Annotated in this window: 207 protein-coding genes, 1 tRNA gene and 1 riboswitch (2 of these 209 cut by a window edge); of the genes, 91 read left to right on the top strand and 117 right to left on the bottom strand. The window is 63.9% G+C overall.

Features of this window, described 5'->3' with window-relative positions; all coding sequences use genetic code 11:
* The 4 genes in view from ACGYLQ_RS04775 to ACGYLQ_RS04760 are tightly spaced (at most 42 nt apart) and all read right to left on the bottom strand, a layout consistent with a single transcriptional unit that may run on beyond the window.
* A protein-coding gene (locus tag ACGYLQ_RS04775) for a flavodoxin family protein (protein ID WP_394440791.1) crosses the window boundary here: on the bottom strand, positions 1-536 show its 5' portion. It extends 181 nt beyond the left edge of the window; only the first 536 of its 717 coding nucleotides appear in the window; the start codon lies at positions 534-536; its stop codon lies beyond the left edge, outside the window.
* Positions 529-930: a DUF1622 domain-containing protein gene (locus ACGYLQ_RS04770; protein ID WP_209217992.1), complete on the bottom strand. Its 402-nt coding sequence runs from the start codon at positions 928-930 to the stop codon at positions 529-531. Before ACGYLQ_RS04770 ends, ACGYLQ_RS04775 begins: the two co-directional genes overlap by 8 nt.
* A 42-nt stretch (positions 931-972) precedes the next feature.
* On the bottom strand, positions 973-1458 hold the full coding sequence (locus ACGYLQ_RS04765) for a lysozyme inhibitor LprI family protein (RefSeq protein ID WP_271693431.1): 486 nt from the start codon (positions 1456-1458) through the stop codon (positions 973-975).
* The gene (locus ACGYLQ_RS04760; protein ID WP_394440789.1) at positions 1458-2618 is read right to left on the bottom strand and encodes an isovaleryl-CoA dehydrogenase; all 1161 of its coding nucleotides are present in this window, start codon (positions 2616-2618) and stop codon (positions 1458-1460) included. The genes ACGYLQ_RS04765 and ACGYLQ_RS04760 overlap by 1 nt, the downstream gene beginning before the upstream one ends.
* Positions 2619-2762: 144 nt before the next feature.
* Here ACGYLQ_RS04760 and ACGYLQ_RS04755 point away from each other — a divergent pair, with 144 nt between their 5' ends.
* Positions 2763-3236, top strand: coding sequence for a pyridoxamine 5'-phosphate oxidase family protein (locus ACGYLQ_RS04755; RefSeq protein WP_394440787.1), 474 nt, complete (start codon positions 2763-2765; stop codon positions 3234-3236).
* A 2-nt stretch (positions 3237-3238) separates the two neighbouring features.
* Here the strand turns inward: ACGYLQ_RS04755 and ACGYLQ_RS04750 are convergent, their stop codons facing one another.
* Entirely contained in the window at positions 3239-4432 is a 1194-nt protein-coding gene (locus ACGYLQ_RS04750) for a DegT/DnrJ/EryC1/StrS family aminotransferase (RefSeq protein WP_394440785.1), read from the bottom strand.
* Entirely contained in the window at positions 4432-5106 is a 675-nt protein-coding gene (locus ACGYLQ_RS04745) for an HAD-IIIA family hydrolase (RefSeq protein ID WP_394440783.1), read from the bottom strand. The genes ACGYLQ_RS04750 and ACGYLQ_RS04745 overlap by 1 nt, the downstream gene beginning before the upstream one ends.
* A gap of 138 nt (positions 5107-5244) precedes the next feature.
* Between ACGYLQ_RS04745 and glmU the strand changes: the two genes are divergently transcribed.
* Genes glmU through ACGYLQ_RS04730 form a run of 3 tightly spaced genes read left to right on the top strand, consistent with a single transcriptional unit; the run spans position 5245 to position 9115 of the window.
* Positions 5245-6597, top strand: coding sequence for a bifunctional UDP-N-acetylglucosamine diphosphorylase/glucosamine-1-phosphate N-acetyltransferase GlmU (gene glmU, locus ACGYLQ_RS04740; RefSeq protein WP_394440781.1), 1353 nt, complete (start codon positions 5245-5247; stop codon positions 6595-6597).
* Positions 6598-6599: 2 nt separating this feature from the next.
* Positions 6600-8420 (top strand): glutamine--fructose-6-phosphate transaminase (isomerizing), encoded by a 1821-nt coding sequence (gene glmS / locus ACGYLQ_RS04735; protein WP_394440779.1) that lies wholly within the window; start codon positions 6600-6602, stop codon positions 8418-8420.
* Positions 8417-9115, top strand: coding sequence for a DNA alkylation repair protein (locus tag ACGYLQ_RS04730; RefSeq protein WP_394440777.1), 699 nt, complete (start codon positions 8417-8419; stop codon positions 9113-9115). The genes glmS and ACGYLQ_RS04730 overlap by 4 nt, the downstream gene beginning before the upstream one ends.
* 3 nt (positions 9116-9118) lie before the next feature.
* Here the strand turns inward: ACGYLQ_RS04730 and ACGYLQ_RS04725 are convergent, their stop codons facing one another.
* The gene (locus tag ACGYLQ_RS04725; protein ID WP_394440775.1) at positions 9119-9628 is read right to left on the bottom strand and encodes a hypothetical protein; all 510 of its coding nucleotides are present in this window, start codon (positions 9626-9628) and stop codon (positions 9119-9121) included.
* An 85-nt stretch (positions 9629-9713) separates the two neighbouring features.
* Here ACGYLQ_RS04725 and moaA point away from each other — a divergent pair, with 85 nt between their 5' ends.
* The 3 genes from moaA to ACGYLQ_RS04710 are packed head-to-tail and all read left to right on the top strand — an operon-like array spanning position 9714 to position 13054.
* Positions 9714-10721: a GTP 3',8-cyclase MoaA gene (moaA, locus tag ACGYLQ_RS04720; protein ID WP_394440774.1), complete on the top strand. Its 1008-nt coding sequence runs from the start codon at positions 9714-9716 to the stop codon at positions 10719-10721.
* A 4-nt stretch (positions 10722-10725) separates the two neighbouring features.
* Positions 10726-12018 carry a 3-deoxy-D-manno-octulosonic acid transferase gene (locus tag ACGYLQ_RS04715; protein WP_394440772.1) on the top strand — a complete coding sequence of 431 codons (1293 nt, stop codon included), beginning with the start codon at positions 10726-10728 and terminating at the stop codon, positions 12016-12018.
* Complete coding sequence (locus ACGYLQ_RS04710) at positions 12011-13054, top strand: glycosyltransferase family 4 protein (RefSeq protein ID WP_394440770.1); 1044 nt, start codon at positions 12011-12013, stop codon at positions 13052-13054. Before ACGYLQ_RS04715 ends, ACGYLQ_RS04710 begins: the two co-directional genes overlap by 8 nt.
* Before the next feature lie 59 nt (positions 13055-13113).
* On the opposite strand, the gene ACGYLQ_RS04705 is transcribed toward ACGYLQ_RS04710, so the two are convergent.
* The 5 genes from ACGYLQ_RS04705 to ACGYLQ_RS04685 form a co-directional block, all read right to left on the bottom strand.
* On the bottom strand, positions 13114-14277 hold the full coding sequence (locus tag ACGYLQ_RS04705; RefSeq protein ID WP_394440768.1) for a M20 aminoacylase family protein: 1164 nt from the start codon (positions 14275-14277) through the stop codon (positions 13114-13116).
* 67 nt (positions 14278-14344) lie between these two features.
* Positions 14345-15511 (bottom strand): M20 aminoacylase family protein, encoded by a 1167-nt coding sequence (locus tag ACGYLQ_RS04700; RefSeq protein WP_394440766.1) that lies wholly within the window; start codon positions 15509-15511, stop codon positions 14345-14347.
* Positions 15512-15534: 23 nt separating this feature from the next.
* On the bottom strand, positions 15535-16881 hold the full coding sequence (locus ACGYLQ_RS04695; RefSeq protein ID WP_394440764.1) for an NAD(P)/FAD-dependent oxidoreductase: 1347 nt from the start codon (positions 16879-16881) through the stop codon (positions 15535-15537).
* Between the two features lie 95 nt (positions 16882-16976).
* On the bottom strand, positions 16977-18140 hold the full coding sequence (gene argE / locus ACGYLQ_RS04690; RefSeq protein ID WP_394440763.1) for an acetylornithine deacetylase: 1164 nt from the start codon (positions 18138-18140) through the stop codon (positions 16977-16979).
* Positions 18141-18150: 10 nt separating this feature from the next.
* The gene (locus ACGYLQ_RS04685; protein WP_394440761.1) at positions 18151-19983 is read right to left on the bottom strand and encodes a dipeptide ABC transporter ATP-binding protein; all 1833 of its coding nucleotides are present in this window, start codon (positions 19981-19983) and stop codon (positions 18151-18153) included.
* A gap of 313 nt (positions 19984-20296) precedes the next feature.
* Between ACGYLQ_RS04685 and ACGYLQ_RS04680 the strand changes: the two genes are divergently transcribed.
* From ACGYLQ_RS04680 to ACGYLQ_RS04665, 4 genes are all read left to right on the top strand, one after another.
* On the top strand, positions 20297-22018 hold the full coding sequence (locus ACGYLQ_RS04680) for a peptide ABC transporter substrate-binding protein (RefSeq protein WP_394440759.1): 1722 nt from the start codon (positions 20297-20299) through the stop codon (positions 22016-22018).
* A gap of 120 nt (positions 22019-22138) precedes the next feature.
* The gene (locus ACGYLQ_RS04675; RefSeq protein ID WP_394416307.1) at positions 22139-23176 is read left to right on the top strand and encodes an ABC transporter permease; all 1038 of its coding nucleotides are present in this window, start codon (positions 22139-22141) and stop codon (positions 23174-23176) included.
* Positions 23169-24167, top strand: coding sequence for an ABC transporter permease (locus ACGYLQ_RS04670; protein WP_067263326.1), 999 nt, complete (start codon positions 23169-23171; stop codon positions 24165-24167). The genes ACGYLQ_RS04675 and ACGYLQ_RS04670 overlap by 8 nt, the downstream gene beginning before the upstream one ends.
* Before the next feature lie 207 nt (positions 24168-24374).
* Complete coding sequence (locus ACGYLQ_RS04665) at positions 24375-25448, top strand: YeeE/YedE family protein (protein WP_394440757.1); 1074 nt, start codon at positions 24375-24377, stop codon at positions 25446-25448.
* On the opposite strand, the gene ACGYLQ_RS04660 is transcribed toward ACGYLQ_RS04665, so the two are convergent.
* The 4 genes from ACGYLQ_RS04660 to ACGYLQ_RS04645 all read right to left on the bottom strand — a co-directional run bounded on the left by ACGYLQ_RS04660 (position 25384) and on the right by ACGYLQ_RS04645 (position 30845).
* The gene (locus ACGYLQ_RS04660; RefSeq protein WP_394440755.1) at positions 25384-26652 is read right to left on the bottom strand and encodes a DUF3422 family protein; all 1269 of its coding nucleotides are present in this window, start codon (positions 26650-26652) and stop codon (positions 25384-25386) included. The two genes, ACGYLQ_RS04665 and ACGYLQ_RS04660, sit on opposite strands and share 65 nt — an antisense overlap.
* Positions 26653-26862: 210 nt before the next feature.
* Complete coding sequence (locus ACGYLQ_RS04655) at positions 26863-28296, bottom strand: NAD(P)(+) transhydrogenase (Re/Si-specific) subunit beta (RefSeq protein WP_394440753.1); 1434 nt, start codon at positions 28294-28296, stop codon at positions 26863-26865.
* Positions 28297-28309: 13 nt separating this feature from the next.
* Positions 28310-29884: a Re/Si-specific NAD(P)(+) transhydrogenase subunit alpha gene (locus ACGYLQ_RS04650; protein ID WP_394440751.1), complete on the bottom strand. Its 1575-nt coding sequence runs from the start codon at positions 29882-29884 to the stop codon at positions 28310-28312.
* A 244-nt stretch (positions 29885-30128) separates the two neighbouring features.
* On the bottom strand, positions 30129-30845 hold the full coding sequence (locus ACGYLQ_RS04645) for a hypothetical protein (protein WP_394440749.1): 717 nt from the start codon (positions 30843-30845) through the stop codon (positions 30129-30131).
* A 236-nt stretch (positions 30846-31081) separates the two neighbouring features.
* Between ACGYLQ_RS04645 and ACGYLQ_RS04640 the strand changes: the two genes are divergently transcribed.
* Both ACGYLQ_RS04640 and ACGYLQ_RS04635 read left to right on the top strand, forming a co-directional pair.
* The gene (locus ACGYLQ_RS04640) at positions 31082-31834 is read left to right on the top strand and encodes an SDR family NAD(P)-dependent oxidoreductase (RefSeq protein ID WP_394412168.1); all 753 of its coding nucleotides are present in this window, start codon (positions 31082-31084) and stop codon (positions 31832-31834) included.
* Positions 31835-31878: 44 nt separating this feature from the next.
* Positions 31879-32466 (top strand): REP-associated tyrosine transposase, encoded by a 588-nt coding sequence (locus ACGYLQ_RS04635; RefSeq protein WP_394440747.1) that lies wholly within the window; start codon positions 31879-31881, stop codon positions 32464-32466.
* A 148-nt stretch (positions 32467-32614) separates the two neighbouring features.
* Here the strand turns inward: ACGYLQ_RS04635 and ACGYLQ_RS04630 are convergent, their stop codons facing one another.
* From ACGYLQ_RS04630 to ACGYLQ_RS04620, 3 genes are all read right to left on the bottom strand, one after another.
* Positions 32615-33397 (bottom strand): gamma-glutamyl-gamma-aminobutyrate hydrolase family protein, encoded by a 783-nt coding sequence (locus tag ACGYLQ_RS04630; protein ID WP_168612018.1) that lies wholly within the window; start codon positions 33395-33397, stop codon positions 32615-32617.
* 58 nt (positions 33398-33455) lie between these two features.
* A complete protein-coding gene (locus ACGYLQ_RS04625; RefSeq protein ID WP_394440746.1) occupies positions 33456-35618 on the bottom strand; it encodes a malate synthase G in 2163 nt (720 codons plus the stop codon).
* Between the two features lie 90 nt (positions 35619-35708).
* On the bottom strand, positions 35709-35933 hold the full coding sequence (locus ACGYLQ_RS04620; protein WP_168612016.1) for a hypothetical protein: 225 nt from the start codon (positions 35931-35933) through the stop codon (positions 35709-35711).
* A gap of 103 nt (positions 35934-36036) precedes the next feature.
* On the opposite strand from ACGYLQ_RS04620, the gene pepN reads away from it, so the two are divergent.
* Positions 36037-38595 carry an aminopeptidase N gene (gene pepN / locus ACGYLQ_RS04615; protein ID WP_394440745.1) on the top strand — a complete coding sequence of 853 codons (2559 nt, stop codon included), beginning with the start codon at positions 36037-36039 and terminating at the stop codon, positions 38593-38595.
* The gene (locus ACGYLQ_RS04610; protein ID WP_394440743.1) at positions 38588-39046 is read left to right on the top strand and encodes a hypothetical protein; all 459 of its coding nucleotides are present in this window, start codon (positions 38588-38590) and stop codon (positions 39044-39046) included. The genes pepN and ACGYLQ_RS04610 overlap by 8 nt, the downstream gene beginning before the upstream one ends.
* A gap of 4 nt (positions 39047-39050) precedes the next feature.
* Here the strand turns inward: ACGYLQ_RS04610 and ACGYLQ_RS04605 are convergent, their stop codons facing one another.
* On the bottom strand, positions 39051-39791 hold the full coding sequence (locus ACGYLQ_RS04605) for a transglycosylase SLT domain-containing protein (RefSeq protein ID WP_394440742.1): 741 nt from the start codon (positions 39789-39791) through the stop codon (positions 39051-39053).
* Between the two features lie 252 nt (positions 39792-40043).
* Here ACGYLQ_RS04605 and ACGYLQ_RS04600 point away from each other — a divergent pair, with 252 nt between their 5' ends.
* From ACGYLQ_RS04600 to ACGYLQ_RS04585, 4 genes are all read left to right on the top strand, one after another.
* Positions 40044-41318 carry a hypothetical protein gene (locus tag ACGYLQ_RS04600; RefSeq protein WP_394440740.1) on the top strand — a complete coding sequence of 425 codons (1275 nt, stop codon included), beginning with the start codon at positions 40044-40046 and terminating at the stop codon, positions 41316-41318.
* Between the two features lie 71 nt (positions 41319-41389).
* Positions 41390-42904 carry an Asp-tRNA(Asn)/Glu-tRNA(Gln) amidotransferase subunit GatB gene (gene gatB / locus ACGYLQ_RS04595; protein WP_168612013.1) on the top strand — a complete coding sequence of 505 codons (1515 nt, stop codon included), beginning with the start codon at positions 41390-41392 and terminating at the stop codon, positions 42902-42904.
* Positions 42901-43386, top strand: a complete 486-nt coding sequence (locus tag ACGYLQ_RS04590; protein ID WP_394440738.1) for a thioesterase family protein — start codon at positions 42901-42903, stop codon at positions 43384-43386. Before gatB ends, ACGYLQ_RS04590 begins: the two co-directional genes overlap by 4 nt.
* Positions 43387-43431: 45 nt before the next feature.
* A complete protein-coding gene (locus ACGYLQ_RS04585; protein WP_394440736.1) occupies positions 43432-43920 on the top strand; it encodes a DUF4177 domain-containing protein in 489 nt (162 codons plus the stop codon).
* Between the two features lie 8 nt (positions 43921-43928).
* Here ACGYLQ_RS04585 and ACGYLQ_RS04580 read toward each other — a convergent pair whose 3' ends face one another.
* On the bottom strand, positions 43929-44186 hold the full coding sequence (locus tag ACGYLQ_RS04580; protein WP_067263286.1) for a BolA family transcriptional regulator: 258 nt from the start codon (positions 44184-44186) through the stop codon (positions 43929-43931).
* 77 nt (positions 44187-44263) lie between these two features.
* Between ACGYLQ_RS04580 and ACGYLQ_RS04575 the strand changes: the two genes are divergently transcribed.
* The 5 genes from ACGYLQ_RS04575 (at position 44264) to ACGYLQ_RS04555 (ending at position 50199) form a co-directional block, all read left to right on the top strand.
* Positions 44264-44890, top strand: a complete 627-nt coding sequence (locus ACGYLQ_RS04575; RefSeq protein ID WP_067263283.1) for a J domain-containing protein — start codon at positions 44264-44266, stop codon at positions 44888-44890.
* Between the two features lie 131 nt (positions 44891-45021).
* Positions 45022-46008 carry a cobaltochelatase subunit CobS gene (gene cobS / locus ACGYLQ_RS04570; protein ID WP_067263280.1) on the top strand — a complete coding sequence of 329 codons (987 nt, stop codon included), beginning with the start codon at positions 45022-45024 and terminating at the stop codon, positions 46006-46008.
* A 105-nt stretch (positions 46009-46113) separates the two neighbouring features.
* On the top strand, positions 46114-47991 hold the full coding sequence (gene cobT / locus ACGYLQ_RS04565; RefSeq protein ID WP_394440734.1) for a cobaltochelatase subunit CobT: 1878 nt from the start codon (positions 46114-46116) through the stop codon (positions 47989-47991).
* A gap of 42 nt (positions 47992-48033) precedes the next feature.
* Positions 48034-49824, top strand: coding sequence for an aminopeptidase P family protein (locus tag ACGYLQ_RS04560; RefSeq protein ID WP_394440732.1), 1791 nt, complete (start codon positions 48034-48036; stop codon positions 49822-49824).
* 30 nt (positions 49825-49854) lie between these two features.
* Positions 49855-50199: a DUF427 domain-containing protein gene (locus ACGYLQ_RS04555; RefSeq protein ID WP_394440730.1), complete on the top strand. Its 345-nt coding sequence runs from the start codon at positions 49855-49857 to the stop codon at positions 50197-50199.
* A 7-nt stretch (positions 50200-50206) separates the two neighbouring features.
* Here the strand turns inward: ACGYLQ_RS04555 and ACGYLQ_RS04550 are convergent, their stop codons facing one another.
* From ACGYLQ_RS04550 to ACGYLQ_RS04475, 16 genes are all read right to left on the bottom strand, one after another.
* The gene (locus ACGYLQ_RS04550; protein ID WP_394440728.1) at positions 50207-51892 is read right to left on the bottom strand and encodes a chloride channel protein; all 1686 of its coding nucleotides are present in this window, start codon (positions 51890-51892) and stop codon (positions 50207-50209) included.
* 62 nt (positions 51893-51954) lie between these two features.
* Positions 51955-53625, bottom strand: coding sequence for a DNA repair protein RecN (gene recN / locus ACGYLQ_RS04545; protein WP_394440726.1), 1671 nt, complete (start codon positions 53623-53625; stop codon positions 51955-51957).
* Positions 53626-53657: 32 nt separating this feature from the next.
* Complete coding sequence (locus ACGYLQ_RS04540) at positions 53658-54524, bottom strand: outer membrane protein assembly factor BamD (RefSeq protein ID WP_067263264.1); 867 nt, start codon at positions 54522-54524, stop codon at positions 53658-53660.
* A 241-nt stretch (positions 54525-54765) separates the two neighbouring features.
* Entirely contained in the window at positions 54766-55689 is a 924-nt protein-coding gene (gene lpxC, locus ACGYLQ_RS04535) for a UDP-3-O-acyl-N-acetylglucosamine deacetylase (RefSeq protein ID WP_271687716.1), read from the bottom strand.
* A 207-nt stretch (positions 55690-55896) separates the two neighbouring features.
* Positions 55897-57507, bottom strand: coding sequence for a cell division protein FtsZ (gene ftsZ / locus ACGYLQ_RS04530; protein ID WP_394440724.1), 1611 nt, complete (start codon positions 57505-57507; stop codon positions 55897-55899).
* Between the two features lie 173 nt (positions 57508-57680).
* Positions 57681-59015: a cell division protein FtsA gene (gene ftsA / locus ACGYLQ_RS04525; RefSeq protein WP_067263257.1), complete on the bottom strand. Its 1335-nt coding sequence runs from the start codon at positions 59013-59015 to the stop codon at positions 57681-57683.
* Between the two features lie 30 nt (positions 59016-59045).
* Positions 59046-59927: a cell division protein FtsQ/DivIB gene (locus ACGYLQ_RS04520; RefSeq protein ID WP_394440722.1), complete on the bottom strand. Its 882-nt coding sequence runs from the start codon at positions 59925-59927 to the stop codon at positions 59046-59048.
* Positions 59915-60838 carry a D-alanine--D-alanine ligase gene (locus ACGYLQ_RS04515; protein ID WP_394412105.1) on the bottom strand — a complete coding sequence of 308 codons (924 nt, stop codon included), beginning with the start codon at positions 60836-60838 and terminating at the stop codon, positions 59915-59917. Before ACGYLQ_RS04515 ends, ACGYLQ_RS04520 begins: the two co-directional genes overlap by 13 nt.
* A gap of 85 nt (positions 60839-60923) precedes the next feature.
* A complete protein-coding gene (murB, locus tag ACGYLQ_RS04510; protein ID WP_394440720.1) occupies positions 60924-61871 on the bottom strand; it encodes a UDP-N-acetylmuramate dehydrogenase in 948 nt (315 codons plus the stop codon).
* 39 nt (positions 61872-61910) lie between these two features.
* Positions 61911-62210 carry a hypothetical protein gene (locus ACGYLQ_RS04505; protein WP_394440718.1) on the bottom strand — a complete coding sequence of 100 codons (300 nt, stop codon included), beginning with the start codon at positions 62208-62210 and terminating at the stop codon, positions 61911-61913.
* The gene (locus ACGYLQ_RS04500; protein ID WP_067263246.1) at positions 62207-62473 is read right to left on the bottom strand and encodes a DUF2484 family protein; all 267 of its coding nucleotides are present in this window, start codon (positions 62471-62473) and stop codon (positions 62207-62209) included. Before ACGYLQ_RS04500 ends, ACGYLQ_RS04505 begins: the two co-directional genes overlap by 4 nt.
* Entirely contained in the window at positions 62470-62721 is a 252-nt protein-coding gene (locus ACGYLQ_RS04495; RefSeq protein ID WP_394440716.1) for a DUF2484 family protein, read from the bottom strand. The genes ACGYLQ_RS04500 and ACGYLQ_RS04495 overlap by 4 nt, the downstream gene beginning before the upstream one ends.
* Positions 62718-64136: a UDP-N-acetylmuramate--L-alanine ligase gene (gene murC / locus ACGYLQ_RS04490; RefSeq protein WP_276154299.1), complete on the bottom strand. Its 1419-nt coding sequence runs from the start codon at positions 64134-64136 to the stop codon at positions 62718-62720. Before murC ends, ACGYLQ_RS04495 begins: the two co-directional genes overlap by 4 nt.
* On the bottom strand, positions 64133-65257 hold the full coding sequence (locus tag ACGYLQ_RS04485) for a UDP-N-acetylglucosamine--N-acetylmuramyl-(pentapeptide) pyrophosphoryl-undecaprenol N-acetylglucosamine transferase (protein ID WP_394440714.1): 1125 nt from the start codon (positions 65255-65257) through the stop codon (positions 64133-64135). Before ACGYLQ_RS04485 ends, murC begins: the two co-directional genes overlap by 4 nt.
* Positions 65257-66423 carry a putative lipid II flippase FtsW gene (gene ftsW, locus ACGYLQ_RS04480; protein WP_067261784.1) on the bottom strand — a complete coding sequence of 389 codons (1167 nt, stop codon included), beginning with the start codon at positions 66421-66423 and terminating at the stop codon, positions 65257-65259. Before ftsW ends, ACGYLQ_RS04485 begins: the two co-directional genes overlap by 1 nt.
* A 174-nt stretch (positions 66424-66597) precedes the next feature.
* A complete protein-coding gene (locus tag ACGYLQ_RS04475; protein ID WP_394440712.1) occupies positions 66598-67125 on the bottom strand; it encodes a peroxiredoxin-like family protein in 528 nt (175 codons plus the stop codon).
* 111 nt (positions 67126-67236) lie between these two features.
* Between ACGYLQ_RS04475 and ACGYLQ_RS04470 the strand changes: the two genes are divergently transcribed.
* Entirely contained in the window at positions 67237-68412 is a 1176-nt protein-coding gene (locus ACGYLQ_RS04470; protein ID WP_394440710.1) for an NAD(P)/FAD-dependent oxidoreductase, read from the top strand.
* 8 nt (positions 68413-68420) lie between these two features.
* On the opposite strand, the gene murD is transcribed toward ACGYLQ_RS04470, so the two are convergent.
* Positions 68421-69821, bottom strand: a complete 1401-nt coding sequence (murD, locus tag ACGYLQ_RS04465; protein ID WP_394440708.1) for a UDP-N-acetylmuramoyl-L-alanine--D-glutamate ligase — start codon at positions 69819-69821, stop codon at positions 68421-68423.
* A 74-nt stretch (positions 69822-69895) separates the two neighbouring features.
* Here murD and ACGYLQ_RS04460 point away from each other — a divergent pair, with 74 nt between their 5' ends.
* Entirely contained in the window at positions 69896-70822 is a 927-nt protein-coding gene (locus tag ACGYLQ_RS04460) for a glutaminase (RefSeq protein ID WP_394440706.1), read from the top strand.
* Positions 70823-70826: 4 nt separating this feature from the next.
* On the opposite strand, the gene mraY is transcribed toward ACGYLQ_RS04460, so the two are convergent.
* From mraY to mraZ, 7 genes are read right to left on the bottom strand one after another with little or no spacing between them, the layout of a single operon-like run.
* Positions 70827-71909, bottom strand: a complete 1083-nt coding sequence (gene mraY, locus ACGYLQ_RS04455; RefSeq protein ID WP_168611989.1) for a phospho-N-acetylmuramoyl-pentapeptide-transferase — start codon at positions 71907-71909, stop codon at positions 70827-70829.
* 39 nt (positions 71910-71948) lie between these two features.
* The gene (gene murF / locus ACGYLQ_RS04450; protein WP_394440704.1) at positions 71949-73382 is read right to left on the bottom strand and encodes a UDP-N-acetylmuramoyl-tripeptide--D-alanyl-D-alanine ligase; all 1434 of its coding nucleotides are present in this window, start codon (positions 73380-73382) and stop codon (positions 71949-71951) included.
* On the bottom strand, positions 73379-74860 hold the full coding sequence (locus tag ACGYLQ_RS04445; protein WP_394440702.1) for a UDP-N-acetylmuramoyl-L-alanyl-D-glutamate--2,6-diaminopimelate ligase: 1482 nt from the start codon (positions 74858-74860) through the stop codon (positions 73379-73381). Before ACGYLQ_RS04445 ends, murF begins: the two co-directional genes overlap by 4 nt.
* A 12-nt stretch (positions 74861-74872) precedes the next feature.
* A complete protein-coding gene (locus ACGYLQ_RS04440; protein WP_394410175.1) occupies positions 74873-76660 on the bottom strand; it encodes a peptidoglycan D,D-transpeptidase FtsI family protein in 1788 nt (595 codons plus the stop codon).
* The gene (locus tag ACGYLQ_RS04435) at positions 76657-77031 is read right to left on the bottom strand and encodes a cell division protein FtsL (RefSeq protein WP_394412071.1); all 375 of its coding nucleotides are present in this window, start codon (positions 77029-77031) and stop codon (positions 76657-76659) included. The genes ACGYLQ_RS04440 and ACGYLQ_RS04435 overlap by 4 nt, the downstream gene beginning before the upstream one ends.
* Positions 77032-77034: 3 nt before the next feature.
* Positions 77035-78018 carry a 16S rRNA (cytosine(1402)-N(4))-methyltransferase RsmH gene (gene rsmH / locus ACGYLQ_RS04430; RefSeq protein ID WP_394440700.1) on the bottom strand — a complete coding sequence of 328 codons (984 nt, stop codon included), beginning with the start codon at positions 78016-78018 and terminating at the stop codon, positions 77035-77037.
* Between the two features lie 4 nt (positions 78019-78022).
* Positions 78023-78514: a division/cell wall cluster transcriptional repressor MraZ gene (mraZ, locus tag ACGYLQ_RS04425; RefSeq protein WP_394399953.1), complete on the bottom strand. Its 492-nt coding sequence runs from the start codon at positions 78512-78514 to the stop codon at positions 78023-78025.
* 777 nt (positions 78515-79291) lie between these two features.
* On the opposite strand from mraZ, the gene ACGYLQ_RS04420 reads away from it, so the two are divergent.
* A complete protein-coding gene (locus ACGYLQ_RS04420; RefSeq protein WP_394440698.1) occupies positions 79292-80059 on the top strand; it encodes a hypothetical protein in 768 nt (255 codons plus the stop codon).
* 18 nt (positions 80060-80077) lie between these two features.
* Here the strand turns inward: ACGYLQ_RS04420 and ACGYLQ_RS04415 are convergent, their stop codons facing one another.
* Complete coding sequence (locus tag ACGYLQ_RS04415) at positions 80078-81142, bottom strand: Mrp/NBP35 family ATP-binding protein (protein ID WP_394440696.1); 1065 nt, start codon at positions 81140-81142, stop codon at positions 80078-80080.
* 601 nt (positions 81143-81743) lie between these two features.
* Here ACGYLQ_RS04415 and ACGYLQ_RS04410 point away from each other — a divergent pair.
* Positions 81744-81956, top strand: coding sequence for a DUF1127 domain-containing protein (locus tag ACGYLQ_RS04410; protein WP_067262642.1), 213 nt, complete (start codon positions 81744-81746; stop codon positions 81954-81956).
* 238 nt (positions 81957-82194) lie between these two features.
* Here ACGYLQ_RS04410 and ACGYLQ_RS04405 read toward each other — a convergent pair whose 3' ends face one another.
* Positions 82195-84612, bottom strand: a complete 2418-nt coding sequence (locus tag ACGYLQ_RS04405) for an ATP-dependent helicase (RefSeq protein ID WP_394412061.1) — start codon at positions 84610-84612, stop codon at positions 82195-82197.
* 194 nt (positions 84613-84806) lie between these two features.
* Between ACGYLQ_RS04405 and ACGYLQ_RS04400 the strand changes: the two genes are divergently transcribed.
* From ACGYLQ_RS04400 to ACGYLQ_RS04380, 5 genes are all read left to right on the top strand, one after another.
* On the top strand, positions 84807-85580 hold the full coding sequence (locus ACGYLQ_RS04400) for a hypothetical protein (protein WP_394440694.1): 774 nt from the start codon (positions 84807-84809) through the stop codon (positions 85578-85580).
* A 97-nt stretch (positions 85581-85677) separates the two neighbouring features.
* Complete coding sequence (locus tag ACGYLQ_RS04395) at positions 85678-86826, top strand: alpha-hydroxy acid oxidase (RefSeq protein ID WP_394440692.1); 1149 nt, start codon at positions 85678-85680, stop codon at positions 86824-86826.
* A 101-nt stretch (positions 86827-86927) separates the two neighbouring features.
* Positions 86928-90368: a pyruvate carboxylase gene (locus tag ACGYLQ_RS04390; protein WP_394440690.1), complete on the top strand. Its 3441-nt coding sequence runs from the start codon at positions 86928-86930 to the stop codon at positions 90366-90368.
* A 48-nt stretch (positions 90369-90416) separates the two neighbouring features.
* A complete protein-coding gene (locus tag ACGYLQ_RS04385) occupies positions 90417-90791 on the top strand; it encodes a VOC family protein (RefSeq protein WP_394440688.1) in 375 nt (124 codons plus the stop codon).
* Positions 90792-90870: 79 nt separating this feature from the next.
* Positions 90871-91353, top strand: a complete 483-nt coding sequence (locus tag ACGYLQ_RS04380; RefSeq protein ID WP_168611976.1) for a DUF2244 domain-containing protein — start codon at positions 90871-90873, stop codon at positions 91351-91353.
* 68 nt (positions 91354-91421) lie between these two features.
* Here ACGYLQ_RS04380 and ACGYLQ_RS04375 read toward each other — a convergent pair whose 3' ends face one another.
* Positions 91422-91880, bottom strand: coding sequence for a GatB/YqeY domain-containing protein (locus ACGYLQ_RS04375; protein ID WP_067262660.1), 459 nt, complete (start codon positions 91878-91880; stop codon positions 91422-91424).
* Between the two features lie 195 nt (positions 91881-92075).
* Here ACGYLQ_RS04375 and carA point away from each other — a divergent pair, with 195 nt between their 5' ends.
* Entirely contained in the window at positions 92076-93236 is a 1161-nt protein-coding gene (gene carA / locus ACGYLQ_RS04370) for a glutamine-hydrolyzing carbamoyl-phosphate synthase small subunit (protein WP_394440686.1), read from the top strand.
* A gap of 93 nt (positions 93237-93329) precedes the next feature.
* Positions 93330-95273 carry a glycosyltransferase family 2 protein gene (locus tag ACGYLQ_RS04365; RefSeq protein WP_394440684.1) on the top strand — a complete coding sequence of 648 codons (1944 nt, stop codon included), beginning with the start codon at positions 93330-93332 and terminating at the stop codon, positions 95271-95273.
* On the opposite strand, the gene ACGYLQ_RS04360 is transcribed toward ACGYLQ_RS04365, so the two are convergent.
* Positions 95224-95877, bottom strand: a complete 654-nt coding sequence (locus ACGYLQ_RS04360; protein WP_394440682.1) for a GntR family transcriptional regulator — start codon at positions 95875-95877, stop codon at positions 95224-95226. The two genes, ACGYLQ_RS04365 and ACGYLQ_RS04360, sit on opposite strands and share 50 nt — an antisense overlap.
* Positions 95878-95978: 101 nt before the next feature.
* On the opposite strand from ACGYLQ_RS04360, the gene ACGYLQ_RS04355 reads away from it, so the two are divergent.
* Positions 95979-96626, top strand: a complete 648-nt coding sequence (locus ACGYLQ_RS04355; RefSeq protein WP_394440893.1) for a pyrimidine 5'-nucleotidase — start codon at positions 95979-95981, stop codon at positions 96624-96626.
* Positions 96626-97825 (top strand): UbiH/UbiF family hydroxylase, encoded by a 1200-nt coding sequence (locus ACGYLQ_RS04350; protein ID WP_394440680.1) that lies wholly within the window; start codon positions 96626-96628, stop codon positions 97823-97825. The genes ACGYLQ_RS04355 and ACGYLQ_RS04350 overlap by 1 nt, the downstream gene beginning before the upstream one ends.
* Positions 97826-97843: 18 nt before the next feature.
* Here the strand turns inward: ACGYLQ_RS04350 and ACGYLQ_RS04345 are convergent, their stop codons facing one another.
* The 3 genes from ACGYLQ_RS04345 to ACGYLQ_RS04335 form a co-directional block, all read right to left on the bottom strand.
* A complete protein-coding gene (locus ACGYLQ_RS04345; protein WP_394440678.1) occupies positions 97844-98968 on the bottom strand; it encodes an aminotransferase class V-fold PLP-dependent enzyme in 1125 nt (374 codons plus the stop codon).
* A 62-nt stretch (positions 98969-99030) separates the two neighbouring features.
* The gene (locus ACGYLQ_RS04340) at positions 99031-99486 is read right to left on the bottom strand and encodes an Lrp/AsnC family transcriptional regulator (RefSeq protein WP_394433045.1); all 456 of its coding nucleotides are present in this window, start codon (positions 99484-99486) and stop codon (positions 99031-99033) included.
* On the bottom strand, positions 99483-99938 hold the full coding sequence (locus tag ACGYLQ_RS04335; protein WP_168611969.1) for an Lrp/AsnC family transcriptional regulator: 456 nt from the start codon (positions 99936-99938) through the stop codon (positions 99483-99485). The genes ACGYLQ_RS04340 and ACGYLQ_RS04335 overlap by 4 nt, the downstream gene beginning before the upstream one ends.
* Positions 99939-100072: 134 nt before the next feature.
* On the opposite strand from ACGYLQ_RS04335, the gene ilvC reads away from it, so the two are divergent.
* Positions 100073-101095 (top strand): ketol-acid reductoisomerase, encoded by a 1023-nt coding sequence (gene ilvC, locus ACGYLQ_RS04330; RefSeq protein WP_168611968.1) that lies wholly within the window; start codon positions 100073-100075, stop codon positions 101093-101095.
* A 76-nt stretch (positions 101096-101171) separates the two neighbouring features.
* Positions 101172-102092 (top strand): DMT family transporter, encoded by a 921-nt coding sequence (locus ACGYLQ_RS04325; RefSeq protein WP_394440676.1) that lies wholly within the window; start codon positions 101172-101174, stop codon positions 102090-102092.
* Between the two features lie 42 nt (positions 102093-102134).
* On the opposite strand, the gene ACGYLQ_RS04320 is transcribed toward ACGYLQ_RS04325, so the two are convergent.
* The 11 genes from ACGYLQ_RS04320 to ACGYLQ_RS04270 all read right to left on the bottom strand — a co-directional run bounded on the left by ACGYLQ_RS04320 (position 102135) and on the right by ACGYLQ_RS04270 (position 114140).
* Positions 102135-102626, bottom strand: coding sequence for a hypothetical protein (locus ACGYLQ_RS04320; RefSeq protein ID WP_394440674.1), 492 nt, complete (start codon positions 102624-102626; stop codon positions 102135-102137).
* A gap of 61 nt (positions 102627-102687) precedes the next feature.
* Entirely contained in the window at positions 102688-104037 is a 1350-nt protein-coding gene (gene glmM, locus ACGYLQ_RS04315; protein WP_394440672.1) for a phosphoglucosamine mutase, read from the bottom strand.
* Between the two features lie 2 nt (positions 104038-104039).
* Positions 104040-105047, bottom strand: coding sequence for a dihydropteroate synthase (gene folP, locus ACGYLQ_RS04310; protein WP_394440670.1), 1008 nt, complete (start codon positions 105045-105047; stop codon positions 104040-104042).
* Entirely contained in the window at positions 105047-105973 is a 927-nt protein-coding gene (locus ACGYLQ_RS04305; RefSeq protein ID WP_394440668.1) for a dihydroneopterin aldolase, read from the bottom strand. The genes folP and ACGYLQ_RS04305 overlap by 1 nt, the downstream gene beginning before the upstream one ends.
* Positions 105974-106080: 107 nt before the next feature.
* Positions 106081-106722: a cell wall hydrolase gene (locus ACGYLQ_RS04300; RefSeq protein ID WP_067262593.1), complete on the bottom strand. Its 642-nt coding sequence runs from the start codon at positions 106720-106722 to the stop codon at positions 106081-106083.
* A gap of 129 nt (positions 106723-106851) precedes the next feature.
* On the bottom strand, positions 106852-109389 hold the full coding sequence (gene ppdK, locus ACGYLQ_RS04295; RefSeq protein ID WP_394440667.1) for a pyruvate, phosphate dikinase: 2538 nt from the start codon (positions 109387-109389) through the stop codon (positions 106852-106854).
* 74 nt (positions 109390-109463) lie between these two features.
* Positions 109464-111677 carry a glycine--tRNA ligase subunit beta gene (glyS, locus tag ACGYLQ_RS04290; RefSeq protein ID WP_394440665.1) on the bottom strand — a complete coding sequence of 738 codons (2214 nt, stop codon included), beginning with the start codon at positions 111675-111677 and terminating at the stop codon, positions 109464-109466.
* A 92-nt stretch (positions 111678-111769) separates the two neighbouring features.
* Positions 111770-111883 carry a hypothetical protein gene (locus tag ACGYLQ_RS04285; protein ID WP_394440663.1) on the bottom strand — a complete coding sequence of 38 codons (114 nt, stop codon included), beginning with the start codon at positions 111881-111883 and terminating at the stop codon, positions 111770-111772.
* The gene (locus ACGYLQ_RS04280) at positions 111859-112599 is read right to left on the bottom strand and encodes a DUF1206 domain-containing protein (RefSeq protein WP_394440661.1); all 741 of its coding nucleotides are present in this window, start codon (positions 112597-112599) and stop codon (positions 111859-111861) included. Before ACGYLQ_RS04280 ends, ACGYLQ_RS04285 begins: the two co-directional genes overlap by 25 nt.
* Before the next feature lie 81 nt (positions 112600-112680).
* Positions 112681-113196, bottom strand: a complete 516-nt coding sequence (locus ACGYLQ_RS04275; protein ID WP_394440659.1) for a DUF6446 family protein — start codon at positions 113194-113196, stop codon at positions 112681-112683.
* A complete protein-coding gene (locus ACGYLQ_RS04270) occupies positions 113193-114140 on the bottom strand; it encodes a glycine--tRNA ligase subunit alpha (protein WP_209217886.1) in 948 nt (315 codons plus the stop codon). The genes ACGYLQ_RS04275 and ACGYLQ_RS04270 overlap by 4 nt, the downstream gene beginning before the upstream one ends.
* A gap of 155 nt (positions 114141-114295) precedes the next feature.
* Here ACGYLQ_RS04270 and ACGYLQ_RS04265 point away from each other — a divergent pair, with 155 nt between their 5' ends.
* Complete coding sequence (locus ACGYLQ_RS04265; RefSeq protein WP_394440657.1) at positions 114296-116146, top strand: serine protease; 1851 nt, start codon at positions 114296-114298, stop codon at positions 116144-116146.
* Positions 116147-116212: 66 nt separating this feature from the next.
* Here ACGYLQ_RS04265 and ACGYLQ_RS04260 read toward each other — a convergent pair whose 3' ends face one another.
* The 6 genes from ACGYLQ_RS04260 to ACGYLQ_RS04235 form a co-directional block, all read right to left on the bottom strand.
* The gene (locus ACGYLQ_RS04260; RefSeq protein ID WP_394440655.1) at positions 116213-117661 is read right to left on the bottom strand and encodes a TrkH family potassium uptake protein; all 1449 of its coding nucleotides are present in this window, start codon (positions 117659-117661) and stop codon (positions 116213-116215) included.
* An 81-nt stretch (positions 117662-117742) separates the two neighbouring features.
* Positions 117743-117991 carry a hypothetical protein gene (locus ACGYLQ_RS04255; RefSeq protein WP_067262845.1) on the bottom strand — a complete coding sequence of 83 codons (249 nt, stop codon included), beginning with the start codon at positions 117989-117991 and terminating at the stop codon, positions 117743-117745.
* A gap of 215 nt (positions 117992-118206) precedes the next feature.
* Positions 118207-119298, bottom strand: a complete 1092-nt coding sequence (gene folE2 / locus ACGYLQ_RS04250) for a GTP cyclohydrolase FolE2 (protein WP_271693344.1) — start codon at positions 119296-119298, stop codon at positions 118207-118209.
* Between the two features lie 77 nt (positions 119299-119375).
* On the bottom strand, positions 119376-120566 hold the full coding sequence (metZ, locus tag ACGYLQ_RS04245) for an O-succinylhomoserine sulfhydrylase (RefSeq protein ID WP_394440653.1): 1191 nt from the start codon (positions 120564-120566) through the stop codon (positions 119376-119378).
* A 64-nt stretch (positions 120567-120630) separates the two neighbouring features.
* Positions 120631-120707: riboswitch (SAM riboswitch) on the bottom strand.
* A gap of 62 nt (positions 120708-120769) precedes the next feature.
* Complete coding sequence (locus tag ACGYLQ_RS04240) at positions 120770-121375, bottom strand: inner membrane-spanning protein YciB (protein ID WP_394440651.1); 606 nt, start codon at positions 121373-121375, stop codon at positions 120770-120772.
* A gap of 10 nt (positions 121376-121385) precedes the next feature.
* Entirely contained in the window at positions 121386-122288 is a 903-nt protein-coding gene (locus ACGYLQ_RS04235; protein ID WP_394440649.1) for a DMT family transporter, read from the bottom strand.
* 63 nt (positions 122289-122351) lie between these two features.
* Between ACGYLQ_RS04235 and ACGYLQ_RS04230 the strand changes: the two genes are divergently transcribed.
* The gene (locus tag ACGYLQ_RS04230; protein ID WP_394440647.1) at positions 122352-122837 is read left to right on the top strand and encodes an MgtC/SapB family protein; all 486 of its coding nucleotides are present in this window, start codon (positions 122352-122354) and stop codon (positions 122835-122837) included.
* Between the two features lie 33 nt (positions 122838-122870).
* Here the strand turns inward: ACGYLQ_RS04230 and ftsY are convergent, their stop codons facing one another.
* Both ftsY and ACGYLQ_RS04220 read right to left on the bottom strand, forming a co-directional pair.
* Positions 122871-124229 carry a signal recognition particle-docking protein FtsY gene (ftsY, locus tag ACGYLQ_RS04225; RefSeq protein ID WP_394440646.1) on the bottom strand — a complete coding sequence of 453 codons (1359 nt, stop codon included), beginning with the start codon at positions 124227-124229 and terminating at the stop codon, positions 122871-122873.
* A gap of 95 nt (positions 124230-124324) precedes the next feature.
* The gene (locus ACGYLQ_RS04220) at positions 124325-126037 is read right to left on the bottom strand and encodes an NAD(P)H-dependent oxidoreductase subunit E (protein ID WP_394440644.1); all 1713 of its coding nucleotides are present in this window, start codon (positions 126035-126037) and stop codon (positions 124325-124327) included.
* A 160-nt stretch (positions 126038-126197) separates the two neighbouring features.
* Here ACGYLQ_RS04220 and ACGYLQ_RS04215 point away from each other — a divergent pair, with 160 nt between their 5' ends.
* Entirely contained in the window at positions 126198-127199 is a 1002-nt protein-coding gene (locus tag ACGYLQ_RS04215) for an alkane 1-monooxygenase (protein WP_394440642.1), read from the top strand.
* A 41-nt stretch (positions 127200-127240) separates the two neighbouring features.
* On the top strand, positions 127241-127630 hold the full coding sequence (locus ACGYLQ_RS04210) for a hypothetical protein (protein ID WP_394440641.1): 390 nt from the start codon (positions 127241-127243) through the stop codon (positions 127628-127630).
* A gap of 6 nt (positions 127631-127636) precedes the next feature.
* Here the strand turns inward: ACGYLQ_RS04210 and xseA are convergent, their stop codons facing one another.
* Positions 127637-129199 carry an exodeoxyribonuclease VII large subunit gene (gene xseA / locus ACGYLQ_RS04205; protein WP_394440639.1) on the bottom strand — a complete coding sequence of 521 codons (1563 nt, stop codon included), beginning with the start codon at positions 129197-129199 and terminating at the stop codon, positions 127637-127639.
* 70 nt (positions 129200-129269) lie between these two features.
* On the opposite strand from xseA, the gene purD reads away from it, so the two are divergent.
* Complete coding sequence (gene purD / locus ACGYLQ_RS04200; RefSeq protein ID WP_394440637.1) at positions 129270-130535, top strand: phosphoribosylamine--glycine ligase; 1266 nt, start codon at positions 129270-129272, stop codon at positions 130533-130535.
* A gap of 34 nt (positions 130536-130569) precedes the next feature.
* On the opposite strand, the gene ACGYLQ_RS04195 is transcribed toward purD, so the two are convergent.
* Together ACGYLQ_RS04195 and ACGYLQ_RS04190 are read right to left on the bottom strand one after the other, a co-directional pair.
* Positions 130570-131265 carry an FG-GAP repeat domain-containing protein gene (locus ACGYLQ_RS04195; RefSeq protein WP_394440635.1) on the bottom strand — a complete coding sequence of 232 codons (696 nt, stop codon included), beginning with the start codon at positions 131263-131265 and terminating at the stop codon, positions 130570-130572.
* Positions 131265-131588 (bottom strand): 2Fe-2S iron-sulfur cluster-binding protein, encoded by a 324-nt coding sequence (locus ACGYLQ_RS04190; protein ID WP_067266186.1) that lies wholly within the window; start codon positions 131586-131588, stop codon positions 131265-131267. The genes ACGYLQ_RS04195 and ACGYLQ_RS04190 overlap by 1 nt, the downstream gene beginning before the upstream one ends.
* A 164-nt stretch (positions 131589-131752) precedes the next feature.
* Here ACGYLQ_RS04190 and ACGYLQ_RS04185 point away from each other — a divergent pair, with 164 nt between their 5' ends.
* Entirely contained in the window at positions 131753-132304 is a 552-nt protein-coding gene (locus ACGYLQ_RS04185; protein ID WP_394440633.1) for a peptidoglycan-binding protein, read from the top strand.
* A 53-nt stretch (positions 132305-132357) separates the two neighbouring features.
* Here ACGYLQ_RS04185 and ACGYLQ_RS04180 read toward each other — a convergent pair whose 3' ends face one another.
* From ACGYLQ_RS04180 to rpiA, 6 genes are all read right to left on the bottom strand, one after another.
* Positions 132358-133791 carry a Do family serine endopeptidase gene (locus ACGYLQ_RS04180; protein WP_394440891.1) on the bottom strand — a complete coding sequence of 478 codons (1434 nt, stop codon included), beginning with the start codon at positions 133789-133791 and terminating at the stop codon, positions 132358-132360.
* Positions 133792-134032: 241 nt separating this feature from the next.
* A complete protein-coding gene (locus ACGYLQ_RS04175; RefSeq protein WP_394440631.1) occupies positions 134033-134227 on the bottom strand; it encodes a DUF2065 family protein in 195 nt (64 codons plus the stop codon).
* Positions 134224-135291, bottom strand: coding sequence for a protease modulator HflC (gene hflC, locus ACGYLQ_RS04170; protein WP_394440629.1), 1068 nt, complete (start codon positions 135289-135291; stop codon positions 134224-134226). Before hflC ends, ACGYLQ_RS04175 begins: the two co-directional genes overlap by 4 nt.
* Positions 135291-136505: an FtsH protease activity modulator HflK gene (gene hflK / locus ACGYLQ_RS04165; RefSeq protein ID WP_394440627.1), complete on the bottom strand. Its 1215-nt coding sequence runs from the start codon at positions 136503-136505 to the stop codon at positions 135291-135293. The genes hflC and hflK overlap by 1 nt, the downstream gene beginning before the upstream one ends.
* Before the next feature lie 68 nt (positions 136506-136573).
* Positions 136574-137953, bottom strand: coding sequence for a glutathione-disulfide reductase (gene gorA, locus ACGYLQ_RS04160; protein WP_168612717.1), 1380 nt, complete (start codon positions 137951-137953; stop codon positions 136574-136576).
* 117 nt (positions 137954-138070) lie between these two features.
* Positions 138071-138859: a ribose-5-phosphate isomerase RpiA gene (gene rpiA / locus ACGYLQ_RS04155; protein ID WP_067266197.1), complete on the bottom strand. Its 789-nt coding sequence runs from the start codon at positions 138857-138859 to the stop codon at positions 138071-138073.
* Positions 138860-139112: 253 nt separating this feature from the next.
* Here rpiA and ACGYLQ_RS04150 point away from each other — a divergent pair, with 253 nt between their 5' ends.
* Positions 139113-140486 carry an L-serine ammonia-lyase gene (locus tag ACGYLQ_RS04150; RefSeq protein ID WP_394440625.1) on the top strand — a complete coding sequence of 458 codons (1374 nt, stop codon included), beginning with the start codon at positions 139113-139115 and terminating at the stop codon, positions 140484-140486.
* Between the two features lie 94 nt (positions 140487-140580).
* Positions 140581-141492, top strand: a complete 912-nt coding sequence (locus tag ACGYLQ_RS04145; RefSeq protein WP_067266199.1) for a pirin family protein — start codon at positions 140581-140583, stop codon at positions 141490-141492.
* Positions 141493-141511: 19 nt separating this feature from the next.
* On the opposite strand, the gene ACGYLQ_RS04140 is transcribed toward ACGYLQ_RS04145, so the two are convergent.
* The gene (locus tag ACGYLQ_RS04140; protein ID WP_394440623.1) at positions 141512-142096 is read right to left on the bottom strand and encodes a TetR/AcrR family transcriptional regulator; all 585 of its coding nucleotides are present in this window, start codon (positions 142094-142096) and stop codon (positions 141512-141514) included.
* 75 nt (positions 142097-142171) lie between these two features.
* Here ACGYLQ_RS04140 and ACGYLQ_RS04135 point away from each other — a divergent pair, with 75 nt between their 5' ends.
* From ACGYLQ_RS04135 to ACGYLQ_RS04100, 8 genes are all read left to right on the top strand, one after another.
* Positions 142172-142540, top strand: coding sequence for a hypothetical protein (locus tag ACGYLQ_RS04135; protein WP_394440621.1), 369 nt, complete (start codon positions 142172-142174; stop codon positions 142538-142540).
* 116 nt (positions 142541-142656) lie between these two features.
* The gene (locus tag ACGYLQ_RS04130) at positions 142657-143943 is read left to right on the top strand and encodes a homoserine dehydrogenase (RefSeq protein WP_067266207.1); all 1287 of its coding nucleotides are present in this window, start codon (positions 142657-142659) and stop codon (positions 143941-143943) included.
* Positions 143944-144263: 320 nt separating this feature from the next.
* On the top strand, positions 144264-145226 hold the full coding sequence (gene glpX, locus ACGYLQ_RS04125) for a class II fructose-bisphosphatase (RefSeq protein WP_067266210.1): 963 nt from the start codon (positions 144264-144266) through the stop codon (positions 145224-145226).
* Between the two features lie 52 nt (positions 145227-145278).
* Positions 145279-147018, top strand: coding sequence for a single-stranded-DNA-specific exonuclease RecJ (recJ, locus tag ACGYLQ_RS04120; RefSeq protein WP_394440619.1), 1740 nt, complete (start codon positions 145279-145281; stop codon positions 147016-147018).
* A 117-nt stretch (positions 147019-147135) separates the two neighbouring features.
* Positions 147136-147210 (top strand) — tRNA-Glu (locus ACGYLQ_RS04115).
* A gap of 640 nt (positions 147211-147850) precedes the next feature.
* Complete coding sequence (locus ACGYLQ_RS04110) at positions 147851-148567, top strand: sugar transferase (protein ID WP_394440890.1); 717 nt, start codon at positions 147851-147853, stop codon at positions 148565-148567.
* A gap of 71 nt (positions 148568-148638) precedes the next feature.
* Positions 148639-149550 carry a CpsD/CapB family tyrosine-protein kinase gene (locus ACGYLQ_RS04105; protein ID WP_394440617.1) on the top strand — a complete coding sequence of 304 codons (912 nt, stop codon included), beginning with the start codon at positions 148639-148641 and terminating at the stop codon, positions 149548-149550.
* A gap of 114 nt (positions 149551-149664) precedes the next feature.
* Positions 149665-150966, top strand: a complete 1302-nt coding sequence (locus ACGYLQ_RS04100; protein WP_067266217.1) for a chain-length determining protein — start codon at positions 149665-149667, stop codon at positions 150964-150966.
* Positions 150967-150971: 5 nt separating this feature from the next.
* Here ACGYLQ_RS04100 and ACGYLQ_RS04095 read toward each other — a convergent pair whose 3' ends face one another.
* Positions 150972-152282, bottom strand: a complete 1311-nt coding sequence (locus ACGYLQ_RS04095; RefSeq protein WP_394440615.1) for an oligosaccharide flippase family protein — start codon at positions 152280-152282, stop codon at positions 150972-150974.
* 159 nt (positions 152283-152441) lie between these two features.
* Here ACGYLQ_RS04095 and ACGYLQ_RS04090 point away from each other — a divergent pair, with 159 nt between their 5' ends.
* Positions 152442-153647: a glycosyltransferase gene (locus ACGYLQ_RS04090; RefSeq protein WP_394440613.1), complete on the top strand. Its 1206-nt coding sequence runs from the start codon at positions 152442-152444 to the stop codon at positions 153645-153647.
* Here the strand turns inward: ACGYLQ_RS04090 and ACGYLQ_RS04085 are convergent.
* The 8 genes from ACGYLQ_RS04085 to ACGYLQ_RS04050 form a co-directional block, all read right to left on the bottom strand.
* Positions 153644-154495 carry a glycosyltransferase family 2 protein gene (locus ACGYLQ_RS04085; protein ID WP_394440611.1) on the bottom strand — a complete coding sequence of 284 codons (852 nt, stop codon included), beginning with the start codon at positions 154493-154495 and terminating at the stop codon, positions 153644-153646. The two genes, ACGYLQ_RS04090 and ACGYLQ_RS04085, sit on opposite strands and share 4 nt — an antisense overlap.
* On the bottom strand, positions 154486-157068 hold the full coding sequence (locus ACGYLQ_RS04080) for a hypothetical protein (RefSeq protein WP_394440609.1): 2583 nt from the start codon (positions 157066-157068) through the stop codon (positions 154486-154488). Before ACGYLQ_RS04080 ends, ACGYLQ_RS04085 begins: the two co-directional genes overlap by 10 nt.
* Entirely contained in the window at positions 157065-158009 is a 945-nt protein-coding gene (locus ACGYLQ_RS04075; RefSeq protein ID WP_394440607.1) for a hypothetical protein, read from the bottom strand. The genes ACGYLQ_RS04080 and ACGYLQ_RS04075 overlap by 4 nt, the downstream gene beginning before the upstream one ends.
* Positions 158010-158013: 4 nt before the next feature.
* A complete protein-coding gene (locus ACGYLQ_RS04070) occupies positions 158014-158715 on the bottom strand; it encodes a 4'-phosphopantetheinyl transferase (RefSeq protein WP_394440605.1) in 702 nt (233 codons plus the stop codon).
* Complete coding sequence (locus tag ACGYLQ_RS04065) at positions 158696-163279, bottom strand: MupA/Atu3671 family FMN-dependent luciferase-like monooxygenase (protein WP_394440603.1); 4584 nt, start codon at positions 163277-163279, stop codon at positions 158696-158698. The genes ACGYLQ_RS04070 and ACGYLQ_RS04065 overlap by 20 nt, the downstream gene beginning before the upstream one ends.
* Positions 163279-164286: a glycosyltransferase family 2 protein gene (locus ACGYLQ_RS04060; RefSeq protein ID WP_394440888.1), complete on the bottom strand. Its 1008-nt coding sequence runs from the start codon at positions 164284-164286 to the stop codon at positions 163279-163281. Before ACGYLQ_RS04060 ends, ACGYLQ_RS04065 begins: the two co-directional genes overlap by 1 nt.
* On the bottom strand, positions 164286-170720 hold the full coding sequence (locus ACGYLQ_RS04055) for a type I polyketide synthase (protein ID WP_394440601.1): 6435 nt from the start codon (positions 170718-170720) through the stop codon (positions 164286-164288). The genes ACGYLQ_RS04060 and ACGYLQ_RS04055 overlap by 1 nt, the downstream gene beginning before the upstream one ends.
* Positions 170721-170889: 169 nt before the next feature.
* Positions 170890-172383 (bottom strand): hypothetical protein, encoded by a 1494-nt coding sequence (locus tag ACGYLQ_RS04050; protein ID WP_394440599.1) that lies wholly within the window; start codon positions 172381-172383, stop codon positions 170890-170892.
* A gap of 150 nt (positions 172384-172533) precedes the next feature.
* Here ACGYLQ_RS04050 and ACGYLQ_RS04045 point away from each other — a divergent pair, with 150 nt between their 5' ends.
* The gene (locus tag ACGYLQ_RS04045; RefSeq protein ID WP_394440598.1) at positions 172534-173280 is read left to right on the top strand and encodes a WecB/TagA/CpsF family glycosyltransferase; all 747 of its coding nucleotides are present in this window, start codon (positions 172534-172536) and stop codon (positions 173278-173280) included.
* A 3-nt stretch (positions 173281-173283) separates the two neighbouring features.
* Here the strand turns inward: ACGYLQ_RS04045 and ACGYLQ_RS04040 are convergent, their stop codons facing one another.
* The 4 genes from ACGYLQ_RS04040 to ACGYLQ_RS04025 are packed head-to-tail and all read right to left on the bottom strand — an operon-like array spanning position 173284 to position 176955.
* On the bottom strand, positions 173284-174216 hold the full coding sequence (locus tag ACGYLQ_RS04040; protein WP_394440597.1) for a glycosyltransferase: 933 nt from the start codon (positions 174214-174216) through the stop codon (positions 173284-173286).
* Complete coding sequence (locus ACGYLQ_RS04035) at positions 174213-175304, bottom strand: glycosyltransferase family 2 protein (protein ID WP_394440595.1); 1092 nt, start codon at positions 175302-175304, stop codon at positions 174213-174215. Before ACGYLQ_RS04035 ends, ACGYLQ_RS04040 begins: the two co-directional genes overlap by 4 nt.
* A 44-nt stretch (positions 175305-175348) precedes the next feature.
* The gene (locus tag ACGYLQ_RS04030) at positions 175349-176374 is read right to left on the bottom strand and encodes a diguanylate cyclase domain-containing protein (RefSeq protein WP_394440593.1); all 1026 of its coding nucleotides are present in this window, start codon (positions 176372-176374) and stop codon (positions 175349-175351) included.
* On the bottom strand, positions 176371-176955 hold the full coding sequence (locus ACGYLQ_RS04025) for a heme NO-binding domain-containing protein (protein ID WP_394440591.1): 585 nt from the start codon (positions 176953-176955) through the stop codon (positions 176371-176373). The genes ACGYLQ_RS04030 and ACGYLQ_RS04025 overlap by 4 nt, the downstream gene beginning before the upstream one ends.
* A gap of 192 nt (positions 176956-177147) precedes the next feature.
* Between ACGYLQ_RS04025 and ACGYLQ_RS04020 the strand changes: the two genes are divergently transcribed.
* From ACGYLQ_RS04020 to ACGYLQ_RS04010, 3 genes are all read left to right on the top strand, one after another.
* Positions 177148-177294, top strand: a complete 147-nt coding sequence (locus ACGYLQ_RS04020; protein ID WP_156505607.1) for a hypothetical protein — start codon at positions 177148-177150, stop codon at positions 177292-177294.
* A gap of 67 nt (positions 177295-177361) precedes the next feature.
* Complete coding sequence (locus tag ACGYLQ_RS04015) at positions 177362-178009, top strand: DUF998 domain-containing protein (protein WP_394440590.1); 648 nt, start codon at positions 177362-177364, stop codon at positions 178007-178009.
* Positions 178009-178530 (top strand): DUF421 domain-containing protein, encoded by a 522-nt coding sequence (locus tag ACGYLQ_RS04010; RefSeq protein ID WP_067261620.1) that lies wholly within the window; start codon positions 178009-178011, stop codon positions 178528-178530. Before ACGYLQ_RS04015 ends, ACGYLQ_RS04010 begins: the two co-directional genes overlap by 1 nt.
* 7 nt (positions 178531-178537) lie before the next feature.
* Here ACGYLQ_RS04010 and ACGYLQ_RS04005 read toward each other — a convergent pair whose 3' ends face one another.
* Together ACGYLQ_RS04005 and ACGYLQ_RS04000 are read right to left on the bottom strand one after the other, a co-directional pair.
* Positions 178538-179233, bottom strand: coding sequence for an HAD family hydrolase (locus ACGYLQ_RS04005; RefSeq protein ID WP_394440588.1), 696 nt, complete (start codon positions 179231-179233; stop codon positions 178538-178540).
* Positions 179224-179508 (bottom strand): DUF3572 domain-containing protein, encoded by a 285-nt coding sequence (locus ACGYLQ_RS04000; protein ID WP_271687853.1) that lies wholly within the window; start codon positions 179506-179508, stop codon positions 179224-179226. Before ACGYLQ_RS04000 ends, ACGYLQ_RS04005 begins: the two co-directional genes overlap by 10 nt.
* 98 nt (positions 179509-179606) lie before the next feature.
* Here ACGYLQ_RS04000 and ACGYLQ_RS03995 point away from each other — a divergent pair, with 98 nt between their 5' ends.
* Both ACGYLQ_RS03995 and ACGYLQ_RS03990 read left to right on the top strand, forming a co-directional pair.
* Entirely contained in the window at positions 179607-181001 is a 1395-nt protein-coding gene (locus ACGYLQ_RS03995) for a diguanylate cyclase (protein ID WP_394440586.1), read from the top strand.
* A gap of 238 nt (positions 181002-181239) precedes the next feature.
* Positions 181240-182166: a DMT family transporter gene (locus ACGYLQ_RS03990; protein ID WP_394440584.1), complete on the top strand. Its 927-nt coding sequence runs from the start codon at positions 181240-181242 to the stop codon at positions 182164-182166.
* Here ACGYLQ_RS03990 and ACGYLQ_RS03985 read toward each other — a convergent pair.
* Positions 182102-182797, bottom strand: a complete 696-nt coding sequence (locus ACGYLQ_RS03985) for a thiamine diphosphokinase (RefSeq protein WP_394440582.1) — start codon at positions 182795-182797, stop codon at positions 182102-182104. The genes ACGYLQ_RS03990 and ACGYLQ_RS03985 overlap by 65 nt on opposite strands.
* Before the next feature lie 53 nt (positions 182798-182850).
* Between ACGYLQ_RS03985 and ACGYLQ_RS03980 the strand changes: the two genes are divergently transcribed.
* Positions 182851-184992, top strand: a complete 2142-nt coding sequence (locus ACGYLQ_RS03980; RefSeq protein WP_394440580.1) for a hypothetical protein — start codon at positions 182851-182853, stop codon at positions 184990-184992.
* A gap of 58 nt (positions 184993-185050) precedes the next feature.
* Here the strand turns inward: ACGYLQ_RS03980 and ACGYLQ_RS03975 are convergent, their stop codons facing one another.
* From ACGYLQ_RS03975 to nthA, 5 genes are all read right to left on the bottom strand, one after another.
* Positions 185051-185278 (bottom strand): DUF2842 domain-containing protein, encoded by a 228-nt coding sequence (locus ACGYLQ_RS03975; protein WP_067262328.1) that lies wholly within the window; start codon positions 185276-185278, stop codon positions 185051-185053.
* Between the two features lie 4 nt (positions 185279-185282).
* A complete protein-coding gene (locus tag ACGYLQ_RS03970; RefSeq protein WP_394440578.1) occupies positions 185283-186578 on the bottom strand; it encodes an adenylosuccinate synthase in 1296 nt (431 codons plus the stop codon).
* 80 nt (positions 186579-186658) lie between these two features.
* The gene (locus ACGYLQ_RS03965) at positions 186659-186985 is read right to left on the bottom strand and encodes a nitrile hydratase accessory protein (protein WP_394410007.1); all 327 of its coding nucleotides are present in this window, start codon (positions 186983-186985) and stop codon (positions 186659-186661) included.
* A complete protein-coding gene (nthB, locus tag ACGYLQ_RS03960) occupies positions 186982-187656 on the bottom strand; it encodes a nitrile hydratase subunit beta (protein WP_394440576.1) in 675 nt (224 codons plus the stop codon). Before nthB ends, ACGYLQ_RS03965 begins: the two co-directional genes overlap by 4 nt.
* Complete coding sequence (nthA, locus tag ACGYLQ_RS03955; protein ID WP_394410001.1) at positions 187653-188270, bottom strand: nitrile hydratase subunit alpha; 618 nt, start codon at positions 188268-188270, stop codon at positions 187653-187655. Before nthA ends, nthB begins: the two co-directional genes overlap by 4 nt.
* Before the next feature lie 341 nt (positions 188271-188611).
* On the opposite strand from nthA, the gene secG reads away from it, so the two are divergent.
* From secG to ACGYLQ_RS03880, 15 genes are all read left to right on the top strand, one after another.
* Positions 188612-188977 (top strand): preprotein translocase subunit SecG, encoded by a 366-nt coding sequence (gene secG / locus ACGYLQ_RS03950; RefSeq protein ID WP_067262351.1) that lies wholly within the window; start codon positions 188612-188614, stop codon positions 188975-188977.
* 179 nt (positions 188978-189156) lie between these two features.
* A complete protein-coding gene (locus ACGYLQ_RS03945; protein WP_067262354.1) occupies positions 189157-190800 on the top strand; it encodes a CTP synthase in 1644 nt (547 codons plus the stop codon).
* Between the two features lie 314 nt (positions 190801-191114).
* Entirely contained in the window at positions 191115-191906 is a 792-nt protein-coding gene (locus ACGYLQ_RS03940) for a 23S rRNA (adenine(2030)-N(6))-methyltransferase RlmJ (protein WP_209218999.1), read from the top strand.
* Positions 191907-191909: 3 nt separating this feature from the next.
* On the top strand, positions 191910-192203 hold the full coding sequence (locus tag ACGYLQ_RS03935) for a DUF1330 domain-containing protein (protein WP_067261008.1): 294 nt from the start codon (positions 191910-191912) through the stop codon (positions 192201-192203).
* 85 nt (positions 192204-192288) lie between these two features.
* Complete coding sequence (locus ACGYLQ_RS03930; protein ID WP_209219000.1) at positions 192289-192726, top strand: TerB family tellurite resistance protein; 438 nt, start codon at positions 192289-192291, stop codon at positions 192724-192726.
* A gap of 36 nt (positions 192727-192762) precedes the next feature.
* A complete protein-coding gene (locus ACGYLQ_RS03925) occupies positions 192763-193203 on the top strand; it encodes a TerB family tellurite resistance protein (RefSeq protein WP_209219001.1) in 441 nt (146 codons plus the stop codon).
* Positions 193204-193314: 111 nt separating this feature from the next.
* Positions 193315-194091 (top strand): ABC transporter ATP-binding protein, encoded by a 777-nt coding sequence (locus ACGYLQ_RS03920; RefSeq protein WP_209219002.1) that lies wholly within the window; start codon positions 193315-193317, stop codon positions 194089-194091.
* A gap of 24 nt (positions 194092-194115) precedes the next feature.
* The gene (locus ACGYLQ_RS03915; RefSeq protein ID WP_394440574.1) at positions 194116-194853 is read left to right on the top strand and encodes a transporter substrate-binding domain-containing protein; all 738 of its coding nucleotides are present in this window, start codon (positions 194116-194118) and stop codon (positions 194851-194853) included.
* A gap of 79 nt (positions 194854-194932) precedes the next feature.
* Positions 194933-195817 (top strand): ABC transporter permease subunit, encoded by an 885-nt coding sequence (locus ACGYLQ_RS03910; RefSeq protein WP_322328071.1) that lies wholly within the window; start codon positions 194933-194935, stop codon positions 195815-195817.
* Positions 195814-196620: an ABC transporter permease gene (locus tag ACGYLQ_RS03905; RefSeq protein ID WP_067260997.1), complete on the top strand. Its 807-nt coding sequence runs from the start codon at positions 195814-195816 to the stop codon at positions 196618-196620. The genes ACGYLQ_RS03910 and ACGYLQ_RS03905 overlap by 4 nt, the downstream gene beginning before the upstream one ends.
* A gap of 101 nt (positions 196621-196721) precedes the next feature.
* Positions 196722-198056: a glutamine synthetase family protein gene (locus ACGYLQ_RS03900; protein WP_067260995.1), complete on the top strand. Its 1335-nt coding sequence runs from the start codon at positions 196722-196724 to the stop codon at positions 198054-198056.
* Between the two features lie 10 nt (positions 198057-198066).
* The gene (locus tag ACGYLQ_RS03895) at positions 198067-198756 is read left to right on the top strand and encodes a type 1 glutamine amidotransferase (RefSeq protein WP_394440572.1); all 690 of its coding nucleotides are present in this window, start codon (positions 198067-198069) and stop codon (positions 198754-198756) included.
* Positions 198756-200117 carry a glutamine synthetase family protein gene (locus ACGYLQ_RS03890; protein ID WP_394440570.1) on the top strand — a complete coding sequence of 454 codons (1362 nt, stop codon included), beginning with the start codon at positions 198756-198758 and terminating at the stop codon, positions 200115-200117. The genes ACGYLQ_RS03895 and ACGYLQ_RS03890 overlap by 1 nt, the downstream gene beginning before the upstream one ends.
* Before the next feature lie 14 nt (positions 200118-200131).
* Positions 200132-201436, top strand: a complete 1305-nt coding sequence (locus ACGYLQ_RS03885) for an NAD(P)/FAD-dependent oxidoreductase (RefSeq protein WP_394440568.1) — start codon at positions 200132-200134, stop codon at positions 201434-201436.
* 204 nt (positions 201437-201640) lie between these two features.
* Positions 201641-202819, top strand: coding sequence for a DegT/DnrJ/EryC1/StrS family aminotransferase (locus tag ACGYLQ_RS03880; protein WP_394440566.1), 1179 nt, complete (start codon positions 201641-201643; stop codon positions 202817-202819).
* Between the two features lie 31 nt (positions 202820-202850).
* Here the strand turns inward: ACGYLQ_RS03880 and phaR are convergent, their stop codons facing one another.
* The 3 genes from phaR to ACGYLQ_RS03865 form a co-directional block, all read right to left on the bottom strand.
* Positions 202851-203399, bottom strand: coding sequence for a polyhydroxyalkanoate synthesis repressor PhaR (gene phaR / locus ACGYLQ_RS03875; protein WP_271687875.1), 549 nt, complete (start codon positions 203397-203399; stop codon positions 202851-202853).
* 143 nt (positions 203400-203542) lie between these two features.
* A complete protein-coding gene (locus tag ACGYLQ_RS03870) occupies positions 203543-203986 on the bottom strand; it encodes a phasin family protein (RefSeq protein WP_067260985.1) in 444 nt (147 codons plus the stop codon).
* 151 nt (positions 203987-204137) lie between these two features.
* Positions 204138-205943, bottom strand: a complete 1806-nt coding sequence (locus ACGYLQ_RS03865; RefSeq protein ID WP_394440564.1) for a PHA/PHB synthase family protein — start codon at positions 205941-205943, stop codon at positions 204138-204140.
* A 50-nt stretch (positions 205944-205993) separates the two neighbouring features.
* Between ACGYLQ_RS03865 and phaZ the strand changes: the two genes are divergently transcribed.
* Entirely contained in the window at positions 205994-207325 is a 1332-nt protein-coding gene (phaZ, locus tag ACGYLQ_RS03860) for a polyhydroxyalkanoate depolymerase (RefSeq protein ID WP_067260982.1), read from the top strand.
* A gap of 9 nt (positions 207326-207334) precedes the next feature.
* Here phaZ and ACGYLQ_RS03855 read toward each other — a convergent pair whose 3' ends face one another.
* The 3 genes from ACGYLQ_RS03855 to ACGYLQ_RS03845 form a co-directional block, all read right to left on the bottom strand.
* The gene (locus ACGYLQ_RS03855) at positions 207335-208045 is read right to left on the bottom strand and encodes an alpha/beta fold hydrolase (RefSeq protein WP_067260980.1); all 711 of its coding nucleotides are present in this window, start codon (positions 208043-208045) and stop codon (positions 207335-207337) included.
* Between the two features lie 152 nt (positions 208046-208197).
* The gene (locus ACGYLQ_RS03850; RefSeq protein WP_394440562.1) at positions 208198-208950 is read right to left on the bottom strand and encodes an alpha/beta hydrolase; all 753 of its coding nucleotides are present in this window, start codon (positions 208948-208950) and stop codon (positions 208198-208200) included.
* A gap of 51 nt (positions 208951-209001) precedes the next feature.
* Complete coding sequence (locus tag ACGYLQ_RS03845; RefSeq protein WP_394440560.1) at positions 209002-210288, bottom strand: MFS transporter; 1287 nt, start codon at positions 210286-210288, stop codon at positions 209002-209004.
* Positions 210289-210460: 172 nt separating this feature from the next.
* On the opposite strand from ACGYLQ_RS03845, the gene thrS reads away from it, so the two are divergent.
* From thrS to ACGYLQ_RS03820, 5 genes are all read left to right on the top strand, one after another.
* Positions 210461-212407, top strand: a complete 1947-nt coding sequence (thrS, locus tag ACGYLQ_RS03840; protein ID WP_394440558.1) for a threonine--tRNA ligase — start codon at positions 210461-210463, stop codon at positions 212405-212407.
* A 225-nt stretch (positions 212408-212632) separates the two neighbouring features.
* Positions 212633-212935: a DUF2282 domain-containing protein gene (locus tag ACGYLQ_RS03835; protein ID WP_271687884.1), complete on the top strand. Its 303-nt coding sequence runs from the start codon at positions 212633-212635 to the stop codon at positions 212933-212935.
* A gap of 59 nt (positions 212936-212994) precedes the next feature.
* Positions 212995-213840, top strand: coding sequence for a DUF692 family multinuclear iron-containing protein (locus ACGYLQ_RS03830; RefSeq protein ID WP_394440556.1), 846 nt, complete (start codon positions 212995-212997; stop codon positions 213838-213840).
* Positions 213837-214595 (top strand): putative DNA-binding domain-containing protein, encoded by a 759-nt coding sequence (locus ACGYLQ_RS03825; protein ID WP_394440554.1) that lies wholly within the window; start codon positions 213837-213839, stop codon positions 214593-214595. Before ACGYLQ_RS03830 ends, ACGYLQ_RS03825 begins: the two co-directional genes overlap by 4 nt.
* Positions 214592-215125, top strand: coding sequence for a DoxX family protein (locus tag ACGYLQ_RS03820; protein ID WP_394440552.1), 534 nt, complete (start codon positions 214592-214594; stop codon positions 215123-215125). The genes ACGYLQ_RS03825 and ACGYLQ_RS03820 overlap by 4 nt, the downstream gene beginning before the upstream one ends.
* Here the strand turns inward: ACGYLQ_RS03820 and ACGYLQ_RS03815 are convergent.
* Positions 215122-215442 carry an arsenate reductase family protein gene (locus ACGYLQ_RS03815; protein ID WP_394440550.1) on the bottom strand — a complete coding sequence of 107 codons (321 nt, stop codon included), beginning with the start codon at positions 215440-215442 and terminating at the stop codon, positions 215122-215124. The two genes, ACGYLQ_RS03820 and ACGYLQ_RS03815, sit on opposite strands and share 4 nt — an antisense overlap.
* A 168-nt stretch (positions 215443-215610) precedes the next feature.
* Here ACGYLQ_RS03815 and ACGYLQ_RS03810 point away from each other — a divergent pair, with 168 nt between their 5' ends.
* Positions 215611-215817 (top strand): cold-shock protein, encoded by a 207-nt coding sequence (locus ACGYLQ_RS03810; protein WP_067262111.1) that lies wholly within the window; start codon positions 215611-215613, stop codon positions 215815-215817.
* A 54-nt stretch (positions 215818-215871) separates the two neighbouring features.
* Here ACGYLQ_RS03810 and ACGYLQ_RS03805 read toward each other — a convergent pair whose 3' ends face one another.
* From ACGYLQ_RS03805 to ACGYLQ_RS03790, 4 genes are all read right to left on the bottom strand, one after another.
* On the bottom strand, positions 215872-216156 hold the full coding sequence (locus tag ACGYLQ_RS03805) for a hypothetical protein (RefSeq protein WP_394440548.1): 285 nt from the start codon (positions 216154-216156) through the stop codon (positions 215872-215874).
* Positions 216157-216248: 92 nt separating this feature from the next.
* Positions 216249-217433 (bottom strand): cytochrome P450, encoded by a 1185-nt coding sequence (locus ACGYLQ_RS03800; RefSeq protein ID WP_394440546.1) that lies wholly within the window; start codon positions 217431-217433, stop codon positions 216249-216251.
* Between the two features lie 43 nt (positions 217434-217476).
* Positions 217477-217956: a dihydrofolate reductase gene (locus tag ACGYLQ_RS03795; RefSeq protein WP_394440544.1), complete on the bottom strand. Its 480-nt coding sequence runs from the start codon at positions 217954-217956 to the stop codon at positions 217477-217479.
* Positions 217956-218789, bottom strand: a complete 834-nt coding sequence (locus ACGYLQ_RS03790) for a thymidylate synthase (RefSeq protein WP_394440886.1) — start codon at positions 218787-218789, stop codon at positions 217956-217958. Before ACGYLQ_RS03790 ends, ACGYLQ_RS03795 begins: the two co-directional genes overlap by 1 nt.
* 223 nt (positions 218790-219012) lie before the next feature.
* On the opposite strand from ACGYLQ_RS03790, the gene ACGYLQ_RS03785 reads away from it, so the two are divergent.
* Both ACGYLQ_RS03785 and ACGYLQ_RS03780 read left to right on the top strand, forming a co-directional pair.
* The gene (locus ACGYLQ_RS03785; protein ID WP_394440542.1) at positions 219013-219447 is read left to right on the top strand and encodes a VOC family protein; all 435 of its coding nucleotides are present in this window, start codon (positions 219013-219015) and stop codon (positions 219445-219447) included.
* Between the two features lie 106 nt (positions 219448-219553).
* Positions 219554-220297 (top strand): DUF1194 domain-containing protein, encoded by a 744-nt coding sequence (locus tag ACGYLQ_RS03780; protein WP_394440540.1) that lies wholly within the window; start codon positions 219554-219556, stop codon positions 220295-220297.
* On the opposite strand, the gene ACGYLQ_RS03775 is transcribed toward ACGYLQ_RS03780, so the two are convergent.
* The 3 genes from ACGYLQ_RS03775 to ACGYLQ_RS03765 form a co-directional block, all read right to left on the bottom strand.
* Positions 220291-220791, bottom strand: a complete 501-nt coding sequence (locus tag ACGYLQ_RS03775; RefSeq protein WP_067262129.1) for a MarR family winged helix-turn-helix transcriptional regulator — start codon at positions 220789-220791, stop codon at positions 220291-220293. The two genes, ACGYLQ_RS03780 and ACGYLQ_RS03775, sit on opposite strands and share 7 nt — an antisense overlap.
* A gap of 83 nt (positions 220792-220874) precedes the next feature.
* Entirely contained in the window at positions 220875-221141 is a 267-nt protein-coding gene (locus ACGYLQ_RS03770) for a succinate dehydrogenase assembly factor 2 (RefSeq protein WP_209219028.1), read from the bottom strand.
* Complete coding sequence (locus ACGYLQ_RS03765) at positions 221134-221535, bottom strand: helix-turn-helix domain-containing protein (protein ID WP_067262132.1); 402 nt, start codon at positions 221533-221535, stop codon at positions 221134-221136. The genes ACGYLQ_RS03770 and ACGYLQ_RS03765 overlap by 8 nt, the downstream gene beginning before the upstream one ends.
* 85 nt (positions 221536-221620) lie before the next feature.
* Here ACGYLQ_RS03765 and ACGYLQ_RS03760 point away from each other — a divergent pair, with 85 nt between their 5' ends.
* Together ACGYLQ_RS03760 and ACGYLQ_RS03755 are read left to right on the top strand one after the other, a co-directional pair.
* A complete protein-coding gene (locus ACGYLQ_RS03760; protein ID WP_394440538.1) occupies positions 221621-222823 on the top strand; it encodes a pyridoxal phosphate-dependent aminotransferase in 1203 nt (400 codons plus the stop codon).
* 11 nt (positions 222824-222834) lie between these two features.
* Complete coding sequence (locus ACGYLQ_RS03755) at positions 222835-223236, top strand: hypothetical protein (protein ID WP_394440537.1); 402 nt, start codon at positions 222835-222837, stop codon at positions 223234-223236.
* 3 nt (positions 223237-223239) lie between these two features.
* Here ACGYLQ_RS03755 and ACGYLQ_RS03750 read toward each other — a convergent pair whose 3' ends face one another.
* A complete protein-coding gene (locus tag ACGYLQ_RS03750; RefSeq protein WP_394440536.1) occupies positions 223240-224595 on the bottom strand; it encodes an MATE family efflux transporter in 1356 nt (451 codons plus the stop codon).
* Between the two features lie 149 nt (positions 224596-224744).
* Between ACGYLQ_RS03750 and ACGYLQ_RS03745 the strand changes: the two genes are divergently transcribed.
* Positions 224745-225632, top strand: a complete 888-nt coding sequence (locus ACGYLQ_RS03745) for an alpha/beta fold hydrolase (protein ID WP_394440534.1) — start codon at positions 224745-224747, stop codon at positions 225630-225632.
* Between the two features lie 47 nt (positions 225633-225679).
* Positions 225680-225725 carry the beginning of a hypothetical protein gene (locus ACGYLQ_RS03740; RefSeq protein WP_093926785.1) on the top strand. It continues 203 nt past the right edge of the window, so only the first 46 of its 249 coding nucleotides appear in the window; it begins with the start codon at positions 225680-225682; its stop codon lies beyond the right edge, outside the window.

Raw genomic sequence — 225725 nt, 5'->3', positions numbered from 1 at the left:
CCGTCCACCTCATCGCCGTAAGACGGCCCCGGCCCGGCCTCGCCAATCCAGCCACAATCGGCCTGCGGCGGGATCGTGTAGCCAAGGTGGTTCATCGCGAAACCGGTGGTCATGGCGACATGTTTGATGCCGTCCTCGTTGCCGGTCACCACGGTGCCGCCGACCTTGCCGTAAAAGACCGACTGGCCCTTGTCGTTGAGCTCGCCCGACATCGCATAGAGCCGCTCGATCAGCACGCGGCAGACACTACTCTCCTCGCCCAGCCACAAAGGCGTACCGATGATCAGAATGTCGGCGGCCAGCACCTTCTCCCAGATCGCGGGCCAGTCGTCGCGGTCCCAGCCGTGTTCGGTCATGTCCGGATAGACGCCCGGCGGCACTTGGTGGTCCAGCAGATAGAGGTGTTCGACGTCCACGCCCTGTGCCTCCATGATGCCGGCGCTGGCGTTCATCAGAAGCTGGGTGTGGCTGTCGCCCGGGGTCTTCTTGAGCGAGCAATTGACGTAGAGCGCCTTGAGATCGGAATAGTCAGTCACGGCCAAGTTCCTTCTTCAGTTGCTCCAGCTCCCGGTCAAGGAAATAGGAGGTGATGGAGCGGATGATGACCAGCATCAGCAGGAAGAGCAGGTCCGCAAACCGCAGGCTGATCGCGGTGTGGATCACGTCCGAGACGATGAAAAGCTCCAGCCCGGCAAGGATGTAGCGCCCCAGTTCGATCCGCTCGCGGTTGGTGCGGCGGACGCGCTCTGGCCCCTTCTGGGCGATCTCGGCGATCGTCACCCCGGTCAGGAAACGTGCCGCACCGATCAGCAGCAGAATGATGGCCGCGATGTCGATGACCGCGGCGAGGATCTCGAACCCCTCGATCAGCCAGGGCAGAAAGTGGTGCAGGACACCGCCTTCTGTCTCCAGTTCTATCAGGTTTTCCACCCTGATCCCTCCGTCCTGTTTGGCCGACACAGCGAGATGCGGTTAATAGGCCGCCCCCAAACGCAGCGCCTGTTCCCCCGTCATCTGCATCAGGCAGGCCAAGGTTGCAGGCCCGCCACCTGTGCCACCGCCCCATTGGCTGCGTTCATAATCGCAGGCGGCATCGCGGAAGGTAATCCACGCGCGCTGCATGTCACGCAGCGCCTCGGCCTGCGAAGGCAGTTGCGGCTGGTAGAGGGCATTCTCCTCATCGGCGGATTTCGCCTGCACCATGCGGGCGCGGTAATTCTCGTTCAGCAGGCCGTCCCAAAAGGTCAACTCAGCATCAAGACACCCGCCCATGCCGACGGTCGAATAGCCGCCCGGCCCTTCCATACAGAGGTTGGCCGACAGGCCGATGCAGGCGCGCTGGTCGGTGAACTCTTCGGCCCCGGCCAGACAGTCCGCTGTGGCGGCATCGGAATAGGTGATGTCCTGCGCGGATACCGGCCCCGCCAGAAACGCGCAGGCCAGCAGGAGGGCGCGCATCACATCGCCCCCATCATCTCACGGCCCACCAGCATGCGGCGGATCTCGGACGTGCCCGCGCCGATCTCCATCAGCTTGGCGTCGCGGAAGATGCGGCCCACCGGGTTGTCGCTGAGGTACCCCGCGCCGCCCATCGCCTGCACCGCCTGATGCGCCTGCACCATGGCCTGTTCGGAGGCATAGAGACAGCAGGCCGCCGCGTCCTGACGGGTCACGTCCCCCCGGTCGCAGGCCTGCGCCACGCTGTAGACATAGGCCCGCGCCGAGTTCATCGCGGTGTACATATCCGCCATCTTGCCCTGCATCAGCTGGAAATCCCCAATGCGCTGGCCGAACTGCTTGCGCTCGGCCATGTAGGGCATGATCTCGTCCAGACAGGCGGCCATGATGCCAAGGCCGATGCCCGCCAGCACGACGCGCTCGTAATCGAGGCCCGACATCAGCACACGCACGCCCTTGCCCTCTTCGCCGAGGATGTTCTCGAAGGGCACTTCGCAATCCTCGAAAATCAGTTCCGCAGTGTTGGAGCCGCGCATGCCGAGCTTGTCGAAATGCTTGGAGGTCGAGAATCCCTTCATCGACTTCTCGATCAAAAAGGCGGTGATGCCCTTGGAGCCGGCATCCGGGTCGGTCTTGGCATAGACCACCAGCGTCTCCGCGTCGGGGCCGTTGGTGATCCAATACTTGTTGCCGTTCAGACGGAAGTGGTCGTTCCGCTTTTCGGCATGCAGCTTCATGCTGACCACGTCACTCCCCGCGCCCACTTCGGACATGGCCAACGCGCCGACATGCTCGCCCGAGCAGAGTTTGGGCAGGAACTGCGCCTTCTGCTCCGGGGTGCCGTTCAGCTTGATCTGGCTCACGCAAAGATTGGAATGCGCGCCGTAAGACAGCGAGACCGAGGCCGAGGCCCGGGCGATCTCTTCCACCGCGACGGTATGGGCGACATAGCCCAGCCCCGAGCCGCCGAACTCTTCCTCGACGGTCATGCCCAGCAGGCCCAACTCGCCCATTTCCTGCCAAAGCTCGGCGGGGAATTCGTTCTTGCTGTCGATCTCGGCGGCCATCGGCTTGACGCGTTCCTGCGCCCAGCGGTGCACCATCTCGCGCATGGCCGCGACGTCCTCCCCCAGATCAAACTGCATACTTGCGTTGAACACGGCTTCTCCCCCCGATTTATTGAACGCTTGTTCATTACCTACCGCCCCGCCCGCTTTGCGTCAAGCGGCGCGATATGGAACCGCCCCGCGCCCCGGCGGGTTGGCCCTGCGACCAAGCGAACACTACAACAAAGCGAGATGCAAATGAGCGATGATCTGAAAAAAGAGTTCTGGGACCGTCTGGACGACACCCGCGCCGGGATGCTGATGACCAAGACCGCCCGCGCGATCCCAATGACCCATTACATCGACGAAGACGACCGCGCCGCCGTTCTGTGGTTCATCACCGCCAAAGGCACCGATCTGGCGCAATCCGCCGAAGGACGCGCCGCCGAATATCTGATCGCCAGCAAGGACGAATCCCTCTGGGCGCGGATCGACGGCCATGTTTCCGCCGTGACCAACCCGACCGAGTTGGACAAGATTTGGAACGCCATCGCGGGCGCATGGTTCGAGGAAGGCAAGCAGGACCCGGATGTGCAATTGATACGCTTTGACCTCACCGAAGCCGAGGTTTGGGCGACCGATGGCGGGTTCAAGTTCCTCTATGAGATCGGCAAGGCGCAGATGACCGGCCAAAAGCCCGACATGGGCAAACATGGCACCATCCGCTTCTAAGCCTAGCCCCCTTGAAAAACGGCGCTGACCTCGGCCCGGATGATCCGCGCGATCAAGGCGCAATCCTTCAGCGAAAAGGTCAGCGGCACGCGCATGTCGATCAGCCCCGCCAGCACCGCATCGCTGGCGGGCATTTTTTCAGCCCGCGCATAGCGCCACGTGTCGTAGCGGCTGGTGAAGCCCGTAGGCTCGGCCCTGCCGAACCATTTCAACTCCACCCCGCGGGCGGCGCAGCGCGCCAACACCGCTTCGACATCCTCCGGCGACCAGCCCTTCAACAGGAATTGGATTGACGACCCAACGATGCTCTCCGCCTCGGGCCGGTCGATGACCGTGAGCCCCGGCGTCTCGCGCAGCCCCGCCTCAATCACCCGATAGCGCTCATTCCAGCGCGCCACCTGTTCCGGCAGCCGCCGCAATTGCGGGCGCAGGACCGCGGCGCGCAGGTTGTCCATCCGGCCCGAGATATTGGGCATCTCATAGCGGATCGTCTCAAAAGCCTCCGGCCCCGGCGCGGCGGCGTGGCGGTCATAGAGCATGTAAGACCCCGACAGCATGATCGCCCGCGCCGCGGCCTCGGCGTCATCGGTGATCAGCAGCCCGCCCTCGCCCGCGTTCACATGTTTATAGGTCTGGCAGGAAAAACACCCGATCTTTCCCTGCGAGCCCGATGGCTTGCCGTTCCACGCCGCCCCCATCGTATGGGCGCAATCTTCGATCACCGTGATGCCGCGCGCATCGCAAAGCGCCATCAGAGCGTCCATGTCCACCAGATGGCCGCGCATATGGCTGAGCAGCAGCACATCGGCCTGATCCGCCTTGGCGGCGAGGTCATCAAGGTCGATCACCAAGCGTTCAGTCACGTCGACAAAAACCGGAACCGCGCCGAGCGAGGCAATCGCCCCCGGCACCGGGGCGAGCGTGAAGGCATTGGTCAGCACCCGGTCGCCCGGTTTCACCCCCACCGCGCGCAGCGCCGTGGCCATGGCATAGCCGCCCGAGGCCACGGCGAGACAGTATTTCGCCCCCGTCATCGCGGCGAATTCCTGCTCCAGCAGGGCAACCTCGGCCACCTCCCCCGGGGCTGTGTTATAGCGGTGCAACCGGCCGTGACGCATCACCGCCACTGCCGCCTCGATCGCATCTTCGGGGATCGGCTCTTGCTGCGTGAAACTGCCGGTAAACCGCTCGGCCATCAGGCGGCTTTGCCGAGCAGACGTTCGATGACCTCCGGCAGGTCGGCGAAATCGTCCAACAGCGCTTCGGGCTCCAGCGCGGCCATGTCTTCGCCCGAGGGGCCGAAGGTCACCAGCACGCAAGGAACCCCTGCGGCTTTGGCGGTCTTGCGGTCGGTGTCGCTGTCGCCGATCAACACGCATTGCGCCGGATCGCCCCCGGCGCGGCGGGCGGTTTCGAACAGGTGTTCCGGGTCAGGTTTGCGCACGGCCAGCGTATCGGCCCCCAGCATCGCACCGAATGCGTCCCGCACGCCAAGACGGGTCAGCAGCAACTCCGCCAAAGCCTCGGGTTTGTTGGTGCAGATCGCCACGCGGTAGCCCGCGGCTTTGAGCGCGGCCACAGCCTCCATCGCGCCGGGGTACATGATGGTATGTGTGTCGATGTCGCGCCCATAGGCTTCGAGGAGCATCGGGTAATAGCGGTCGATCGTCGCCGCGTCATCGGCACGGCCCAGCTTTTGCATCCCCAAGGTCAGCATCGCCCGCCCGCCGCGCAGCGCGGTGCCCGCATCCTCGGCATGGGCCAGCACATCGCCCTCGCCCATGTCACGGAAACAGGCATTGGCGGCAGCGATCAAATCGCCCGAGGTATCGGCCAAGGTGCCGTCGAGATCGAAAACCACTGTCTTCACTGGATACTCCTTGGGCGGAACCCCGCCTTGCAAAATGGCATCGTGTTGCAGTCCGCAACCTAGTTTGATGGGCCGCAACCTTGCGCCTTTGTGCGAAGCGCGTAAAGAGAATGCAAGCTGAAGGACAAAGAGATTTACATGGAAACTGCATTGATCATCCTCGCCGCGGGCAAGGGGACACGGATGAACTCGGACCTGCCAAAGGTACTGCACCGCGTGGCTTCTGCCCCCATGCTGGAACACGCCATGGCCGCGGGCGCAATGCTCGGCCCGCGCCATACGGTCGTGGTGGCCGGGCACGGCGCTGATCAGGTCCGCGCCGCCGCCACGCTTTTTGACGAAGACGCGCAGGTCGTCGAACAGACCGAGCAATTGGGCACGGCCCATGCGGTGGCACAGGCCCGCCCGGCGCTGGCCGGGTTCGATGGCATGGCACTGGTGCTCTACGGTGACACGCCCTTCGTCCAGCCCGAGACGCTTGAGAAGATGCAAGAGGCGCTGGCAACACATGATGTGGTGGTTCTGGGGTTTGAGGCTGCCGATCCCGCCCGATATGGCCGTTTGGTGATGCAGGGCGACGCCTTGGAGCGGATCGTCGAATTCAAAGACGCCTCCGCCGAAGAGCGCGCCATCACCCTATGCAACTCCGGCGTGGTGGCCTGTAGATCCGAACTGCTCTTCGATTTGATCGACAAGGTCGGCAACGACAACGCGTCGGAAGAATACTACCTCACCGATATCGTCGGCATCGCCCGCGCCGAGGGCCGCAGCGCCACGGTGGTCACCTGCGACGAGGCCGAGACCATGGGGGTCAACTCCCGCGCCGATCTGGCGAGGGCCGAGGCCGCGTTCCAATCCCGCGCCCGCGATCTGTTGATGGAAGACGGCGTGACCTTGGTCGCCCCCGAAACCGTCTTCCTGTCGCGCGACACTTTCATCGGGCGCGATACAGTGGTGGAGCCGAATGTCGTCTTCGGCCCGAATGTCACCGTGGAATCCGGCAGCACCATCCGCGCCTTCTCGCATCTCGAAGGGTGCCATGTCTCACGCGGCGGGGTCGTCGGCCCCTACGCCCGGTTGCGCCCCGGCGCGGAACTGGCCGAAGACGTGCGCATCGGCAATTTCGTCGAGGTGAAGAACGCGCAGATCGCCGAAGGGGCCAAGGTCAACCACCTGAGCTATATCGGCGACGCCACCGTGGGCGCGCGCAGCAACATCGGCGCGGGCACGATCACCTGCAATTATGACGGGGTGATGAAACATCACACCACCATCGGCGCGGGCGCCTTCATCGGGTCGAACACCATGCTCGTGGCCCCGGTGACCATCGGCGAGGGTGCGATGACCGGCTCAGGCTCGGTCATCACTTCGGACGTAGAACCCGAGGCGCTGGCCCTGTCGCGCGCCCCGCAGGTTGAGAAACCGGGTATGGCGCGCAAGATGTTCGAAATTTTAAAGGCCAAGAAGGCAAAATTGCAGAGAGGCAGCTAATTATGTGTGGAATTATTGGGGTGCTTGGCACCCATGAAGTCGCGCCGATCTTGGTCGAGTCCCTCAAGCGGCTGGAATATCGCGGCTATGACAGCGCGGGCATCGCGACCCTGAATGAAGGCAAGCTTGAGCGCCGTCGCGCCTTGGGCAAGCTGGTAAACCTCTCGGACGCGCTGGTGCATGAGCCGCTGGCGGGCAAGTCGGGCATCGGCCACACCCGTTGGGCCACCCATGGCGCGCCGAGCGTCACCAATGCCCACCCGCATCAGGCGGGACCAGTGGCCGTAGTGCATAACGGGATCATCGAAAACTTCCGCGAGCTGCGGGCCGAACTGGCCGAACATGGCGCGCAATTCGTGTCCGAGACCGATACCGAGACCGTCGCCCTCCTGACCCAGCATCACATGGCGCAGGGCTTAGGCCCAGTAGAGGCCGCCAAACAGACGCTTGCACGTCTCGAAGGCGCTTTTGCGCTGGCCTTTCTCTTTGACGGCCACGACGACCTGATGATTGCGGCGCGCAAGGGCTCTCCCTTGGCCATCGGCTATGGCGAGGGTGAGATGTATGTGGGCAGCGACGCCATAGCGCTTGCCCCGCTCACCCATCAGATCGCCTACCTCGAAGAAGGGGATTGTGCAGTCATCACCCGGACCTCGGTCGAGGTCACCGACCGCAACGGGGCGCTTGCCAACCGCGCGATCAAATCCGTGCAGATCGACAATACCCGCATCGACAAGGCGGGGCACAAACACTTCATGTCCAAGGAAATCGCCGAGCAGCCCGGCGTGATCGGCGCGGCCATCGGCCACTACCTCACCCCCGAGGGTGAGATCAACATCAGCGCGCAGGACATTGATTTTACGCAGTTTGACCGGATCCTCATGGTCGCTTGCGGCACGGCCTCCTACGCCTGCTTCACTGCGAAATACTGGTTTGAGCAGATCGCCCGCCTGCCGGTCGAAATCGATGTCGCCTCGGAATTCCGCTACCGCGAGCCGCCGATCCCGCCCCGCACGCTCGCGGTCTTCGTCAGCCAATCGGGTGAGACTGCCGACACGCTCGCCGCCCTGCGCTATTGCGAGGGCAAAGCCGCGCGTATCCTGTCGGTCGTCAACGTGCCCGAAAGCTCCATCGCCCGCGAAAGCGATCTGGCGCTGCCGATCTACGCCGGTGTCGAAGTCGGCGTTGCCTCGACCAAGGCCTTCACCTGCCAGTTGGTCGTCCTCTTCGCGCTGGTGCTCAAAGCCGCGCGGGACCGCGAGGTGATCAGCGCAGACACCTTCGCCGATCACATCTCAGCCCTGCGCGGGCTGCCCGCGATCATCAGCACCGCGCTTGAACAAAACGACGCGATGCAGGAGGCCGCGCTCAAGCTTTCCCATGCCCGCGACGTGCTGTTCCTTGGCCGGGGCCAGATGTACCCCCTCGCCCTCGAAGGCGCGCTGAAGCTCAAGGAAATCAGCTACATCCACGCCGAAGCTTATGCATCGGGTGAGCTGAAACACGGCCCCATCGCGCTGGTGGATGAGCATGTTCCGGTGGTCGTCATGGCCCCGCGCGACGCGCTTTTCGACAAGACCGTCAGCAACATGCAAGAGGTCATGGCGCGCAAGGGCAAGGTGATCCTGATCTCCGATGCCAAAGGTCAGGCCGAGGCCAATGACGGCGTCTGGTTCAGCATCGAGATGCCCCCGGTGCCGGATGCGCTGGCGCCGATCCTCTATGCGGTTCCGGCGCAGTTGCTGGCCTATCACACCGCTGTGGCGAAGGGCACGGATGTGGACCAGCCGCGCAACCTGGCGAAATCGGTGACGGTGGAATGACCCCCGAAACCGCATTGGAAGAGCTCGAAGCGCAGGCCAACCCGGCCCGCGCGGAAGAGATGCGCGCCTATCACAAGGCCGACCGAGGCTATCTTGGTCTGTCCAACCCGCAAATCGCGGAGCTTGCCCAATCGTGGCGTGCGGCGCTGGACGTCGAGGGCCGCGTCGCGCTTGCCGATGCCCTCTGGCAGTCCGACATTTTCGAGGCGCGTGTGGCGGCGGCAAAACTGCTCACCCAAGCGCGGCTGCGCCCCGATGATCAGACCGCTTGGGCGTTGATCGCAAGCTGGACCGCGGATTTCGACAGTTGGGCGATTGCCGATCATGCCAGCATGGCGGCGCAGAAACGTCTGGTGGCCGATCCCACACGTTTGGACGAGGTGGAAAATTGGGTCGCCTCAGATCACCTTTGGACGCTGCGCGCGGCACTCGTCTCTACCCTGCCTTGGACCAAGCAGAACAATCCTAAGCCTGAGGAACTGGCCGCGCGCGACCGTATCCTCGGCTGGGCTGCGACGATGGTGCCGGATCACCGCTGGTTCATTCAAAAAGCAATTGGCTGGTGGCTGCGCGACCTGTCGAAACACGACGCTGACCGCACCCGCGCTTTCATCGCCGCCCATGGGGAGGCAATGAAACCTTTCGCGGTGAAAGAAGCCCTGCGCCTGCTGAAAAAGGCAGAAGGCGCAAGCTGATCCTTAGCCTTCGGTCGAGACCTCGACCGTTGTGAGGTCGGTCAGCGACGCCCCGATCAAACGCAAGGCAGGCAGCGACATGCGGCTTCCTGCGGTTGCGGGCCCCTCCAGCGGGATCAGTGTCACGGCGGCGGATTTGCCCGTCGCGGGGTTGGTCACCCGCCCCGGCTGTTCCGCGTCGACCAGAGGCGTTTTCAACCACAGCCCCGGCTCCGTCGCGCTGCCCAAGCTGACCACGGTCGACCCCAAGGCGGCACCGGCACTGGCGGGCGCGCGGGTGGCCGCTTCGCGCTCTGCTGCCGTGGTGGTATCCAGCGCCTCGGCGCTGCTGCCCGCGGTGGCGATGGGAGAGGCGGCGGGCGGCGTTGCGCTCGGAGTTGCGACCTCAGCCGTGGCCTCGACCGATGCGGATGCAGGCTCAGACTGGCTGGCATCCATCCCGAGGCGTTCCGTCAGGTTGCTGCAACCGGCGGTGGCGGCGGCGATGAAAAGCGGTAAGATTATACGTGTCATTCGCGCAGCCTATCCGCGCCCTGCCCCCTTATCAATCGCCCAAATGGCGCTTGCCCCGGGTTAGGCGGGGCATTACCTATGAAGCATGACAGCACCCCTCATTGACCCTTTCATGCGCGCGATCACCTATCTGCGCGTCTCCGTCACCGACCGCTGCGATTTTCGCTGCGTCTACTGCATGTCGGAGAACATGACCTTCCTGCCCAAGAAGGAATTGCTGACGCTGGAGGAGCTCGACCGCCTGTGCAGCAATTTCATCGACCTCGGCGTCGAGAAGCTGCGCATCACCGGGGGCGAGCCGCTGGTCCGGCGCGGCATCATGACCTTCTTCGACGGCATGAAACGGCATCTCGACAGCGGCAAGCTGAAGGAGCTGACGCTGACCACCAATGGCAGCCAGTTGGAGCGTTTCGCCGACGATCTCTATGCCGCCGGGGTGCGCCGGGTGAATGTCTCGCTCGACACGCTGGACGAGCAGAAATTCGCGGATATCACCCGCTGGGGCCGGTTGCCGCAGGTGCTGCGCGGGATCGACGCAGCGCAGCGCGCAGGGCTCAAGATCAAGATCAACGCTGTGGCGCTCAAGGGTTTTAACGAGCCGGAACTGCTGCATATCACCGAATGGTGCGCCGAGCGGGGCATAGATCTCACGTGGATCGAGGTCATGCCGATGGGCGATTTGGGCAACGAGGATCGTTTCGGCCAATACTGGTCGCTGCGCGACGTGCGCGCGCGTTACGCCGAACATTACACCGTCACCGATCTGGCCGAGCGTACGGGGGGCCCCGCGCGCTATGTGCGGCTGGAGGAGACCGGGCAGAAAATCGGCTTCATCACCCCGCTGAGCCATAACTTCTGCGAAAGCTGCAACCGCGTGCGGGTCACCTGCACCGGCGAGATTTTCATGTGTCTGGGCCAAGAAGACGTGGCCGACCTGCGCAAGCCTCTGCGCGATCACCCGGACACGGACCTGCCGCTACAGGAGGCCATTCGCGCGGCCATCGACCGCAAGCCCAAGGGCCATGATTTTGACTATTCGCGGCAGCGTGTCGACGGGCAGATGCCCCGCCACATGAGCCACACGGGCGGCTGAGCCTTTGGCTGTGCCGTTTCTCTACCGGGCATGGGTCGCGGCGAGCCGTGTGATCTTGCCCGTGGCCGGGCGGCGCTCCATGGCCAAACTGCGCCGCGCCGAAGTCTCATCGGAACGCGCGCACGAAAAGCTGGGACATGCCAGCCAACCGCGCCCCGAGGGGCAGTTGATCTGGTTTCACGCAGCCTCGGTTGGGGAGAGCCTGTCGGTTCTGGCGCTGATCGACCGGATGGGGCACGCCCTGCCGCAGGCGCATTTCCTCATCACCTCCGGCACCGCCACCTCGGCCCGTTTGGTGGGCGGCCGCCTGCCCCCGCGCACACGGCATCAGTTCGCCCCGCTCGACGCCCCCGGTCCGCTGAAGCGTTTCCTTGACCATTGGCGGCCCGATGCGGCGCTCTTCGTGGAAAGCGAGCTTTGGCCGCAGATGCTGCGGCGGACCCATGCACGGGGCACGGCGATGGCGCTGATCAACGCCCGCCTCTCGCAACGCTCGATCGAAAGCTGGCAGAAACGGCCCGCGCTGGCGGGGTTCCTCTTTGGCGTGTTCGACCTGATCCTGACACAGAATGACGCCATGGCCCGGGCCATGGCCACGATCAACGCCCCGGCTGACCGGGTCACGCCGGGGATCAACCTCAAGTCCATGGCAGGCCCCCTGCCGCAGGACGACGGGACCATCGCCGAGGCGCGGGAGGCCTTGGAGGGCCGCCCTGTCTGGATCGCCTCCTCAACCCACCCGGGCGAGGAAAAAGCGGTCTTGGAGGCGCATCGCCAACTGCTGGAGCGCATCCCCGAGCTGTGCCTGATCCTTGCCCCCCGCCACCCCGAGCGCGGTGACGAAGTCGCCGGTCTCATCGCCAGCTACGGTCTGACCCATGGGCGTCGAACACGGGGCGACATGCCGCGCGAACAGGTCTATCTGGCCGACACTCTGGGCGAGTTGGGCACATGGTACGGGCTGTCGGAGATCGTCTTTCTGGGCGGGTCGCTGCACCCGATCGGGGGGCACAACCCCTATGAGGTCGCGCAGGCCGGGGCGATGGTGCTCTCGGGCACCCATGTCACCAATTTTGCCGAGACCTATGCCGAGATGGAAGCCGAGGGCGCCGCGCGGCTGGTGGCGGGCACGCAGGATTTGGCGGACCGTGTGGGGGTTCTGCTGCGCAACGATATCGCCCTTGCAAGTGGTGTGGCCGCGGCCAAGGCCTATGCCGCCGGGCAGACCGACAAGCTCGACAGTATTGCCGAGCGCCTGATCACGGCCCTGCGCCTGCAAGGGGACAGCGATGCCTGAGCTTTTCGTCACCAACTACAACCGCAATTTCACCGGGGTCTCGGCCACGGCGGCCAATGTGGTCCGGCAGCAGCTCGACCGGCATGACTTGGCGCTGGTGGGCCAGCCCCTGCCCGGCTGCCCGGTGCCACTGACCCGCGTCGCGGCGGGGCGGATCACCCGCAAACATCCCCCCCAAGACCGCCCCTTCGCCATTTGGCATGTGCGCCGCAACACCGAAATGCGCAGCGCGCTTTGGCTGCGCGATGTGCGCGGGGCAAATATCCGGATCGTCTTTACCTCTGCCGCGCAGCGGCTGCATTCGGCCTATCCGCGTTGGCTGATCCGGCAGATGGACGCCGTGATTGCCACGACCGAGCGCGCGGCGGAGTTTGTGCCCCATGTCCGCGCCGTGGTGCCGCATGGGGTGGACACCGATGTCTTCTCCCCCGCCACCAACCGGGCGAACGCTTGGGAGCAGTTGAGCTTTGGCGGCACCCATGGCATCGCCACCGTGGGGCGCATCCGGCCCGAGAAAGGCACCGACCTTTTCGTCGAGGCCATGCTGCGCCTGCTGCCCCAACGCCCCGGCGCGGTGGCGCTGGTGATTGGCCGGGCGGGCGGCAAACATGAGGCGTTTTTGACCAAGCTCAAGGCGCAGGTCGAGGCCGCGGGCCTTGCCAATCGGCTGCTTTTCATCGGCGAATACCCCGCCGCCGACCTGCCGAAACTGATGCGCGCCCTGTCGCTGGTGGTGCAACTGCCGCGCTACGAGGGCTATGGCATGGTCCCGCTCGAAGCGCTGGCCTCGGGCGTGCCTTTCGTGGGCAGCGATGCGGGCTATTACGGCGCATTCTCGAACGGAGGTCGCGTGGGCAAAGTCGTGCCACTGGGTGCGGCAGAGGCTGCGGCCCAAGCCGCGCTGTCCCTGCTAGAGCGCGAGGATCAAGCCGCCCTCTCCGAGGCCGCGCGCCACTGGGCCGAACAGCGTTTCAGCGCCCGGGCCGAGGCCGGTGGGATCGAAGCCGTCTACAACGCGCTTTGGGAGCGCGGCTAGCCCCCAAAGCAAAACGCGCCCCCAAGGGAGGCGCGCTCTAGGCAATACCAATGGCAAGATCAGGCCGCGGGCATCCGCTGCTCGACGATGCCTGCCCACCAGCTACAACCCGCCGGAATGGCTTCATCGTTGAAGTTATACTCCGGGTGGTGCACCGCCGCCGTGTCGCCGTTGCCGACAAGGATATAAGCGCCCGGACGCTCTTCCAGCATGAAGGCGAAGTCTTCGCCGCCCATCACCAGTGGCGCTTCCTCGCATTGGCCCGAGATCGAGCGTGCCACGTCAGCGGCGAACTCGGTCTGCTCCTCGTGGTTCACCATGACCGGGTAGCCGCGATGGTAGGTCACGTCGGCGCTACCGCCAAAAGTGCCTGCGATGCCGTTGCAGATCTCGTTGATGCGCTTCTCGGCCAGCGCCCGAATCTCGGCGGACATGGTGCGCACGGTGCCTTTGATCTGCACCTTCTGCGGGATCACGTTGAAGGCTTTCGAGGAGGTCTCGAAAGAAGTGACGGAGACCACGATCTGCTCCACCGGGTCGGCATTGCGTGCGGTGATGGTCTGCAGCGCCAGCACGGCCTGCGCCGACATGACGGTGGTGTCGACGGTCTCATGCGGCTTGGCGGCATGGCCGCCGCGGCCTTCGAAGGTGATGTCGAACTGATCGGTCGCGGCAAAGAACGAACCTGCGCGGATGCCGAAGGAGCCCGTGGGCATGCCCGGCCAGTTGTGCATGCCGTAAACTTCCTGAATGCCCCAACGCTCCATCATGCCGTCTTCGCACATCTCACGACCGCCGCCGCCGCCCTCTTCGGCGGGCTGGAAGATGACAACGACCGTACCGTCGAAGTTACGGGTTTCCGCCAGATACTGCGCCGCCCCCAGTAGCATGGCGGTGTGGCCGTCATGGCCGCAGGCATGCATCGCGCCGTCGGTCTTGGAGGCATAGTCCAGCCCGGTCTGTTCGTGAATCGGCAGCGCGTCCATATCGGCCCGCAGGCCAAGCACCTTGCCCGAGGCGGTGGAGTTGCCCTTAATCACACCGACGACACCGGTGCGGCCAATGCCCTCGACCACCTCATCGCAGCCGAAGCTGCGCAGTTTCTCCGCCACGGTGGCCGAGGTGCGGTGCGTCTCGAACAAGATTTCGGGGTTCTCATGCAGATCGCGTCGCCATGCGGTGATGTCGTCATGCAGCTCGGCAAATCGGTTCTTAACGGGCATTTAGGAAGTATCCTCCGGAGTTGGGTTGGGCGCTGTTTTCATGCAGTCGCATTTATCTGCGACATGCTTACGCCCTTGCCAGCCGGTCCTCAACCACCTGCGCGAACCATGAGCAGCCCGCCGGGATCGCGGCGTCGTCAAAGTCATATTCCGGGTGATGGACCGTCGCCCCTTCGCCGTTGCCGATCATAATATAGGCACCCGGTCGCGCATTGAGCATATAGGAAAAATCCTCTCCGGCCATGATCGGCGGCGTGTCGCGATCGGTGCCGGGAGTGACCTTGTCGGCGGCCTCAGCAGCAAAGCGGCTTTGATCGGCATGGTTGCGGGTGACCGGGTAGCCGCGCTGGTAGTCGATCTCGGCCCGGCATTGATGTGCCTCCGCCGTCAGGCGGGTGAGGTCGTGCAGACGACGCTCGGCCAAATCCTGAACCTCCGAATCCAGCGTGCGCACCGTCCCGCGCAACAGCACCTTATGCGGCAGGACGTTGTGACTGTCGGTGTCGCTGCGCAGGGTGCAGACCGAGACGACGACCTGTTTCAGCGGATCGGTGTTGCGGCTGGCGATGGATTGCAGCGCGATCATCACATGCGCGGCGGCGAGGTTCGTGTCCACCGCCTCATGCGGGGCCGCGGCATGGCCGCCTTGGCCCGTCAGCGTGATGGCAAACTCGTCCGCCGCCGCCAGCAGTGCACCCTCGCGGATGGCGAACTGCCCAGTCGGGTGGCCGGGCATGTTGTGCATGCCGTAGACCTCATCGATGCCCCAGCAGTCCATCAACCCTTCCTGCACCATGACATTGCCGCCGCCGCCGCCCTCCTCGGCGGGTTGGAAGATCAGCACCACGCGCCCGTCGAAATTGCGCGTCTCTGCGAGGTATTGCGCCGCCCCCAGCAGCATCGCCGTATGACCGTCATGGCCGCAGGCATGCATTTTGCCGGGGTGTTTCGAGGCGTGCGGCAGGCCCGTCGCCTCGGTGATCGGCAGCGCGTCCATGTCGGCGCGCAGGCCGATGGTGCGGCCCGAGGTGTTGCTCTGCCCCTCGATCACCGCGACCACGCCGGTCTGCGCGATGCCGGTGGTGATGTCGGTAATGCCGAAGCTGCGCAGCTTCTCCTCGACGAATTTCGAGGTCTCGGGCAGGTCGAACATCAGCTCCGGATGCTGGTGCAGATGGCGGCGCCAAGCGGTGATCTCGGCGTGGGTCTCGGCAAAGCGGTTTTTGATCGGCATGGAATGTCCTTTTGCAAATGATCTCAAAGCGTCGGGCCGAGGCGGATGGCACTCCCATCGCTGAAACGGTCGGCGCGGAATCTGCCCAGATCATGGCCTGGCGCGTCGCCCATGACCAGTGCCGAGAGCACCCGCCCCATGGCCGGCCCGATGCCGAAGCCGTGGCCCGACATGCCGGTGCCGATGATAAGGCCGGGGATCTGCGCGCAAGCATCCACCACCGGCACGATATCGGGCATCGTGTCGATCATGCCGGCCCATGAGGCGCGGGCGGTGATGGGCGGCAGATCGGGATAGAGCGCGGCAAAGCGTTTGCGCGCCCGGCGCAGGGCGCGGTGGTCCGGCATGGGGTCGAGGATGCGCATCGCCTCAAAGGGGCTGTGCGCGTCAGCCGCCCAGTTCCGGGGCGTGCGCCAGGCATCGGGAAAGCCGCGCGGGGCGGCGGCGCGCAGGCGTTGGCCGAAGGGGCTTTGGCGCAGTTGCGGCAGGTAGTGCCGCAGCGCGCGGAAGGCATCGGGGCCGACATAGAGGTCGGGCCGCCCGCCGGGGGCGAGCGTATAGCCGCCATCGGCGCGGCGACGGAAGGCTAGCCCCGCCTCGGCGGCGGCCCCGGCGTGAACCTCGGGCAGCTTATTGGTGGCCAGCACGCTTTCGCGCACCGAAAGCTGCGGCAGGCTGACACCATGGGCGCGCAGGAACAGGGCCGACCACGCCCCGCCCGCCAGCACGACCGAGGAACAGCGGATCGCGCCCGCCTCGCTCACCACGCCCGCCACGCGACCGGCTGCGAGGTCGAGGCGGCGCACCGCGCAATTCTCGATGATCTTCACACCCTCGCGCGCCGCCAGCGCCGCCAAAGCGGGCACGGCGACCCAAGGCTCGGCCCGCATGTCCGAGGGGGTGGTGAGCGCCCCGGCATAGGTTCCGGCCAGCCCCGGGAACGCCTTGGCGACTTCGCCCGCGTCCATCAACCGGCTGTCGACGCCATGGGTCTTGGCATGCGGCAGCCAGTCGGCATAGCCCTGCATCTTGGCCTCGGCCCCCGCCAGATAGGTGACGCCGGCCTGCTGCAAGCCAATGTCACGGTCGAGTTCAGGCGCCAGTTCACGCCAAAGCCGCGCGGCCTCGACCATGATCGGCAATTCGTCCGGGTCGCGCCCCTGTTGGCGTATCCAGCCCCAATTGCGGCTGGATTGCTCCGCGGCGATGCGGCCTTTTTCCAAGAGCGTGACCTGTTTGCCTGCGCGGGCCAGAAACAAGGCGGTGCAGACGCCGATCACCCCGCCGCCGATGACGACGACCTCGCTCTCGCGCGGCGGGGTGCGCGGGTAGCTGGCGGGGGTGGCAAGGGTGATAGGAAAGGCGGACATGCGGACCCCGGTGGCTGACGCCGCGCGGCTGCACCGGGCGGCCGTGAAAAGGACAGGCCCCGCGCGGGGCCAGCCACAGGTCTGTCAGGGAAAGCTCAGCCCTGCAAGCGGGTCAGCAGACGGCGCATGAAGTCGTGGCCGGCCTCGAATTGCGCCACCTCGATGAACTCATTAGGCTGATGCGCCTGCGCGATGTCGCCGGGGCCGCAGATCACGGCGGAATAGCCCGCCTCCTGAAACTGCCCGGCCTCGGTGCCGTAGCTCACTTTGTGGCTGGCGTTGTCACCGGTGATCTGGCGCACGATCTGCTCGGCCTCGCCGTCCTTCTCGGGCTGCAGGGCGGGCACGTCGAAGCGGGTCGAGGTCTCAATATAGGTCTCGGGCACCACGTCCTGCATCTGCTTTTCGACCTCGCGCACCTTCTTGAGGTAGGCGGTGCCCCATTTGTCCTTGTCCTCGCCCGGGACGACGCGGAAATCCATCGCGAACTTGCAGTCCTTGGCGGTGATGTTGTGGGCCGTGCCGCCCTCGATCACGCCGACATGGGCGGTTGTGAAAGGCGGATCGAACATCGCCGCCGTCTCGGTCGGTTTGGCGGCCATGTTGTCGCTGTTTACGTCATTGGCCCATTCGATCAGCTTCGCACCCGCCATGATCGCATTGACCCCGGTGTGCAGCAGCGAGGAATGCACCTCGAACCCCACGAGATGGGTGTTGAAGCCGATGCCGCCCTTGTGGCCGGTCACCGCCTGCATGGTCGAGGGCTCGCCCACGATCACCGCCTTGCCCTTGGGCACCACGCCCTGCATCGCCTGTATCATCGGCGGGGCACCGGTGCAGCCGATCTCCTCGTCAAAGCTGAGTGCGATCTGCAGCGGGCGTTTAACTTCCGCATAATGCGCCTCGACCAGTGCCCAGATCGCCAGCGCATCAAAGCCCTTCATGTCGCAGGTGCCACGCCCGTAGTAGCGGCCATCCTTCTCAACCACGGTGAAAGGGTCGGTGTCCCAAGCCTGCCCGTCGACCGGCACCACATCCGTGTGCCCGGACAGGACCACGGCCCCCTCCTCCCACGGGCCCGCATGGGCAAAAAGCGCATGTTTCGGCTGCTCGGGATCGATGTAGCGGTGGCTCTCGATCCCGTGCGAGGCGAGGTAGTCGGCCACCCAGTCGATCAGCGGGATATTCGTGTCGCGCGACACGGTGGGAAAGCTGATGAGCTTGGTCATCAACTCGAGCGGGGTCAGGCGTTCGGTCATGGGTCTTCTTTCAATAGCCGCTGTCGGTGGTCAGCACATGGTGCCCCGGCTCCACCTCACGGTAGACCGAAGGCTCGGGCCGGTAACTGACCGGGTGGATTGGCGAGGGGATCGGCTTGAAGTTCAGGTCCTTCTCGGACTTGCGGCGGCGCGGATCGGCGATCGGCACGGCCTTCATCAGCGCCTGCGTATAGGGGTGCTGCGGGTTCTCGAAGACCCGCTGACGCGAGCCCATCTCGACGATGCGGCCAAGATACATGACGCCGACGTAGTGGCTCACGCGTTCGACCACGGCCATATCGTGGCTGATGAACAAAAAGGACAGTTCCATCTCGGCCTGAAGCTCCATCATCAGGTTCAAGACCTGCGCCTGCACAGATACGTCGAGCGCCGAGACCGCTTCGTCCGCGATAATGAGCTTGGGGTTCAGCGCAAGCGCGCGGGCGATGGCCACGCGCTGGCGCTGGCCGCCCGAAAGCTCATGCGGGAAGCGGCGCATGAAGCTGCGCGGCAGTTCCACGCGGTCGAAGAGCATCTCGATCCGCTTGTTGATCTCCCCGCCCTTGAGCGTGCCGAAGTTGTGGATCGGTTCGGCCACCTGATCGGCTAGCTGCATCTGCGGGTTGAGCGAGGCGAAGGGGTCTTGGAAGATCATTTGCATGTCGAGGCGCGCGGTGCGCAGCGCAGATTGGTCCAGCGACATGATGTCGACGCCGTCAAGCTTCACCTCCCCCGACATCGGCTCTACCAACCGCAGGATCGAGCGTCCGGCGGTGGATTTGCCGCAGCCCGATTCGCCGACGAGGCTGAGCGTCTGGCCCTTGTTGAGCGAGAACGACAGATCCTCGACCGCATGAACATTGGCCACGGTGCGGCGCAGGAAACCGCCCTGCACCGGGAAGCGCGTGGTCAGGTTCTTGACCGACAGAAGCACTTCTTCGCGGCCCTTGATCGGCACGATCTCCTTGTCGGGCGTGCCCAAGAGTTTCATCGGCTCGGGGTATGGCTTGCCCGTCATCTCGCCTAGCTTCGGCACGGCGGCCAGAAGCGCCTTGGTATAGGGGTGCTGCGGGTTCTCGAAGATCTCCTCGACGGTGCCTTCCTCGACCTTCTTGCCGCGGAACATCACGACCACGCGGTCGGCCATCTGCGCCACCACGGCCATGTCGTGGGTGATGAACATCACCGCCGTCCCGGTCTCGCACTTCAGCCGGTCCATCAGCGCGAGAATCTCGGCCTGGATGGTCACGTCGAGCGCGGTGGTGGGCTCATCGGCGATCAAGAGGCGCGGCTCGCAGGCCAACGCCATGGCGATCACAACGCGCTGGCGCATGCCGCCTGAAAGTTCGTGGGGGTACTGCTTGAGACGCCGCTCCGGCTCGGGGATGCGGACCTGTTTCATCAGCTCCAGCGCGCGGGCCTCAGCCTCTTTGCGGGTCATGTTCAGATGCAGGCGCAGACCTTCGGTCATCTGCTTGCCGATGGTGAAGACCGGGTTCAGCGCGGTCATCGGCTCTTGGAAGATCATGCCGATCTCATTGCCGCGAATCTTGCGCATCAGATTGCCGCCGCTGGCCGCGAGATCAACTTGGCCTTCTTCACCGCGCTCAAAAAGCAGGCGACCGCCTGCAATTTCACCGCCGCCATATTCGACTAGCCGCATCAGGGACAGGGAAGACACCGATTTGCCTGATCCTGATTCTCCGACCACGCAAACCGTCTCACCGGGATTGATATCGAAACTGACATCCTCAACACCGACCACGGGGCCATCTTTGGTTTGAAATTCGACGCGCAGGCCCTGAATTTGGGCGATTGGCGCCCCATTGGTGTGATCCAGCATCTGTTTCCCTGTTGTTTTTATTGGCGCAGATTTTGCCCGACGCTACGGCGAATGTCACGAGACTGTCAAACCTCACGCGCAGAGTTCGAGCTTTGTCATAATTGCGCCACGTCCGCCCTTGCAATTTCCGGCAAACCTGTTTCGATATAGCCCATGCGGTTTGGAAAGAGCGCTTCGATCACAGGTTGAATATTGCTTGTTTTGTTATGTTTAGCTGGCGAAGCTCATGTTCTTTCCGGGGCGACAACAACAAGGCGGGGCACATCCCGTCGACAATAAGCGGCACGCCCACGTGTCCAACATGGAGTAAGATATGAAATTGAAGACCCTATTGATGGGGGCTGTCGCATCGACGGCGCTTGCCCCTATGGCCTTTGCCGAAGCCCATGAGGGCGAGCGGGGCCGCGACGGCGAAGTAAAGATTATCTATTGGCAGGCGCCTTCGATCCTGAACCCCTATCTGTCGAGCGGCACGAAGGACGTCGAAGCCTCCTCGCTGATCCTCGAACCGCTGGGCCGCTACGACCAGAACGGCGCGCTGGTGCCCTATCTGGCAACCGAGATTCCGACGCTGGAAAACGGCGGCGTGAGCGAAGACCTCAAGACCATCACATGGAAGCTGAAAGACGGGCTGATGTGGTCCGACGGCACCCCCGTCACCGCCAATGACGTCAAGTTCACCGCCGATTACTGCATGAACCCCGAAGGCGGCTGCGCACAGCTGGCCAAATTCGAAGGTGTCTCCTCGGTTGACGTGGTCGACGACCAGACAGTCAAAGTTACCTTCTCCGAGCCGATGCCGAACCCCTACGGCCCCTTCATGGGCGGCCAATCCCCGATCATTCAGGCGGCACAGTTCGCCGATTGTACCGGCGCCAAAGCGCCTGAGTGCACCGAGGCCAACTTCAACCCCATCGGCACCGGCCCCTTCACCGTCACCGAGTTCCGCCCGAACGACGTGATCACCATGGCCGCGAACGAGAACTACCGCGACCCGAGCAAGCCTGCCTTCGCCACGCTGACCTTCAAAGGCGGCGGTGACGCAACAGCGGCGGGCCGTGCCGTGATGGAAACGGGTGAGTTCGACTACGCCTGGAACCTGCAACTGGCCCCCGATGTCATCGCCAAGATGGCCGAAGGCGGCAAGGGCAAGCCGATGTCGGCATTCGGCACGCTGGTTGAGCGTCTTGAGCTGAACATGACCGATGCCTCGCCAGACCTTCCCGAAGGTGAACGCGCCACAGCTAAACATCCGCACCCGATCCTGAGCGATGAGAAAGTGCGCCGCGCGCTCTCCATGGCGATTGACCGCGAACTACTGGTCGAAGTGGGCTACGGCCAAGCGGGCCGCGCGACCTGCAACATGGTGCCTGCGCCCGAACTCTACGCCTCGGACAACACCGACTGTCTGACCCAAGACATCGAAGGCGCCAAGGCGCTCTTGGACGAAGCGGGCTGGGTTGACAGCGATGGCGACGGTGTGCGCGAGAAGGACGGCGAGAAACTGTCCCTGCTCTACCAGACCTCGACCAACGCCGTGCGTCAGGACTTCCAAGCGCTGATCAAGGATTGGTGGAGCCAGATCGGTGTTGAAACCGAGTTGCGCAACATCGACTCTTCGGTCTTCTTCGGCGGCGACCCCGGTTCGACCGACACGTTCCAGCGCTTCTATGCAGACGTTGAAATGTACGCCAACAACTTCGACGGCACCGACCCGCAGAGCTACCTTGCCCAGCGGACCTGCGCCAAGTTCCCCAGCCCCGAGACACAGTGGCAGGGCGAAAACATCAACCGCTTCTGCAACGAAGAGTATGATGCGATGGTGGCCGAACTGGGCCGCACCGGCGAAATGGAAAAGCGTGGCGAACTGGCCAAGAAGCTGAACGACATGCTGACCAAAGACAGCTACTCGATCCTGCCGCTGGTGGACCGTGGCCGCGTCTCGGCTGCTTCCAACACCCTTGGTGGCGTTGTGCTGAACACATGGGACTCCGAGCTGTGGAATGCCGCCGATTGGTACCGCATGGAAGAGTGATCTAGGACGGAGGCGCGGCAGGCCCGCGCCTCCCTTCACTGACCTTCGGGGGTGTGCGTCATCCGCGCGCCCCCGTCTCGCCCCCACCCCCTCACAGACTGACCTACAAAGGCGACGCCCATGTTGACCTTCACCATCCGACGACTTCTTTTGTCGATCCCGACGCTTTTGTTTATCAGCCTGGTGATTTTCCTGCTGCTGCAACTCGCCCCCGGCGACCCGATGGCCCAAGTGCCGCTGACGGTCCCGCCCGAGGTGAAAGAGAAGATGCGCGAGGCGCTTGGCCTCGGCCAGCCGATCTATATCCAATATTGGAAATGGCTCGTGCAGGTCTTTTGGATCGAGCCGCAGGTTTTCATCGACTATCTGACCAACCGCTCTGCCCTGTTCAGCTGGCTGCCCGATACGGCGCTTTCCGAAGGCAAGCTGCGCGTGATCTCTTGGCAGACCCGCTCGCCGGTGATGGACATCGTGATCCAGCGCATGCCGCAGACCCTCTGGGTCGTGGGGCTGGCCTATATCGTGGGCATCGTCATCGCGATCCCCATCGGCATCTACTCGGCCTACCGGCACTATTCGGTCTTCGATCAGGCCGGGACCTTCATCACCATGATCGGCTTTTCAATCCCGCCCTTCTTCACCGGTCCGCTGCTCATCGTGATCTTCTCGGTCTCTTTGGGCTGGCTGCCGTCGATCTATGACACGACCCATGTCGTGAACGATTGGGAGAGCTTCAAGGTGCAGTTCTTCCAGATGATCATGCCGGTGATGGTGCTGGCGCTGCAAACCACGGCGCAGATCAGCCGCTACATGCGCGGTGCCATGCTCGACAACCTCAACCAAGACTACGTGCGCACCGCCCGCGCCAAGGGGCTGAAGGAAAGCGTCGTGGTCATGGTGCATGTACTGCGCAACTCGATGATCCCAGTGGTCACCGTCATCGCGCTCGGCATGCCCGCGATCTTTGGCGGCGCCATCATCACCGAGAACGTCTTCAAGGTGAACGGCATCGGCCAACTGCTGCTGACCGCGCTGCGCGCCAACGACCTGCCGATGGTGATGACCCTGACCTTCATCTTCGCGGTGCTGATCGTGCTGTTCAACCTGATCGCAGATATCCTCTACGGCCTGCTTGACCCAAGGATCCGTTATGACTGAGCAACCCATTCCCGCAAGCCCGGTCGAAGCCGACCTCGAGTTCATGAAGGCCCTGCAAGACAAGGGCCCGCAAAAGCCGCCGCGCAGCCAATGGCGCGATGTTTGGGACCAGTTCCGCAAGCACAAAGGCGCGCTTTTTGGCGGCGGTTTCCTGATCTTCATCACGCTGGCCGTGATCTTTGGCCCCTATCTGTGGGACATCGACGCCAAGAAGCTGGACATCCGCAACAAGAACTGGCGGCCAATCTATACCCTGCTGTGGGATGGCGATGCCAAGGCGGGCTGGGCGCATCCCTTCGGCACCGACCAGTTGGGCCGCGACATCCTTGCGCAGATGCTCTTTGGCGGGCGCGTGTCGATGGCCGTGGGCTGGATGGCAATGGCGCTCGCGCTGATCATCGGCACCGCCGTCGGCGTGCTCTCGGGCTTTTTCAAACGGATGGACTTCTGGCTGATGCGGTTCACCGACCTGATCCTCAGCCTGCCGATCCTGCCTTTGGTCCTGCTCGCCGTGACGCTCTTTGGCCAACCGCTGCGAGCACAGTTCGGCCCCGAGGGCGGCATGTTCATCCTCATCGTCTCGGTCATCAGCCTGACCTCATGGATGCAGACGGCGCGGATCGTGCGCGGCGACATTCTGGCGCTGAAAGAGCGTGAGTTCATCCTCGCCGCGCGCTCCATCGGCACCACCCCCGGCAAGATCATCCGCCGCCACCTGCTGCCCAATGTGATCTCGCCCATCATGGTCTCGGCGACCTTGGGCCTCGCCACGGCGATCATCACCGAAAGCGCGCTGAGCTTCCTTGGCGTCGGCTTCCCGTCGGACTTCCCCACATGGGGCAAGCAGCTGGCCGATGCCGTGGACCGGATGCAGGAGTTCCCCGAGCGGGTGATGCTGCCCGGCATCGCCATCTCGCTGACCGTGCTTGCGGTGAACTACCTCGGCGACGGTCTGCGCGACGCGCTCGACCCGCGCATCCGCGGACGCTGAGCAAAATAAGAACCGACCGGCCCCTGCCCCCTGTGGCGGGGGCCGATTGTTTCGCGCCCCTTGACGCAGGGTGAACAGCGTCGCCCCTTTTCCCACCAATGCGGAATTTAATTCACCCCTCTGGGGGTCGGCCCTGTGCGCTTTCACTTGATTGTGACCCGCGCCCGCTCCAAATGGGAAATAATTCCGTTTTCGAGGGTTTTCGCGATGTTTGAGTCTTTCGGCCTTGAAGAGACGACAGCAAAAGAGGCGTCCGTTCTGTTGGCGGCCCTCATCGGGCTGGCGTTCGGCGTGCTGGCGCAGCGCACGCGGTTTTGCTTTCGCCGCAGCCTCGTGGGCGAAGACCGGCGCCAAGCGCTTGGCATCTGGCTGACCGCACTGGCGGTGGCGGTCATCGGCACGCAGGCCGCCGTGGCCGCGGGTTGGATCAGTTTTGACGCGCATCGCTTCATGGCCAGCGACGTGCCGCTTTTGGCGATTGCCCTGGGCGGGCTGCTCTTTGGCGCGGGCATGGTGCTGACACGCGGCTGCATCTCGCGCCTCACAGTGCTGACAGGGGGCGGCAACCTGCGTGCGGCGCTGGTGGTGCTGGTCTTTGCCGTGGTGGCCCATGCGACGCTGAAGGGCGTGTTGGCACCGCTGCGCGTGGCGCTCGGCTCTGTCACCGTGAATATGGGAGAGAACGTCAGCCTCGCCGCCCTGCCCGGCGGTGCGCTGCTCTGGGCGGGTGTAATCGCCGTGGCGGCGCTGGCCTATGCGCTGCGCTCGGGCAACCGTCCGGGGCAACTGGCGATGGCGGCGCTGATCGGTCTCTTGGTCCCCGCCGCATGGGTGGGCACCGGGTTCATCCTGCTTGATGAATTCGACCCGATCGCGATGGAGAGCCTCAGCTTCACCTCCCCCTCCGCCGATACGCTGTTCTGGACCATCGCCAGCAGTTCGATCCCCGCAGGCTTTGGCACCGGGCTATTGGGCGGCGTCTTTGTCGGTGCGCTGATCGCCAGCCTTTTCGCGCGGGAGTTCCAGTGGCAGAGCTTTGAAGCCCCTCGCCAGACCGGGCGCTACCTGACCGGGGCCGCCATGATGGGCGTGGGCGGCGTGCTGGCCGGGGGCTGCACCTTGGGCGCGGGGCTCTCCGGCGTGCCGACGCTTTCGGTCGCAGCCATCGAGGCCATCGTGATGATCGCTTTGGGCGGCCTGGCCATGCAGGCGCTGCTCAACCGATCTTCCGCCGCAGACGGCGCAGCGTCCACCACACGCCAAGCACAACCGGCAGAGTGACGGCGGCGGTCAGCAGCCCTTTGCTGACCCCCAATGGCGCGGCCAGCGGGTAGAGCAGATAGCCCGCCAGCGACACCGCGTAATAGCTGATCGCCACGACCGACAGCCCCTCTACGGTGTGTTGCAGCCGCAGTTGCAGATCGGCGCGGCGGTCCATACTGGCAAGGATTGCTTGGTTCTGGGCCGAGCGTTCCACATCCACCCGCGTCCGCAGAAGATCCGCGGCCCGCAATGCCCGCGCGGCGAGGGTCTGCAAGCGCGTCTCGGTTGATTTCACCGTGCGCATCGCGGGCGCATAGCGGCGCATCATGAACTCGCCAAAACCCTGCCGCCCCAGAAAACGCGCCTCACGCAGGGCCGAGATACGTTCATAGACGATGGCCTCATAGGCGCCCGTGGCGGCGAAACGATAGGCAGTCTCCGCCGTCAGCGCCTCCAGCGCGACCGACACGTCCAAAAGCGCGTGCAGCGTTTCCTCAGCCGCGGTGCCCGCCCCGCTGCGCATCGCTCCCATGAGCGTCGATAGCTGTCCGTCCAGATCGTTCAACGCTCCGGCCATGTCGCGCGCCTGCATGAAGCCCAGCATCGACATCGCCTTATAGGTCTCGATCTCGCAGAGCCGCTGCACGATCCGCCCGATCCGCCGCTGGCCTGTCGTGGCATCGGTGAAAAGCGCGAGGCGCAGATGGCCTGCGGGATCAATCCGAAAGTCACTGGCCACCACCGCCGCCCCATCCAGCACCTCCGCCACGGCGAGGCTTTCGGGCACGAACCAGTCTTGCAAATGCGCCGCGATCTCATCGTCGGCTTCCGGCTTCGGCAGCACCGCAAGCAGGGCTGAGGTGATCCGCTCCCCCTGCACCTTGGCCAGCCAATCCTCTGGAAAAGCGTCGAAATCCGTGGCGGCGAAAGGTAAGCTCCGGCCTGAGGGGGCGATGACCGTATAGGTGACGAACTCGGTATGCTGCTCCCATTTCAGGGTGAAGCGGCCCATCTCTCCGTAATAATGCGTGGCCGCCGCATCGGCGCGCGGGGCGCCGTAATGGGCTAGCAGCGCGTTCAACTCGGCCTGCGGCACGGCATCGGGCGCGGGTTTCACCGCCAGAAAGGCAACCCGAGAGGGCGCGGCAAGCTGCGGAAACGGGCGCGCGTGCATTTCGCCGGTAAGGGCAAGCCGCTGCGGGTGGTCTTTGATCGGGGCCATAACGGGGTCCGCTGTTGGGTGTATCCCGTCAAGAATAGCGTCATTGCCGCTGATGAACAGCAAAAAATCACGTCTTTTCAACGGGTTGATGCATACCGAGGTATACCGCAAGGCCATAACGGCAAACGCCCCACCGTTTCCGGCGGGGCGCTCATGGGGTGGGCCGGGAATTTTTCAAAAATTTCCGGCAGTTTTCTTCGAAAGAAAACGTTAGTCGATCAGCGGCAGCAGCTTGTCGAGGCTGGCCTTCGCATCACCGTAGAACATGCGCGTATTCTCCTTGAAGAATAGCGGGTTCTCGATGCCCGAATAGCCCGTGCCCTGCCCCCGCTTGGAGACGATGACGGTCTTGGCCTTCCAGCATTCCAGCACCGGCATCCCGGCGATGGGGCTGTTGGGATCGTCCTGTGCCGCGGGGTTCACGATGTCGTTGGAGCCGATGACAATGGCGACGTCGGTCTCGGGGAAGTCGTCGTTGATCTCCTCCATCTCCATCACGATGTCATAGGGCACCTTGGCCTCGGCCAGCAGCACGTTCATGTGCCCGGGCAGACGGCCCGCCACCGGGTGGATGGCGAAACGGACGTTCTTGCCCTTGGCGCGCAGCTTTTTGACCAGATCGCTGACTGCGCCCTGTGCCTGTGCCACCGCCATGCCGTAGCCGGGGATGATGATGACGCTGTCGGCCTCGTTGAGCGCCTGCGCCACACCGTCGGCCTCAATCGCCACCTGCTCGCCTTCGACCTCCATCGCCGGGCCAGCGCCGCCGCCGAAGCCGCCGAGGATGACCGAGATGAAGCTGCGGTTCATCGCCTTGCACATGATGTAGCTGAGGATCGCACCCGAGGAGCCGACCAGCGCGCCGACCACGATCAGAAGATCATTGCCGAGCGAGAAGCCGATCGCCGCCGCGGCCCAGCCCGAGTAGCTGTTCAGCATCGAGACAACCACCGGCATGTCCGCGCCGCCGATGCCCATGATCAGGTGATAGCCGATGAACAGCGCCGCCAGCGTCATGATGAACAGCGGCAGGAAGCCCCCGGTGTTGAAGTACCAGATCAGGCAGAGCAGCGAGAGCGCTGCGGCCCCGGCGTTCAGCAGGTGACCGCCCGGTAGTTTCGTTGCCGCGGAGCTGACGCGGCCCGCCAGCTTGCCATAGGCGATGACCGAGCCGGTGAAGGTCACGGCACCAATGAAGACACCGAGGAACAACTCGACCCGCAGGATCGCGATCTCAACGCTGTCCTTCTTGGCCAGAAGTGCTGCGAAACCCTCGGTCGCCTTGCGCGCCACATCGTCCATCGCCAGCACGTTGCCCAGTTCGATATGGGCGTTGTAGCCCACGAAGACGGCGGCGAGGCCCACGAGGCTGTGCATCGCCGCGACCAGCTCGGGCATCTGCGTCATCTGCACGCGGGTGGCCAGTTGGTAGCCGATGGCCCCACCGGCGGCGATCAGGATGAGCGAAAGGAGCCACAGCCCTGCCCCCGGCCCGATCAGCGTGGCGATGACCGCCAGCGCCATGCCGGCGATACCGTACCATACCGCGCGTTTCGCGCTTTCCTGCCCCGACAGACCGCCGAGCGACAGGATGAAGAGAACCGCTGCGACCACATAGGCCGCTGTCGTGAATCCGTATTCCATGATGCTCGCTCCTTCAGGATTTCTGGAACATGGCGAGCATGCGCCGTGTCACGAGGAAGCCGCCGAAAATGTTGATCCCACACATGAAGACCGACAGGGCAGCAAGAAGGATCACCAGCCAAGAGCCCGAGCCGATCTGCATCAGCGCGCCCAGAATGATGATCGAGGAGATCGCGTTGGTCACCGCCATCAGCGGCGTGTGCAGGCTGTGCGCCACGCCCCAGATGACCTGAAAACCGACGAAGACCGCCAGAACGAAGACGATGAAGTGCTGCATGAAGCTGGCCGGAGCGACAAGGCCCACACCCAGCAGCAGCGCCGCCCCCACAACCAGCAGCGTGACCTGGCTCTTGGTCTGCTGCTTGAATGCGGCCAGTTCCTCGGCGCGCTTTTCCTCGGGCGTCTTTTCCTTCGGCTTTTCCTTCTTCGGCGCCGCCGCGATGGCCGCGACCTTGGGCGGAGGCGGCGGGAAGGTCACTTCCTTCTCGTGGGTGATGGTGGCGCCGCGGATCACGTCATCTTCCATGTCGTGGTTGATTACACCGTCCTTCTCGGGCGTGAGGTCGGCCATCAGGTGGCGGATGTTGGTGGCGTAAAGCGTGGAGGCCTGCGTCGCCATGCGCGAGGGGAAGTCGGTGTAGCCGATGATGGTCACGCCGTTGTCGGTGACGATCTTCTCGTCCATCTTGGTGAGCTTGCAGTTGCCGCCCTTCTCGGCGGCGAGGTCCACGATCACCGAGCCGGGCTTCATCGCCTGCACCATATCCTCGGTCCAAAGCTCCGGCGCCTCGCGGTTGGGGATCAGCGCCGTGGTGATGACGATGTCCACATCCGGCGCCAATTCGCGGAACTTGGCCAGCTGTGCCTCACGGAATTCGGGAGAGGAAACAGAGGCATAGCCGCCCGAGGCGGAACCGTCCTGCTGCTCTTCCTCGAAGTCGAGATAGACGAACTCGGCGCCCATCGATTCGACCTGTTCGGCCACTTCGGGACGCACGTCAAAGGCCAGCGTGATCGCGCCGAGCGAGGTCGACGTACCAATGGCGGCAAGCCCCGCGACACCCGCGCCGACGACCAGCACTTTCGCCGGAGGCACCTTGCCCGCCGCCGTGATCTGACCGGTGAAGAAACGTCCGAAGTTGTTGCCCGCCTCGATCACCGCGCGGTAGCCCGCGATGTTCGCCATGGACGAAAGCGCGTCCATCTTCTGGGCGCGGCTGATGCGCGGCACCATGTCCATCGCCATGACGGTCGCGCCCTTCGCGGCCGCGGCCTCCATCAGCTCGGTGTTGCCGGCGGGGTTGAACATGGAGATCAGCGTCTGGCCTGCGCGCAGGTGCTTGACCTCATCCTCGGAGGGCGGGCGCACCTTGGCGACCACATCGGCGGCCTCGTAAAGCGCGGCGGGGGATTGCACCACCTCGACATCCGCGGCTTCATAGGCGGCATCGTCAAAGCCCGCAGCCGCCCCGGCGCCCGTCTCGATGACGCAGCTATGCCCGAGTTTTTGCAGTTGCAGCGCGCTTTCCGGGGTCATCGCGACCCGGTTCTCGCCCTCAAATATTTCTTTTGGTGTCCCGATCTTCAAACCAAGATTCCCCCTTTGCTGGCCCGTCGCGCCGCTCTGGCGCAACTTTGTTAGTCAGAGCGATAGCGCGCGCGCAGCAATAGTACAAGCAAACCGCGGGGTGAAACGGTGCAAAATTGCTGCACCGCGACATCGGAAGAACGGTTTGCTGTTTTCGGCGCAGAGATAGAACAGCCGTTCCAGCCTGCGCCAATGGCATGGCCCGCGGGCCATGCCGAAGTGTCAAACGACGGCTAAGTCGCGATCAAAGACCGGGGATCAGACGCGCCAAGCCGCGCTGGTCAAAGGTAGTGCCACGATCCGCGCCGAAGTTGATCTCACCGCCCAGACCGACGAAGGGCTCGGACTCGCTGATGCCGCCCACGTCCACCTTGGCAGACCCGACTTCCAAGAACAGATTGGTGGTCGGGGAAACCTCACGATCGAGCCGCATGGCAAAACGCGACAGGTCGTCTCCATCGCTGCCTAGCCGATCATAGGAGCCGCTGATGCCAAAGCCTTCCGCCAGCGCATAACGCGCCTTGATACCGCCAAGCGTACCGTCGCCTGCATCGGTATCGACATGGGCCAGATAGCCTTCGAAGTCCCAATCCAGCATTTCATAGCCTGCTTCGAAACCCAGGATATCCGCATCTCCGCCCAAAGCTTCCTCCCGGGTGTAGAAGGCCCCGAAAGAGGTTGCTGCATCCCAGTGGTAAATGCCGTGCAGGCCCAGCAAATGGCTGTCTTCATCGACAAAGTCGAAGTCGCTATAACCGGCGTCGAACTGCAAGCTAAGGTTGCGGTTAAAGCCAAGCTCTACCGACCCATCAAGGCCAAGCCGGCTGAAATCGGTGTCGTCCGCGAATGCGGAATAGGAAAGCCCGACCGATCCGCCCGTCACTTCGACCGCCTGCGCTGTGGTTGCCCCAAAAGCGAGGGCTGCGGAAAGGGCGAGAACTGAAAATTCTATGTTTCTCATTTTACTACTCCAATGGTTCTGGCAAGGCCCTGTCATCAGGTTACCCATCCGACCAGTGCGCCAAGGCGGCGAGCGCTGCAATAGTCAGGCGTAAGGCTTCCGCAAATGTGATCGGCGGGCGGCAAGATTTGGCTTATCGCCGCGCCAGCCGCCCCGCAAATAACGCCCCGTCATCAAAAGCTGCCTATTGTACTGCCGCCCCCGCCGCGCCACCCTGCCCGCGAAGGGGAGGCATTATGACACTGAAAGACAAACACGCATTCATCACCGGCGGCGGCACAGGCATAGGGCTGGCCATCGCGCAGGATTTGGCCGCCAAGGGCGCAAAGGTCACCATCACCGGGCGGCGGCAGGAGGTGCTCGACGCCGTGTCAGGCAATGGCATCAGCGGCATGGCGATGGACGTGCGCGACGAGGCGCAGGTCACCGAGACCATCGCCCGCGCGGTTGAGGCCAATGGCCCGGTGCAAATCTGCGTGGCCAATGCGGGCGTGGCCGAAGGCCGGTCACTGCATAAAACCGACCTCGATTTTTGGCGCGACATGATGGCGACCAATCTCGACGGGGCCTTTCTCACCATCCGCGAGAGCCTGAAATCCATGCGCCAGACCGATTGGGGCCGGGTCATCGCCGTGTCCTCCATGGCCGGGCTGCGCGGCCTGCCGGGGGCGGCTTGCTACTCGGCCTCGAAACACGGGATGATCGGGCTGATCCGCTCGCTCAGCGAAGATTACATGGGCCAGCCCTTTACCTTCAACGCGCTCTGCCCCGGTTACGTCGATACCGAGATCATCGCGCGCAACACGCAAGCGATCTCCAAACGCGCCGGGCTGTCCGAGGAAAAGGCCCGCGATGTCATGGTTAATGCCAACCGCCACAAACGCCTGATCGCGCCTTCGGAAGTGGCTGCCGCGGCGGCATGGCTGGTTGGCGAAGGGTCCGAAAGCATCAACGGCCAGTCGATCGAAATCGCCGGCGGGCAAATGTAGCGCCGTTAAGGTTGCTTTAACCAAGCTGGGCCAAGCTCACGGCCATGAGAGACAGCCCTTCATCACATGGCCCGAACAGCTATTTCTTTACCCTGCGCCTTGCGCGGCGCGATGATGATGCGCTGCTGCGGCATATCACGGCCCTGCGCCAAGCGATGCGTGAGACTTTGGCGCGCAAACCCTTCCGGATCGATGCCATCGCCATCTTGCCGGATGTGCTCCATACGGTCTGGACCCTGCCGCCCGACGATACCGATTACGGCAATCGGATCGGCATGTGGAAGGGGCGGTTTTCCCGCCATCTCCCCCCGGCCCCGCATCGCAGTCTGCGGCAGATCAAACGGGGCGAGAAAGGGATTTGGCAGCGGCGATTCTGGGAGCATCGGATCCGCGACCCCGCGGATTTCGAACGGCATTGCAGCTTGGTGCACCTCAGCCCCGTGCACGCGGGCTATTGTGACCGTCCTGAGGCTTGGCCTTACAGTTCCTATCGCCGCGCCTGCTCAGGTCCGGCATCGTCTCAGGGCGCGAAAGCGGGGCCGCTAGAGGAAGACGCGGTTTTGGATGATGATGTGACGCCGCTGAACCACGCGGCCCTACCTGTTACGCCACTCAACGGGCTGCACAGTTGAGAGGCGTTGAGGCAAAGCACCCGTTGGCGGCGCGATCGGGGTTGCGGGGGATCGACAGAACGACAGCGTCGCGATGCAGGCTGCCGCGCCCCCGAGAAGCGCGGTGCGCGGTCATCGAGAGTGGAACGTGCGCGCCCTGCGCCCCGCCCTACTGCGCGGCGGTCATCACCGGCATGGCCGACCCATCTGCCGCCCAAGCCCGCACCGCCGCGCCGAAATGTTCAAACAGCGGGCGCGAGACGGGGTCATTGGCCGCGTTCCACTCGGGATGCCACTGCACGGCGAGGGTAAAGCCCGGCGCGTCTTTGATATAGATCGCCTCGGGCGTGCCATCATCTGCGTGGCCGTCGATCACCACGCGCGGGCCGGGTTCCTTGATCCCCTGCCCGTGCAGCGTGTTGGTCAGCACTTTGGACGCGCCCATCACACGGTGGAACACGCCGCCTTCGGTAAAGCTCACGTCATGACGCAATTCGAATTTCTCTTCGATGGTGCCATCGGGGGGCATCCGGTGGTTCATTCGCCCCGGCAGATCGCGAATCTCAGGGTAGAGCGACCCACCCATGGCGACGTTCACCTCCTGAAACCCGCGGCAGAGGCCGAGGAAGGGCTGGCCCCGCGCCACACAGGCCCGCACCAGCGCCAGCGCCACCGCGTCGCGCGCGCGGTCAAAGGCACCATGGGCCTCCGTCTCAGGCTCACCATATTCTTCGGGATGCACATTGGGGCGCCCGCCGGTCAACAGGAAACCGTCGCAGACCTCCAGCAATTCCTCGACCGAGACAAAGCGCGGATCGCTCGGCACGATGAGCGGCAGACAGCCCGAAACCTCGGCAATCGCTTCGGTGTTCATCTGCCCGCCCGCGTGGACGGGGTATTGATCGTTCAGCAGGTAGGAATTGCCAATGATACCAACGACGGGTCGGGCCATGAGTTACCTCTTATTCACCATGGCCCGAACATAGGCGCTTCGCGCCGCGGTCTCAACCTCAGCTCTGCGCCTTCAGCTCCAACCGGCGCGCATGCAGCACTGGTTCGGTATAGCCCGAGGGCTGTTCGCGCCCCTTCAGCACCAGATCGCAGGCGGCCTGAAAGGCCACCCCGTCAAAGCCCGGCGCCATGGGGCGATAGCTGGGATCCTCGGCGTTTTGACGGTCCACCACGGCTGCCATTTTTTTAAGCGCTGCCTCGACTTCCTCGCGGCTGATGACGCCGTGATGCAGCCAATTCGCCAGCGCTTGGGCCGAGATGCGGCAGGTCGCGCGGTCTTCCATCAGGCCCACATCGTTGATGTCCGGCACTTTGGAACAGCCGACGCCCTGATCGATCCAGCGGACCACATAGCCCAGAATGCCCTGCGCGTTGTTCTCAATCTCGCGGGTGATTTCCTCGGTGCTGAGGTTGCGGCCTTCCATCACCGGAATGGTCAGCAGCGCATCAAGCGTGGCGCGTGCGCCGCCCTCTTTGATCTCTTCCTGCCGCGCCAAGACGTTAACCTTGTGGTAATGTGTGGCGTGCAGGGTAGCCGCGGTGGGCGATGGCACCCATGCGCAATTGGCTCCGGATTGGGGGTGGCCGATCTTGGCCTCCAGCATCTCGGCCATACGGTCGGGCATGGCCCACATGCCCTTGCCGATCTGCGCGCGGCCCTGCAAGCCGCAGGCAAGGCCGATATCGACGTTGCGATCCTCATAGGCGGCGATCCAAGCGCTGTTCTTCATCTCGCCCTTGGGCACCATCGGACCGACTTCCATACTGGTATGGATCTCGTCCCCCGTACGGTCGAGGAAACCGGTATTGATAAAGGCCACGCGGTGTTTCGCGGCGCGGATACATTCCATGAGGTTGGCGCTGGTGCGGCGCTCTTCATCCATGATGCCGAGCTTCACGGTATATTGCGGCAGGCCGAGTGTCTTTTCCACATGGGTAAAAATCTCATCGGCAAAGGCCACTTCCTCGGGCCCGTGCATCTTGGGCTTCACCACATAGACGCTGCCGGTGACCGAGTTGCCGCCCGCGCGTTTGAGGTCATGAATGGCGATCAGCGTGGTCACCATGGCATCCATCAGCCCTTCGCCAATCTCGCGCACCTCGCGGTCGACCACGGCGGGGTTGGTCATCAGATGGCCGACATTGCGCACCAGCATCAGCGAACGGCCCTTCAGCGTGACCTCCCCTTCCCCATCGGGCGCGGTATAGCGACGGTCCTCGGCCATGCGGCGGGTGACGCTCTGGCCGCCTTTTTCAAAGGTCTCGGCAAGGTCCCCTTTCATCAGCCCCAGCCAGTTGCCATAGGCCAGCACCTTGTCTTCGGCATCCACCGCCGCGACGCTGTCTTCGCAATCCATGATAGTCGAAAGCGCGGATTCGATAATCACATCCGCAACGCTGGCGGGATCGTCCTTGCCGATGGCATGGTCTGGGTCGATCCTGATCTCGATATGCAACCCGTTGTTGCGCAAAAGCACCGCGTCGGGCGCCTCCGCCGCGCCTTGGTAGCCCGCGAACTGCGCCGGATCGGCCAAGCCGCAGGGCGCGGCATCCTGCGCCATCACAGCTTCTAGGTGCCCATCCACAACGCGGTATCCCGCCAAATCTGCATGGCTGCCGGCCGAGAGCGGCACGGCGTCATCCAAAAAGGCTTTTGCCCGTGCCACCACCCGTGCGCCGCGTTCTGCGTCATAGCCCTTGCCCACCGGCAGATCGCCCAGCGCATCGGTGCCATAGAATGCGTCATAAAGGCTGCCCCAGCGCGCATTGGCGGCGTTGAGCGCGAAGCGTGCGTTGGTGATCGGGACCACAAGCTGCGGCCCGGGCACCTGCGCGATTTCGGGGTCTACATTCTGCGTCTCAATCTGGAACGCCGGGCCTTCGGGCAGAAGATAGCCAATCTCACGCAGGAAGGCGGTGTAGCTTTCCGCGTCATGGGGCTGGCCTGCGCGCGCGCGGTGCCAGCCGTCAATCTTGGCCTGAATTTCGGCCCGTTTTTCAAGAAGCGCACGGTTCTTCGGCCCGAGGTCGTGCACTAGGTCCGACAGCCCCGCCCAGAAGCCATCCGCGTCTACACCGGTGCCCGGCAGCGCCGATCCTTCGATGAAGTCGACCAGTGCGGGCTCTACCTGCAAACCGTTCTTGTCAATTCTACCCGTCATTCTCCGCCCTCTCCCGCGCTGGATACCTTTGTGAAAGGTCTAGCAGAAAGGCAAAGCGGCGCAAGCGGGGGCAGGCAGGCGATAGCGGCGCTAGTCGGCAACCGGCTCCGGGGTGGCGATCACCGGCTCGGCGTCCGCCGGGCCATCGACGGGCTGGACCTCACCTTCCGGCGAGGGGTCGGTGGCCTGCAACACCGCGTAGACGATGCCGGCAATCATCAAGAGCGCCCCTGCGATGATCGCGGTTTTGATACCGATCAAAGCGGGGCGATGACGTTTCTTCTGCGTTTCGGTATCGGTGTCGGGGGCGGACATGGATACACCTCATTGCTCGAAGTTGGGGCAGCTCGGCTTGCAGGCCGCCTTCTGGAGACATAACATTTCCCAGACCAATTACGTTCCCGCGACTGGAGGCCCAATGCGCGACGCCACCCCCCAAACGATCTATCTCAGTGACTACCAGCCCTTCGGCTTTCTGGTGGATGAGGTGGCCCTGACCTTTGACCTCGACCCTCATAAGACACGGGTCAAAAGCCGCATCGCCTTTCGCCCCAACCCGGCGGCGCAGGAGGCTGAGTTTTTCCTGCATGGTGAGCAACTCAAGCTCATCTCCGCGCAGATTGACGGCAAGCCGGTCATCCCGAAGGTGACGGAACGCGGTCTGACCTGCGATGTGCCCGACGGCCCCTTCATTTGGGAGGCCGAGGTTGAGATCGACCCAAAGGGCAACACCGCTCTCGAAGGGCTCTATATGTCGGGCGGCATGTATTGCACCCAATGCGAGGCCGAAGGCTTTCGCAAGATCACCTATTACCCCGACCGGCCCGATGTGATGAGCGTCTTCACCGTGACCATCAACGGCCCGCATCCCGTTCTGTTGTCCAACGGCAATCCAGTCGCGCAGGGGCAGAACCATGCCGAGTGGCATGATCCATGGCCCAAGCCTGCCTATCTTTTCGCGCTGGTGGCGGGCGATCTGGTCGCCCATTCCGACCGTTTCACCACCATGTCGGGCCGCGAGGTCGATCTGAACCTCTATGTACGCCCCGGCGACGAGGGCAAATGCGCCTTTGGGATGGAGGCGCTCAAAGCCTCGATGAAATGGGACGAAGAGGTTTACCGTCGTGAATACGACCTCGACATCTTCAACATCGTTGCGGTGGATGACTTCAACATGGGCGCGATGGAGAACAAGGGGCTGAACATCTTCAACTCCGCCGCCGTTCTTGCTTCGCCCGAAACCTCGACGGACGATAATTTCGAGCGGATCGAAGCGATCATCGCTCATGAGTATTTCCACAATTGGACCGGCAACCGCATCACCTGTCGCGATTGGTTTCAACTCTGTCTCAAGGAAGGGCTGACCGTCTACCGCGACGCGCAGTTCACCTCGGACATGCGCTCTCCGGCGGTGAAACGCATCGGCGATGTGATCGACTTGCGCGCACGTCAGTTCGCTGAGGATCAAGGCCCGCTGGCCCATCCGGTGCGGCCAGAAAGCTTTCAGGAGATCAACAACTTCTACACCGCCACCGTCTATGAGAAGGGCGCCGAGGTGATCGGCATGCTCAAAACCTTGGTGGGCGATGACGCCTATGCCAAAGCGCTGAACCTTTATTTCGAGCGTCACGACGGCGATGCGGCGACGATCGAAGATTGGCTGAAGGTCTTCGAAGACACCACGGGCCGGGATCTGACCCAGTTCAAACGCTGGTATTCGCAGGCGGGCACGCCGCGTCTTTCGGTGGTAGAGGCTTGGGATGCAGGCAAAGGCATCTTCACGCTGACCTTCACCCAGCACACCCCGCCCAGCACCGCCACGCCTGAGCCGAAACCGCAGGTTCTGCCGATCACCGTGGGGCTGATCGGCGCGGATGGGGCCGAAGTGGCCCCCTCTCGCGTGTTGGAGATGACCGAGGCCGAACAGAGCTTTACCTTTGACGGCCTCGATGCCCGCCCTGTGGCCTCCGTACTACGCGGTTTCTCCGCCCCGGTGGTGCTCGAGCAAGACCTCTCGAAAGAAGAGCGCCTTCTGCTGCTGGCCCATGACAGCGATCCCTTCAACCGGTGGGAGGCAGGGCGCACCTTGGCGCGGCAGTCTTTGCTGGCGACGATCACCGAAGGCAGCGCGCCGGATGACGCATGGCTCGAAGCCCTGCGAGCCGTGTTGGAGGATGAGGCCCTTGAGCCCGCCTACCGTGCCTTGATGCTGGGCCTGCCCAGCCATGCGGATTTGGCCAACACCCTCTATGACACGGGCACAACCCCGGACCCGGCCGCGATCCATCAGGCGGTGGAGGCCACGCGCGACGCCATGGCGCAGGCTTTTGCCTCAACCCTGAGTGAGCTTTACGACCAGCACATCGTCGACGCCCCCTACCAGCCGAATGCCGAGCAATCCGGCAAACGCGCATTGACCAATGCGGCCCTCGCCCTGCTCACCCGCGTGCAGGGCCCTGAGCGTGCGCAGGCGCAATACGATCAGGCAGACAATATGACCCAACAGCTCAGCGCCCTCGCCGCCCTGCTGCGTGCGGGCCAAGGCGACAAGGCGCTGGCTGCCTTCGAGGCGCAGTGGCGCGATGACCGTCTGGTGATGGACAAATGGTTCGGGCTGCAAGTCTCGCAAGCCGCGCCGGAGAAGGCCGCAGAGGTCGCGCAAAAGCTTACCCAGCATGCCGATTTCAATTGGAAGAACCCCAACCGTTTCCGCGCAGTCTTTGGCAGCCTTGCCATGCATCACGCCGGGTTCCACCATGAGAGCGGCAAAGGCTACGCCCTGCTGGCCGACTGGCTGATCAAGCTCGACCCGGTCAACCCGCAGACAACGGCGCGGATGTGCTCGGCCTTCCAGACATGGCGGCGCTACGACATGGCGCGGCAAGGGATGATCGAGACCCAACTCGACCGCATCCTCGCCAGCCCCGATCTCAGCCGGGACACCTCCGAGATGCTCAGCCGCATTCGCGGTGCCTGACACGCCTATTCAGACAGAGGGCATGGCGGCCTATACCTACCGCCGCCATGCCCGCAGCCGAACGGCCCTGCTGCTGTTGCCCGCAATCTGGCTGGCCCTCGCGGCGGCGTGGCTCTGGCTCGACGCCTCGGGCTGGATCATCGGGGTGCTGGGGCTCTTTACCCTGCCCGCGCTATGGGAGGTCTTCAGCAATCCAGCCAGCGGCCTGACGCTCGACCAGCACAGCCTGTCGTGGTTCACCGGCAAACGAGATGCAAAAATCGCGCTGGCGCAGGTCGACCGGGTGCGGCTCGATACGCGCCTTGATATGTCCGTGCGCGCCACGGTCATTCTCCGCACCGGGCGCAAGATCAAACTGCCTTTCGAGGCCACCCCACCGCACCGCGCATTGGAAGCCGCGCTTCAGGCGCGCGGCATCACGACGGAACGGCATCATTTCACGCTGATCTAGTGATCTACGGCCGGCTGCGGGGCCGGGTCGCGTTCAACGGTTTGCAATAGGACTGCCGCCGCAGCCAGCGGGACATATCCGCCCGTTTGGACGCGCTGCGCATCGGCCCCCAATCAGCCCCGACGCCGCGCCGCCCGTTTCCGGCGATCACCCCGTCGCGCGGCACGGTCGTCGCCATGATCCGCACGGCACAACTCAGGTTCGCGGCGCCGTTCTTGAGCGCATCACCGCTGCCGACATTGCATTTATAGCCCCGCGCGGTGCCCGGCAGGATTTGCAACAACCCATACCAGCGGCCCCCGCCACCCACGGCCCAAGACCGATAGGTGCTCTCATGCTTGGCCAGCGCCGACATGAATCCGACCCAAAAGGCGCGGCGCTGGCTGTTGGATGCCGTCGGATAGGCCGGGCACCACTCCGCCACATCGGCGGGCACCATATCCACCAAGGGCTTGCCATGGGATTTCAGCGCCGAGATCGCCGCGCGGGTCCAAAGCGAATGCCCCCGCATATGCTGCCAGCGCGTGCGCGGCAGGTTGCCCGGACGCGCGGGCGGGCGCAGCGTTGTGGTAAAGGGCGCGGTCTCAAGCGCGGGCGGTTCGTCCTCGGCCTCGACCTCATCAGGGAAGGACAAAGACGTGGCGGCGGTCTGCACCACATTATCCACCTCCACCACCGGGGCGGGCTGTTTGGGCAATTCGGCCCAAATCATGGTGGGGCCGGCGCAGAGCAAGAGGGCGATCATGGCAGGTTTCATGGCGCGCATAAGACCGCCCCAAAACGCGCTTGGCAAGCGCGGCAAGGGCGCGGGATCGGCAGATTTCCTCTGATCGGGAAACAGCGCCCGCCGCGCCGCCGGATTGTCGCGAAGGATCGCCCCCGCCTGCCCGACTGCGCTGCAGAATTTTCCCGAAAGCTCCGCACGCCGGACACGGTTCCGCCCCATTGCCCGGTCAAACCTAAATCATCGACAAACAGCAGGCAGGACCGGCCCCAGATGAAGAAACTCTCGCATATGATCCCGTCCGCCTTGCAAGGGTTCTTTGCCAAGCCCGCACCCCAAGCGCCCGAGTTCGAGCCGCTGGAAATGCCGCTCCTGCGCCGCCGTGCACCGCGCGACGCGCTGCTGCGCATTTCATGCCCCGACCCCACCGCCGAAGAGATGCAACGCGACCGTCACCAGTACCGCGCGCAATGGTTGGTGCGCCAAGAACGTTGGGAGGAGATGGCAGAGCTTTTGCAGCAGGCCGACAAGAACCGCGAGATGACACCGGGCGCCATGCCGGTGGCCGAGCTCATGGCCTTTGGCGCGCGGGCGGATGTGATTCTCGCCGCGGAACACGCGCTTTACGACGGCAAACCGGCGAGTGACGCGCCCCTGATGGCTGGGATCGAAGCGCTGGAACATGTGCTGGCCGATCACGCCGGGAGCGCCATGATCGCCGCCATCGTGGCGCAGGCGCATATGGACATCGGCTGGGCGTGGCGCGGCACGGGCTGGGACAGCGACGTGCCCGCCCGCAACCATGCGGCCTTCGCCGCGCATTTTGAACGCGCCGAGCAAATCCTCGCGCCATTCGACAAGGACACAGCCGCCTCGCCCCTGCTCGCGGCGACGCACTGTGCCCTGCTTGGGGGAACCGGCGGTGACGCCCGCGCCGTGGCAGACCGCTACGCGCGGCTCATCGACCTGAACCCCGCAAACCCGCGCCCCATGCGGGCCATGGGCAACCACCTTCTGCCGCGGTGGCATGGCTCATATGACCAGTTGGAACTCGAGGCCCGCCGCACCGCCGCGCGGACCCAAGAGACATGGGGCGCGGGCGGCTATACTTGGGTGCAATTCGACGCGATCAGCTGCGATGCGCAGGCCTGTGCCAACCTAGATGTGCCGTTTTTCATCGAAGGGCTGCGCGACATCCTCGCCCGCCGCCCCGATCCGCATACCGCCAACCTGCTGGCGGCCTATTGCGCCAGCGCCATCGGTCAGGCGGCAGAGACAGAGGATGCCGCCGGGGCCGTCCGGGCCGAGATCGCCGACTGCGCGCGTTGGATCGTGCGCGACCACATGACGGAACTGCACCCGATGCTCTGGGCCCATGCCGCGCGCGGCTTTGACAACAACCTGCGCGTCCGCTCGGCCCGGCGCTTCGCCGCCTCGGGCCGGGACGAGGCCATGCGCATCATCACGGGTCTGTTCCAACGTGAGATCGAAGCGGGCAAACGGGTCATTTTCACCGAAGGCCGCCGCCAGATTGCCGTGCCGGGCTAAGCCTGCCTCTTGAAGCGCGTGGTGCGCTCCAGTATGACCGGCCAAGTTCCAATTGACCGAAGGCGGCCGCGATGCTTGATCTGAGTTACGACACCCCGAAACCGCGCGTGATTGCCGGTGCCAAACATGACTGGGAACTGGTCATCGGGATGGAGGTGCACGCGCAGGTCGCGTCGAACGCCAAGCTCTTCTCGGGCGCCTCGACCAAATTCGGCGCCGAGCCCAACAGCAACGTGGCCTTTGTCGATGCCGCGATGCCCGGGATGCTGCCGGTGATCAACGAGTATTGCGTCGAACAGGCGGTGCGCACCGGTCTGGGCCTGAAGGCCGAGATCAACCTGAAGTCCGCCTTCGACCGCAAGAACTACTTCTACCCCGACCTGCCGCAGGGCTACCAGATCAGCCAGCTTTATGAGCCCATCGTGGGCGAAGGCGAAGTGCTGGTGGAACTGGGCGACGGCACCGCGCGGCTGGTGCGGATCGAGCGGATCCACATGGAACAGGACGCGGGCAAGTCGATCCACGACATGGACCCGAACATGTCCTTCGTCGACCTGAACCGCACCGGCGTCTGCCTGATGGAGATCGTCTCCCGCCCCGACATTCGCGGGCCGGAGGAGGCCGCCGCCTATCTCGCCAAGCTGCGCCAGATCATGCGCTACCTTGGCACCTGCAACGGCGACATGCAGTCGGGCGCCATGCGCGCGGACGTCAACGTCTCGGTTTGCCGTGTGGGTCAATATGAGAAGTATCAGGAAACGCAGGACTTCTCGCATCTCGGCACACGTTGCGAGATCAAGAACATGAACTCCATGCGCTTTATCCAGCAGGCCATCGAAGTCGAAGCCAAACGCCAGATCGCGATTGTCGAAGCTGGTGGCGAAGTCGTGCAGGAAACGCGCCTTTTCGACCCCGACAAGCAGGAAACACGCTCCATGCGCTCCAAGGAAGAGGCGCATGACTACCGCTATTTCCCCGATCCCGACCTGCTGCCGCTGGAAATCGAACAGGCATGGGTGGACGACATCAAAGCCAACCTGCCGGAACTGCCGGACGAGAAGAAATCCCGCTTCATCAATGACTTCGGCCTGTCAGACTATGACGCTTCCGTGCTGACCGCCGATCTCGATAGCGCGGGCTATTTTGAGGCCGTGGCGAAGGGCCGAGATGGCAAGATGGCCGCGAACTGGGTCATCAACGAGCTTTTCGGCCGCCTCAAGAAAGACGACAAGGGCATCACCGAAAGCCCCGTCACCCCGGCGCAATTGGGCAGCATTGTCGATCTGATCGCCTCGGATGCGATTTCCGGCAAGATCGCCAAGGAAGTCTTTGAAATCGCCTATACAACCGGTCGCGAGCCGGAAGAGATCGTCGAGACTGAGGGCCTCAAGCAGGTGACCGACACGGGCGCCATTGAGACGGCAGTGGACGAGATCATCGCCGCCAACCCCGCGCAGGTCGAAAAGGCCCAGCAGAACCCGAAGCTGGCGGGCTGGTTCGTCGGTCAGGTGATGAAGGCCACGGGCGGCAAGGCCAACCCCAAGGCCGTCAACGAAATCGTGTCGCGCAAGCTCGCCCAGCAATGAGCGACGCCCCGGCCCCCTTCCGTTCGGGCGAGATGACGGTTCTCCCCGAATGGATCGATTTCAACGGCCATTTGAACATGGCCTATTACAACGTCCTGTTCGATCAGGGCGTTGACCAAGCCTATGGCGAAATCGGTCTGGGGCCGGAGTATCAACGCAGGGGTTGCACCACCTATGTGGCTGAATTCCACGTCTGCTACCTGCGCGAACTGCATGAGGGTGACCGCGTCTATACCACCTTCCAATTGCTTGACCATGACGAGAAGCGGTTTCACAGCTTTCAGGAACTGTGGCACGTCGACGGCTGGCTTGCCGCCACCGCCGAGGGGCTGACGCTGCATGTGGACCAGTCCGGCCCGCGTGTGGCCCCCATGCCGGACCACATCCTGACCCGTCTTGACGCGATGCGCCGCAGCCATGCCAAACTGCCCAAACCGGCGCAGGCCGGTCGCAGCATCGGCATCCGCCGCAAATCCGCCTGAAACTCACCTGATGCGGCTTATGTCGCCAACCCAGCCGAGGCCCCTATGCGCTACGAATACAAGATCCTTCCCGCCCCCAGCAAAGGGCAGAAAGCCAAAGGTCTGAAAGCCCCCGAAGCGCGTTTCGCCAAAACCTTGGAAGAATGCCTGAACGAACAGGCCGCCGAGGGCTGGGAATACCAGCGGGCCGAGACCTTGCCTTCGCAAGAGCGGTCGGGCCTGACTTCGACCACCACGGAATGGCGCAATGTGCTGGTGTTCCGCCGCTTGGCGACCGCCGCGGGCCAGCAGGAGGATGGCGATCTGCTGCCGCCCGCCACTGCTGCCGCAACGCCTGCCTTGGCCGCCACGATCGAAGGCGAAGACACCGCGCTTCAGGCCGATGCGCCCGCCTCCATCACGCCCGAGGATGACGCGCCCGCGAAAGAGAAACCCGCCAAAGCGGCGACGCCGCCTGCGTTTCTGTCCGGCCCCTCAGCGGATGAAGCTTCGCCGCAGGGCAGCGACGAAGACGACGATAAAACAAAGCCCTGACGCGGCGCTTATTCGTCCAGGTCAAGCGCCAGCGCGTGAATGCGCCCCATCAGGTCCGGTCCCAACGCGCTGTGCACCGCCCGGTGCCGCGCCAGCCGGTTCTGGCCCTTGAAACGCTCTGACCGGATGCGCACGTTAAAGTGGCTTTCGCCCCCCTCCTGAAATCCGGCATGACCGCGATGGCTTTCGCTGTCATCCACCACTTCCAGTTCACGCGGCGCAAAAGCGGCTTCCAGCCGATCCGAAATCTCTTGTGTTGTGGACATGTTTTTACCCCCGGCCCCCTTCAATCCTGCGACGCAGGGTATATGGTGACCGGCCTGAGTCGGAAAGGTCTATCCACATGCCAAAACCTGATCCCTTCGGATTCGACATGTCCGTGTCGTCCTCCAAAAAGAAAAACCCCCGCGGCCGCCGCGGCATGTCCGGTGCGTCGGAAACCTCGACCCGGATTTGCGACCACGAAGGCTGCGACGAGCCGGGCAAGTTCCGCGCGCCCAAAGCGCCCGATGTGCTGGATGACTACTTCTGGTTCTGCCAGAAACACGTGCGCGAATATAACGCGAAGTGGAGCTTCTTTGACGGCACCACCGAGGCCGAGATGAACGCGCAGATGTCCAAGGACAAGGTCTGGGAGCGCAGCACCAAACCACTGGGCGACCCCGAGCAGCGCGCATGGGCCCGTCTTGGCATCGAAGACCCGCATCAGGTTTTGGGCAAGAACGCCACCCAGAACCCCGGCAAGGGCCAGCAAGCGGGCCGCCGCCTGCCGCCCACCGAACGCCGCGCGATCGAGATTCTCGAGGCCAAGGACACTTGGACAAAGCCCGAGGTCCGCAAAGCCTACAAAGCGCTGATCAAGGTGCTGCACCCCGATATGAACGGCGGCGACCGCAGTCAGGAAGAGCAGTTGCAGCTGGTCGTTTGGGCATGGGACCAGATCAAGGGCAGCCGCAATTTCAAGGACTGATCCCGCGACCGGACCAGCGGCCGGTTGCGGATAATGCCAGTTGCCCCCTTCCCCTTGCGGATATGCACGATATGTTGCACCAGATACGCGCGCGGCCCCGACCGCGCGCCTAAGGAAAAGGATGACGAGCGATGGCCGACGGTGCACTGGAACATGACATGAAACCCACCGAAGAGGTCTCGGTGCGCGATGTCTTTGGCATCGACACCGATATGGTCGTCAAGGGTTTCCCGCAGCGCACCAGCCGCGTGCCGGATATCGACAGCACCTATAAGTTCGATCCCGACACCACGCTGGCGATCCTTGCAGGCTTTAGCCACAACCGCCGCGTCATGATCCAAGGCTACCACGGCACGGGCAAATCGACCCATATCGAACAGGTCGCCGCCCTGCTGAACTGGCCCACCGTGCGCGTCAACCTCGACAGCCACATCAGCCGGATCGACCTCATCGGCAAAGACGCGATCAAGCTGCGCGACGGCAAACAGGTCACCGAATTCCACGAGGGCATCCTGCCTTGGGCCCTGCGCAACCCGACCGCGATTGTCTTTGATGAATACGACGCGGGCCGCGCCGATGTGATGTTCGTGATCCAGCGCGTGCTGGAACATGACGGCAAGCTTACGCTGATGGATCAGAACGAGATCATCACCCCGCACCCCTATTTCCGTCTTTTCGCCACGGCCAACACCGTGGGCTTGGGCGACACCACCGGCCTCTACCACGGCACCCAGCAGATCAACCAAGCGCAGATGGACCGTTGGAGCCTTGTCGCCACGTTGAATTACCTCAGCATCGACGCCGAGACCGCGATCGTGCTGGCCAAGAACCCGCATTACAACACTGAGAAGGGCCGCAAGACCCTCAAGCAGATGGTGACCGTGGCCGATCTCACCCGCACCGCCTTCATGAATGGCGAGCTTTCGACCGTGATGAGCCCGCGTACCGTGATCGCTTGGGCGCAGAACGCCGAGATCTTCCGCAATGTGGGCTATGCTTTCCGGCTTTCCTTCCTCAACAAATGCGACGAACTTGAGCGCCAGACCGTGGCCGAGTTCTATCAGCGTTTGTTCGACGAGGAACTGCCCGAAAGCGCGGCCAGCCTGAGCTTGGGCTAAGCCGCCCCGGCGGGTTCGCCCGCCGCCCTGCAGGACGCGTTTCGGCACGCAAAGGCGCCCTGCCCTTCCCAGACGCGCGCCTGCCTGACAGACAAGGGGACCGGCATGAGTAAACAAAGCGACAACCCCGCTGACGCGTTCAAAAAGGCGCTGGCCGAGGCGACCAAGGTCATGGCTGATGACGCCGAACTGACGGTCAGCTACTCGGTCGACCCCTCGGGGCTTTCGGGCGATGCAATGCGCCTGCCACAAGTGAGCCGCCGGATGACCCGCGAAGAGGTGCTGCTGGCGCGCGGCACAGCCGATGCGCTGGCGCTGAACCGCCGCTACCACGATGCCGCGACCCACGCCCGCTATGCGCCGCAAGGCGACTTGGCGCGCGAGCTTTATGAGGCGATGGAGACCGCGCGTTGCGAGGCCATGGGCGCACGCGACATGCCCGGCACCGCCGGCAACATCGACGTCAAGATCAAGCATGAAGCCCTGCGCCGGGGCTACGATCAGGCCAAACAGGCCAGCGACGTGCCGCTCTCGGTCGCGGCGGGCTATATGGTGCGCCATCTGGCCACCGGACGGGACCTGCCCGCAGGGGCCGAGAACGCCATGGAACTCTGGCGCGGCTTTATCGAAGATCAGGCGGGCGGCACGCTCGAAGGGATCGACGGCAGCCTTGCCGATCAGGCGGATTTCGCGCGGCTGGCACGCAAGATGATCTCGGACCTCGGCTATGGAGATCAGTTGGGCGACGATCCCGACAGCCAAGACGAGGATCAAGAGGATCAGGCCGAAGAGGGCACCGAAGAAGAGCAGGATCCCGACAGCACCGGCCAAGACGATCAGGACGAGGAAGAGGCCGAAGGCACCCCCGAGAACAGCCAAGAGAAGCAGCAGGACGAAAGTCAGGCGCAGGTCTCGATGGATGACGAGGCCGATCAGGAGTTGGGCGACGAGGCGGAGATGCCCGAGGGCGACGCGCCGATGGACCCGCCGCCGCCGCCGCCCGTCTCGGACGCCGACCCGGAATACCGTGTCTATCAGGGCGAGCATGACGAGGTGATCGGGGCCGAGGAACTGGCCGAGCCAATCGAATTGGAACGCCTGCGCGCCTATCTGGACCAGCAGCTCGAGCCGCTGAAAGGCGCTGTGGGCCGTCTGGCGAATAAGTTGCAACGCCGCTTGCAAGCGCAGCAAAACCGCTCGTGGGAATTCGACCTTGAAGAGGGCACGTTGGACGCGGGGCGTCTGGCGCGGGTGGTGGCCAATCCAACCACGCCGCTCAGCTTCAAGATCGAAAAGGACACCGAGTTCCGCGACACTGTTGTGACGCTGCTCTTGGACAACTCCGGCTCCATGCGGGGCCGCCCGATCTCCATCGCTGCGATCTGCGCCGACGTCCTGGCCCGCACGCTGGAGCGCTGCAACGTCAAGGTCGAGATCCTCGGCTTTACCACCCGCGCGTGGAAGGGTGGGCAGGCGCGTGAGGCTTGGCTGAACGATGGCCGCCCCGCCCAGCCCGGACGGCTGAACGACCTGCGCCACATCATCTACAAAAGCGCCGACGCCCCATGGCGCCGGACGCGCGACCACTTGGGTTTGATGATGAAAGAGGGTCTGCTGAAAGAGAACATCGACGGTGAGGCGCTGGAATGGGCCCACCGGCGGATGCTCGCCCGGCATGAGGCGCGCAAGATCCTCATGGTGATTTCCGACGGCGCACCGGTGGATGACAGCACCCTGTCGGTGAACCCGGCCAACTATCTGGAAAAACACCTGCGCGATGTGATCGCCATGGTCGAAAAACGCCGCGCGGTCGAGCTTTTGGCCATTGGCATCGGCCATGATGTGACGCGTTATTACGACCGCGCCGTCACGATCACGGATGTGGATCAGCTTGCCGGGGCGATGACGGAACAGCTTGCAGCGCTGTTTGACAGCGATCCGCGGAAACGGGCGCGTGTCATGGGCATGCGGCGCGTGGGCTGAACCGTCGGGTCGGTATTTGAAAAAGGATGAAGGAGGGGCCGCGTGTTCCAGAGTTTCGAGGTCACCGCGCGTCCGGAACAGGGTCCCCCGCGTTTGGCGGCGCTGCGGGCGGAGTTGCAGGCGGCGGGGTTGGACGGGTTTCTCGTACCGCGCGCCGATGCGCATCAGGGTGAGTATGTCGCTCCGCGGGATGATCGGCTGGCTTGGTTGACGGGGTTCACCGGCTCTGCCGGGTTCTGTGCGGCGCTGCGCGATGTGGCCGGGGTTTTCATCGACGGTCGCTATCGGACACAGGTCAAAGCGCAGGTTGCGGATGTCTTTACCCCGGTGCCTTGGCCCGAGGTGTCTTTGGCCGATTGGTTGAAGGATCAATTGCCCACGGGCGGCGTGGTTGGTTTCGATCCGATGCTGCATACGCCCGCGCAGATGGATCTTTTGTTTGAGGCCTTGGCGGGGTCTGGCATCGAGTTGCGGCGCGTCTCGAATATGGTCGACCGTATTTGGGAAGACCAGCCCGAGGCCCCGATGGGCAAGGTGGCGGCGCATCCTGAGCGTTTTGCCGGGGAAAGCCATGAGGCCAAGCGCCGGCGTTTGGCCGCGCATTTGCGCGCGGCAGGGCAGAAGGCGGCATTGATCACCCTGCCCGACAGCCACAACTGGTTGCTGAACATTCGCGGGCAGGACATTCCGCGCAACCCGGTCGCGCATGGTTTTGCCGTGTTGCATGACGATGCGCGGGTCGATCTTTTCATGGCGGCTGAGAAGCTCGTGGATGTGGAGGACCATCTGGGGCCAGAGGTGGTGCAGCGGGGTCCTGAGGGGTTGCCCGATTACCTGCGCGCGCTCGAGGGGCCGGTGCGGCTTGATCGGCAGTCGGCCCCGCTGTTGTTCGCGGATTTGCTGGGGGATCGGGCGCAGGCTGATGAAGACCCCTGCGCCTTGCCCAAAGCCTGCAAGAATGACGCCGAGATTGCCGGGGCGGCTGAGGCGCATTTGCGCGATGGTGCCGCGATGGTCGAGCTGCTCGCCTGGCTGGATGCGCAGGCGCCCGGCACGGTCACCGAGACGCAGGTGGTGGAGCAGTTGGAAGGTCTGCGCCGCCGGGACCCTGCGCTGCGCGACATCAGTTTCGAGACGATCTCGGGCACTGGGGCGAATGGGGCGATCATCCATTACCGGGTGAATGAAGAGACCGATACTGTCTTGCAGGAGGGGCATCTTTTGGTGCTCGACAGCGGCGGTCAGTATCTGGACGGCACCACCGATGTCACCCGCACCATCGCCATCGGCAGCCCCGATCAGGAGGCGCGCGCGGCCTTCACGCGGGTGCTTTCGGGGATGATTGCCATGAGCCGCCTGCGCTGGCCGCGCGGGCTTGCGGGCCGGGATATCGAGATGCTGGGCCGTTTGCCGCTTTGGATGGCGGGGCAGGATTTCGATCACGGTTTGGGCCATGGGGTTGGCGCCTATCTGTCGGTCCATGAGGGGCCGCAGCGGCTGAGCCGGATGAGCCATGTGCCGTTGGAGCCGGGTATGATCCTCAGCAATGAGCCGGGTTACTACCGCGAGGGGGCCTTTGGCATTCGGATCGAGAACCTGTTGGTGGTGCAAGAGGCCCCCGCCCTGCCGGGCGGTGATGCCCATCGCAAGATGCTTGATTGGCGCACGCTGACGCTGGTGCCGATTGATCGGCGTTTGATTGATGTGGCGGCGCTCAGCCCCGAGGCGCGGGACTGGCTGAACGCCTATCACCGCGACGTGGCGGAAAAGATCGGGCCGCGGGTATCACCTGTTACAAAACTGTGGTTGGATGCGGCAACGGCGCCCCTGTGAGCGTCCGATTTAAGTAAAGGGGGGTACGGCATGGCCGACCATATCAAGATTACTCCGGCTGAGGGCACATGGGTTGTCCGCGCTGGCGGGGCCGTATTGGGCGAATCCACGGGCGCGCTGGAACTGCGCGAGGGGGACTATCCGCCGGTGATCTATTTCCCGCGTGGCGACATCGCCATGGCTTTCCTTGATGGCACGGATAAGACCAGCCATTGCCCGCATAAGGGCGATGCGACCTATTTCTCGGTGGTGACGAAGAGCCGCACCTTGCAGGACGCCGTGTGGTCTTATGAAGACCCGAAGGCGAATGTGGGCGAGATCAAGGGCTATGTGGCCTTCACGCCGATGGAAGAAATCGCCATCGAACGGATCTGAACGCGGCTCAGGAATGCTCCTCTGCCGCCGTAGCGGCGAGGGCGCGGTTATAGGCTTTCAGCGCATCGACATGGAACAGCGCGCCCAGCAATTCGGGCGGCGCATCCGCGCTGAGGGTGACCACCGGGATGAAATTGGAATGGGTCTGGTCGAACAGCGGCAGAGCGGCCTCTAGCGTGGCGCTGCCGTCGATATAGGTGCCCTTGTCGATCAAATCCCAACAGGCGTCTTCCGAAGCCGCGTCTTCATCATCGGGGCGGCGCATGATGCGGCCCACCATGAACATCGAGAGCAGATAGGCCTGCGGACCGGCGGCCAGATGGATGCCGCGCCGCTCCATCTGGGTGAGGAAGAAGGACCGGTCGACCAGCCGGGAGGCCAGCGCCGTCGACATGCTGACGGCGACCATCACCGCCAGACCGGTCTGCCAGTCGCCTGTCATCTCGAACACGATGAGCGTGGTTGAAATCGGCGCGCCCAGCACGGCGGCGGCCACCGCGCCCATCCCCGCCAGAGCATAGAGCGAGGACGAGCCCGAAATCTCGGGGAAGACACCGGTGGCGATGATCCCGAAGCCAAGGCCGGTCAGGGCGCCCAGCATCAGCGAGGGCGAGAACACCCCGCCGCCCATGCGCCCGCCAAGCGTGATCGCCACGGCGGCGACCTTGAGCACGGCAAAGATGATCGCCTCATGCAGAACTAGTTCGCCGACCAGCGCGCGCGAGGTCGTCTCATAGCCCACGCCTATGATATGGGGAAACCAGAGCGCGATGACGCCAAGGATCGCCCCCGCCACTGCCGGGCGCAGCCAGCGGGCAAGACCGGTGCGTGCTTGCAGATAGTTGCCGAAATCCTCGGCCCAGAAGATCGCGCGCATCAGCACGACCGAGACCAGACCGCAGGTCAGCCCCAAAAGCAGAAAGGCGGGCAGTTCGGCGTAGAACTGCACGTCGCCAAGGCCGGGCAGGACGAATTCCGTGAGCCCGCCGAACTCCAGCCGGTTAATGACCGTGCCCGCAGCGGAGGCGATGACGATGGGGGCAAAGGCGTGGACTGCAAAGTGGCGCAGCACGACTTCGAGGGCGAAGAGCGCACCAGCGATGGGCGCGTTGAAGCTGGCCGAGACCGCCGCCGCCACGGCGCAGCCCAACAGATCTCGCCCGGTGATCCCATCGGCCTTGATGAATCGGCTGACCTTGGTCGAGATCACGGCGGCCAGATGCACCACCGGCCCTTCGCGGCCCGATGAGCCGCCCGTGGACAGGGTGATGAGCGAGGCCAACGCCGAGGCCACCCCGGCCCGCGTCTCGACCCGACCGTCGTGCATGGCAGCGCCGAGGATCACATCGCCGACGCTGCGCGCGCGCCCGTCGCGGGTGAAGCGGTGCAGGATCAGCCCCACAAGCAACCCGCCCAAGGTCGGAATCAGCACCACCCAATACCACGGCAGCCCGGCAAGGAAGCTGTGCAGGAATTGCACATCGTCCGTGCCGTAAAGCGTGGCCTGCAACCAGTTGATCCCCTTGCGGAAGAACAGGGCGGCAAAGCCCGCAGCGATGCCCACCAGCAGCGCGATAAACCAAAATGTCACCTTCCCCGGCCCGCGGGTGCGCAGCACCGTCCAGCCCTGTTTGCAGCCGCCAAGCGCCTGCTGAAGTTGTTGGGAAAAGAATGCGTTATCTTGCGGGGGCATGGGACTAAGACCAGTTAAACCCTTTCTGTCTAGGGCAAGCTGACCTTGGGTAAAACCGCCATTTAAGAAGTCATCGCGCCCTGTTGCCCGTTGAGCAATGCCTCAGCCGCCGCGCGGGCCGCATCTGTGATCGTATCGCCCGCGAGCATTCGGGCGACTTCATCAATGCGCTCTTCGGCGGCAAGGGGGGTGACGGTGGAGGTGGTCATGCCCTTGGTCACCGACTTCGCCACGCGCCAGTGATGCGCACCAAGGGCGGCGACCTGCGGCGAATGGGTGACGACCAAGACCTGCCCTTCGGCGGCCAATGCCTTCAGGCGGCGGCCCACGGCATCGGCAGTGGCGCCCCCTACCCCACGGTCGATCTCGTCAAAGATCAGGGTGAGGCCGGATTGGGTCTGGGTCAGGCAAACCTTCAGCGCCAAGAGGAACCGGCTCAGCTCCCCGCCCGAGGCGATTTTGCCCAAGGGCCCGGCAGGCGCGCCGGGGTTTGTGGCGACGGTGAAGGAGACCGCATCGCGCCCCTCGGGGCCTGCGGGTTCTTCGGTCAATTGCGTCTGGAACACTGCGCGTTCCATCTTGAGCGGGGCAAGCTCTGCCGCCACGGATTTGTCGAGCTTGGCCGCGGCCTTGCGACGCTTCTCGGTCAGCGCGGTGGCCCGTTCGTCGTAAAGCGCCTGCGCATCGCGAACGGCTTTCTCCAGCCCCTCCTGCGCCGCTTCGCCCGCATCGAGCGCGTCGAGCTTGGCGCGCAGCGTATCGGCAAAACCGGCCAGCTCATCGGGCTGCACGTCATGTTTGCGCGCCAAACCGCGGATCGCGAAAAGCCGCTCTTCGCAGGCTTCCAACTCATAGGGGTCGAACGACATGCCGTCGATCGCATCGGCCACGCCGGACATCGCCTCGTCCAGTTCCACCATGGCGCGGTTGAGCGCGGCGAGCGGGCCTTCCAGCGCGCCTTCGGCCTTGTCGGCCACCCCGTCGAGCCAGCGCAGCGCGTCGCCCATGGCGGTCTCTGCGCCGCCTTGCCCCATTAACTCATAGGCGTTGACTACATCACGGCGGATTTTCTCGGCCCCCTGCATCTGGCGGCGGCGGGTGTCGAGGGTGGCCTCCTCCCCCGCTTCGGGGTCGAGCTTGTCCAACTCGGCCACGGCGTGGCGCAGGAACTCTTCCTCAGCGGCGATGGCCTCGCGTTCGGCGGCAGCGGCGGCAGCGGCTTTGCGGGCCGCCCCGAGGGCATTCCACGCCTCGCGCAGCTTGGCAATCGCACGGGCATTCCCGGCGTAATCGTCCAAAATGGCACGGTGGCCCCGCGGGTTGAGCAGGCCGCGGTCATCATGCTGGCCGTGCAGTTCCACCAATGTCTCCGACAGGCGGCGCAGCACCTCACCCGAACAGCGGCGGTCATTGACCCACGCGGTCTTGCGCCCGTCGGAGGTATTGATGCGGCGCAGGATCAATTCGTCACCAGCGGGCAATCCCGCCTCTTCCAGCACCGCATGGGCCGGGTGGCCGGGCGGCAGATCGAACCAAGCGGTCACCTCACCCTGTTCTGCCCCTTGGCGCACCAGATCGGCACGCCCGCGCCAGCCCAGAACGAAGCCGAGCGAATCCAAAAGGATGGACTTGCCCGCGCCCGTCTCACCGGTCAGCACGTTCAGCCCCGGCTGGAAGCCAAGCTCCAGCCGGTCGATGATCAGCATGTCTGAAATATCAAGTCCGCGCAGCATCTAGAACCGTCGGGTGGGCGATCCCACCCCCCTTAAAGCCACTCGCCCTTGATGGTCTGGCGATAGGCTGCACCCAGCCAATTGTCTTTGTAGAAGGCAGGCTCAAGGCCGCGCCCGGTCAGCAGTTTATAGCTGTCCTCATACCACTCGGAGCCCCGGTAGTTGTGGCCAAGGATGGCCCCCGCCGTCTGCGCCTCATGGTTCAGGCCGAGCGAAAGATAGGCTTCGACCAGACGGTGCAGCGCTTCGGCGGTGTGGGTGGTGGTCTGGAAATCCTCGACCACGACACGGAAGCGATTGATCGCGGCGGTATAGTGATCGCGGCGCAGGTAGTAGCGGCCAATCTCCATCTCCTTGCCCGCCAGATGGTCGAAGGCGAGGTCGAATTTCAGGATCGCGGAGCGGGCATATTCGCTGTCCGGGTAGCCTTCGATCACGGCGCGCAAGGATTGCAGCGCTTGGAAGGTCAGCCCTTGGTCGCGGCCCACTTCGTCGATCTGATCGTAATAGCTCAGCGCCAAGAGGTACTGCGCATAGGCGGCATCGTCATCGGCGGGGTAGAAATCAATGAAACGCTGCGCGGCGGAGCGGCTGTTGGGATAGTCCTGATCCTTGTGATAGGCGAAAGCCTGCATGATCAGGGCGCGTTTGGCCCATTCGGAATAGGGATAGAGACGCTCGATCTCGGCGAAATAGAATGCCGCTTCGCCGGGGTTGTTGTTGGTCAGCTCATATTCGCCGCGCTCGAAAATCTGCTCGGCCGAATAGGTTTCAAGCGGAATTTCCTGCGGGTTGAAGAAGTTCCCGTCAGAGCGTCCGTCACCACCGCCGCAGGCCGCCAATGTCGCGACCAGAAGCACCGCACTGATCGTCCGCTTGCGCGATCCCGCTACCGTCATGCCCGCACCCCTTGCATCGTCCAACCCATGGTCTTTGACCCTCTTGCGCATGTGACTAGCACAATAAACTGCGTTGCAAAACGCCCATTCCGCCCCCGTCCGCAGGCGGCTGCGCGGCGGCGCATCGCTGGGTCAGGCTTGTCACTTCGGCTTAGTGAATACAAGGCATTGGCAGGGCGTTCAATGGCACTTCGCCGCCTAAGCGCCCTGCGCTTCCCGGTGCCGTTCCCCCACCCCGGGATCAGGCAACCTGCGGGATTTCGTCCCAGATCAGACCGGAGCCGGGCAGCCGCGCCGTTTGCGCCGCATCGCAGGCCACCAGACGCACGGCATCCGGCGTAGCAAAGAGCGCGCGCAGCAGCGTGTTGGTCAGCGAATGGCCCGCGCGTTTGCCTTCGTAATGGCCCAACAGCGGCGCCCCGGCCAGCGCCAGATCGCCGAGCGCGTCGAGCATCTTGTGGCGCACAGGCTCATCCGCGTGGCGCAGGCCGCCGGGGCTGACGACGGCATCGCCGTCGAAAACCACCGCGTTCTCACCCGCTTCGCCACCAAGCGCCAGACCATTGGCCTGCATCGCCTCGACATCCGCCTGACGGCAAAAGGTGCGGCTGTCGCAGAGTTCACGCGCGAAGGAGCCGTTGTTCATCACCAGCGACTTGCGCTGCTGGCCGATGGCGGCATCAGCAAAGTCGATCTCAAAGTCGATGCGCAGCGTATCGGCGGGCGAGATGGTCGCAACCGCGTCGCCATCCTGCACGGTGACGGTTTTCAGCACTTCGAAGGCCATCACGGGGGCTGCAAGCTGGCGCAGACCGCGCTGCATGATCCCGCGCACGAAAGGCACGGAGGAGCCATCAAGGATCGGCACTTCGGGGCCGTCGATCTCAATCAAAAGGTTGTGGATGCCACAGCCCGCCACGGCGGCCATCAGATGCTCGACGGTCGAGATCGACAGGCCGGTGGGGTTTTCCAGCTTGGTGCAGAGCGGCGAGCGGTTCACCGCGTCCCAGCGGGCGGGGATCAGACGGTCACCGACCGCCACATCGCTGCGCGAAAACCAGATGCCGTGATGGGCCGACGCCGGGCGCAGTGTCACCGTCGCAGGCAGACCGGAGTGCAGGCCTGTGCCAGTAAAACTTACCGCTGATTTGATCGTTGTCTGCACCGGGTCATCCTCAAGCTTCGAACATCTTCTTGTGTGTTAAACTCTGGATTAAGGGGCGGGTTCGTTTTGCTCAACTCAATCTTTGCAACGGTCTGAAACATCACTGCAACATTTGAGCGCGGCTGCGCTTACTCGGGGGCAAGGCGCTGTTCTAAAAAGAAAAAGGGCCGCCCTAAGGCGACCCTTTCGTCATCTATCGTGATCAGTTCAGTTGGCCTGACGGCGCAGGAACGCAGGGATTTCGATGCGTTCTTGATCGGGATCGTTGTTTTCCTGCGGCTGCGGCGCGGCGGCAGAGGCGCGGGTTTGCACCGGCGGCTGCTGACGCGCGGGGCGGGCTTGCGCCTCGCCTTCGGCGTGGCCGGTCATCCGGTTGATCAGGGAGTTGATGCCGAAACGGCTCTTGTCGCCCTGTTCACCCTGCTGCTGCTGGGCCTGACGGTGCTGCTCGGGCGCGGCCTTCTGTGCGGCGGCGCGCAGGCGGGCCAGCGCTTCGGGGGACGGTGTGCCGGGGGTCGGCGCACGCGGTGCGACGAAGGCTTCGGGCTCAGCTTCGATGTTCTCTTCCTGACGCGGCTCGAATGCGGCGACCTCAGGCTGGTAGGCCGGTGCGGGCAGACCGTCGTCATCTTCGACAACGTTCTCGTCCTCATACTGGTCCTGCTCGCGCTGTGTCGGCTGGAGGTCTTGGAACAGAGCCGCCTGCTCAACTTCCTGCGGCGCTTCGGCAGCCACGGAGGCAGCGACCGGCGCCTGCGCGGCGGACACCTGCGCCACATCGTCAACCGATACGTTCTGACGCAAAGGCTGGCTCATGGAGCGGCGCGGGACCGGGATTTCGGTGTTCACATCAGTGGCGTCGATGCCGGTGGCGACAACGCTGACGCGCATCAGGCCACCAAGGCTTTCGTCCAGCGTGGAGCCGACGATGATGTTCGCTTCGGGGTCCACTTCCTCGCGAATGCGGTTGGCCGCTTCGTCGAGTTCGAACAGGGTAAGGTCCTGACCGCCGGTGATGTTGATGAGCACGCCCTTGGCACCGCGCAGGCTGATTTCGTCCAGCAGCGGGTTGGCGATGGCCTTCTCGGCGGCTTGGATGGCGCGATCTTCGCCCTCGGCCTCGCCTGTTCCCATCATCGCCTTGCCCATCTCGTCCATCACGGCGCGGACATCGGCGAAGTCGAGGTTGATGAGGCCCGGACGGACCATCAGGTCGGTCACGCCCTTCACACCTTGGTACAGCACGTCATCGGCAAGCGAGAAGGCTTCGGTGAAGGTGGTCTTTTCGTTTGCCAGACGGAAGAGGTTCTGGTTCGGAATGATGATCAGCGTGTCGACGACCTTTTGCAGCGTCTCAACACCGTCTTCGGCCTGACGCATGCGCTTGGCGCCTTCGAATTGGAAGGGCTTGGTCACGACGCCGACGGTCAGCACGCCCAGTTCACGCGCGGCCTGCGCGATGATCGGAGCCGCCCCGGTGCCGGTGCCGCCGCCCATGCCAGCGGTGATAAAGCACATATGCGCGCCAGCAAGGTGGTCGACGATCTGCTCAATGCTCTCTTCGGCAGCGGCAGCACCCACAGAGGCACGCGCGCCCGCGCCCAGACCTTCGGTCACTTTGATACCCAGCTGCACGCGGTTCTCGGCCTGCGCCTGTTGCAGCGCCTGTGCGTCGGTGTTGGCCACGACGAAATCAACACCGTCAAGTTGCTTTTCGATCATGTTGTTGACCGCGTTGCCGCCTGCCCCGCCAACACCGAAGACGGTGATACGGGGTTTCAGATCATCATGTCCTGGCATTGAAAGGTTGAGTGTCATGTGCTGTCCGCCTGTCCAGTTATCCGCGTTCTGCGGGAGTTTTTCGACCAAATTTACCCGACCCTACCGGGCTAGGGCCGCATCGTCACCTAAAAAACATCGTTTTGACGCTAAATATGGGCAGAAACTTGCCAGTTTCCGCCTTATCTCGGGCTTCTCACCCGATATTGGGGTCACCAGTTGTCTCTAAACCATTTCACCGCGCGTTTGAGCGAGCGGGACGGGTAGCGATCGGCGGGAATGTCAAAATCCCACCATTCGTCCTGCGGATGCGCCGCGAAAAGCGCAAGCCCCACGGCAGAGGCAAAGCCCGGCCCCGTCGCGGCCTGCGGCAGCCCATGCACGCGCAGCGGGCGTCCCAGACGAACCTGCTGGCCAAGGATCTTGCTGGCCAGCCCGTCAAGGCCCGGTATCTGACTGCCCGCCCCGGTAAGCACAATTTGTTGGCTTGGCAAGTGGTCGAAACCGGCGGCATCCAGCCGAACGCGGACCTCTTCGAGGATCTCTTCGACCCGGGGGCGCATGATGCCGATCAACTCCGCCCGGCTGGCGGTGCGGCGGTCGTGTTCGTAATCGCCGGTCTCGCCGCCGATCTCGATCATGTCGCGGTCGTCCATACCGGTGGCATGCACCCCGCCGTAGAAGGTCTTGATCCGCTCGGCATTGGCCATCGGCACTTGCAGACCCATGGAGATGTCGGAGGTAACGTGATCCCCGCCCATCCGCACCGTATCGGCATAGATCATATGTTTCTTGATAAAGATCGACAGGCCGGTGGTGCCACCGCCAAAGTCGATACAGGCGGCACCTAGCTCCTGCTCATCCTCAACCAGCGCCGAGATGCCCGAGGCGTAGGAGGAGGAGGCGATCCCCGCAAGTTCCAGATCACAGCGTTTGATGCAATGGGCCAGATGCTGCACCGTATCGGCGTCAACGGTCAGCATATGCATATCCACCGACAGGCTGTTGCCCAGCTGGCCGCGCGGGTCGGCCAAACCGCTGCGGTGATCCAGCGCGAAGTTCACCGGCTGGGCGTGCAGCACCTCGCGGCCCTCGCCATATTCCGGCACGTCGCAGCCCGCCAGCACCCGCGCCACGTCTTGCTCCGAGACCGACTGCCCCTCCAACTCGACCGAGGCGTCGAGCCCATAGCTGCGCGGCTCCCCGCCCGAGAAACAGGCGATGACGTGATCGACGCGAATACCAGCCATTTTCTGCGCGGCCTGAAGCGCGGTGCGGATCGCGCGCTCAGTCTCGCCCATGGCGCAAATCTCACCAAAGCGGACCCCGCGTGAGCGGGTGGTCGCCGCCCCGATAACCCGGAACCCCGACTGCCCGGCCAAGGACCCGATGTCGCCGCTGTCGCTATCAAGCCCCGCACCGTCAAAGCGCAGCACCAGACAGGCGATCTTGGAGCTGCCCACATCCAAAATGGCGACCACCCCGCGTTGGATCGCCAATTTGCGCATGTGCCGCATCGAACGCTGACTGTCGTATAGGTCCATCATTTCGTTACTGTCCCGATTCCAATGGCCATCTTACTGGCCGGAAAGCTGCCTGATGTGCCACCATTCGCGGGTGGCATCTTCGTTCATTCTAAGGGTCGGTCTTGCCGCCAACCGCATGTCCACACGCGCCACATCCCGCGTAAGAACCTCTTGCGCGCCTTCCAGCGCGATCACCCGTTCCAGCGCTTGCAGCGCGTTTTCTACGGGCAACATGATCGTTTGATCGCGGTCCAGCACCACGTCCCAGCGGCGCTGGCCGACGCGGACCAAACCGCGCAGCCGGTCGCCCAAGACATTCGCGGCCCCGATCAGCTTGAGCGCCTCGGGCACCGCTTTGTCGGCCCCTGCCCCGGCGATCAGCGGCAGTTCGGCATGATCGCGCCGCGCCTCGATCCGTGCCACATGGGCACCGGTATTGTCCACCAGCGCCAGCCCCGTTTCACTGCGCCAGACGGCCACAGGCACGCGCGGGGTCACGTCGATTTGCAGCACGCCGCCGGGGCGGATGCGCACATTGGCCTGTTTCACCCCGTCGATATCGGTGATCTTCTCACGGATTTGCGGCAGGTCGAGATCGAAGGAGGACAGCGGAAATTCCAGCGGCAGCGCGGTGCGGATTTCGGTCGAGAGCATATCGCTCGCCCCGTCGATGGCCATGAGTTTGACCATGAACTCAGGCCGCTCTTCGATGCTGGCGCGGACATCGGCGATGGCCTGCACCACGGTGCCGCGCCGCTCTTCGTCCGCCATATAGATCGTGCCCGCCAGCAGGCTCAGCGTGAAGGGCAGCCCCACGCGCAGGGCAAAGCGGAAACCCGGCGTCAGCATCAACCGCTGCATGCGCCATGACCACCGCGATGGGGCGGGATCGGCCTTGACCATTTCCGGGCGGCGGCGGATCAGCGATCGCATGTAGCGTCCTCCACCATCCAGGCGCAAAGCTCAGGGAAAGAAATGCCGCAGGCGGCGGCCTGCTCAGGCGAGAGCGAAGTGGCGGTCATGCCGGGCTGGGTGTTGGTCTCCAACAGGATCAGCCCCTCGGGGCCGCGCGCCTCGTCCCAGCGAAAATCGGTGCGGCTGATGCCCTTGCAGCCAAGCGCCGCATGGGCGCGGCGGGCATAGTCGAAACACAGATCGGTAATCTCTTGCGGCAGATCGGCGGGCACCACATGGCGCGAACCGCCGGGCTTGTATTTCGCGTCATAGTCATACCAGCCGGTGGTGATGATATCCGTCACCGCCAACGCCCGGTCGCCCATCACGGTGGTGGTCAGCTCACGCCCCGGCGCGAAAGTCTCAACCATCACCTCGGCGGGCATGTCTTCGGACAGTTGCGGCGGGCCGTTGTTTTCCTCGGCCACGAGGTAGACCCCAACCGAAGAGCCTTCGTTGTTGGGTTTGACCACATAGGGCGGCGCCATGACATGGGCGGCCATCACATCGGCCTTGGGCGCGATGACGCTTTCCAACACAGGCAGCCCCGCGTGGCGGAACACATCCTTGGAGCGCTGCTTGTCCATCGCAAGCGCCGAGGCCAGCACGCCGGAATGGGTGTAGGGCAGCTTGAGCCACTCTAGCAGCCCCTGCACACAGCCATCCTCGCCCCAACGGCCATGCAGGCAATTCAGAACGGCATAGGGGTTGAGATCGGCCAGAACAGCTGGAAGATCGCGGTCGGCTTCGACCTCGATCACGTTATATCCACCATGTTCCCGCAAGGCAGCGGCGCATGCACGCCCACTGGACAGGGACACCTCACGCTCGGCCGAGGGGCCACCCATCAATACCGCCACTGTCGGGGTCTGTCCGCTCGACTTACCCACCAAAGTGCCTCTTCGCCTCGGACCGTTTGCGGCCCCTATCGTTGTTTTCTTTGCTTCTGCCGTGGCTTAGCTGCTGCGCCGCGGCTTAGCTTTGCGGCGCCGGATCGCCCAATTTCTCACCGACGCGCTTAATTTCCCATTCTAGCCTTATACCGCTTGAAGCGTAAACCTTTTTTCGCACCTCTTCGCCCAATGTCTCAAGATCATGGGCCGTGGCGCCGCCGGTGTTGATCAGGAAGTTTGAGTGTTTCGGGCTCATCTGCGCGCCGCCTACGGTGGCCCCGCGCATCCCGGCGTCGTCGATCACTTTCCACGCCTTCAGATCATGCACATCATCCGCCTTCCCGGTCGAAGAGAAGCCCGCCGGGTTGCGGAAAGTGGATCCGGCGCTGCGGTCTTTCGTGGGCTGGCTCTCATCCCGTTTGGCAAGCTGCTGCTCCATCCGGGCGTGCAGCTCCTCCGGCTCGCCTTTGGGCGGCGCAAAGGTCGCCCCGATCAGCACCGCGCCGGGCGACAGATCGCTCTGCCGATAGCGGAAGTTGAGGTCATCTGCCGTCAGGGTCACCACCTCGCCCGCGCGGGTCACAGCCTGAGCCGAGACGAAGTGATCCGCCGTGTAGCTGCCGTAACAACCCGCATTCATGCGCAACGCGCCGCCGATGCTGCCGGGAATGGTGCGCAGAAAGGTCAGATCCAGCCCCGCATCCGCCGCCTTGCGTGCCACATGGGCATCGAGCGCTGCGGCCCCCGCCGTCACCTGATCGCCGTCGACCTCGATCCCGTTGAAACCACGGCCCAGCCGGATCACCACCGCCCGCAGCCCGCCATCGCGCACGATGAGATTGCTGCCCACCCCCATGGGGAAAACCGTCACCCCTTGCGGCAAACGCCGCATGAAAAGGCACAGGTCCTCCACATCGGCGGGTTGGAACAGGTAATCCGCAGGGCCGCCGACGCGGAGCCATGTCAGGTCGCTCAGGGCGCGATTTGGGGTCAGCCTGCCGCGCAGGTCGGGGATATTCAGCTTAATCATGGCGCCGGACTTAGCGCATTTGCACGGCAGGGCAAACCATCAAGAAGACGGCGAATCGACGCGGCTCTCGCGCCAGCGTTTGGCCACTCGCCCCGCAAGCCAGCCCAGCCCGAAACCGCCCACGGCATAGAATAGGACGGAAAGCTGCGCCAAAAGCGCATGCGGCTCGAACACCCGCGCATCCAGCCCGAAAACCATCCATGTGGCGTTGAGCGCAAAGCCTGTCGCCAGCACGAGAAAAAACCACAGCACACGGGCGCGAAAACCGGTCCAGATACAGGCGATCATCCAGACCGCAAAGACCGACAGCAGCGCCACGAGGGTCGGCGTCAGGGTCATTCCGCCGGGCCTTTGACCCGGCCTGCCCCGCGGCGCAGCCAGCGCACGAAATAGACCACGGGCCAGCGCAGCACCGAACAGCCCCCCGCCAGCACCAACAGGCCCAGCCACGGGCCGTGCTGAGCGGTGACGAAACCCACAATCGGTATTCCCACGGCGATCAGCAGATAGGCGCTGCGCCAGTGGGAATCCTTGCTCGGCGTCATGGCAAGGATATTCGCGATCACGAACCAGAAACAGGCAAGGATGAGAGACAGGCTCATTTCGGCAGCTCCGGCTCTTGGCCCCGCAGCCGCGCCAAGAGATAGCGCAACGGGTTGCGGAACATCGACAGGAACGCCAGCAGCGCCAAAAGCGCATAGGCCCAAGACTGGGTCACACCGATGGCGATGATCAGCAAGGGCGCGGCAATCAGCAGAACCACCCCCGGCAGGTATTGAGAGCGCAGCGGCAGCATGGCCACGGTCACGGCGGCGAAGACCCAGAGGATCGACAGCCAGACGAGGGTCACGCAGCCGCCCCCTTGGCCGCGCGCAGCGCCTCGGGCAAGTCATTGGCCCAGCCGCTGATCGTACCCGCCCCAAGGCAGACCACCATATCGCCCGGGCGCGCCTCGCGCAGGACCAGTTGGGTCAGCGCCTCGGCATCCTCGACCGCATAGGCATGGCGATGGCCGTGCTGGATCAATCCCGCGACCAGCCCGTCACGGTCCGCACCGGGAATGGGCTCTTCGCCCGCGGCATAGACATCGGCAATGCCCACCACATCGGCATCGTTGAAACAGGCGCAGAACTCGTCAAAGTGATGCGACAGACGGGAATAGCGGTGCGGCTGGTGCACGGCGATCACGCGGCCCGCGCTGGCCTGCCGCGCGGCTTTCAGCACGGCGGCAATCTCAACCGGGTGGTGGCCATAGTCGTCGATGATGGTCACGCCGTCCACCTCGCCCACGCGGGTAAAGCGGCGGTTCACCCCGCCAAAGCTGCCCAAAGCGTCGCGGATTTGCTCAAGCTTCATCCCAAGATGCCGCGCCACGGTCACCGCCGCCAGCGCGTTTGATACGTTGTGATCGCCGGGCATCGGCAGGGCGCAGTTTTCGATCACCTTGTCTTCGGACTGAAGATGCACGTCGAAATGCGCCACCCCGTCTTTATAATGCAGCCCCACGGCGCGGACATCGGCCTGCGCGTTGAACCCATAGGTCATCACCCGGCGGTCGGTAAGCTTGCCCACAAGCGACTGCACTTCCGGGTGATCGGTGCAACAGACCGCCAGCCCGTAGAAGGGGATGTTTGAGACGAAGTTCAAAAACCCCTGCCGCAGCGTGTCGAAGTCGCCCCAATGCTCCATATGCTCGGGGTCGATATTGGTGACGATGGCGATGGTGGCGGGCAAACGGTTGAAACTGCCGTCGCTCTCATCCGCCTCGACCACCATCCAGTCGCCCTGCCCCATCCGCGCGTTGGAGCCATAGGCATGGATGATGCCGCCGTTGACGACCGTGGGGTCAATGCCGCCCGCGACCAGCAGTTCTGCGACCAGCGTGGTGGTCGTCGTCTTGCCATGGGTCCCCGCTACGGCGATGTTGGACTTGAGCCGCATCAGCTCGGCCAGCATCTCGGCCCGGCGGACGACCGGCAGGCCACGGCGGCGCGCCTCGTCCAATTCGGCATTGCCCGGCTTGATCGCCGAAGAGATCACGACCACGGCCGCGCCTTCGATATTCTCAGCCGCCTGCCCCTCGAAGATGCGCCCACCCAATTCGGCCAGCCGCACGGTGATCTTGGTGGTTTTGAGGTCCGACCCCTGCACCTTGTAGCCGTGGTTCAAGAGCACTTCGGCGATGCCGGACATGCCGATGCCGCCGATGCCGACGAAATGGATCGGGCCGACATCGGTCGGCAGTTTTGTGGCGGCGGCGTTCATTGCGGGTGTTCCTCTTCTGCGGGGGTGAGCGTGCCTTGGGCGGCAAGCTGCTCAACCATATCGGCCAATGTCTCGGCCGCGTCGGGTTTGCCGACCGAAAGCGCGGCGCGCGCCATCTGCATTGCCCCTTCGGGCATCTCAAGCACGGCGAGGATCTGGTCGGTCATGATATCTGGATTGGCTTTGCGTTCGGGCACCATGATCGCGGCCCCGGCTTCGACCAAGCCGCGGGCATTGGCGCTTTGGTGATCCCCCGCCGCGGCGGCAAAGGGGATCAGGATCGACGGACGCCCGATCACCGACAGGTCGGCCACGCTGGAGGCACCGGAGCGGCTGATCACCAGCTGCGCCTCGGACATGCGGCGGGGCACATCATCAAAGAAGGGCCGCACATCGGCGCTGATCCCGGATTCGGCGTAGTAGTCCGCCACCCGCTGGCCGTCTTCGTCGCGGGCCTGATGGCTGACACGGATGTTGCGGATCATGTTCATCGGCAGGGCCGCAAGTGCCGGGGGCACCACGTCCGAAAGGATGCGCGCGCCTTGGCTGCCGCCCATCACCAAGACCTCCATCGGGTAGTCACCCGGCGGGATATAGGCGGCACCGGCGCGGTCCAGCACGGCGGCGCGAACGGGATTGCCCACATGCCAGCCCTGCACGCCCTCGGGCAGCTTGGTGGGCCAGATGCCACAGGCCACGGCGTGGACCCGTTTGGCAAAAATCTCATTCACGCGGCCCAGAATGCCGTTCTGCTCGTGGATCATCCGGGGCATGCGCAGCGCCCAAGCGGCGCCGAGCGCGGGGATCGACGGGTAACCGCCAAAGCCCACCACGACCGAAGGCCGGTCGCGCAGCATATTCAGCCCCGAGCGGACCACACCGGCGGCGATGCGGAAGGGCACCAGCGCCTTGACCACCACCCCCCCCCGGGCAAAGGTGGCGCTGCTGATCTGGGTAATCTCAACCGCTTCGGGAAAGCCGCCGGTATAGCGCGCGCCGCGCGCATCGGTGCTGAGCTTCACCCGCCAGCCGCGCTTCAACATCACCTCGGCCAAGGCCTGCGCGGGAAACATATGCCCACCGGTCCCCCCGGCGGCGATGATCAACAGTGGGGCGGCCATCAGCGGCGGCCCCGGCCCAGAATGTCGCTGATCTCACCCTGCGGGCGGGTCCGGGTAAAGGCCAACAGCATGCCCACGGCGATGCCGCTGGCGATCACCGAAGAGCCGCCGTAGCTCACGAAAGGCAGGGTCATGCCCTTGGCGGGCAAAAGCCGCACTGCCACACCCATGTTGATCATTGCCTGTACTCCGAATGTGCAGGCCAGCCCGGTTCCGGCCAGCCGGATGAAGGGGTCACGCTCGCGCACCAGACGCAGCAGCGACCGGACGACCACGACAGTATATAGGGCGATAATGCAGACGACCATGATCAGGCCATATTCCTCGGCGGCGACGGCGATGATGAAGTCGGTATGCGCGTCAGGCAGCGACCATTTCACCTCGCCCTCGCCCACGCCTACGCCGAACAACCCGCCCTCGCGGATGGCATTTGTGGCATAGCCAAGCTGGGTGGTCGGATCGACATCGACGCTGAGAAAGCCGTCGATCCGCCGCGCGAAGTGCTCGGAATTGGAATAGGCGAATGTGCCCGCCAGAACGACAAGCCCCGCCATGCCGACCAACAGCACCATCGGCGCGCCGGCGACGAAATACATCACGCCCCAGCCAAACAGCACAAGGCAGGCCTGTCCGAAGTCGGGCTGCATCGCCAGCATCAGAACGATAGAGATACAAAGCGCGAAGGACCATGATTTACCCGGAGGGCCGTTGATCTCGGTCGCGGCGGCCATCATCCATGCGGCGGCGACCATGAAACCGGGTTTCAGAAATTCGGAGGGCTGGAACGAGGCGAAACCCAGCGAATACCAGCGCGTCGCCCCTTTGCCGAAATCAGTGCCGAAGAAAGGCAACAGCGCCAGCGCCACGAAGGCCACCACAAAGCCCAGCACTGCCAGACGCCGCACCAGCACCGGGGACATCATCGAGGTCAGCAGCATCGCGATCAGCGCCAATCCGCCGAAGAACGCCTGCCGCTGCACATAGTGGAAAGCGTCAAAGCCGTTTTTCGCGGCCAAGGGCGGGGATGCGGCCAGCCCCAAAAGCATGCCGACGGCAAAAAGGATCAACACGCAGGACAAAGCCCAACGGTCGACCGTGCGCCACCATTTTGGAAGGATCGGTTCACCATCCCGCACCGGGACCGCGCCATAGACCATCTCTGTCATGGGTATCTGCCTTAACTGCCTCAACGGCCCCTTTGCGGGGTCTCATCCGGGCAGAATAGCCCGAATTGTCATATGAAGCTAGTGCATTTCACCCCGCTAAGGCGGGCGGGGTCAGCGGGGCTTTGCCAAGCCCCGCCGCCGGGCGATCAGCTCGCCCTTTCAGGTCGCACGCAATCAGGCGGCCTTATGGGTGCCGCGCACCGGGTAGCCCTTGTCGCGGACGAATTTGAGGCCGTTCAGCAGACCTTCCAACTCGGGCCGCGCGAAGGGCGCGTTGGAAATGTCGATGATCTGCACCTTGCCTTCGTCGTTGATGACGAAGGTCGCAGGTTCGGCGAAGGGCCGGTCGGTCTCCTGCGGGCTGCGCGGGTCAGAGATGTAGAGCCCCAGTTCCGCCATCTGGTCGAGGCTGAGGTCATAGCCGATGGGCAGGGTCAGGCTGTCTTCCTCGGCCATGGCCTTGGCCTTCTCTTCGGGGTCGCCGGAGACAGCAATCACATCGACGCCGATCTCATGGAACTGGCTTTGCAGCTTTTCCAATTGCGCGAGATACTTTTTGCAAATCGGGCAGTGCAGGCCGCGGTAGACCACCACCAACTGCCAATCGCGCCCCTCTTGTGGCTGGCCCAAGGTCAGCGTGCCGCCGCCGAGCTTGGCCACATCCATTTTCGGAAAATCCTGTTCTGCGGCCAGTTTGGTCATTCTCTGCTCCTTTCGTCAGTTGCGTTGCACCCCAGCTATGGCGCCTTGGCAAAGCGGCAACCGGTCTCACGTCTTCTTGACCGGGGCGGCACATTGAGGCAGAGCGCGCCCATGCAAGTCGATACAGCCATTATCGGAGCCGGTGCCGCAGGCATGATGTGCGCTGCCCATGCGGGCGGGCGGGTGCTGGTGGTGGACCATGCCAAAGCCCCGGGCGAGAAGATCCGCATCTCGGGTGGCGGGCGCTGCAACTTCACCAATATGTATTGCGAACCGCAGGCATTTCTCAGCCAGAACCCGCATTTCGCCAAATCCGCTTTGGCCCGCTACACGCAGTGGGATTTCATTGAGTTGGTCGACCGTCACGGCATCGCGTGGCATGAGAAAACCCTCGGCCAGCTTTTCTGCGACACCAGCGCGAAAGAGATCATCGCCATGCTGCGCGGCTTGATGCAGCAGGCCGGGGTCGATCTGCAACTGAAGAGCAGTGCCAGCAATTTCGCGAAGGTCGATGGGCAGTTCAGCTTCGACCTGCAAACGCCTGATAAGTTGGTGAAAGTCACCGCCCGAAACCTCGTGATCGCCACCGGGGGCAAGTCGATCCCCAAGATGGGCGCGACCGGGGTCGCCTATGACATCGCGCGCCAATTTGGGCTGAGCGTTACCGATACGCGGGCCGGGCTGGTGCCCTTTACCTTTGCCGAAGGCCGCTTCGCGCCGCTGGCCGGTGTGGCCACCCCGGCGCGTATCACCGCCGGAGAGGCCGCGTTTGACGAGGCACTGCTCTTCACCCATCGCGGCCTCTCTGGCCCCGCCGTCTTGCAGGCCTCCTCCTACTGGCGCGAAGGCGAGCCGATCACCGTGAACCTCGCCCCCGAAGGCACCCTTCTGGACGCGCTTCGCGACCAGCGGCAACGCGCGGGGCGGCGGAACTTCACCACCGTGCTCGCCCAACATCTGCCCGCGCGGCTGGTGGAGCATTTGGGGCAGACGTTCGACCTGTCGGGCAATCTGGCGGATTGGTCCGACGCGCGGCTTTCCGCATTCATCACAGGCATCGAGAACTGGCAGTTCCACCCCGGCGGCACCGAAGGATATCGCACGGCAGAGGTCACTCTGGGCGGGGTCGATACCGACGGGCTATCCTCCAAGACCATGGCGGCGAAAGAGGTGCCGGGGCTCTATTTCATCGGCGAGGCCGTGGATGTGACCGGTTGGCTCGGCGGCTATAACTTTCAGTGGGCGTGGTCTTCGGGCATGGCGGCGGCAAGGGCGATTGCGGGCTAGGCACCGCCCTACTCCGCCAGCACCTTCTGTACCTGCGCCACGAAATCCTCGCCGCGGCGCTCGAAACTGTCGTATTGATCGAAACTCGCTGCCGCCGGGGCCAGCAGGACCACATCGCCCTCTTCGGCCTCTGCCGCCGCCCGCGCCACGGCCTCTTCCATCGTGCCGCAGACTTCGGTCTCAGCGGTGAGTTGCATGGCGAAATGCGCGGCTTCGCGCCCGATCACATAGGCTTTGCGGACCGATCCTTGCGCCTCTGCCAACCCATTCAGACCGCCCTCTTTCTCAAGCCCGCCGCAGATCCAGCGGATATTCTTGAACGCTGCCAGCGCCTTGGCCGCGCTGTCGACATTGGTGGCCTTGCTGTCATTGACGTAGCGGACGCCATGCGCCTCGGCCACGGTCTGGCTGCGGTGCGGAAGGCCACCGAAACTGTGAAACGCCGCCTCGATCACCCGCGGGGCAAGGCCAAGCGCCCGGCAGGCGGCATAGGCGGCGCAGGCGTTCTGGTGGTTATGCGCGCCCGGCAGCCCTTGGATGTTGCGCAGGTCGATTGCGCCGACCTGCTTGCCGCGCCGATATTCGCTCAAGAAACCCTTTCGGGCAAAGACATGCCAGCCGGGCCCCGCAAGCTTGGTCTCGGCGCTGATGCGGATCACCCGGTCGTCGCTCGGCCCCTCGCTGAGTTGCCCGGCAAGGAAGCGGCCCTCGGCCTCATCCACGCCGATCACCGCGCGGTCCGGGCCACCTTCGGCAAAGAGGCGACGCTTCGCGGCATAGTAGCCCCCCATCCCCGCATGACGGTCCAGATGGTCGGGGCTGAGATTGGTGAAAACCGCCACATCCGGCGTCAGCGCGCGCGCCAGTTCGGTCTGGTAGCTGCTAAGCTCCAGCACCACGACCTCCCCATCCACGGCGGGATCAAGGTCCAACACACCGCGCCCAATGTTGCCCGCCAATTGGCAAGGCCGCCCGACATGCTCAAGGATGTGGTGGATCAGCGCCGAAGTCGTCGATTTCCCGTTCGAGCCGGTTACCGCCACCACCCGCGGGGCCACGTCATAATGATCCCATGCCAGCGTGGCGAAGCTTTGGAAGAAAAGGCCGATGTCATTATCCACCGGCACCCCTGCGGCAAGCGCCGCCGCCACCACCGGGTTCGGCGCGGGGTAGAGATGCGGGATGCCGGGGCTGACGATCAGCCGGGCGATCTTGTCCAAGGCACCGGGGGCGTTGAGATCGACACAGGCGAAGCCTTCCCGCTCGGCCCGTGCTCGTGCGGCGGGGTTGTCGTCCCAGCAGCTGACCTTGGCCCCGCCCGCTTGCAACGCGCGCGCCGCACTCAGGCCCGAGCGGCCCAATCCCAGCACCGCCACGCGTGCGCCTTCCAAGCCCTGTACTGGAATCATCTGCAATCCCCTGCTACCCGTTGACCCCAGAATGGGGGCATGATGCGCCCATCACAAGCCAGAGGCCGCCGAAGATGTCCAGCCCCGCCAAACCTGACCTTGACGATGTGTTGCCGCGCCTCAATGCCATGATGCGCGAGGATAACCACTGGGGCGATGTGGCGGCCTATATTCCGCAACTGGCCAAGGTGGACCCGGCGCAATTCGGCATCGCCGTGGTGACCGCGGATGGCAAATGTCATGTGGCGGGCGACACGCAGGTGCCCTTTTCGGTCCAGTCCATCACCAAAGTCTTTACGCTGGCCATTGCCCTTGGCCGCTCGGGCGACCAGCTCTGGCACCGCGTGGGGCGGGAGCCTTCGGGCCGGGCCTTCAACTCCATCGTGCAGTTGGAGCAGGAACAGGGGCGCCCGCGCAATCCCTTCATCAACGCAGGCGCGATCGTCACCACGGACGAAGTCTTGGGCAACCGCGAGCCGCGCGAGGCGCTGGCCGAGATCCTGCGTTTCGTGCGCGAAGCGGCGGGGACGGACGACATCCACATCAATGACACCGTCGCCGCGTCAGAGACCGATTTCGGCCACCGCAACTTTGCGCTGGCGCATTTTCTGGCGAGCTACGGGAACCTCATCAACGCGCCGGACCGGACGCTTGGCACCTATTTCCACCATTGCGCGATGGAGATGACGGTGGAGCAACTGGCGATGGCGGGCCGTTTCCTAATCGAAGCCCCCGACGTGCCGCGCTTGGTGGCCCCCAGCCGCATCCGACGGCTCAACGCGCTGATGCTGACCTGCGGGCATTACGACGGATCGGGCGATTTCGCCTATCGCGTGGGCCTGCCGGGCAAGTCCGGTGTGGGCGGCGGCATCCTTGCCATCGTGCCGGGGCGGGCCAGCATCGCGGTCTGGTCCCCGGGGCTCAACCGCTATGGCAACAGCCAAAAGGGCACCGAAGCACTGGCCCTTTTGGCGCGTCACATGGATTGGTCGATCTTTTAAGGGCTTAGCGCACCTTCAGCGTCGCCAGACCCAGCAGGGCGAGGATAAGTGAGATGATCCAGAAGCGGATCACGATCTGCGGCTCGGCCCAGCCCTTTTTCTCGTAATGATGGTGGATCGGCGCCATCAGGAAGACGCGCTTGCCGGTGCGCTTGAAGTAGAGCACCTGCACGATGACCGAGAGCGCCTCGACCACGAAGAGCCCGCCAACGACCGCCAGCACCAGCTCGTGCTTGGTGGCCACGGCGATGGCGCCCAAGGCCCCGCCAAGCGCAAGCGAGCCGGTGTCGCCCATGAAGACGGCGGCGGGCGGCGCGTTGTACCACAGGAACCCGAGGCCGCCACCGAAGAGACCGGCGGTGAAGATCAGGATCTCGCCCGTGCCCGGAACGTAATGCACGTCAAGATAATCGGTGAAGTCGACCCGCCCCACGGCATAGGCGATGACGCCAAGCGCTCCGGCGGCGATCATCACCGGCATGATGGCCAGACCATCCAAACCGTCGGTCAGGTTTACCGCATTGGCGGAGCCGACGATCACGATGATGGCGAAAGGCACGAAGAGCACCCCGAGGTTGATCAGCGTGTCTTTGAACACCGGCAGCGCAAGCTGGTACTGCAACTCTGCCGGATGGTATTGCGCGGCCCAATAGCCCGCGATGCCCGCGATCAGAAAGCCTAGCAAAAGCCGCAGCTTACCCGGCACGCCATCGGTGTTTTGCTTGCTGACCTTGGCGTGGTCGTCGGCATAGCCGATGGCGGCGAAACTCATGGTGACGAAAAGCACCAACCAGACGAAAGGATTGTCGAGCCGCGCCCAAAGCAGGGTCGAGGTCAGCAAGGCCCCCACGATCAGCAGCCCGCCCATGGTGGGCGTGCCCGCCTTGGCGAAATGCCCCTCAGGGCCGTCATCGCGGATCGGCTGGCCCTTGCCCTGCCGCTTGCGCAGCACTTCGATCAGCGGTTTGCCGAAGATAAAGCCGAACACCAATGCCGTCAGAAACGCCCCGCCCGCGCGGAAGGTGATATAGCGAAACAGGTTAAAAAAATCGCCGCCATCCGACAGCAGCGTCAACCAATAGAGCATATATCGCGTCCTAACTCATCATGTGGGGTGAATCGCCGATCAGGCGGTCGGGACCGGATGGCCCATTTTGCGGATGGCGTCAACAATACCGCCCAGCTTCATCGAAAGCGACCCTTTGATCAGCACGACATCGCCGGAATCGAGCCTTGCGCGGAGTCCTTGCAACATCTCTTCGGCGGTTTCCGTCCAATCACCGCGCTGATGTTCGGGCAGATTGTCGTAAAAGGCTTTCATCAACGGTCCGACGCAATGCACCACGTCAAGCGCGCGGGTGGCTTCCAGATCGGCGAGACCGGCGTGCAGCGCCACGGCCTCGGGGCCGAGTTCTTTCATATCGCCGACAAAGGCAATCCGCCGCCCCTTGCTGACGCGCCCAATGTCATGGGTGACTTCCGAGGCGGCCAGCACCTCAAGCGCGGCGGCCATGGAGGTCGGGTTGGCGTTATAGCTGTCGTCGATCAATTCCAGCGCAAGATAGGTGTCTATGGGATCGAGCTGGATGCGCTCGCGCACCCCGCGCCCGGCATAGGGCGACCAGCGGCCCAGCGATTGCACGGCCAGCGCCCGATCCGCGCCAAGCGCCTCGGCCACTGCCAGTGCGCCAAGCGCGTTCATCGCGAAATGCCGCCCCGGCGTGGCGATCTTGAAGATCAGCGGCGCGCCTTCGACCTCGGCCTGTGCCACGGTGGCATCGCCCTGAACCTTGACCTCGCCCAGCTTGTAGTGATGCCCTGCCTGACCAAAGGTCGTCTCGCGCAGGCCGCGCTCCAGCGCTTTGGCCAAGACGATATCGCTATGCGCGTGGTCGGCGTTGATCACCGCCACGCCGCCCGGCTCCATCCCGTCAAAGATGCTGGCTTTTTCCACCGCAATGGCGGCGACATCCTTGAAGGCTTCGAGGTGGACGGCGGCGACATTCGTGACCATCGCCGCATCGGGCCGCGCCTGTTTGGCGAGGGGCGCAATCTCTCCGGGGTGGTTCATGCCGATCTCGATCACCGCGTAATCGGTATCGCGCGGCATCCGCGCCAGTGTCAGCGGCACGCCCCAGTGGTTGTTATAGCTGTCGACGCTGGCATGGGCCCGGCCTTGATCGCCAAAGATCGCCAGCAGCATTTCCTTGGTCGAGGTCTTGCCGACGCTGCCGGTCACCGCCGCCACCTTTGCCTGCGGGCCGAGGCGGGCGCGCCCTGCCCGGCCAAGCGCTTCGAGCGCCTGCTGCACATCCTCAACGATCAGCAGCGGCGCATCCGTGGCCACGCCTTCGGGGATATGGGTCACGAGCGCGGCAGCGGCCCCTTTGTCGAGCGCTTGGGCCACAAATTCATGCCCGTCCCGCGCGGCCTTGAGTGCGACGAAGAGATCGCCGGGCTGCAAGGTCCGTGTGTCGATGGAAACACCGTTGCAAGCCCAATCGCCCTGCGCCTCCCCGCCCGTGGCCTCCGCCGCTTCGCTCGCTGTCCAAAGGCTCATGCCAATCTCCCGTCCAGTGCCGCCACGGCCACGCTGGCCTGTTCCACATCGTCGAAAGGCAGCACGTCGTCGCCCACGGTCTGCCCGGTCTCATGCCCCTTGCCCGCGATGAGCAGCGCGTCGCCCGGCTCTAGCGCATCCACCCCGCGCAGGATGGCTTCGGCGCGGTCGCCGACTTCCCAAGCCTCGGGTGCGCCGTCTAGCACGGCGGCACGGATGCTCGCCGGATCTTCGCTGCGCGGGTTGTCATCGGTGACGATGACCATATCCGCATGTTGCGCCGCCGCCTGCCCCATCAAGGGGCGCTTGACCCGGTCCCTATCACCGCCCGCGCCGACGATGGCGACAAGCCGGCCCATGACATGCGGGCGCATAGCGGCGAGTGCGGTGGCCACCGCATCGGGCGTATGGGCGTAATCGACGAAAACCGCCGCGCCATTGTCGCGGGTGGCGGCAAGCTGCATCCGGCCCCGCACGGTGGTGAGATGCGGCAGCGTGTCGAAGACCTCTTGCGGGTCGGCGCCGCAGGCAATGACCAACCCTGCGGCCAGCAAAACGTTATCGCCCTGAAAACCGCCGATCAGATTGAGCCGCTTTTGATAGGTCTTGCCGCGCCAGCTAAAGCGCAGGTCTTGACCCGTGGCATCGAACCGCTGGCCTTGCAGATGCAGATCGCCCCCGTCGCGGCCTATGGTGATCACCTCACAGCCCCGCGCGCGGGCGATGGCCGCGATGTCGACGCCTTTTTCATCGTCGATATTGACCACAGCCGTGCCATCCTCGGGCAGGACACGGGCGAAAAGCGCGGCTTTGGCGGCGAAATAGGCCTCGAATGTCTCGTGATAGTCCAGATGGTCTTGGGTGAAGTTGGTAAAGCCCGCCGCCTTGAGCGTCACCCCATCCAGCCGCCGCTGGTCGAGCCCATGGCTCGACGCTTCCATCGCGGCATGGGTGATGCCATTCGCCGCCGCCTCGGCCAGCGTGCGGTGCAGGGTGATCGGCTCGGGCGTAGTATGGGCCAAGGGGGCGGCCCATGCGCCTTCGACCCCGGTGGTGCCAAGGTTCACGGCAGGCAATCCCATCTCAACCCAAATCTGACGCACGAAGGTCGAGACCGAGGTTTTCCCATTGGTGCCCGTGACCGCGATCATCGTGGCGGGCTGGCCGCCGAACCACAGCGCCGCAGTCCGCGCCAGTGCCTCGCGCGGGAGGTCGGAAACCACCAGCGCGGCATCCGAGCCCGCCAGTTCCTCGGCGGCGAGTTTGGCGCCCGCCGCATCGGTCAGCACCGCCGCCGCGCCCATGCGCAGGGCGTATTGAATGAACTCTGCCCCATGCACACGGCTGCCGGGCAGAGCCGCAAAGAGCGTGCCCGCGCGCACCTCACGGCTGTCGACCGCGATGCCGGTGATCATAGGGTTGGCCCCCGCCCGCGCGGTCAGCCCGAGAGAGGAAAGGGGTACGGCCCGGTCGGTCATAGAGATGTCTTTTCAGTTGCTGCTGGTCAGCGTTAGCACAGCGTCGTTCACCGGTTCAACAGCGGGGCGCAGCCCCAGCAGAGGTGCGATGCGGCGCACCATCTCGGCAGCCACGGGCACGGCGGTCCACCCCGCAGTGCGGCGCGGTTTCGGGCCCGAGGTCTCAACCGGTTCGTCCAGCGTGACGATCAGCACATATTTCGGATCGTTGATCGGAAATATGCTGGCGAAAGTATTGATCACCTTGTCGTCGTAATAGCCGCCCGTGGGCTTGGGCTTGTCGGCGGTGCCTGTCTTGCCCGCGATCTGATAGCCCGGCACCTCGGCAAAGCTGGCCGTGCCATCGGTCACCACCTTGCGCAGCATCATCCGCGCCTGCGCGGCGGTTCCTTCGGACATGACGCGGGGGCCGAGTTGGGGGGCGGATTGCTTCAGCAGCGTGGGCTTTACCGCCCGCCCGCCATTGGCGATGGCGGCATAGCCTGCGGCAAGGTGCATCGGCGTGCTCGACAGCCCGTGGCCGTAGGAGATCGTCACGCTGGACAATTCAGTCCAACGGCTCGGCAAGAGCGGCTTGCCGCCCGAGGCTTCGACGATCTCAAAGGGGGTCGGCTCAAAGAAACCGAGGCTTTTGAGGAACTCCTGCTGCCGTTCGATACCGATTTCCAGCGCCATGCGGCCCGTGCCCCGGTTCGAGGAATGCACGATGATGTCGGCAACGCTCAGCTTGCCGTAGTTCTTGTTGCGGAATTCGCCGATGCGGAAGCCGCCCACCTTCATCGGGCCGGAGGTGTCGATGATCGTGTCGGCATTGAACAACCCCAGTTCCACCGCCTGTGCAGCGGCGAAGATCTTGAAGGTCGAGCCCAGTTCATAGACCCCCTGTACCGCGCGGTTGAACAGCGGGCTGTCGGAGGCATCGCCTTGGGTCAAAGGCCGGGGCCGGTTGTTGGGGTCGAAGTCCGGCAGCGAGGCGACCGAGATCACCTCGCCCGTGTGCACATCCATCAGAATGCTGGTGGCCCCTTTGGCGTTCATCAGCTTCATGCCGCCATAAAGCACCCGCTCCGCCGCGGCCTGCACGGTGAGGTCGAGCGACAGCTCTAGCGGTTTGTTGCCATTGGCCGGGTCGCGCAGATAGTCGTCGAAATACTTCTCGGCCCCCGCCACACCGATCACCTCCGCGGCATGGACGCCTTCCTTGCCATAGCTCGCCCCGCCCAGCACATGGGCTGCAAGCGAGCCGTTGGGGTAAAGACGCATGTCGCGCGGCGCGAACAAAAGCCCCGGATCGCCGATATCATGCACGGCCTGCATCTGTTCGGGGCTGATTTTCTTCTTGATCCACAGGAACTTGCGCTTGCCTGTGAAATCCTTGATCAGACGCTCTTCTTTCAGGTCAGGAAAGATTTTGACCAGCTTTTTCGCGGCCATCTCCGGGTCGATCATGTGGCGCGGCTGCGCATAGAGCGCGTGGGTCTCGAAATTGGTGGCCAGAAGGTTGCCGTTCCGGTCCGTAATATCCGCGCGCGAGGCCGAGATCACGGCCCCCGGCGCGTGGCCGCGCGGCTCAGACGGTTCCGACATCGCCAGCAGCCCCATGCGTCCGCCAATCACGGTAAAGGCACAAAGAAAACAGACCCCCAGCACCAGAAGCCGCCCCTCGGCGCGCATCCGCGCCTTGTCACGCATCTGCTCATGGCGGATACGCTTGTTCTCACGTTCGATCGCATCGGGGTTTTCCCCCTTCTCGCGGGCCTCGAGGATGCGGGCCAGCGGGCGCAGCGGGGTGCGGATCATTCAACCTTCTCCTCGGAAAGACCGTTCAGCGCCTCGTAATTCATCGTCGAGACATCCACAGGATCGGTGATCGGCAGCAAGGGCTGGGGCGGATAGGCGACTTGATCGACCTGACCGAACTGGCCGGGATGCAGCGGCAGCAGGCCCAGACGGTCAAAGTTCAGATCCGCCAGATCGCGCAGCCGGTCCGGGCGGTTTTGAAAAGCCCATTCGGCACGCAGCACGGCCAGACGGGCATGAGCCGCGCGGATATTGGCATGCAGCCTGTCGGCATCGCTCAGCGCCTGCTGGGTCGCGTAATTCTCGCGGTAGGCCCAGAAGGCCAATCCAACCACGGCAATGGTGGTGAGGATATACATCACCGTGCGCATCACTCAGATCCCCCTGACCATCGGCATGCCGATGGTTTTCGCGTCAATCTCACCACTGGGCGCATCGGTGCGCGTGGCGACCCGCAGCTTGGCCGACCGGCTGCGCGGGTTCTCTTCCAATTCCTGCGCGTCAGGGCCAATCGCCTTGCGGGATTTCAGCGTGAACTGCGGCGGCGCCTGCTCAAGCGCGGGGGCGAAACGGTTGGCATTGCCCCCGGCCCCGGCCCGCGCGGTGAGGAAGCGTTTGACCATCCGGTCCTCGACCGAATGAAAGGTCACCACCGCCAGCTTCCCGCCCGGCTTCAACGCCCGCTCGGCGGCCATAAGCCCCTGAAAGAGCTCGCCATATTCATTGTTCACCGCGATGCGCAGCGCTTGGAAGCTGCGGGTTGCCGGATGGCTCTGGCCGGGCTTGGAGCGCGGCAGGCAGCCTTCGACCAGCTTTGCCAATTCCAACGTGGTGGTGATCGGCGCCTCTTCGCGGGCACGGACAATGGCCTTGGCGATCCGGCGCGAGGCGCGCTCTTCACCGTATTGAAAGAGGATATTGGCGATCACCTCTTCCTCGGCCTCATTGACCAGATCGGCAGCCGAGGGGCCATCTTGGCTCATCCGCATGTCGAGCGGGCCATCTTTCATGAAAGAAAAGCCGCGTTCCGCTTGATCGAGTTGCATAGAAGAAACGCCGAGGTCCAACACCACGCCGTCGAGGTCTTGGGCATATTCATCCATGCGCGAGAAGACGCCCTGTTGCATGGTGATCCGATCGCCATAGTCCCCGGCCCATGCCGCCGCCATCTCAAAGGCCAGCGGATCGCGGTCGACGGCCACCACACGCGCGGCTCCGGCCTCAAGCAAGCCACGGGTGTAGCCGCCCGCGCCAAAGGTGCCATCCAGCCAGACCCCCTCTACGGGCGCCACGGCAGATAGGATCGGGCGCAGCAGAACGGGGGTGTGAGGGGCGGAAGGGTCAGAGGCAGCAACCATTCCCTCAGATCTCCATATCACCATCAAGGAACGAGAGCGGATCGACATCGTCGGGCAGTTCCTGCTGCCATGCCTCTTCCTCGGTCTCGTAGGTTTCGGGCTTCCAGATTTGGAAGGTGTCACCGGCGGCGATAAAGAACGCCTCGCCGTTGAGTTCGATCTTGTTGCGCAGCTTGGCGGGCAGCACCAAACGGCCTGTCTCATCTACCGTCGTGGGGAAAGACTGGCCGTGGAACAGACGCTGAAGCGCCTTGCGCTGCATGGAGCCCCGCGGCATGCGGTCGATCTTGGCGTCAACCTCTTCGATGGCTTCCATGGTGTAGCATTCAAGGTAGTTGCGGCGCTGGTCGCCATAGACGATGACCAGCTCGGGATTGTCGCCGTTCTTCCAGTTCGGGTCGCCAGCCTCCAACACACGCCGAAAAGAGGCTGGGATAGACACCCGCCCCTTCGTATCGACCTTGTGGTGGCTTTCGCCTCTGAACCTGCGGCTCACTTGTTGTCCCTGCCTCTTGCGCCTTTGCGCTTAAACTCGTTATTCGCCTCAATCCCCTGCCCCGGAAATGGAAACGGCGGGTTGATCTGCTGCCACTGATCAACCCGCCGCCCACGTCCCGCAGCTTGGCGGGGGAAGTCCGACTGCGCGCGCCACCTGGGGGGATGTCTGCTCGCTCGCGCGCCGGATCTCTTTGGTCTGATGAAAGCGAGGTGCCTGTATGAAACCTGCTAGGTTTTGATTTATTTTGGGGTCGTTTGCTGCCCCGTGTCCCGTTCTCATCCGATGCATTAGGGATGCCATGGGAATTGATGGGCGTCTAGATATTTTTTGGATTTCCGCCCAATATTTTGTTTTGCACAGGCTGTGAGAACAACATCTGGTATAACTTTTCGGGCGCCGCGTGGCTTAATTTGGGATCGTTGAAGCCCGAAACACTATATCTTGTTAACGAATTGCGACCTGCACAATATCCCACAGTTTCCCACTAAAATTTGCTCACATAGTTATCCACAGGGCGTGTTCGTTGCCTGTTCCGCAGAATGCCCTCAGGGCGTTCGAATTGCACGCCAGTTCCCGTGGCTGCGAATCGGGCAAGACCCCCAATAGAGCAAGAGGCGCCCATGATTTCCCAGACTTCCCATGCATTCCCGCGACTTTTCCCATGACCTCCCAGCGGCCCATGCTTTCCCAGCCGCGCGCAAGCTCCGGCCGACTGTATCTTGTCCTTTCGGCCCACGCACGGCATGTAATGGCGCGAAACGGAGGGAGTGCATCATGATCCAAGCCACGGCTCTATTCACCCACGCGCTGAACATGCTTTTTCACGCGCCCTCAACCACGCTGCGGGTAATCCTGCCTGCGGTGCTTTGGGTGATGGGGGCCGCCGCTGCCGCGGGCCTGCTGGCGGGAGATGCGCTTGGGGCGATGGATCAGGTGATCGACAACGCCGCACCGCCGCCCACGGATCAACTCTTGATCCTGATCGCCTGCGGGCTGGCGGGCATTCTTGGCTATGTGCTGATGGCCATCCTCTGGCACCGCTATGTCTTGCTTGATCACGACGGGAGCGCCCTGCGTCCGGGCATGGGGCTGTTCTGGGCCTATGTCTGGCGGGCCATCGTTTTGGGTTTCGTGCAGTTTCTCGCGGCCATTCCCATCGGCCTTGCCATGCTACTTCTGGGCGGGCTGACCGGGTCGAGCCCGGCGGCACTGCTGTTGATCGGGCTGGTGGCGGGGGTGGCCTTTCTTTGGCTGGCGCTGCGGCTCAGCCTCGTGCTGCCCGCCGCCGCTCTGGGCCACGTCATGTCGGTCCGCGACAGCTGGCGCGCGACCGAGCCTTTGGCCGGTACGCTTTGGGCGCTGGCCGTATTGCTGGCGGTGGTGAACACGCTACTCGGCGTGATCGCCAGCATGTTGCTGCCCGCCGACCCCGGCCTGCGGCTCATGCTGGATTCCCTGCTCTATCTTATAGAGGGGCTGGTTTTCGTCTCGATGCTGACCACACTTTACGGCCACCTGATCGAAGGGCGCGAGCTGGGGTAACCGCCCGCGCCGCCCCCATCAGGCCATGCCACCCTTGATCAAGCCCTTTGCGAGCCGGGCATAGGCATCGGCCATCGGCCCCTCGCCCGCGGCGACCGGTGTGCCGCTGTCCCCGGCCAAACGGGTATCGAGATCAATCGGCAGGCTGCCCAAAAGCGGCACGCCCATCTTCTCGGCCTCCGCCGCCACACCGCCTTGGCCAAAGATCTCATGCTGAGAGCCACAATCGGGGCAGACGAATGTCGACATATTCTCGATCAATCCCAGCACCGGGGTTTTTAATGTGGCGAACATGTCGAGCGCCTTGCGCGCGTCGATCAAGGCCACGTCCTGCGGCGTGCTGACCACGATGGCGCCCGAAAGCTCGGACTTGGTGCAAAGCGTCAGCTGCACATCGCCGGTGCCGGGTGGCAGATCGACGAGCAGCACGTCCAGCTCACCCCATTCCACCTGCCCTAGCATCTGCTGCAGCGCGCCCATCAGCATCGGCCCACGCCAGACGACGGCCTTGCCCTCTTCCAACATGAAGCCGATCGACATCATGGTCACGCCATGGGCCTGCAAGGGAATGATCGTCTTACCATCGGGGCTCGCCGGGCGCTTATTAACCCCCATCATGCGCGGCTGGCTGGGACCATAGATATCGGCGTCCAGAAGTCCCACCTTGCGCCCGGCCCGCGCAAGCGCCACGGCAAGGTTGGAACTGACGGTGGATTTACCCACACCGCCCTTGCCAGAGCCGATGGCGAGGATGCGCTTCACGCCGCTGGGTTTCATCGGCCCCTCTTGCGGCTTGGGATGCCCGCCGACCTTGAGACTGGGCGCTTTCGGTGCGGGGCCATGCGCGGTCAGCGCGACCGATACATCACCCACCCCCGGCAGATCGCGAACCACCTGCTCTGCCGCGTCGCGCAACGGTGCCATCTGCCGCGCCACATCGGCATTGGGCGCTTCGATGACGAATCGCACCTTATCGCCTTCGACCACCAGCGCGCGGACCAGATCATGGGACAGCAGGCTCTTGCCGTCGGGCAGTTGCACCCGCGCCAGCGCCGCTTCGACTTCTGCTTTGGTCACAGACATGCGCAAATTCTCCTCTACTACGGCTTCTGAAATGGCAGGTTCTGCGCCAAGCGCAAGGGGACGGCCCTTTTTGCATAGGGAAGAGGCGCAATGCCCAAGGATTACGCAGGGGTACCATGTTTTTGCCGCATAGCAGCATTGCAAAAAGAAATATTGTGCATGCGCAGCAATTAGCGCTAACTTAAGTTCATAGGCAGGGCCAAGCGCCCCGCTTTCGGAAAGACCAGACACATTCTTCCTCCTCCCGAATGTGTCTGATTTTACCAAGACTTGGATGCATCCACTCCTCCTCCCGGATGCAGGCAAGTTTGGAAAGACCAGACGCGTCCATCCTCCTCCCGGATGTGTCTGTTATTGGCGGCGACATCTACCTCCTCCCAGATGTCGTCGCCCCCTTTCCCCCCTCCCCATATATGACAGTTTTATGACCCTGCGCCCTTTCACTGCGCAGCCAAAACCTTTTCTTATCAACAGGTTGCGACATTCAGAACCTATGCGCTTTCTGCATAGCGGCATTGACTTTATGCCCGTTGTGCAAATGCAGAAAGGGCGTAAATAGCAGGCAACGAGATGATCCACAGATGAAAAAAGAGGCGCCGAAATGGCTTACATGAACACAACCACCGCAAACACAACTTCCGTCTTCGCCCGTATTGGCGGCGCATTCGAAGCACTGGCAACCCGCTACAAACAGCACCGTCTGTACCGTGAAACTTTCGACGGCCTGAGCGCGTTGAGCAACCGCGAACTGGCCGACCTTGGTCTAAGCCGTTCCGAACTGCGCCGCGTCGCATGGGAATCTTCCCGCGGCTAAGCAGAAATAGAGATCGGACGTCAGAACCCCTCCCTGTTCTGCCGTCTGAAAGCCGGGGTGCGCGTCACTTTCCTCCTCCCTGAATGAGGCGGACCCCGCAAGGAGACCCGAAGCCGACCCTCCCTCGACGCTTCGGGCCGACATAGAAACGGCGGCACCTTCCTCCCAAGGTGTCGTCGTTTTTGTTTGTAAGGTCTTGTTCAGGCAGGCTTTTGGCAGCCCGCCCCAGGATACGCTTTTAGAAGGGAACGTCTTTCCCGCCGGTCAAGAAACGCGAGACGACCTTTTTGGTCCCGGCCTTCTCAAAGGCGACTTCCATCTTGTCACCTTCGATGCCAATCACTTCGCCATAGCCGAATTTATCATGGAAAACGCGCTCGCCCATCTCAAAGGCGGCGACCGCTTGCATGTCGATCGTCACATTGCGGCTTTCGCGCGGCTGGCTGGTGCCCCGCGCCCCGCTGCGCGATTGCAGGCGCTTCCAGCCCGGTGAATTATAGACATTCGCGCTTGCGGCACGGTCATGTAGATCCGATTGCGGCATAGCCGCGCCAAAACCGCCGCCGTAAAGCCCCGGCGGGGTCAGCACATCCACGTGTTCTTCGGGCAGCTCATCAATGAAACGCGACGGCATCGCATTTTGCCATTGGCCAAAGACCCGGCGATTGGCGGCGAAAGAGATGGTGCAAATCTGCTCCGCCCGGGTGATGCCGACATAGGCCAGCCGCCGCTCCTCTTCGAGCCCTTTCATCCCGCTTTCATCCATCGAACGCTGCGAGGGGAACAGCCCGTCTTCCCAGCCCGGCAGGAAAACCATGGGGAATTCCAAACCCTTGGCCGCGTGCAGCGTCATGATCGAGACCTTCTCGCCATCGCCCTCCTGCTCATTATCCATGATCAGGCTGACATGTTCGAGGAAGCCTTGCAGGTTCTCGAACCCTTCCAATGCTTTGACGAGTTCCTTGAGGTTTTCCAGCCGCCCCGGCGCTTCGGGCGTTTTGTCATTCTGCCACATGCCGGTATAGCCGCTTTCGTCGAGAATCATCTCGGCCAGTTCGACATGAGACACTTCAGGCGGGCCGTAATCCACCCGCAGCGGCGCGGCACCATCATCGAGCACCGAGTCGTCCTCGCTGATCTCGATCCGCGGGCCTTGTAGCATGGATGACCAACGGTCGATCCCGTCGATCAAAAGCCGCAGTTGCGCCGCCCCTTTGCCGCTGATCCCGCCATGGGCGAGAAGGATTCGCGCGCCTTCGACAAGGTTCACCCCATGATCCCGCGCCGTGCGCTGGATTTTCTGCTGCGCCTTCTCGCCCAAACCCCGCTTGGGCGTGTTCACGATCCGCTCGAAAGCGAGATCATCATCGGGGCTGGTGACCACGCGGAAATAGGCCATGGCGTCGCGGATTTCCAAACGCTCATAGAATCGCGGGCCGCCAATCACCTTATAAGGCAGGCCGATGGTCAAAAACCGGTCTTCAAAAGCGCGCATCTGGTGGCTCGCCCGGACGAGAATCGCCATATCGTCAAGCGAGAATGGGTCGAGCCCCCTCGTGCCGCGCTGCGCGGATTCGATCTCATCCCCGATCCAACGCGCCTCTTCCTCGCCATCCCAATGGCCAATCAGGCGGACCTTTTCGCCCTCGGTCTCTTCGGTCCAGAGAGTCTTGCCCAAACGCCCCTCATTGCCCGCAATCACGCCCGAGGCGGCGGCGAGGATATGGGGGGTGGAGCGGTAATTCTGCTCAAGCTTGACCACATGGGCGCCGGGGAAATCCGTTTCAAACCGCAGGATGTTGCCCACTTCGGCCCCGCGCCAGCCATAGATCGACTGGTCGTCGTCACCCACGCAGCAGATGTTCTTGTGCCCCTGCGCCAAGAGCCGCAGCCACAGATATTGAGCCACGTTGGTATCCTGATATTCGTCGACGAGGATGTATTTGAACCAACGCTGATACTGCGCCAACACATCCGGGTGCGCCTGGAAAATCGTCACCATATGGAGCAGCAGATCGCCGAAATCAGTCGCGTTCAATTCGATCAGACGGCGTTGATATTGCGCGTAAATCTCCGGCCCGCGGTGGTTGTATGCCCCGGCATCCGCGCTCGGGATCTTGTCCGGGGTCAGCGCACGGTTCTTCCAGCCGTCGATGATCCCCGCCAGCATCCGCGCGGGCCAGCGCTTGTCGTCGATCCCTTCGGCGGCGACCAATTGTTTGAGCAGGCGCAGCTGGTCATCCGTATCGAGAATCGTGAAATTGCTTTTCAGTCCCACCAATTCCGCATGCCGCCGCAGCAACTTGACGCAGATCGCGTGAAAGGTGCCGAGCCATGGCATCCCCTCAACCTGCTGGCCCAGCATCTGGCCCACGCGGGTTTTCATTTCCCGCGCGGCCTTGTTGGTGAAGGTGACCGCCAGAACCTCATGCGGGCGCGCGCGCCCGGTGTTAAGCAGATGCACGATTCGCGCCGTCAACGCCCGCGTCTTGCCGGTGCCCGCCCCGGCAAGCATCAGCACGGGGCCATCCAAAGTCTCGACCGCGGCCCGTTGGGCGGGGTTCAACCCCTCCAGATAAGGCTGCGGACGCGCGGCCATGGCGCGGGCGGACAGGGAGGCGCCCTCAAAGGCGTCCATTTCGTCAAAATCACTCATGCCCGTAATCTAGCGCGTCCGGGGTACGAGATAAAGAGACGTTCCTCAAATGTTCTTTCGAAAGATATACAAGTCCCGATTTTGCGCCGCTGCGGGCAAAACCGGGTGAATTTAAAATGCGGGGGAAATCTTTACCCGTTGATAATGCTTTGGCGGCAATGTGCTGCCATAACGATAAACGAGAGGAACCGCTCATGTTCAGAAACGATGATACTTCGGTCCTGCGCCGAGAGATTGACCGGTTCAAGCTGCCGATGTTCATTGCCGAATTGAACGCGGACAGCGGGCATTTCGAACTTTTGGCCCTCAACACCGCCCATGAGGCGCATAGCGGCATGGTGATGAGTGAGGTGATAAACCGCCCCCTGCACAGTTTCATGCCCCATGAAGAGGCCGAGGCGGTCAATGAACGCTATGCGCGCTGCGTCTCAAACGCGGGGCAAATCCGCTATCGCGAGATGCTGCATATGCCACACGGGCCGCTCATTTGGGACACCACGTTGCATCATGTGCAATCCTACCGTGGCCTCGACCGGGTGGTGGGCAGCGCCATCGTGGTGGAACGGGTGCAACGGGACAACCGCGATACCCTCGCGTTTGAAGATGTGCGCTATTTCGCGGCGACATCTTCGTTCAAACTTGAACAAATCTCGACGGTGCTGGATGCCGCCGAAAAGGGGCTGATCGATCCGGCGAAGCTTACCGGATCGGCGGGGATGCTGGCCGGGCTCTGCCGCGCCATCGACAGCACCATGCAAGAGCTACGCTCGATCGCGCAGGAACGGCTGGACGCTGAGGCCAATCCGACCGTTCATCTGATCGACATGGAAGGCGCCGCCGCCAGCGAAGGCGACGAAATCGAAGCAGCCATCGCGGCCCTTGTGGATATGGCCGACAACCTACCGACACCGCCGGGCCGCAAGGTAAGCGAGGCCGCCCCCCTCGCCCGCTCGGCGTTCCGTCAGTAGGGCTCCGGCGCCCGACCAAGACGGCAGCACTCTCAACCGATTTCCGACGCAGCCGCACCATCTGGACAATCCGTAACCCTTTGGCGCAAATGCCGCCATGGACCTACATGCAATCTACCCCGCCCTTTCGGACCTTCGCAGCCGCGCGCAGTCGCGCCTGCCGAGATTCGTTTGGGAATACCTTGATTCCGCCACCGGGACGGAGGCCACCAAACACCGCAACCGCGCGGCGCTAGACCGCGTTGGGCTGATGCCCTCGGTGTTGCACGGCGAATTCACACCTGACCTCAGCGTTGATCTGATGGGGCAAAAGCTCCCCCTGCCCTTCGGCATGTCCCCCTTGGGCATGTCCGGCCTGATCTGGCCCGATGCCGAAGCCCATCTTGCCCGCGCGGCGGATCGCGCCGGCATCCCCTTCGGCCTGTCCACCGTGGCCGCAACCTGCCCGGAAGATGTAGCGCCCCATTTGGGCGCGCATGGTTGGTTCCAACTCTACCCGCCGCGCGACCCGGAAATTCGAACCGATATGCTGGCGCGGGCCAAGGCTGCGGGTTTCACGACTTTGGTCCTGACCGTCGACGTGCCAGTCGCCTCGCGCCGTGAGCGGCAGACCCGTTCTGGCCTGACCAGCCCGCCCAAATTGACCCCGCGGCTGCTGGCGCAGGTCGCGATGCGCCCGGCTTGGGCAATGGGCATGGCCCGCCGGGGGCTGCCGCATATGAAAATGCTCGACAAATACACCGAAGGCACGGCCACCGCAAACCTGCCGCCGACCGCGCATGTGGGCTATCTGCTGCGCACCGCGCCCGATTGGGACTATTTGCATTGGCTGCGCGACCACTGGCAGGGACCGCTGGTAATCAAGGGCGTGCTGCGCCCCGAAGACGCCACGAAGATGGAAAAAGCCGGGGCCGATGCGATCTGGGTCTCGAACCACGCGGGCCGCCAGTTCGACGCGGCCCCCGCCAGCGCAGAGGCGCTGCCCGCCATTCGTGCCGCCACGAGATTGCCGGTCATCTTTGACAGCGGCGTGGAATCGGGCCTTGATATCCTGCGTGCCTTCGCGCTCGGCGCGGATTTCGTCATGCTGGGCCGGGCCTTCCACTTTGCCCTCGCAGCGCTCGGGCCGCGCGGGGTCGATCACCTGATCGATGTGCTTGCCCGCGACCTGACCGCCAATATGGGACAGCTGGGCGCGCGGAACCTGCGCGACCTCCCCGCCCCCTTTGATCTGTCGCCGCTCTGACCGGAAAGCTTGCAGAAATGTGACAAAGACGGCCACAGCCCTCTTGCGCTGCACTGCAGCATCCCTAAGCTGCCTTCAAAACCAGCAGGGGAGACCAGCCAGTGACCGATTTTAAAAAGATCCTGATCGCGAACCGTGGTGAGATCGCGATCCGCATCATGCGCGCCGCCAATGAGATGGGCAAGAAAACGGTCGCGGTCTACGCCGAAGAGGACAAGCTGGGCCTGCACCGTTTCAAAGCGGATGAGGCCTATCGCATCGGTGAAGGTCTCGGCCCCGTCGCGGCCTATCTCAGCATTGACGAGATGATCCGCGTGGCCAAGGCGGCGGGCGCCGATGCCATCCATCCGGGCTATGGCCTGCTGTCGGAAAACCCGGAATTCGTCGATGCCTGCGAGAAGAACGGCATCACCTTCATCGGCCCGCGGGCCGAGACGATGCGCGCCTTGGGGGACAAAGCCTCTGCCCGCCGTGTCGCGATGGAGGCGGGCGTGCCGGTCATCCCCGCTACCGAAGTGCTGGGCGAAGACATGGACGCGATCCGCGCCGAGGCGGCCGAGGTCGGCTACCCCCTGATGCTCAAAGCCTCTTGGGGCGGCGGCGGGCGCGGGATGCGGCCGATCATGTCCGAAAAGGAACTGGAAGAAAAAGTCCGCGAAGGGCGCCGCGAGGCCGAAGCCGCTTTCGGCAATGGCGAGGGCTATCTGGAGAAGATGATCCTGCGCGCCCGCCATGTCGAAGTGCAGATCCTCGGCGATAAACAGGGCGACATTTACCATCTGTACGAACGCGACTGCTCGGTCCAGCGCCGCAACCAAAAGGTCGTCGAACGCGCCCCCGCCCCCTATCTGAGCGAGGAGCAACGCGCCGAAATCTGCGAATTGGGCCGCAAAATCTGCGCCCATGTGAACTATGAATGCGCGGGCACCGTCGAATTCCTGATGGATATGGAAACCGGGAATTTCTACTTCATCGAGGTAAACCCCCGCGTACAGGTCGAACATACCGTCACCGAAGAAGTCACCGGCATCGACATCGTCCGCGCGCAGATCCTCATCGCCGAGGGCAAACCGCTGGCCGAGGCGACGGGCAAGGCGCGGCAAGAGGACATCACCCTCACCGGCCACGCCCTGCAAACCCGCGTCACCACCGAAGACCCGCAGAACAATTTCATCCCCGACTATGGCCGCATCACCGCCTACCGCTCGGCCACCGGCATGGGCATCCGGCTCGATGGCGGCACGGCTTACGCGGGCGGGGTCATCACGCGCTATTACGACAGCCTGCTGACCAAGGTCACCGCCAAGGCGCCGACGCCCGAGATGGCCATCGCCCGGATGGACCGCGCCCTGCGCGAGTTCCGGGTGCGCGGGGTCAGCACCAACATCGCCTTCGTCGAGAACCTGCTGAAACACCCGACGTTTCTAAGCAACGAATACACCACCAAATTCATCGACGAGACGCCCGAGCTGTTCCAGTTCGAGCAACGTCGCGACCGTGCGACCAAGGTGCTGACCTATATCGCCGACATTACCGTCAACGGCCATCCAGAGACCAAGGGCCATGCCCTACCCGCCGCCCATGTGCGCGACCCGAAGCCGCCCGTGCTGCGCGGCGAGCCGCAGATGGGCACGCGTAACCTTTTGGAACAAAAGGGCCCCGAGGCGGTGGCCGAGTGGATGGGCCAACAGCGGCAACTGCTCATCACCGACACCACCATGCGCGACGCGCATCAGTCGCTCTTGGCCACGCGGATGCGCAGCCTTGATATGATCAAGGTGGCCCCCGCCTATGCCGCCAATCTGCCGCAGCTCTTCTCGGTCGAATGCTGGGGCGGGGCGACTTTCGATGTGGCCTATCGCTTCTTGCAGGAATGCCCGTGGCAGCGCCTGCGCGACCTGCGCGCGTCCCTGCCCAATGTGATGACCCAGATGCTGCTGCGCGCCTCCAACGGGGTGGGCTATACCAATTACCCCGACAATGTGGTGCAGAAATTCGTGGCTACGGCGGCCAATACCGGCGTCGACGTGTTCCGCGTGTTCGACAGTCTCAACTGGGTTGAGAACATGCGCGTGGCGATGGATGCGGTCGTCGAATCCGGCAAGATTTGCGAGGGCACGATCTGCTACACGGGCGACATCTTTGACCCGGACCGGGCGAAATACGACCTTCAGTATTACGTCAATATGGGCAAGGAACTGAAAGCCGCCGGCGCTCATGTGCTGGGGCTGAAAGACATGGCAGGCCTGTTGAAACCCGCCCAAGCCCGCGCGCTCGTCAAGGCGTTGAAATCCGAAGTTGGTCTGCCGATCCATTTCCACACCCATGACACGGCGGGCAGTGCCACGGCCACCATCCTCGCCGCCTCTGAGGCGGGTGTTGATGCGGTCGACTGCGCGATGGATGCGCTTTCGGGCAACACGTCTCAGGCGACGCTCGGCACAGTGGTTTCGGCCCTGCAACATACCGACCGCGACACCGGGATCGACATGAAAGCCGTGCGCGAAATCTCTGATTACTGGGAAGAAGTGCGCGGCCATTATGCCGCCTTCGAGACCGGGATGCAGGCGCCCTCCTCCGAGGTTTACCTGCACGAAATGCCCGGCGGCCAGTTCACGAACCTCAAGGCGCAGGCCGCCTCTATGGGGCTGGAAGACCGCTGGCCCGAAGTGGCGCGCACCTATGCGGATGTGAACCAGATGTTTGGCGATATCGTGAAGGTCACGCCCTCGTCTAAAGTGGTGGGCGACATGGCGCTAATGATGGTCTCCCAAGGGCTGACCCGGGCGCAGGTCGAAGACCCGAATGTCGATGTCTCCTTCCCCGACAGCGTGATCGACATGATGCGCGGCAACCTCGGCCAGCCGCCGAATGGCTTCCCAGCGGGCATCGTCAAGAAGGTGCTGAAAGGCGAGACGCCGAACACCGAACGCCCCGGCAAACATCTGGCGCCCGTCGATCTAGAGGCCGTGCGCAAAGAGCTTTCCGAGCAGTTGGACGGCCTGCAGATCGACGACGAAGACCTCTGCGGCTATCTGATGTATCCCAAGGTGTTCCTCGACTACATGGGCCGCCACCGCGTCTATGGCCCGGTGCGCACCCTGCCCACGCATACCTTCTTCTACGGCATGGAGCCGGGGGCGGAGATCTCGGCCGAGATCGACCCCGGCAAGACCTTGGAAATCCGTCTTCAGGCCGAATCCGAGGCCGGAGAAGATGGCGAGGTGAAGGTCTTCTTTGAACTCAACGGCCAACCGCGGGTGATCCGCGTGGCGAACCGGTTGGTCAAGGATGCCACCGTGCAGCGCCCCAAGGCCGAGACGGGCAACCCCGATCACATCGGCGCGCCGATGCCGGGGGTCGTGGCCTCCGTCGGGGTGAAGGCGGGCCAGCCGGTCAAGGCGGGCGACCTAATTTTGACCATCGAAGCGATGAAGATGGAGACGGGCCTCCACGCGGAACGCGATGCGGTGGTAAAGGCCGTGCATGTGCAGGCCGGTGGCCAGATCGATGCGAAGGACCTGCTCGTCGAGTTAGAGTAAATCACCCCGGGCGCGGCCCCTTGCCGCGCCCCCACAAGGAGCGAGCCGATGCATCTCTCTGCGATAACCCTGATCGTCCCCGACTATGACGCCGGCATCGCCTTTTACTGCGGCGTCATGGGGTTCGAACTGACCGAAGATGTCGATCAGGGCCGCAAACGCTGGGTCCGCGTCACCCCGCCGGGCGCTGAGACGGGGTTCGTTCTGGCCCGGGCGGACGGAGAGGCGCAGCGCGCCGCCATCGGCAATCAGGGTGCGGGCCGTGTTTGGCTGTTCTTGAAGGTTAAGGATTTCGCGGCGGAATTCGACCGTCTGACCGCTGCGGGGGTGACCTTCGAAGAAGAACCGCGTCATGAGCCCTATGGCAAAGTGGCCGTTTTTCGCGATCCTTTCGGAAACCGCTGGGATTTGCTGGGCGATTGACCCCTCCCGCGGCTCCGCGCCGCATTGCCATTGCCCGGCCCACCGCTATTTTGGCTTTTGACTGAGCCTGAGCGATCCCATGCCCTACGAATGGACCACCCCGCCCCGCGCCACTCCGCAGCAGATGCGCCTTTGGCCGCATCAATCCCTGCCCGCGCGCGGTTTTGCGGCCTTTATGCTGGCCACATTTACGCTGGCGATGATTCCGCTTTTCGCCATGCTCGGCACCGCCCTGCTCTGGGGGCTGCTGCCCTTCGTGCTTCTGGCCTTGGGGGCGGTCTATTGGGCCTTGCAACACAATCACCGCGCCCGCCAGATCGAAGAGGTGCTGACCCTCGACGACACCACGGCGCGGCTGGTGCACACCACCGCCAAGGGCGAGGTCAAGGATTGGGACTGTAACCGCTACTGGACCCAAGTGAAGAAATACGACGATGACGGCCCCGTGCCGCATTACGTCACCTTACGCGGCGAGGGCCGCGAGGTTGAGATCGGTGCTTTTCTTAGCGAAGAAGAGCGCATCGCGCTCTACGACGATCTGGCGCGTCATCTGCGGAACTGAAAAGGGCCAGACACTAAAAAGGGCCAGACCTTGCGGCCCAGCCCTCTGGTTCTTAACTCAGGCGCGGCTCAGCTCAGGCGGTCTTTGATAACCGGGCCCACCGCGCCAAAATCCATCTGGCCGGTATAGCGCTCTTTCAACAGCCCCATGACCTTGCCCATGTCGCGGATCGAAGTCGCGCCGACATCGGCCACGGCCTTATCCACGGCGGCGGCGGTTTCGGTGACGCTGAGCTGCCTTGGCAGGAATTCTTCGATCACCTCGACCTCTTCGCGCTCACGCTCCGCCAAGTCCAGCCGCCCGCCCTCTTCATAGGCGCGCGCCGATTCCTGACGCTGTTTGGCCATTTTGCTGAGGATGCCCAGCACCTCGGCATCCGACACGCCTTCATCCTTGCCATTGGCCCGGGCGGCGATGTCCTTGTCCTTGATCGCGGCATTGATCAGCCGCAGCGTCGAAAGCCGGTCCGCCGCCTTGTCTTTCATGGCCTGTTTCAAAGCATCCGAGATGCGCATCCGCAATGACATGGTGGTTTCCTGTGTTTCGCTAAATCCAAGGGTCGCAGCTTACCTGCTCTCTCCGCGCGGAGCAATGGGGGGCGACCATAGGTAACCCCCTGTTCTGAAACGATATCTCATTTCCCTCCGCCTATTGACCCCGCGCCCGCGCGGGATTAGGTTGCCACCCGTTTACCCGCCCCTTTTCTGCCCGGAGACTGCCCCATGTCCGCGCCTGCTCGCCCACGCCCAACCGCCTGCCTTGCCCTTGCGGATGGATCGATTTTCTACGGCATGGGGTTTGGCGCGACCGGCCAGACCGTGGCGGAGTTGTGCTTCAACACCGCGATGACCGGCTACCAAGAGATCATGACCGACCCGTCCTATGCGGGCCAGATCGTGACCTTCACCTTCCCGCATATCGGCAATGTCGGCACCAACCCCGAAGACGATGAGACCGGCGATCCGGTCGCCGCGGGCATGGTCGTCAAATGGATGCCCACCACGCCCAGCAGCTGGCGCAACATTCAGCCGCTGTCGGATTGGCTGGCGTCGCGCGGACGCATCGCCATCGGCGGTGTCGACACCCGCCGCTTGACCCGCGCAATCCGCCAGCAAGGTGCGCCGCACGCCGCCCTCGCCCACGACCCGGATGGCAACTTCGACATCGAAGCGCTGGTCGCCGCCGCGCGCGACTTTGCCGGGCTCGAAGGGATGGATCTGGCCAAGGACGTGACCTGCGCCCAGACCTATCGCTGGAATGAGATGCGGTGGGCATGGCCCGACGGCTACGCGCTCCAGACCGAAGCCAAGCACAAGGTCGTCGCCGTGGACTATGGCGCGAAACGCAACATCCTGCGCTGCCTCGCCTCTGCGGGCTGCGATGTCACCGTTCTGCCCGCCACCGCGACCTATGACGACATCATGGCCCATGAGCCCGATGGCGTCTTCCTCTCCAACGGTCCCGGCGATCCGGCGGCGACGGGCGCCTATGCCGTGCCGATGATCCGCGAGGTTCTGGACAAGACCGATCTGCCGGTCTTTGGCATTTGCCTTGGCCACCAGATGCTTGCGCTGGCGCTTGGCGCAACCACCGTCAAGATGAGCCACGGCCATCACGGCGCCAACCACCCGGTCAAGGATTACGACACCGGCAAGGTCGAGATCACCTCGATGAACCACGGTTTCGCGGTCGACGGGCAATCCCTGCCCGAGGGCGTGCGCGAGACGCATGTCTCGCTCTTTGACGGGTCGAACTGTGGCATCCGCGTCGATGGCCGCCCGATTTGGTCGGTCCAGCACCACCCCGAAGCCAGCCCCGGCCCGCAAGACAGCTATTACCTGTTCGAACGGTTCAGCGAAGCGATGGCCGAGCGCAGCGCGTAAAATTTTCTACATGCACTGATTGCACAGGCGACTTTTAACTCTCGATTAACGGTCGCCTGCCAGTCTCATTCCGGAACCTCGACGGGGCACGGAATGAGCAACCTTCGCCTGAAACTCTCAGCGCCGCGGATGGCCACCGCGCCCGCCCGCCGGATGCGGTTGGGCCAACATTTAATCGCCGCAGGGGTCATCGGCCCGCGCGATCTGCTGCACGGGCTTGACCTACAGCGCCGCATCGACGCCCCTCTGGGCGAAGTTCTGGCCACCGAAGGGTTGGTTGCCCCCGATGACATCGTCAAAGCGCTTGCCCGGCAGTATGGCGCCCAACCTGTCGACCTGACCCGCAGCCCCTGCGATCAACGCCTTGCGGCTCGGATACCCGCGCGTCTCTGTCTGCAATTCGGTGCCGTGCCATGGCTGGAACTGGGGGACCGACTTTTCGTGGCCAGCGGTCGCCCCGCGGAATTTCCTCACCTTTGCAACGCCTTGGGGGAGCGTGGGAAAACCTTGGTGTTGGTCGTCGCCGACCCCCGGGAGGTGCGCAGCCAGATCGGCAGGCTCTATGCCGCGGAACTGTCGGAACATGCCGTCACCCGCGTCGCGGATGCAGAAAGCTGTCGGAACTGGGGGGTGCGCAGCTGGAAACGACGGTTTGCGCTGCGGGGTATTCTGCTGTCGCTCTTTGCGCTACTGGTGCTTTTCCCCTCCGCCGTCCTTACCCTCGCTCTCCTATGCGGCGCGCTCACTCTGCTGCTGACCAGCGGGCTCAAGGCCGCGGCCCTATGGGCCTCTCTCACCCGGCCAAAGCCCCCACGGTCGCCGCCAAATGCCGCAGAGATTAAGGGATTTCGCCTGCCCCGTGTCTCGGTTCTCGTGCCCTTGCTGCATGAGGAAGAGATCGCGCAGGCGCTGATCGCGCGGCTTTCGCGGCTCACCTACCCCAAATCGCTGCTGGAGGTGGTTCTGGTCCTCGAAGCGAGCGATAAGCTCACCCGTGAGACCATCGCCCGCACGCCCTTGCCGCCATGGATCAGCGTGATCGAAGTGCCCGATGCCGGCGCGCTCAAGACCAAACCCCGCGCGCTGAATTACGCGCTCGATTTCTGCCGCGGCAGCATCATCGGCGTTTGGGATGCGGAGGATGCGCCGGAGCCGGACCAGATCGAACAGATTGTCACCCGCTTTCACAATGCGCCCGAAAATACCGCTTGTTTGCAGGGGGTTCTGGATTTCTACAACAGCCGCGGCAATTGGATGGCCCGCTGTTTTTCGATCGAATATGCGACTTGGTGGCGGGTGATCCTACCGGGCGTGGCCCGGCTGGGGCTGGTCGTCCCGCTGGGCGGGACCACGCTGTTTTTCCGGCGCGACATCCTCGAACGGATCGGCGCTTGGGACGCCCATAACGTGACCGAGGATGCCGATCTCGGCCTCCGGCTGGCGCGGCGCGGCTATGTGACCGAACTGATGCGCACCACCACTTATGAAGAGGCCAATTGCCGCCCTTGGCCATGGGTCCGGCAACGATCCCGTTGGCTGAAGGGCTATCTCATCACTTGGGCGGTCCATATGCAAAGCCCACGCGCCCTGCTGAAAGACCTCGGCCCCCTGCGGTTCATCGGCGTGCAGGCGATCTTTCTCGCCACGGTCTCGCAATTCGCCCTCGCGCCACTTCTCTGGTCGCTGTGGCTGAGTTTTTTCGGGCTGTATCACCCGGTCACGGACTGGCTTGCGCCAGCCGTCCTGACGGCGATCTTCGCGCTGTTCATTCTGTCGGAATTGCTGAACTTCTGCGCCGCCACCATCGCGGTCTCAAACCGGGGTCAACGGCATCTGCTGCCTTGGGTCATCACCTGCCCGCTCTACTTCGCATTGGGCGCCTTGGCCGCCGCCAAAGCGCTGTTTGAGCTCTATCGCAGCCCACATTTTTGGGACAAAACCGCCCATGGCCACACCCTGCCGCGCTATGTAAAACCGCGCAAAAAGCTCAAAAATCATCCTCGCGCCGGGCCGCTTCCTGCTTCAACCGGGTCATGAAAGCGACGGAGATATGCGTGCGCAGCGCCTCATCCGCGCCATCCTCATCACGGGCTTCGATCATCTGCACGATGAGGTTGTGTTCGGCCTGCGCAATCTCCCCGCGCCCCTCCACCGCGAGCGATGAGGTCGCCATCAAGGCCATGGAGCGATGCACAAGGTCAAGCTGCTGCACCAAATAGCGATTGTGCGACGCCAGATGGATCTGCTTGTGAAACCGTTTATTCGCCCGTGCCAGCGCATTGGGATTGCCCGCCAGCGCGTTGTCGGCATCCACCATCTCGCGCAGCACGCGCACTTCCTCGGCGGTGGCATGGCGCGCCGCCAGACGCGCGGCCAGCCCCTCCAGCTCGCCCCGGACGACGTAAAGCTCGGCCATCTGGTTGTGATCCAGCGAGGCCACGATCAGGCTACGCCCATCGCGCATGAGCAAAGACTGCGTCTCAAGCCGTTGTAATGCCTCACGGATCGGCGTTCGTGAGACGCCGAAACGCTCGGCCAATTCGCTCTCCACCAAGCGGTCACCGGGGCGATAGGTGCCAATGTCGATGGCCTCCAGAATCATCGAATAGGCGTCGGTCGGGCCGGTCTTGGGGTCGGGCATCAGCTATCAGTCCTTGAAAGTTGCGCCACCTTACTCACCGCGACCATTTGCGCAACCCGGCAGGGCTTGCGCGGCTGCGCGTCTCGGCCTACCTCTGCGCCATGCCGCGCGATGCTTTTTCTCATGTCACCACTTGGGTCTTTGACCTCGACCAGACGCTTTACCCGCCCGAGGCGCGGCTTTTCGACCTGATCGAAGCGCGTATGGTCGATTGGGTGATGCGCGCGATCAAGGTCGACCGGGCCGAGGCCAACCACCTGCGCCAGCATTATTGGCAGACCTATGGCACCACGCTGGCCGGCTTGATGCGCGAACACGGCGTCGACCCCGGCCCCTATCTGACCGAGGTGCACGACATCCCGATGGACCGGCTCACCCCCGACCCAATGCTCGCGCAGGCCATTCGCGCGCTGCCGGGGCGGCGGATCGTCTACACCAACGGCTGCGCGCCCTACGCCGAACGGGTGCTTGAGGCCCGCGGCCTTTCGGGGCTTTTCGACGCGGTCTATGGTGTCGAACACGCCGATTTTCTGCCCAAGCCCGAAGCCGCCGCCTATGACAAGGTCTTTGGCATCGACGGGTTCCAGACCGCCTCCGCCGCCATGTTCGAGGATGATCCGCGCAACCTCGCCGCGCCCCACGCTCTGGGGATGCGCACGGTGCATGTGGCCCCGGAACGTGGCGAAGGCGATCACATCCACTACCATACGCAAGATCTTTGCGAATTCTTAACACGGGTGGCGGGCTGATGACCTTCGATTGCGATATCCTGATTTCCGGCGGCGGCATCGCCGGGCTGACCGCGGCGGCTGCCTTTGGCGCGGCGGGCTTCGATGTGATCTGCGTCGACCCCACCCCGCCCGTCACCGATGGCGCCGCCAAGGGGGCCGACATGCGCTCCACCGCGCTGCTCCAACCGGCGCGGCGCCTGCTGGAGGACGCGGGTCTTTGGGACCGTCTTGCCCCCCATGCCGCCGCCCTGCAAATCATGCGGATCGTCGATGCGGGCGGCGAAGACCCGACGCCGCGGGTCACGCGCGAGTTCGACGCCGCCGATATCTCTGACGCACCCTTCGGCTGGAACTTTCCAAACTGGCTGCTGCGGCGGGAAATCCTGACCCGGCTGAACGAATTGCCCAAGGTCGATTTCCGCCCTGGCACCGGCACCACCACGCTTTTCACCCGCCAAAGCGAAGCGCGTGTCGGGCTGAGCGATGGCAGCCGGATCAGAACCCGGCTCGTGATCGCCGCCGACGGGCGCAACAGCCCGATGCGCGAGGCCGCCGGGATCGAAGTCACCACCCGCCGCTACGGGCAGAAGGCGCTGGCCTTCTGCGTGACCCACCCGATCCCCCATGAAAATGTTTCGACCGAGGTACACCGTTCGGGCGGGCCCTTCACCCTCGTGCCCCTGCCAGATCGCGACGGCATACCCTGTTCCGCCGTGGTCTGGATGGACGATGGCCCCGCAACCCAGGCCCGCGCCACGCTCGACCCCGCCGCCTTTGAGGCCGAGGCGACCGCGCGGTCGGCCAATCTCTTCGGCCCGCTCACCCTCGCCAGCCCCCGCGCGCTCTGGCCGATCATCAGCCAAGAGGCCAAGCGCCTCTCTGGCGAACGACTGGCATTGGTGGCCGAGGCGGCACATGTGCTGCCCCCCATCGGCGCGCAGGGGTTGAACATGTCGCTGACCGATATGGCGACCCTGCTGGAACTCGCCCGCGCCGCGCCCGAACGCCTCGGCGATGCCGAGATGCTGGAGGCCTATCACAAGGCCCGCCACGCGGACATCAGCCTGCGCGTCCGGGGCATCGACCTGTTAAACCGCGCCAGCCAAGCCAGCAGCCCGCTTGCGCGAGACGCGCGCGCGGCAGGGCTCAACGCCCTCTACACCCTGCCCCCGGTACGCAAAATGCTGATGCAAATGGGACTGGGCCTGCGCCGCTGAACCGCGGCGCAGCCTGTCTTACAGAACCTCGTCCAACACCGCCGTCAGTCGCGCCACGGTCGCGTCGACGTCATAAAGCTTGTCCAATCCGAACAGCCCCAGACGGAAGGTGCGGAAATCATCCGGCTCCCCCACCTGCAACGGCACCCCGGCGGCGATCTGCATGCCATGGGCGGCGAAAGCCTTGCCGTTTTGCACATCGGGATCGGCAGTATAGCACACGACCACCCCCGGCGCGGCGAACCCCTCTGCGGCGACGGATGTCACGCCGCGGTCGGCCAAGGCCTGACGCACCGCCTCGCCCAAACGCCACTGCGCCTCTTTCAGTCGGTCGAACCCATAGTCCCGCGTCTCTTTCACCGTATCGCGGAACACCCGCAGCGCGTCCGTCGGCATGGTAGCGTGATAGGCATGGCCGCCCGCCTCATAGGCTTTCATGATGTCGCGCCATTTGCGCAGATCGATGGCGAAACTGTCCGAGGTGGTCTCATTCAGCCGCGCCTCGGCCCGCGCCGACATCATCACCAAACCGGCCGAGGGCGAGGCACTCCACCCCTTCTGCGGGGCCGAGATCAGAACATCGACGCCAAGCGCCTTCATATCCACCCAGACACAGCCCGAGGCGATGCAATCCAGCACCATCAGCGCGCCCACTTCATGGGCCGCCGTGGCCATTTCCTTGATATAGTCATCCGGCAGGATCATGCCCGAGCTTGTCTCCACATGCGGGGCGAACACCACCTGCGGCTTCTGCGCGCGGATCGCGGCGGTGACTTCGTCAATCGGGGCAGGCGCAAAGGGCGCGGGGCTGGCATTGCCCTGCATCCGCGCCTTCATCACCTCGGCGCTATTGGTCAGATCGGCACTCTCGATGATCTGGCTCCAGCGGTAAGAGAACCAGCCGTTGCGCACCACCAGCACATCCTGCCCCCGCGCGAACTGCCGCGCCACGGCCTCCATCGCATAGGTGCCGCCACCGGGCACCAGCGCCACGGCATCGGCGTTATACACCTCACCCAGCCAGTTCGAGAGGTCGCGCATGACCTGCTGAAACTCCGCCGACATGTGGTTGAGCGATCGGTCGGTAAAGACCACGCTGAATTCATCAAACCCCGAAGGGTCTACCGTGTCGAGCAATGCCATCGTTCTTCCTCCATCATTCGAAGCAACGGCATATGGCCCGCCACAGCAAAAGGCAAATGCGGCTAAAGCGGCCCCGGCAAGCGCTCTTCGCTCAACAGCACATTGGCTTCCACCTCCCCCGCACCGGGCAGGGTCATGATCCGCCGCCTGAGCACACGCTCGAAATCCGGCAGGTCCCGCGCCACGACCCGCAGACGATAGTCGAACAACCCCAAAACATGTTCCACCGTCTGCACCTCGGGAATGGCCGAAACCGCCCGCTCGAAATCCTCCAAACTGACCCGCCCGCGCGTGGCCAGTTTGATGCCCAGAAACACCGTGACGCCAAAGCCCAAAGCCTCGGCATTCAAGCGCAACCGCCGCCCGGCAATCGCGCCGCCCTCCTCCAGCCGTTTAATCCGGCGCCATGTCGCAGGCTGCGACAGACCAAAACGGCGCCCTAAGGCACTGGCACTTTGATTGGCGTCCCGCGCCAGCGCCTGCAGCAAGGCGCGGTCAATGTCATCAAGCTCGATCACAGCGGCAGCCCCTCCTGCGTCTTGATCCGCGCCACATGCATCAGCGCCTCAATCTCAGCGATATGCGGCAGGGTCAGGATGCGACTGCGATAAATCTGCTGATAATGTCCCATGTCCCGCGCAATGATCGACAGCCGCAGATCCACCCGCCCCAAAAAGGTCTGCAACTCGATCACCTCAGGCACCTGCCGGGCCTCGGCCATAAAGACATCAAAAGCATTCGCCTGCGTCTTGTCCAAGGTCACCCGCAAGGACACTTCCAAAGCATAGCCAAGCGCCGCCCAATCAATCACCACCCCGCTGCCCTGCACGATGCCCTGATCTTGCAGCCGCGCAATCCGCCGCGCCGCCTTGCCGGAGGTGATATTGCACCGCTCCGCCAACTCCCCGGGGCTGAGACTCGGCTCCGCCTGCCAATAGCGCAGAATACGGCGATCCAGATCATCAAGCATGATTTTTCCGTTTTATAGCGATACTACGAATAACTATCTTCATCCTTTCACAAATACCTCTGCGATGACAATGGCCACTAAGCACAACTTCGCTATGGTGAGACCCAGAACGAGACAAACCAAAGGACAAGATCATGCGCGTTTACTACGACCGCGACTGCGACGTGAACCTCATCAAGGACAAGAAGGTGGCGATCCTCGGCTACGGCTCCCAAGGCCACGCCCACGCGCTGAACCTGCGCGACTCGGGTGCCAAGAACCTCGTCGTCGCCCTGCGCGAAGGCTCCGCCTCCGCCGCCAAGGCCGAGGGCGAAGGCCTCAAGGTCATGGGCATCGCCGAAGCCGCGGCTTGGGCCGACCTGATCATGTTCACCATGCCCGATGAACTTCAGGCCGAAACTTACAAGAAATACGTGCATGACAACATCCGCGAGGGTGCCGCCATCGCCTTTGCCCACGGTCTGAACGTGCACTTCGGCCTGATCGAGCCGAAAGAAGGCGTCGACGTGATCATGATGGCCCCCAAAGGCCCCGGCCACACCGTGCGCGGCGAATACACCAAAGGCGGCGGCGTGCCCTGCCTCGTGGCCGTGGACAAAGACGCCTCCGGCAAAGCGCTGGAAATCGGCCTCTCCTATTGCTCCGCCATCGGCGGCGGCCGCTCCGGCATCATCGAGACCAACTTCCGCGAGGAATGCGAGACCGACCTCTTCGGCGAGCAGGCCGTGCTCTGCGGTGGTCTGGTCGAACTGATCCGCATGGGCTTTGAGACACTGGTCGAGGCGGGCTACGCCCCCGAGATGGCCTATTTCGAATGTCTGCACGAAGTGAAGCTGATCGTGGACCTGATCTACGAAGGCGGCATCGCCAACATGAACTACTCGATCTCGAACACCGCGGAATACGGCGAATATGTCTCCGGCCCCCGCATCCTGCCCTACGACGAGACCAAGAAGCGCATGAAAGACGTGCTGACCGACATCCAGAACGGCAAATTCGTGCGTGACTTCATGCAGGAAAACGCCGTGGGCCAGCCTTCGTTCAAAGCGACCCGTCGCATCAACGATGAACACCGCATCGAACAGGTCGGTGAAAAGCTGCGTGAGATGATGCCGTGGATTTCCGCAGGCAAGATGGTGGACAAGGCCAAGAACTGAGCCAGTTCCACCCAATGATAAGACGACATCGACCCCGGCCTCGCGCCGGGGTCTTTGCCTTTACGCCGGAGCCCCGATGAACACCACGCCTCAAATCACGCTGACAAGCTGGCTGCTGATCGCCCTTTTGGGGTTTGTCTGGGGCGGCACCTTCCTTTTTACCGAAGTGGCGCTCACCGGGATCACGCCCTTCTGGCTCGCCGCCTCGCGGATCGGGTTGGCGGCGGTGGTGATGCTGGCGCTCTGGGCCCTGCGGGGGTTCGCGCTTTTCACCGCGCGCCCCTCTGCCTCCGACATCCTCGTGCTGGTGACCATCGGCATCATCAGCTCGGCCTTGCCCTTTTCGCTGCTCGCATGGGGGCAGCAATATGTGACCTCGGGCTTTGCCGGGGTGACCATGGCTTCTGTCGCACTGATCGTCCTACCCATGGCCCATTTCCTGCTGCCGGGGGAGCGCATGACCCCGCGCAAGGTCGGCGGCTTTGTCATCGGTTTCATCGGCGTCGTCGTGTTGATCGGCGGGCAAGCCTTTGAAAGCACTGGCGCTGCGATGGAAACGGCGGGGCGGATGGCCTGCGTCGCCGCGGCCTCTTGCTATGCGGTCAGCTCAATCCTCATGCGCCGACTGCCTTCGGTGGATCCGATTGGGCTGGGGACGGTGCTGATGCTGATCGGTGCCGTGGTCATGCTGCCCGCCGCCTTCCTCAGCGAGGGCCCGCCGCCCCTGCCCGCGCCCAAGATACTGGCCGTGCTGGCCTTTCTCGGCCTCATCCCCACCGCAGGCGCAGCGTTTTTGCGGGTCTATGTGGTGCGCACCGCGGGGCCGGTCTTCATGTCACTGGTGAACTACCAAGTGCCGGTCTGGTCGGTCCTGCTGGGCGCGCTGGTCCTGTCAGAGCCGCTGCCGATGTCGCTGCTTTACGCGATGACGCTGATCCTTGCGGGGGTCGGGCTCAGCCAATACGGCGCGCTGAAACGGTTGTTCCGGGGAAGCTGAGGTAGGCTCGCGACCGACGAACGCGCCCGCGAACCCGTCGGATCAGTAGCGTCCCAAGGCCATCTTGGTCTTTGCAGTCACCTTTCCGGCACCATTGACGGCCTTCACCACGGCCTCATAACTGTTGCCCTTTCCCCCTGAACAGGGTGGCAGATAACCGGCAGAGCGGTAGTCGCCCGTCCCCCTTGCCGCTTTGATGACCCGCACGCCACGCGGCATTTTCGCCGTCAGCCCCGGAACCGCGGGCAATTTGGCGCTACTGCCCTTTACGTTATAGCCGATGGTCCCATGCCCACCGCCGGAGGACAGAGGGCGATAACTACGGTCATTGAACTCGACCACGACCATCGCGGTCCCGGTGGGAAGACCGGTGACCTGAAAGGGCGGTGTCATCCCCTTACCGCCGAACAGGGTGCATTGCTGTCCGGCGGGGACAGTCTTGCCATTCCACGGCGCGAGAACTTGCGCCTTCATATCGGCAAATGCAGGGACGGCGAGAAACAGGGTGGCGCAGAAAGTCAGCGAAAAGCGCATTGTGGAAATCCTATAAAGTTAAACCATCAAACTATGCACGCCGACCAGATGCCGATCAACCTTAAATTGTAGAGACCACCCTACCCACCGCTTCGACCACGCTATCGACGGCACGCTCCATCAATGCCGCGTCCTCATGTTCGGCCATGACGCGCACCAAGGGTTCCGTGCCCGATTTGCGGATCAACAGCCGCCCGCCCTGCGCCAGATCGGCTCCGGCCTGCGCGATGGCGGCTTTGACCTGCGCGTTTTCCAGCGGGGTCTGTCCGGCGGAGAAGCGCACGTTTTTCAGCAGCTGCGGGACCGGGTCGAATTGGTAGAGCAGTTCCGAGGCAGGCTTGCCCGAGCGGACCATCTCGGCCAGAAACTGCATCCCAGCCATCAGCCCGTCGCCCGTGGTCGCATAGTCGGTCATCACGATATGGCCCGACTGCTCCCCCCCGAGGTTGAAGCCCCCTTCGCGCATCCGCTCCACCACATAACGGTCGCCGACGCCGGTCCGCTCCAGCCGCACACCACGGTCGTTCAGGAAACGCTCCAGCCCCAGATTGCTCATCACCGTAGCGACGAGCGCCTTGCCCGCAAGACGCTCTTCCTCGGCCCATCGCGCGGCCATCAGCGCCATGAACTGATCGCCGTCGCCGATGCGGCCATTCTGATCAATCAGGATCACCCGGTCGGCGTCGCCATCAAGGCAGATGCCCACATCGGCGCCATTGGCCACCACGGCCTCAGCCGCCGATTGCGGCTGGGTGGAACCGCAGCCATCGTTGATGTTGAACCCGTTCGGGTCCACGCCCACGGGGATCACATTCGCGCCCAATTCCCACAAAGCCATCGGCGCCACATGGTAGGCCGCACCATGAGCGCAGTCGATCACCACCTTGAGCCCATCAAGACGCATCTGCCGCGGGAAAGAGGATTTGACCCGTTCGATATAGCGAAAGCGGCTGTCGTCGATGCGCTTGGCCCGGCCAATCTGATCCGGCGCCGATGGCTCGACCCCCTCGGCGACCAGCGCTTCGATTTCCTGCTCGACCTGATCGGAGAGTTTGAACCCATCCGGGCCGAAGAACTTAATGCCATTGTCGCTGGCCGGGTTGTGGCTGGCCGAAATCATCACCCCCAGATCGGCCCGCATGGAGCGCGTCAAAAGCCCCACCGCCGGTGTCGGCACCGGCCCCAGCAGCAACACGTTCATGCCGGTGCTGGTGAGGCCCGCAGTCAGCGCGTTTTCGAACATATAGCCTGACAGCCGCGTGTCTTTGCCGATAACCACACGGTGCACGCCGCGCTTCTCACGCCGGAAATAGCGCCCGACGGCGGCACCGATGCGCAGCGCCATGTCGGCGGTCATGGGGTGAATATTGGCGGTGCCCCGCACGCCGTCTGTACCAAAAAGCTTTGTCATATCTATTTTCCTGCCAGTGCCGAACGATAAAGTAAAATGGATTGAATGGTTTGCGCCACATCGTGCACGCGCAAGACTTGGGCCCCGTGGTTCAGTGCCGCCAGGGCCACCGCGATGGAGCCGGGCGCACGATCTTCCCCCGCCGCGCCGCCGCCGATCGTGCCGATGAAACGTTTACGCGACGCGCCGAGCAAGATCGGCACTCCGAGGCTGTGGAACAGGCTGAGCCGCGCGAGCAGCGCAAGGTTGTGTTCCAACGTCTTGCCAAAGCCAATGCCCGGATCGGCGATGATATTCGCGCGCGGGATGCCCTGCGCCTCAAGCGCCGCGATGCGTTCGGCCAAGTAGTCATAGACGTCGAGCAGCACGTCATCATAGCGCGGGTCGCGCTGCATCGTGGCCGGGTCGCCTTGGGCATGCATCACACAGACCGGCAGCCCCCGCGCCGCGCAGAAGGGCGCAAGCGCCGGGTCAAAGGTCAGCCCTGCCACGTCATTGACCAGATCCGCCCCCGCCGCCACGGCGGCTTCGGCCACGGCGGCCTTGCGGGTGTCGATGCTGATCGCCCCTTCCCCGGCGGCCCGCAGCCCTTCGATCACCGGCCGGACACGCGCGATTTCTTCGTCTTCCCGCACGGTCTCCGCGCCCGGGCGGGTGGATTCCCCGCCGATGTCGAGCATATCGACTCCCGCTGCCCGCATCGCTGCCCCCGCCGCGACCGCGACCTGCGGATCGGCATGGCGGCCCCCGTCTGAGAAACTGTCAGGCGTGGCGTTGAGGATGCCCATCACGCGGGGGCGGTCGAAACTTAACCCCGCGATGGCCGGGCGCGGCGCGTTGAGGGCATCGCGCGCGGCGGAGGGGAGCGCATCTGCCGGGATCACGCGCGGCGTCTGCCCCCGCGACAGGACTTCAACATGGGTGAACCAGCCCCAACCGCCCGCGAGGGTCAGCGCAGCTTCGGGCCGCGCGGGGCCGATCTGAACCAAGGGGCGATGGTACTCGGTCATCAAACGATCTCCGCGCTGTCGACGTCAAGCAGGCGCATAGGCAGCGCCGTGCCCTCGGGCTGGTCTGCGCCGATCAGCACCAATTCGGAGGCCGATGAACTCTCGGCGAACCATGCGGCCAAGGCGGGTGCCGCGCTTGGCGGGGCCGTGGGGCCGTCCACTGCGTCGAGCACGATCCGCGCAGGTGCCCAGATGCTGATCTGGCCGTTTTTCATCGCCCAGTCTAACTCCGTCCGGCTGCCGACCACCGCGCCCCGCGGATCGCGGGTTGAAAGCATCCAAGCGTTCTGTTCGATCGCCAAAAGGTCGATGTGGCGCTGCGCTTTCTCATCCTCGGCCTGTGGGACGGCAATGTCCGAGGGGCCAACGCAGAGGATCACCGGCTCCGTCGCCGCTTCCAATTGATCCAGCCATTCCGGCAAACGCGTCGAGGAAATCGCCGCGTTGGAGAGATAGACCACGCGCGGCTGCGGGGCCTCTTGGGCCGCGTCCTGCGCTGCCGCCTCCTCCCGCGCGCGCACGATTTCGACCCCAAGGGCACCGGGGCCCCGGTCGAGCTTTTCGATACGCACGAAAACCCGCATCGCTTGCGGCTCGATCAGGATACGGTCGGCCACCCGTTCGGCCAGCGTTTCCAAAAGGTTGAGCCGTTCGGCGGCAAGCTCGGCGGCGATGGCTTCGGTCACGCGGTCGTAGGACAGGATACGGTCGACATCGTCGTCCACCACACCCGTCAGGGGGGCCACCTCGACCACCACGTTGAAACAGACCCGCTGGGTGACGTCCCGCTCGGCCTGAAAGGCACCGATCTCAACCTCGACGATATGATCGCGGAGCGAGATACGATCACGCGGATCGGGGCCGGCCATCGTCTCTGCCCGCTCGGAAGGGTGGGCAAAGGCAAGTCGAATTTCGTCGTCGGACATCGGCAGCGCCTATCGGATCAGGGTAATGGCCCCACCGGGGGGCGCTTCGATGCACATTTAGCAGGCCCACCGGCGGCAGGCCAGCACCCGAAGGCACATCCCGCCCCTCAGTTCGAGGCGGTCTTCCATGTGTGGCGATAGAAGAGGTGCTGCCCGATCCGCGCGGTCTTGGTATAGACCCGCGCCCAATTGGGGTTCACGGCAGTGGTGTGATAGTGGGTCGCGCCATTGGTCAGCTTCGGCGCGCTGCCGTCGATGATCGCACGCGCGACTTTCGAGACACGGGCAAAAGCGCGCGGCTCATTGATGACCTCTTTGTGGCCGTCACAGGTGTAGGTGAACTGGCACTGATACTTGCGCCCGGTCCCTTGGTTGATCACGCCGCAAAGCGTGCCGGGGAAACGGGCGGATTTCACCCGGTTCATGATCACTTCGGCCACGGCGAACTGGCCCTTGACCGTCTCACCGCGCGCCTCGAAATAGAGCGCTTCGGCAAGGCACTGCAACTCAGCGTTGCCTTCGGCCTTGGGCTGGCTGTCGATCCACGCCGTGGAGAATTTCACATCTGTCTCGCTGGCCGACACGGGCTGTGCGACCATCTCCTGAAGCCGCGCCGCACCGGCGGACTTCAGACCTTGAATTTCAATCTGCGCAAGATCGCTCGCACTTTCAGAGCTGGCCTGAACCGCCAGCGGGCTGCTGCACAGCGCCATGGAAAGAGCAAAAGAGATCGACCGGATAAAACGCATTATGCGCCTCGCATCATTGTTAGGGCTGCGGGGCGGATAGCCAAAAGGTTCCCGGCGGTAAACCCAACCAGACGTTATGTGCAGAAACTCGCCGAATTATGGTATAAGTTGGGCTGGAGCCCGCCGCCCCTACCCGATCTTGTGGGCAATGGCGAGCTGGGCTGCGGCCAAACGTGCAACTGGCACGCGAAATGGCGAACAGGAAACATAATCGAACCCCGATTCGCGGCAAAAGGCGATGGATTCGGGGTTGCCGCCATGCTCCCCACAGATGGAAAGCGTGATTCCGGGCTGCGCTTTGCGCCCCCGCTCCGCGCCAAGTTGCAGCAATTCGCCCACCCCATCGGTGTCGAGCACATGGAAGGGATCCTCTGGATAGACCCCCTGTTGGACGTAGTTCGACATGAAGCGGCCCGCGTCATCGCGCGAGAGGCCGTAGGTCATCTGCGTCAGGTCGTTGGTCCCGAAGCTGAGGAAGGCGCAATGCGGCGCGATATCATCAGCGCGCAGACAGGCGCGCGGGGTCTCCACCATGACGCCAAGGCGGTAGGTAAAGCTCGCGTCACGCTCACTACGCACGGCGGCGGCCACGGCATCGACGCTGGCTTTGACCAATTCCACCTCGCGCCGGGCGCTGACCAGCGGGATCATGATCTCGGGCACCACCGGCTCGCCATCGCGGCTGGCTTCAATGGTGGCCTCGAAAATCGCGCGGGCCTGCATCTCATAGATCTCAGGCACCGTGACCCCCAGCCGCACACCGCGCAGACCCAGCATCGGGTTATACTCCGTCATCGCCGCCACGCGGCGCGTCACGTCGGACATTTGCAGGCCAAGCGCCTCGGCCAATTCGCGCTGCCCGGCTTTGTCGGAGGGCAGGAATTCGTGCAACGGCGGGTCGAACAGGCGGATGCAGACCGGCTGGCCCTGCATGATGCGGAACAGCTGGGTGAAATCCTCGCGCTGCATGGGCAGCAGGCGTTCGAGCACGGCGCGGCGGTCTTCGCCGCTTTCGGCAAAGATCATCTCGCGCATCACGGTGAGGCGGCCCGGCTCGAAGAACATATGCTCGGTCCGGCACAGGCCGATGCCATGGGCATTGAAGTTTCGCGCGGTCTGCGCATCGGTCGGCGTGTCGGCATTGGCGCGGATGCCGATATCGGCCACATCCTCGGCCCAGCCCATCAGCCGGTTAAAGGTATCGTCGAGCGCGGCCTCCTGCATCTTGGCCGCCCCCGCCAGCACCTGCCCGGTGGAGCCATCGACGGTAACTTGATCGCCTTCGACAAAGACCCGCCCGTCGGGGGCGATGATCTGCCGTTGGGTCAGCACAAAGCGCATGTTCGAGGCACCGACCACGCAAGGCAGCCCCATGCCGCGCCCGATCACCGCCGCGTGGCTGGTGATGCCGCCGCGTTCAGTCAGCACGGCGGCGGCGGCATGCATGCCGCGAATATCCTCGGGCGACGTCTCACGCCGGACGAGGATGCAAGGCTCCCCGCGCGCGGCACTGGCCTGCGCGTCGCTGGCGGAAAAGACGATCCGCCCGGTGGCCGCGCCGGGGCTGGCGGCGATGCCGCGCCCGATCACGTCCCGCTTGGCGCTTGGGTCAACTTGGCGGTGCAGCAGTTCCGACAGCGTGCGCGGCTGCACCCGCATGAGCGCTTCCTCGCGGCTGATGATCCCCTCATCGGCCAGCGCCACGGCAATGCGCACGGCAGCCCGAGAGGATCGCGCGACCTTGACACCGTCCAAGATATGCAGCTTGCCCTGATCGATTACAAACTCGACCTGCATCTCGGCCCGCAGCCTCTTGCGCATCAGTGCTGCGTGATCCTTCAACTCCGCAAAGGCTTCGGGCACCAATTCTTCAAGCGATGGCCCGCGCGGATCGCGGGTGAGATACATCGCCGCCGCATCGCCTTCGAGCGCGTCGCGGCCTTGGCTCTGGCTCAGATACCGCCCGGTGATCTGCGGCAGGCCGGTGTCACTGTCGACCAGTTGCAACACGCCCGAGCCGCATTGCCCCTGCCCCACGCCAAAGGCCATCTCTTGCACCACTAGCCCCAGCCCCGCATCCGCAGGCGCGCCCTTGGCCTGCCGCAACAGCCGCGCCGAGGTGCCGTTCCACGCCCGCGCCATGGAGCGCAGCACGGCGGCCAGTTGCGTTGCCGGGTCTTGGGGGAAACGCTCTTCGGTCTCGGCCTCATAGGCACGCAGGGATTCCATCAACGCCGCGCGGCCATCGCCGTTCACATCGTCGAACATATCCGGGTCGAGACGGGCCACATTGACCGCGTAGGACTGCACGAAACGCGAATAAAGCGCCGCCGCTGGCCCTTCGCCAATCGTGCCCGCGTAGCTTTCAAAGAGCGCATCGTTGATCCCGATGTTCAACACCGCCCCCGGCCCGCCCCAATCGGGGTCTTGGCTGGAGGGCCGCACGCAAAGCAGCGCACCCTTGGGAAATTGATCGACCACCGCCTGCACGTCGGGCATCTGCCCCCGCGCGATCTGCTGCACCGCGTCGAAGGACAGCGCGATGGTGCGCGGCACCGGCAGGTCGAGCCGCACGAGACGTTGCAAACATTTAGCCCGCCCGCCGTGGGTGGTATTGGCAATCGGCGCGGTGGGAGTCACCAGCGTGGTATGGGGATCGTTCTGCACTGCGGCACCTTAATCGTTCCGGTGCAGCATAGGGGTTGAGGCAGAAGGGGCAAGGGATCTCGCCCCCTCTGGAGTCAGCCGTCCAGTTTGGTCAAGTCCGCCACGGCGCTACAGATCGTGCGGATGCGGCTTAGCAGATTAAGACGGTTACGCCGCACCGTGGGGTTCTCGGCGTTGACCTGCACCGCCTCAAAGAAGGCGTCGATCGGCCCGCGCAATTCTGCCATGGCCGCCATCGCGGTCGAGAAATCCTGCGCCGCCATCGCCGGGGTGATCTTGGCCTCGGCTTTGTCGAGCGCGGCGAAGAGGTCTTTCTCGGCCTCCGTCTCGGCAAACTTCGGATCGGCGCCAAAGGAGTATTCCACGCCGTCGGCCTCTTCGGCTTGGCTAAGAATGTTGTTGGCGCGTTTGAAGCCTTGAATCAGGTTTTCGCCATCGTCGGTTTTGAGCGTTTCCGACAGGGCACGGGCGCGTTTGACCAGCAGGGTGAGATCGTCGCTGCCGTCCATGGCGATGCAGGCGTCGATGACGTCGTGGCGGATGCCTTGGTCGCGCAGGTAGACTTTTAGGCGGTCGTGGATGAAGGAGAGGAGATCGCTCTGCAATTCGCTGTTAAAGTGCCACTCATGGATCGTTACACGAGTCCGACCCGCTTCAGCGAGTTCGTTGAGATCAAACTCGCCTCGAATATCCTCGGCTCGTCCTGTTCCAATAACACGCCCGTCTTCTTGAACCGTCGCGACGGCATCAGCTTCAATGGTGGCGCGGTGCGTCTGCAAAGTTTCCGACAAGGAAAGATGTAGGTCATTCTCCACCAAAATCCGGATCACGCCCAAGGCCGCACGGCGCAGCGCAAAGGGGTCCTTGCTACCGGTCGGCTTCTCGTTGACGGCCCAGAAGCCGGTGAGCTTGTCGATCTTCTCAGCCAGCGCCACGGCGATGGAGACCGGCACGGTCGGCACGTCGTCGGACGGCCCCAACGGCGCGTAGTGATCCTTCGCGGCATCGGCCACGGCATCCGACATCCCCGCCTTTCGCGCGTAGTAGCTGCCCATCAGACCCTGCAACTCGGGGAATTCGTAGACCATCTCGGAGCTGAGGTCGGCCTTGGCGACGCGAGCAGCCTTCTCGGCCTCGTCAACGTCGGCGCCAACCAGCGGGGCGAGTTCGCGCGACAGGGTCGCCATGCGGTCAATCAATTCGGCCTGCGTGCCGAGTTTGTTGTGGAAGGTCACGTTCTCCAACGCCTTGACCCATGTCTCCATGCCCGCGCCAGTGGTCACGGTGCGCAGGTCGTTGTCCCAGAAGAACTTGGCATCCGACAGCCGCGCGCCCAGCACCTTTTCGTTCCCGGCGAGGATCGTGGCGCCCTCGTCGGCGGTGGTACGGTTGGCGACGGTGATGAACCGCTCGATCTGCCCCGACTTCGGATTGCGGACCGAGAAGAACTTCTGATGCTCTTTCATCGAGGTTTGCAGCACTTCCGGCGGCAGGCCGAGGAAATCCTCACCGATGCGGCCCATCAGCACGACGGGGTATTCGACCAGTCCCGCGACCTCGGCCAGAAGCCCTGCGTCCTCAACGACTTCGAGCCCGGCGGCGAAGGCGAGATTGGTGGCGTCATGCCAGATCGTGTCGGCGCGCGCGGCGGGGTCGAGCACGACGAAGGCGCGGCTGAGCTTGTCCTGATAATCCTCGAAACCCGCGACTTCGATCTCGTCGGGGGCGAGGAAACGGTGCCCGCGCGTGGTATTGCCCGCGGTGATCCCGTCGATGGTTAGCGGCACCACCTCGGCCCCGGCCTCGTCGCTGATCACGCAGAGGATGGAATGCAGCGGGCGGACCCATTTCAGGCTACCACTGCCCCACCGCATGGACTTGGGCCAAGGGAAGTTGCGGATGGTCTGTTCCAGCACCTCGGCCACGATCTCGGCGGCGGGGCGGCCCGGCTTCTCGATCTTGGCGAAGAGCACCTTGCCCTTGGGTGTGTCGCGCTCCTCAAGCTGGTCGCGGGTCAGACCCGCGCCGCGGAGGAAACCTTCGATGGCTTTCTCGGGCGCGTCGGCCTTGGGGCCCTTGCGCTCTTCCACCTGCCGGGGGCTGGCGGCGAGCATGTCGCCAAGCGCCAGCGTGATGCGGCGCGGGGTGGTGAAGACGGCAGCGGAGCCATAGGTCAGACCGGCCTCGACCAAACCGTTGGTCACCAGCTTTTGCAGGTCTTCGCCCGCGCGTTTCTGCATCCGCGCGGGAATTTCTTCGGAAAAAAGTTCAATCAGCAGATCTGGCACGGGCGGCCCCCAATTCTTGCCGCGACGGCGGCGTCTCATCGGGGGCTTGGATAACGAGTGCTAGGCGGAGGGTCTAGCCCCCCGCCCCGCGTTTAATCCAACAAGGTGCGGATATCCGGGTCGGAGAATTTTGGCACCACGCGGTAGCCCGCCTCGACGAAGTTATAGACCGCGAAACCGATCAGCCCCAGCCCGGCCCCGCCCAAAAGGAAGCGCCCAAAAGGAAGCGCCCAAAGGCCATGCCGCGCAGGTCTTGCAGCGCCTCACCCAGACCGCCCGCTTGTTCGGGATTGGCCGTCAGCGCCGCATAGCCCAGCGAAAAGGCGACGAGCGCGAGAATGCCGCCATAGATGACAAGGCCGATCTTCACGATGGGGTCGATGCTTTCGGTGAAATGGGTGCGCGCCAGATGGCCCTTATACTTACCACTCAGCCCTTTGTAGGCATAGTAAATCCCCGCGCCCAGCAGGATCAGCGCCCCCGCGGCCACGATATAGCGCCCGGCGGGCATGGCCATCAGCTTTTGCGTCCAGTCCTGCGCGGAACTGCCGCCGGAGTTCTTGCCGCTCAGCGCCAGAGCGAGAACCGAGACGCCGATACCGCCGTGGATCAGCCCGGTCGTGATCTGCCCCAGCCGCGCGACCAGCCCCTTGGCGTCGGTCCCGTGGTCTTCGACATCCTTCACGCCCGCAGCCACACGCCAGACCAGATAGGCAAGCAGCCCGATGCCGATGGCAAAGAGCGCGGGGATGCCATAGGGCTCATCCCGCAGCGCCGCGAGCGCGTCTTTCGTCCCCGAGGCTTGGGTGCTTTTGAGCGCGGCCAGAAGCGCCAGCGCGCCGATGATCGTATAGATCACCCCGCGCGCGCCATAGCCTGCGCGCATCACCCATTTCAGCCCCTCATGTGTTTTCTCTGACATTTTCGCCCCCGTTCTATGTGGGGACAAGCGTTCAGCAGCGCCAAAAAGTTCCGCCGAAAGGGGCCGCGTGCGGTGACAAGATCAGTCGGCGGGGCGTTCCGGGCAGGCCTCGCCCACCACGGTGCCGTCATAGGACTTCTCACCGCAGTCGTTCAGCTCATGCCAGATATAGCCGCGCCCGTCGTCGGTCAGCGCCACGATCCGGTCGACGCCGTAGTGCACGTTCTTGCCGCCGAGGAAGGTCAGCGCGCTGCCCGCCTCGATTTCAGCCGCGATAGCGGGGGCGTCGAAACAATCGAACCAGCCCGGCGCGTTGCGCGGATCGGTATGGTCGGTCATCTCATAGGTCTCGGTCGCCATGGCGAGGCTCATGTCATGCTCAAAACACGCGCGGAACCGGATCGGCGAACTGTCGGCATCGATGGCCTGTAGGTTCTCCGCCGCGATCTCCTCCGCCTCCTCCGTCGTCAGAGAGACGAGTTCAACCTTGGCCTCGGACACATCGTGGTAAAAGCCGTAGATCTGAAGGTAATAGAGCGCCGCACCGGCGATCGCTGCTGAAAGAAGGATCACGATGCCAACAATCTTCCCGCTCATGCCGCGCTGTCCGCCTCGGGCGTCCAGCCGCCCGCGCGGGTCTGCACGAAGGCATCCGCGCATTGCTTGGCCAGCGCCCGCACCCGCCCGATATAGGCCTGCCGCTCGGTGACCGAGATCACGCCGCGGGCGTCGAGCAGGTTAAAGATATGGCTCGCCTTGATACACTGGTCATAGGCCGGATGGGCCATGACGATGCGCTTGCCGGTTTTGGGGTCTTCGGCGGGCTGTTCGAGGATGAATTTGCAATGCGCCTCGGCCTCGTTGAACTGATCGAGCAGCACCTCGGTGTTGGCCGTGTCGAAGTTCCAGCGCGCGAATTCCTCTTCGGTCTGCTTGAACACATCGCCATAGGTCAGCGGGATCGGCGCGTCGGGGCTGTTGAAGGGCATGTCCATGACGTGGTCGACGCCCAGCACATACATCGCCAAACGCTCCAGCCCGTAGGTCAGCTCGCCCGAGACGGGGTGGCAGTCATGGCCGCCGACCTGCTGGAAATAGGTAAACTGCGACACTTCCATGCCGTCGCACCAGACTTCCCAACCCAGGCCCCAAGCGCCGAGCGTCGGGCTTTCCCAATCGTCTTCGACAAAGCGGATGTCGTGTAGCGCCATATCGATGCCGATGGCTTCGAGCGAGCCGAGGTACAGCTCCTGCAGGTTCGGCGGGCTGGGTTTGATCAGCACCTGATACTGGTAGTAATGCTGCAAACGGTTCGGGTTCTCACCATAGCGCCCATCCGTGGGGCGGCGCGAGGGCTGGACATAGGCTGCGGCCCAAGGCTGGGTGCCAAGACTGCGCAGCGTGGTGGCCGGGTGAAAGGTGCCCGCGCCCACTTCCATGTCGTAGGGTTGCAGCACCGCGCAGCCCTGCCGCGCCCAATAGCTCTGCAAAGCAAGGATGATCTCTTGGAAAGAGCGTGGTTTCTGCGCTGCGTCAGACATGGTGATTGCCCCTTAATGATGCGCGCCTTTCCTACGTCTGCAAACCATGGGGGTCAATCACAGCTTTATCAGAATTTCGCCCCCTTTTGCATGGCATTCGCGCCGCTTTCCGGCGTAATCTGGCTCGGATTTGGTTTTGCGAGAGTTGAGTGACGATGAAGCGAATTCTACGTGCCCCCGTGGCGATCTTCTTGGCCCTGAGCCTGACCTGGGCGGGCCTTGCGCGGGCGCAATCGGCAGAGGATGTCGTTTGGGTTCAGATCGAGGCGCAGCCGTCCTTGGCCGAAGCCATGGACCGGGCGCGCGCCTATGAGACCCTGTTGGATGACGTGAATGGCTTTGCCTTGGGCGGCGGCTGGTACGGCATCGCCGTGGGCCCCTACCGGCGCGAGGATGCGGAACTGGTGCTGCGCAGCTATGTGCGCGACGGTCTGGTGCCGCGCGACAGCTTCATCCAGCAATCCAGCCGGTTCCAGCAGCAATTCTGGCCCGTGGGCGACAACGTTCTGGAAACCGGCGTGATCGACGCACCCGTGGGCGTGGATGGCAATGCGCCAGAGGAAGCCGCCGCAGGCAGCAGCACCCCCGATGTCACGACCACCCCGCTTGACCCCGCAGGGACGGAGGGTGAAACCGAAGCCGCAGAGGCCGAGACCGCAGCGGCCCCCACCCCGCCCGAACCGGATGAAACCCCGGCAGAGGCGCGCCGCTCGGAACGCGCCCTTTCGGCGCAGGAGCGCAAAGACCTGCAAATCGCCCTGCAATGGGCGGGTTTTTACGATGCCGCGATTGACGGTGCCTTTGGCCGTGGCACCCGTGCCTCCATGCGCGCGTGGCAAGGGGCCAACAGCTATGAGCAGACCGGCGTGCTGACCACCCGCCAGCGCGCCGCGCTGATGGGCCAGTATAACGCCGTGCTCGACGGGCTGGGTTTGCAACTGGTGCGCGACGAAAAGGCCGGGATCGAAATCATGATGCCCACCGCCGAAGTCGACTTCGCTCGCTACGAGCCGCCCTTTGCCCATTACGACAGCAGCGGCAACATCGGCGCGCGGGTCTTGTTGATCAGCCAGCCGGGCAATCAAGATACGCTCTATGGCCTTTATGACATCATGCAAACGCTTGAGATCGTCCCCTTGGATGGCCCGCGCGAGCGCAAGCGCAATTCCTTTGAGCTGATCGGCGAGAACGGCAGCATCATCAGCCAGACGCAGGTCTCGTTGGAGAACGGTCAGATCAAGGGCTTCACCCTGATCTGGCCCGCCGGGGACGAAGACCGCCGCCGCCGCGTGGTGGCCGAGATGTCGAAAAGCCTCACGCGTCTGGCCGGCGTGCTCGATGCTGCCGCAGGCAACAGCGACGCGCAGGCGATCGATCTGGTCGCCGGTCTGCAAATCCGCCAGCCCAAGATCGCCCGCAGCGGCTTTTTCATCGATGGCAATGGCGCAGTGGTCACCACCAGCGAAGTCGTGGCCTCTTGCGGGCGGGTGACGCTGGACGCCGATACCGATGCCACGGTAGTCGCCACCGATGAGGCGCGCGGCCTTGCGCTGCTCAAGCCCGAAAGCCGCCTCGCCCCGCTTGCCGTGGCCGAGTTCAGCAACGCGGCCCCGCGCCTGCAATCGGAAATCTCCGTCGCGGGCTACTCCTACGAAGGCGTGCTGAGCGCCGCGACACTGACCTTTGGCGCGCTGTCGGACCTCAAGGGGCTGAACGGAGATGAGACCCTCAAGCGCCTCTCGGTCAAGGCCCAGCCTGGCGATGCCGGGGGTCCGGTCTTTGATGAGAATGGCCACGTCGTGGGCATGTTGCTGCCCCAGACGGATGCCGACCGCAAACTGCCCGAAGACGTGAGCTTTGCCCTCAATGGCGATGTGATCCTCAAGGCAGCGCAGGAGGCCGGGCTGGGCAGCAAACAGGCGCAGGGGGCCACAGGCCCGATCGCGCCGCGCGACCTGACCCTGCGCGCGCAGGGGATGACCGTCTTGGTCAGCTGCTGGGAATAACGCGGGGGGCTCAGCCCCAAGCGACAAAGACAAAGGGCGGTGCCATCGGCGCCGCCCTTTCGCGTTTCAAGCGCGCCAGAACTTGGCGGTGAACATGACGTAGACCGCCATCAGCTCCAGCCGCCCGATCCACATGGCGATGATCAATATCCACTTCGCCGTGTCATTAAGACTGCTGAAATTCCCTGCCGGGCCGATGATCTCTCCCAACCCCGGGCCGATGTTCGCCAGCGCCGCCGCCGCCCCCGAGACGGAGGTCACAAAATCCAACCCCGTCAGGCTCAGCGCGACCGAGATCAGGCCAAGCGATACGACGAAGAACATGAAGAAGGACATCACCGAGCTTAGCACGTCCGCCCCCACCGGGCGGCCATCGTAGCGCGGGGTAAAGACACCGTGGGGCGAACGGATCCGCCGCAACTGCGCGCGGATCGACGCAAAGAGCAGTTGATAGCGGAAGATCTTGATCGAACAGGTGGTCGAGCCCGCGCAGCCGCCGATCAGGCCGATGAAAAAGAACAGCGCCACGGCAAAGCTGCCCCATTGCATATAGTCCGCCGAGGCATAGCCGGTGCCAGAGATGATCGAAGTGATGTTGAACAGCGCTTCGCGCAAGACCCGCTCGGATTCATAGGTCGTGCCGCTGCGCAGAACGAAAAAGACGATCACCACCAGAAAGGTCATCGTCATGAAAAAGCCGCGCACCTGCGGGTCGCGGTGCAGGGCCACGGGGTTGCCGTTGATCAGCTGCACATAGCGTACGAAGGGCAGCGCGGAGAGGATCATGAAGATCACGGCGACATATTCGGCGGGGCCGGAAAAGGTGCTGAAGGAGGCGTCGTAGTTGGAAAACCCACCCGTCGAGACCGTTGTCAGCGCATGCACCGTCGCGTCAAAGGTAGACATTCCAAGGGCCAGATAGCTCAGCATGCAGGCCAGCGTGAGCCAGAGGTAGATCACCGAGATCTGCGTTGCGATCTGCCCCGCGCGGGGCAGGATTTTCCCGAAAGTGTCAAAGGATTCGGATTTGAAGATCTGCATACCACCGACCCGCAGTTCAGGCAGGAAGACCATGGCGACAACGACGATACCAATGCCGCCCAGCCATTGCAGAATACCGCGCCAGATCAGCAGACCTTTGGGTAGGTCTTCCAACCCGGTCAGCACCGTGGCCCCGGTGGTCGTCAGCCCCGACATCGCCTCGAACATCGCGTCGGTCACGCTGGCCTCGGTCGCGCCCAGCACGAAAGGCAAAGCCCCGAACAGCGGCAGCATCAGCCAGACGCCGGTGGTCAGCATGAATGTCTGTTGAATGGTGAGCCCTTCGCGGACTCCATTGGCGCTGGCGAGGGCGATCATACCGCCACCCAGCGTCGTGATCAGCGCGCTTTCGACGAAGACCCACCATTGGCCCCGGCCTTCGGCCAGATCGACCAAGATCGGGACGATCATGGCAAGGCCGAGCACGGCCACCAAAAGGCCCACGACATATCCGACAGGTCGTATATCCAACATGCGCGCAGCGTTGGCTTGGCCGCTCGTCGCTGTCAAGCCGAGACGGGACCGGGGCGCGATTTGGCCCCGGTCCGTGTCGTCTTAGATGTAGTAGAGGTCTTTGAAAACGTGGTGAACGATGTCGTCACGCTTGATGCCCATGGCGGCCAGTTCTTCGTCGCTTTTCGCTTGCAGGCCTTGGACCTGCTCAAAACGGCGTTGGGCGGTGGAGCCCATCATGATGCCATGGCCGATCCCCGCGAAAAAGCGGCGCAGACCGGCGCCGGCGCGCCGCAGCCCTTCGAGGGGAGAGACGGAGTGGGCGGGGTGAGCAGTGCTCTGGTAGGTCATCTGATTGCCTTTGCAATTTCCAGTATTTCGATGACCGTTAGATAGGCAATGCTGCGCCGCAGCAGAACCGACGTTTTCGCATAGCCGCTGGTCGGGACTTGCAGGGCTGACAGGGCGACATTCGCAAATTGTGCGCTAAGACAGGCGAAATGCCCCGCAAAGGGGTGCGGCGCGGGCTGCGAACAACCAATGCGCGATTGCCGCGCCGTGCGGGGTCAGCCGACGTGAAAGAGCGTGTTGAAAAGCTTGGGGTCGATGCTCTGCGCGGCAAAGGTCTCACCTTGGGTCAGCACGCTGATCGCATCGTGGCTGTGCAGGCTTTCCTGATGGCTGGCGACGATGCGGAAATCGCCCACCCGACCATCGGCCAAAAGCTGTTCGCAAAACAGCCGCGCGGCATCCTCGACAAAGATCGGATTGGCGGCGTTAAGCTCGGCGAACGCCTGTTCGTCTTCGCGTTTGACCATGACCTGCGTCTCGGTCGGCACGGCGCGGCGGCAAATCTCGATCAGGTCTTCGAACCACAGGCAATCGCCCTCGTCCCGTGTCTCGACCGATATCCGCGCGACGGAGCGCTGCGAATGCGGCGTCGCCAATTGCCCGCGGGTCTGGCGCGCGTGTTCGCTCAGTTCCAGCGAACAGGGGCAGGTGCTGGAATAGACATAGTCGAGATGCACGATCTTCTTGCGCTCTCCGTTCTGTTCGACCAACTCCAGCGCGATGTCGTAATACTGATATCCCGTGAGGCCCGAGCGTAGGCTGCCGATTTTCATCGGGAAGGAAAAGCGCATCTGAATTCGCGCGTCCAAGCTCTCAAGATCGGCTTTGTAATCATCCAGCGCCGCTTCGATCACCTCGAAGCTAAAGGTCGCTTCGGCATGGCGGTAAAAGCTGCGCATGATGCGAGACATGTTGATGCCCTTCTTCTCCGCATCGAGCGAGACCGTGCCGGTGACCGAGGTCTCAAGCCGCAGATCCCCGCCCTCGCGGCTGCGGTAACGTATCGGCAGGCGAAAGTTCGAGATGCCGACATGCTGGATCAACTGCTGCGCGCCGCGGATCAGGCTGGAAGGGCCGTTTTGCAGATCCGGCAGGCTGGCGCGGTAGTTGTCGCCCGCGGTGAAATCTTCGGGATAGGCGCGGCTAAGGGCGGGATATTCAGCGGGGGCCAGCATCCGCGCCATGGCCGGGTCCAGCGCCGCAATCTCGGCCGGGGTGGCCGTTTCGGCCCAAGCGCGCAGCGTGGCGAGCGCGGATTGCGCCGCCTCACGGTCCGGTGTCTCGGACATCTCAGTCACGATGTTCATTGCGCGGCCCTCCGGTCTGTCGCTTTCAATGTATGATGCGCGGGGCCAAAATGCCACCGCGCCCGCGACACATCAGGTCAGGCTTGCGCCGCCGCATCCAAGGCTTGCAGCAGATCGGCCTTGAGATCGCCGCTATATTCCAGCCCCACGCTGATCCGCACCAGCCCCGGGGTGATGCCCAAAAGGTCTTTGGTGTCCTGCGGCAGACGCTGGTGGGTGGTGGTGGCCGGATGGGTGACGATGGTCTTGGCGTCGCCAAGGTTGTTTGAGATCACCCCCACCTGCAACGCATTCAGGAAAGCGAAAGCCGCCGCCTTGCCGCCCTTGAGGTCGATTGACAGCACCGTGCCCCCTGCCCCCATCTGGCGCATCGCCAGTGCGTTCTGCGCATGGCCCGCAAGGCCCGGGTAAAGCACCCGCGCCAGTGCCGCGTGACCGTCCAGCGCCTCGGCCAATTCCTGTGCGCTGGCCGCCTGCGCCCGCACCCGCAGGTCGATGGTCTCCAACCCTTTGAGCATGATCCAAGCCGTGAAGGGGCTCATCGAGCCGCCGGTGTGTTTCATGTAAGGCTCAAGCGTGCCACGGATGAAATCGCGGCTGCCCAGCACCACACCGCCAAGCGCACGGCCTTGCCCGTCGATATGTTTGGTCGCGGAATAGACCACCACATCCGCGCCCTGCGAAAACGCGCGCGAGAAGACCGGCGTGGCAAAGACATTGTCGACCACAACCAGCGCGCCCTTGGCATGGGCAAGCTTGGCCACGGCTTCGATGTCGATCACTTCAAGCGTGGGGTTGGCCACGGATTCAAAGAAAACCGCGCGGGTGTCCTCGCGGATTGCGTCCTCCCAAGCGGAGAGGTCGCTGCCGTCGACGAAAGTAACCTCCACCCCGTAGCGGCCAAGGATCTCTTCCAGCACATAGATACAAGACCCGAATAGCGCCCGGGCCGAGACGACATGATCGCCCGCCTTCAGCATCGAGATCAGCGCGCCCGAGACCGCCGCCATGCCGCTGGCGGTGGCAAAGGCATCTTCGGCCCCTTCCAAAGTGGCGATGCGGTCCTCGAACATGGCGACCGTGGGGTTGCCGTAGCGGGCATAGATGAACTCATCCGGGCCGATCTCTTCGAAACGCGCCTCGGCCTGTTCGGCGCTGTCATAGACAAAACCTTGGGTCAGGTAGATCGCTTCGCTCACCTCGCCATATTGGCTGCGGCGGGTGCCTGCGTGGATCGCTTGGGTGCGCGCGTGACGGTCGTTGCTCATCAATCTCATCCTTCCGGCCCGACCTCGCGGGCATAAAAAAACCCCAGACGCGGCCAAGCGAAAGGGGTCTTTCATCCTGACCTTTTAGCGGCATGTTTAACGTGGCCCACAATCCGGTAACAAATCGCCACGCGGGGTGGATTACGCCGCGCGACGCTACAGGTCAACAGTTTCGCGCGGGGCCTTTGTTAAATTTGAGCGGATCAGCCTTGGTCTTTCTTGTCGCCGTAGGCTTCGAACAGCTTGCCCTGCGCCATGAAGAAAACGAAAATCGCCGCCGTCAGACCGAAGGTTTTGAAGTAGACCCAAGTATCGGTCGAAAAGAACCGCCAGATCACCTCATTCGCCAGCGCCAGACCAAAGAAGAAATACATCAGCCGTTTGGTCAGCAGCATCCAGCCCTCATCGCGCAGGGGCATCATCTCTTCCATGACGTATTTCAGATAGGATTGCCCGCGCAGCAGGCCGACGGCCAAAAGGCCGCCGAAAAGCACATAGATCAGCGTCGGCTTCATCTTGAAGAAGCGGTCGTCGTTCAGCCAGACCGACAACCCGCCAAAGATCACCACCAGCACCACGGTGGCGGCCTGCATCCGGCTGAGCTTGCCAGTCAGCGCCCAAAGCGCGCCGGTCGAGAGTACCAGCAGCGGCACAAACATCGCGGTGACGACGATAAAGCCGTCATACTCCGTCCCGCCGAAAGTGTAGGTGTTATCCTTGAGCCACAGATAGGCCACGAGGAAGGCCAAGACCGGCCCGTATTCCAAGCCTGCCCGCAGCATTGGGTTGATCTCTCTTGGTTCTGACATGCCTGTTCCTTCAGCCGCCCATTTCAACAATCACCGCCCCGGCTGCGATCAGCGCCATCAGCGCGATGCGGCGCGGGCCGACGGTTTCTTTCAGCACCAGCACCCCGATCAGCGCGGCAAAGACGGTCGAGGTCTCGCGCAGCACCGCCGCCTCGCCCACCTTGTCGAGCCGCGTGGCCAGCATGACCGACCCAAAGCTCGCAAAAGCGATGATCCCGCCGATAAAGCCGCGCAGCATCAGCGGCGCCACCTCGGGCGGGTTCTCCATCGCGTGCCAGCGCCGCCATGCGATCACCGGCATCACCAACCCGTCGATCATGAAAAACCATGCAAGGAAGGTGAAGGGATCCGCCGTGGCGCGGATGCCGTATGCGTCATATGTGGTGTAAAGCGCCACGAACAAGCCCGTCAGCACCGCCAGCCCGAGCGCCGCGTGCAGCGTATCGCGCGCGGCGACCAGATTGCGCAGGTTATAAAGAGCAAGGCCGAAGATACCGCTTAGCAGCACCGCCACGCCAAGCCATTGCACCGCATTGAACCGCTCACCAAAGATCAGATATGCGCCGACCACGGCAAAGAGCGGCCCCGTGCCGCGCACCACCGGGTAGACCACCGTATAGGCGCCCTTGGTATAGGCCCATGCCTGCAACAGCTTGTAGATCACATGGATCACGAAAGCCCCGAGGAAGATCACCCACATATGCGGTTCGGGCCAAGGCACGACGAAGAGCGCAAAGGGGGCCGCCATCACGCCATAAGAGACATCGATCGCCCCGCGCGTGAGCCACGGATCATGCCGCCCCTTTTGCAGCGCGCCGAAAACCGCGTGTAGGAATGCTGCGGAAAGCGCCAGCCACAGGGCCGCGGTATGGCCCGCGGGGGTACCTTCGATCGACGGGATCCAATCGGTCATCCCGGAACCACCACCGCGGCGAGAGGTTTATACTTCAAAGCCTTTATAACCAACGGAAATTCCATGTTTGAAAGCCTGATCGCGGATCTCACCAACAGTTTTTCGAAAGTGCCGGTTACCGTGGCCGCGGCGCGGCTGCTGATGGCCGCCTTTCTGGCGGGTGTCGTCGGGTATGAGCGCGAACGGCGCGACAAGCCTGCGGGGCTGCGGACCCATATCATGGTGGCCATCGCCGCCTGTCTCTTCATCATCATCGGGCAAGAGCTCGGCAGTCTGGAGTTTGGCGATGGCGACCAGATGCGCTTCGATCCATTGCGCCTCATTGAGGCGGTGACCGCAGGTGTCGCATTCCTCGCGGCGGGGATCATTTTTACCTCGAACGGCGAGGTGCGCAACATCACCACCGGCGCGTCGATGTGGCTGGCCGGGGCCATCGGCCTGTCCTGCGGCGCGGGGCAAATACTGCTGGCCTGTCTGACCGCAGGGGTCGTGGTGCTGGTTCTCACCGTTCTGCGCTGGATCGAACGAAAGCTTGGCACCCATGACTGAACAGGGCCGCCACTTTCGGCGGCCAGTGTACCCTCAGCCATCCGTGCCCACCAAGGCGGCGGCGAATTCATCCGGGTCAAAGGGCGACAGATCGTCAATCTGCTCGCCCACGCCCACGGCATGAATGGGCAGGCCAAAGCGATCCGCCAGCGCCACCAGCACGCCACCCTTGGCGGTGCCGTCAAGCTTGGTCATCACCAGACCGCTGACATCGGAGATCTCCTGAAAGACTTTCACCTGATTGACCGCGTTCTGCCCTGTCGTCGCATCCAGCACCAATAGGGTGTTATGCGGCGCACTCTCATCCTTCTTGCGGATGACGCGGACGATCTTGGCCAATTCCTCCATCAGGTCGCCCCGGTTTTGCAAACGGCCTGCCGTGTCGATCAGCAGCAGATCGGCCCCCTCTTCCTGCGCGCGGCCCATGGCATCAAAGGCAAGGCTCGCCGGGTCGCTGCCCTCGGGCGCGGTCAGCACGGGCACGCCTGCGCGTTCGCCCCAGACCTGCAATTGCTCGACCGCCGCGGCGCGGAAGGTGTCGCCTGCGGCGATCACGACCTTCTTGCCCGCAGCACGGAATTGCGAAGCCAATTTGCCAATGGTCGTGGTCTTGCCCGAGCCGTTCACACCGACCACCAGCACCACTTGCGGGGTCTTGGCATAGAGCGGCAGGGGCCGAGCCACGGGCTCCATGATGCGGCTAACTTCGCTGGCGAGCAGTTGCTTGATCTCCGCCACGGAGAGCTTTTTACCAAAGCGCCCTTCGGCCATGTTGGCGGTGACCCGCAGCGCCGTGTCGACGCCCATGTCGGCGCTGATCAGCAGCTCTTCGAGCTGTTCAAGCATCTCGTCATCCAGCGTCCGACGCACCACCGGCTGCGCGGCACCGCGCCCCATGAGACGGCCCAAAAGGCCCGGTTTGGCGGCGGCGGCCTCGGCTGGGGTTTCGTCCAGCGCCGGGGCGACGGGGGTCATCGCTTGGCGCAGGTCGGTCGCCGCGGGAACCTCCTCCGGGGTCGGGGCGGGCTCAGGATCAGCGGCGGGGGGTTCCTGCACGGGTGTGGGGTCCGGCTGGGGCTCAGACGGTTCGGGCTGCGGTTCAGGAGCAGGCTGCGGCTCGGGTTCTGGGAGCGTCTCAGGCTCGGGTTCCGGGGCGGGTTCAGGCGCGGGGGTCGGCTCTTCCGCCTCCCGCTCTGCCGCCAACTTCGGGCCGCTGTCCTCCTGCCTATCGGGCATCACATCAGAGGCCGCGCCGGGCTGGTCCATCACCGCATCCACGGGGGCCGCTTCGGCCTCCGCCTCTCCGCCATCGCTGACGATTGCCTCCAACCCCTCGTCGAGTTTGGACGAGGATTTGAACAAGCGGTCCTTGAGCTTCGTGAAGAAGGCCATTGGCGTCTCCCATGCAGTTTGGTCTTGATCTATAGGCTTGCCCGCGCAGATGGAAGGGCGCCCGGGCAGATCAAGCCCGCCGGGAGGGGGCGGGGTCAGATTTCATCGGGGAAATGCTGCATCACCAGCCGGATCGGGTTCGGCGCCGCCTGCCCCAGCCCGCAGATCGAGGCATCGACCATGGCGGTCGACAACGCCTCTAGCAGGTCTTGGTCCCAGCGGTTCTCCTGCATCAGCTTCACCGCCTTTTCACAGCCGACCCGGCAGGGCGTGCATTGGCCACAGCTTTCATCCTCGAAAAACCGCAACATGTTGAGGGCGGCGGCCCGCGCGCTGTCGTGTTCCGACAGGACAACCACCGCCGCCGAGCCGATGAAAGACCCATGCGGCTGCAACGTGTCAAAGTCCAGCGGCAGATCCGCCATCGACGCGGGCAACAGCCCCGAGGACGGCCCACCCGGTTGATAGGCTTTGAACAGATGGCCCTCTGCCATGCCCCCCGCCGCTGCGATGATATCGGTGATGGTCGAGCCTGCGGGCAGCAGATACATCCCCGGGCGCGCCACACGGCCCGAAACGGAATAGCTCCGCAGCCCCTTGCGGCCATTCTTTTCAACCCCGTTCAACACCTGCGGCCCCTCGCGGCAAATGCGGGCGATCCAATGCAGGGTCTCCACGTTATGCACCAAGGTCGGGCGGCCAAAGACACCGACCTGCGCCACATAGGGCGGGCGGTGGCGCGGCAAGCCACGCTTGCCTTCGATGCTTTCGATCATGGCGCTTTCCTCGCCGCAGATATAGGCCCCCGCCCCGCGGCGCAGATCGACATAGCCGGGCGCGATGAGGCCCGCACCTTCCAGAGCGGCAATCTCGCGGCGCAGGATCTCCAGCACCGCCGGGTATTCGTCGCGCATGTAGAGAAAGACCTTCTCCGCTTCCACCGCCCAAGCGGCGATCAACATGCCTTCGAGGAAGAGATGCGGCCTGCGTTCAAGATACCAGCGATCCTTGAAGGTGCCCGGCTCGCCCTCATCGCCATTCACCGCCAGATAGCGCAGGCCGGGGTTGCCGCGCACGAAGCCCCATTTCTTGCCCGAGGGGAAACCCGCCCCGCCAAGACCGCGCAGCCCGGCCTCTAACAATTGCTCCTGCACCGCCTCCCAATCGCCCCCCTGACGCAGGTTCAACAGCGCGTCGTAACCCCCTGATGCCGCGTAGGTTTCGTAAATCTCATAGTCAGGCAGGCGGGCATGGGTATCTCCGGCGCCAATGGCCGCGAGGACTTTCTCGGGCGTCGCGTGGTCGATATGGTTATGCCCCAGTTCCAGCACCGGCGCCGTGTCGCAGCGCCCCATGCAGGGCGCGCGCAGGACGCGCACTTCGGTCGGGTCCAGCCCCTCTTCCAACGCAGTTTTCAAGGCCTGCGCCCCGGCCAGCTCGCAAGACAGCGAATCGCAGACACGGATGGTCAGCGCGGGCGGCGGGGTCTCGCCCTCTTTCACCACGTCGAAATGGGCGTAGAAACTGGCGACCTCATATACCTCGGCCATCGACAGGCGCATCTCTTCGGCCAAGGCGCGCAGATGCGCGGCCGACAGGTGGCCAAAGCGGTCTTGGATCAAATGCAGAAACTCGATCAGCTGATCGCGGGCACGCGTGCGGTCGCCCAGCAGCGCGCGGACCTCCGCCCAAGCCGTATCCTGCAACTGCCGCCCCTTGGGATGATGCCGCCCCTTGCCCTTGCCGGATTTCCAAACGCCCTTTCGCGGCTCCCCCGCCGCTGCCTTGCCGTGATCGTCCAGCGCCATGTCTCTCCCCCCGCCTTGCTTTCCGCCTTGGTAACAAATCCAAAGCCCTAGGCGCGATCAAAAAGCGACAATCGCGCGGGTGTTTGCGTTGTGCGCGGCCCCTGCGGCGGGCAGAATACGGGGGCCGAGCCGATTGGTGCGGGGTCGCAGGGGAAAACGCATGCTGTGGTATGTGATCGCAAGTATGACACCGGCGGTGCTGATCGCCGCCGCCGCCCTCTGGGGCGGGGTCTGGCCCATGCTAGCGCTTTTGTCGATCACAGTGCATGTGGCCTTCATGGACCGGTTGGGCCGCGCGCTGCGCCTTTCCGATAGCTCAGGCCGCGCCCTGACGCTGACCTTGGCCGCCGCGCATTTCCTGCTGCTGCCGCTCGGGGTCTGGGCGATTGGCGCAGCCCCGCATCTTGAGGGGCAGGACCGTGCCCTGATCTTTGCCGCCCTTGGCCTGTTTCTGGGCCAGATCAGCAATTCCAACGCCCATGAGTTGATCCACGCCAGCCGCCGCCTGCCCCGGCGGATCGGCACGGCGATCTATATCTCGCTGCTGCACGGGCATCACGTCTCGGCCCATCTGCGGGTGCATCATCCCGCCGCCGCCACCCCGGCTGATCCCAACTCCGCCCCCAAGGGCATGGGGTTCTGGCGGTTTCTGCTGAGCGCAAGCTGGGGGGAGTTTCGCGCGGGGTGGCAGGCCGACAGCGCGCAGCGCGCGCGCAAGACGGGGGCGCAGGGGCTGCACCCTTACACGCTCTACCTCACTGGCGCGGCGCTGGCGCTGCTCACGGCGCTGCTGCTGGGTGGGGTCGCCGGGCTGCTCGCCTATGTCGGGCTGGCGGCCTATGCGCAGATGCAACTGCTGCTGTCGGACTATGTGCAGCACTATGGGCTACGGCGAGAGCAGCGCCCCGATGGCCGGTTCGAGCCGATGGGCCCGCAGCACAGTTGGAACGCGCCGAAATGGTACTCCGCCGCGATGATGCTAAACGCCCCGCGCCATTCGGACCACCACATGCGCCCCGCCCGCGCTTTTCCGGCGCTGGAAGTGACGCCAGAGATGCCAAAACTGCCCTTTTCCCTGCCCGTGATGGCGGTGATCGCCCTTGTCCCCCCGCTTTGGCGGCGCGTGATGGACCGCCGCGTGGCCCGGTGGGGTCGGCGCTGACCCCACTGGCGCGGCGCACGGGCTTCTGGCAGGCTGGTGGCATGAGACATGCCTTCGCCCTGATCTGCGCCTTCCTTCCGCTGCCTGCCTTGGCCGAGATGTCGGCGGCGGAGTTCGAAGCCTATACGGAAGGCAAGACGCTCTATTTCGGCCAGTCCGGCGCGCCCTATGGGGCGGAAATCTATCACGAGAACCGGCGCGTGCAGTGGTCCTTTCTAGACGGCCATTGCAAAGAGGGGCGCTGGTATGAGGCCGATGGGCTGATCTGCTTTGTCTATGAAGACGACCCCGCCCCGCAATGCTGGAGCTTTACCGAAAGCCCGACCGGGCTGGTCGCGCGGTTCGAGAATGACCCGACCGAGACCGCGCTCTATGAGGCGCGGGAAATGACCGAGCCGCTGCTGTGCCTTGGGCCGCAGGTCGGGGTTTAGGCCAGTTCAGCCCTCGCCTTTGACCGGCAGCCGACCGTCGGCGAATTCGATCTCCAGATGCGCAGCCTTCTTGGCAGCCTCCGCACTGGTCACCACGTCACCGTCGCCCCGCACCACGGCGAACCCACGGGCCAGCGTTTCGCGGTAGCCGAGCGTGCCAAGCGTGCGGCCCATCGCGTCGATCTGGCGGCGGCGGCGGTCCTGATCGGCGCGGCCCGCGCGCGCCAGCCGGGCCAGCACCTCTTTCAACCGTTGGTCTTGGCGCGACAGGTCTCGGCGCAAAACCTCGGGGCGGAAGGTTTGCGTGCGGTCCAAAAGCCGCTCCCGGCGGCGGAGGATCTGACGGTGCAGCACCTCGGGGTGGAACCGGTCAATCCGCGCGGCCAGCCGCTCGCGCTGGCCGGCCAGATTGCGCTGCCACGCAGGGTCAAGCCGGGCCGACAACTGCGCCAGACGTTGGCGATCCGCCTCCAACTGGCGGCGCAGGGTGCCGGGGCGCAGAGCGCCAGACATATCGGCCAGCTTGACGCGGCGGCCTTGGACGCCTGCGATCAGCGCAGGGGCCAGTTTCTCCCCCCCGCGATCAAGACGCTGGCGCGGCCCCTCCAGCAGCGTGTCGGCCCGGGGCAAGGCCCGCGCCAGATCCCGCATCCGCTGACTGCGACGGGTCAACCCTTGGCTCAGCGCCTGACGCATCCTTGCACCCTGCCCCTCCAGCCATGCCGCCAGCTCATGCCGCACCGGCACCGCCAATTCCGCCGCCGCTGTCGGCGTGGGCGCGCGCTTGTCCGAGACGAAGTCGATCAGCGTCGTGTCCGTCTCATGCCCCACGGCGGAGATCAGCGGAATGTCCGAGGCTGCCGCCGCGCGGGCGACGCTTTCCTCGTTAAAGCCCCAAAGGTCTTCGACCGAGCCACCGCCACGGGCCACGATGATCAACTCGGGCCGAGGCAACGCGCCACCGGGGGTGAGCCGGTTGAACCCTTGGATGGCGCGCACCACCTCGGGCGCGCATTTCGCGCCCTGAACGGCGACCGGCCAGACCAACACCTTTCGCGGGAACCGGTCGCGCAGCCGGTGCAGAATGTCACGGATCACCGCCCCCGAGGGCGAGGTCACAACGCCGATGATCTCAGGCAGATAGGGCAGCGGGCGTTTGCGTTCGGGGGCAAACAGCCCCTCCGCCGACAGCGCTGCCTTGCGTTTCTCCAACAGCGCCATCAGCGCGCCCATGCCCGCCGGTTTGATATCCTCAATGACGATTTGGTATTTCGACTGCCCGCCAAAGGTGGTGATGCGCCCGGTGGCGATGACTTCCATCCCCTCTTCGGGCTGGGTCTCAAGCCGCGCGGTCACGCCTTTCCAGATCACGCCCGAGATGACCGAGCGGTCATCCTTGAGGTCAAGATAGACATGCCCCGAGCGCGGGCGGCTGACGCGGCCCACTTCACCGCGAATCCGGACATGGCCGAACTCCCCCTCGATCACCCGTTTGATCGCGCCTGAAAGCTCGGTCACCGTGAATTCGGGGCTGTTGCCACCGGGGGCGGGGTCGTCGAACAGATCCATCTGGGCACCTTGTGTCTGTGGGCCCCCCAGCTTAGAACGCGGAGCAACGAAGTCCAAGGGAGTGCGCGGCATGAATATCCTGATCCTCGGCAGCGGTGGCCGCGAACATTCACTTGCTTGGGCGGTCATGCAGAACCCCAAATGCGACAAGCTGATCGTGGCACCGGGCAACGCGGGCATCGCCGCCATCGCGCAATGCGCAAAGCTCGACATCATGGATGGCGCGGCGGTTGTGGCCTTTTGCGAGGGCAATAACATCGATTTCGTCATCATCGGCCCCGAAGCGCCCCTCGCCGCGGGTGTGGGCGACGATCTGCGCGCGGCGGGTTTCGATGTCTTTGGCCCCTCCAAAGCAGCGGCGGCACTGGAAGCCTCCAAAGCCTTCACCAAGGAAATCTGCGACGCCTGCAATGCACCCACGGCGGGCTATGGCCATTTCACCGATGCCGCCAGCGCCCGCGCCTATGTCGAAAAGCAAGGCGCGCCCATCGTGATCAAGGCCGACGGTCTGGCGGCAGGCAAGGGTGTGATCATCGCCATGAGTGACGCCGAAGCCCTCGCCGCCGTGGATGAGATGTTTGACGGCGCCTTTGGCGAGGCAGGCGCCGAAGTGGTGATCGAAGAGTTCATGGAAGGCGAAGAGGCGTCTTTCTTCGTGCTCTGCGACGGGGAAACGGTGCTGCCCATCGGCACGGCCCAAGATCACAAGCGCGTCGGCGAAGGCGACAGCGGCCCCAACACCGGCGGCATGGGCGCCTATTCCCCCGCCCCGGTGCTGAGCGACGAGATCGCCGAACGCGCGCTGGATCAGATCATCCGCCCCTGTATGGCCGAGATGGCCAAGCGCGGAATGCCCTATCAGGGCGTGCTTTACGCTGGCCTGATGATCAAGGACGGCCAGCCGCGGCTGGTGGAATACAACGTGCGTTTCGGCGACCCGGAGTGCCAAGTGCTGATGATGCGCCTCGGCGCGCAGGCTTTCGACCTGATGCAGGCCTGCGCCAAGGGCACGCTGGCCGATATGCATGTGACCTGGGCCGAAGATCACGCGCTGACCGTTGTGATGGCCGCCAAAGGCTACCCCGGTGACTATGAAAAGGGCAGTGAGATCAAGGGCCTCTCCGCCCTGCCAGAGGATAGCGCGAATATGGTGTTCCACGCGGGCACCAAGGCGCAGGACGGGGCGATCTTGGCCAATGGTGGGCGGGTGCTGAATGTCACCGCACGCGGCGCCACGCTGGCCGAGGCGCAAGAGCGTGCCTATGCGATGGTCGATGGGATCGATTGGCCCGAAGGGTTCTGCCGCCGCGACATCGGCTGGCGCGCGCTGAGCTGAAGGATGGCGGCTCTACCAGAGCCGCAGCCGCCCCTCATTCACAGACCAGCGCCTTGGCAAAGCTCTCGGCCCCCGCGAAGGGGCCGATATCGCGGCGTGCAAGCTGCCCGCCTGTCAGGCGCACCCCCACCACACGTTCCCAATCGGCATCCGCCAGCACCATCTCCGGCCCTGCACCGCAATTGCGCAGACCGCCTGAGATATGCCGCTCTCCGATGCGGTGATTGGTCAGCCCCGTCATCTGTGCAATTTCGCTGAGCCGCCCATCGGCAAAGCGCCAGACCCGCAGCACCCGCGCCAGATGGGGCCGGTCGACATAGGCGATCTCGACAGCGCCATCGCCATCCAGATCGGTGGCACCTATGGGGGCGAGCCATCGGTTGCTTTGGCCGATATGCGGGGTCTCGGTGATCTTGCCCTCGGGGCCGTAGATCGCCAGCGCCGCGCCACGATTCACGTCGGTCTCGATCACCAGAACCTCGGGCGCGCCATCGCCGGTCACATCCACGAGCCGGGGGGCGATATCTTCGAAAACATGGTCGCGGGGCAGATGGAAGCGCCGCGCACCGCCGTCTGTCAGAGAGACCTGCAAGCCGCCCCATTCCAGCGCGTCGCCAAGAATGCCATGGGCGTAGCGCCCGGTGGGCGCGATGTAATGCGCGGCGGTAATCGTCTCCGCCGCCGCATCTGTTGCGATCAGCGCCAGCAGTGCCGCGCCGATCGCCCGCATCAGATTTGCTTTTCCGGCATCTGCACGCGCAGACCGTCCAGCGCATCGGTGACCTTGATCTGGCAGGTCAGACGCGAGCGCGCGGGATCAGGCTCGAAGGCGAAGTCGAGCATGTCTTCTTCCATATCGTCCATCGGCGGCAGTTTCTCGGCCCAAGCCGGATCGACATAGACATGGCAGGTGGAGCAGGCGCAGGCCCCGCCACAGTCGGCTTCGATGCCGGGAATGTTATTGTCCCGCGCGCCTTCCATGACGGTGAGACCATTGGCCACCTCGACCACATGTTCGGTGCCGGAGTGTTCGACATAGGTGATTTTGGCCATGATGATGCCCTTTCGTCCTAAAAGTTCGGCCTTGTTTAACGGGCTATGGCAGCCGGTTCCAGCCCCCTTTTCGCAAGGTCACGGCGCGCCCGACATTGCGGTGGGCAAGGCCCACGCATCCCGCTAGTCTGCCCGCGAACAACAGGCGAGCCCGAGACACCGGCATGACACAGCCCCTCCCCCCCAGAACCGCGCGGCGCTGCGCCGCTTTGCTGCTGACCGTCGCGGCCTTGGCGGGTTGCGAGACGGCGGCACCGGCCACCCCCCGCCCTGAGCCGGGGGTGCTAGAGGCCACCCGCAACGGCCCCGCAGGCGCGCCGGAGGGAAGCTGCTGGGGCCGCACGGTCAGCCCTGCGGTGATCGAGACGGTGACCGAACAGGTCGAAGCAACCCCGGCCAAGATGAACCCCGATGGCAGCATCGCCAAACCGCCCGTCTACAAGACAGAGACACGGCAAGAGATCGTGCGCGCACGGGTCGACAATTGGTTTGAAACCCCCTGCCCCGATGTGCTGACGCCCGAGTTCAACAGCAGCCTGCAACGGGCGCTAGAGGCGCACGGGTTCTACGCGGGACCGATCACCGGTGAGATGGACAGGGCAACTCGGACAGCCGTCCGCCGCTATCAAGCCCAAAAGGGGCCGAATAGCGAGGTCTTGTCGCTGACCACCGCCCGGGCGCTCGGGCTGGTCGCGGTGCCCCGGCAAGGCGGATGACTGCCAACGAAAAAGGGCGCCCGCAGGCGCCCTTTCCGAACCGTTCCGGCAGATCACTCCGCCAATGACAGCGCCACGAAGCGCGGGTCGCCACCCCGGCGCACCAGCAGCAGTAGAGAGCGGCGGCCCGCCTCTTTCGCCGCGGCGATCCGGGCTTCGAGATCAGCAATGCTCGACACCTGCTCCTGCCCCGCTTCGGTGATGATATCGCCCATGCGCAGGCCCTTCTCGAAGGCCTCCGATGTTTGATCCACATCCGTCACGGCAAGGCCGGTCATATCGTCATCGGCCCCGAGTTCCGCGCGCAGGTCGTCTGTCAGCGGCATCAAGGTCAGGCCCATCAGCATGGTCGACTGCGGCTCGGCCTCGGCCCCCTCATCGGCGTTGTCATCCATACCGGCAGGGACCGCGCCGTCGGCCTCTTCGCGGCGGCCAAGTACGACCTTGATGGTTTGGGTCTTGCCGTCACGCAGCACGGTCACGCGCACCGTCGCGCCCACGGGGCTGTTGCCCACCTGACGGACAAGACCACGGGTATCGACCACTTCGACACCGTCGAAGGATTTGATCACGTCGCCGGTTTTGAGCCCCGCCTCACGCGCAGGCCCCTCGGGCACATCGGTGATCAGGGCGCCGACGGCTTTCTTGAGGCCCATGGCGTCGGCCACGTCATCGGTCACGTCTTGAATGCGCACGCCCAGCCAGCCGCGGCGGGTCTCGCCGTATTCCTGCAATTGGTCGATCACGCGGGTGACCACATTCGACGCCATCGAAAAGCCGATGCCGATGGAGCCGCCATTGGGCGACAGGATCGCGGTGTTCACGCCGATCACCTCGCCATCCATATTGAACAGCGGCCCGCCGGAATTGCCGCGGTTGATCGCGGCGTCGGTCTGAATGTAATCGTCATAGGTGCCCGACAGCGCCCGGTTGCGGGCCGACACGATGCCCGCCGAGACCGAAAAGCCCTGCCCAAGCGGGTTGCCCATGGCAATCACCCAGTCCCCCACCCGCGCGGCGTTGCTGTCACCGAAAGAGACGAAGGGCAGCGGTGCATCCGCTTCGACCTTCAAAAGCGCGATGTCGGTCTTGGGGTCGGTGCCGATGACCTCGGCGACCAATTCCTCGCCTGAGAAGAATTCGATGGTGATCTCATCCGCGCTTTCGATGACGTGGTTATTGGTCACCACATAGCCGTCTTCGGAAATCACGAAACCCGAGCCAAGGGCCGAGGAACGGCGGGGCCGGTTGCCCTCACCATTGTTGCGGTCCTGAAACTCGCGAAAGAAGTCTTCGAAGGGCGAACCTTCGGGCACGATGCCCTGCGGCCCGGTGCGGCCCTCAACCGTGGTGGAGGTGGTGATATTGACCACCGAAGGGCTGATCTTCTCGGCCAGCGGGGCGAGGCTTTCGGGTTTGGCCAGCGCCATGCTGGCTTGCAGGATCAGGAGGGTCAGCGCCATCACCCCCATTGCCATCGCTCGCATCCATTGGGTGTGTTGTGCTGTTGTGGACAGGGAAACCGCCTTGGCCTGCATTCATCGTCTCCTGATTGTTCCTGTTGTTGCCAACGTGGGCAGAGTGCATTCCGAAAGGACGCGCTGCAACAGCAAAGATGGGGCCGATCACGGGCATTTCAACGGGTGGGAGTGTGACGATTTGCGACCCCGGCCTGCGAGGTCGTGGGCAAAACGGACGCCGATTCACCCCCCCCCCCCCCGCGCGGCGTCACAACCCCAGTTGAAAGGCGAGCCAGACCAAGATCAACCCGGCCACCACCGCCAGCGCGCCAAGCTGGCCCAGCGCGGCCTCTGGGATGCGGCGGAGCATTTCGAGCATCTGTTCCAAAAACGAAGGGGCCAGTGCGTACACCAGCCACTCGAAAATCAGAACCGACCCTAGAGCCAGTAGAACCAGCGTCATTCTTCCAGCGCCGCTGGCAGGTCTGTGTCAGCCTCCGGTGCGGCGGGGGCTGGCGTGGCGGGGGCCGCGGGGGCGGCCTCCTCCTGCGTATCCTCTGCCGCGGCGGCGTTATCTGCCTCCGGCGCTGGCTCAGCCGCGGGCGCATCGGCGGCGGGGCTCTGCGGCGGTGCAACCGCATCGACCGAGGTCGTGGCGCTGCGATCCGACCGCAGGTAGTTAAAGAACTCACTATCCGGCGACATCACCATGGTGGAGTTCTGCCCCTGCAACGCCTGCTCATAGGCACTAAGCGAGCGGTAGAATTCAAAGAATTCTTGATCCTTGCCATAGGCCTGCGCGAAGATGTTGTTCCGCTGAGCGTCCGCCTCACCTTCGATGATCCGCGCGTCACGACGGGCCTCCGAGAGGATCTCTTCGTAGGTACGATCGGCAAGGGCGATGACACGCTGCGCGGCTTCGCGGCCACGGGCGCGTTCGTCGGTCGCTTCACGCTCACGCTCGGCGATCATCCGTTGCAGGGTCGCGTCAAAGTTCTGCTCGGGCAGGTTTGTCTGACGCAGACGCACATCCACCACCTTGAGGCCAAGCGCCTGCGCGCGGGCATCGGCGCGGACACGGATCTGCTCCATCAGGTCGGCCCGTTCGGGCGACAGGATGGTGTTTGATGTCACGCCCTGCGAGCCAAGCACGGCACGGATTTGGCTTTCCATGATGCCGCCCATCTCGCTTTCGGCCTGACGTTCACCGCCCGCACCCAAAGCTTGCCGGTACTGCACCATATCGTCGATGCGGTAGAGCACGAAGGCGTCGATCTCAAGACGCCGGTCATCGGCGGGGGTGACTTCGATCACCGGGGTTTCCAGCGACAGAATGCGGTCTTCGTAGCGCACGACCTCATCCAAAAGCGGGACTTTGAACCCGATGCCCGGCTCGTTGCGGACCTGTTTGATCTGGCCAAAACGCAGCACCAGCGCTTTTTCACGCTCGTCCACCACAAAGACAGCCGACAGGATGCCCACGATGGCGATCACCACGATGGGGATGATAAGACTTGTTTTCCGCATCAGTTCAACCCTCCGCCGCGCCGCAATTCATTGAGTGGCAGATAGGGAACGACGCCCTGCCCACCTTGGCCGCTGCCGTTTTCGAGGATGACCTTATCCACGTCGCCCAGCACCTTTTCCATGGTCTCAAGATACAGACGTTTGCGCGTCACATCCGGCGCGCTGCGGTATTCTTCCAAGACGGCTTCAAAGCGGCTGGCCTCACCCACCGCGTCGTTCACGACGCGGGCGCGGTAGCCTTCGGCGGCTTCCAGAAGCTGCGCGGATTCACCGCGCGCCTCGGCAGTGCGCCGGTTGGCATAGGCGTCGGCCTGACGCTCCACCCGGTCACGCTCCTGCTCGGCGGCTTGCACGTCGCGGAAAGCATCGACGACAGACTGCGTGGTGGTGTTACCATTGGCATCGGTGACCTGCACGGTCTGGCTGGGCGGGTCGACTTTGTTCACGTTGACACGCAGCACGTTGATGCCGGTGTTGCGGTTGTCGAGGGTGTTTTGGATCAGCTCCTTCACCCGATCCGCCACCGCGCCACGATCCCGGTTGAGGATCGGCGCCAGTTCGGATTGCGCGATGACTTCACGCATGGCGGATTCCGAGATCGCCCGAACCGAAGCTTCGGGATCGCGCAGCGAAAATTTGAAGTCGCGCGCGTTCTTGATGTTCCAGACCACTTGGAAGTCGATGTCGACGATGTTCTCGTCCGTGGTCAGCATCAAGCCTTCGTTGCCGCCGCCGCCGCGCCGCACGCCCAACTCCTCGGTGCGGTTGGTGGTGACGTCGAATACCTCTGCCGTGACCAGCGGCCATGGGGCAAAGTTCAGACCCTCGGTGCCGATGCCGGAAAATTCACCCAAGAACAGTTCGATCGACTGCTGTTCGGGCCGCACGGTGTAGAAGCTGGCAAAGCCCCAAAGCGCCACACCAGCCAAAAACGCGATGCCAAGGGTTGAACGTGTCACGCCCGGCCCACCAGAGCCGCGACCGCCGCCGCCGGTGCCATTGCCCCGGTCGTTGCCACGCCCCCCCATCAAGACGCGCAGCTGCTCTTGCCCCTTGCGCACCAGATCGTCGATCTCGGGCATCTGCGGGCGGTCACCGCCCTGCCCGCGTGGACCCTGCGGCCCGTCGTTGCGACCCCCGTTGCCCCGGTCTCCGCCGTTGCCCCGGTTGCCGCCTCCGCCGCCCCCCCAGGGGCCTTGCGAATTTCCTGCCATTGATATGTTCCCCTCTGGGCCGCCCATGCGGCCTATCGTTCCAAAAATTGTACGCTTTCGCGTGATATTCAAGCCGTGCGGGTCGGATTACGCATCGTCACCAGTTCTTCGGACATGGTCGGGTGCACCGCGCATGTGGCGTCGAACTGCTCTTTCGTGGCGCCCATCTTGACCGCGATGCCGACCATCTGGATCAATTCGCCCGCGTTGGGTGCGACGATATGACAGCCCAGCACCACCCGCGTATCGGCGCAGACGATGAGCTTCATCAGCACCCGGTCGGCCTTGCCCGCAAAAGCGCCCTGCATCGGTTTGAAGGAGGTCGCATAGACCTCAATCGGCCCCGCCTCCCGCGCGGCCTCTTCGCTCAGCCCCACCGTGCCCATCTCGGGCTGGGTGAAGATCGCCGAAGGCACCAGATCATGATCGACCGGTGTCGGGTTGCCGCCAAAGACGGTCTCGACAAAGGCCATGCCCTCGCGGATCGCCACGGGGGTGAGGTTGATGCGGTTGGTCACGTCGCCGATGGCATAGACGGAAGGCACCGCCGTTTGGCTGTATTCATCCACCTCGATCTCACCGCTGCGGCCCAGTTTCACGCCCAGGTCTTCCAGCCCCATGTCATCGCTATTGGGACGACGACCCGTGGCAAAGAGCACTTGGTCGAACATCTTTTCGGTGCCGTTGGTCGGCTTGACCTTCATCGGGCCGCTGCCGTCTTCGTGGCTGGGCGTCATCTCCAGAATGTTGGTGCCAAGATGCAGGTCGATCCCCTTTTCCTGCATCATCTCGGCCACCATGCCGCGGGCTTCGTCGTCAAAGCCGCGCAGGATTTGCGCGCCGCGGTAGTATTGCGTCACCTCGACACCCAAGCCGTTGAGGATACAGGCGAATTCACAGGCGATGTAACCGCCGCCGATGATCAGGATCGACTTGGGCAGCTTCTCCAGATGGAACAGATCGTCAGAGACCAGCCCCAGTTCCGCATTCTCGATCTCGGGGCGCACGGGGCGACCGCCGCTGGCGATGAGGATGTGTTTCGCGGTCTTCTCGGTGCCGTCGGACAGGGCCACGGTATGGGGGTCCTTGATCCGCGCGCGGGCGTCGAATGTGTCAACGCCGGAGTTCTTCAGAAGCTTGCGATAGACACCTTCGAGACGGTCCAGCTCAGTGTTCAGACGGCCCTTGAAGTCATGCCAGTCAAACGGCCCAGCCTTGAGATCCCAGCCAAAGCATTTCGCCTCATCCACCACATCGGCATAGCCCGAGGCAAAGACCATCAGCTTTTTCGGCACGCAGCCCCGGATCACGCAGGTGCCGCCATAGCGGTCTTCTTCGGCCAGACCGACCTTGGCGTCATGTTCGCCCGCCGCGACACGCGCCGCGCGCACACCGCCCGAGCCGCCACCGATGACAAACAGGTCGTAGTCGAATTCATTCTTGGCCATTTGGCGCCTCTCTTAGTCGTTTTGGGTCTTGCGCGGGATCGCGCATATTCTGGTGTTGCGCGGGATCGCGCATATTTCGGTGTTGCGCGGGGTCGCGCGTGTCTCGTTTTGCGGGCGTTAATCGCTCAGGTCGGAAAACAGGTTGTCGGTCTCGACGAATTCCAGACGGTCGGTCGCCACGGTGCCTTCATTTATGTCGCGCACCTCTACCCTGCCATCCCCGTAACCGATCACAACCGCGTCACAGATATCTATGAACAGGCCGTTTTCCACCACGCCGGGCATCTGGTTCAGCACCAGCGCCAATTGCCGCGCGTTGCCGATGCGCCCCAGCCGCAGGTCTAGGATATAGTTCCCCTCGTCGGTGATAAAAGGCACCTCGCCATTCATCCGCAGGGTCGAGCTTTGGCCCAGCACATCCATCGAGATCAGCGTCTCTTCGACCAGCGCCTGCGTGGTCTGCCAGCCAAAGGGAATCACCTCGATCGGTAGGGGGAATGCCCCCAGATGATGCACCTCTTTGCCGATATCGGCGATCACGACCATCTGGTCGCTGGCCGTCGCCACGATCTTTTCTTGCAGCAAGGCCCCGCCGCCGCCCTTGATCAGGTTCAGGTCGCCGTCGAATTCATCCGCCCCGTCAATCGTCAGGTCGAGCCATTTCGCCTCATCGAGGGAGATCACCTCGATCCCCACATCCCGCGCCAGTTGCGCGGTGCGCGAGGAGGTCGGCACGCCTTTGATCCGCAGCCCATCGTCGCGTACCATCTCGCCCAGACAGCGCACCAGCCACGCCGCCGTCGATCCGGTGCCAAGCCCCACGCGCATCCCGTCTTCCACGAATTCGCACGCCCGTTTCGCGGCCACGAATTTGGCCTTGTCGATCGGTGATAGGTCTCCGGACATCGGGTGCTCCCTTGCAGGCGTTTGCCGCGTTATAGGGCGAATTGGCATAGGGTGCGAGGGGCAAGTCGGCGGTTTTTGGCGGTGCCGCACGCCGACAGGACGGGCAGAGCGCACGGCCTGTCGCTTTCGGCGCGCCGCGGGGCGGCGGGAAATGGTTGGATCGGGCCTAGGTCGCTTGCAATGCGCCAGAGGTCTGGGCGATACCCGTCCCACCGCGCCCGCCACCCGCAACCATAAAAGGGTCCGCCACCTGATGTTTCTTTCGGTCTTCGACATGTTCAAAGTGGGCATCGGCCCCTCGTCTTCGCATACCATGGGGCCGATGGTGGCGGCGGGGCGTTTCCTTGATCAGATGCGCGCATCGCCTTTCCAATTCGCCGGGCTGCGCGCCTCGCTCCACGGCAGCCTCGCCTTCACCGGCGTCGGCCATGCGACCGACCGCGCCACGATCCTCGGCCTCGCCGGGTTCACGCCCGAGGACTATGACGCCGGTGCCGCCGAGAAGGTGTTGGAAGAGATCAAACAGACCCGCCGCATCAGCGTCGACGGTCTGCCCGAACTGCGTTTCGACCCTGAGCGCGACATGATCTTTGACTATGACACCAAACTTGCGGGCCATGCCAACGGCATGATGCTGATGGCCACCGATGCCCAAGGCGACGTGACACTGCGCGAGACCTATTATTCCATCGGCGGCGGCTTCGTGATGACCGAAAAGGAACTCGCCGCAGGCAAGGACACGGATGAGGGCGCGCCGGTGCCCTTCCCCTTCAAGTCCGCCGCGGAAATGCTTGAGATGTCGGCCAAATCCGGCAAAACCATCGCGAGCATGAAACGCGCCAATGAAGAGGCGCGCGGCGGGGCCGAGAACCTGCGCGCCGGGTCGAAACGACTATGGCAGGTCATGCGCGACTGCATCGACCGGGGGCTGACCTCCGAAGGCACCCTGCCCGGCGGCTTGCAGGTAAAACGCCGTGCCAAGGGCATCTACGACGCGCTGATGGCGGAGCGCGGACAGAACCAATCCGCCCCGCATACGATCAACGATTGGATGAGCGTCTACGCCATGGCCGTCAACGAGGAGAACGCCGCAGGCGGGCAGGTCGTGACCGCGCCGACCAACGGGGCCGCAGGTGTGATGCCGGCGACCTTGCGCTATTACCTCGACCATGTCCCCGGCGCGTCAGAGGCGCATATCGAAGACTTCCTGCTCACCGCCGCCGCGATTGGCGGGTTGGTGAAATACAACGCCTCCATTTCGGGGGCCGAGGCGGGCTGTCAGGCCGAAGTCGGCAGCGCCGCCGCCATGTCCGCCGCCGGGCTTTGCGCCGTGATGGGCGGCACCCCGCAGCAGATCGAAAACGCCGCCGAAATCGCGCTGGAGCATCACCTCGGCATGACCTGCGACCCCGTCAAAGGGCTGGTGCAGGTGCCTTGTATCGAGCGCAACGGCCTGGGCGCGATCAAGGCGGTCTCGGCGGCCTCTCTGGCGCTGCGCGGCGACGGCACCCATCTGGTGCCGCTGGATGCCTGCATTGAGACCATGCGCCAGACGGGCGCGGACATGAGCGAGAAATACAAGGAAACTTCCCTCGGCGGGTTGGCGGTGAATGTGCCGAATTGCTGAAGCTGCGCAAATTCGCACAGGCCCCGTTCGCCGGGGCCAATTGTTGAGGTGACCGCCACCGCCTATCTTCTAAGCAACCGCAAAGGAGAGCATCATGTCCCTCAGACCCACATTGGAAACCCGCCGCGCCACGCCCACGATGGAAGGCGCCGGGGTGAAACTGCACCGCGCTTTCGGCTTCCACGACCCGTCGGAGCTTGACCCCTTTCTGCTGTTCGACGACTTCCGCAACGAGCATCCGCGCGACTTCGAGAAAGGCTTCCCTTGGCACCCGCACCGCGGGATCGAGACGATTACCTATGTGCTCGAAGGGACCGTGGCCCATGCGGATTCGCTCGGCAATACCGGTGATCTGAACGCGGGCGACGTGCAGTGGATGACCGCCGGATCGGGCATCCTGCACCAAGAAATGCCGCGCGGGAACGACAAGGGGCAGATGCACGGCTTTCAGCTTTGGGGCAACCTGCCCTCGGCCCAGAAAATGACCGCGCCACGCTATCAGGATATGAAATCCGCCGAGATCCCGGTGGTGACCGATGATGACGGCACAAGGGTCAAGATCATCACGGGCGAGTTCTGGGGCAAACGCGGCCCCGTCGACGGCATCGCCGCCGATCCGCAGTATCTGGATATCTTCGTGCCTGCGGGCGTGAAAAAGACCTTTCGGATCGACACCTACCGCCGGGCCTTTGCCTATGTCTTTCAAGGCGCGGGCGCTTTCGCCGATGCCTCCGCCCCATCGGGCGTGCTGCTGGAGAAAGAGGTCGCCGGCGAGGAGGTCAACATCCGCGACATGTCCGGCGACCGGACGCTCATCCGCTTTGGCACCGGGGATGAGGTCACGGTGCAGGCCGGTGAGGAAGGCGTGCGTTTCCTGCTGATCTCGGGCGCGCCGATTGAAGAGCCGGTGGCGTGGCACGGGCCGATCGTGATGAACACCCGCGCCGAGATACAACAGGCGATGCGGGATCTGAACAACGGGACCTTCATCCGCCCCGCCCATTGACCCAAAAGGCCGTGGCCGCTCAGTCGGTCACGGCCTTGCGCACCATGTCCCAATACTGTGCCACGACCTCGTCCAGCGACAGCCGTCCGCCCGCACGGTACCAAGTGTTCACCCCGGTCAGCAGGGCGATAATCGCCAGTGTCACGATCTTGGTGTCGGTGACGGCGAAATCGCCGCTCGCCACCCCGGCGTGCAGGATCGTCTCTAACCGATCCTCATAGTCGCGGCGCAGGCGCTCGATCACGGCGAAATTCTCCTCCGTCAGATTGCGCAGCTCCATATAGGCGATGAAAACCTCATCGGGCCGATCCGCGTGAAAACGAATGTGAAAGGCCACGAAATCCTGCAACTGCTGCATGGCGGAGCGGCTGGGGTCATGGGGTGTTTCGGCCAGCAGGTCGGTCATATGCGCCTGCATCAGGTCGAACAGCAGGCTCTGCTTGTCGGGCGTGTAGTTATAGAGCGCCCCGGCCTGCACGCCGACTTCGGCGGCGATGGCGCGCATAGATACGGCGGCATAGCCACCCCGTGCGAAAAGCCGCAGCGCGGCGGCGCGGACACGCGGGCCGGTGATATCGGAGTGGGAGCCTGTGGTTCTTGCCATGGCGGCAATTTAATGAACAAGCGTTCAAAAGCAAACCCCGCTTGCGCGAAGATCACGGCTGGGGCAGAACGAGGCATGACCCAAGCGCGCCCGCCCCGCCCTCTTTCAACCATCGCCCTGCTTCTGGGCGTCTCGCTGCTGGCGGGCTGCACGCAGTTTCCCGAACTCGACCGCACCATCACGCCTGAACTGGAGGCCGCCCCCTACCCCGATCTGGTCCCGATCGACCCGCTTTTGGCCAAGGCCACCGCCGGGCGGATCGACCCGCTGCGGACCGAAGCGGCGCTCACGGGGCGTGCGGCCAATCTTGAAGCCCGCGCGGCGCGCGTCAGCCGCACAAGCGCCCAATCCGCCAGTGCCGCGCGGGTGGCGCGGCTCAGGGCGCGTGCTGCCGAACTCCGGCGCGCCCGCCAAGCCGCCGAGGACAGCGAAAGCGCTGAATAAACGGGCATCCCCGTGATGCGTATGCGCGTTGCACGCAGGCGCCGAACCCGCTACATCGCGGCTATGCCCGGCCTCGCCTGCCGGGCCTTTCGGATCAGACCAGAAGGACCACCGCCATGTCTAAGCCGCTTCGCCTCGGGATTGCCGGATTGGGAACCGTGGGCGTGGGTGTGCTGCGCATTCTGCGCCAGCAGGCCGCCCTGTTAGAGGCCCGCACCGGCTGCGCGATGACGGTCTCGGCGGTTTCTGCCCGCACCCGGAACAAGGACCGCGGGCTGTCGCTGTCTTCCTATGATTGGGAGGATGACCCCGTCAAATTGGCCACCCGCGACGACGTGGATGTTTTCGTCGAGCTCATGGGCGGCGCGGACGGCCCCGCCAAGGCCGCGACCGAAGCCGCGCTGGCGGCGGGCAAACATGTGGTCACCGCGAACAAGGCGATGCTGGCGATCCATGGACAAGCGCTGGCCGAACAGGCCGAGGGCGCGGGCGTGGCCCTGCGTTATGAGGCGGCTGTGGCGGGCGGCATCCCGGTCATCAAGACGCTGATGGAGGGGCTTGCCGGGAATGAGATCACCCGGATCATGGGGGTGATGAACGGCTCGTGCAATTACATTCTCACGCGGATGGAGGACTCGGGCAAAACCTATCAAGAGATCTTTGCCGAGGCCGATGGGCTGGGCTATCTCGAAGCCGATCCGCAATTGGACGTGGGCGGCATCGACGCGGCGCATAAGCTGGCGATCCTGTCCTCCATCGCCTTCGGCACCAAGATCGACTTTGACGGCATCCAACTTGAGGGGATCGAGCGGGTCGCCATCGAAGACATCCGCGCCGCCGCCGACATGGGCTATAAGATCAAACTGCTGGGCGTGACCCAGAAAACCGGCCGCGGGCTGGAGCAGCGGATGATGCCCTGCCTTGTGCCGCAAACATCGCCTTTGGGGCAGCTTGACGGCGGCACCAATATGGTGGTGATCGAAGGCGATGCCGTGGGCCAGATCGTGCTGCGCGGTGCCGGTGCGGGCGAAGGGCCAACGGCCAGCGCCGTGATGGCCGATGTCTGCGACATCGCGCGCGGGTTGCGTGGGCCGGTCTTTGGCCAGCCTGCCGAGACGCTTGAGCAAACCACCCCCGCCAGCAGTCAGCGCCCCGCCCCCTACTACCTGCGCATGGCGCTGGTCGACAAACCCGGCGCGCTGGCAAAAATCGCCACGGTGCTGGGCGAAGCGGGTGTGAGCATCTACCGGATGCGCCAGTATGAACATGCGGATGTCTCGGCCCCCGTGTTGATCGTGACCCATAAGACCAGCCGCGACGCGCTGCTGGAAGCGCTGGCGAATATGGACAAGACGGGCGTGCTGGCCGGTGAACCGGTGGCGCTGCGGATCGAAGAGGTCTGAGGCTGAGGGCCATCGCCTGCCCGCGGGTGGGCGATGAGCGGTGCTTCGTGCCACGTTATGGCCCAACCATGGTGCGCGCCCGAGGGGGCGCACCCAGCCCCAGCAAATCGCCTATCCTGTCGCACCAAAGGTGCGCCTAGATAGACCGGCACGCCTTCGGCGTGACGAGGCGGGCAGGCGATGGCCCGGCGGCTGCGGCTTGATTCCGGGCCGGGGTGGCAGTTTCGGCCAAAGGGGCAGCCCCTTCCCAAACCCAAAACTTGCCCCGAGGCCCGCGCAAGGGTACAGGACAGAAAACACATTGCACCCAAGGACACTCCATGACCGCTTCCGCCGAATTCCAAGACCGCATGCTCTCTCTGGGCCTCGCCCGCGTTTCCGAAGCCGCCGCGCTGGCCTCGGCCAAGCTGATCGGCAAGGGTGACGAGAAAGCCGCCGACCAAGCCGCCGTGAACGCCATGCGCGAACAGCTCAACATGCTCGACATCGCGGGCGTCGTGGTCATCGGCGAAGGTGAGCGGGACGAGGCCCCGATGCTCTATATCGGCGAAGAGGTCGGCACTGGCAAAGGCCCCGGCGTGGACATCGCGCTCGACCCGCTGGAAGGCACCACGCTGACCGCCAAGGACATGCCCAACGCGCTGACCGTGATCGCCATGGGCCCGCGCGGCTCCATGCTGCACGCGCCGGACACCTATATGGACAAGCTCGCCATCGGCCCGGGTTTTGAGACCGATGTCGTCACCCTCGACATGAGCCCCGGTGAACGTGTCGAAGCGCTGGCCCGCGCCAAGGGCTGCGCGGCGTCCGACATCACCGTTTGCATCCTCGAACGCCCCCGCCACGCCGACATGATCGCCGAGGTCCGCGCCACCGGTGCGGCCATCCGTCTGATCACCGATGGTGACGTCGCTGGCGTGATGCATTGCGCCGACCCCGAAACCGGCATCGACATGTATATGGGCCAAGGCGGCGCGCCCGAAGGCGTGCTGGCCGCCGCGGCGCTGAAATGCATGGGCGGGCAGATGTATGGCCGCCTGCTGTTCCGCAACGAAGACGAAAAGGGCCGTGCCGCCAAGGCCGGGATCACCGAGTTCGACCGTGTCTATTCGCGCGACGAGATGGTCACCCAAGACGTGATCTTTGCCGCGACAGGCGTCACCGGGGGCAACATCCTGCCGGGCGTGAAACGCGAGCCGGGCTGGCTGACCACCGAGACGCTGATCATGCGCTCGCGCACCGGCTCGGTCCGTCGCATCAACTACCGCACCCCGGCGGAGTGAGGGCCAGACTGGCCCTCCCCACCCTCTTCCATAACGGCCAAATGAGGTCCGCATGAGCTTTCTCGGTGTCGAAACATCCTTGACCGGGCGGCGCTGGATTGGTCCTGACGTGGAACTGACCCGCGCGGCGGAACTGCTGGTGCAGCGCGCGGGCCTGCCCGATCCGGTGTGCCAAGTGCTGGCGCGCCGCGGCGTGGTCGATACCCAAGCGGCGGGCTTTCTGGCCCCCGCCCTGCGCGACCTGCTGCCCGATCCCCGCTCCCTGCGCGATATGGAGGCGGCAGCGACGCGGTTTCTTTCGGCCCTGCAAAACCGCGAACGCATCGCGATTTTCGCGGACTATGACGTGGACGGCGGCTCTTCCGCCGCGCTGCTGCTGGTCTGGCTACGCGACATGGGCCACCGCGCGACGCTCTATATCCCCGACCGTATCGACGAGGGCTATGGCCCCAATGACGAGGCGATGTCGGCCCTCGCCGCCGAGCATGACCTGATCGTCTGCGTCGACTGCGGCACGCTTTCTCATGGCCCCATCGCCGCCGCCAAGGGCGCGGATGTCATCGTGTTGGACCACCACCTTGGCGGCGAAACGCTGCCCGATGCGCTGGCCGTGGTGAACCCCAACAGACAGGACGAAGACGGCACGCTGGCGCATCTCTGCGCCGCTGCCGTCGTGTTCTTGATGCTCGTCGAAGTGGGGCGCCAACTGCGCGAAGCGGGGCGCAAGGGGCCGGACCTGATGGCGATGCTCGATTTGGTGGCGCTGGCCACCGTCGCCGATGTGGCCCCGCTCACCGGCGTCAACCGCGCCTTCGTGCGTCAGGGGCTCAAGGTCATGGCCCGGCGCGCGCGGCCCGGCCTTGCCGCCCTGTCGGATGTGGCGCGGATGGACACGGCCCCCACGGCCTATCACCTCGGATTTCTGCTCGGCCCGCGCATCAACGCGGGCGGGCGCATCGGGCAGGCCGACCTTGGCGCGCGGCTCTTGGCCACCGCCGACCCGCATGAGGCCGCGGCCCTCGCCGAAAGGCTGGACCAACTCAATACCGACCGCCGCGAGGTGGAGGCCGCCGTGCGCGCCAGCGCCATGGCACAGGCCGAAGAACGCGGCTTTGACGGGCCGCTGGCATGGGCCGCTGGCCCCGGCTGGCACCCCGGCGTGGTGGGCATCGTCGCCTCACGCCTGAAAGAAGCCGCCAACCGCCCCTCTATCGTCATCGGCATCGAAGACGGCATCGGCAAAGGCTCGGGCCGCTCGATCAGCGGCATCGACCTCGGCGCGCCGATCCAGCGTCTGGCCGCCGAAGGGCTGCTGATCAAAGGCGGCGGGCACAAGATGGCCGCAGGCCTGACCGTGGCGGAAGACAAGATCGAAGCGGCGATGGCGCGCTTGGGCGAATTGCTCACCAAACAGGGCGCGCATTTGGCAGGCCCCGCCGACCTCAACCTCTGCGGCATGATGATGCCCGGCGCGGCCACGGTGGAACTGGCCGAGATGGTCGACCAGGCCGGCCCCTTCGGCGCGGGCGCCCCTGCCCCGCGCTATGCCTTTGCCGACATGCAAATCCGCTTTGCCAAACGCGTGGGCGAGAACCACCTCAAAGTGAGCTTTGGCGACGGCCTCGGCGCGAATCTAGAGGCGATTTCCTTTGGCGCTTACGACGGCCCCCTCGGCCCCGCGCTGGAAAACCACGGCGGCGCGCGTTTCCACCTCGCAGGCCGTCTCGACATTAACAATTTCCGCGGTCGGCGCACCGTTCAACTGCGTTTGGAGGACGCCGCACGGGCCTGAAAACTTTTTCTGAAGAAACTTCATTTTTCCGCTTGCAGCCCCCCGCAGTATTACTTAAACGTCCGCTCACAGACAGAGCAGCACACACCAAACGCTGCACTGACCTGACAAAAGAGTGGCCCGTTCGTCTATCGGTTAGGACGCCAGGTTTTCAACCTGGAAAGAGGGGTTCGATTCCCCTACGGGCTGCCACTTTTCTCCTCCAGAATTCAAAGACGAGCCTCTAAAGGCACCAAAGAATCCCCTCGGAATCGCGCAGCCGATCCGCGGTTTTTGGCGTTTACCCACCTGCGCCCTGCGCCCAACTGTCGCCCATTTATCGCCCTGACATTATTGTGAGAATTGCGGGACGGGTGGTGGCTTGCGCCTAGATACCCTCGCTATCCGAAGGCGCACAGGCTTAGCGGCCGAGACCTGAGGCAGATGATCATCCGGAACTCCAACGCCCCATAAGACCTTTTTTATCAACGACTTGGCATCCAATCGACGCCTGCGCACGCCCTCCCCTCCACCATCGAACGCCACACATCTGCCCCCCCCCCCCGGCCTCCCTTAACGCCCTCAACTCACTCCTGAATCCCCACCTGCCCGCCGCCCCGCGAAACAGTCTGTTTCTCAGAAAAAGGATCGAATAAGGCGAAAAGGTGGTAACAAATAATACATATCCTACCTGAACGTATAGGCCGGACCTACCTGAACGTATAGGCCGGATAGGTCGTTGAGACGGAGCGGTGCGAAGGCGCCGTGGCCGAAACGGTCCGAATGAATGCGATTGAACCCTGGGGGGTTTGGAATGAAGTACTTTGACGCACACAGCCATGCCTATGGCTCGATGGAAGTGATCGCCGGTCCGGTGCTGGGCCGCGCCCAGCCCGCCGTGGCGGGGACTGCGGTGCTGCCCGCGCCGCGCGCGCTGGCGGCCCTTCGTCTGCGTCCGACCGGCCTTTATGGCCGCTACGCGAAACCGCTTCTCGACCGGCTGCTGATCCTCGCGTCCCTGCCTATCGCTCTGCCGATCATTGCGCTTTGCGCGCTGGCGCTGTGGATCGAAAGCGGTCAGCCCTTCTATACGCAAAAGCGCCTTGGCCGAGGCGGCAAAGGCTTCTCCATCCTGAAGCTGCGCACCATGGTGCGCGATGCCGACGCGGTGCTGGAGAGCTACCTTGCCGCGAACCCGGCGATGCGGGCGGAATGGGATGAGATGCAAAAGCTGAAGGACGATCCGCGCATCACGCGGGTCGGCGCTTTCCTGCGGGCAACCTCGCTGGATGAGCTGCCGCAGCTTTGGAACGTGTTGAAAGGTGACATGAGCCTGATCGGCCCGCGCCCCATGATGCCCGACCAGCTTGAGATGTATGGCGATGCGAAAGCCTATTTCGCGCTGCGCCCTGGCATCACCGGGCTGTGGCAGGTCTCGGCCCGCAACAACAGCCGTTTCACCTACCGCAATGAGGTCGACGCCGCCTATCGCCGCAATCTGTCGCTGCCGATGGACCTGACCATTTTGCTGAAAACCGTCGGCGTCGTCTTGCGCCGAACCGGGTGCTGAGCGATGCTCGCCGCGCCCGGCAATAACGAGAAATCCAGCGCCTCATGTTCAAGAAATCGAAAGGGAAGACGATGAGAGACCTCTACGCATCCGATGCCCTCGGCGCGGACAACAGCGATGTGACGGCGCAGTTCGGCGGCCCGGGGATGCGCCACAGCATCCGCCCGCGCCGCACCGTGATCGACCATGAAGATGAGTTCGACGGCGATTTCTCCGAAGGCGACCTGACCTTTGAAGACAGCCTGCCCGCCGCCCCTGCCGTTTCCCGCTACATCGGTGACGACCGCGCGCCGCGCTGGCAGGACCTGCCCATCGCCACCCCCGGCCCCTGCGGCGACATGCCGCTGGTCGACGATCATCGCAACAGCGCCGCCGCGCGGGCCTTTGACCTGCTGCGCACACGCCTGCGTCAAACCACGTTAGAGCATCGCTGGGTCAATATCGCCGTCACCGCCCCCACCTCGGGTTGCGGCAACAGCTTTTCGGCGACTAATCTGGCGCTGAGCCTGTCGCGGGTGCCGGGATCGCGCACCGTGTTGATGGACATGAACATGCGCAGCCCCGGTCTGGCCCACGCCTTTGACATGCAAGCCCCCGGCGCGATGAGCGATCTGCTCAGTGGCCGTGCCGACCTCGGCAAGGGGATGCTGCGGGTCAGCGATACGCTTGCCCTTGGTCTGAACGACCGGGCCGAAGTGAACGCCGCCGAAATCTTGCAAGACAGCGCCACGGCGGAGACCCTGCTGCGCCTGCGGGCCTCGCTTCAGCCTGAAATCATCCTTTACGACATGCCGCCGATGCTGGAGCATGACGATCTCTCGGCCTTCTTGCCGCAATTGGATGGTGTTTTGCTGATTTCAGACGGCAGCCAAACCATGGCGCGTCACCTGCGCGAATGCGAACGGATGCTCGAAGGTCAGGTGCCGCTTTTGGGCATCGTGCTGAACCGGGCGCGGGCCTCAAGCCTGCCGAAATATGCCTGACACCCCCTGTCGCCGTCCTTGCTTGCGCCCTATTATCGCCCAAGTCGTCTGATCTAGGCAGGGGAACTCCGCCGGACAACGGTCGGGGGCTTTGGGCAGGTTGGAAAGAGGCACATGGGACCGATCTATACATTCGATGACTTCATCGACATGATCCGCCGCCGCGCGGGCGTGATTATCTTGATCACGCTTCTGGGCTGTATCGCCTCGGTCTACTGGGCGCTTGCGACCCCGCATGTCTACCAATCCTCCGAAGTCATCCAGATCGAGCAGCCCAAGATCGCCAATGATCTGGCCCCCTCCACGGTCGAAGGGTCTTCGGCGCGGCGTTTGCAATTGATCGAACAGCAGTTGATGGCGCGCGGCACCTTGGTCGATATCATTCAACGCTTTGATCTTTATGACGATCTGACCGCGTTGCGCATGTCGGAAAAAGTCGATCTGCTGCGCCGTTCGGTCACCATCACCGGCGTCGCCGCCCCGCGCGAAGGCTATGCGGATGACGGCACCATCTCGGTCATGACCTTCACCGCCGAGATGGACAACCCCGCCGATGCGCAGGCCGTGGCCCGCGAATTCGCCGACCGCACGCGCCAGATGTCCGCCGCCCGACGCCAGAGCCAAACGCAAGAAACCTTGGAGTTTTTCCAGCGCCAAGAGCAGAACCTGATCCGCGACATTTCGGAGCTTGAGGCCGAACTGGCCGATTACCGGGCCGAAAACGATCTGTCGCTCGAAGGCAGTCTTGAGTTTCGCCGCGGCGAGATCAGCAGCCTCAATGACGCCATTCTTGAACTTGACCGTGAAATCATCGCCACGCGGCTGGCGCGCGATCGGGTCAACCCCGATGCCCGCGCCGCCACCATCGCCCGCGAACAGGCCGAGTTGGATGCCACGCTCGAAAGCCTGACCACGCAGCGCGACCTGTTGCAAGAACAGCGCGAAACCCTGACCGCAAGCCTGCAAACCTCGCCCGAGGTTGAGCGGGAGCTGGCCCGGTTCGAACGCCGTCTGACCCAGTTGCAAGACCAGCTGGAGGTGATCACCGCCCGCCGGAACGAGGCGGAGGTGGGCTTCTCGCTTGAATCCGACCAACGAGGTGAGAAACTGATCACGCTGGAGCAGGCCGAACTGCCCGATTACCCCGTATCGCTCAGCCGCAAGAAACGCGCGGCGGTGGGCGGGATGGCCAGCTTGGCACTGGCGCTGATCGTGGCCTTCCTGCTGGAACTGCGCCGCCCGGTGATCCGCTCGGCCCGCCAGATGACGCGCGAGACCGGGTTAATCCCTGTCGTCTCGATCCCCGACCTCAGCCCGCGCGAAAAGCGCCGGACCTTGGGCAAAGTCTGGCAGGAGCGCTTGAAGGCCGGGAAAGAGGGCCGCGCCGCGCGAATGGCCCGCAAGCAAAAGGGCTAAGCCGCTCAGACCGTGGCGCTCAGCCCCAGCACCCGATCCCAATGCAACCAAAGCGCCAGCGCGCCGAGCGCCAGCCCCAAAAGGGTAAAAAACAGATCATGCCGCGCGTCCCAGACGCCATGCGCCCTTGCGAGCCAGATCAGCACCAGATGCGACAGCACCATCGCGGCCCCCAACCCGATCAGCGCCCCCGGCAGACCGGCGGTAATTACCCCCGCCAGCAGTAGCCCCACTTGCAGGCTGGCCCTTGAGGCCGAAGAGATGAAGAACCGCCGCGAATCCCCAGCGGCCAAAGCCGCTTGATCATAGGTCATCCCGATCACCTGCGGCATCAGCGCCAGCGCCAGCATCACCAGAATCGCACCGCTTTGCAGATAGCGCGTGTCATAGAGGACCGAGACCAGCCACGGCCCCGCCAGTGCCATGACCACCAAGAGCGCCAGCAGCCCGCCGCTCAACCCATAGCGCATCCGCTTGAGCTTGGGATGGTCGCCGCCCCCCGCCTCTCGGTAGATCGGGATCATCACCCGCCCGGTGACATTCTGCCCCAGCAACAGCGGAAAGCTCGCCAGAAAATAACCGATATTGTAAATGCCCAACCCTTCGAGCGAGAGGAACTTGCCCAAGATCGCCTTGTCGCCCTGACTGGCAAAGAACCAGAACATGGTCGACAGGAAAATCCATTTGCCGAAATGCACCAACTCGCGCACCGCCGGACGCTCCCAGCGAAAGCGGTTGCCCGGTCCCGGCAGAAAGGCATGGGTCAGCGCCAGCTTCGCCAAGGCCCCCACCACACCGCCGATCACCAACGCCGCCACCGATTGATAGAGCGCCGCGCCCAAGATCATCACCGCGATGCCAATCACCTGCGATGTCAGGTCCAGCAGCGTCAGCCGCCCCATTTGCAGATGCCGATGCGCCGTTTCGATCCGTGTCGGATTGAACCCGGCCACCACGAGGCTCAGCGCCGCGATGGGCAGGTAGGTCAGCAGGAGCGGCTCGTCGTAAAACACCGCCACCGGCCATGCCAAAGCCGAGGCCACAAGCCACAGGCACGCCCCCCGGATCGCTTGGATCGTCCAGGCGGTATCGAGAAAATCCCGATCATCGCCACGCTTACTCTGCGCGATGGAGGGGGCGATGCCCACGTCCGAGAACAGTGTCAGCCCGACAATCACCACCTGTATCAGCGCCATCAGGCCAAAGGCTTCGGGGAAGAGCAGCCGCGTCAGGATCAGGTTCGACGCCAGCCGGATCGCCTGCGACCCGCCATAACCCAAGACGATCCAAGAGGTCGAGCGCAGTGCCCGTGCCATCAGGCGATTGCCGGTTACCGCTTGGGAAAGCTTGGAAAACACCCGTTGCTGCGCCTCTGCCAGTTCTCTGCGAAAGCTTAAAGCCTTGCCCGCCCTTGTGCCAGTGGCAAGCGGGCGGGTAACAAGGTTTATCAGCCCCAAGCCAAGGCCGCACCGCCCGTGAAGATCGCCTATATCCTCAACACCTATCCGCAGCCCTCGCATTCCTTCATCCGGCGCGAGATCGCGGCGCTCGAGGCGGCGGGCCATGAGGTGGACCGTTTCGCCATGCGCGGCCCCGATGTCCCTTTGGTCGATCCGCAGGACAAGGCCGAGGCGGCAGCGACCCAGTATGTGCTGGCCGCCGGTGGCAGCGCCCTCGCCCGTGCCAGTCTGCGCATGATGCTGCGCGCGCCGCGGCGGTTCGGCCAAGCGCTGCGCGACGTCTGGCAGGCCGCCCGCCGGGCCGAGACGGGGCTGGCCCGCCATCTGATCTATCTGGCAGAGGCCTGTTATCTGCGCGCCCGGCTTGAGGGGAGCGGCATCCAACATCTGCACGCCCATTTCGGCACCAACGCCGCGATGGTCGCGATGCTTTGCCACAGGTTGGGCGGGCCGCGTTATAGTTTCACCACTCACGGGCCTGAGGAATTTGACAGCCCGCGCGCCCTCTCGCTCGGCGCGAAAATCCACCACGCGGCCTTTGCCGTGGCGATCAGCCAGTTCGGGCGCAGCCAGCTGTGCCGTTGGGCCGACCCGGCGGATTGGCCGCGCATCAAGGTCGTGCATTGCGGCATTGAGCCCGCCAAATTCGCGGCCCCGGCCCCCCTGCCCGATGGCCCGCGCCGCCTCGTCTCCATCGGACGGTTTGTAGAGCAGAAAGGCCAGCTTGCCCTGATCGACGCCATAGCCCGGCTGCGTGACAGCCACCCCGATCTGCATCTCACCCTGATCGGCGACGGCCCCCTGCGCGGCGCGATCGAGGCCGAGATCGCCCGCCACGATCTACAAGCCCGCATCACCCTGACCGGCTGGGTCGATGAGGCCCGCGTGACGGCGGAACTTGGCACCGCCCATGCACTTGTGATGCCCAGTTTCGCCGAAGGTCTGCCCATGGTGGTGATGGAGGCGATGGCCGCCGCCCGCCCGGTGATCGCCACCTATATCGCAGGCACGCCGGAATTGGTGCAGCCGGGCGAGACCGGATGGCTGGTGCCCGCAGGCGATGTGGCGGCCTTGGCCGAGGCGATGGCCGCCCTGCACGACGCCCCCCTCACCGCGTTAGAGGAAATGGGCACGAAAGCCCGCAGGCGGGTCTTTGCACGCCATGATGTCGCCCGCGAGGCGGCGAAACTCGCCCAGCACATGCAAGAGGCCGCCCGCTAGCGCCCCCGCACCCAACGGTTCGCACTGCGCAGAACCGGCGCATGGATCGTGAGCCGCACGGCGACAAAGACCAGCGCGCCCAAGGGATCGGCCAGCGCCCGCCGCCAAAAGGGGCGCAGTCGGTCATGGGGATCGTCATTGCGCATCAATTCGGGGAACAGCCGCGCCACTTCGGCCACGCCTGCATCCTGTCGCCGGCGCACCCGCACCAGCGACGCGAAACCTTCGATCATCGGCCAATCATAGCGGGCGGGCACGGCGATGCGCTCCTCGGGGCGAAAGTTCAGCCGCGCGAAAGTGTCGTCCGAGATGATATCGGGCCACGCCCCCCACCGCGCCCGCCCGGCGCGGTTCATTGCAAAGACGCCAAAGCCCTGCACGCCATGGGTCATGAAACCGGTCGTCCGCCAGAACCGCGTGTAATGGCGCGTCACCCAATCGCCCGAGGTCGTCACCCGCGGCACCCCGCTGCCATAGCGCGGTGCGCCCCCGGCCAGCGCCTCTTGCAACTGGCTCAGCAAGGGCGGTGAGACCAGCACATCTGCGTCGAGATAGACCAGCACGCCCCCCCGCGCCGCCGCCTCGCCTGCGTTCCACGCGCCAAGCTTGCCGCCTTGGGCCAGTTCCAACACCCGCAACACCCAGCCCCGCGCCTCGAATGAGGGGATCGCCGCACGGGCGCGTTCGGCGGTGTTGTCCGAGCAGCCATTGGCCACGACGATGACCTCGACCGGCCCCGCGACCGGTTCCGAAGCGCGAAGGGCATCGAGGCAGGCGGGCAGCCAGTCGGCCTCATCATGGGCGGGGATCAACACGCTCACCCCTTGGAACGCGTTGGTCACTTCCATGCGGTCAAAGCATCCCACCGCGGATTGTCGTCCGCCAGATAGCGCAGCGCCCCCCAAGAGCCCCATTTCGTCGGCGCATAGACATCGGAGTAATGGGTGAAAAGCTGCCCGCCGACAGCCCGCCAGCCCGCCATCAGATCGGTATAGAGCGCGCCCATCTCGGGGGCGTAGTTCAGATGGTGAAAGAACGCGGTCAGCCCTTCGTCATTCACCTGCGCGCCGAGGCCGACCACATGGCTGCCGCCTTCGTACATCACCAGATCAAGGTCATGCGCCCGCGCCACGGCGGCGTGATGGGGCCAAACGCGGCCAATGAGATCGGCCAGCGTGTCAGTCTCCAAACCGCTGGTGCCCCCGTTGCGCAGGTCCTGCGCCGCAAGAGCCGTGGCCGCATCAAAGCGGTGGGCCGCGATATAATCGGCCAAAGCCGTGCCGCTCAGCCGCTGCGCCTCCCCCTCGGCGCGAGCCTCAGCAAGGCTATCGGCCAGCCAGCCGCTGACCAATTCGGCATTCTCCTCCAACCCCAGCACGCCGCCGAAATACCCGGTGATCGCATAGGCATCAAAGGCGGTGGCGGGGGCGCTGTTGCCCGCCTGCTCGGCCACGTAGAGCGGCGCGTCCAAGGCTTCGCGCTCAAGCCCTAACCACCCGGTTTGGCTCGCGATCACATTGCGCAGCCGCGCCTCGGCCTCTCCGCCGAAAACATCCGTCCAGATGCGTGCCACTTCGGCGGCCCGCAGGCCATAGAACTGCATCCCCTTCTCGGCCTCATCCCAGCGGGCCTGCGCCATCTCATCGGCCCATTGGGTCTGGGCGAATTGCCAGTTCCACACCTCGTTCGAGAACTCCACATAGGCTTTGCGTTCGCCCTCCAACGCCTCTTCGACATAGGTCGCGAAAGCGGTCACATAGCCATCATCCGCCAGATGCGGCATGTTGAACCACGGGTCGATCCCCAGTTCATTGGCCAATGCGACCATCACCTCCACTGGGACGCCGCGCAGGGCATAGGTCACATCCTCCGGGCGCGGGCGGTCTTCCCAAGTGGCGATGGGGCTGTCGTTGGTGGCCATCCAATCCATGAAGCGCAGCACCTTCATCCCCGTCAGATGCCGCGTCCAATCAGGGTTGAAACGCGCCCCGGCGTCGTAATCGGCCACGCGGTCTTCGCGGACCACGGTGATCTCACGCGGCGGGTTGTTGCGGTGCATGCGCTGGATGCGAATGTCGACACTGCCCGGCCCCGGCGCATAGTCGAACCGCACCTCGTTCTTGCCATAGCGTACATTCTCGGCCCGGCCCGTGACCTCGATCACGCCCTGCCCTTTGAAGCGGAGCAGATAGCGGCCCTTGAGCGTCGTTGCCTGCGCTGGCATGTCGGTGAGGATCAGCGTGCCAATGCTGCCCAGTTCGCGCGGCATCTTCACCGGCCAGCCCTCGGCATTGAGATAGCCGCCTTTGACCAGTTGCGCATATTCCATCCCGCCAAAGCGCCCCGCGACATGGCCAAGCCACGGGCGGGCGGTTTTCATCAGGTCAAGAAAGGGGGTCTGCACGCTCCAATCCGCAATGGCGGCAAGGCCGATGCCCATGTCGCGGGTGCCCGCAACGGCCTCCTCAGGGGCGGTAATCTTAAATGGGGCTGGCGGATCGAGAGGTTTCGCCGCCTCGGGCACATCGCTGGCCGGGCTGGGCGCGGGCGGGCCGGTCGGGGCTATCGGCGCGGTCTGGGCGTTGTCCTCGGCCACTGGCCGCGTCGCGGGGGGCGCCGGCATCACGGCACCGCCCTGATAGTCCTGCACCGCCTCCCAGGCCACCCGTTGCAGGGCGCGGGCAAGATCAGGCTCCGGCGTGTCGAACGCCTTGCCCCAGCGATCATTGAAATCCATCGGGAGCCCGAGCGGGTCTTTGCCCGTCAGCGTGGCATATTGCACCATGGCGACGAAGTAGTGGCCGAGGTCGTTCAGATGGATGTCATCCGCAAAGAGCGCGTCGATCCCGGTCAGCCCGGGGAGGTTTTCGGCAGCGATTTCATCATAAAGCCGGGCCATCGCTTGCCCGGCTGGGATCACCTCGATCGTCGCTTTCTCCGAACTGCGCACCGCCGATGCGATCCCCTCCCACGCGGGCAGATCGCTCTCCAACCTCTCGCGCCACGGGATATGGGCGTGATCGTCATAGGCCACCGCCTCCCCGCTGCCGCTTTTCAGCGAATGCCATGTCTCTTGCAGATAGACTTTCACTTCCGGATTGGCCGCCGCCGCAAGATCAAAGAAGGCCTGTGCATAGACTTCGGTGTCCGACCAGCGGGTGTGATTGGCCAGCGGGATCGCCTCGGTCAGGATGAGATGGGTGATGTCCCCCTCGGGCAGCAGCGCACGGGCATTCACGCCCTCGGCCCGATCCGATTCATCCCAATTGTAGCGCAGGGGCGCGCCGTTGATGATCTGCGCGCGCACCTCGCCTTGGCCCACCCCGGCGCGCAGCGCCTCTTGCAGCATATCCGGCCCGTCGGCCCCGAAAAGACTGTGGCCCACCATCAGGACCGAGAACAGCCCGCCCAGACCGCTCATGCCGCGACCCCGCTGTCGGGATGGGCGCGGACCACGTCCCAGACCACCTGTTGCATCAGTGCGGCGGCCTCCGCGCTTGGGGCCTGCACCGGGGTGCCGTCGGCGCGCAGCAATTCGTGCGGCAATCCTGCCGGGTCGCGGTGATAGAGGGTCGCGTAATGGGTCAGCGCCACGAGGTAAGCCCCCTGATCGTTAAAGTGGATCGTATCGGGGCGGCCATTCTCATTGCGCGAAAAGAGGTCATGCAGGCTGATGATACCGCCCACCCCGCCAGCGGCATCGACCGCGCGGACAAAGGCCGCAATGACCTGCCCCGCGGGGATCAGATGAATGGGCACCTCCGCTTCCTGCAAAGCGGGGTAGATCACCTGCCGCCGCCAGTATTTATCCAAGTCCCGGTCGATGCGATTGAGCCAGCCGTGGCCGTCATCCGTATGGTGCCAAGTCTCATAGAGGTAGACGCGGATGTCGGGCCGGGCGGCATGGGCCAGCTGCGCCCAATGGGCAAGGTGGTCGGGGCTGTCGTGATAGCGGATGGCATCGGCGATCTCGACCATCTCGGTCAGCACCAACGCGTCGTAATCGCCCGAGCCGATGGCCGCCCGGGCGGGCCGGTGCTGCGCGTGATCGTTGGAGCGCTCGAACCCGTTCACAGGCACATCCGGCTCCCAATGATCGCGCAGCGAACTGCCCCACCCGGTCTGGCTCTGATAGCTATGCCCCGCCCCCGCCAACTGCGCCAACATCGCGGGCATGTCGCGGCCCACCAGCGAATGCCCCAGATGATAGACCTGCAGCGGTCCCGAAGGCGCGCTCAGCGGCGTGGCATAGAGTTCCTCCGCCCGGTCCTGCAACTGCGCCCGGCGAAAGATCCAAGACCCGCCGCCGAGGCTGGCAAGCGCGGCGCCCCCCAGAAAGAGACGGCGTGAAAGTGCGACCATGAGATCAAGCTCCTTTGCGATCAATCTGCCCAATCGCCACCCCGCTGACAAGGTGGCCCGCCACCGACGCGATCCGCCCCGGCAGCTTATCGCCGCGGCTAAAGCCCTCTGTGTCTTGGGTAAATCGCGCGTCGAAGGTGGTATTACCGCCAGATAGGGTGACCTCAAGTCGATCAAAGCCAAAAAGCGCCTTGGTCGTTGGGTACTGCGCCTTATAGGCCGCCTCCTTGGCGCAGAAGATATGTTTCGCAGCCGCTAGGTCCGCACCGCCGAGGCGGGTGAATTCCGCCGGAAGGCAGATTTCGGTGAGCAGGTCTGCGGGCAGCGGGCTGTCGTCTTCGATATCGACGCCGAGGGTCTCCACCTCTGCCCTGCGCGCCAGAACCGCGATGCACCAGTCGTCACAGTGGCTGATGGACCCGGTCAGCCCGGGTGGCCAAATCGGCGCGCGGTCGGCGCTGGCCAGCACCGGCGCGGGCGGATGACCAAGTGCCTGCATCGCCTCCCGCGCGGCGTGGCGTCCGGCGGTGAATTCGGCGACCCGTTTGGGCTGTGCCCGTGCGATGAGGGCGGCTTCGCCCGCCAGCAAGGGCGGATAGGCTCTGCCGGGGCGGGTCACGGCGACGGCGACCGGCAGATCGAAAAGAGCCTGAACGGCGGTCCTGATCTCGCCCTCCGCCGTCACCTCAACCGCGCCCGCGGCCACGCGCGGCCCGCATGAGGCGACGTTTCGACATGGTCTCGGACCGCGCGGGCGTCTCGGCGGCGGAGGGTGGCTTGGCCGGTGCGGCGGGCTTGCCCCCCAGCCCGTCGATATGTGCCGCCAGTCCGGCGAGGGTCGGGAAACGGAAGATATCAGTGATTGACAGGGCGCTGACGCCCAAGGCCGCCTTGATGTCGCGATGCGCCTGTACCGCCAGCAGCGAGTGGCCGCCGAGGGCAAAAAAGTTATCCTCGCCGCGAATGTCCCCTACCCCCAAGAGCGCGCTCCAGACCTGCGCGATCGCCGCTTGGCTGCCGCCCGCGGGCGTCTCGGCCTCCGGCGCGGCAGGGGCCGGCGCGCTTTGTCGGCTCGGGGCGGGCAGCGCCTTGCGGTCGATTTTCTTGTTCGGCGTCAGTGGCATGGCAGAGAGGGTGACGATGGCCTGCGGCACCATGATATCAGGCAGATGCGCGGCCAATTGCCGCCGCGCAGCGTCGCTATCCACCGTCTTTTCCGCGACCACATAGCCAACCAACTGCGCGCCACCCTGCCCGGCATCCTCGCGCAGCACCGCCACGGCTTGGCGCACGCCCGGCAGCTCGGCAAGACGCGCCTCAACCTCACCCAGCTCAATCCGATGGCCACGGATCTTGACCTGCGCATCGGCGCGGCCCTCGAAATGCAGCACGCCCTCGGCGTCCATCCGCACCAGATCGCCCGTGCCGTAAAGGTGGCCCCTGCCGGTGAAAGGATCGTCGATGAAACGCGCCGCCGTCATCTCGGCCCGTTGCCAATAGCCCTGCGTGACGCCATCGCCCCCGATCCATAGCTCCCCCGGCGCACCGATGGGCAGCGGCTGCTGCGCGGGGTCGAGTATATGGACCTGCGTATTGGCGATTGGCGTGCCGATGGGCGCGGTGGTGGCCTCGGCACTGTCGAGCATATGGGTCGTGGACCAGATCGTCGTCTCGGTCGGGCCATACATGTTCTGGATCTGCGCCGAGGTCGCCGCGCGCAGCCCGCGCAGCAGGGTGCCGGGCAGCGCCTCCCCCCCGATCATCAGCGACTTGATCCGCGCCAAAGCGCCGCGCGCCTCGTCGTTCATCACCATCATCTGCGCCATCGAAGGCGTGCATTGCAGATGGGTCACCCCGTGGCGAATGATCTGCGCGGCGATGGAGTGGTCATCCGCCGCCGGTTGCCCGCCCGCATTGGCGCGGCGCAACACCTCGGCCAAGGGCGCAAGCCCCGCCATCACCTTGTCGGTCGGAATGCCATAGTCGATCAGACAGGCGATCTCATCCACGCCGATCCGCTTGAGCTGCTCGGCCCGCGCCAGACCATCGGCCACGGTGCCGAACATGCCGCTGTCGTTGAAATAGCGCTGAAAGGCAAACTCAAGGATCGCGTCCATTTCCTCGGGCGAGAGACCTTCGAGGTCGATCTCAAACGGATTCGTCGTGCCCGCCGGTTTCTTGAAGGCCGGGAAGGCCCAAGCGTATTGTTTGATCAGCCCCGCTGCCGAGCGCAGGTAGTCCTTCATCGGCTCGCGCGCCGTCTCTTCGGCCTCGGCGCGGGTCTCGGCGAGATAGCTGTGCAGCATGACGGTGACCCGATGGTCCGCCGGATCATGGCCCGCCGCGCGCAGGGCGTCGTGGTAAATATCGATCTTATCGGCAACCTCTTCCACGGACTGCCCCAGCAGGTGGGTCAGCACATTGGCCCCGATCTCCCCCGCTTCTTTCCACGTCTGCGGATTGCCCGCCGTGGTCACCCAAATCGGCAGTTTGTCAGAGACGGGGCGCGGCTGGGTCACCACCGCGTGGGGCGTGCCATCGGCGCGGGGGAACTCTACCGGCTCCCCGGCCCAGAGCCTGCGCAGCTGGTCGATGGCGTCATACATCGCGGGCTTGTTTTCGGGCGGCGTGTTCTCCGGGCGCAGCACGAAATCGTCGGGTTGCCAACCGCTGGCGATGGCGAGGCCGACGCGCCCATTGGTCAGATTGTCGATCACCGCCCATTCCTCGGCGATCCGCGCGGGATGGTGCAGAGGCGCCACGCAAGACCCGGCCCGCACATCGAGGTTCTGCGTCACCGCCGCCACAGCCGCACCGGTAACGGAGGGGTTGGGGTAAGGGCCGCCGAAGGCATGAAAGTGCCGCTCGGGCGTCCAGACCGCGTTGAACCCGTGGGCATCGGCGAATTTCGCCCCTTCAACTAGCAGTTCGTATTTCTTGGGGCCGACGCCATCGTCATTGCCCCAGTAGAACAGGTTGAAGTCGATCCTGCGGTCGCTCGTGGCAATTGGGCCGTTCGACATGAGCGCCCGGCTGTCATCGCCCGCCAGCACCAGTTTAAACCCCCGCGCGAGGGTCCAAAACAGCTCCAAGACCGAAATGTCGAAGCTGAGGCTTGTCACGGCAAGCCAGACCGCCCCCGCCTCTTGGTCGATCCGGTCGTCCATCCCGGCAAAGAAATTCGCCACATTCCCATGGCTGACCATCACCCCCTTGGGCGTCCCGGTCGAGCCGGAGGTGTAGATCAGATAGGCAAGGTCATCCGGCCCGGCGCTGGCGGTTGGGTTCGCCGTCGGTGCTGTGGCAAGGCGCGGGTCGCGGTCGATCTCAACCACCTGCGCGCCATGCGCGGGCAGGCTGGCGGTGAGGGCCGATTGCGTGACCACGATAGATGCGCCGCTGTCCGAGAGGTAGTGCGCCAGACGGTCCGCCGGATAGGCTGGATCAAGCGGCACATAGGCGGCCCCGGCTTTCAGGATGCCAAGCGTGCCGACCAGCAGGTCCACCCCCCGTGCGACGCAAAGGGCCACCGGCATCCCCGGTCCCACCCCCCTATCGCGCAGCAGATGCGCCAATTGGTTGGCGCGGGCGTTCAATGCGGCGTAGCTCAGCGTCTCACCTTCAAAGACCAACGCGGGTGCCTCGGGGGTGCGCTCCACCTGCGCCTCGAAAGCGGCGTGGATGGTGTGGGGGTCATAGGCGCGCGTCGTCGCGTTGACGCGGGCCAAGGTCTGCGCCTCGGTTTCTGGAAGCGCCCAGACGGTGCCGCAGTCCGAGGCCTCGATGATCTTGGCAAAGGCCGCCTCGAAGCGCGCGGCGAGGAGGTCGACCGCGGCGTCGGACAGCCGCGCGCTGTCGGCAAGAAGCCGCGCCCCCTGTGGGGTGAGGCAGAGGCACAGCGCCGCTCCCGCAAGCGGCTCATCGCTAAAGGAGATCGCGAAATCCGGGGCGGCAACCATATCAATCGCCGGATCGCGCAGCGGCAGGTCGCGGGCGAAACCCGCGGCATGCTTCGCGCGGGTGAGTTGCGAGTCTAGCTGAGCCAGCAGTTCCGCCATCGGTGTCTCCGCCTCTGCCGTGATGGTGATCGGCAGCCAATCGGCGATGAGCGGTGCTGGCGCGCCTTCACGCAGCAAAGCGATGCCGCCTTCGGTGGCCCCGGCGCTGCGCAGCGCGACAAGGGCTGCGGCGGCGACTTGGTGCAACGGGTCGCTTCCCTGCGGCAAGGTGATCTCCCGCGCCACCCATGTCTCCGGCGTTTCGGTTGCGGTGGCCAAGGGGACCGGCAGCGCGTCGAAGCTGGTCAGAGCGCGCCGCCAATATGCCTCATCAGCCGGTGCCGGAACCGGGCCTGCCGTCTGGGGCAACATATCCCCGGGGGCGAAAAACTGCGCCAGTGCAACGCTTTCGCCCGCCATATCGCGCAGGTCATGGAGGGCGATATGCCCGTCCTGCGCCGCCACGATCACCCGCGCCTCGTCGACCTCAACAACCTCGCCGGGCGTGCCGCCCTGCCCCTGCGCGCGTTCCACGCGGGGCACGGAGAGCACCGCGCCACCCGTGCCCAGAATTTTCGCCGTGGTCAGCGGGTTCCAATAGCTTCCGAAATCAAGGCCACGGACCAGCGCGCCGATCTCCTCCGCCGTCTTGGTAAAATCGATCAGCCCGCCGTTCTCGGGCCGTTTGTCCTTCGCGAAATAGCTGCGCTGGCTCAGGTCTTGGGCGGTGCCTTGCAGGCTGCCGCTTTCCAACTGGGCCAGAACCTCGCCAAAGCTTTCCATCCCGGCGGCGTAGCATTTGGAATTTAGGCTAAAGGCCGTCTCATCGGCTGCGATATCAACCTCGCGCTGCGCCAGCAGGTCGCCGGTATCGACGCCGGTCTCGATCAGATGCCAACTGACCCCATGCCGCGCCTCGCCATTGATGATCGCCCAAGCGGGTGTGTTGAGCCCGGCATAGCGCGGCAGCGGACCATCGTGAAAGTTGACCGCCCCGCGTTTGGGCAGCGCCAGAACTGCATCGGGGATCAGCCGCAGGTTGGCGATGCTCAACAGCCAGTCGGCGGACAGCCCCATCGGCAAGAGTTCTTCAGCATCGCGGCAGAGCGCCAGCCCCTGCCCCTCGGCCCAAGCGCGCACCGCGTCGTCGCGGGTGATCACGGCAGCGATCCGGTGCCCGCCCGCCAGCAGCATGTCGCCGCAGGCGATGGTCAGGGATTCGTCGCCCATCAAGAGGGCGGTGAACGGGTCTGTCTTAAAGCTGACGGTCATCAACGGTCCTCCGTGGCGGGGCTACGGCTTGGGTCTTGAACGGCGGGGGCCGCGCGCCGCGCGGTGAGCGCATGGGCCGCAAGATCGCGATAGAAACCCGGCGCGTCTTCCGGGCGGCGCCCGGTGAGCAGGCAGCGCAGATGGTGCACCCCGCCCCCGGCAAGCCGGGCGAAGGTGGCCAGTGCGGCATAGGCGCGGCCATGGTTCTTGACAAAATAGCGGTGGCGGCTGTCGAACCAATAGCGCGGCATGCGCCGCCATTCCTTCATCCCGGTGGAGACTGAGCCAACATGCACGCAGCGCGCCTGCGGCACATACCAGCAGTCCCAGCCCGCCCGCGCTGCCCGCAGGCAAAGGTCGGTTTCCTCATAATAGAGGAAATAGGCTTCGTCGAAGAGGCCGATCTCGGCCAGCATGTCCCACCGCATCATGACGCTGGCCCCGGCCACCCAATCGACCTGCGCCGCCTTTTCTGGCTGGGGCGGCGCCACGACCGAGGCAGAGAGCAGCCGCGTCAGCGGGCCAAAGCGCGCAGCGGCCTCCAACTCTCCGGCGGCAGAGGGGAAACGAAAGGCAGTCGCATGAGGCACATCATCCTCCCCGCGCACATGGCTTCCGGCCAATCCGGCGCGGGGGTGGTTTTGCAGATGATCCAGCAGCGCCCCGATACAGCCGCGATCGAGGAAGGCATCCGAGTTCACCACATGCACGAAATCCGGCGCGGACCCGTCGGACATCCCAGCCCGCATGGCCAAGTTGTTGCCCGCGCCAAAGCCGCCATTGCGGGGCGATGCGATCAGCCGCACCCGGTTGCCCGCGCCCCAGCCCCGCGCAGCGATCTCCTGCGCCAGTAGCGCGGCAGAGCCATCGCCGCTGTCATTGTCGACGATCACCAATTCGGCACCCGCATCGGGCATATCGGCCAATGCGGCCTCAGCCGCGCGCAGGGTCATCTCTGCGGTGCGGTAATTGAGGATGACGACCAACAGGCGGGGCGGTTGTTGCATCATTCCGCCGCCGTGGCTTGGGTGTGGTCGTGGCCTGCGCCTTCGGCCAGGGCCGCCGCAATCACCTCGGCCAGTTCTTGCGCCAGCACGGTCACATTCGGGGCCAGCACCATGCTGACGTGATCGCCCGGCACTTCGATCACCTGCAAGCGCGGCGCGTATTGCCGCCACTGGTTGTCCTCATAGACATATTCCTTCTCCGCCGTGACATACTGCCCGTCAGAGACCGCCCAATGCCGATCCAGCGGCGGGCGGAACAGGGTCATTGGTCCGTCCCACTGCGGGGTTTCATACCGTCCCACCGCGCGGAGGAACGCCGCCTGAATGCGCAGGCTGTTAAAGGAAACCCCCTCGCCCTCGCCGCTCGTCTCTTTCGGCGCCCGGCGCCGCTCACGCTCCCACGCCCAGCGGTTGCGCGCCCATTCCAGCAGATAGGCCGGGCCTTTGCGGCGCAATTCGGCCAGTTTGATATGCGCCTTGTCGATCTTGCTGAGCGACGGGCGTACGGGCAACGGCGTGTCGAGCATCGCAAGAACGGCCACCTCCTGCCCCGCGGCCTTCAACTGCTGCGCCATCTCATAGGCCGTGATCCCGCCGCCGGAGTATCCAGCCAGCAAATAAGGCCCTTGGGGCTGCAAGGCGCGTATTTCGGTGATGTAATCCGCCGCGGCGGTTTGCACCTCTTCATGGGGGGCCGCGTCCCCGATCAGCCCACGGGCCTGCACCCCATAGACCGGGCGCTCATTGCTAAACGGCAGGGCAAGATGGCGCAAGTTCAGCACATTGCCGAACATCCCTGCGACCACGAACAGCGGTGTCGCGTCTCGCGAGGACTGGTTGAGCGGCACGAGGTAGTCAAAGCGCTGTTGCGAGCCCGCCGCCTCTGTCTCGACCGCCTCCGCCTGCGCCAAATCCCCGCGCTCCGCCGCGATCAGCGCTGCGCATTTGGCGATGGTCGGCGCTTCGAAAAGGACGGAGATCGGGAACTCCACCTTGAACTCACGCTTGACCGCCGCGAAGAGGCGCACAGCGATCAGGGAATGGCCGCCGAGGTCAAAGAAACTGTCCTCGACCCCCACGGGGCTGACGCCCAAAAGGTTCGACCAGATCTCGGCCAACCGCTCTTCGATCCCGTTGCGCGGCGCCACGAAGGAGCCGTCGAGATCGGGCCGCTCAAAGCTCTGCCCTTGGGTGGCGGCATCGGTCAGCGGCGCATCGGCCTGCGCGATCAGCCCTTGCAAGGGCAGCGAAGAGACCATGACCTGCGGCGCCTCCAACGCCAGCGCGCGGCGCAGCGCCTCTGGCCCCTCCTGCGCGCGGATGCCTTGGCGCACCAGACGGGCCAGACGCTCTTCGGCGGGGCTGAGGCTCTCGCTGCTGTCGGCATCTTCAAAGGTCACTTCGCGGGCGTCGGGCGGGGGCACATCGGCAAAGGCCCCTTCAAGCCGCTTCATCGCGAAATCGCGAACCTCGACCAGAACCATGCCCTGCGGATCGGTGATCGTCACGTCGAAACGAGCCAAACCCTCGGCCCCCGTACCTTTGGCTAGCCGAACATGCGAGCGGACCTCGGCAGGCAGCGGGGCGTGGAGCGTGATCTCCCCATAAGACAGCGGCACCCAAAGGTGGCGCGCGGCATAGCCGGGGATCAGCGCCATGGCCCAGCCAGTGGCGATATCCATCAGACCGGGGTGCATCAGGTAGCCTTCGGCCAGATCACCCTGTGCTGCCTCGGGCAGGTGCAATGTGGCGATGCCCTCACCCTGCCCGAGGGCGGTGCATTGCAGCACATGCCAGCGCGGGCCGAACTTCAAATGTGCCTCTTGAACAGCGGGCAGACGGCGCCCGGGGGCGGCCTCGGCCACATCCTCGCAACGGGCGGCGATGGCCGCGAGGTCAAGCGGTTCGGCACTGTCGCCCGCCGGAGACATCCGCGCTTGGACATGCAACTGCCACGCAAGCTTGCCGTTGACCACACAGGCGCTGCGCAACTCGGCGGCAAAGCCCGCGCCCTCAGGCGTCAGGGTGATCTTGATCCGACGCTGCGCCCCATCGGCCAGCGGCAGGGGGCGCAGGAAATAGAGGTCTTGCAGAGTGAAGCCGTCTAGCCCTTGGGCCGCCGCCGCTTCGGCCAAAAGCTCGATATAGCCCGTGCCGGGCATGATCGCGCGGCCATCCAAGGTGCGGTGTTGGTCAAGCAGCCAATGCGAGGCTGCAACCTCGGTCGTGAATTCGGGCGCGCCGCTCTCACCTGACCCGGCGGTTTCCAGCAGCGCTGCCTTGATCGGGCGGGCGGGCAGCGCCACGGCACCGCCGCCGCCAAGGCTTTCTGCCGCCATGCCGACATCGGCCCAAACGCCCCAGTTCACCGCCACCACGCGGGTCTGCGCCGCGCGCCGCGATTGCGCAAAGGCGTTGAGCCAGGCATTGGCCGCCACATAATCCACCTGCCCCGCCGCGCGGGTCGCGGTGGAGGTCGAAGAAAAGAGCACCATGAGGTCGAGCGTGCCATCGGGCAGCAGTTGATCCAAGACCCGCAGCCCCTGCACCTTGGGCGCAAGCACCGCGTCGATATTGGCATCCGTCTTGGCTAAAAGAGGCGCGTCGTCCAGCACCCCCGCGGCATGGATCACCCCCGTCAGCCCGCCGTGGCGCGCGGTCAGGTCGTCGATCACCCGGCGCATCTGCGCAAGGTTGGCGACATCAGCCCGGGCCACCTCGACCGCCCCGCCCGATTGCGCCGCCTTGGCCTCAAGCCGCAGGATAGCCCGCAGGCGCCGCGCCGTGGCATCCGCCGGGCCGTGGCTGGCAAGGTAGCTGTCCCATTCATGGCGCATCGGGAGGGCCGCGCGGCTCAGCAGGATCACGCGGGTGCCGGACGTCTCCAAAATATCCGCCGCGAGGGTCAGGCCGATGCCCCCGAAACCGCCGGTGATGAGGTAGCTTCCCTGTGGCTTCCAGCCCGGCAGATCAGCCTCGGGCAGCGCGGCGGCGCGGTAGCCCAACTCATAGCGGCGGCCAGCACGATGGGCGACTTGGAGGTTGGCGGGGGTCGCCAAAAGCTCTTCGATCAGGTCCACGGGATCAATCACCGGCGCGGGCGCCACCGGTTTCGCGAACCATCCCGAAGGGGCCACAGGCGCGGCCTCGGGCAGGTCGATCTGAGTTGCCGTCAGCCCCGGCACCTCGCGCGCCATGACCCCGACGGGGCCAGAGATGAGCGCTTTTTCGGGATAGGCCAGCCCCTCCTCCGCGACCTGCGCGGCACCGGTGGTGAAAACGCTGAGGTGCAGCGGCGCGGGGTTCTCGGCCTCGGCCAAGGACTGGGCGAGCCACGTCAGGCTCCAGAACCCCTGTTCGATATTGCGGTCAAACCGGCTGGAGCCGGGGCGCGGGGCGGCCTGATCATCGGTCAGCCAGAAATGCGCGATCCGGTCGGGCCTCTGCCCATCGGCGTCAAGCGCCGCGATCAACTGGTCATAGCCCGACCGCCCCTGTTCGGCGGCGAGCGTGAAATGATCGGCACTGACGCGGTCAAAGGCATCCCCCGCCGTGACCTCCACCACCCGGTGCCCTTCGGCCCGCAACCGTGCCGCCGCCTCGGCCCCCAGCCCCGCCGTGTCGGAAAAGACGAGCCAGTTCAGCGGACCGGGGAGGTCCAAATCCCGTTCAGCATAGCGCGGTTGCCAATGCGGCAGCGCGCCCCAGTCGTCGATATCCTCCAGCCGTTGCAGCGGTTGCTCGGCAGGGCGCGCCGCCGCCTCACCCGGCTCGATGAAATAGCGCGCGCGTTGGAATTGATAGGTCGGCAGCACCACGCGGTTGCGCCGTGCCTCGCCCCAGCTCTGCGCCCAATCGGCCTCGACCCCGCAGGCCCAGAGCCGCCCGATCACCCCGAGGAAATAGGCATCATCCGCGATCTCTTGCTCGGGGTGGCGCAGCGAAGACATCACCTGCCCCGGGGCCACATTGGCGTGCATCTGCGCCAAGGCGGAAAGCGCCTTGCCCGGCCCGACCTCAAGGAAAACCCGCAGCGTATCACTGCTCAGAGTATTGATGCAATCGGCGAAATTCACCGTGTGGCGAAGCTGCTCGACCCAATAGTCGGGGTCCGTCGCCATCTGCGCCGTGATCACCTCGCCACTGCGGTTCGACAAGAAGGGCATCTGCGGCGGGCGCAGGTCAAGTGTGGCGACAAAGGCACGGTAACGGTCAAGGATTGGGTCCAACATCCGCGAATGCGCGGCGATGTCGATGGCGATGCGCTGATGGTCAAGACCGGCGGCGTCGAGCCGCTTTTGCAGCGCCTCCAGCGCGTCTTCGGGGCCGGAAACGGCGATTAGCTCCGGGCCGTTGACGCTGGCGATATCAAGCGCGTCGCCCAGAAGCGGCGTGATCCGGTCAAGCGGCGCGGCAATGCTGATCATCCCGCCCGATGGCACCTCATCAAAAAGCCGCCCGCGCAGCAGAACGAGGTCGATACACTCTTCAAAACGCATCACCCCGGCAAGACAGGCGGCGACATTCTCGCCCATGGAATGCCCGACCATCGCGGCGGGTTTCACGCCCCAAGACAGCCAAAGCTGCGCCAGCGCATATTCAACGATCATGATCAGCGGCAATTGCACCGAGGGGCGTTTCAGCTTGGCCTCGGCTGCCGCGCGGCCTTCAGGCTCTGGCAGCCAGATCGCGCGAATGTCGTAGTTGAGTTGCGGGGCCAGATGGGCCAGCCCCCGGTCCATCCATTCGGCAAAGACCGGCTCGGTCTCGTAAAGATCGCGAGCCATATCGGCATATTGCGCGCCGCCGCCGGGGAACATGAAAACGACTTCGGGATCGGGGCCGAGGTGGTCATGGGTAAAGACGCGGCGGCTGTTGCCCGCCTCTAGCAGGGCAGCGGCCTCCTCATGGCTTTCGGCCACCAAGACGCGGCGTTTGTCAAAACCGCGACGGCCCTCTTTCAGGGTGAAGGCCACATCGGCCAAGGGCTGTTCGGGATGGGCGCGCAGATGTGCTGCGAGCGCGGCGCTATTGGCATCCAAGGCCGCCTTGCTGCGCCCCGAGAGACAGAGCACATGGAAAGGGAAATCGCTGTCTTCCGAGGCCGCGCGGGTCGGTGCCTCTTCCAAGATCATATGCGCATTGGTGCCGCCCACGCCAAGCGCATTGACCGCGGCGCGGCGCGGGGTGCTTTGGCCGGGCCAGTCATAGAGCCGGCCATTGACGCGGAAGGGCGAGCCCTCAAAAGGGATCGCCGGATTCGGCGCCTCATAGCCTAGCGAGGGCGGGATCTGTTGGTGGTGCAGCGACAGCGCCGCCTTGGCCAGCCCCGCCACGCCCGCCGCGGTGTCGAGATGGCCGATGTTGGTCTTGACCGATCCGATCCGGCAGAAGTCTTCGGCCTGCGTCTCGGCGCGGTAGGCTTGGGTCAGCGCGGCCACCTCGATCGGGTCGCCCAGATAGGTGCCGGTGCCGTGGCATTCGACCATGCCGATGCTCTGCGCCGCCACGCCTGCATCATCGAGCGCGCGGGCGATGGCGGCGGTCTGCCCGTCCACGGAAGGTGCCAGATAGCCCGCCTTGGCCGCCCCGTCGTTGTTCACCGCCGAGCCTTTGATGACCGCCCAGATGTGGTCACCATCCGCGACAGCATCCTCCAACCGCCGCAGCGCCACGGCGCCTGCGCCAGAGCCAAACACGGTGCCCTGCGCGCGGTGGTCGAAAGCGTGGCATTCGCCATCGGGCGAGAGGATCTCGTTTTCCTTGAATTCATAGCCGCGCCCCTGCGGCAGTTCGATCGTTACCCCGCCGGCCAGCGCCATGTCGATCTCACCCGCGCGCAGCGCCTGCGCGGCGTAGTGGATCGCCACCAGCGAGGTCGAACAGGCGGTTTGCAGGTTGATCGACGGGCCTTTGAGGTCAAGCACATGGCTCACCCGGGTCGAGAGGAAATCCTTGTCGTTCCCGGTATGGCGCAGCAGGAACATGCCCACGTCGTCGACGAGGTCTGGGTTCGAGCAGATGTTGAAATAGAAATAGCTCCCCATGCCGCAGCCAGCATAGACGCCCACCGGGCCGGAAAGGCTTTCGGGCATATGGCCCGCCTGTTCCATCGCCTCCCATGCCACTTCAAGAAACTTGCGGTGCTGCGGGTCGAGGATGGCGGCGTCTTTTGGCGAGAAGCCAAAGAACTCCGCATCGAACATATCGTAGCCGGGCATATCGGCAGTGACGGGCACATAGTTTGGCCGGGCCATCCGCTCAGCGCTCTCTCCGGCGGCGCGCAGCTCTGCCGCTTCGCGGCGCTTGAGCGCGCTCACCCCATCGCGCAGGTTCGCCCAATAGGCATCGATCCCTTCGGCGCCGGGCACCGTCACCGACATGCCGACGATCGCGATGTCACCGCGCGAAAGAGTGTTGTCCGTGCTATTCATTGCGACACATGTCCCACCGCCCGCTTGGCCAGAGTGCGGCACCCTTGAGGTTTTGTTTAAGCTTCGGGTGCAGCATACAACAGGCAAATCTGGCAAAAATGAGCCGAGAGCGTGCCCTAGGGTCACTTTCGGGATAAATCACTTCACAGCAGCGTGAGTATATCGCGGTTTAGAAAACCGTCCGCTTTGCGTTCAACGCGGGAGCGTCCATCCTGTTCCGCCCCTTGCGCGCCGCCACCAATCCTTCGGCATGGCCAAGGATCGCCCCAGCCGTGAGCCAAGTAAGCGGGGTCAGCGTGGCATTGAGCAACATGTCCATCATGGTAATCCCAAGGATCAAAAGCAGCGGTGCGAGCCATGGGGATAGGCCCGCATCGCCCCTCCGGTAGAGGTGCAGCCCCACGAGGATGATCGGCAGCGCCAGAAGGCCCATCTCGCATAGGTAGCCCAGCCAGCCGAAAGTGCCGAAAACGATAATCCAGCGGCCATCGGGGATCGACAGGATGTTGCCGTTCGTCGCATCGCGGATCAGGTTGCGCCCCCATCCGCCCCAGCCGAACCACGGTTTCTCGGCGGCGCGCGCCAGCAGTTGCTCTTCGTTCATAAAGCGGTAGCCAAGCGATTGCGCCCGGTCCGCGCTGATCGCCTCGGCCTGTGCAAGGATCGCATCAAGCGGCACCAGACCGGCATTGCGCAGCATCGGATAGATCACCGCCACGATGGCAAAGACCACCGCCAGCCGGATCTGCCACCGCGCCGGGGTCAGCAGCACCATCGGCACCAAAAGCAGCGCATAGGCCAGCGAGGCAAGGCTTTTGCACAGCAGCAGAACCACGGCGAGATAGCCCGCCAGCAAGAGCATCTTCCAGCGGTCGATCACCGGGGTCTGCCGCGCCAGCGCCACCGCCGACAGCAGCGCGATACACATAAACAGCGCCAGCCACAGCGCATGGGGCAGGAACACGATGGGGCGAAAGCCCCCATTGCGCATCATCTGTTCAAAGGAGTGCTGGAAGAACCCGTAGATCCATGTGTTGAGCTGCGGTGAAAAACGGATCTCAAACAGCGAAGGCACAGAGTAGATCACCCCGCCTACCATGAAGGCCAAAAGCAATTCCCGCAGCCCCTTTTCATCCGCAAGGAACTGCCGCGCCAGCAGGAAGGGCACCAGCATCAGCACCTGCCCGATCAGCACCGAGCCGATGTCACGGATCGAAAGCCCCGGCAGCGTGTCGACGGGGAAAAGGATCGGCTCAAAGCCGCGGATCGACTGGAACAGGATCGGATCGCCATTGGTCAGCACCGTGGGCACCGCCGAGAAGATCAGCCCCAGCACCAAAAGCCCGGCCAGACGCGAGGCGGGCCAGATGTGCAGTTTCTCTTGCGTGCCCAGCCAGATGATCAGTAAGACGCTCAGGTTCGGGATCGACACTTTGTCGAGCCCCGGCACCAGCGGCAGGTTGAACTCCGCCAGCGGGGGCAGGAACAGATAGCCGCCGAGGATCGACCAGATCAGCGCCCGTTGGAGCGGCAGGTTGCGAAACAGGGCCAGACAGACGAAGGGCCAGATCAGCAACATCAGATAGGCGACGGGATTTGGCATGACGTCCTTCGCGAAAGCCGCGTCGGGGCGCGGCAGGATGGGGCCGGGCGAAAATACCATCTGGCCCCAGCCATGTCATCCCGCTAGTTTTGCGGCAGGTTCACTTTGGCGCGGGCGTGTTTGATAGATGGCACATGAAATCAATGGGATAGAGTGCGAAGCTTATGCTTCTTTGCCTGCCAGCGTCGGTGCGACAGCGGAAGGCGCGGCATGAAGTATGGCACGGGCACTGCCGCCGTAGAGGTCAATGTGGCGACGCGGGCCGCATTGTTTCAGGCCCTGCGCGCCCGCTTTGCCACGGATCAGGGATTCGCCCTTGCCACGCTCAACCTCGACCATCTGACTAAATTGCCCCGCGATGCGGGCTTCGCCGCCGCCTATCGCGCGCAGGATTTCATCGTGGCCGATGGCCGCCCCGTGGTCTGGCTCTCGCAACTCGCCAACCAGCCGGTCGAACTGATGCCCGGCTCCGATCTGATCCTGCCGCTCTGCGAATTGGCCGCCGCGCAATCGCTGCCTGTCGCCTTTTTCGGCAGCGATGAAGACGCGCTGCAAGGGGCCGCAGCGGCCCTGCGGACCCGCCTGCCGGGGTTGGAGATTTGCCATATCGCCGCCCCGCCCATGGGCTTTGACCCCGAAAGTGCCGAGGCGGATACCGCCCTGCGGCAGATCGCCCAAAGCGGCGCCCGCCTTTGTTTTCTCGCCCTTGGCGCGCCTAAGCAAGAGATCCTTGCCGCTCGCGGGCGCGACATCGCGCCGGGGGTGGGCTTTGCCTCGATCGGGGCGGGGTTGGACTTCCTCGCCGGGCGGCAGCGCCGCGCGCCGAAATGGATGCGGATGCTGGCTTTGGAGTGGCTCTGGCGGGCTATGCAAAGCCCGGCGCGGATGGTGCCGCGCTATGCCCGTTGTTTCGCGATCCTGCCGCGATTGACGTTTGCGGCATGGCGGGCGCGCTAGCCCTCAGCGGTATTCGATGATCCGCCCGTCGCGGCGCATATGGTATTTGAGCACGCCCATAGCTTCGGGAAATTTGCCCAGCAGGGTAAAGAAGCCCCAAGCCGCCCCGCCCCGCCGCATCAACCGAAACAGTTGCAGCGGATAGAGCAGAGCCAGCCCAAGCCCGGCCCAAGGGAGCACCAGCGCCAAGAGCAGGATCACGGCGGGCAGAAGCGCCCCCCAAAGCAGCGCGCGGCGCGTTTCGGCCACCCAATGCCGATCCGGCCCGCGGCCATGCAGCGCGGCCCCTTCGGCAAAGGCATGGCCCGCCCGCAGGCTGCGCCGCCACCACTGACCGACCTGAGTGATCTGCGCGTCGTGCCATGTCATCTCGGCGTCGAGCCGCCATATCTGCCAGCCCGCGTGGCGCAGCCTTTGGCAAAGCTCCGGCTCTTCCCCGGCGATCATCTCGGCCCGGTAGCCGCCCACGGCGCGCAGCGCGTCCAACCGCATCAGCGCGTCACCGCCACAGGCGCGCGCCTCGCCCACGGGCGTATCCCACTCGCGGTCGATCAACCTGTTGTAGACAGAGGCTTCGGGTTTTTCCTCACGCCGTCTGCCGCAGACCACGGCGACCTGCGGGTGAGCGCTCAGATGGGCCTCCGCCACCGCCAGCCAACCGTCTCGCAGGATGCAATCCCCGTCGAGGAACTGCACCAGCGTGATCCCCTCACCCAATGCCGCCATGCCCGCATTGCGCGCCCGCGCGGCGGTGAAGGGCTGCTGCATGTCCAGCTCGACCACCTCGGCCCCCAGCCCCCGCGCCATGGCGACGGAGCCATCGGTCGAGCCGCTGTCGACATAGACGATCTGCGCCACCTGCCCCACCAGTCCTTGCAAGGACCGCTCCAACCGCGCGCCCTCATTCCGGCCGATGACGACGGCACCGATGCTCATGCGGCATGCTCATCACGCCAAGCGGCGACATGGGCGCTATAGGCCTCCGACGGGACCAGAAAGCCCGCACGATAGAGAAGTTCGACCCGGTTCCAGCGCCGCGCATCCAGCGAGAAGAGCGAGACGTCGGGGTTCTGCCCGATCACCGCCATGCGCCGCGCGTCCTCGCCATGAGACAGGTTGCCCGCGCCCAACGTCTCGGCATCCCGCGCGGCGGCGTTATTGGCGAATTTATAGTGTTTGATCACCGCCGTCATATCCGCCACCCGCACCCCCGAAGAGAGATGCGGATGCGGCGCGGGCGTGACCTCTGGCCCGTTGAAGATCAGCGGATGTTTCGTCAGGCAGCAATCCTCGCCAAAGACCTTGCCACGCACGCCGCCGAAGGCGAATTTCACTGCCTCGTTGGAAAGTTCGTTGTCGGCCAGCAGGGCGGAAAACGGAATCTCTGGGCTGTGGTAATCGATTCTGCGCACCGCGCTGATGTCGTAATAGAGGAAGGATTGCAGCGCCTGTTTGTAGGGCATCCCCGCCGCCGCCGCGAGGCTGGTTTTGGGAAACATCTCAAGCATTTGCGCGGCCAAGGCGGTATAGCCTTGTCGGTCGAGATAGGTGGTCAGCCCCTTGATCCCGATCTGGTCGCGCCCTTCGAAATCGAAAATCTCGTCCATATCGACATAGAGACACCAGCGGTCCTTGCCATAGGTCTGCGCGGGGTATTGGCGGATCAGGTCTTCGTATTCGGCCAATGGCAGGGTGCAGCGGTCGATCACCGTGCCCTTTTGGGCCTTGATCCGGGCGATGGTGTCATCGCGTGAGCCGTTGTCGATAAAGACGAAATGCTGCACCCCCATCGCGCGGTAATGGCGAAAGAAAGCGTCGAGGTAATAGCTGCCGTCGCGCACCAAGGCGATCAGCACCACCTCACCCGGGGCTGTGTCGAGTTTGCTCGGCCCATGCAGATGCTGCAAGGAGGCGGCAAAACGCGCGCGGCGGCGGGCATTGTGCAGGCGTTGGCGCAGGCGGCGGAACAGATGCAGGGGCGATTTCATGCCCTTGTGATACGCCAGCCGATCTGCGCGGTCCACTGCCCCCGTGCCCTTCCGACCCGCCCCGGACTGCCCCCGAGCACTTAGCCGCTGCCCTTTTCGGCAGGCGCGGCGACCATCCCGCCCCCCGCGCGCAGGGTGGGGTAAAAGAAGGTATGCCGCGCCCGGCCTGCGTGTTTCGAGGCATAGAGCGCGGCATCGGCATTGGCCAAGACCACGTCGCGCGATCGCCGGTCCCCCCGCTGAATCCAGACCGTGCCGATGCTGGCGGAGACTTTGCAGACCTCGCCCTTGAAATGAATGGGCTCTTCGAGCCGGTCGATGATCCGCTGGCCGATCCCGCGCAGGATGCCCTCGCTGCGCACATCGGGCAGAACCACGGTGAACTCATCCCCGCCCAAACGCACCACCATGTCAGAGCTGCGCGTCTCTTGCTGCATGATGTGGGCGACGACTTGCAGCACATGATCGCCCGCCGCATGGCCCAAACGGTCATTCACCGCTTTGAAGTAGTCGAGATCGACATGCATCACGGCAAACCCCTCACCGGCGGTGATCAACCGCTCCAGCACCGCGTTCAATGCGCGCCGGTTTTTCAGCCCCGTCAGCGTATCGGTAAAGGCCTGTTCCTCCGCCGCGATCCGCGCCTCTTGCAGGCGCAGATTCAAACGGCGCGAAGCTTCCATCGCGGCGGATTTCGCCTCCATCAGGTACAACATCTCGATCGCCAAATCTGTGGCGGCGAAATCCGCATTGGTCAGCGCATAGTCCTGCACCCCGTCGAAAATCGAAATCCCGAAAGAGAGGTTCACGATCAAACGCCGATCCCCCAGCGGCACCAGCAGGCCCTTCAACTCGGTCCGCGGCGCATCACGAAAGGCGAGGTGCAGCTTGACCCCGGCGGCCCGGCGCAGGTCCTCCATCCCCGCTATGCCACGGGGCCGTTTGACGGTGACCGTATCCAGAAACCGCCGCCCCGCCAGCGGCGCCTGCGAGCGCAACTTCTGGATCGTGGGCCCAGCGTGGCGGATTCTGCCGCTGGCTGAGAGCAGCAGATGCATCGGGCAGAGCTTGTCCAGAACCGCCGGATCGTGGCCTGCGCCACTCATGCCCGCGCCCCAAGTTCAAACCGGCGCCCTTCGGAGAATTCGGCCTCGACCAGAATGATCTTCAATGCCTCGACGCCTTCGGATCGCCCGCAATGCTCCAACAGCACCAGCGCGCCATAATCGTCGGCCATGGCCCGCAGAACCCCCATCATCAGATAGCCGTAGCCCACGATCGGCGCCTCACAGATCAGGGAATACTGGCCATCGGGGTCTTCGCGCAGTTCGACCGGGGGCAGATGCAGTTCCGACAGGGCAAGGCGGGTCCGGTCCGGCAGATCGTCGAGCGATTGCAGGAAATCGCTGAAGCTGACCCCGCCGAACCGCAGCAAGCGCCGCACGGCTTCATAGCCCGGCTGCGCCACGAGGAAGGTGCCGACATCCTCCATCACCTCGGCCCGGGGCCGGTCCAACACGGCACAGACCGCTTCGAGCACCGCCGGGGTGACGTGATCAGGATAGGTCAGCATCGCCTCGAATTCGGTGAAATCCAGCCCGGCCCGCGCGGCCACATCGGCCCAGAGCCTCTGCCCGTAATTGGCACAAAAGTAGTTTTGATTGCTGCGGTTGATAAGCCCGTGCATGATTGCCTCATTCCCATTTTCCCAACCCCAGATTGCGGGGGCAGTGGTTAAGATTGACCTGATGAATACAGTTGTCGGGAAATTGCCTTGGGCGCGCGCCCTGCTGCAGGCGGAACCGCCGCCATATGCCGCGCGTTTGACAAAGGAAGATGAGGCGATGCCCCGCCTCTCCCCAGCCTGAGGAGACTTTCCATGAGCGATGATCCCAAACACCCCAAGGACGAGAACAAGACACCGCCCAAGAAACCTCAAGAAGACCTGCACCGCCCTGAGGCCACATTGGACGAAGCCCCCGCCGGCAGTCCCAACGCCGAAGAACGCTCACGACTTTCGGATTGATAACTTTGGGTCCGACCACGGGGTCGGACCTTTGACCGACCAAGGCGGCCAAGAAGGGTTACGCAACATGAACAATGACGTCACAGCACCCCGGCAGCACAGCGCGCCGGGGTTTATGGTCTGTCTGGGCTGGGTGGCCATCCTTGGCTGTGTGATCTTCGCCGTATCGATCCTGATCGCGGATTTCGTCGTGCCGGATCACGATTGGATCGCCGACACGATCAGCGATCTGGGCGCGGGACGGTATGAGTTCATCGTCGACATCGGCATCTATGCCTTCTCCGCCGCGCTCATCGCCTGCGCCCTGCTTTGCGCCCATGTGCATTTCGGCGACCGCTGGTGGAGCATCGCCACCATCGGGCTCGCCCTGCTGGGTCTCATCGTCTTTCTAGTGGGCGCGCGCAACGAGTACGGAGACCGCGATTCCGACGGTGTGGTGATCCATATCTATCTGGTCTACGCGCTCGGCCTCATCATGCTCGCCGTGCCTTGGCTGCTGTCGAGAGGCTTCGCCGATATATCAAGCTTCCTTGCCAGATCGCTCAAGGTGATCTCGCTCCTCTGGTTGGTCTCGGCCCCGCCGTTCTTTTTTCTGCCCACCGGGATTGATGGCGTCTATGAGCGCTATCTGGGCCTGATTGCCATGGCGATGGTGGTGCTTCTAGGGCGGTTCTTTATCCAACGGGGCCGGGCATTGAATGGGAGGCATGGCTGATGTTCTTTGATCACCTCCCGCTGGATATCCTCGCCCGGGCGCTGCTGCTTTCGGCCATTGCCCTGACTTGGGTGATCATCGTGGTCCGGGTCATCGGGCTGCGCACCTTTTCAAAGATGACCGCTTTTGACTTTGTCGCCACGGTCGCCACCGGCTCGCTGCTTGCGGGCGCCTGTCAGGCCACCACTTGGCCGGAGTTCGCCCAGCCGACCTTGGCCATCTCCGCCCTGCTCGGCGCGCAATTCGTCATCGCGAAGATACGGCAGGCTTCCGACAGCTTCGAGCAGGCCGTGCAGAACGAACCCGTGATCCTGATGCGGGAGGGTGAGATTTTCGATGCCGCCCTCAGCGAGACCCGCGTCGCGCGCGCCGATCTGATCGCCAAGTTGCGAGAGGCCAATGCCCTGCGCTTCTCTGATGTGCGCGCCGTGGTGTTGGAAACCACGGGCGATATTTCGGTCCTGCATGGCGATACCCTTGAAGAGGGGCTGCTCGAAGGCGCGCGCATGGTCGAAAAATAAAGCGTCCTCAGGCCAAGCGCTCCGCCAAATGGCCGATATCCGGCAAGACCAAATCAGCATAGGGGGCGAGGTCTTCCGCAGTGGCGGGGCCGGTCAGCACCGCGACCCGCAGCATCCCCGCCACCCGCGCGGCCTCCAGATCGTGAACACTGTCCCCAATCATCGCGACAGAGGCGGCCGGAAGGTTCACATGGGCGGCAAAGGCGTGCAACTGCCCCGGCGAAGGCTTGCCTCCATGGCCGCTGTCAAATCCTGCGATAAAGTCGAACATATCGACCACCCCCGCCGCCAGCAGATGGGCCCGTGCGGGGTGTTCGGCATCGTTCGTCGCCACGCCAAGGCGCAGACCCCGGTCGCGGAGCCCTTGCAGAAACGGTCTCAGCGGCACCGCCTCGCGCTGTGGCGCGGCGCTGGCTTCGGCATTGATGATGTCCAACAGATCCGCTGGCAGCCGGTCTGGAAAATGCGGGGCCAAGGCATCAAGCACCTGCTGCGGCGTGCCAGCGATGGCGATGCTGTCCGGTGCGAAACGGCGCGTGGCGAGGTCAAAGCCGATGTCCGCGCCCACCCGTGCCGCCAGCCCGCGATCCCCTTCGCAGACCCGCAGTAAGAAGGCTTCGGCCCAAGGCTCCCACGTCGCGGCGAAGTCGAAAAGCGTGCCATCCTTGTCGAACAGCAGCGCTTTAACATTTCTTAAGTCCAATGCACCTGTTCCCCCCCGGGCAATGCCGCGCGGGCCTGCATGATCCGCTCATAAGGGATCGCCAGATGGTCGCAAAACCCGATCACCCACGCGTCGTCCATCATCAGGAAATCCAGCACGGCGCCCAGAAAAATAGGGTCGCTGGCCTGCGTTTTGAGGTCTGCCTCGGAGGCACCGGTGCTGCCCAGAAACACCGGCAACAGATCATCATTCGCCGCCAGCCAGCCCAGCGCCTGAAGCGCCAAAGTCTCAGCGGTGTCTTGGGTATAGGACATTGGAAAACCGTCTTTTGCTGAAGGTTGGAAACCCTTTGTTAACCATTAGGGGGCAAAGACTCTCGCATCAAACTGATTTGTACGGTGAAGGAGTTGTCGTGCAAGGGACCATCCTTATTGCAGATGCGATCGCGACCAATCGCATCGCCCTCAAGGTCAAGCTTTGTGCGGCATACTATCACGTCGTTCAGGCCGAAGACATGGAAGAGGCTTTGGCCTGCCTGCGGGAAAACCCGCCAGATCTGGTGATCTGCGCGCTGACATTGCCGGGTGGCGGGGCGGCGGACCTCTGTCGCGCGCTTAAAGCCTCTCCCGATACCGCGCAGCTACCGGTCTTGGCCATCGGTAATAGCGATCAGGCCGTGGATCGGTTTACCGCACTCGAAGCGGGGGCGAGCGATGTGTTGCTGAAACCGCTCGATTGCACGTTGCTGTTGGGCCGGACTCGCAGCCTCATCCGCGCCCGCAACGCGGCGGGCGAATGGGAAATGCGCGAGGATACGACCCGCGCGCTCGGGCTGGCGGAGCCTGCGGCGGAATTCACCGCCCGCAGCCACTGTGTGATCATCCATTCCGACAGCGCGGTAAGCGTGAATTGGGCGAAACAACTCCGCCCTCAGTTGCGCGCGCGCCTCACCCTCGCCAACCCGGAGGAGGCCATTCGCGCCGCCGCCGCCAATGGACCGCCCGACGCATTCGTTTTGGTTCTGCCAAAGGACCCCGTGCCCGCCACGGCAGCCTTGCGTCTGATCTCGACCCTGCGGGCCAACGCCCAGACCCGCCATACCGGCTTGCTGGTGGTGCAGCTGGCCCCGGATGCGGCGCTTGCCGCCACCGCCCTTGATCTGGGCGCGGATGATTTGATGACCGAAGGTTTCAACCCGGCGGAAATGGCGCTGCGCCTGCATGCGATCTTGCGCCGCAAGCGGATGACGGACCAACTGCGTGACACGGTGCGCACGGGGCTGAAGGCCGCCGTTTTCGACCCGCTGACAGGGCTGCACAACCGCCGCTATGCCCTGCCCCATCTGGACCATATCGCGGAACATGCCGTTGCGACCGCCCGCCCCTTTTCGGTAATGGTGGCCGATCTGGACCACTTCAAGGGCATCAATGACCGTTACGGTCATGCCGCGGGGGATTCCGTTCTGGTGCAAACGGCGGAACGGCTGCGCAACAACCTGCGCGGCATGGACCTTGTGGCCCGGATCGGGGGGGAGGAATTTCTGATCGTCATGCCCGGCACCGGCCTTGCGGATGCAGAGAAGACGGCGGCAGCCATCTGTGCCGATATCGGCAACCGCGGCTTTGTCGTTCCCGGCACGCCCCAGCCGATCCATGTGACCATCAGCATCGGTCTTTCCGTCGGCCCTGTGGAAGAGGAAGGCCACCCGCTGTCAGCCGAAGCCTTGATGGCGCGGGCGGATCGGGCGCTTTACACGGCGAAAACCCATGGCCGGAACCGGGTGAACCTGAGCCGCCCCGCGGCCTGAGATTCGGATAGGCGGGGCGCGTTGCCGCTGGAAGTTGGGCAAGGTCCTCTGCCTTCAAGAGCGAGGTGCCGATCGTGCCTTTGCCTCTGCCTCTGCCTCTGCCTCTGCCTCTGCCTCTGCCTCTGCCTCTGCCTCTGCCTCTGCCTCTGCCTCTGCCTCTGAGAACAAGCACGAGACAACAGCAACCAAACTTCAACCAAAGATTGCATTTGCAACAAAGCTTCCTTAGCGTATCGCAATGCAACAGGATCGGCCCCTCATCGGAATAGCCCTCATGATGGGCTTCTGCATCGTCGCCCCCGTGGGCGATGCGATGGCAAAATTGCTGGGCGCTTCGGTCCCCTTGGGGCAGGTGGTGCTGCTCCGCTTTGCCATTCAGGCGCTGATCCTGATCCCCATCGTCTGGTACTCCGGGCGCATCTGGCACATGCGGGGCCGGGTGTTACGGCTGACCTTTCTACGCACCCTTTTGCATATGGCGGGCATCGCGGCGATGTTCACCGCGCTGAAATACCTGCCCCTCGCTGATGCGGTTGCCATCGCATTCGTCATGCCTTTCTTCATGCTGCTGCTCGGCAAGTTCATCCTGAACGAAGAGGTCGGCCCCAGACGTTTGGGCGCGAGCATCGTGGGCTTTCTCGGCACGCTTTTGATCGTGCAGCCGAGCTTTGCCGATGTCGGCTGGCCCGCGCTGCTGCCCGTCGTTGTAGCGGTCGTCTTCTCTTTCTTCATGCTGGTCACACGACAGATTGCGAAAGAAACCGATCCGATCAGCCTGCAGGCCGTTAGCGGGGTCATGGCGGTGGTGATGATCCTGCCGCTCCTTGCGCTTGGCACCATGACACAGATTGCGCCGCTTCGGCTCATCCAGCCCGATGCGCTCGACTGGACCCTCCTGCTCGGCATCGGGGTGCTCGGCACGGTGGCGCATCTCTTGATGACCTGGTCCCTGCGTTTTGCCCCCTCGGCCACCTTGGCGCCGATGCAATATCTGGAAATTCCCTTTGCCACGCTGCTTGGGCTGCTGATCTTCTCCGACTTGCCCAACCCATTGGCGGGCCTCGGCATTCTGATAACTGTCGGCGCGGGGCTCTACATCGTCATGCGCGAGCGGGCCACGGCGCGTGCTCTGGCCGCAGCAGTTGCGCCGCCAGTGGCGCCATAAGACGGCGCGGCAGAATCAGCAGCATATCGGGGCCATCGATCTCAAGCGTGACCGGCCCCAAGGCGCGGTTCGACGTGCCGGTCCGGCCACCGGGCGCGAAATCCAGCCCGTCGATTGGCCATTCCAACCCTTGGCTGCGCCCCGTCACCGGGGCCAGAGGCATGAGAGATACGACATCCCCCGCCGCCGTCGGCAGCGTGATCCGCGGCGGGGCCAGCAGCACGATCTCATGCGCACCCAACAAGATGCAGGAGCGATGCGGATGGGTGGCGAGCGCGTTGAAAGCCGCAAGCTGATGATCCAACCGCGCCCCGGTAAAGCCGACCCCGAGCACCAGCGGCGCGTCGATCCGCGTCAGCGCCTTGTCGAAATCGGTGCTCTCTTGCTCGGCGATGCGGTGGCGCCGCGCGGCCGGGATTTGGGCCAAGACCTCTGGCGGGGCGGAATCCAGATCGCCGATGACCGCGGCCAGTTCCACCCCCGCCGCCACGCCCACCGCAGCCCCGCTGTCTGCCGCCACGCAGGTCGGGGCCAGCGCCAGCGCCGCCTCAATGTCCCCCGCAAAGACCTCTCCGCCGCCGAGCAGCGTGACTGGCCCCTCCTCCCTTACGATATGCTCTGAAGTGGTCAATTAATGCCCCTTTTGGAAATCTGCCTTAATCTTGCCTTGAAATCATACGTTGAATGGCACAGATTCGAGCCGCTTTGGTCTTGGACATCGTGGTAAACGATACCTGCAACACCGCAGAGGACGAGCATCCGATGATGAACAGCAACAAAATCTTGACGGTCTCCTATGGCACTTTTTCGTGCACGCTGGAAGGCTTCGACGATTCCTTCGGCACGATGAAGGCCATTGCCGAGTATTTCCGCGATCTGGCCTCGGATGACCGCTACTTCGGTGCCGAACCACCGCAACCCGATGCCGAGATGCTCGCCCGGATCGCACAGCGCGAAGTTTCTCGCCGGGTGCAAGCCCGTGAGCAGGAAGGCAAGATCGTACTGAGCGCGCTGGAGAACCAAAGCGCCGAAGCCCCGGCCCAAGCGCCCCCTGCGGCGCCCCCCGCCGCCGCGCCGGCTCAAGCCGAGGCCGCAGCGCCGCAAGCCCCCGTCGCGGCACAGCCTGCGCCGGTAGAGGAAGAGGCCCCCGCCCCCCTCAAGGCCGAGATCGCCGACACCGCCGCGGTGGAAGCGCCCACCACGCCGGAACCCCAGATCGCAGAGACCGCTGAAGAGCCCGCGCCTGCCCCAGAGCCTGCACCGGCTGCCAAGGCCGAGGACACCAGCGAAGCCGAAGCCTTCTTTGCCGCCAGCCCGCAGCCGCAGACTCATTTCGAGGACGAAGCGCAGGAAGCCAGCGTCGAAGAGCCGCCCGCCGCAAGCGCAGCCCCTGCCGACAGCATCGCCGCGAAGCTGCAGCGCATCCGCGCCGTCGTCGCCCAGCAGGACGAAGACGAAGTGGCTAGCTATGACGAGGAAGAAGCCGCGCCCGTGGCCCGCGCCACCGCCGAAACGCAAGCAGCGCCGGAAGAGAGCCAAGCCGCCATCGCCGCCGCCCGCCGTGACATCGAAGACGCGCTGGAGGCCGATGAAGCGACCGAAATGGCGCAGGAGGCTGCGGAGGATGAGGACGACGATCTCGCCGATATCCTCAACCGGCTTGAAGCCGAAGAGGAAGATGAGGCCGAAAGCGCCGAGACCGACGAGAGCCTGTTCGACGCCGAGGCCGATGAACAACCTGAGACCGAAGCCCAAGCCGCACCGGAAATCGACGCCGCCGACCTGCCGCGCAAAGGGCGCGTGATCAAGGTCAAGCGCGCGCATCTCGAAGCTGCCGTGGCGCGGGGCGATCTCGAAGAGGTCTCGGACCCGGCACCGCAAGAGGCACCTGCCGCGAAGACAGAGGAAAAGCGCAGCTCCTCCCTGTCGCCCGAGGATGAAGACGAGCTGGCCCGCGAATTGGCCGCTTTGGAAGCCGAACTCGGTGCCGCCGCCCCGGAAGAGGCCGAAGAGACGCCTGCACCTGCGGTTGAGATGGCCGAGCCGGAAGCGGCGCCCGCTCAGGAAGAGCCCGAACAGGTCGAAGCCGCAGCGAAGCCGGTCGAAGAGCAGCCCGAGCCAGCCCAAGCGGCCCGTCACAGCCTGCCCACCATCGACGATGAGGCCGGCCCCGACATGTCGCGCTTGATGGCGGAAACCGACAGCAAGATGGACGAAGCCGAAAGCACCACGCGCCGCGATGCCTTTGCCCATCTGCGCGCCGCCGTGGCTGCCAAGAAAGCCGACGAAGCAATGGGTGGCCGCGCCACCACCGCGACCTCGGATGACGCCTACCGCGAAGACTTGGCCGATGTGGTCCGCCCGCGCCGCCCCGTCACCCGCCCGGCCCGGACCGAACGGCCCAAGGCCGATGCGCGCTCCGCCCCGCTGAAACTGGTGGCTGAACAGCGCATCGATGTCGACAAGCTGCGCAGCGCGGGCCCCGTGCGTCCGCGCCGGGTGGCCGCCGTGGTCGAGCCGGTCAAAACCAACCCCGATGCGGAGAGCTTTGCGGATTTCGCCGCCGACATGGGTGCCACCAAGCTGCCGGAACTGCTTGAGGCGGCGGCATCTTACATGTCTTTCGTCGAGGGGCGTGACCAATTCTCTCGCCCGCAGTTGATGGGCAAGGTCCGGTCGATCGGCCTGCCGGATTTCACCCGCGAAGACGGGCTGCGCTCCTTCGGTCAACTGCTGCGCGCAGGTAAAATCGAAAAGATCAAAGGCGGGCGTTTCACCGTCTCGGATGAGATCGGCTACCGCCCCGACCACCGCGCCGTAGGTTAAACCACGGCCCACCGCTGATTACGAAAAAGCGCCCCGCGGGGCGCTATTTTATTGGGTTTTAACGATCGTCTTCCGCATCGGGGTCGGCCTGTCCGATGCCCCGAAAGACAAATTTGAACGGCAGCGCCCAGACGATGCCAAGGGCGACATAGATGCCAAGCTCAAGCAGCACCGGCGGGCGGTCGAACTGGGCCACCGTCCAGACCGCCACGGCGATATAGCTCGGCAGCCCGATCAGCAGGATCACCAGCGCCCAACGGCGGCGCGCCTTGTAGCTCAGCGCCATCAGATCAGTCCGCGAAAGGGTCGGTCACCAGAATGGTGTCCTCCCGCTCCGGCGAAGTCGAGACGAGGGCCACGGGGCATTGGATCAACTCCTCGACCCGGCGCACATATTTGATCGCATTGGCCGGAAGATCGGCCCAGCTGCGCGCGCCTTCGGTCGATTCGGACCAGCCCGGCAGTTCTTCGTAGATGGGCGTGCAGCGGGCCTGCTGCTCGGCGGCGGTGGGCAGATAGTCCAGCCGTTCACCGTCCAACTCATAGCCCACGCAGACCTTCAGCGTCTCGAAGCCGTCAAGCACGTCGAGCTTGGTCAGGCAGATGCCAGTGATACCGGAAGTCGCGCAGGTCTGACGCAGCAGCGCCGCGTCGAACCAACCACAACGGCGCTTGCGCCCGGTGGTGGTGCCAAACTCATGGCCGCGCTCGCCCAGACGTTGACCATCCGCATCTTCAAGCTCGGTCGGGAAAGGGCCCTCGCCTACACGGGTGGTATAGGCCTTCACGATGCCCAGCACGTAGTCGATGGCGGTGGGGCCAAGGCCGACGCCGGTCGCCGCTTGTCCCGCGATCACGTTCGAGGAGGTGACGAAGGGATAAGTGCCAAAGTCGATGTCGAGAAGCGCGCCCTGCGCCCCTTCGAAAAGGATGCGCTTGCCCGCCTTGCGCTTCTCGGCCAGCACCTTCCAGACGGGGGCGGCGAAACGCAGGATTTTCGGAGCGATTTCTTTCAGTTGCGCGATCAGCGCGTCGCGGTCGATGGCCTCGACCCCCAGACCCTTGCGCAGCGGATCGTGGTGCTGCAACGCGCGGTCGACGCGGGCCTCCAATGTCGCGGCGTCGGCCAGATCGGCCACGCGGATGGCGCGGCGGCCAACCTTGTCCTCGTAACACGGCCCGATGCCACGTCCGGTGGTGCCGATCTTGGTGCCCTTGCTCGCCGCCTCTTCGCGGGCGCGGTCAAGCTCACCGTGGAACGGCAGGATCAGCGGCGTGTTTTCCGCGATCATCAGGTTCTCGGGGTTGATCTCAACCCCCTGCCCTTCGATCGTCTCGATCTCTTTCAGCAGGTGCCAGGGGTCCAGCACCACGCCATTGCCGATAACAGACAGCTTGCCGCCGCGCACCACGCCCGAAGGCAGCGCATGCAGCTTGTAGACCTTGCCGTCGATGACCAGAGTGTGGCCCGCGTTATGCCCGCCTTGGAAGCGTGCGATCACATCGGCGCGTTCGCTGAGCCAGTCAACGATCTTGCCTTTTCCCTCGTCACCCCATTGGGCGCCGACAACGACGACATTGGCCATGATATATTCCTTTGCGATGTCCCGCGCCCGTATAGCGACAGTGGCAGGCGTGTGAAACTCGAAAAAACACGGGAGCGGATTTAGACGCTTTGCCCCGCCTTCAGATGCACCGGGTCGCCATGCGGGGTGCTGAGATAGGCGGCCTCCCACCCGTCGCGCAGGGCGCGCAGATCACCGGGGCGGGCATGGCCCGCGTCGATCAGCAGGGTTTCGAGGGTTTCGAGCCAAGCGTTGAAATAGTCCTCCCCGCCGTTCAACGCGCGCGCCAGCCCGTGGCGCGCCAAGGTTGCGCCAAAGCGGTCGGCCCAGAAGGGCCAGTCGAAAAGGCCGCTTTCGTTCAGATGCACCGTCAGCGCGAAAAGCTGCGCGTGCCATGGCGCCTCGAACACGGGTTCCGGGGCGCTCATGGGGCCGCCAGATAGCTTTGCCAAAGGTCGAGCACGACCTCATCGCGGGGATGTTCGGGATGCGCCCAAAGTTCAGAGGCCGGGAAGGCCACCGCGTAAAGCGGCTCCGGCGCTTCGCCCAGATCATGGGCGTTGCTATCAGGCAGAACATGGGTGCCATGCAGCCTCAGCACCCGCCCCGAAGCGCCTGCGGCATAGGCGGGCAGCCGGGTGTGCCCGCCCGGAACAATGGTGTTTTCCGGCTGCTTGCGGGTGACGACCCTGTCGCCCGGCGCAAAGAGCGGCGTGACGTCCGAGGGGCGGTCCGCCGGACCACCACGGGCCAGCACCCCGGCCACCTGCGGCGGTTTCAGCGCCTTTTCCGCCAGCGGGCTGGGCGTGGGCGCGGCTTCACCCGAGAGTTCCTCGCGGCTGACCACCCCGCGCGCGACCAGCATATCGGCCACCCCGGCGATCCATTTCTCGTAATAGCTGAACCGCATGTAATCGGTCGGGGCCAGACATTCGCGGGCATGGCGCGACACGTCGATGTTCCATTTGCCCAACGTCCCCGTGGCCAAGGTCAGCGCCAGCGCGCGGCGGTGCCAATCGGCGTGAAAGACCACATCTTCGCCCTCAGGCGTCACCGCGCCATCGCCGAAACGCCCGCCCATGTCATGCACGCGGGTCATGGCGCTTTGGCCAATCCGGTGCCGATCATACTGTCGCGGGTGACAAGATCGGCCAGCGCCGCGACATCCATGCCGTCGCTCCCCGCTGGGCGTTGCGGGATCACCAGATAACGCACCTCAGCCGTCGAATCCCAAACGCGTACGGCTGTCTCTTCGGGCAGGTCGACGCCGAATTCAGCCAGCACTTTGCGCGGCTCGCGCACCACGCGGGCGCGGTAGGCATCGGATTTATACCAGCCCGGCGGGATGCCCAAAAGCGGCCAAGGGTAGCAAGAGCATAGGGTGCAAACGACGATATTATGCACCTCATCCGTATTCTCGACCGCGACCATATGCTCACCCTGCCGCCCGAAGAACCCCATCTCGGCCACCACGGCGGTCGCATCCTCAAGCAGGGCCGCGCGGAAATCAGGATCACTCCAGGCGCGGGCGACAACCTCGGCCCCGTTGCGCGGGCCGATGCGGTTTTCATAGGTGTCGATGATCTCATCCAAGGCGGCGGGGTCGATAAGCCCCTTGGCCGTCAGCAGTGTCTCCAACGCCTTGACCCTGAGCGCAGGCTCGGGCGGCAGCAGGGCATGGGGGTGGTCGTGGTCCGAATGATCATGTGGCATGGCGGCAGACTGCCCCAGCGGCACTCGGCTGTCCATCGCCGATCACAGGCAATCCCTTCATTTCTCTGCAAAGAATATGGGCGAATTTGCCCGCATTTCATGCTATGATGAGGGTACGAAGCGAGTCTGCACCACCTTAATTCCAGGATAGCCCTCTTACATATTGTGGTTGAGTACTGCTTCAAAAGACCGTCGCCCCCATGCGGCGGTCTTTGCGCGTGCCTTTGATCCCTTAGGCTTCTCCCTCCCGATCCGATCATCACCCGGCGGCAATCCACCCTTGCCCCCATGGGCAAAGACGAATAGATACCCGCCAACCAAAACCGAAAGCTGTCGTACCCATGGAAAATGTCGTTCTGATCATTCACCTGATTCTGGCTCTTGGCCTGATCGCCGTGGTACTTCTGCAACGGTCCGAGGGCGGTGGCCTTGGCATGGGCGGTGGCGGCGGCGGTGCCGTTTCGGGCCGCGCGGCGGCCACGGCACTGGGCAAGGTGACATGGGCGCTTGCGGCCGGTTTCATCGCCACGTCGATCACGCTGACCATCATCGCAGCGGAAAAATCCGCAGGCTCGTCGGTCATCGACCGGCTGAGCGCGACACCGCCCGCCCAGAGCCAAGATGGCAGCCCGGCTCTGCCCGCGGGCGACGATCTGCTGCCGCCTTCCGCGGATGGCAACACACCGCTGGTCCCTGCGGCCGATTAAGCTAACGAACACAAAACCTTGAGGCACGGCCCGGTTCCGCAACTGTATGTTGCGGCGGGCCTTGCCTCAAACGCACGAATCCTGTAAGGCTTAAATCCCGTGGTGTTGCGGTTTTCCGCAGCGCGTTTGGCTGGTTTTTGCCTGCAACAAACTTTGAATTCACGGGGGCCTCCGATCACATGGCACGCTATATCTTCATCACAGGCGGTGTGGTCTCGTCGCTGGGCAAGGGTCTGGCCTCGGCGGCTTTAGGTGCCTTGCTGCAGGCACGCGGTTTTTCGGTGCGTCTGCGCAAGCTGGACCCCTATCTGAACGTCGATCCCGGCACGATGTCGCCCTTCGAGCATGGCGAAGTCTTCGTCACAGATGATGGCGCAGAAACCGACCTCGACCTTGGGCACTACGAACGTTTCACCGGCGTCGCCGCGCGCAAGACCGACAGCATCAGTTCGGGCCGGGTTTACTCCACCGTGCTAGAGAAAGAGCGCCGCGGCGATTATCTGGGCAAGACCATTCAGGTGATCCCCCACGTTACCAACGAAATCAAAGACTTCATCGACATCGGCGATGATGAGGTCGACTTCATGCTTTGCGAAATCGGCGGCACCGTGGGCGATATCGAAGGGCTGCCCTTCTTCGAGGCAATCCGCCAGTTCAGCCAAGACAAGCCGCGCGGCCAGTGTATCTTCATGCACCTCACGCTGCTGCCCTACGTCAAGGCCAGCGGCGAATTGAAGACCAAGCCGACGCAGCACTCGGTCAAAGAACTCCGCTCCATCGGCATCGCGCCCGACATTCTGGTCTGCCGCTCCGAAGGGCCGATCCCCGCCAAGGAGCGTGAGAAGCTGGCACTGTTCTGCAACGTGCGCCCGGATTCGGTGATCGCCGCGCAGGATTTGAAATCGATCTACGAAGCCCCGCTCGCCTATCACCGCGAGGGGCTGGATCAGGCGGTTCTGGATGCCTTCCAGATCACACCCGCGCCCAAGCCGAACCTGTCGCGTTGGGAAGATGTGGCCGACCGCATTTACAACCCCGAGGGCGAAGTCAAAGTCGCCATCGTTGGCAAATACACCCAGCTTGAAGACGCCTATAAATCCATCGCCGAGGCGCTAACCCATGGCGGCATGGCGAACCGGGTGAAGGTCAAGGTCGAATGGGTCGACGCCGAGATTTTCGACAGCGAAGACCCCGGCCCGCATCTCGAAGGGTTCCATGCGATCCTCGTCCCCGGCGGCTTTGGCGAGCGCGGGACCGAGGGCAAGATCAAGGCCGCGCAATATGCCCGCGAGCATAAGGTGCCCTATCTGGGCATCTGCCTTGGCATGCAGATGGCCGTGATCGAAGCGGCGCGCAACGTGGCGGGCCTGAAAACGGCTGGGTCGGAGGAGTTCGACCATGAAGCCGGCAAAAAGCGTTTCGAGCCGGTGGTTTATCACCTCAAGGAATGGGTCCAAGGCAACCACAAAGTGGCGCGCAAGGTCGATGACGACAAGGGCGGCACCATGCGCTTGGGCGCCTATGACGCGACGCTGGTCGAAGGGTCGCGCGTGGCCGAAGCCTATGGCACCACCACCATCGACGAGCGTCACCGCCACCGCTACGAGGTCGACATCGCCTATAAAGACCAGCTTGAGAAGGCCGGGCTGAAGTTCTCGGGCATGTCGCCGGACGGCAAACTGCCTGAGATCGTCGAATGGTCGGATCACCCGTGGTTCATCGGCGTTCAGTTCCACCCTGAGCTGAAGTCCAAGCCCTTCGACCCGCACCCCCTGTTCAAGGATTTCGTGCGCGCCGCCAAGGATGTGTCTCGGTTGGTATAAGCTTTTGAGGCCCGTGCGTTTTGCGCCGGGCCTTTTTTCTGCCGGGCAACCACTAAAAGGCCCGGAATCAAGCCGCAGGCGCCGGGCCATCGCCTGCCCGCCCGCCACGCCTTAGGCGTGCCATCATTCATTCGGCGCACCTGCGGTGCGTCGGGTAGGCGATTTCGCGACGGGCGCGTACTTCTGCGAGAACACATCACGGTCGCACCATAAAGTGGCATGGATCGCGGTTTGGTTCGGCCACCCGCGGACAGGCGCTGGCCCTCCCCCCTCTTTCGCGTTGCACCCGCCAACCACTCCGCTACAGCTAGGCCATGCTGAGCTATCAACACATCTACCACGCCGGAAACCTTGCAGACGTGCAGAAACACGCGCTTTTGGCGTGGATGCTGTCCTATCTTACCCGCAAGGACAAACCGCTCACCTATCTTGAAACCCATGCCGGACGGGCGCTTTATGACCTGTCGGATGCGGCGGCGGAAAAGACTGGCGAAGCGCGGCAGGGCATCGACAAGGTGCGCGATTGGTTCGCTGCCGACCACCCCTACAGGCAGGTTCTGGAAGCGCTGCGCGAGGCCCACGGCCCGCGCGCCTACCCCGGCTCTCCCCTGCTGGCCGCGAAACTGCTGCGCCCCGATGACCGCATCCATCTGGCCGAGTTGCACCCGCAAGAACACAGCGCCCTTGATTTGGCGATGTCGCCCTACCCGGCGAAATGCCACCTCAGCGACGGGTTCGAGATGGCCTTTGCCCTGACCCCGCCAACACCGCGCCGGGGGATGCTGCTGATCGACCCTTCTTACGAGATCAAAACCGATTACGAGACCATTCCCCGCCAGATCGCCAAACTCAACCGCGCGTGGAACGTGGGCATCATCGCCCTGTGGTATCCGATCCTGACAAACCGCGCGCATGAGCCGATGCTCGACAAGCTCACCGCCAACCACCCCGATGCGCTGCGCCACGAAGTGCGCTTTCCGCCCGCGCGGCCCGGGCATGGTATGGTCGGTTCGGGCATGTTCGTGATCAATCCCCCCTACGGGCTCGACAATGAGGCACAGAACCTCACCGCCCGTTTCGCCACCTTGACCCAACAGGAGAGATAACAAATGCCAAAGGGCTATTGGATCGCCACAATGGATATCCACGACACTGCGATTTACGACAAATACCGTGCTGCCAATGCCAAACCCTTTGCGGATTACGGCGCGCGCTTCCTTGTCCGCGGCGGCACCCAGCAGATCCGCGAAGGGCAGATGCGCGCCCGCACCGTTGTTTTGGAATTCGACAGCTACGCCGATGCGGTGGCCTGCTACGAAAGCCCCGGCTACCAACGGGCGAAAGACATTCGCCTGAACGTGGCGGACGGGTCTTTGGTGATCGTCGAGGGCTATGACGGCTAAGCCCATGTGGCCCCTTGCAGGAACCTGCGCCCCCGATGCGCAGTTTCCTCTATGGCGACCCTGTTTCCTGCGATAAGTGAGCCCCATGCTGAACCGACTGTTCCCCCGCCGCAAGGCGCAGCCGAAACCTTTGCCGCAGCCCAATGCCCAACTGGCACTTGGCGCGCTTTTGGTGCGTGTGGCCTTTGCCGATCGCAACTACCGCGCCTCTGAAATTGGCCAGATCGACCGCATTCTGGCGCAGACCTTCGGCCTCAAACCCATCGAGGCGGCGAAACTGCGCGCCACTTGCGAAGCGCTTGAGCGCGACGCCCCCGGCACACCGGAGTTCACCCGCATCCTGCGCGAAGAGGTCGACTATGCCGACCGTAAGGCATTGGGCGAGGCGATGTGGCAGGTGGCCCTTTCGGACGGGGCGCGCAACGATGACGAGGAAATTCAGCTTGTCGCCATCGAAACTGCTCTTGGCCTGTCGGATGAGGATATGGCCGCAGCCCGCGCTAACGCTTTGAACACGCTATGACATTCCCTATTCCCGCAGCAGGATGATGACGCATATATGTTTGGTGACTTTCTCAAACGGCTGACCCAGCCCGAACCCGATCCATTGGCCGACAATGACGCCCGCCTCGCGCTGACCGCGCTTTTGGTGCGCATCGCCCGGTCTGACAATGACTACGCAATGAGCGAGCGGCGCCTGATCGACCGGATCGCCGCCGAGCGCTACGGCCTGAACGAGGCCGACGCCACCGCCCTGCGTAAAGAGGCCGAGGCGCTGGAGGCCCAAGCCCCCGACACCGTGCGCTTTACCCGCGCGATCAAAGATGCGGTGCCCTATGAGCACCGGCTGGAGGTCATCGAGGCGCTTTGGCAGGTGGTTCTGGCCGACGGCAGCCGCTCCGACGAAGAAGACGCGCTGCTGCGGCTGGTGTCGAACCTACTGGGCGTCACCGATACCGACAGCGCCATGGCCCGCCAGCGTGTTGCCAAAGAAAACTGACTTAGCGTCAGCACCGGGACTGTGATGCAGCGCGGGACAAACTCTGCGTTGCAATTTCCGTCGATTCGTCGCTTTATAGCGCACTGAAATGACAGATTGGCGACAGTTTCCGTGACCACAGACACCCCGGTTATCCAGATCAAGAACCTCCACAAGGCCTATGGCGCGCTGGAGGTTCTCAAGGGGGTCGATCTGACCGCCCCGCGTGGCCATGTGATCTCGCTTATCGGGTCGTCCGGCTCGGGCAAATCGACCCTGCTGCGCTGCTGCAACCTGCTCGAAGACAGCCAACAGGGCGAGGTGATCTTTAAGGGCGAACCGGTGCGGTGGAAGGGCGACGGCCACCAGCGCTGCCCGGCGGACGCCAAGCAGGTACTGCGCATCCGCACCAACCTGTCGATGGTCTTCCAGCAGTTCAATCTCTGGGCGCATATGTCGATCCTGCAAAACGTGATGGAAGCGCCGCTGACCGTGCTGGGCCGCGACCGGGCCGAAGTGGAGCGCGCCGCGCGCGGCTATCTGGAAAAGGTCGGCATCGGCGACAAATGCGATGTCTATCCCGCCCAACTCTCCGGCGGGCAGCAACAGCGCGCCGCCATTGCCCGCGCGCTCTGCATGGAGCCCGAGGCGCTGCTCTTTGATGAGCCCACCAGCGCGCTCGACCCTGAGTTGGAGCAGGAAGTCGTCAAGGTTATCAAGGATCTGGCCGCAGAGGGGCGCACGATGGTGATCGTGACCCATGACATGAAACTGGCCGCCGACGTCAGCGATCATGTCGTCTTTTTGCACCAAGGTCTGATCGAAGAACAGGGGACGCCCGAAGAGGTCTTCGGCGCGCCCAAATCGGAACGTCTGCGTGGGTTCCTTTCGGCAACCCAGCCTGCGTAAACAAGAACCAAAGGGAGTTACCAAATGAAAAAGATCCTACTGGCAAGCGTCGCGCTCAGCATGACCGCTGGCTTCGCGATGGCCGAAGCCCATGGCAAAACCATCCGCATGGGCACCGAGGGCGCCTACCCCCCCTACAACTTTATCAACGACGCCGGCGAAGTCGACGGTTTCGAGCGTGAGCTGGGCGACGAGCTGTGCAAGCGCGCCGAACTGACCTGCGAATGGGTCAAGAACGACTGGGACAGCATCATCCCCAACCTCGTGTCGGGCAACTACGACACCATCATGGCGGGCATGAGCATCACCGACGAGCGTAAGGAAGTCATCGCCTTCACGCAGAACTACTATCCGCCCACCGCCTCGGCCTATGTCGCGGCTTCTGAGGACGCGGACCTCGAAGGCGGCGTTGTCGCCGGTCAGACCGCGACCATCCAAGCGGGCTATGTTGCCGAAAGCGGCGCCACGCTGATCGAATTCGCAACCCCGGAAGAGACCGTCGCCGCCGTGCGCAACGGTGAGGCCGACGCGGTCTTCGCTGACAAAGACTACCTCGTGCCGATCGTCGAGGAATCCGGCGGTGAGCTGATGTTCGTGGGCGACGATGTGCCGCTCGGCGGTGGCATCGGCATGGGCCTGCGCCAGTCCGACACCGAGCTGCGCGACACCTTTGACGCCGTCATCACCGAGATGAAGGAAGACGGTACGCTCAACGAGATGCTTAAGAAGTGGTTCGGCGAAGACACCACCACCTACGAGTGATTCCATCTCAGGCGCGCCCTCGCGGCGCGCCTGACCATGCCTGCGCGGGCCCCGCGCGCAGATCAGCCCACGGGGGCCCATGTTCTCTTTCTGCACCGATCCGTCGACCCTGAATGACTGGCTCTGGACTGCCTGTTACCTGACCACCGGCGTCCATATGTCCTTCTACCTGTCCTTCCTGAAGGTCCTGCTGCTTTTGGCGGTCACCGCCCCCGTGGCGCTGGCCTTCGGCTTTGGCGGGGCCATGATGGCACGCGCGCGTTTCGCGCCGCTCAGTTGGGTCGGTAAGGGCTATATCGCGCTGGTGCGCGGTGTGCCGGATATCGCCTTCTTCCTGTTTTTCGTGATCGCCTTGGATCAGGGCATCGAGTATCTGCGCCACAAGGTGCTCTGCCCCGATTGGGATATGCCGATCCGCCAAGGCAGCGACTTCGTCGTCTGCCAAGAGGCCAAGATGCCCTTGGGCAATGCCGCCCAATGGGTGCATGAGACCTATGGCTTCGGCCTCGCCGTCTTTACCTTTGCCATCGTTTTCGGGGCTTTCGCGGCCAATGTCCTTTTTGGCGCCATGCGGGCCGTGCCGAAAGCGCAGCTTGAAACCGCCGAAGCCTATGGCATGACCCACCGCCAGACCTTTTGGCGGGTGCTGGTGCCGCAGATGTGGGTCTATGCTCTGCCCGGCCTCAGCAACCTGTGGATGGTACTGATTAAGGCCACGCCGCTGCTGTTTTTACTAGGCGTCGAAGACATCGTCTACTGGGCGCGTGAACTGGGCGGCACCAAGACGCCGCGCTTTACCGATTACCCGCACCCTGACTGGCGCATGTGGTACTTCCTCGCGCTGCTGGTGTTCTACCTGCTCTTCACCCGCATTTCCGAGATCACGTTGGACCGTCTGATGAAACGACTGACACGCGGCCAAGCCACCACCGGCGGCGAAGCCCAGCGGAGGGCCGGCGCATGAGCTGTCTGCAAACGATTCAGGACTACGGTCTGCGGTCCCTTGGCTATGGCGAGCGGCTGCTGCCGCGCGACGGATTCACGCTCTGCGAGCAGTTCACGCTGATTGGCTCGGGCATGATCTGGAACGTCTATTTCGGCGTCGTCGCCCTGCTGACCGGTTTTTTCTTCGCCACGGCGCTCGGCGTCGGCAAAGCCAGCGCGAACCCGTGGTTCCGCAAACCGGCGGAGTGGTTCATCTTCATCTTCCGTGGCTCGCCACTCTTCATCCAGTTCTTCTTTGGCTACTTCCTGTTTCTGTCGCTGAAATCGGAATACGCCTTCTTCGCCCCCTTCACCGCGGCATGGCTGGGCGCGTTGATCGTGCTTTTTCTCAATACTGCCGCATATTCGGGCGAAATTTTTTACGGCGCGCTGCAATCCATCCCCAAGGGCGATGTGGAGGCCGCGGATGCCTATGGTCTGTCCGGTTGGTCGCGCTTTCGCCGGGTGATCTGGCCCACCTCGCTGCGGCTCGCTTGGCCCGCCTATACGAATGAGGCGATTTTCCTGTTTCACGCCACGACACTGGTGTTTTTCAGCGGTTTCCCTGCATGGCAGCAGCGCGGCGACGCGCTTTATTACGCCAGCTATTTCGCGGATAAGACCTTCAACCCCTTCGTCCCCTATCCCATTCTTGCCGGTTATTTCATCCTTCTGACGCTCTGCATCATCGGCGTCTTCGGTTTGATCAATTCCCGCCTCAACCGCCACCTGCCTCAGGCGCAACGCCGTAAAATTCGCTTGCGTCCTAATTTGATCCGGTAGTATCCATTATTTGATCAAATTACGCGGCGCGTGGGCGCCAACCGCTTTTGCCCCCCGGGCGAACCGCTTTGTGACATGCCCACCGCCCTTTCAGGTGATGTATGAACAACTGGCTTCGCAAAAATCCTCAGGTCCGCACCATTCGTGTGGCCGCCGCCGACCTCAATGGCCAAGCCCGGGGCAAGCGTATTCCCTCGCGCTTTGCCGATAAGGTCACGACCGAAGGCACCCGCTTTCCCGTCTCGGTGCTGAACCTCGACATCTGGGGCGAGGATATCGACGACAGCCCGCTGGTGTTCGAAACGGGCGATGCGGATGGCGTGCTGAAACCGACCGAACGGGGCTTCATGCCGATGCCATGGCTCGACGCGCCCTCGGCCCTGCTGCCCATCTGGATGTTCCGCGAAGATGGCCGCCCCTACCCCGGCGATCCACGTCATGCGCTGCGCGCGGTGCTGGACCGCTACAAGGCGCGCGGGCTGACGCCGGTCTGCGCCGTTGAGCTGGAATTCTTCCTGATCGACGATTCGGGCCGCAACCTTCAGGTGCCCGTCTCGCCCCGGTCGGGCAAGCGACGCAAAGCGGCCGAAACCATGTCGATCCGCGCGCTCGACCAGTTCGATCTGTTCTTCACCGATCTTTATGACGCCTGCGAAGAGATGGACATCCCAGCCGACACCGCCATTTCCGAGGCGGGTCTGGGCCAGTTCGAGATCAACCTCATGCATTGCGACGATGCGCTGCGCGCCGCCGATGACGCATGGCTGTTCAAGATGCTGGTCAAGGGTCTGGCACGGCGGCACGGCTTCGCCGCAAGCTTTATGGCGAAACCTTATGAGGATTACTCCGGCTCCGGCCTGCACACCCATTTCTCGGTATTGGATGAGAAGGGCGACAACATCTTCGACGATGGCGGGCCGAAGGGGACCGACACGCTGCGCCACGCTGTGGCGGGCTGTATGAACGCGATGCAGGGCTCGGCGCTGGTCTTTTGCCCGCATGCCAATAGCTTTGACCGGATGGTGCCGGAATCCCATGCGCCCACCGGGGTTTGCTGGGCCTATGAGAACCGCACCGCCGCGATCCGCATCCCCTCGGGCAGCCACAAGGCGCGGCGCATCGAACACCGCGTCTCGGGCGGGGATGTGAACCCCTATCTGATGCTCGCCGCCGTGTTGGGTGCCGCGCTCAACGGGATCGAAGATGCGCTTGAGCCGCCCGCCCCGATCACCGGCAACGCCTATGCTGCCGAATTGCCGCGCATGCCGAGCGATTGGAAAACCGCCATCGACCTGTTTGAAAGTTGCCCCCATGTGGCGCGGATCTTCGCGCCCGAGATGATCCGCAACTTCGTGCTGACCAAACGCCAAGAATTGCATTACATGCAGGAATTGACCCCAGAGGAACAGGTCGAGATCTATCTCGACACTGTGTAACAGGTGACACATGAAAATCGGCATTCTGCAAACCGGCCACTCCCCCGATGACTTCCGCGAACAGCTCGGCGACTATGGGGAGATGTTCACCAAACTGCTGGATGGCCACGGGTTTGACTTTCAAATCTGGTCGGTCGTCGATGGCATCCTGCCCGACAGCGTGACGCAGGCCGACGGCTGGCTGATCACCGGATCGAAACACGGCGCCTATGAGGATCACGATTGGATCCCGCCGCTGGAGGAGTTCATCCGCCAGACCTATGCCGATGGCCGCCCCCTGATCGGCGTCTGCTTTGGGCATCAGATCATCGCCCAAGCGCTTGGCGGCAAGGTTGAGAAGTTTGCCAACGGCTGGTCCATTGGCCGCACCGAATACGATATAGACGGTGAGAAACTGGCGCTGAACGCGTGGCATCAAGATCAGATCGTGGAACTGCCCGAAGGGGCGCGTGTCGTCGCCTCATCGGACTTTTGCGCCTATGCAGCGCTGGCCTATGACGACCGCATCTGGACGGTGCAGCCGCATCCTGAATTCGGCCATGACTTCATCGATGGCTTGATCAAAACCCGTGGCAAGGGCGTGGTGCCTAAGCACCTGCTGGAACAGGCGACAGCCGCCTTGGGCGGCCCCATCGACAACCAAAAAATCGCGGACCAAATGGCCGCATTCTTTAAAGACAACAGGAAAGAGAGGGCCTGATGGCCGAGGATTGGACAGAAGCACTACCCGAAGCGGCGCGCGCCTATCTTGAGGGCCGGCGTCTGGACGAAGTGGAATGTATCATCCCCGACCTGCCCGGCATCGCCCGCGGCAAGGCCGTCCCGGCGTCGAAATTCGCGCGGCAAGAGTATTTCCACCTGCCCGACAGCATCTTTTACCAGACCATCACCGGCGAATGGGGCGAAGCGGCGGGCGATGACGGTTTCATCGAAAAAGACATGATCCTGCGACCGGATATGGACACGGCCACCGCCGCACCTTGGACCGGGGACTGGACGCTTCAGGTCATCCACGACGCCTATGACCGCAACGACAAGCCGGTGGCCTATTCGCCGCGCAATGTGCTCAAACGCGTGGTGCAACTTTACCGCGACAAGGGGTGGGAGCCGGTCGTGGCCCCCGAGATGGAGTTCTTCCTTGTGGCCCGCAACATCGACCCGGCCAAGGAAATCCTGCCGATGATGGGCCGCTCGGGCCGCCCGGCGGCGGCGCGTCAGGCCTATTCGATGACCGCCGTGGATGAATTCGGCCCCGTGATCGACGACATCTACGACTTTGCCGAGGCGCAGGGTTTCGAAATCGACGGCATCACCCAAGAGGGTGGCGCAGGCCAGCTTGAGATTAACCTGCAACATGGCGATCCGGTGCGGCTGGCCGATGAGGTGTTCTATTTCAAACGGCTGATCCGCGAAGCGGCGATGCGGCATGAGTGCTATGCCACCTTCATGGCCAAACCCATCGCCGATGAGCCGGGCAGCGCCATGCATATCCACCATTCGGTGCTGGACGTGAAAACCGGCGAAAACATCTTTGTCGATGCCGAAGGGCAAGAGACCGCCCCTTTCCGCCATTTCATCGCCGGTTTGCAAAACCACATGCCAAGCGCGCTCGCCGTGATCGCGCCCTATGTCAATTCCTACCGTCGCTACGTCAAGGATCACGCCGCGCCGATCAACCTTGAATGGGGCCGCGACAACCGCACCACGGGCATTCGCGTGCCGCTTTCGGGGCCAAAGTCGCGCCGGGTGGAGAACCGCCTAGCCGGGATGGACTGCAACCCCTACCTCGGCATCGCCGCCAGCCTTGCCTGCGGCTATCTGGGGCTGATCCAGCAGAAAGACCCGCTGCCCGAATTCAAGGGCGATGCCTATGTCGGCGAAGGGGATATTCCGCAAGTTCTGGGCCAAGCGCTCGACCTTTTCGAGGAGGCCACAGAGCTGCACGAGGCTTTGGGTCCGGATTTCGCCCGCGTCTATTCCATCGTGAAACGGGCGGAATATGAGGAGTTCCTACAGGTCATCTCACCTTGGGAACGTGAACATCTGCTGATGAACGTCTAACCCCCGGAGGCCCGATGAACCTGCTCTACGCCAATGACACGCCCGGCCAGTACCCCACCAGCTGGTACGCCGCCACCGCCACGAAACACGCGGCCTACCCGCCGCTTCAGGGTGATACGAAGGCTGATGTCTGTGTCGTTGGCGGCGGCTACACCGGGCTTTCCGCCGCGCTGCATCTGGCCGAGGCAGGTTACGACGTGGTGCTTTTGGACGCGCAGCGCGTGGGCTTTGGCGCCTCGGGCCGAAATGGCGGGCAATTGGGCTCGGGCCAGCGGGTCGAGCAGGACGGGCTCGAAAAGATGCTGGGCGAGGACCATGCCGCCAAGCTGTGGCAGATGGGCGAAGAGGCGAAGGAACTGGTCAAATCCCTCATCGCGAAACATGAGATCGATTGCCACCTGAAGCCCGGCGTGGCCTGGACCGGCTCAAGCGTATCTGACGTGCGTCATCTGCACGATTATGCCGAGCATCTGCAAAAGCGCTATGGCTATGATGAGATCGAAGTGTTGGATCACGCCGCGCTGCAATCGGTCTGCCCCTCGCCCGACTACAAGGGTGGCGTGCTCGACATGGGGGCCGCGCATCTGCACCCCCTGAACTACGCCCTCGGCCTTGCCCGCGCCGCTGCCGCCGCAGGCGTGCGCATTCATGAGACAAGCCCCGCCGAGAACATCGTCGAAGGCAGCAAGGCGCTGGTGCAAACCGCCACCGGCAGCGTCAGCGCCGATCATGTGGTGCTGGCCTGCAACGGCTATCTGGGCAAGCTCAACGGCGACGTGGCCGCCAAGGTCATGCCGATCAACAATTTCATCGCCGCGACCGAACCCTTGGGCGCGCGCGTGAAAGACGTGCTGCCCCGCGACGTGGCCGTGGCCGACAGCCGCTTCGTGGTGAACTATTTTCGCCTGTCGCACGACGGGCGGCTGCTGTTTGGCGGTGGCGAGAGCTATGGCTATCGCTTTCCGCAGGACATCGCCGCAAAGGTGCGCAAACCGATGTCGCAGGTCTTTCCGCAGTTGAAAGACGTTAAGATCGATTATGCTTGGGGCGGCACTCTTGGCATCACGATGAAGCGCCTGCCCTATGTGGCCCGGCTCGCGCCGAACATCCTCTCGGCCTCGGGCTATTCCGGTCACGGTGTTGGGACGGCGACCCATGCGGGCTATCTGATGGCCAAGGCGATCGAAGGGGATGCCGCGGGTTTCGACACGATGGCCGCGATCCCGACGCAAGCTTTCCCCGGCGGGGCCTCTCTGCGGAGCCCGCTTTTGGTGCTTGCGATGCTTTGGTATGCGACGCGGGATCGGTTGGGGCTTTGATTTTGCTCTGAGCGGTCGCGCGGGTTTGGCTGGTGGTGGAGTGCGGGGGCTCTGCCCCCATCGCGCCTTTGGCGCGCTTCCCCCGAGGGTATTTAGGAAAGGATGAAGGGGAAGAGGGGGTGGCCTGTTGTGGGGGCATCCCCCCTTGGTTTGCGCGGGCGTTTGTTTTACTATTCTGGAAATCATTATTCAGGATTTTGAAATATGGCTTTGCCCGACATGCACCGTGCCGAACCGATTCCTGCCGAAGCGGAAGCCGCAATTGCGGCGCTTTTGCAAAGTGGCGATCTTTTTCGCTATACTGCGGCCAAGGACGCGCCTGTTTCCCTTTTGGAGGTCGAATTCGCGCAGATGATGGGCAGTGAATATGCGCTGGCCGTATCCTCCTGCTCGGCCGCGCTGTTTCTGTCCTTGCTTGCTTTGGACCTGCCGGTTGGGGCGCCGGTGTTGATCCCGGGTTTCACTTTTGCTGCCGTGCCTTCTGCGGTGATCCACGCAGGCTGCAAGCCGGTGCTTTGTGAAGTGGGCGAGAATTACCGTGTGGATTTGGAGGATTTCGCCGCCAAACTGCCGGGCGTTCGGGCGGTGATCATCAGCCATATGCGGGGGCATACTTCGGATATGGATGCGATCATGGGGCTTTGCGAGGCCGCTGGCGTGCCGGTGATCGAAGACGCTGCCCATTCGCTGGGCACGCTTTGGCGGGGGCGGAAAATCGGGACGATTGGCAAGATCGGCTGTTTTTCCTTCCAGTCCTACAAGATGATCAACGCGGGCGAAGGCGGCATCCTGATCACCGATGACGCCGATCTGGTGGCGCGGGCGATCATCATGTCGGGCGCTTATGAGCATAATTGGAAGAAACACGCGGCCCTGCTAGACAGTTTTGCCAAGTGGCAGAACCGGCTGCCGCTGTACAATCTGCGCATGTCCAACCTTTCGGCTGCGATCATCCGGCCGCAATTGCCGCATTTGCCGCGCCGGGTGGCCAATGGGCTGCGCAATCACGATCACATGGCCGCACGGCTGGCGGCCTCCCCCTTGATCGAGGTGCCGAGCCCCCTGCCCGGTGAGACCCGCGCGCCGGATTCGATCCAGTTCAATCTGGCGGGCCTCTCTGACGCCAGCATCCGCGCTTTCGTGGCGGCGGCGGAGGCGGCGGGGGTGAAGGTGCAGGTCTTTGGCCAAAGCACCGACAACGCCCGCGCCTTTTGGAACTGGCAGTTCATCGAAGACCTGCCCGAGCTGCCGCGCACCCGCGCCATGCTGATGCGGGCCTGCGATGTACGGCTGCCTGTACAATTGACGCTGGAGGAGATCGACGCCGTGGCGGATGTGATTTTGGGCGCGCTGAGGGATGTGGCCGAGGCGCAGGCGGCCTGAGGCGGGCGCGCGACGCCCGCGTCTTCTGGGGTTAGTTCAGTTTTGACAGTTTGTCCTGCAACTCTGCCAACTGCTTTTTAATCGCGTCCAGATCGTCGCCCTGTTCGGCCTGCTGTTTGGGCGGCTCTGGCGTGGTGGATTTGGCCCAGCCGCCGGTCATCGCCTTCATGAAGGCTTCTTGCTGCGCCTGCATCGCTTCCATGCCGGGCATCTTGGCCATCGGGTTCATCGCGCTCATGTTTTCGATCGCCTTGGACTGGCCATCGCGCAGCATGTCGAAGGAGGCCTGCAGGAACTGCGGCACCACCGAGACGTTGCCTGACATATAGCTGCGCACCAGATCGGTCAGCACATCGACCGGCAAGACGGCTTCGCCCCGGCTTTCGTGTTCGGCGATGATTTGCAACAGATATTGCCGTGTCAGATCGTCGCCGGATTTCAGATCGACGATCTGAACCTCGCGCCCGTCGCGAATGAAACCGGCGATATCTTCCAGCGTGACGTAATCGCTTGTTTCGGTGTTGTAGAGCCTGCGGCTGGCGTAGCGTTTTATCAGCAAGGGCTTCGGTTTGTCCGCCATGATGTTACTCCCGACCAATGGTGCTGCATCGCAGCTTAGGACAGGGATCGGCAAATAGAAAGAGCGCATGACAAAAGGGCAGGCCCGTCTGGACCTGCCCTTTCTTTAAGCATTCCTTGGCGCTGGAGAGCCCAGCGTCGGATTTACTTCACAGTCGCTTTCTTGGCGGCAGCCTGTGCGGTGGCCACGCCTTCGGTGGTGGCGGCTTTGGCATCGCTTTGCAGGTCTTTACCAGCCGACATCATCAGCTCGACGGTGTCCATCTGAACCTTTTTCGCGATCTCGGCGAAGGCGGCCATATGCTCGGCCGCGGATTCGGCGGAGGCGGAGGCGAAATCGGTCATCGCTTTGGCATAGTCTGTGGGCTCGGCTTTGACCTTGGTCATCTCGGTCAGGCGGGCCAGCGTCTCTTTGGTCCAGGCGGTGGAGATGTCGGCGGATTTTTCAGCCGCGTCGAAGGCAACGCCGGAGAGTTTCTCGTTCAGGGTGGCGGTGTTTTTGAATGCGTCTTGCATGGCGGCGTTATCCACCGGGAAAGCGCCCAGAACGTCTTTGAACATCGCGGTCATGTCAGGTGTCTTGGTCATGTCTCAATCCTTTTAATGCTACTGTGGCAAGGGAGCGGGGAGACCCGTCCGTTTCGCGTCTGACCACAACATAGATGCCGCAGCGCAGCATTTCAAGGTTTTTTCTGCATTGCAGCATGAGCCCGAAGGGTGTTTGGATTACCTAAGGTAATCAGTTGTTTGCCTTACGGGTCACATAGCTGCCCGGGGCATCAGCGAGAATCTCGCGCCCATCGTCGCCGGGAAACCGTGCGGGAATCATTGCCCCTGCCCGTTTGGCCAGCCACTTGCCCCACCGCGGCCACCATGACCCTTCGTGAAAGGCGGCGGCCTCGCGCCATGCGGCGTAGTCCTGCGTGAGATCGCCGTTCACATAGTGGCCGTATTTCTTCCGATTGGGCGGATTGACGATGCCCGCGATATGGCCCGATTGCGCCATGATGAAGGTCTTGTCCTTCGACCCCATCTGCTGCACCCCGCGGTAGCAGTCTTTCCACGGCGCGATGTGATCCGTCTCGCAGGCCACGGCGCAGAGCGGCACCTCGATATCATCCAGCGTTAGCCGCTCTCCGAGCAGTTTGAAACCGCCCTCGGCCAATTCGTTTCGCTGGCAGAGACCGCGCAGGTATTGCATTGCCATCTGCCCCGGCAGATTGGCCCCGTCGCCGTTCCAATAGAGCAGGTCAAAGGCCGGGGGCGTCTCGCCCATCATGTAGCTGCGCACGGCGGGGCCATAGACCAAATCGTTGGACCGCAGGAATGAAAAGGTGCGCGCCATGACGACCGAGGGAAGAATGCCCTTATCCGCCGTCTCGGCCTCGATCCCGTCGATGAAGTCATTGGTGAGGAAGGGCTGAAACTCCCCCTGATCCGAGAAATCGGTAAGCGCGGTGAAGAAGGTGGCGGATTTGATCGAGCTATCGCCACGCTTTTTCAGCAGCGACAGGGTCAGCGCCAGCGTGGTGCCGGCAATGCAATAGCCCACCACGTTGAGGCGCTTTTCCTGAGTGATCGCCTTCACCTCTTCGATCGCGGCGAGGTATCCTTCTTCGACGTAATCCTCCATGCCGATCTGGGCATAGCTGGCATCGGGGTTCACCCATGAGACGATGAACAGCGTGTGCCCCTGATCGACCAGCCATTTGACGAGACTGTTCTGCGCCTTGAGGTCGAGAATGTAGAACTTGTTGATCCAAGGCGGGAAGATCAGCAGCGGGGTTTTATGCACCTCTTCGGTGCTGGGGGTGTATTGAATCAACTCGAACATGCGGTTGCGAAACACCACCTTGCCCGGTGTGGTGGCGATGTTGCGGCCCAGCTCAAAGGCGCTGTCATCCGCCAGTTTCACGACCAGCTCGCCATTGTTGGCCTCCAGATCCGCGATCAGGTTTTCTAGACCCTTCACGAGGCTCTCGCCCTCGGTCTCAACCGCGCGTTCCAGCACGTCGGGATTGGTGGCAAGGAAGTTGGTCGGGGACATCATCGCGATGATCTGCTGGCTGAAATAGACCAGCCGCTTTTTCTCGGCCGGGTCCATGTCTTGGGCATCTTCGACCGCTTGGCGCAGCGCCTCGGCGTTGAGCAGATACTGCTGTTTGATGAAGTTGAAATAGGGATGCGTCTGCCACAGCGGGTTGGCGAAACGTTTGTCGGTCGGCGCGTCCTCTTCAACCGGGGCCAGACCGCCTTTGGCCAGCGCCTGCTGCGCCTCAACGAAATGGGCGACCGATTTGGTCCAATAGCCCATCTGATGCTCCATCAAACGGGCCGGATTGGTCATCGCCTCGGCCCAGTAAGACTGTGCCGCCTTGGCGAAAAGCTGTTGGTTCGGCGCGTCCAACGCAGGCTGATGGCCCTCGCGCTGCGCCATCACACGGGTCAGGCGCTGGCTTAATTCTTCAACCTTTTTCAAGTTTTGCGCCATACGAGACAGGGCTTGAGGCTCCGCAATCTCGGGATTCTCGGATTCTGTTGTCATCTTAACCCTTACCTCCTATCTTCGCAGGTGCAGCATAAAGGAGCCCCCACATGCGCTATATGGCCACCTACGACATGATGGAGTCCATCCGGAACACCAATCAATGGCTCGGCGCTTCTGCGCTTGCTATGGCATCCTACCCGGCTTTCTCTCTGTTTCCAAACCCTGCGATGGAATGGCTCGCCGCTTGGGGTGAGGTGACGGAACGGACCTTTGCCCGCATGGTCGTGAAACCCGATTGGGACATCCCCCCGGTGGTCGGCCCCAAGGGGCAGGACTGTCTGGTCAGCATCGAGCCGGTGATGGAACGGCCCTTTGGCGATTTGCTGAAATTCTCGGTCCAAGGCCGCGAAGAGACGGGCCGCAAGGTTCTTTTGGTCGCGCCGATGTCGGGTCATTACGCCACGCTGCTCCGTTCCACTGTGATCTCCCTGCTGCCTGATTGCGACGTCTATGTGACGGACTGGCACAATGCGCGTGATATTCCAGTTAGCGCGGGCAAGTTCGACATCGAGGATTATACGCTCTACCTCGTTGATTTCATGCATCACCTTGGCCCCGACACCCATGTGATCGCGGTCTGTCAGCCTGCGCCGCTCACATTGGCCGCCACCGCCTATCTGGCCGAGGAAGCGCCCGAAGCGCAGCCGCGCACATTGACGCTGATCGGCGGGCCGATTGATCCCGATGCCGCGCCCACGGATGTGACCGATTTCGGCCATAGCGTGACCATGGGCCAGCTTGAGCAGATGATGATCCAGCAGGTCGGCTTCAAATACGCGGGCGTGGGGCGCAAGGTCTATCCGGGGCTGTTGCAGCTTACCTCTTTCATCTCGATGAACAATGACACTCACCGCGATGCCTTTGCCAATCAGATCACCCGCGTGGCGCAAAAGACGGCGCATGAGCATGACAAGCACAACAAGTTCTACGACGAATACCTCGCCGTGATGGACATGCCGGCGGAGTTCTACCTGTCGACCGTGCAGCGGATTTTCAAAGAGCGCGAGATCGCGCGCAACGTCTTCACCGTGGCGGGCCGTCAGGTCGACATCGGCAAGATCACCACCGTCGCCGTCAAAACGGTCGAGGGCAGCAAGGACGACATTTCGGCCCCCGGCCAGTGCATTGCCGCTCTTGATCTGCTGACCGGGTTACCGGATGCCAAGAAGGCCAGCCATCTTGAGCAGGGCGCGGGCCATTACGGGATCTTCGCGGGCAAAAGCTGGCGCAACAACATCCGGCCCTTGGTGCTCGACTTTATCGACGCGAACAACGGCACGCCCGAGCCGCAGAACCCTGCGCCACAAACGCCCGGGCCGCAAAAGCCCGCCTCTCAGAAAACCGAGGCCAAGAAGAGCGATAAACCGGCAGCGGCCTGACCCGCTGCCCTATTGCAGCACCAGAGGTTGATGCAGCCAGTCGCGCAGCGCGGCGGTGGTCGCCTCTGGCTGCTCTAGGCTGGGCAGATGGCCCGCATCCTCAAGTACCGTTAGCTTGGCATAGGGGATCATTTCGGCCATGAAGGCATGGCGTTTGACCGGGCAGAGCGCGTCATGCTCCCCACAAAGCACCAGCGCGGGCACCTTGCATTTGCGCAGCACCGCCTGCTGATCGCGCCGCCGTTGCAAAGCGCGGGATTGGCGGACGAAGACATCGCCGCCCAGCGTCTCAGCCATCTCCATCGCGCGGGTCAGCACCTCGCCCCGTCCCTTGCCGGGGGCAAGGAAACCATTGGCCATCCGCGCCTGCATCGCCTCCCCCAGCTTGCCCGACTGCGCCATGATGATCTGCGGTTCACGGTCCGCGGCAATGGCGGGCAATTCGGCCAGCACGTGGGTGGCCAAGAGGGCAATGCGGCTGATCCGGTCGGGCGCGCGGCGCAGCAATTCCAGCGCCACCACACCGCCCATGCCCTGCCCCACCAGCGCGAAACGCGGCGGCAGTTGATCCAACAGGCCCGAGGCGATCTCCTCGATCCGTTCGCCTTGGGTGATCGGGGCCAGCACCACGGTCCCGCGCGGGGAGAGCGCTTGGATCTGCGGCGTGAAGACACGCGCGTCGCACATCATGCCGGGCAGCAGAACGATCGGCTCAGCCATTGGGCAGGCTCCGGTGCGGTATGCGGTTGAAATAACGTGGTTTCATGCCGTCCCCCTTGGGTTTGGCGGTCTCTTAGCATGGGTGGTTTCGGGGGACAGCGGGGCGCAGGCGCGTCGGCGGTTCCATGCCCGCGCCCTTGGTCACCCCTTGGTCACCCCGCTTCGTCGGAGACCGCGTTGATCGCCTCCACGATCATCGCCAGACAGCGCGCGTCCGAGAAACGGTGATCGGCATCCTTGACCAGCGTCAGTTGCATATCGGGGCTTTGCGCATGCTCCAACAGCCGCACCGCCGTGGCCGTGCTGACGGCGGTGTCCGCCGTGCCCTGCAACAGGCGCACCGGGAACGGCAGGTTCAGCGGATCGCGCAGCACCAACCGCTTGCGCCCGTCCTCGATCATCCGCCGGGTGATGACATAGGGCTCCATATAGTCCGACGGCAATTCGACCTGCCCGACCTCTTCCAAGGTCTGTTTCTGCGCCTCGGTGAAATTCGCCCAATAGCCATCTTCGGTGAAATCGGGGGCCGCGGCGATGCCGACCAGCCCGGCGACCCGCTCGGGCAGATGCCGCGCCAAGAGCAGCGCCTGCCAGCCGCCCATCGAGGAGCCGACAACAATCAGCGGCCCCTCGGTCAGCGCCGCGACTGCGGCCAGCGTGTCTTCGTGCCAATCGCCGATGCACCCTTCGGTAAATAGGCCCGACGATTCCCCATGGCCGGAATAGTCGAACCGCAGAAAGGCGCGCCCCTCGGCCCGCGCCCAGTCTTCGAGATAGACCGCCTTGGTCCCCATCATGTCGGACTTCAGCCCGCCCAGAAACACCACGCAGGGCCCCGCCCCTTCGGTCTTGTGATAGGCGATGCGCCGCCCCTGCGGCGTGTCGATGAATTTGCTGTCTGCCATGCTGCCTCCGTCTTTTGTCCAATCATGGGCATCGGCGCGGATGAGGGCAAGTCAGTCCTCGGACAGATGCTCAACCTCCGGCAGCCAATGGGCCAACACGGCGGCGGCCAGCGCCATGACGGCAAAAAGCATCAGCGTCGCCTGCGCCCCGATCAGCGCGGCCCCGCCGCCCAACACGCCCGCCAGCAGCAAGAGCAGCCCGATCACCGTATTGCTCACCGCCGCATAGGCCGCGCGCTGGTCTTTCGGGGCCATGTCGACCAGATAGGTCGACCGCCCCTGCCGCACACCGTGATAGGCGATCATCAGGATGAAGAGCACGGCAGGCATCGCCCAGACCGCCTGCGCCAGACCAAGGAACCACAGCCCCACCGCCAGCGCCATCGCCACTGCGCCAACGACGCCCGTCAGCATCAGCACACGGCGGCTCGACATATCCGACAGCCGCCCCCAGACGTAGGAGCTGACCAAAGACGCCAGCGCCGAGGCCAGCACCAAGGCGCCCAATTGGCCCAACTGCCCGCTCTCTGATGAGCCAGCAAGCACCACCAAATAGGGCGGCGCCAGCGCGGTAGAGACCAAGAGCCCGCGCACCAGAATGAAGAGCCACAGATCGCGGTTGCCGCGCAGCAGTTTGAAATCCACGCCATCGGCCTTCTCGGTCTCGCTCGGCGTTTCCATGATCGTCGAGAACAACAGCGCCGCGCCGATCCATAGGGCCGCCGCCAGCGCGATGGCTGCCACGACGACACCCCGGCTTTGAAACAGGCCCGACATCAAAAGCCCCGCAAAGATCACCACCCCGACCGAGGAAACCGACCCCGCCAAGCCGGTCACCGATCCGCGCCGGGTCTTACCCACGGTCTTGCCCAGAATTTCCTTGAACGACACCGAACAGGCCGCGCGGCAAACGGCGAGCAGCGCCAGCGCGGCGCAGACCGCATAGCCCGCCATGGCCCCCTCAAGGCTCAGCGCAGCAAGGGCGATCAGCCCCGCCGCCACCCCCTGCCCGACCGAACCCCAGACCCAAGCCCATTTGCGCCGCGCCATGCGCTGCACCACGCCCGCCAACGCAATCTGCGGCAAAAGCGACCCCGCCTCGCGGATCGGCACCAATGCGCCCGCGAAAACCGCAGGCGCGCCGAGGGCGCTCAACAGCCAAGCCAAGACCAGTTTCGGGTCGATCAGACCATCGGCCACTTTGGTCATCGACAGCGACACGACATGGCGCAGCCCGTTGCGCGCCTCGGCCCTTTGCGCCTTGTCGTCCAACCCCGGTGCCGGGTCGTCCGCCCCCGAAATCGTCTCGAATGCGCGCTGCGCCGTGTCGTCTTGCATCTGACCGATCCTCATTGTTGCCCGCCTGACATAGCGCGCCATCGCCCTGCCGCAACTTTCCCGAAGCGGCCCCGCTTGCATTGACAAGCCGCGCCCGCCCCGCCACATAGGTCCAACACATAACCCGCAACCGGGCGTCTCGTAGGCGCCAAACCGACGAGGAGCGCCCAAGATGGCCCAAATCTCCCTCACCCTTCCCGATGGCAACAGCCGGCAGTACGACGCCGGGATCACCGCTAGTGAAGTGGCTGCCGATATCTCTAAATCGCTCGGCAAAAAGGCCATTAGCGCCACCGTGAACGGCGCGCATTACGATCTGGCCTGGCCGATCGAAGCCGACGCCAGCATCGCCATCCACACCACGGCCGACGAAGAACAGGCCAACGAGCTGGTGCGCCACGACCTTGCGCACATCATGGCCCGCGCCGTGCAGGAAATCTGGCCCGACACCAAGGTCACCATCGGCCCGGTGATCAAGGACGGCTGGTATTACGACTTTGACCGCGAAGAGCCCTTCACCCCTGAGGATCTCGGCCTCATCGAGAAAAAGATGAAGGAGATCATCAACAAGCGCGACCCCGTCCGCACCGAGGTCTGGGACCGCGCCCGCGCGATCAAACATTACGAAGACCTGAACGAGCCCTATAAGGTCGAGCTGATCGAGGCGATCCCCGGCGACGAGCCTTTGCGCATGTATTGGCACGGCGACTGGCAAGACCTCTGCCGCGGCCCGCACCTGCAACACACCGGACAGGTGCCGGGCGACGCCTTCAAGCTGATGTCCATCGCCGGTGCCTATTGGCGCGGCGACAGCAGCCGCGCCATGTTGCAGCGCATCTACGGCGTGGCCTTCACCGGCAAGGAGAAACTGCGCGCCCATCTCAACATGCTGGAGGAGGCCGCCAAACGCGACCACCGCAAGCTGGGCAAGGAAATGGGTCTGTTCCACATGCAGGAAGAGGCGCCCGGCCAAGTCTTCTGGCACCCCAACGGCTGGCGCATCTACACCACCCTGCAGGATTACATGCGGCGGATGCAGGACCGCGACGGCTATGTCGAGGTGAACACCCCGCAGGTCGTGGACCGCAAGCTGTGGGAAAAATCCGGCCACTGGGACAAATATCAGGAGAATATGTTCATCGTCGAAGTGGACGAGGACCATGCCCGCGAAAAGGCGGTGAATGCGCTCAAGCCGATGAACTGCCCCTGCCATGTGCAAGTGTTCAACCAAGGTCTGAAATCCTACCGCGATCTGCCGCTCCGGATGGCCGAGTTCGGCTCCTGCGCGCGCTACGAGCCTTCGGGCGCGCTGCACGGCATCATGCGGGTGCGCGGCTTTACCCAAGACGACGGCCATATCTTCTGCGCTGAGGATCAGATCACCTCGGAAACCGCGAAGTTCATCGCCTTCCTGTCCAAAGTCTATGCCGACCTCGGCTTCCATAACTGGACCATCAAACTCTCCACCCGCCCCGAAAAGCGGATCGGCTCGGACGAGACCTGGGACCACATGGAACAGGCGCTTGGCGATGCCTGCAAGGCCGCGGGCTATGACTTCGAGGTGCTCGAGGGCGAAGGCGCCTTCTACGGCCCGAAGCTGGAGTTCACCCTGACCGACGCCATCGGGCGCAACTGGCAATGCGGCACCCTGCAAGTCGACGCGAACCTGCCCGAACGGCTGGAGGCGAGCTTCATCGGGCAGGACGGCAATAAGCATCGCCCCGTGATGCTGCACCGCGCCACCCTGGGCAGTTTCGAGCGGTTCATCGGCATCCTGATCGAGGAACACGCCGGCAAGCTGCCCTTCTGGATCGCGCCGCGGCAGGTCGTTGTGGCCTCCATCACCTCCGAGGCTGATAACTATGTGGCAGAGGTCGTGGAAACGCTGAAGGCTGCGGGCGTCCGGGCCGAGGCGGACATGCGCAACGAGAAGATCAACTACAAGGTCCGCGAGCATTCGCTGGGCAAGGTGCCGGTGATCCTCGCCGTGGGCGCGCGCGAAGTCGAAGAGCGCACGGTCTCGGTCCGGCGTCTGGGGCAAAAGCAGACATCCGTACAGCCGCTCGACGCACTCACCGCCGAACTGGCACAGGACGCGACCCCGCCTGACCTGCGCTAACGCACTGTAACAAACATGCGCTCCGGCGGGTTTGCGGGCAATATGCCCCCTACCCGCCGGAGCGTTTTTGTAACAATCCCTCCCTTCCTGCGCGGGATCGTTACAACTTTCGCTGTTTTTCCGCGCGAATTCTGACGGGACTGTGACACACTCGCTCGTGACTGGCTTGTGAGCGAACGGGCTGCTCTAGTAAGCCTGTCAACACCATCAGGAAGGAAAATGACAATGTCCAACACACTCAAGACCGCCGCCATCGCAGGGGCCGTCGCCGCCGCACTCGGCAGCCACGCCACCACCGCAACCGCCGCCTCGCAAGAGAAATGCTACGGCGTGTCGCTGGCTGGTGAGAACGACTGCGCCGCTGGCCCCGGCACGACCTGCGCCGGCACCTCCGTGACCGACTATCAAGGCAACGCATGGACCCTCGTCGACGAAGGCACCTGCGCCGAGATTGACCTGCCCGCCATGGCCGACGGGACCGAGCGGACCGGCTCTCTGGAGCCGCTCGATCGCGACCTGCCCGCTTGATCAAAGCGGTCCGGGCGGCACCCGCCCGGACCCTGCCCCGCCCCATGCCGGAGGCCGATATGCGCGACGATACCCCCCCTCTCACCACGCTGCCCAATGCCCCCGGGGTCGGATATAAATCCCGGCACTTCGATGGCTTGATGGCCGATCCCGGCCCGGTCCGCTGGATCGAGGTGCATGCCGAGAACTACATGGGCGACGGTGGCCGCCCCCATGCGCAGCTGCGCGCCTTGCAGGAACGTTTCGCCCTGTCGGTTCATGGCGTCGGCCTGTCGATCGGCGGCGAAGGCCCCCTCGACACAGACCACCTCGCGCGGCTCAAGACCCTCTGTGACCGAACCCAGCCTGCGTCCTTCTCCGAACATCTGGCTTGGTCGACCCATGGGATGGAGTATCTCAACGACCTCCTCCCCCTGCCCTATACCGAAGAAACGCTGACCCGCGTCGCCGCGCATATCAATCAAGTGCAAGAGGTCTTGGGGCGGCAAATGCTGCTCGAAAACCCCTCCAGCTACCTCGCATTCGAAGAATCCGACTTGTCCGAAACCGACTTTTTAGCCGAGGTTATCGCGCGAACCTCCTGCGGACTCTTGCTGGATGTCAACAATGTCTTCATTTCGGCCACCAACCTCGGCCTATCCCCGCAGGGCTACATCGACGCCTTCCCGACAGACCATGTGGGAGAGATCCATGTGGGCGGCCATGACGACGACACCGACGATCACGGCGCGCCGCTGTTGATCGACAGCCATGGCAAAGAGGTCGTCGATCCGGTCTGGGACCTGCTCAGCTACACGCTGTCCCAAATCGGTCCAAAGCCGGTACTGGTCGAGTGGGACAATGACGTGCCCGACTGGCCCGTCCTGCGGGCCGAAGCTAATCGCGCCGCCGAGGTGCTGGCGTGACCGACCAGCACAGTTTTCGCGCGGCGCTGCTCGATCCCGCGCGCCCCGCCCCCGCGGGGCTGCGCGATGGCAAGGGGCAACCGGCGGGCGCGCGCTATGGCGTCTATCGCAACAATGTCACCCATTCCCTGATCGTGGCCCTCGAAGTGGCCTTTCCGCTGGTGCGCAAACTGATCGGTGCCCGCAATTTTGCCGAACTCGCGCCGCTCTATGTCCGGGCGCATCCGCCGAAATCGCCGATGATGATGCATTATGGCGCCGATTTCCCGGGGTTTATCGCAGGTTTCGCGCCACTGGCGAAAATAGGCTATCTCGCCGATGCCGCAAGGCTCGACCTCGCGCTGCGGTCCTCCTACCACGCCGCCGACGCGACACCGCTTGATCCGCAGACCTTCGAGGCGCTCCCTCCCGATGCGCTGATGGGGGCCAAGCTCACCCTCGCCCCCGCAACCCGCCTTTTGCGATCAGATTGGCCGCTTTTCGACATCTGGCGCTATAATTTCACCGAGAACGCGCCCAAACCGCGCAACGTGGCGCAGGACGTGGTGATCACCCGCCCCGCCTATGATCCCGCCCCGCATCTGGCGCCGCCCGGCGCGGCGCAATGGCTCGGTCACCTCTCAGAGGGGCGGACCTTCGGGGCGGCTCATGAAGCCACAGTCGGTACCGCACCTGAGTTCGACCTTGCCGCCGCCCTAGGCTTTGCCCTGAGCCACGGCGTCTTCAGCGCGATTTCCGTGGAGGAAAGCCAATGACCCGATTTCTGCCCCTTTCCCGCACCGCCGCCGACCGACTAGCGCGGGCAGACTGGCTGCTTCCGACCCTTGCGCGTTTCCTCTTTGCCGCGGTGTTGCTGGTCTATTTCCTGAACGCCGGTCTGACCAAACTCGGCCCCGGCCCTTTGGGCATCTTCACCCCCTCCACCGGGGCCTACGCCCAGATCTTCCCCCGCGTTTTCGAGGCGGTCGGCTATGACAGCGACGCGCTTGGGCTGTTTCATTGGCTCGTCGTCGTCGCCGGAACGGTGGCGGAGTTCATCCTGCCCCTGCTTATCGTCATCGGCCTGCTGACCCGGCTGGCCGCGCTGGCAATGGTGGGCTTTGTCGTGGTGCAATCGCTGACCGATCTCTACGGCCACGGCAGCGCCCTCGGCGCGTGGTTCGACCGTTTCCCCGACGCCCATATCCTCGACCAGCGGGCGCTCTGGATCTTCTTGCTTTTGGTGCTGGTCATCAAAGGGGCCGGCCCCCTGTCACTGGACCGGCTGATAGCAGGCCGCAGTTAAAGCATCGCTTGAACGTCGGCTTCTATCTCTTTGTTCCACCCTAGAAATAGCCGATCACCCGCCGCAATCAGGGGGCGCTTCATCAGGGCCGGATGGGCTTGGATCAGGGCCAGTGGCGCTTCCTTGCGGGCCGCTTCATCCAAACCCCGCCACGTGGTCGAACGGGTGTTGAGCAAGGCCGCACCGAACTGCGCGTGGGCCTTCTCCAAGACCGCTGTGGGCACGCCCTCCTCCCGCACGTCGACCAATTGCGCCTCTGGCAGCGCTTTTTTCGCCTTGCGACAGCTGTCGCAATTTTTCAGCCCATAAATTAGCACATCCGTCTCCCTCAGACTCGCGATCCCGCGCCCATTTGCGGATCTCGCAGCTGATCGCTTGATTTTTTTCCAGTCCGCGCGATCTTTCTATTATGGCGGGTCGCAATTCAATCGCTTTCGCCATTCTGCTGGACGCAGAGACGCAAAGACAAAGAAGGCGCGGAGATTATGCCAACTGGCACCGTGAAATGGTTCAACACCACCAAAGGCTACGGGTTCATCGCCCCCGAAAGCGGCGGTAACGATGTATTTGTCCATATTTCGGCGGTCGAACGGTCTGGCCTGACCGGCTTGGCGGACGATCAAAAGGTCAGCTATGAACTGACCGAAGGCCGCGACGGACGGCAGATGGCCACCGACCTCGCGCTGCTCTAGCCACGATATTGCAAGAAAACACCCGGCGTCCCGCGCCGGGCGTTGCTTGAAAGATCAGTTATACGAGCAGCCCTTGGCCCCAACCGGGCAAGGCACGCGGGCTGAACGGCGCGGTGTGACCACGCGGTGACGGCGCTGCACGGGGTGCGCCTTAACCTCGGCATAGGTCATGGTCTGGTTCGGCGTGCCACAACAAATCGCCCCGCCAAGGGTCACCGGCTGGAGCCCCGCCGGGCAGTAATTTGCGGAACTGGGATAGGCGTAAACTTTGGGCTCTGCCGAGACCTGACCGGCCAGCCCGGCTGTAAGCAGCCCTGCCGCCACTGCAATAGCTGTCATTACACGCATGATAACCCTCGTAATTATGTATAATATTAACGAAGATTGCCGGGGCGATTTCTTTTAGTCCAGTCTTTTATGGCAGGCTCGCTTTAGTTCAGCCGCGCCGGGAGCGTCGCATAGCCGTGAAAGCGGATGCGCCCGCCCCCCTGCCGAGCCGCGCCAATTTCATAATTCGGGTAACGGTTCAGGAAGCGTTGAAGCGCGATCTTCCCTTCCATCCGCGCCAAAGTCAGCCCCACGCAGACATGCGGGCCACCGGCAAAGGCCAGATGCCGATTGGGCTTGCGCCCGATATCGAATTTTGTCGGCTCCTCAAAGACTTCCGGGTCGCGGTTCGCAGCCCCGATACAAAGGTGCAGGTTGCTGCCTGCGGCGATCTCGACCCCGCCGATGGTGACCGGGGCCGTGGTTTCCCGGTTGCCGAATTGGTTGGGCGAGCGGCAGCGCAGCACCTCTTCGATACAAGGCCCGATCAGAGCAGGCTCGGCCAGCAGCCGCGCCTTTTGGTCGGGATGGTCATGCAACAGCGCAAGGGCGCTGCCGATCAGATTGGTCGTCGTCTCATGGCCCGCGTTCAGGATGAAAATACAGTTTTGGATCAACTCGATCTCGGTCAACTGCCCCCCGTCATCCCCGGCGATCAACCGGGTCAACACATCGGTTTCAGGATCCCCCGGCGCGGCCCGGCGCCGCGCGATGAGGTCTTGCAGATAGGCTTTGAACTCCCGCACCGCCGCATGGCCCGTCTCAAGCTCTGCATCGCTCAAGGTTGGCTCCAGCGCGCCGAGGATCGCCAGCGACCAATCGCGAAGCGGGCCGCGCTCCTCCATCGGCACGTCCAGCAGGTTGCCGATGATCTGCACCGGGATACAACTGGCATAGTCCTCGATCAGGTCCGGCGTGGGGCTCAGCCCCTCAAGCAGCCGGTCGACCGTATCGATCAACCCCGGCTCCATCCGCGCCAGCGCCTTGGGCGTGAGGGCCGAGGTCATGATCCGCCGCACGCGGGTATGCAAAGGCGGGTCATTGAAAACGAGGCTGGTGGTATGATGTTCGAACAAGGGGCTGCCGGGGCCGAATTTCGGCGCGAAGGCCAGTTTCTTATCCGAGATATAAAGCGTGGTGTCGCGGTAGATCGCGTTCAGGTCCGCATGGCGGCAAATCAGGACCGAGCCGTCAGGCTGGCGCAGCACCGGGGCCTCGCGCAGCAGGCGGTCGTAATGGGGGAACGGGTTCTCGACAAACCCTTCGGGCGGTGCGGATAGATCAAACATGGCCCGCAGTGATGCCCGCCGCGCGGCCTATGTCAATGGCCGGTCAGCAGCGGCGCAGCCACTCCCGCGCGATGGCACGCGGACTGGATGTGCGCAGGCAAAGGTTGCCCAATTCGATCCATTCGTCTGGGTCAAACGCGGGAAAGAACGCATCGGCGCCGTCGATCTCCACATCCACTTCGGTCACCAAAAGCCGGTCCGCAAGGGGCAAAAGCGCACGGTAGATGCCTTCGCCGCCGATGCCATAGACCCGGCGATAGCCCTCTGCTGCGCAATAGCCCAAAGCGGCTTGCGGGTCGCGCGCCACATGGACGCCCTCGACCTCGCTGCTGGAGACAACGCAATTCAACCGGTTTTTCAGTGGCTTGAAGGGCAAGCTCTCCCAGGTACGGCGCCCCATGATGATGGCCCCGCCGGTGGTTTCGCGCTGAAAGAATTTCAGGTCTTCGGGCAGTGACCAAGGGATATCCCCGTCTTTGCCAATGGCGCCGTTGCGGGCGCGGGCGACGATCAGGCTCAGCATCAGACGGCCACCGGAGCTTTGATCCCGGGGTCGGGATCATAGCCCTCAAAGGTGAAATCCTCATAGCGGAAATCAAAGATCGAGCTGACCTCGCGGTTGATCCGCAGTTTTGGCAGCGGCTTGGGCGTCCGCGCAAGCTGGGTTTTCACCTGCTCCAGATGGTTGGAATAGATATGCGCGTCACCCATGGAATGCACGAAATCACCCGGCGCGTAGCCCGTGACATGGGCCAGCATTTCCAAGAGCAGCGCGTAGGAGGCGATGTTGAACGGCACGCCGAGGAACATATCCGCCGAGCGCTGGTAAAGCTGCAAATGCAGCTTGCCACCGGCGATGCGCACCTGCCAGAGCGTATGGCAGGGCGGCAGCGCCATCTGGTCCACCTCGCCCGGATTCCACGCCGAAACGATCAGCCGGCGGCTGTCGGGGGTCTTGCGGATTGCCTCGACCAGTTTGGCGATCTGATCGACCTGCCCGGCTTGATGCAGCACCGTGCCATCGGGCTGGGGCATCGGTTCACCCACCATCGGAAAACGCCGCCACTGGTGGCCATAGACCGGGCCGAGATCGCCGTTCTCATCGGCCCATTCGTCCCAGATGCGAACGCCGTTTTCCTTGAGATAGGCAATGTTCGTATCCCCGGCGAGGAACCACAAAAGCTCATGCACGATGGATTTCAGATGCAGCTTTTTCGTGGTGACCAGCGGAAAGCCTTCGGCCATCCGGTAACGCTGTTGCATCCCGAAATGAGAGATTGTCCCCGTTCCCGTGCGATCGGTCGAGGTCACCCCCTGCTCCAGCACTTCGCGCAGCGCATCATGGTACTGTTTCACGCGGGCTTCCTCATCATTCGTGGCGGTTGCTTCTGCATAGCCTTCCGGGCCCTCGGCCTCAAGCCGATCAACAGACATCGCGCACCCACTTTGACACCGCCGGTTTCGCCCCTATCCTCCACCGCGAAGCGCGAAGGGTTGATTTGCCCCCGCCCGCTTTGAACGACATTCAAGCTTGGAAGGGGCGCCGCCCCGTTCAGGCCAGCCAACCAAAGGAAAACCGATGCCCATCAAATACCTGCACACCATGGTGCGCGTGAAAGATCTCGACGCCTCCATCGCATTTTACAAACTTCTGGGCCTGGTCGAGCGGCGCCGGATCGACAACGAAGGGGGCCGTTTCACGCTGGTTTTCCTCTGCCCCCCGGGCATGGACGACGGTCACGCCGATGTTGAGCTGACCTACAATTGGGACGGCGACGACGCGCTGCCCAGCGACAGCCGCCATTTCGGCCACCTCGCCTATACGGTCGAGAATATTTATGAGACCTGCCAGCACCTGCAAGACAACGGCGTGACCATCAACCGCCCGCCGCGCGACGGGCGCATGGCCTTTGTCCGCTCACCCGACAATATTTCCGTCGAACTGCTGCAAGAGGGTGACCCCCTGCCCGCGCAGGAGCCATGGGCCAGCATGGAAAACACCGGCCATTGGTAAGGGGTGCCGCCCGCGCCGCCCCGGCGTTGATGAGTGAAGCGCGGGGGGCCTTTCCGCCTCCCGCGCTTGTGCCGCGTTTTTCTGATGCCCCGCCGAAGGCAGAGAGATGATCCGCGCCGCCCTCGCCCTTTTTCTCACCCTATCAGGCCCGCAATGGGCCGAGGCCGCATGTCGGCAGGCACTGGCCTTGGGGCTGGACGTTTCTGGGTCTGTCGATGCGCGGGAGTATCGGTTGCAGATGGGCGGTTTGGCCGAGACGTTGGACGATCCGCGCCTGCGGGATGCTCTGCTGGCGCGGCCCGGAGATCACGTCGATCTGATGGTCTATGAGTGGAGCGGGTCCGACGATCAGCGGGTGATCCTACCTTGGACGCCTTTGCGCGATACCGCCGCGCTTGACGATGCCATCACCCTTTTGCGCAGCACCGAGCGGCGCGCGGCGTCGCCCGGCACGGCCTTGGGCGATGCGATGCATTTCGGCGCGCGGCAGTTGGCGACGCGTTCGGACTGCCGGAAACACACGCTGGATATTTCGGGCGATGGTATCTCGAACTTCGGGCCGCGGCCCCGGGATATACGCAGCAGCCTCCAAAACCAGCCCCTTGGGCCGCAGGAGCTGACCATCAACGGCTTGGTGATCGGCGCGAAAGACGCGGGCCTTGACGATAGCGGACAGGCCGAGGTCGGCGCGCTGGCGCCATACTACCGGGCCGAGGTCATCCTCGGCCCCGGAGCATTCGTCGAGACGGCAGAGGGGTTCGAAGACTACGCCCGCGCCATGACGCGAAAACTGCTGCGCGAATTGGACGGGCGGGCCTATGCCCAGCTCCCCCCTGCCCGCGATCAGTAGATATAGCGGATCTGATCCGTCCAATACCGCTCCATCCGTTTGAGCGAGCGGGTGATATCCTCGATCCCCGCATCCCCTAAGACGCCCTTGCTTTCCATCCCATCCGCATGGCGCGAGAATAGATCGGCCACCACATCGCGGATATAGCGCCCCTTTTCGGTAAGGCGCACGCGCACGGAACGGCGGTCAATCTCGCAGCGCTGGTGGTGCATATAGCCCATTTCGACCAGTTTCTTAAGGTTGTAGCTGACGTTGCTGCCCTGATAGTAGCCGCGGCTTTTAAGCTCCCCCGCGGTGACCTCATTATCGCCGATGTTGAACAAAAGCAGCGCCTGCACCGCGTTGATCTCCAACACGCCGACGCGTTCGAATTCGTCCTTGATCACGTCCAGCAGCAAGCGGTGCAACCGCTCGACCAAAGACAGGGACTCAAGATAGCCTGCCATGAAACCCTTTATGGCCATCGGCTGCGTGGCGGGGTCTTGAATGCTCATGCGAAATCTCCGGTTCACTTTGTTTGAACCGGAAACTCGCTAAAAAATCAGAATAATTCGTTAAACCCTTTCGGTTTTTTGAATTAGCCTCGCGCCTCGGCCAATTGCCCACGGATATCCGCGATCAATCCCGCATATTCGGCGGGTGCCTCGGCCTGTCCGCTGACCCAAAGATAGAGGTCGTGGTCATTCTCGTTCAGCATTTGGTCGTAAAGCGTGAGGCCCGCGTCATCCATCTGCGGCAACCGCGCCTCGGCATAGGCCGAAAGGATCAGGTCCATCTCCTTGATGCCCCGGCGCATAGAGCGCATTTGCAGGCGTTTGATCCGGTGTTCGGGGGCTTCAGCCATCTGCGGGCTCCATCATGAGGCGCCGAATGCGCTTTTCCAATTTGCCGACAGTCTCGGCCTTTTTCAGCAGGTCGCTGCGCAGGGCGCGCATATCGGCCAGCACCTCTTCGAGGTCGACACGGCGCGCGGTCTCGCCCGCTTCGGGGGCGTCGACGCCCTCCCCCTCGCCCGTGATCAACCACATCATCGAGACATTGAGCAGCCCCGCCAGCATCGACAGCCGGTTGGCGCGCGGCTCCGACAGGTCGTCTTCCCAACCGCGCAGGGTGGACAGGCGCACGCCCAGCCGTTTGGCCAGCATCGCCTGTGTCATACCTGTCTGTTCGCGGGCCGCCGCGACCCGGTCGCCAAAGGTGGCGGCCTCGGGGCCGTACCAGTCAATCTCGTCGGTCATGCTTTATCTCCTGCCAGACACCCTTGCCGGGTGCGGGGACGCCCCCTATGAACGTGGAGATATTCATAAGCAACCCGAGGCTGAAATGGAACTGCTGTCCGCGACCCTTGATCGGGTCAAACCGTCGCCCACCATCGCCGTCACCACCAAAGCGGCAGAACTCAAGGCCGCGGGGCGCGACATCATCGCGCTTGGCGCGGGCGAGCCGGATTTCGACACGCCGCAGAACATCAAAGACGCAGCCGTGGCCGCGATCAACGCGGGCAAGACGAAATACACCCCCGTCGATGGCATCCCCGAGTTGAAACAGGCGATCTGCGCCAAGTTCAAACGTGACAACGGGCTGGATTACACGCCCGCGCAGGTCAGCGTCGGCACCGGGGGCAAGCAGATCCTCTACAACGCGCTGATGGCCACGATGAACCCCGGCGAAGAGGTCGTGATCCCCGCGCCCTATTGGGTCAGCTACCCCGACATGGTGCTTTTGGCAGGCGGCACGCCGGTCATCGCCCCCGCGACGTTGGAGAATGATTTCAAGCTCACCCCCGAGGCGCTGGAAGAGGCGATCACGCCCAAGACCAAATGGTTCATCTTCAACTCCCCCTCGAACCCCACCGGGGCGGGCTACAGCCGCGACGAGTTGAAGGCGCTGACCGACGTGCTGATGCGCCACCCGCACGTCTGGGTGATGACCGACGACATGTATGAGCATCTCGCCTATGACGGTTTCGAGTTCTGCACGCCTGCGCAGGTGGAACCCGCGCTCTACGACCGCACGCTGACGGTCAACGGCGTGTCGAAAGCCTATGCCATGACCGGCTGGCGCATCGGCTATGCCGCGGGGCCGGGAAAGCTGATCGGTGCGATGCGCAAGATTCAGTCGCAGAGCACGTCGAACCCCTGTTCGGTCAGCCAATGGGCCGCGGTGGAGGCGCTGAACGGCACGCAGGATTACATCGCCGAAAACAACGAGACCTTCGTGCGCCGCCGCAATCTGGTGGTTGAGATGCTCTCGGCCATCGAGGGCATCACTTGCCCGACGCCCGAGGGGGCGTTTTACGTCTATCCCTCCATCGCCGGGCTGATCGGCAAGACCTCGGCGGCGGGCACTAAGATCACGGATGACGAGACTTTCGCCACCGCTTTGCTTGAGGAAACCGGTGTTGCGGTCGTCTTTGGCGCGGCCTTCGGGCTTTCGCCGAATTTCCGGGTCAGCTACGCTACCTCGGATGAGGCGCTGAAAGAGGCGTGCAGCCGCATCCAGAGCTTCTGCGCCGGGCTGACGTAAGGGACAACACCATGGCGGGCGATCTTCCCGACTATTACTTCAGGGTCCGCGAGAATGGCGCGGCGGTGTTTCGGCTGGATGCCGCGAACCGCCAGCGCCGGATCGAGATGGAGCAGATCGCCGTCGTCAACATCCGCAACGGAGAGGTAAAGCCCCATGGGCAGCACCGTTTGACCGAGGCCGATCAGGCCGAGATTGCCCGCTGGACCAAGGCCCGCCGCGAGACCCTTGCGGCGCGCGAGATTGACGACATCCGCCGCGCGGTGGAGCATCTGAACCTCACCACCCAATGGGCGCAGTCCCGCGCCACGGATACCGAGCTTGAGGCGGTAACGGATGAGTTGCTGCTGGCCATGCATGACCTGCGCAGCACGCTGGTGCGCAAGAAGGCGGACCGGATGGACCGGGGCTGAGGCCTAAACCGCCAGCCGCTTGACGATGACGCCCCAGAAACGCGCATTCAGCAGCAGCCCGGCCACCGCCAGCCCTGCCACCAGCCCGGCCCAGATGCCCATGGCCCCGAAGCCCAGCACAAAGCCCAGCAGGTAGGAGCAGGGCATGCCGACGATCCAATAGCTGACCGCGGCCATGACCATCGGCACTTTGGTATCCTGCACCCCGCGCAACAGCCCAAGGGCCACCACCTGCGCCCCATCCACCAGTTGGAACAGCGCCGCCATCACCAGAAGCCCGGTGCCGATGGCAAGGATTTCAGCCCGCGCGGGCTCATCCTCTTGCATGAAGACCGAGATCAGCGGCTCGGGCCAGCCGACAAAGCCGACCATGGTGAGCAGCGCAAATACCAGCGACAGCACGGTCACGATCACCGCGCCGCGTTTCATATGCGGCACGTCGCGGCGGCCATAGGCATTGCCTGCGCGGATCGTGGCGACATTGCTCAGCCCCAGATGCACCATGAAGGTCAGTGAGGCGAGTTGGATCGCGATGCCATGTGCGGCCAGCGGGATCGTCCCCAGCCAGCCCATCATCAGCGAGGAGGCCGCGAAAAGGCCGACTTCGCTCAGCGTGGTCAGGCCAATCGGCAGGCCCAGCATGAACACCCGCAGCAACATCTGCCCGTCCACCCGCCAGAGGCGCAGGAACAGGCTGTGCTGCGGCAGGGCGATCAGCACATAGATCACCACCCCGATCAACGAGACGCATTGCGTCGTGACCGAGGCCACAGCCGCCCCCATCACGCCAAGCTCCGGCGCGCCCCAGTTGCCGAAGATCAGCGCGTAATTCGCCAACGCATTCACCCCGGCGGCCAGCAGGGTGATCCACAGCACCACCTGCGTGCGTTCCAACGCGGCGAGGTAGGATTTCAGCACCATCACCAAAAGCGCGGGCAGAATGCCCCAGCCCGCCACTTTGAGGTAATCGCCCGCCCGGTCGGCAAGGTTCGGCCCCTGCCCCAAAAGGTCGAGCACCGCGGGCGACCAGATCATCGCGGGCAGCGCGATCATGGCGAACCCCACCGAGAGCCACAGCCCCATGCGCGTGGCGCGGCGCAGGCCGATCTCGTCATCCTCGGCGTCATAGGCGGCCACCAAGGGCATCACCGCCATGGCAAAGCCCGACCCAAAGATGAACAGGACGAAGAAATAGGTGCTGCCCAAGACCACCGCCGCCAGCGCTTCGACCGAATACCAGCCGAGCATGACGGTATCGGTCACGCCGATGGCCATCTGTGCCAGATGCCCGCCGATCAGCGGCAGGCCGAGTGTCAGGATCGCCCGGACGTGATTGCGGTTGGTCATTGTCTTGGCCATGGCACGAGCCTTACGCCGGGTCGCTGCAAAGGGGAAGTGCGGTTTTTGCGCTCTGCCATGGGTTTGCGGGGGGTCGATGCCACTGTTTTGCCATGAAATCCTTGCGCCCGCGGCCCTTAACGGCAAAGCTGGTGGCAGGAGGGCTCGCGATGGAACCGACACGGACCGAAACCCGCCGATTGAACGGTCAGGAGATTTTCATTCGCCACTGGGGCGATGAGAGCCTGCCGCCGTTGTTGATGCTCCACGGTTTTCCCGAATACGGCGGCGCGTGGCGTGATCTGGCACCGCTGCTGTGCCAAGACTTCCATTGTATCGCCCCCGACCAGCGCGGCTATGGCCAAAGCAGCGCGCCCGAGGGGATCGAACCCTATGCGATGGCGCATCTCATGGCCGATATGGCCGCTTTGATCGGCGACAGGCCAGTGACCGTCTTGGCACATGACTGGGGGGCCTCCGTGGGCTACGCTTTGGCGATGTTCCGGCCTGAGCTGGTGGCCCGGCTGGTCGTCCTCAACGGCGTGCATCCCGTGCCGTTTCAGCGCGCTATGGCCGCAGGCGGGGCGCAGTCGCGCGCCTCGCAATATATCAACGCCCTGCGCGCCGAAGGCAGCGCGGTGCGGCTGGCGCGGGACGGTTTCGCGGGGCTGCTCGACCTTTTTTCCGCCAATATGGACCTCAGCTGGCTGACGCCCGCGCGGCTTGAAGATTACCGCGCGGAATGGGGGCGGCCGGGGCGGCTCAGGGCGATGATCAACTGGTATCGTGCCTCCCCCCTGCAAGTCGCCGCGCCCGGCAAGCCCCTGCGCGACCTGCCAGAATTCCCGGTCGACCGTTTGCGCGTCCCCTGCCCGCATCTGCTGATCTGGGGAACCGAAGACACCGCCCTTCTGCCCGAAGCCACCGCCGGGTTGGAGGCTTTCGCGCCGGACCTCACCCGGGTCGAGATCGAAGGGGCGGATCATTGGCTGCACCATCAAAAGCCGCCGGAGGTCGCGGCGGCGGTGCTCGACTGGTGTGGGCAGCGGCCCTTGTAAAATGTGCGAAATAATGTATATTCAGATATGCATTCAGGAGCTGCGCCATGACCCGCATTCACACCAACCACATCGCCACCATGACCGAAATGC

The organism is Sulfitobacter sp. 1A12779, assembly GCF_043557315.1.
Lineage (GTDB): Bacteria > Pseudomonadota > Alphaproteobacteria > Rhodobacterales > Rhodobacteraceae > Sulfitobacter > Sulfitobacter faviae.
Note: the sequence above shows the minus strand (reverse complement) of the source record. Positions and strands in the feature narration are given on the sequence as shown.

Bases quoted from the DNA above. Each gene is read 5' to 3' on its own strand.
- ACGYLQ_RS04540 (WP_067263264.1), bottom strand. From the start codon at position 54,524: ATGACGGTAGCGGGATCGCGCAAGCGGACGATCAGTGCGGTGCTTCTG.
- nthA (WP_394410001.1), bottom strand. From the start codon at position 188,270: ATGCCACATGATCATTCGGACCACGACCACCCCCATGCCCTGCTGCCG.
- ilvC (WP_168611968.1), top strand. From the start codon at position 100,073: ATGCGCGTTTACTACGACCGCGACTGCGACGTGAACCTCATCAAGGAC.
- ACGYLQ_RS04130 (WP_067266207.1), top strand. From the start codon at position 142,657: ATGTCTAAGCCGCTTCGCCTCGGGATTGCCGGATTGGGAACCGTGGGC.
- ACGYLQ_RS04265 (WP_394440657.1), top strand. From the start codon at position 114,296: ATGAAGCGAATTCTACGTGCCCCCGTGGCGATCTTCTTGGCCCTGAGC.
- ACGYLQ_RS04255 (WP_067262845.1), bottom strand. From the start codon at position 117,991: ATGACCTACCAGAGCACTGCTCACCCCGCCCACTCCGTCTCTCCCCTC.
- xseA (WP_394440639.1), bottom strand. From the start codon at position 129,199: ATGGATCTGTTCGACGACCCCGCCCCCGGTGGCAACAGCCCCGAATTC.
- ACGYLQ_RS03980 (WP_394440580.1), top strand. From the start codon at position 182,851: ATGGCACAGATTCGAGCCGCTTTGGTCTTGGACATCGTGGTAAACGAT.
- ACGYLQ_RS04145 (WP_067266199.1), top strand. From the start codon at position 140,581: ATGTCCCTCAGACCCACATTGGAAACCCGCCGCGCCACGCCCACGATG.
- ftsA (WP_067263257.1), bottom strand. From the start codon at position 59,015: ATGATGGACCTATACGACAGTCAGCGTTCGATGCGGCACATGCGCAAA.
- glmU (WP_394440781.1), top strand. From the start codon at position 5,245: ATGGAAACTGCATTGATCATCCTCGCCGCGGGCAAGGGGACACGGATG.
- ACGYLQ_RS04215 (WP_394440642.1), top strand. From the start codon at position 126,198: ATGCTGTGGTATGTGATCGCAAGTATGACACCGGCGGTGCTGATCGCC.
- thrS (WP_394440558.1), top strand. From the start codon at position 210,461: ATGGCCCAAATCTCCCTCACCCTTCCCGATGGCAACAGCCGGCAGTAC.
- ACGYLQ_RS04445 (WP_394440702.1), bottom strand. From the start codon at position 74,860: ATGACCGACCGGGCCGTACCCCTTTCCTCTCTCGGGCTGACCGCGCGG.
- ACGYLQ_RS04420 (WP_394440698.1), top strand. From the start codon at position 79,292: ATGATCCAAGCCACGGCTCTATTCACCCACGCGCTGAACATGCTTTTT.
- ACGYLQ_RS04705 (WP_394440768.1), bottom strand. From the start codon at position 14,277: ATGCCCGTTAAGAACCGATTTGCCGAGCTGCATGACGACATCACCGCA.
- ACGYLQ_RS04660 (WP_394440755.1), bottom strand. From the start codon at position 26,652: ATGGCCCCGATCAAAGACCACCCGCAGCGGCTTGCCCTTACCGGCGAA.
- ACGYLQ_RS04260 (WP_394440655.1), bottom strand. From the start codon at position 117,661: ATGTTGGATATACGACCTGTCGGATATGTCGTGGGCCTTTTGGTGGCC.
- ACGYLQ_RS03855 (WP_067260980.1), bottom strand. From the start codon at position 208,045: ATGGCTGAGCCGATCGTTCTGCTGCCCGGCATGATGTGCGACGCGCGT.
- ACGYLQ_RS04185 (WP_394440633.1), top strand. From the start codon at position 131,753: ATGACACAGCCCCTCCCCCCCAGAACCGCGCGGCGCTGCGCCGCTTTG.
- gorA (WP_168612717.1), bottom strand. From the start codon at position 137,953: ATGGCCAAGAATGAATTCGACTACGACCTGTTTGTCATCGGTGGCGGC.
- ACGYLQ_RS03965 (WP_394410007.1), bottom strand. From the start codon at position 186,985: ATGAGCGCCCCGGAACCCGTGTTCGAGGCGCCATGGCACGCGCAGCTT.
- hflK (WP_394440627.1), bottom strand. From the start codon at position 136,505: ATGGCAGGAAATTCGCAAGGCCCCTGGGGGGGCGGCGGAGGCGGCAAC.
- ACGYLQ_RS04140 (WP_394440623.1), bottom strand. From the start codon at position 142,096: ATGGCAAGAACCACAGGCTCCCACTCCGATATCACCGGCCCGCGTGTC.
- ACGYLQ_RS03905 (WP_067260997.1), top strand. From the start codon at position 195,814: ATGAGCTGTCTGCAAACGATTCAGGACTACGGTCTGCGGTCCCTTGGC.
- ACGYLQ_RS04435 (WP_394412071.1), bottom strand. From the start codon at position 77,031: ATGCGCACGGTGATGTATATCCTCACCACCATTGCCGTGGTTGGATTG.
- hflC (WP_394440629.1), bottom strand. From the start codon at position 135,291: ATGCGGAAAACAAGTCTTATCATCCCCATCGTGGTGATCGCCATCGTG.
- rpiA (WP_067266197.1), bottom strand. From the start codon at position 138,859: ATGTCCGGAGACCTATCACCGATCGACAAGGCCAAATTCGTGGCCGCG.
- ACGYLQ_RS04305 (WP_394440668.1), bottom strand. From the start codon at position 105,973: ATGTCCGACGACGAAATTCGACTTGCCTTTGCCCACCCTTCCGAGCGG.
- ACGYLQ_RS03800 (WP_394440546.1), bottom strand. From the start codon at position 217,433: ATGTTTGATCTATCCGCACCGCCCGAAGGGTTTGTCGAGAACCCGTTC.
- ACGYLQ_RS04680 (WP_394440759.1), top strand. From the start codon at position 20,297: ATGAAATTGAAGACCCTATTGATGGGGGCTGTCGCATCGACGGCGCTT.
- ACGYLQ_RS04385 (WP_394440688.1), top strand. From the start codon at position 90,417: ATGCATCTCTCTGCGATAACCCTGATCGTCCCCGACTATGACGCCGGC.
- ACGYLQ_RS04105 (WP_394440617.1), top strand. From the start codon at position 148,639: ATGAGAGACCTCTACGCATCCGATGCCCTCGGCGCGGACAACAGCGAT.
- ACGYLQ_RS03895 (WP_394440572.1), top strand. From the start codon at position 198,067: ATGAAAATCGGCATTCTGCAAACCGGCCACTCCCCCGATGACTTCCGC.
- ACGYLQ_RS04550 (WP_394440728.1), bottom strand. From the start codon at position 51,892: ATGCCCCCGCAAGATAACGCATTCTTTTCCCAACAACTTCAGCAGGCG.
- ACGYLQ_RS04400 (WP_394440694.1), top strand. From the start codon at position 84,807: ATGTTCAGAAACGATGATACTTCGGTCCTGCGCCGAGAGATTGACCGG.
- ACGYLQ_RS04355 (WP_394440893.1), top strand. From the start codon at position 95,979: ATGCCGCGCGATGCTTTTTCTCATGTCACCACTTGGGTCTTTGACCTC.
- ACGYLQ_RS04025 (WP_394440591.1), bottom strand. From the start codon at position 176,955: ATGCACGGGCTTATCAACCGCAGCAATCAAAACTACTTTTGTGCCAAT.
- ACGYLQ_RS04300 (WP_067262593.1), bottom strand. From the start codon at position 106,722: ATGCGTTTTATCCGGTCGATCTCTTTTGCTCTTTCCATGGCGCTGTGC.
- ACGYLQ_RS04640 (WP_394412168.1), top strand. From the start codon at position 31,082: ATGACACTGAAAGACAAACACGCATTCATCACCGGCGGCGGCACAGGC.
- ACGYLQ_RS03810 (WP_067262111.1), top strand. From the start codon at position 215,611: ATGCCAACTGGCACCGTGAAATGGTTCAACACCACCAAAGGCTACGGG.
- cobS (WP_067263280.1), top strand. From the start codon at position 45,022: ATGGCCGACGGTGCACTGGAACATGACATGAAACCCACCGAAGAGGTC.
- ACGYLQ_RS04645 (WP_394440749.1), bottom strand. From the start codon at position 30,845: ATGAGAAACATAGAATTTTCAGTTCTCGCCCTTTCCGCAGCCCTCGCT.
- ACGYLQ_RS04365 (WP_394440684.1), top strand. From the start codon at position 93,330: ATGAGCAACCTTCGCCTGAAACTCTCAGCGCCGCGGATGGCCACCGCG.
- ACGYLQ_RS04520 (WP_394440722.1), bottom strand. From the start codon at position 59,927: ATGCGATCGCTGATCCGCCGCCGCCCGGAAATGGTCAAGGCCGATCCC.
- ACGYLQ_RS04405 (WP_394412061.1), bottom strand. From the start codon at position 84,612: ATGAGTGATTTTGACGAAATGGACGCCTTTGAGGGCGCCTCCCTGTCC.
- ACGYLQ_RS04050 (WP_394440599.1), bottom strand. From the start codon at position 172,383: ATGGTATTTTCGCCCGGCCCCATCCTGCCGCGCCCCGACGCGGCTTTC.
- ACGYLQ_RS03760 (WP_394440538.1), top strand. From the start codon at position 221,621: ATGGAACTGCTGTCCGCGACCCTTGATCGGGTCAAACCGTCGCCCACC.
- ACGYLQ_RS04440 (WP_394410175.1), bottom strand. From the start codon at position 76,660: ATGATCCGCACCCCGCTGCGCCCGCTGGCCCGCATCCTCGAGGCCCGC.
- ACGYLQ_RS04220 (WP_394440644.1), bottom strand. From the start codon at position 126,037: ATGGCGCTGGACGATCACGGCAAGGCAGCGGCGGGGGAGCCGCGAAAG.
- murB (WP_394440720.1), bottom strand. From the start codon at position 61,871: ATGATTAAGCTGAATATCCCCGACCTGCGCGGCAGGCTGACCCCAAAT.
- ACGYLQ_RS03900 (WP_067260995.1), top strand. From the start codon at position 196,722: ATGAACAACTGGCTTCGCAAAAATCCTCAGGTCCGCACCATTCGTGTG.
- ACGYLQ_RS04710 (WP_394440770.1), top strand. From the start codon at position 12,011: ATGCCTGAGCTTTTCGTCACCAACTACAACCGCAATTTCACCGGGGTC.
- ACGYLQ_RS04095 (WP_394440615.1), bottom strand. From the start codon at position 152,282: ATGGCACGGGCACTGCGCTCGACCTCTTGGATCGTCTTGGGTTATGGC.
- ACGYLQ_RS04055 (WP_394440601.1), bottom strand. From the start codon at position 170,720: ATGAATAGCACGGACAACACTCTTTCGCGCGGTGACATCGCGATCGTC.
- ACGYLQ_RS04325 (WP_394440676.1), top strand. From the start codon at position 101,172: ATGAACACCACGCCTCAAATCACGCTGACAAGCTGGCTGCTGATCGCC.
- ACGYLQ_RS04665 (WP_394440757.1), top strand. From the start codon at position 24,375: ATGTTTGAGTCTTTCGGCCTTGAAGAGACGACAGCAAAAGAGGCGTCC.
- ACGYLQ_RS04375 (WP_067262660.1), bottom strand. From the start codon at position 91,880: ATGTCATTGCGGATGCGCATCTCGGATGCTTTGAAACAGGCCATGAAA.
- ACGYLQ_RS03910 (WP_322328071.1), top strand. From the start codon at position 194,933: ATGTTCTCTTTCTGCACCGATCCGTCGACCCTGAATGACTGGCTCTGG.
- ACGYLQ_RS04695 (WP_394440764.1), bottom strand. From the start codon at position 16,881: ATGTCCGCCTTTCCTATCACCCTTGCCACCCCCGCCAGCTACCCGCGC.
- ACGYLQ_RS04500 (WP_067263246.1), bottom strand. From the start codon at position 62,473: ATGAGCCTGTCTCTCATCCTTGCCTGTTTCTGGTTCGTGATCGCGAAT.
- ACGYLQ_RS04320 (WP_394440674.1), bottom strand. From the start codon at position 102,626: ATGCGCTTTTCGCTGACTTTCTGCGCCACCCTGTTTCTCGCCGTCCCT.
- ACGYLQ_RS04625 (WP_394440746.1), bottom strand. From the start codon at position 35,618: ATGACGGGTAGAATTGACAAGAACGGTTTGCAGGTAGAGCCCGCACTG.
- ACGYLQ_RS04240 (WP_394440651.1), bottom strand. From the start codon at position 121,375: ATGTCAGAACCAAGAGAGATCAACCCAATGCTGCGGGCAGGCTTGGAA.
- murF (WP_394440704.1), bottom strand. From the start codon at position 73,382: ATGAGCCTTTGGACAGCGAGCGAAGCGGCGGAGGCCACGGGCGGGGAG.
- ACGYLQ_RS04670 (WP_067263326.1), top strand. From the start codon at position 23,169: ATGACTGAGCAACCCATTCCCGCAAGCCCGGTCGAAGCCGACCTCGAG.
- ACGYLQ_RS04605 (WP_394440742.1), bottom strand. From the start codon at position 39,791: ATGATCGCCCTCTTGCTCTGCGCCGGCCCCACCATGATTTGGGCCGAA.
- ACGYLQ_RS03990 (WP_394440584.1), top strand. From the start codon at position 181,240: ATGCAACAGGATCGGCCCCTCATCGGAATAGCCCTCATGATGGGCTTC.
- argE (WP_394440763.1), bottom strand. From the start codon at position 18,140: ATGACCGAACGCCTGACCCCGCTCGAGTTGATGACCAAGCTCATCAGC.
- rsmH (WP_394440700.1), bottom strand. From the start codon at position 78,018: ATGGTTGCTGCCTCTGACCCTTCCGCCCCTCACACCCCCGTTCTGCTG.
- ftsW (WP_067261784.1), bottom strand. From the start codon at position 66,423: ATGACAGAGATGGTCTATGGCGCGGTCCCGGTGCGGGATGGTGAACCG.
- ACGYLQ_RS04505 (WP_394440718.1), bottom strand. From the start codon at position 62,210: ATGACCCTGACGCCGACCCTCGTGGCGCTGCTGTCGGTCTTTGCGGTC.
- moaA (WP_394440774.1), top strand. From the start codon at position 9,714: ATGACAGCACCCCTCATTGACCCTTTCATGCGCGCGATCACCTATCTG.
- ACGYLQ_RS03750 (WP_394440536.1), bottom strand. From the start codon at position 224,595: ATGGCCAAGACAATGACCAACCGCAATCACGTCCGGGCGATCCTGACA.
- ACGYLQ_RS04380 (WP_168611976.1), top strand. From the start codon at position 90,871: ATGCCCTACGAATGGACCACCCCGCCCCGCGCCACTCCGCAGCAGATG.
- ACGYLQ_RS03820 (WP_394440552.1), top strand. From the start codon at position 214,592: ATGACCCGATTTCTGCCCCTTTCCCGCACCGCCGCCGACCGACTAGCG.
- murD (WP_394440708.1), bottom strand. From the start codon at position 69,821: ATGATTCCAGTACAGGGCTTGGAAGGCGCACGCGTGGCGGTGCTGGGA.
- ACGYLQ_RS04675 (WP_394416307.1), top strand. From the start codon at position 22,139: ATGTTGACCTTCACCATCCGACGACTTCTTTTGTCGATCCCGACGCTT.
- ACGYLQ_RS03890 (WP_394440570.1), top strand. From the start codon at position 198,756: ATGGCCGAGGATTGGACAGAAGCACTACCCGAAGCGGCGCGCGCCTAT.
- ACGYLQ_RS04000 (WP_271687853.1), bottom strand. From the start codon at position 179,508: ATGTCCTATACCCAAGACACCGCTGAGACTTTGGCGCTTCAGGCGCTG.
- ACGYLQ_RS04195 (WP_394440635.1), bottom strand. From the start codon at position 131,265: ATGCGGGCGATCGGCGCGGCACTGCTGGCGCTGATCGCAACAGATGCG.
- ACGYLQ_RS03870 (WP_067260985.1), bottom strand. From the start codon at position 203,986: ATGACCAAGACACCTGACATGACCGCGATGTTCAAAGACGTTCTGGGC.
- ACGYLQ_RS04210 (WP_394440641.1), top strand. From the start codon at position 127,241: ATGAGACATGCCTTCGCCCTGATCTGCGCCTTCCTTCCGCTGCCTGCC.
- ACGYLQ_RS04100 (WP_067266217.1), top strand. From the start codon at position 149,665: ATGGGACCGATCTATACATTCGATGACTTCATCGACATGATCCGCCGC.
- ACGYLQ_RS04080 (WP_394440609.1), bottom strand. From the start codon at position 157,068: ATGAGCGGTCTGGGCGGGCTGTTCTCGGTCCTGATGGTGGGCCACAGT.
- ACGYLQ_RS04585 (WP_394440736.1), top strand. From the start codon at position 43,432: ATGCGCTACGAATACAAGATCCTTCCCGCCCCCAGCAAAGGGCAGAAA.
- ACGYLQ_RS04230 (WP_394440647.1), top strand. From the start codon at position 122,352: ATGTTTGAAAGCCTGATCGCGGATCTCACCAACAGTTTTTCGAAAGTG.
- ACGYLQ_RS04065 (WP_394440603.1), bottom strand. From the start codon at position 163,279: ATGACCGTCAGCTTTAAGACAGACCCGTTCACCGCCCTCTTGATGGGC.
- murC (WP_276154299.1), bottom strand. From the start codon at position 64,136: ATGAACGCCGCCGCCACAAAACTGCCGACCGATGTCGGCCCGATCCAT.
- ACGYLQ_RS03755 (WP_394440537.1), top strand. From the start codon at position 222,835: ATGGCGGGCGATCTTCCCGACTATTACTTCAGGGTCCGCGAGAATGGC.
- metZ (WP_394440653.1), bottom strand. From the start codon at position 120,566: ATGAGCAACGACCGTCACGCGCGCACCCAAGCGATCCACGCAGGCACC.
- ACGYLQ_RS03805 (WP_394440548.1), bottom strand. From the start codon at position 216,156: ATGACAGCTATTGCAGTGGCGGCAGGGCTGCTTACAGCCGGGCTGGCC.
- ACGYLQ_RS04575 (WP_067263283.1), top strand. From the start codon at position 44,264: ATGCCAAAACCTGATCCCTTCGGATTCGACATGTCCGTGTCGTCCTCC.
- ACGYLQ_RS04015 (WP_394440590.1), top strand. From the start codon at position 177,362: ATGAACAATGACGTCACAGCACCCCGGCAGCACAGCGCGCCGGGGTTT.
- ACGYLQ_RS04075 (WP_394440607.1), bottom strand. From the start codon at position 158,009: ATGGTCGCACTTTCACGCCGTCTCTTTCTGGGGGGCGCCGCGCTTGCC.
- ACGYLQ_RS04350 (WP_394440680.1), top strand. From the start codon at position 96,626: ATGACCTTCGATTGCGATATCCTGATTTCCGGCGGCGGCATCGCCGGG.
- ACGYLQ_RS04580 (WP_067263286.1), bottom strand. From the start codon at position 44,186: ATGTCCACAACACAAGAGATTTCGGATCGGCTGGAAGCCGCTTTTGCG.
- carA (WP_394440686.1), top strand. From the start codon at position 92,076: ATGTCCGCGCCTGCTCGCCCACGCCCAACCGCCTGCCTTGCCCTTGCG.
- ACGYLQ_RS03850 (WP_394440562.1), bottom strand. From the start codon at position 208,950: ATGGCAGACAGCAAATTCATCGACACGCCGCAGGGGCGGCGCATCGCC.
- ACGYLQ_RS04725 (WP_394440775.1), bottom strand. From the start codon at position 9,628: ATGACACGTATAATCTTACCGCTTTTCATCGCCGCCGCCACCGCCGGT.
- ACGYLQ_RS04590 (WP_394440738.1), top strand. From the start codon at position 42,901: ATGAGCGACGCCCCGGCCCCCTTCCGTTCGGGCGAGATGACGGTTCTC.
- ACGYLQ_RS03785 (WP_394440542.1), top strand. From the start codon at position 219,013: ATGCCCATCAAATACCTGCACACCATGGTGCGCGTGAAAGATCTCGAC.
- purD (WP_394440637.1), top strand. From the start codon at position 129,270: ATGAATATCCTGATCCTCGGCAGCGGTGGCCGCGAACATTCACTTGCT.
- ACGYLQ_RS04280 (WP_394440661.1), bottom strand. From the start codon at position 112,599: ATGTCAGAGAAAACACATGAGGGGCTGAAATGGGTGATGCGCGCAGGC.
- phaZ (WP_067260982.1), top strand. From the start codon at position 205,994: ATGCGCTATATGGCCACCTACGACATGATGGAGTCCATCCGGAACACC.
- ACGYLQ_RS03830 (WP_394440556.1), top strand. From the start codon at position 212,995: ATGCGCGACGATACCCCCCCTCTCACCACGCTGCCCAATGCCCCCGGG.
- ACGYLQ_RS03880 (WP_394440566.1), top strand. From the start codon at position 201,641: ATGGCTTTGCCCGACATGCACCGTGCCGAACCGATTCCTGCCGAAGCG.
- ACGYLQ_RS03780 (WP_394440540.1), top strand. From the start codon at position 219,554: ATGATCCGCGCCGCCCTCGCCCTTTTTCTCACCCTATCAGGCCCGCAA.
- glmM (WP_394440672.1), bottom strand. From the start codon at position 104,037: ATGACAAAGCTTTTTGGTACAGACGGCGTGCGGGGCACCGCCAATATT.
- ACGYLQ_RS04335 (WP_168611969.1), bottom strand. From the start codon at position 99,938: ATGCTTGATGATCTGGATCGCCGTATTCTGCGCTATTGGCAGGCGGAG.
- ACGYLQ_RS04175 (WP_394440631.1), bottom strand. From the start codon at position 134,227: ATGACGCTGGTTCTACTGGCTCTAGGGTCGGTTCTGATTTTCGAGTGG.
- ACGYLQ_RS04150 (WP_394440625.1), top strand. From the start codon at position 139,113: ATGTTTCTTTCGGTCTTCGACATGTTCAAAGTGGGCATCGGCCCCTCG.
- ACGYLQ_RS04635 (WP_394440747.1), top strand. From the start codon at position 31,879: ATGAGAGACAGCCCTTCATCACATGGCCCGAACAGCTATTTCTTTACC.
- ACGYLQ_RS04345 (WP_394440678.1), bottom strand. From the start codon at position 98,968: ATGGCATTGCTCGACACGGTAGACCCTTCGGGGTTTGATGAATTCAGC.
- ACGYLQ_RS04555 (WP_394440730.1), top strand. From the start codon at position 49,855: ATGGCCGACCATATCAAGATTACTCCGGCTGAGGGCACATGGGTTGTC.
- ACGYLQ_RS04470 (WP_394440710.1), top strand. From the start codon at position 67,237: ATGCAAGTCGATACAGCCATTATCGGAGCCGGTGCCGCAGGCATGATG.
- ACGYLQ_RS04655 (WP_394440753.1), bottom strand. From the start codon at position 28,296: ATGGAATACGGATTCACGACAGCGGCCTATGTGGTCGCAGCGGTTCTC.
- gatB (WP_168612013.1), top strand. From the start codon at position 41,390: ATGCTTGATCTGAGTTACGACACCCCGAAACCGCGCGTGATTGCCGGT.
- folE2 (WP_271693344.1), bottom strand. From the start codon at position 119,298: ATGAACATCGTGACTGAGATGTCCGAGACACCGGACCGTGAGGCGGCG.
- ACGYLQ_RS03865 (WP_394440564.1), bottom strand. From the start codon at position 205,943: ATGACAACAGAATCCGAGAATCCCGAGATTGCGGAGCCTCAAGCCCTG.
- ACGYLQ_RS04110 (WP_394440890.1), top strand. From the start codon at position 147,851: ATGGAAGTGATCGCCGGTCCGGTGCTGGGCCGCGCCCAGCCCGCCGTG.
- ACGYLQ_RS03845 (WP_394440560.1), bottom strand. From the start codon at position 210,288: ATGCAAGACGACACGGCGCAGCGCGCATTCGAGACGATTTCGGGGGCG.
- ACGYLQ_RS03915 (WP_394440574.1), top strand. From the start codon at position 194,116: ATGAAAAAGATCCTACTGGCAAGCGTCGCGCTCAGCATGACCGCTGGC.
- ACGYLQ_RS04415 (WP_394440696.1), bottom strand. From the start codon at position 81,142: ATGTCTGTGACCAAAGCAGAAGTCGAAGCGGCGCTGGCGCGGGTGCAA.
- glmS (WP_394440779.1), top strand. From the start codon at position 6,600: ATGTGTGGAATTATTGGGGTGCTTGGCACCCATGAAGTCGCGCCGATC.
- ACGYLQ_RS04630 (WP_168612018.1), bottom strand. From the start codon at position 33,397: ATGGCCCGACCCGTCGTTGGTATCATTGGCAATTCCTACCTGCTGAAC.
- ACGYLQ_RS04030 (WP_394440593.1), bottom strand. From the start codon at position 176,374: ATGAGTGGCGCAGGCCACGATCCGGCGGTTCTGGACAAGCTCTGCCCG.
- ACGYLQ_RS04135 (WP_394440621.1), top strand. From the start codon at position 142,172: ATGACCCAAGCGCGCCCGCCCCGCCCTCTTTCAACCATCGCCCTGCTT.
- ACGYLQ_RS04045 (WP_394440598.1), top strand. From the start codon at position 172,534: ATGAAGTATGGCACGGGCACTGCCGCCGTAGAGGTCAATGTGGCGACG.
- ACGYLQ_RS04700 (WP_394440766.1), bottom strand. From the start codon at position 15,511: ATGCCGATCAAAAACCGCTTTGCCGAGACCCACGCCGAGATCACCGCT.
- ACGYLQ_RS03770 (WP_209219028.1), bottom strand. From the start codon at position 221,141: ATGGCTGAAGCCCCCGAACACCGGATCAAACGCCTGCAAATGCGCTCT.
- ACGYLQ_RS04395 (WP_394440692.1), top strand. From the start codon at position 85,678: ATGGACCTACATGCAATCTACCCCGCCCTTTCGGACCTTCGCAGCCGC.
- ACGYLQ_RS04190 (WP_067266186.1), bottom strand. From the start codon at position 131,588: ATGGCCAAAATCACCTATGTCGAACACTCCGGCACCGAACATGTGGTC.
- ACGYLQ_RS03835 (WP_271687884.1), top strand. From the start codon at position 212,633: ATGTCCAACACACTCAAGACCGCCGCCATCGCAGGGGCCGTCGCCGCC.
- ACGYLQ_RS03930 (WP_209219000.1), top strand. From the start codon at position 192,289: ATGCTGAACCGACTGTTCCCCCGCCGCAAGGCGCAGCCGAAACCTTTG.
- ACGYLQ_RS03925 (WP_209219001.1), top strand. From the start codon at position 192,763: ATGTTTGGTGACTTTCTCAAACGGCTGACCCAGCCCGAACCCGATCCA.
- cobT (WP_394440734.1), top strand. From the start codon at position 46,114: ATGAGTAAACAAAGCGACAACCCCGCTGACGCGTTCAAAAAGGCGCTG.
- ACGYLQ_RS04270 (WP_209217886.1), bottom strand. From the start codon at position 114,140: ATGTCTGACGCAGCGCAGAAACCACGCTCTTTCCAAGAGATCATCCTT.
- ACGYLQ_RS04180 (WP_394440891.1), bottom strand. From the start codon at position 133,791: ATGCGAGCGATGGCAATGGGGGTGATGGCGCTGACCCTCCTGATCCTG.
- ACGYLQ_RS03970 (WP_394440578.1), bottom strand. From the start codon at position 186,578: ATGGCCAATGTCGTCGTTGTCGGCGCCCAATGGGGTGACGAGGGAAAA.
- nthB (WP_394440576.1), bottom strand. From the start codon at position 187,656: ATGACCCGCGTGCATGACATGGGCGGGCGTTTCGGCGATGGCGCGGTG.
- ftsY (WP_394440646.1), bottom strand. From the start codon at position 124,229: ATGGCCTTCTTCACGAAGCTCAAGGACCGCTTGTTCAAATCCTCGTCC.
- ACGYLQ_RS03795 (WP_394440544.1), bottom strand. From the start codon at position 217,956: ATGCTGAGCCTGATCGTCGCCCGCGCCCGCAACGGCGCCATTGGCAAA.
- ACGYLQ_RS04275 (WP_394440659.1), bottom strand. From the start codon at position 113,196: ATGAGCGGGAAGATTGTTGGCATCGTGATCCTTCTTTCAGCAGCGATC.
- ACGYLQ_RS04750 (WP_394440785.1), bottom strand. From the start codon at position 4,432: ATGGCCGAGCGGTTTACCGGCAGTTTCACGCAGCAAGAGCCGATCCCC.
- secG (WP_067262351.1), top strand. From the start codon at position 188,612: ATGGAAAATGTCGTTCTGATCATTCACCTGATTCTGGCTCTTGGCCTG.
- recN (WP_394440726.1), bottom strand. From the start codon at position 53,625: ATGCTGCGCGGACTTGATATTTCAGACATGCTGATCATCGACCGGCTG.
- ACGYLQ_RS03885 (WP_394440568.1), top strand. From the start codon at position 200,132: ATGAACCTGCTCTACGCCAATGACACGCCCGGCCAGTACCCCACCAGC.
- ACGYLQ_RS03945 (WP_067262354.1), top strand. From the start codon at position 189,157: ATGGCACGCTATATCTTCATCACAGGCGGTGTGGTCTCGTCGCTGGGC.
- ACGYLQ_RS04475 (WP_394440712.1), bottom strand. From the start codon at position 67,125: ATGACCAAACTGGCCGCAGAACAGGATTTTCCGAAAATGGATGTGGCC.
- ACGYLQ_RS03745 (WP_394440534.1), top strand. From the start codon at position 224,745: ATGGAACCGACACGGACCGAAACCCGCCGATTGAACGGTCAGGAGATT.
- ACGYLQ_RS04730 (WP_394440777.1), top strand. From the start codon at position 8,417: ATGACCCCCGAAACCGCATTGGAAGAGCTCGAAGCGCAGGCCAACCCG.
- ACGYLQ_RS04485 (WP_394440714.1), bottom strand. From the start codon at position 65,257: ATGGCCGCCCCACTGTTGATCATCGCCGCCGGGGGGACCGGTGGGCAT.
- ACGYLQ_RS04755 (WP_394440787.1), top strand. From the start codon at position 2,763: ATGAGCGATGATCTGAAAAAAGAGTTCTGGGACCGTCTGGACGACACC.
- ACGYLQ_RS04685 (WP_394440761.1), bottom strand. From the start codon at position 19,983: ATGCTGGATCACACCAATGGGGCGCCAATCGCCCAAATTCAGGGCCTG.
- phaR (WP_271687875.1), bottom strand. From the start codon at position 203,399: ATGGCGGACAAACCGAAGCCCTTGCTGATAAAACGCTACGCCAGCCGC.
- ACGYLQ_RS03775 (WP_067262129.1), bottom strand. From the start codon at position 220,791: ATGAGCATTCAAGACCCCGCCACGCAGCCGATGGCCATAAAGGGTTTC.
- ACGYLQ_RS04360 (WP_394440682.1), bottom strand. From the start codon at position 95,877: ATGCCCGACCCCAAGACCGGCCCGACCGACGCCTATTCGATGATTCTG.
- ACGYLQ_RS04060 (WP_394440888.1), bottom strand. From the start codon at position 164,286: ATGCAACAACCGCCCCGCCTGTTGGTCGTCATCCTCAATTACCGCACC.
- ACGYLQ_RS03935 (WP_067261008.1), top strand. From the start codon at position 191,910: ATGCCAAAGGGCTATTGGATCGCCACAATGGATATCCACGACACTGCG.
- folP (WP_394440670.1), bottom strand. From the start codon at position 105,047: ATGACCGAGTACCATCGCCCCTTGGTTCAGATCGGCCCCGCGCGGCCC.
- glpX (WP_067266210.1), top strand. From the start codon at position 144,264: ATGACCGCTTCCGCCGAATTCCAAGACCGCATGCTCTCTCTGGGCCTC.
- ACGYLQ_RS04620 (WP_168612016.1), bottom strand. From the start codon at position 35,933: ATGTCCGCCCCCGACACCGATACCGAAACGCAGAAGAAACGTCATCGC.
- ACGYLQ_RS03975 (WP_067262328.1), bottom strand. From the start codon at position 185,278: ATGGCGCTGAGCTACAAGGCGCGCCGCCGTTGGGCGCTGGTGATCCTG.
- ACGYLQ_RS04010 (WP_067261620.1), top strand. From the start codon at position 178,009: ATGTTCTTTGATCACCTCCCGCTGGATATCCTCGCCCGGGCGCTGCTG.
- ACGYLQ_RS03940 (WP_209218999.1), top strand. From the start codon at position 191,115: ATGCTGAGCTATCAACACATCTACCACGCCGGAAACCTTGCAGACGTG.
- recJ (WP_394440619.1), top strand. From the start codon at position 145,279: ATGAGCTTTCTCGGTGTCGAAACATCCTTGACCGGGCGGCGCTGGATT.
- ACGYLQ_RS04235 (WP_394440649.1), bottom strand. From the start codon at position 122,288: ATGACCGATTGGATCCCGTCGATCGAAGGTACCCCCGCGGGCCATACC.
- ACGYLQ_RS04020 (WP_156505607.1), top strand. From the start codon at position 177,148: ATGAGCGATGATCCCAAACACCCCAAGGACGAGAACAAGACACCGCCC.
- ACGYLQ_RS04460 (WP_394440706.1), top strand. From the start codon at position 69,896: ATGTCCAGCCCCGCCAAACCTGACCTTGACGATGTGTTGCCGCGCCTC.
- pepN (WP_394440745.1), top strand. From the start codon at position 36,037: ATGCGCGACGCCACCCCCCAAACGATCTATCTCAGTGACTACCAGCCC.
- ACGYLQ_RS04410 (WP_067262642.1), top strand. From the start codon at position 81,744: ATGGCTTACATGAACACAACCACCGCAAACACAACTTCCGTCTTCGCC.
- mraY (WP_168611989.1), bottom strand. From the start codon at position 71,909: ATGCTCTATTGGTTGACGCTGCTGTCGGATGGCGGCGATTTTTTTAAC.
- ftsZ (WP_394440724.1), bottom strand. From the start codon at position 57,507: ATGACACTCAACCTTTCAATGCCAGGACATGATGATCTGAAACCCCGT.
- ACGYLQ_RS04040 (WP_394440597.1), bottom strand. From the start codon at position 174,216: ATGAGCATCGGTGCCGTCGTCATCGGCCGGAATGAGGGCGCGCGGTTG.
- ACGYLQ_RS04600 (WP_394440740.1), top strand. From the start codon at position 40,044: ATGAAGAAACTCTCGCATATGATCCCGTCCGCCTTGCAAGGGTTCTTT.
- ACGYLQ_RS04085 (WP_394440611.1), bottom strand. From the start codon at position 154,495: ATGGAAGTGACCAACGCGTTCCAAGGGGTGAGCGTGTTGATCCCCGCC.
- ACGYLQ_RS04765 (WP_271693431.1), bottom strand. From the start codon at position 1,458: ATGCGCGCCCTCCTGCTGGCCTGCGCGTTTCTGGCGGGGCCGGTATCC.
- ACGYLQ_RS03765 (WP_067262132.1), bottom strand. From the start codon at position 221,535: ATGACCGACGAGATTGACTGGTACGGCCCCGAGGCCGCCACCTTTGGC.